Annotated in this window: 195 protein-coding genes, 6 tRNA genes, 3 rRNA genes, 5 pseudogenes and 1 riboswitch (2 of these 210 running past the window's edge); of the genes and pseudogenes, 110 read left to right on the top strand and 99 right to left on the bottom strand. The window is 70.4% G+C overall.

Features of this window, described 5'->3' with window-relative positions:
* The 3 genes and pseudogenes from ACSMXX_RS17845 to ACSMXX_RS17835 form a co-directional block, all read left to right on the top strand.
* Positions 1-297: pseudogene (locus ACSMXX_RS17845) on the top strand (transposase); its annotated part reaches 8 nt to the left of the window's first position; the annotation flags it as partial.
* Between the two features lie 93 nt (positions 298-390).
* Positions 391-1,632 (top strand): ATP-grasp domain-containing protein, encoded by a 1,242-nt coding sequence (locus ACSMXX_RS17840; RefSeq protein ID WP_473179688.1) that lies wholly within the window; start codon positions 391-393, stop codon positions 1,630-1,632.
* 40 nt (positions 1,633-1,672) lie between these two features.
* Positions 1,673-3,703, top strand: a complete 2,031-nt coding sequence (locus ACSMXX_RS17835) for a hypothetical protein (protein ID WP_473179687.1) — start codon at positions 1,673-1,675, stop codon at positions 3,701-3,703.
* A gap of 24 nt (positions 3,704-3,727) precedes the next feature.
* Here ACSMXX_RS17835 and ACSMXX_RS17830 read toward each other — a convergent pair.
* Positions 3,728-3,892 (bottom strand): annotated as a pseudogene (locus tag ACSMXX_RS17830) (IS701 family transposase); the annotation flags it as partial.
* A 20-nt stretch (positions 3,893-3,912) separates the two neighbouring features.
* Between ACSMXX_RS17830 and ACSMXX_RS17825 the strand changes: the two are divergent.
* Positions 3,913-4,231: pseudogene (locus ACSMXX_RS17825) on the top strand (AI-2E family transporter); the annotation flags it as partial.
* A 370-nt stretch (positions 4,232-4,601) separates the two neighbouring features.
* Here the strand turns inward: ACSMXX_RS17825 and ACSMXX_RS17820 are convergent.
* A tRNA-Thr gene (locus ACSMXX_RS17820) sits at positions 4,602-4,678 on the bottom strand.
* 205 nt (positions 4,679-4,883) lie between these two features.
* Between ACSMXX_RS17820 and ACSMXX_RS17815 the strand changes: the two genes are divergently transcribed.
* The 3 genes from ACSMXX_RS17815 to ACSMXX_RS17805 all read left to right on the top strand — a co-directional run bounded on the left by ACSMXX_RS17815 (position 4,884) and on the right by ACSMXX_RS17805 (position 7,563).
* Positions 4,884-6,008: an ABC transporter ATP-binding protein gene (locus tag ACSMXX_RS17815; protein ID WP_473179686.1), complete on the top strand. Its 1,125-nt coding sequence runs from the start codon at positions 4,884-4,886 to the stop codon at positions 6,006-6,008.
* Between the two features lie 213 nt (positions 6,009-6,221).
* Entirely contained in the window at positions 6,222-6,647 is a 426-nt protein-coding gene (locus ACSMXX_RS17810) for a hypothetical protein (protein WP_473179685.1), read from the top strand.
* 127 nt (positions 6,648-6,774) lie between these two features.
* Positions 6,775-7,563 carry a nucleotidyltransferase family protein gene (locus tag ACSMXX_RS17805; RefSeq protein WP_473179684.1) on the top strand — a complete coding sequence of 263 codons (789 nt, stop codon included), beginning with the start codon at positions 6,775-6,777 and terminating at the stop codon, positions 7,561-7,563.
* A 192-nt stretch (positions 7,564-7,755) separates the two neighbouring features.
* Here the strand turns inward: ACSMXX_RS17805 and ACSMXX_RS17800 are convergent, their stop codons facing one another.
* The 7 genes from ACSMXX_RS17800 to ACSMXX_RS17770 all read right to left on the bottom strand — a co-directional run bounded on the left by ACSMXX_RS17800 (position 7,756) and on the right by ACSMXX_RS17770 (position 15,422).
* Positions 7,756-9,573 (bottom strand): DoxX family protein, encoded by a 1,818-nt coding sequence (locus tag ACSMXX_RS17800; RefSeq protein WP_473179683.1) that lies wholly within the window; start codon positions 9,571-9,573, stop codon positions 7,756-7,758.
* 152 nt (positions 9,574-9,725) lie between these two features.
* Positions 9,726-10,676 (bottom strand): 23S rRNA (guanosine(2251)-2'-O)-methyltransferase RlmB, encoded by a 951-nt coding sequence (gene rlmB / locus ACSMXX_RS17795; protein WP_473179682.1) that lies wholly within the window; start codon positions 10,674-10,676, stop codon positions 9,726-9,728.
* 270 nt (positions 10,677-10,946) lie between these two features.
* On the bottom strand, positions 10,947-12,362 hold the full coding sequence (gene cysS / locus ACSMXX_RS17790; protein ID WP_473179681.1) for a cysteine--tRNA ligase: 1,416 nt from the start codon (positions 12,360-12,362) through the stop codon (positions 10,947-10,949).
* 278 nt (positions 12,363-12,640) lie between these two features.
* Positions 12,641-13,048 (bottom strand): PPOX class F420-dependent oxidoreductase, encoded by a 408-nt coding sequence (locus ACSMXX_RS17785; protein WP_473179680.1) that lies wholly within the window; start codon positions 13,046-13,048, stop codon positions 12,641-12,643.
* A 105-nt stretch (positions 13,049-13,153) separates the two neighbouring features.
* The gene (gene ispF, locus ACSMXX_RS17780) at positions 13,154-13,708 is read right to left on the bottom strand and encodes a 2-C-methyl-D-erythritol 2,4-cyclodiphosphate synthase (protein WP_473179679.1); all 555 of its coding nucleotides are present in this window, start codon (positions 13,706-13,708) and stop codon (positions 13,154-13,156) included.
* On the bottom strand, positions 13,698-14,510 hold the full coding sequence (ispD, locus tag ACSMXX_RS17775; protein WP_473179678.1) for a 2-C-methyl-D-erythritol 4-phosphate cytidylyltransferase: 813 nt from the start codon (positions 14,508-14,510) through the stop codon (positions 13,698-13,700). The genes ispF and ispD overlap by 11 nt, the downstream gene beginning before the upstream one ends.
* A gap of 429 nt (positions 14,511-14,939) precedes the next feature.
* A complete protein-coding gene (locus ACSMXX_RS17770; RefSeq protein ID WP_045861969.1) occupies positions 14,940-15,422 on the bottom strand; it encodes a CarD family transcriptional regulator in 483 nt (160 codons plus the stop codon).
* 559 nt (positions 15,423-15,981) lie between these two features.
* Here ACSMXX_RS17770 and ACSMXX_RS17765 point away from each other — a divergent pair.
* Positions 15,982-16,704: a copper chaperone PCu(A)C domain-containing protein gene (locus ACSMXX_RS17765; protein WP_473179677.1), complete on the top strand. Its 723-nt coding sequence runs from the start codon at positions 15,982-15,984 to the stop codon at positions 16,702-16,704.
* A 153-nt stretch (positions 16,705-16,857) separates the two neighbouring features.
* On the opposite strand, the gene phoP is transcribed toward ACSMXX_RS17765, so the two are convergent.
* Both phoP and ACSMXX_RS17755 read right to left on the bottom strand, forming a co-directional pair.
* On the bottom strand, positions 16,858-17,529 hold the full coding sequence (phoP, locus tag ACSMXX_RS17760) for a two-component system response regulator PhoP (protein ID WP_473184835.1): 672 nt from the start codon (positions 17,527-17,529) through the stop codon (positions 16,858-16,860).
* Between the two features lie 5 nt (positions 17,530-17,534).
* The gene (locus ACSMXX_RS17755) at positions 17,535-19,247 is read right to left on the bottom strand and encodes a sensor histidine kinase (RefSeq protein ID WP_473179676.1); all 1,713 of its coding nucleotides are present in this window, start codon (positions 19,245-19,247) and stop codon (positions 17,535-17,537) included.
* A gap of 209 nt (positions 19,248-19,456) precedes the next feature.
* Here ACSMXX_RS17755 and phoU point away from each other — a divergent pair, with 209 nt between their 5' ends.
* Positions 19,457-20,158, top strand: a complete 702-nt coding sequence (gene phoU, locus ACSMXX_RS17750) for a phosphate signaling complex protein PhoU (protein ID WP_473179675.1) — start codon at positions 19,457-19,459, stop codon at positions 20,156-20,158.
* A gap of 412 nt (positions 20,159-20,570) precedes the next feature.
* Here phoU and ACSMXX_RS17745 read toward each other — a convergent pair whose 3' ends face one another.
* Entirely contained in the window at positions 20,571-20,861 is a 291-nt protein-coding gene (locus tag ACSMXX_RS17745; RefSeq protein WP_473179674.1) for a hypothetical protein, read from the bottom strand.
* Positions 20,862-21,068: 207 nt separating this feature from the next.
* The gene (locus ACSMXX_RS17740; RefSeq protein ID WP_473179673.1) at positions 21,069-21,827 is read right to left on the bottom strand and encodes a phosphoglyceromutase; all 759 of its coding nucleotides are present in this window, start codon (positions 21,825-21,827) and stop codon (positions 21,069-21,071) included.
* Between the two features lie 122 nt (positions 21,828-21,949).
* Here ACSMXX_RS17740 and ACSMXX_RS17735 point away from each other — a divergent pair, with 122 nt between their 5' ends.
* Positions 21,950-23,437 (top strand): MFS transporter, encoded by a 1,488-nt coding sequence (locus ACSMXX_RS17735; protein WP_473179672.1) that lies wholly within the window; start codon positions 21,950-21,952, stop codon positions 23,435-23,437.
* On the opposite strand, the gene ACSMXX_RS17730 is transcribed toward ACSMXX_RS17735, so the two are convergent.
* On the bottom strand, positions 23,399-25,300 hold the full coding sequence (locus ACSMXX_RS17730) for a helix-turn-helix domain-containing protein (protein ID WP_473179671.1): 1,902 nt from the start codon (positions 25,298-25,300) through the stop codon (positions 23,399-23,401). The two genes, ACSMXX_RS17735 and ACSMXX_RS17730, sit on opposite strands and share 39 nt — an antisense overlap.
* A 324-nt stretch (positions 25,301-25,624) precedes the next feature.
* Positions 25,625-26,434 (bottom strand): 3-hydroxybutyrate dehydrogenase, encoded by an 810-nt coding sequence (locus tag ACSMXX_RS17725; RefSeq protein WP_473179670.1) that lies wholly within the window; start codon positions 26,432-26,434, stop codon positions 25,625-25,627.
* 155 nt (positions 26,435-26,589) lie between these two features.
* On the opposite strand from ACSMXX_RS17725, the gene ACSMXX_RS17720 reads away from it, so the two are divergent.
* Together ACSMXX_RS17720 and ACSMXX_RS17715 are read left to right on the top strand one after the other, a co-directional pair.
* On the top strand, positions 26,590-27,675 hold the full coding sequence (locus tag ACSMXX_RS17720) for an extracellular catalytic domain type 1 short-chain-length polyhydroxyalkanoate depolymerase (protein ID WP_473179669.1): 1,086 nt from the start codon (positions 26,590-26,592) through the stop codon (positions 27,673-27,675).
* A gap of 273 nt (positions 27,676-27,948) precedes the next feature.
* Positions 27,949-28,416, top strand: a complete 468-nt coding sequence (locus tag ACSMXX_RS17715; RefSeq protein ID WP_473179668.1) for a hypothetical protein — start codon at positions 27,949-27,951, stop codon at positions 28,414-28,416.
* Between the two features lie 133 nt (positions 28,417-28,549).
* On the opposite strand, the gene ACSMXX_RS17710 is transcribed toward ACSMXX_RS17715, so the two are convergent.
* Positions 28,550-29,191 (bottom strand): type III secretion system chaperone family protein, encoded by a 642-nt coding sequence (locus ACSMXX_RS17710; protein ID WP_473179667.1) that lies wholly within the window; start codon positions 29,189-29,191, stop codon positions 28,550-28,552.
* Entirely contained in the window at positions 29,184-30,590 is a 1,407-nt protein-coding gene (gene mshA / locus ACSMXX_RS17705) for a D-inositol-3-phosphate glycosyltransferase (protein ID WP_473179666.1), read from the bottom strand. Before mshA ends, ACSMXX_RS17710 begins: the two co-directional genes overlap by 8 nt.
* 400 nt (positions 30,591-30,990) lie before the next feature.
* On the opposite strand from mshA, the gene ACSMXX_RS17700 reads away from it, so the two are divergent.
* Positions 30,991-31,857 (top strand): class I SAM-dependent methyltransferase, encoded by an 867-nt coding sequence (locus ACSMXX_RS17700; protein WP_473179665.1) that lies wholly within the window; start codon positions 30,991-30,993, stop codon positions 31,855-31,857.
* A gap of 183 nt (positions 31,858-32,040) precedes the next feature.
* On the opposite strand, the gene ACSMXX_RS17695 is transcribed toward ACSMXX_RS17700, so the two are convergent.
* The 10 genes from ACSMXX_RS17695 to ACSMXX_RS17650 all read right to left on the bottom strand — a co-directional run bounded on the left by ACSMXX_RS17695 (position 32,041) and on the right by ACSMXX_RS17650 (position 43,283).
* On the bottom strand, positions 32,041-32,439 hold the full coding sequence (locus tag ACSMXX_RS17695; protein WP_473179664.1) for a DUF2267 domain-containing protein: 399 nt from the start codon (positions 32,437-32,439) through the stop codon (positions 32,041-32,043).
* A gap of 123 nt (positions 32,440-32,562) precedes the next feature.
* The gene (locus ACSMXX_RS17690; protein WP_473184834.1) at positions 32,563-33,015 is read right to left on the bottom strand and encodes an Hsp20/alpha crystallin family protein; all 453 of its coding nucleotides are present in this window, start codon (positions 33,013-33,015) and stop codon (positions 32,563-32,565) included.
* 115 nt (positions 33,016-33,130) lie between these two features.
* Positions 33,131-34,255, bottom strand: a complete 1,125-nt coding sequence (locus ACSMXX_RS17685; RefSeq protein WP_473179663.1) for a CHAD domain-containing protein — start codon at positions 34,253-34,255, stop codon at positions 33,131-33,133.
* 148 nt (positions 34,256-34,403) lie between these two features.
* Positions 34,404-36,740, bottom strand: a complete 2,337-nt coding sequence (locus ACSMXX_RS17680) for an RNA degradosome polyphosphate kinase (RefSeq protein ID WP_473179662.1) — start codon at positions 36,738-36,740, stop codon at positions 34,404-34,406.
* A 250-nt stretch (positions 36,741-36,990) separates the two neighbouring features.
* On the bottom strand, positions 36,991-37,896 hold the full coding sequence (gene mshD / locus ACSMXX_RS17675) for a mycothiol synthase (protein ID WP_473179661.1): 906 nt from the start codon (positions 37,894-37,896) through the stop codon (positions 36,991-36,993).
* Between the two features lie 104 nt (positions 37,897-38,000).
* Positions 38,001-38,726 (bottom strand): NADPH-dependent FMN reductase, encoded by a 726-nt coding sequence (locus ACSMXX_RS17670; RefSeq protein WP_473179660.1) that lies wholly within the window; start codon positions 38,724-38,726, stop codon positions 38,001-38,003.
* A 158-nt stretch (positions 38,727-38,884) separates the two neighbouring features.
* A complete protein-coding gene (locus tag ACSMXX_RS17665; RefSeq protein ID WP_473184833.1) occupies positions 38,885-40,348 on the bottom strand; it encodes a HAMP domain-containing sensor histidine kinase in 1,464 nt (487 codons plus the stop codon).
* Between the two features lie 59 nt (positions 40,349-40,407).
* Positions 40,408-41,175 (bottom strand): response regulator transcription factor, encoded by a 768-nt coding sequence (locus tag ACSMXX_RS17660; protein WP_473179659.1) that lies wholly within the window; start codon positions 41,173-41,175, stop codon positions 40,408-40,410.
* A 151-nt stretch (positions 41,176-41,326) separates the two neighbouring features.
* The gene (locus tag ACSMXX_RS17655) at positions 41,327-42,364 is read right to left on the bottom strand and encodes a LacI family DNA-binding transcriptional regulator (protein WP_473179658.1); all 1,038 of its coding nucleotides are present in this window, start codon (positions 42,362-42,364) and stop codon (positions 41,327-41,329) included.
* A 133-nt stretch (positions 42,365-42,497) separates the two neighbouring features.
* On the bottom strand, positions 42,498-43,283 hold the full coding sequence (locus ACSMXX_RS17650) for a winged helix-turn-helix transcriptional regulator (protein ID WP_473179657.1): 786 nt from the start codon (positions 43,281-43,283) through the stop codon (positions 42,498-42,500).
* Positions 43,284-43,486: 203 nt separating this feature from the next.
* Between ACSMXX_RS17650 and ACSMXX_RS17645 the strand changes: the two genes are divergently transcribed.
* The 13 genes from ACSMXX_RS17645 to ACSMXX_RS17585 all read left to right on the top strand — a co-directional run bounded on the left by ACSMXX_RS17645 (position 43,487) and on the right by ACSMXX_RS17585 (position 52,927).
* On the top strand, positions 43,487-44,515 hold the full coding sequence (locus ACSMXX_RS17645) for an alpha/beta hydrolase family protein (protein ID WP_473179656.1): 1,029 nt from the start codon (positions 43,487-43,489) through the stop codon (positions 44,513-44,515).
* Positions 44,516-44,584: 69 nt separating this feature from the next.
* Positions 44,585-44,851: a MoaD/ThiS family protein gene (locus ACSMXX_RS17640; protein ID WP_473179655.1), complete on the top strand. Its 267-nt coding sequence runs from the start codon at positions 44,585-44,587 to the stop codon at positions 44,849-44,851.
* Positions 44,848-45,759 carry a hypothetical protein gene (locus ACSMXX_RS17635; protein WP_473179654.1) on the top strand — a complete coding sequence of 304 codons (912 nt, stop codon included), beginning with the start codon at positions 44,848-44,850 and terminating at the stop codon, positions 45,757-45,759. The genes ACSMXX_RS17640 and ACSMXX_RS17635 overlap by 4 nt, the downstream gene beginning before the upstream one ends.
* Before the next feature lie 138 nt (positions 45,760-45,897).
* Positions 45,898-46,608: an LmeA family phospholipid-binding protein gene (locus tag ACSMXX_RS17630; RefSeq protein WP_473179653.1), complete on the top strand. Its 711-nt coding sequence runs from the start codon at positions 45,898-45,900 to the stop codon at positions 46,606-46,608.
* A gap of 253 nt (positions 46,609-46,861) precedes the next feature.
* Entirely contained in the window at positions 46,862-46,945 is an 84-nt protein-coding gene (locus tag ACSMXX_RS17625) for a putative leader peptide (RefSeq protein ID WP_368073287.1), read from the top strand.
* Between the two features lie 265 nt (positions 46,946-47,210).
* Complete coding sequence (locus ACSMXX_RS17620) at positions 47,211-48,050, top strand: sulfurtransferase (protein WP_473179652.1); 840 nt, start codon at positions 47,211-47,213, stop codon at positions 48,048-48,050.
* A 50-nt stretch (positions 48,051-48,100) separates the two neighbouring features.
* Positions 48,101-48,388: a DUF1416 domain-containing protein gene (locus tag ACSMXX_RS17615; protein ID WP_473179651.1), complete on the top strand. Its 288-nt coding sequence runs from the start codon at positions 48,101-48,103 to the stop codon at positions 48,386-48,388.
* Between the two features lie 154 nt (positions 48,389-48,542).
* Positions 48,543-48,926 (top strand): DsrE family protein, encoded by a 384-nt coding sequence (locus ACSMXX_RS17610; RefSeq protein ID WP_473179650.1) that lies wholly within the window; start codon positions 48,543-48,545, stop codon positions 48,924-48,926.
* Between the two features lie 377 nt (positions 48,927-49,303).
* Complete coding sequence (locus ACSMXX_RS17605; protein WP_473179649.1) at positions 49,304-49,897, top strand: heme-binding beta-barrel domain-containing protein; 594 nt, start codon at positions 49,304-49,306, stop codon at positions 49,895-49,897.
* Positions 49,898-49,919: 22 nt separating this feature from the next.
* Positions 49,920-50,438, top strand: a complete 519-nt coding sequence (locus ACSMXX_RS17600) for a Fur family transcriptional regulator (RefSeq protein ID WP_473179648.1) — start codon at positions 49,920-49,922, stop codon at positions 50,436-50,438.
* 62 nt (positions 50,439-50,500) lie between these two features.
* On the top strand, positions 50,501-51,472 hold the full coding sequence (gene ygfZ / locus ACSMXX_RS17595) for a CAF17-like 4Fe-4S cluster assembly/insertion protein YgfZ (protein ID WP_473179647.1): 972 nt from the start codon (positions 50,501-50,503) through the stop codon (positions 51,470-51,472).
* A gap of 43 nt (positions 51,473-51,515) precedes the next feature.
* The gene (locus tag ACSMXX_RS17590; protein WP_473179646.1) at positions 51,516-52,457 is read left to right on the top strand and encodes a helix-turn-helix transcriptional regulator; all 942 of its coding nucleotides are present in this window, start codon (positions 51,516-51,518) and stop codon (positions 52,455-52,457) included.
* The gene (locus ACSMXX_RS17585; protein ID WP_473179645.1) at positions 52,454-52,927 is read left to right on the top strand and encodes a VOC family protein; all 474 of its coding nucleotides are present in this window, start codon (positions 52,454-52,456) and stop codon (positions 52,925-52,927) included. The genes ACSMXX_RS17590 and ACSMXX_RS17585 overlap by 4 nt, the downstream gene beginning before the upstream one ends.
* A 101-nt stretch (positions 52,928-53,028) precedes the next feature.
* On the opposite strand, the gene dtd is transcribed toward ACSMXX_RS17585, so the two are convergent.
* Entirely contained in the window at positions 53,029-53,454 is a 426-nt protein-coding gene (gene dtd / locus ACSMXX_RS17580; RefSeq protein ID WP_473179644.1) for a D-aminoacyl-tRNA deacylase, read from the bottom strand.
* A gap of 220 nt (positions 53,455-53,674) precedes the next feature.
* Between dtd and ACSMXX_RS17575 the strand changes: the two genes are divergently transcribed.
* From ACSMXX_RS17575 to ACSMXX_RS17565, 3 genes are all read left to right on the top strand, one after another.
* On the top strand, positions 53,675-54,295 hold the full coding sequence (locus tag ACSMXX_RS17575; RefSeq protein ID WP_473179643.1) for an RsiG family protein: 621 nt from the start codon (positions 53,675-53,677) through the stop codon (positions 54,293-54,295).
* A 77-nt stretch (positions 54,296-54,372) separates the two neighbouring features.
* A complete protein-coding gene (locus tag ACSMXX_RS17570; RefSeq protein WP_473179642.1) occupies positions 54,373-55,335 on the top strand; it encodes an asparaginase in 963 nt (320 codons plus the stop codon).
* 199 nt (positions 55,336-55,534) lie between these two features.
* A complete protein-coding gene (locus ACSMXX_RS17565; protein ID WP_473179641.1) occupies positions 55,535-56,785 on the top strand; it encodes a GNAT family N-acetyltransferase in 1,251 nt (416 codons plus the stop codon).
* A 77-nt stretch (positions 56,786-56,862) separates the two neighbouring features.
* Here the strand turns inward: ACSMXX_RS17565 and ACSMXX_RS17560 are convergent, their stop codons facing one another.
* Positions 56,863-57,039: a hypothetical protein gene (locus tag ACSMXX_RS17560; RefSeq protein WP_473179640.1), complete on the bottom strand. Its 177-nt coding sequence runs from the start codon at positions 57,037-57,039 to the stop codon at positions 56,863-56,865.
* Between the two features lie 227 nt (positions 57,040-57,266).
* Here ACSMXX_RS17560 and ACSMXX_RS17555 point away from each other — a divergent pair, with 227 nt between their 5' ends.
* From ACSMXX_RS17555 to ACSMXX_RS17545, 3 genes are all read left to right on the top strand, one after another.
* Complete coding sequence (locus ACSMXX_RS17555; RefSeq protein ID WP_473179639.1) at positions 57,267-58,142, top strand: GntR family transcriptional regulator; 876 nt, start codon at positions 57,267-57,269, stop codon at positions 58,140-58,142.
* A gap of 81 nt (positions 58,143-58,223) precedes the next feature.
* The gene (locus ACSMXX_RS17550) at positions 58,224-59,465 is read left to right on the top strand and encodes a phosphotransferase (RefSeq protein WP_473179638.1); all 1,242 of its coding nucleotides are present in this window, start codon (positions 58,224-58,226) and stop codon (positions 59,463-59,465) included.
* A gap of 46 nt (positions 59,466-59,511) precedes the next feature.
* Positions 59,512-60,231, top strand: coding sequence for an HAD family hydrolase (locus ACSMXX_RS17545; RefSeq protein WP_473179637.1), 720 nt, complete (start codon positions 59,512-59,514; stop codon positions 60,229-60,231).
* 69 nt (positions 60,232-60,300) lie between these two features.
* Here ACSMXX_RS17545 and ACSMXX_RS17540 read toward each other — a convergent pair whose 3' ends face one another.
* The 3 genes from ACSMXX_RS17540 to ACSMXX_RS17530 form a co-directional block, all read right to left on the bottom strand.
* Entirely contained in the window at positions 60,301-62,556 is a 2,256-nt protein-coding gene (locus tag ACSMXX_RS17540) for an MMPL family transporter (RefSeq protein ID WP_473179636.1), read from the bottom strand.
* Positions 62,557-62,781: 225 nt separating this feature from the next.
* Positions 62,782-63,447, bottom strand: coding sequence for a response regulator (locus tag ACSMXX_RS17535; protein WP_473179635.1), 666 nt, complete (start codon positions 63,445-63,447; stop codon positions 62,782-62,784).
* Positions 63,444-64,796, bottom strand: a complete 1,353-nt coding sequence (locus ACSMXX_RS17530; protein ID WP_473179634.1) for a histidine kinase — start codon at positions 64,794-64,796, stop codon at positions 63,444-63,446. The genes ACSMXX_RS17535 and ACSMXX_RS17530 overlap by 4 nt, the downstream gene beginning before the upstream one ends.
* A gap of 120 nt (positions 64,797-64,916) precedes the next feature.
* Between ACSMXX_RS17530 and ACSMXX_RS17525 the strand changes: the two genes are divergently transcribed.
* Positions 64,917-65,339 (top strand): ankyrin repeat domain-containing protein, encoded by a 423-nt coding sequence (locus ACSMXX_RS17525; protein ID WP_473179633.1) that lies wholly within the window; start codon positions 64,917-64,919, stop codon positions 65,337-65,339.
* Between the two features lie 133 nt (positions 65,340-65,472).
* Here ACSMXX_RS17525 and ACSMXX_RS17520 read toward each other — a convergent pair whose 3' ends face one another.
* Together ACSMXX_RS17520 and ACSMXX_RS17515 are read right to left on the bottom strand one after the other, a co-directional pair.
* Positions 65,473-66,582, bottom strand: a complete 1,110-nt coding sequence (locus ACSMXX_RS17520) for a MerR family transcriptional regulator (protein WP_473179632.1) — start codon at positions 66,580-66,582, stop codon at positions 65,473-65,475.
* Positions 66,583-66,673: 91 nt separating this feature from the next.
* A complete protein-coding gene (locus tag ACSMXX_RS17515) occupies positions 66,674-67,480 on the bottom strand; it encodes a class I SAM-dependent methyltransferase (protein ID WP_473179631.1) in 807 nt (268 codons plus the stop codon).
* A 262-nt stretch (positions 67,481-67,742) separates the two neighbouring features.
* On the opposite strand from ACSMXX_RS17515, the gene ACSMXX_RS17510 reads away from it, so the two are divergent.
* Positions 67,743-68,477 (top strand): DUF4097 family beta strand repeat-containing protein, encoded by a 735-nt coding sequence (locus tag ACSMXX_RS17510; protein ID WP_473179630.1) that lies wholly within the window; start codon positions 67,743-67,745, stop codon positions 68,475-68,477.
* A gap of 41 nt (positions 68,478-68,518) precedes the next feature.
* On the opposite strand, the gene ACSMXX_RS17505 is transcribed toward ACSMXX_RS17510, so the two are convergent.
* Positions 68,519-69,619 (bottom strand): aminotransferase class V-fold PLP-dependent enzyme, encoded by a 1,101-nt coding sequence (locus tag ACSMXX_RS17505; RefSeq protein ID WP_473179629.1) that lies wholly within the window; start codon positions 69,617-69,619, stop codon positions 68,519-68,521.
* 4 nt (positions 69,620-69,623) lie between these two features.
* Complete coding sequence (locus ACSMXX_RS17500; protein ID WP_473179628.1) at positions 69,624-71,603, bottom strand: TIM barrel protein; 1,980 nt, start codon at positions 71,601-71,603, stop codon at positions 69,624-69,626.
* Positions 71,604-72,075: 472 nt separating this feature from the next.
* Between ACSMXX_RS17500 and ACSMXX_RS17495 the strand changes: the two genes are divergently transcribed.
* Positions 72,076-72,876: an IclR family transcriptional regulator domain-containing protein gene (locus ACSMXX_RS17495; RefSeq protein ID WP_473179627.1), complete on the top strand. Its 801-nt coding sequence runs from the start codon at positions 72,076-72,078 to the stop codon at positions 72,874-72,876.
* A 170-nt stretch (positions 72,877-73,046) separates the two neighbouring features.
* On the opposite strand, the gene ACSMXX_RS17490 is transcribed toward ACSMXX_RS17495, so the two are convergent.
* Complete coding sequence (locus ACSMXX_RS17490) at positions 73,047-74,054, bottom strand: zinc-dependent alcohol dehydrogenase (protein ID WP_473179626.1); 1,008 nt, start codon at positions 74,052-74,054, stop codon at positions 73,047-73,049.
* 245 nt (positions 74,055-74,299) lie between these two features.
* Here ACSMXX_RS17490 and shiA point away from each other — a divergent pair, with 245 nt between their 5' ends.
* Positions 74,300-75,682: a shikimate transporter gene (gene shiA / locus ACSMXX_RS17485; protein WP_473179625.1), complete on the top strand. Its 1,383-nt coding sequence runs from the start codon at positions 74,300-74,302 to the stop codon at positions 75,680-75,682.
* 246 nt (positions 75,683-75,928) lie between these two features.
* The gene (locus tag ACSMXX_RS17480) at positions 75,929-77,215 is read left to right on the top strand and encodes a saccharopine dehydrogenase family protein (RefSeq protein ID WP_473179624.1); all 1,287 of its coding nucleotides are present in this window, start codon (positions 75,929-75,931) and stop codon (positions 77,213-77,215) included.
* A 66-nt stretch (positions 77,216-77,281) separates the two neighbouring features.
* On the opposite strand, the gene ACSMXX_RS17475 is transcribed toward ACSMXX_RS17480, so the two are convergent.
* Both ACSMXX_RS17475 and ACSMXX_RS17470 read right to left on the bottom strand, forming a co-directional pair.
* Entirely contained in the window at positions 77,282-77,872 is a 591-nt protein-coding gene (locus ACSMXX_RS17475; RefSeq protein ID WP_473184832.1) for a GNAT family N-acetyltransferase, read from the bottom strand.
* Positions 77,872-79,095 (bottom strand): MFS transporter, encoded by a 1,224-nt coding sequence (locus tag ACSMXX_RS17470; RefSeq protein WP_473179623.1) that lies wholly within the window; start codon positions 79,093-79,095, stop codon positions 77,872-77,874. Before ACSMXX_RS17470 ends, ACSMXX_RS17475 begins: the two co-directional genes overlap by 1 nt.
* Positions 79,096-79,347: 252 nt before the next feature.
* On the opposite strand from ACSMXX_RS17470, the gene ACSMXX_RS17465 reads away from it, so the two are divergent.
* Entirely contained in the window at positions 79,348-80,472 is a 1,125-nt protein-coding gene (locus ACSMXX_RS17465) for a hypothetical protein (protein ID WP_473179622.1), read from the top strand.
* A gap of 119 nt (positions 80,473-80,591) precedes the next feature.
* Here the strand turns inward: ACSMXX_RS17465 and ACSMXX_RS17460 are convergent, their stop codons facing one another.
* On the bottom strand, positions 80,592-80,948 hold the full coding sequence (locus ACSMXX_RS17460; RefSeq protein WP_473179621.1) for an ArsR/SmtB family transcription factor: 357 nt from the start codon (positions 80,946-80,948) through the stop codon (positions 80,592-80,594).
* Positions 80,949-81,133: 185 nt separating this feature from the next.
* Between ACSMXX_RS17460 and ACSMXX_RS17455 the strand changes: the two genes are divergently transcribed.
* From ACSMXX_RS17455 to ACSMXX_RS17410, 10 genes are all read left to right on the top strand, one after another.
* Positions 81,134-82,510: an NAD(P)-binding domain-containing protein gene (locus ACSMXX_RS17455; protein ID WP_473179620.1), complete on the top strand. Its 1,377-nt coding sequence runs from the start codon at positions 81,134-81,136 to the stop codon at positions 82,508-82,510.
* Positions 82,511-82,541: 31 nt separating this feature from the next.
* Positions 82,542-83,042, top strand: coding sequence for an ArsI/CadI family heavy metal resistance metalloenzyme (locus ACSMXX_RS17450; RefSeq protein WP_473179619.1), 501 nt, complete (start codon positions 82,542-82,544; stop codon positions 83,040-83,042).
* A 73-nt stretch (positions 83,043-83,115) separates the two neighbouring features.
* A complete protein-coding gene (locus ACSMXX_RS17445; RefSeq protein ID WP_473184831.1) occupies positions 83,116-84,327 on the top strand; it encodes an MFS transporter in 1,212 nt (403 codons plus the stop codon).
* A 73-nt stretch (positions 84,328-84,400) separates the two neighbouring features.
* Positions 84,401-85,603 carry an ROK family protein gene (locus ACSMXX_RS17440; RefSeq protein WP_473184830.1) on the top strand — a complete coding sequence of 401 codons (1,203 nt, stop codon included), beginning with the start codon at positions 84,401-84,403 and terminating at the stop codon, positions 85,601-85,603.
* Between the two features lie 16 nt (positions 85,604-85,619).
* Positions 85,620-86,426 carry an ABC transporter permease gene (locus ACSMXX_RS17435; protein WP_473179618.1) on the top strand — a complete coding sequence of 269 codons (807 nt, stop codon included), beginning with the start codon at positions 85,620-85,622 and terminating at the stop codon, positions 86,424-86,426.
* A complete protein-coding gene (locus tag ACSMXX_RS17430) occupies positions 86,423-87,217 on the top strand; it encodes an ABC transporter ATP-binding protein (RefSeq protein WP_473179617.1) in 795 nt (264 codons plus the stop codon). Before ACSMXX_RS17435 ends, ACSMXX_RS17430 begins: the two co-directional genes overlap by 4 nt.
* Before the next feature lie 58 nt (positions 87,218-87,275).
* Positions 87,276-88,256 carry an aliphatic sulfonate ABC transporter substrate-binding protein gene (locus tag ACSMXX_RS17425; protein WP_473179616.1) on the top strand — a complete coding sequence of 327 codons (981 nt, stop codon included), beginning with the start codon at positions 87,276-87,278 and terminating at the stop codon, positions 88,254-88,256.
* Positions 88,253-89,719, top strand: coding sequence for a sulfatase family protein (locus ACSMXX_RS17420; RefSeq protein ID WP_473179615.1), 1,467 nt, complete (start codon positions 88,253-88,255; stop codon positions 89,717-89,719). The genes ACSMXX_RS17425 and ACSMXX_RS17420 overlap by 4 nt, the downstream gene beginning before the upstream one ends.
* Before the next feature lie 100 nt (positions 89,720-89,819).
* On the top strand, positions 89,820-92,219 hold the full coding sequence (locus tag ACSMXX_RS17415; protein ID WP_473184829.1) for a family 43 glycosylhydrolase: 2,400 nt from the start codon (positions 89,820-89,822) through the stop codon (positions 92,217-92,219).
* A gap of 49 nt (positions 92,220-92,268) precedes the next feature.
* Positions 92,269-92,997 (top strand): GPP34 family phosphoprotein, encoded by a 729-nt coding sequence (locus tag ACSMXX_RS17410; protein WP_473179614.1) that lies wholly within the window; start codon positions 92,269-92,271, stop codon positions 92,995-92,997.
* Between the two features lie 114 nt (positions 92,998-93,111).
* Here ACSMXX_RS17410 and ACSMXX_RS17405 read toward each other — a convergent pair whose 3' ends face one another.
* Complete coding sequence (locus ACSMXX_RS17405) at positions 93,112-94,194, bottom strand: hypothetical protein (RefSeq protein WP_473179613.1); 1,083 nt, start codon at positions 94,192-94,194, stop codon at positions 93,112-93,114.
* Positions 94,195-94,784: 590 nt separating this feature from the next.
* Between ACSMXX_RS17405 and ACSMXX_RS17400 the strand changes: the two genes are divergently transcribed.
* From ACSMXX_RS17400 to ACSMXX_RS17390, 3 genes are all read left to right on the top strand, one after another.
* Positions 94,785-95,402, top strand: coding sequence for a helix-turn-helix domain-containing protein (locus tag ACSMXX_RS17400; RefSeq protein ID WP_473179612.1), 618 nt, complete (start codon positions 94,785-94,787; stop codon positions 95,400-95,402).
* A gap of 28 nt (positions 95,403-95,430) precedes the next feature.
* A complete protein-coding gene (locus ACSMXX_RS17395) occupies positions 95,431-96,090 on the top strand; it encodes a hypothetical protein (protein WP_473179611.1) in 660 nt (219 codons plus the stop codon).
* Positions 96,091-96,283: 193 nt separating this feature from the next.
* Positions 96,284-96,613: a DUF2516 family protein gene (locus ACSMXX_RS17390; RefSeq protein ID WP_473179610.1), complete on the top strand. Its 330-nt coding sequence runs from the start codon at positions 96,284-96,286 to the stop codon at positions 96,611-96,613.
* A gap of 96 nt (positions 96,614-96,709) precedes the next feature.
* Here the strand turns inward: ACSMXX_RS17390 and ACSMXX_RS17385 are convergent, their stop codons facing one another.
* Both ACSMXX_RS17385 and ACSMXX_RS17380 read right to left on the bottom strand, forming a co-directional pair.
* Positions 96,710-98,188 (bottom strand): PP2C family protein-serine/threonine phosphatase, encoded by a 1,479-nt coding sequence (locus tag ACSMXX_RS17385; RefSeq protein ID WP_473179609.1) that lies wholly within the window; start codon positions 98,186-98,188, stop codon positions 96,710-96,712.
* A gap of 197 nt (positions 98,189-98,385) precedes the next feature.
* Entirely contained in the window at positions 98,386-99,435 is a 1,050-nt protein-coding gene (locus tag ACSMXX_RS17380) for a C40 family peptidase (protein ID WP_473179608.1), read from the bottom strand.
* 568 nt (positions 99,436-100,003) lie between these two features.
* Here ACSMXX_RS17380 and pstS point away from each other — a divergent pair.
* The 4 genes from pstS (at position 100,004) to pstB (ending at position 104,382) form a co-directional block, all read left to right on the top strand.
* Complete coding sequence (pstS, locus tag ACSMXX_RS17375) at positions 100,004-101,119, top strand: phosphate ABC transporter substrate-binding protein PstS (protein ID WP_473179607.1); 1,116 nt, start codon at positions 100,004-100,006, stop codon at positions 101,117-101,119.
* A gap of 237 nt (positions 101,120-101,356) precedes the next feature.
* A complete protein-coding gene (pstC, locus tag ACSMXX_RS17370) occupies positions 101,357-102,388 on the top strand; it encodes a phosphate ABC transporter permease subunit PstC (protein WP_473179606.1) in 1,032 nt (343 codons plus the stop codon).
* The gene (gene pstA / locus ACSMXX_RS17365) at positions 102,385-103,476 is read left to right on the top strand and encodes a phosphate ABC transporter permease PstA (RefSeq protein WP_473179605.1); all 1,092 of its coding nucleotides are present in this window, start codon (positions 102,385-102,387) and stop codon (positions 103,474-103,476) included. The genes pstC and pstA overlap by 4 nt, the downstream gene beginning before the upstream one ends.
* Positions 103,477-103,605: 129 nt before the next feature.
* Complete coding sequence (pstB, locus tag ACSMXX_RS17360; protein ID WP_473179604.1) at positions 103,606-104,382, top strand: phosphate ABC transporter ATP-binding protein PstB; 777 nt, start codon at positions 103,606-103,608, stop codon at positions 104,380-104,382.
* Between the two features lie 153 nt (positions 104,383-104,535).
* Here pstB and ACSMXX_RS17355 read toward each other — a convergent pair whose 3' ends face one another.
* On the bottom strand, positions 104,536-105,531 hold the full coding sequence (locus ACSMXX_RS17355) for an anion permease (RefSeq protein ID WP_473179603.1): 996 nt from the start codon (positions 105,529-105,531) through the stop codon (positions 104,536-104,538).
* Positions 105,532-105,537: 6 nt separating this feature from the next.
* The gene (locus tag ACSMXX_RS17350; RefSeq protein ID WP_070012922.1) at positions 105,538-106,158 is read right to left on the bottom strand and encodes a DUF47 domain-containing protein; all 621 of its coding nucleotides are present in this window, start codon (positions 106,156-106,158) and stop codon (positions 105,538-105,540) included.
* A 276-nt stretch (positions 106,159-106,434) separates the two neighbouring features.
* Here ACSMXX_RS17350 and ACSMXX_RS17345 point away from each other — a divergent pair, with 276 nt between their 5' ends.
* Entirely contained in the window at positions 106,435-106,821 is a 387-nt protein-coding gene (locus ACSMXX_RS17345; RefSeq protein WP_473179602.1) for a metal-sensitive transcriptional regulator, read from the top strand.
* 249 nt (positions 106,822-107,070) lie between these two features.
* Here the strand turns inward: ACSMXX_RS17345 and ACSMXX_RS17340 are convergent, their stop codons facing one another.
* Both ACSMXX_RS17340 and ACSMXX_RS17335 read right to left on the bottom strand, forming a co-directional pair.
* Positions 107,071-107,349 (bottom strand): hypothetical protein, encoded by a 279-nt coding sequence (locus ACSMXX_RS17340; protein ID WP_473184828.1) that lies wholly within the window; start codon positions 107,347-107,349, stop codon positions 107,071-107,073.
* A 145-nt stretch (positions 107,350-107,494) separates the two neighbouring features.
* On the bottom strand, positions 107,495-108,544 hold the full coding sequence (locus ACSMXX_RS17335) for an SCO4651 family lipoprotein (protein ID WP_473179601.1): 1,050 nt from the start codon (positions 108,542-108,544) through the stop codon (positions 107,495-107,497).
* 158 nt (positions 108,545-108,702) lie between these two features.
* Here ACSMXX_RS17335 and ACSMXX_RS17330 point away from each other — a divergent pair, with 158 nt between their 5' ends.
* Positions 108,703-108,990: a hypothetical protein gene (locus ACSMXX_RS17330; protein ID WP_473179600.1), complete on the top strand. Its 288-nt coding sequence runs from the start codon at positions 108,703-108,705 to the stop codon at positions 108,988-108,990.
* A gap of 141 nt (positions 108,991-109,131) precedes the next feature.
* Here the strand turns inward: ACSMXX_RS17330 and ACSMXX_RS17325 are convergent, their stop codons facing one another.
* Positions 109,132-109,893: a phosphatase PAP2 family protein gene (locus ACSMXX_RS17325; RefSeq protein ID WP_473179599.1), complete on the bottom strand. Its 762-nt coding sequence runs from the start codon at positions 109,891-109,893 to the stop codon at positions 109,132-109,134.
* Between the two features lie 379 nt (positions 109,894-110,272).
* Entirely contained in the window at positions 110,273-111,262 is a 990-nt protein-coding gene (locus ACSMXX_RS17320) for a C40 family peptidase (RefSeq protein WP_473184827.1), read from the bottom strand.
* 163 nt (positions 111,263-111,425) lie between these two features.
* On the opposite strand from ACSMXX_RS17320, the gene ACSMXX_RS17315 reads away from it, so the two are divergent.
* The 10 genes from ACSMXX_RS17315 to ACSMXX_RS17270 all read left to right on the top strand — a co-directional run bounded on the left by ACSMXX_RS17315 (position 111,426) and on the right by ACSMXX_RS17270 (position 122,097).
* A complete protein-coding gene (locus ACSMXX_RS17315) occupies positions 111,426-111,734 on the top strand; it encodes a hypothetical protein (protein ID WP_473184826.1) in 309 nt (102 codons plus the stop codon).
* A 185-nt stretch (positions 111,735-111,919) separates the two neighbouring features.
* Entirely contained in the window at positions 111,920-112,564 is a 645-nt protein-coding gene (locus tag ACSMXX_RS17310; protein ID WP_473179598.1) for an O-methyltransferase, read from the top strand.
* Between the two features lie 125 nt (positions 112,565-112,689).
* Positions 112,690-113,511, top strand: coding sequence for a maleylpyruvate isomerase family mycothiol-dependent enzyme (locus ACSMXX_RS17305; protein ID WP_473179597.1), 822 nt, complete (start codon positions 112,690-112,692; stop codon positions 113,509-113,511).
* Positions 113,512-113,634: 123 nt separating this feature from the next.
* On the top strand, positions 113,635-114,096 hold the full coding sequence (locus tag ACSMXX_RS17300) for a pyridoxamine 5'-phosphate oxidase family protein (protein ID WP_473179596.1): 462 nt from the start codon (positions 113,635-113,637) through the stop codon (positions 114,094-114,096).
* Positions 114,097-114,392: 296 nt separating this feature from the next.
* Positions 114,393-114,833, top strand: coding sequence for a VOC family protein (locus ACSMXX_RS17295; RefSeq protein ID WP_473179595.1), 441 nt, complete (start codon positions 114,393-114,395; stop codon positions 114,831-114,833).
* Between the two features lie 404 nt (positions 114,834-115,237).
* Entirely contained in the window at positions 115,238-116,092 is an 855-nt protein-coding gene (locus tag ACSMXX_RS17290) for a DUF8175 domain-containg protein (RefSeq protein ID WP_473179594.1), read from the top strand.
* Positions 116,082-117,425 carry a hypothetical protein gene (locus ACSMXX_RS17285; RefSeq protein WP_473179593.1) on the top strand — a complete coding sequence of 448 codons (1,344 nt, stop codon included), beginning with the start codon at positions 116,082-116,084 and terminating at the stop codon, positions 117,423-117,425. Before ACSMXX_RS17290 ends, ACSMXX_RS17285 begins: the two co-directional genes overlap by 11 nt.
* Positions 117,422-118,987: an SCO6880 family protein gene (locus ACSMXX_RS17280; RefSeq protein WP_473179592.1), complete on the top strand. Its 1,566-nt coding sequence runs from the start codon at positions 117,422-117,424 to the stop codon at positions 118,985-118,987. The genes ACSMXX_RS17285 and ACSMXX_RS17280 overlap by 4 nt, the downstream gene beginning before the upstream one ends.
* Positions 118,988-119,224: 237 nt before the next feature.
* Entirely contained in the window at positions 119,225-120,643 is a 1,419-nt protein-coding gene (locus ACSMXX_RS17275; protein WP_473179591.1) for an ATP-binding protein, read from the top strand.
* 2 nt (positions 120,644-120,645) lie between these two features.
* Complete coding sequence (locus ACSMXX_RS17270; RefSeq protein WP_473179590.1) at positions 120,646-122,097, top strand: site-specific integrase; 1,452 nt, start codon at positions 120,646-120,648, stop codon at positions 122,095-122,097.
* A 10-nt stretch (positions 122,098-122,107) separates the two neighbouring features.
* On the opposite strand, the gene ACSMXX_RS17265 is transcribed toward ACSMXX_RS17270, so the two are convergent.
* The 5 genes from ACSMXX_RS17265 to ACSMXX_RS17245 all read right to left on the bottom strand — a co-directional run bounded on the left by ACSMXX_RS17265 (position 122,108) and on the right by ACSMXX_RS17245 (position 129,222).
* Positions 122,108-122,638, bottom strand: coding sequence for a GNAT family N-acetyltransferase (locus tag ACSMXX_RS17265; protein ID WP_473179589.1), 531 nt, complete (start codon positions 122,636-122,638; stop codon positions 122,108-122,110).
* A gap of 232 nt (positions 122,639-122,870) precedes the next feature.
* A 5S ribosomal RNA gene (rrf, locus tag ACSMXX_RS17260) occupies positions 122,871-122,987 on the bottom strand.
* Positions 122,988-123,118: 131 nt separating this feature from the next.
* Positions 123,119-126,244 (bottom strand): 23S ribosomal RNA (locus ACSMXX_RS17255).
* A 341-nt stretch (positions 126,245-126,585) separates the two neighbouring features.
* Positions 126,586-128,113 (bottom strand): 16S ribosomal RNA (locus tag ACSMXX_RS17250).
* The 16S, 23S and 5S rRNA genes sit together here, the layout of an rRNA operon.
* Before the next feature lie 563 nt (positions 128,114-128,676).
* Positions 128,677-129,222: a MarR family winged helix-turn-helix transcriptional regulator gene (locus ACSMXX_RS17245; RefSeq protein WP_473179588.1), complete on the bottom strand. Its 546-nt coding sequence runs from the start codon at positions 129,220-129,222 to the stop codon at positions 128,677-128,679.
* A gap of 136 nt (positions 129,223-129,358) precedes the next feature.
* Here ACSMXX_RS17245 and ACSMXX_RS17240 point away from each other — a divergent pair, with 136 nt between their 5' ends.
* Positions 129,359-130,705, top strand: a complete 1,347-nt coding sequence (locus tag ACSMXX_RS17240; protein WP_473184825.1) for an MFS transporter — start codon at positions 129,359-129,361, stop codon at positions 130,703-130,705.
* A 99-nt stretch (positions 130,706-130,804) separates the two neighbouring features.
* Here ACSMXX_RS17240 and ACSMXX_RS17235 read toward each other — a convergent pair whose 3' ends face one another.
* Together ACSMXX_RS17235 and ACSMXX_RS17230 are read right to left on the bottom strand one after the other, a co-directional pair.
* Positions 130,805-132,697 (bottom strand): ATP-binding SpoIIE family protein phosphatase, encoded by a 1,893-nt coding sequence (locus ACSMXX_RS17235; protein WP_473179587.1) that lies wholly within the window; start codon positions 132,695-132,697, stop codon positions 130,805-130,807.
* A gap of 212 nt (positions 132,698-132,909) precedes the next feature.
* A complete protein-coding gene (locus ACSMXX_RS17230) occupies positions 132,910-134,298 on the bottom strand; it encodes an NAD(P)/FAD-dependent oxidoreductase (RefSeq protein ID WP_473184824.1) in 1,389 nt (462 codons plus the stop codon).
* A gap of 358 nt (positions 134,299-134,656) precedes the next feature.
* Between ACSMXX_RS17230 and ACSMXX_RS17225 the strand changes: the two genes are divergently transcribed.
* Positions 134,657-135,562, top strand: coding sequence for a TetR/AcrR family transcriptional regulator (locus ACSMXX_RS17225; protein WP_473179586.1), 906 nt, complete (start codon positions 134,657-134,659; stop codon positions 135,560-135,562).
* A gap of 170 nt (positions 135,563-135,732) precedes the next feature.
* Here ACSMXX_RS17225 and ACSMXX_RS17220 read toward each other — a convergent pair whose 3' ends face one another.
* Entirely contained in the window at positions 135,733-136,167 is a 435-nt protein-coding gene (locus tag ACSMXX_RS17220; RefSeq protein ID WP_473179585.1) for an Lrp/AsnC family transcriptional regulator, read from the bottom strand.
* Positions 136,168-136,281: 114 nt separating this feature from the next.
* Here ACSMXX_RS17220 and ACSMXX_RS17215 point away from each other — a divergent pair, with 114 nt between their 5' ends.
* The gene (locus ACSMXX_RS17215; protein WP_473179584.1) at positions 136,282-137,316 is read left to right on the top strand and encodes an EamA family transporter; all 1,035 of its coding nucleotides are present in this window, start codon (positions 136,282-136,284) and stop codon (positions 137,314-137,316) included.
* A gap of 45 nt (positions 137,317-137,361) precedes the next feature.
* Here ACSMXX_RS17215 and ACSMXX_RS17210 read toward each other — a convergent pair whose 3' ends face one another.
* Positions 137,362-140,001, bottom strand: a complete 2,640-nt coding sequence (locus ACSMXX_RS17210) for an asparagine synthase-related protein (RefSeq protein WP_473179583.1) — start codon at positions 139,999-140,001, stop codon at positions 137,362-137,364.
* Between the two features lie 1,820 nt (positions 140,002-141,821).
* Between ACSMXX_RS17210 and ACSMXX_RS17205 the strand changes: the two genes are divergently transcribed.
* From ACSMXX_RS17205 to trmB, 3 genes are all read left to right on the top strand, one after another.
* Complete coding sequence (locus ACSMXX_RS17205; protein WP_473179582.1) at positions 141,822-143,333, top strand: MFS transporter; 1,512 nt, start codon at positions 141,822-141,824, stop codon at positions 143,331-143,333.
* Between the two features lie 318 nt (positions 143,334-143,651).
* Positions 143,652-145,007, top strand: coding sequence for an L-2-hydroxyglutarate oxidase (gene lhgO / locus ACSMXX_RS17200; protein ID WP_473179581.1), 1,356 nt, complete (start codon positions 143,652-143,654; stop codon positions 145,005-145,007).
* Between the two features lie 179 nt (positions 145,008-145,186).
* Positions 145,187-145,975 (top strand): tRNA (guanosine(46)-N7)-methyltransferase TrmB, encoded by a 789-nt coding sequence (gene trmB / locus ACSMXX_RS17195; protein ID WP_473184823.1) that lies wholly within the window; start codon positions 145,187-145,189, stop codon positions 145,973-145,975.
* Positions 145,976-146,150: 175 nt separating this feature from the next.
* Here trmB and ACSMXX_RS17190 read toward each other — a convergent pair whose 3' ends face one another.
* A complete protein-coding gene (locus ACSMXX_RS17190) occupies positions 146,151-147,065 on the bottom strand; it encodes a PRC and DUF2382 domain-containing protein (RefSeq protein WP_473179580.1) in 915 nt (304 codons plus the stop codon).
* A 472-nt stretch (positions 147,066-147,537) separates the two neighbouring features.
* Here ACSMXX_RS17190 and ACSMXX_RS17185 point away from each other — a divergent pair, with 472 nt between their 5' ends.
* A complete protein-coding gene (locus ACSMXX_RS17185) occupies positions 147,538-149,028 on the top strand; it encodes a PrsW family intramembrane metalloprotease (RefSeq protein WP_473179579.1) in 1,491 nt (496 codons plus the stop codon).
* A gap of 228 nt (positions 149,029-149,256) precedes the next feature.
* Positions 149,257-149,721 (top strand): SseB family protein, encoded by a 465-nt coding sequence (locus tag ACSMXX_RS17180; RefSeq protein WP_473179578.1) that lies wholly within the window; start codon positions 149,257-149,259, stop codon positions 149,719-149,721.
* 34 nt (positions 149,722-149,755) lie between these two features.
* Here the strand turns inward: ACSMXX_RS17180 and ACSMXX_RS17175 are convergent, their stop codons facing one another.
* Together ACSMXX_RS17175 and ACSMXX_RS17170 are read right to left on the bottom strand one after the other, a co-directional pair.
* Positions 149,756-150,550, bottom strand: coding sequence for a PIG-L deacetylase family protein (locus ACSMXX_RS17175; protein WP_473179577.1), 795 nt, complete (start codon positions 150,548-150,550; stop codon positions 149,756-149,758).
* Between the two features lie 74 nt (positions 150,551-150,624).
* A complete protein-coding gene (locus ACSMXX_RS17170; protein WP_473179576.1) occupies positions 150,625-151,494 on the bottom strand; it encodes a YDG/SRA domain-containing protein in 870 nt (289 codons plus the stop codon).
* A 190-nt stretch (positions 151,495-151,684) separates the two neighbouring features.
* Here ACSMXX_RS17170 and ACSMXX_RS17165 point away from each other — a divergent pair, with 190 nt between their 5' ends.
* The gene (locus tag ACSMXX_RS17165) at positions 151,685-153,181 is read left to right on the top strand and encodes a PIN-like domain-containing protein (RefSeq protein ID WP_473179575.1); all 1,497 of its coding nucleotides are present in this window, start codon (positions 151,685-151,687) and stop codon (positions 153,179-153,181) included.
* A 75-nt stretch (positions 153,182-153,256) separates the two neighbouring features.
* Here the strand turns inward: ACSMXX_RS17165 and ACSMXX_RS17160 are convergent, their stop codons facing one another.
* Genes ACSMXX_RS17160 through ACSMXX_RS17150 form a run of 3 tightly spaced genes read right to left on the bottom strand, consistent with a single transcriptional unit; the run spans position 153,257 to position 154,398 of the window.
* Entirely contained in the window at positions 153,257-153,670 is a 414-nt protein-coding gene (locus ACSMXX_RS17160) for a (deoxy)nucleoside triphosphate pyrophosphohydrolase (protein WP_473179574.1), read from the bottom strand.
* A gap of 37 nt (positions 153,671-153,707) precedes the next feature.
* Positions 153,708-154,151: an ATP-binding protein gene (locus tag ACSMXX_RS17155; protein WP_473179573.1), complete on the bottom strand. Its 444-nt coding sequence runs from the start codon at positions 154,149-154,151 to the stop codon at positions 153,708-153,710.
* Positions 154,138-154,398 carry a hypothetical protein gene (locus ACSMXX_RS17150; RefSeq protein WP_473179572.1) on the bottom strand — a complete coding sequence of 87 codons (261 nt, stop codon included), beginning with the start codon at positions 154,396-154,398 and terminating at the stop codon, positions 154,138-154,140. Before ACSMXX_RS17150 ends, ACSMXX_RS17155 begins: the two co-directional genes overlap by 14 nt.
* 115 nt (positions 154,399-154,513) lie before the next feature.
* Here ACSMXX_RS17150 and ACSMXX_RS17145 point away from each other — a divergent pair, with 115 nt between their 5' ends.
* The 5 genes from ACSMXX_RS17145 (at position 154,514) to ACSMXX_RS17125 (ending at position 157,020) form a co-directional block, all read left to right on the top strand.
* Complete coding sequence (locus ACSMXX_RS17145) at positions 154,514-155,362, top strand: helix-turn-helix domain-containing protein (RefSeq protein ID WP_473179571.1); 849 nt, start codon at positions 154,514-154,516, stop codon at positions 155,360-155,362.
* Positions 155,346-155,558 carry a DUF397 domain-containing protein gene (locus ACSMXX_RS17140; protein WP_473179570.1) on the top strand — a complete coding sequence of 71 codons (213 nt, stop codon included), beginning with the start codon at positions 155,346-155,348 and terminating at the stop codon, positions 155,556-155,558. Before ACSMXX_RS17145 ends, ACSMXX_RS17140 begins: the two co-directional genes overlap by 17 nt.
* A 23-nt stretch (positions 155,559-155,581) precedes the next feature.
* Positions 155,582-155,794 (top strand): DUF397 domain-containing protein, encoded by a 213-nt coding sequence (locus tag ACSMXX_RS17135; RefSeq protein WP_473179569.1) that lies wholly within the window; start codon positions 155,582-155,584, stop codon positions 155,792-155,794.
* A 33-nt stretch (positions 155,795-155,827) separates the two neighbouring features.
* The gene (locus ACSMXX_RS17130) at positions 155,828-156,250 is read left to right on the top strand and encodes a PPOX class F420-dependent oxidoreductase (protein ID WP_473179568.1); all 423 of its coding nucleotides are present in this window, start codon (positions 155,828-155,830) and stop codon (positions 156,248-156,250) included.
* Between the two features lie 68 nt (positions 156,251-156,318).
* On the top strand, positions 156,319-157,020 hold the full coding sequence (locus ACSMXX_RS17125) for a bleomycin resistance protein (RefSeq protein WP_473179567.1): 702 nt from the start codon (positions 156,319-156,321) through the stop codon (positions 157,018-157,020).
* Between the two features lie 115 nt (positions 157,021-157,135).
* Here the strand turns inward: ACSMXX_RS17125 and ACSMXX_RS17120 are convergent, their stop codons facing one another.
* The 4 genes from ACSMXX_RS17120 to ACSMXX_RS17105 all read right to left on the bottom strand — a co-directional run bounded on the left by ACSMXX_RS17120 (position 157,136) and on the right by ACSMXX_RS17105 (position 162,606).
* Positions 157,136-157,699: a dihydrofolate reductase family protein gene (locus ACSMXX_RS17120; protein WP_473179566.1), complete on the bottom strand. Its 564-nt coding sequence runs from the start codon at positions 157,697-157,699 to the stop codon at positions 157,136-157,138.
* Positions 157,700-158,067: 368 nt separating this feature from the next.
* Positions 158,068-159,099, bottom strand: coding sequence for an aldo/keto reductase (locus ACSMXX_RS17115; RefSeq protein WP_473179565.1), 1,032 nt, complete (start codon positions 159,097-159,099; stop codon positions 158,068-158,070).
* Between the two features lie 506 nt (positions 159,100-159,605).
* Positions 159,606-160,574 carry a M23 family metallopeptidase gene (locus ACSMXX_RS17110; RefSeq protein ID WP_473184822.1) on the bottom strand — a complete coding sequence of 323 codons (969 nt, stop codon included), beginning with the start codon at positions 160,572-160,574 and terminating at the stop codon, positions 159,606-159,608.
* A gap of 419 nt (positions 160,575-160,993) precedes the next feature.
* Positions 160,994-161,158, bottom strand: a riboswitch (cyclic di-AMP (ydaO/yuaA leader).
* Between the two features lie 260 nt (positions 161,159-161,418).
* Positions 161,419-162,606, bottom strand: coding sequence for a PP2C family protein-serine/threonine phosphatase (locus tag ACSMXX_RS17105; RefSeq protein ID WP_473179564.1), 1,188 nt, complete (start codon positions 162,604-162,606; stop codon positions 161,419-161,421).
* Between the two features lie 258 nt (positions 162,607-162,864).
* Here ACSMXX_RS17105 and ACSMXX_RS17100 point away from each other — a divergent pair, with 258 nt between their 5' ends.
* Positions 162,865-163,791 (top strand): Rieske (2Fe-2S) protein, encoded by a 927-nt coding sequence (locus ACSMXX_RS17100; RefSeq protein ID WP_473179563.1) that lies wholly within the window; start codon positions 162,865-162,867, stop codon positions 163,789-163,791.
* A gap of 209 nt (positions 163,792-164,000) precedes the next feature.
* Positions 164,001-165,326 carry a PP2C family protein-serine/threonine phosphatase gene (locus tag ACSMXX_RS17095; protein WP_473179562.1) on the top strand — a complete coding sequence of 442 codons (1,326 nt, stop codon included), beginning with the start codon at positions 164,001-164,003 and terminating at the stop codon, positions 165,324-165,326.
* Positions 165,327-165,920: 594 nt separating this feature from the next.
* Here ACSMXX_RS17095 and ACSMXX_RS17090 read toward each other — a convergent pair.
* On the bottom strand, positions 165,921-166,832 hold the full coding sequence (locus ACSMXX_RS17090) for a D-alanyl-D-alanine carboxypeptidase family protein (RefSeq protein ID WP_473179561.1): 912 nt from the start codon (positions 166,830-166,832) through the stop codon (positions 165,921-165,923).
* A 185-nt stretch (positions 166,833-167,017) separates the two neighbouring features.
* On the opposite strand from ACSMXX_RS17090, the gene ACSMXX_RS17085 reads away from it, so the two are divergent.
* Positions 167,018-167,869, top strand: coding sequence for an SDR family NAD(P)-dependent oxidoreductase (locus ACSMXX_RS17085; RefSeq protein WP_473179560.1), 852 nt, complete (start codon positions 167,018-167,020; stop codon positions 167,867-167,869).
* Between the two features lie 86 nt (positions 167,870-167,955).
* Here ACSMXX_RS17085 and ACSMXX_RS17080 read toward each other — a convergent pair whose 3' ends face one another.
* The 5 genes from ACSMXX_RS17080 to ACSMXX_RS17060 all read right to left on the bottom strand — a co-directional run bounded on the left by ACSMXX_RS17080 (position 167,956) and on the right by ACSMXX_RS17060 (position 175,226).
* Positions 167,956-169,353 carry an APC family permease gene (locus ACSMXX_RS17080; RefSeq protein ID WP_473184821.1) on the bottom strand — a complete coding sequence of 466 codons (1,398 nt, stop codon included), beginning with the start codon at positions 169,351-169,353 and terminating at the stop codon, positions 167,956-167,958.
* A 155-nt stretch (positions 169,354-169,508) separates the two neighbouring features.
* Positions 169,509-171,101 (bottom strand): GMC family oxidoreductase, encoded by a 1,593-nt coding sequence (locus ACSMXX_RS17075; protein ID WP_473184820.1) that lies wholly within the window; start codon positions 171,099-171,101, stop codon positions 169,509-169,511.
* A gap of 75 nt (positions 171,102-171,176) precedes the next feature.
* Positions 171,177-172,643, bottom strand: coding sequence for an aldehyde dehydrogenase family protein (locus ACSMXX_RS17070; RefSeq protein WP_473179559.1), 1,467 nt, complete (start codon positions 172,641-172,643; stop codon positions 171,177-171,179).
* A gap of 453 nt (positions 172,644-173,096) precedes the next feature.
* Complete coding sequence (locus tag ACSMXX_RS17065) at positions 173,097-173,855, bottom strand: MerR family transcriptional regulator (RefSeq protein ID WP_473179558.1); 759 nt, start codon at positions 173,853-173,855, stop codon at positions 173,097-173,099.
* 102 nt (positions 173,856-173,957) lie between these two features.
* A complete protein-coding gene (locus ACSMXX_RS17060) occupies positions 173,958-175,226 on the bottom strand; it encodes a citrate/2-methylcitrate synthase (RefSeq protein ID WP_473179557.1) in 1,269 nt (422 codons plus the stop codon).
* Between the two features lie 142 nt (positions 175,227-175,368).
* Here ACSMXX_RS17060 and ACSMXX_RS17055 point away from each other — a divergent pair, with 142 nt between their 5' ends.
* Complete coding sequence (locus ACSMXX_RS17055) at positions 175,369-176,526, top strand: citrate synthase/methylcitrate synthase (RefSeq protein ID WP_473179556.1); 1,158 nt, start codon at positions 175,369-175,371, stop codon at positions 176,524-176,526.
* A 666-nt stretch (positions 176,527-177,192) separates the two neighbouring features.
* Here ACSMXX_RS17055 and ACSMXX_RS17050 read toward each other — a convergent pair.
* The gene (locus tag ACSMXX_RS17050) at positions 177,193-178,227 is read right to left on the bottom strand and encodes a GHMP family kinase ATP-binding protein (RefSeq protein WP_473179555.1); all 1,035 of its coding nucleotides are present in this window, start codon (positions 178,225-178,227) and stop codon (positions 177,193-177,195) included.
* A 192-nt stretch (positions 178,228-178,419) separates the two neighbouring features.
* Between ACSMXX_RS17050 and ACSMXX_RS17045 the strand changes: the two genes are divergently transcribed.
* From ACSMXX_RS17045 to ACSMXX_RS17010, 8 genes are all read left to right on the top strand, one after another.
* Positions 178,420-179,409, top strand: coding sequence for a pyridoxal-phosphate dependent enzyme (locus tag ACSMXX_RS17045; RefSeq protein WP_473184819.1), 990 nt, complete (start codon positions 178,420-178,422; stop codon positions 179,407-179,409).
* A gap of 103 nt (positions 179,410-179,512) precedes the next feature.
* Positions 179,513-180,472: a Rossmann-like domain-containing protein gene (locus ACSMXX_RS17040; protein ID WP_473179554.1), complete on the top strand. Its 960-nt coding sequence runs from the start codon at positions 179,513-179,515 to the stop codon at positions 180,470-180,472.
* On the top strand, positions 180,469-181,836 hold the full coding sequence (locus ACSMXX_RS17035; protein WP_473179553.1) for an MFS transporter: 1,368 nt from the start codon (positions 180,469-180,471) through the stop codon (positions 181,834-181,836). Before ACSMXX_RS17040 ends, ACSMXX_RS17035 begins: the two co-directional genes overlap by 4 nt.
* Positions 181,833-182,924, top strand: a complete 1,092-nt coding sequence (locus ACSMXX_RS17030) for a FecCD family ABC transporter permease (protein WP_473179552.1) — start codon at positions 181,833-181,835, stop codon at positions 182,922-182,924. The genes ACSMXX_RS17035 and ACSMXX_RS17030 overlap by 4 nt, the downstream gene beginning before the upstream one ends.
* Position 182,925: 1 nt before the next feature.
* Positions 182,926-183,720 (top strand): ABC transporter ATP-binding protein, encoded by a 795-nt coding sequence (locus ACSMXX_RS17025; RefSeq protein ID WP_473179551.1) that lies wholly within the window; start codon positions 182,926-182,928, stop codon positions 183,718-183,720.
* 38 nt (positions 183,721-183,758) lie between these two features.
* Positions 183,759-184,820, top strand: coding sequence for an ABC transporter substrate-binding protein (locus tag ACSMXX_RS17020; RefSeq protein ID WP_473179550.1), 1,062 nt, complete (start codon positions 183,759-183,761; stop codon positions 184,818-184,820).
* A 116-nt stretch (positions 184,821-184,936) separates the two neighbouring features.
* A complete protein-coding gene (locus ACSMXX_RS17015) occupies positions 184,937-185,830 on the top strand; it encodes an FkbM family methyltransferase (RefSeq protein WP_473179549.1) in 894 nt (297 codons plus the stop codon).
* A 176-nt stretch (positions 185,831-186,006) separates the two neighbouring features.
* Positions 186,007-187,686, top strand: a complete 1,680-nt coding sequence (locus tag ACSMXX_RS17010) for a glycosyltransferase family 2 protein (protein WP_473179548.1) — start codon at positions 186,007-186,009, stop codon at positions 187,684-187,686.
* Between the two features lie 44 nt (positions 187,687-187,730).
* Here ACSMXX_RS17010 and ACSMXX_RS17005 read toward each other — a convergent pair whose 3' ends face one another.
* From ACSMXX_RS17005 to ACSMXX_RS16985, 5 genes are all read right to left on the bottom strand, one after another.
* Complete coding sequence (locus ACSMXX_RS17005; protein ID WP_473179547.1) at positions 187,731-188,255, bottom strand: hypothetical protein; 525 nt, start codon at positions 188,253-188,255, stop codon at positions 187,731-187,733.
* Between the two features lie 97 nt (positions 188,256-188,352).
* Complete coding sequence (locus ACSMXX_RS17000) at positions 188,353-189,555, bottom strand: putative T7SS-secreted protein (RefSeq protein ID WP_473179546.1); 1,203 nt, start codon at positions 189,553-189,555, stop codon at positions 188,353-188,355.
* 20 nt (positions 189,556-189,575) lie between these two features.
* Positions 189,576-189,932 carry a WXG100 family type VII secretion target gene (locus ACSMXX_RS16995; protein WP_473179545.1) on the bottom strand — a complete coding sequence of 119 codons (357 nt, stop codon included), beginning with the start codon at positions 189,930-189,932 and terminating at the stop codon, positions 189,576-189,578.
* Between the two features lie 240 nt (positions 189,933-190,172).
* Complete coding sequence (locus ACSMXX_RS16990) at positions 190,173-190,886, bottom strand: hypothetical protein (RefSeq protein ID WP_473179544.1); 714 nt, start codon at positions 190,884-190,886, stop codon at positions 190,173-190,175.
* Between the two features lie 300 nt (positions 190,887-191,186).
* Positions 191,187-191,873 carry a hypothetical protein gene (locus ACSMXX_RS16985; RefSeq protein ID WP_473179543.1) on the bottom strand — a complete coding sequence of 229 codons (687 nt, stop codon included), beginning with the start codon at positions 191,871-191,873 and terminating at the stop codon, positions 191,187-191,189.
* Between the two features lie 128 nt (positions 191,874-192,001).
* Here ACSMXX_RS16985 and ACSMXX_RS16980 point away from each other — a divergent pair, with 128 nt between their 5' ends.
* The gene (locus ACSMXX_RS16980) at positions 192,002-192,316 is read left to right on the top strand and encodes a hypothetical protein (protein WP_473179542.1); all 315 of its coding nucleotides are present in this window, start codon (positions 192,002-192,004) and stop codon (positions 192,314-192,316) included.
* Here ACSMXX_RS16980 and ACSMXX_RS16975 read toward each other — a convergent pair.
* The 7 genes from ACSMXX_RS16975 to ACSMXX_RS16945 all read right to left on the bottom strand — a co-directional run bounded on the left by ACSMXX_RS16975 (position 192,292) and on the right by ACSMXX_RS16945 (position 197,607).
* Positions 192,292-192,603: a DUF4333 domain-containing protein gene (locus ACSMXX_RS16975; RefSeq protein ID WP_473179541.1), complete on the bottom strand. Its 312-nt coding sequence runs from the start codon at positions 192,601-192,603 to the stop codon at positions 192,292-192,294. The two genes, ACSMXX_RS16980 and ACSMXX_RS16975, sit on opposite strands and share 25 nt — an antisense overlap.
* 598 nt (positions 192,604-193,201) lie before the next feature.
* A tRNA-Lys gene (locus ACSMXX_RS16970) sits at positions 193,202-193,274 on the bottom strand.
* 78 nt (positions 193,275-193,352) lie between these two features.
* Positions 193,353-195,209, bottom strand: coding sequence for a DEAD/DEAH box helicase (locus ACSMXX_RS16965; protein WP_473179540.1), 1,857 nt, complete (start codon positions 195,207-195,209; stop codon positions 193,353-193,355).
* Positions 195,210-195,429: 220 nt separating this feature from the next.
* The gene (locus ACSMXX_RS16960; protein WP_473179539.1) at positions 195,430-195,960 is read right to left on the bottom strand and encodes a hypothetical protein; all 531 of its coding nucleotides are present in this window, start codon (positions 195,958-195,960) and stop codon (positions 195,430-195,432) included.
* Positions 195,961-196,203: 243 nt separating this feature from the next.
* On the bottom strand, positions 196,204-196,578 hold the full coding sequence (gene crcB, locus ACSMXX_RS16955) for a fluoride efflux transporter CrcB (RefSeq protein WP_473184818.1): 375 nt from the start codon (positions 196,576-196,578) through the stop codon (positions 196,204-196,206).
* Between the two features lie 16 nt (positions 196,579-196,594).
* Entirely contained in the window at positions 196,595-197,047 is a 453-nt protein-coding gene (locus ACSMXX_RS16950; RefSeq protein WP_473184817.1) for a fluoride efflux transporter FluC, read from the bottom strand.
* A gap of 197 nt (positions 197,048-197,244) precedes the next feature.
* Positions 197,245-197,607, bottom strand: coding sequence for a metallopeptidase family protein (locus ACSMXX_RS16945; RefSeq protein ID WP_473184816.1), 363 nt, complete (start codon positions 197,605-197,607; stop codon positions 197,245-197,247).
* 91 nt (positions 197,608-197,698) lie between these two features.
* Here ACSMXX_RS16945 and ACSMXX_RS16940 point away from each other — a divergent pair, with 91 nt between their 5' ends.
* The 4 genes from ACSMXX_RS16940 (at position 197,699) to ACSMXX_RS16925 (ending at position 199,805) form a co-directional block, all read left to right on the top strand.
* Complete coding sequence (locus tag ACSMXX_RS16940; RefSeq protein WP_473179538.1) at positions 197,699-199,396, top strand: metallophosphoesterase family protein; 1,698 nt, start codon at positions 197,699-197,701, stop codon at positions 199,394-199,396.
* A gap of 85 nt (positions 199,397-199,481) precedes the next feature.
* Positions 199,482-199,554: transfer RNA gene (locus ACSMXX_RS16935), tRNA-Glu, on the top strand.
* 39 nt (positions 199,555-199,593) lie between these two features.
* Positions 199,594-199,668, top strand: a tRNA-Asp gene (locus tag ACSMXX_RS16930).
* 63 nt (positions 199,669-199,731) lie between these two features.
* A tRNA-Phe gene (locus ACSMXX_RS16925) sits at positions 199,732-199,805 on the top strand.
* 240 nt (positions 199,806-200,045) lie between these two features.
* On the opposite strand, the gene ACSMXX_RS16920 is transcribed toward ACSMXX_RS16925, so the two are convergent.
* Positions 200,046-201,245, bottom strand: coding sequence for a M20/M25/M40 family metallo-hydrolase (locus tag ACSMXX_RS16920; RefSeq protein WP_473179537.1), 1,200 nt, complete (start codon positions 201,243-201,245; stop codon positions 200,046-200,048).
* Between the two features lie 118 nt (positions 201,246-201,363).
* Here ACSMXX_RS16920 and ACSMXX_RS16915 point away from each other — a divergent pair, with 118 nt between their 5' ends.
* The 5 genes from ACSMXX_RS16915 (at position 201,364) to ACSMXX_RS16895 (ending at position 207,793) form a co-directional block, all read left to right on the top strand.
* Positions 201,364-203,079: a PucR family transcriptional regulator gene (locus tag ACSMXX_RS16915; RefSeq protein ID WP_473179536.1), complete on the top strand. Its 1,716-nt coding sequence runs from the start codon at positions 201,364-201,366 to the stop codon at positions 203,077-203,079.
* Between the two features lie 205 nt (positions 203,080-203,284).
* Positions 203,285-204,646, top strand: a complete 1,362-nt coding sequence (locus tag ACSMXX_RS16910) for an MFS transporter (RefSeq protein ID WP_473179535.1) — start codon at positions 203,285-203,287, stop codon at positions 204,644-204,646.
* The gene (locus ACSMXX_RS16905; RefSeq protein WP_473179534.1) at positions 204,643-206,004 is read left to right on the top strand and encodes an amidohydrolase; all 1,362 of its coding nucleotides are present in this window, start codon (positions 204,643-204,645) and stop codon (positions 206,002-206,004) included. The genes ACSMXX_RS16910 and ACSMXX_RS16905 overlap by 4 nt, the downstream gene beginning before the upstream one ends.
* Positions 206,001-206,867, top strand: a complete 867-nt coding sequence (locus ACSMXX_RS16900) for an SDR family NAD(P)-dependent oxidoreductase (protein ID WP_473179533.1) — start codon at positions 206,001-206,003, stop codon at positions 206,865-206,867. The genes ACSMXX_RS16905 and ACSMXX_RS16900 overlap by 4 nt, the downstream gene beginning before the upstream one ends.
* 77 nt (positions 206,868-206,944) lie before the next feature.
* Complete coding sequence (locus tag ACSMXX_RS16895) at positions 206,945-207,793, top strand: polysaccharide deacetylase family protein (protein ID WP_473179532.1); 849 nt, start codon at positions 206,945-206,947, stop codon at positions 207,791-207,793.
* A gap of 210 nt (positions 207,794-208,003) precedes the next feature.
* On the opposite strand, the gene ACSMXX_RS16890 is transcribed toward ACSMXX_RS16895, so the two are convergent.
* The 4 genes and pseudogenes from ACSMXX_RS16890 to ACSMXX_RS16875 form a co-directional block, all read right to left on the bottom strand.
* Positions 208,004-208,297 carry a hypothetical protein gene (locus tag ACSMXX_RS16890; protein ID WP_473185051.1) on the bottom strand — a complete coding sequence of 98 codons (294 nt, stop codon included), beginning with the start codon at positions 208,295-208,297 and terminating at the stop codon, positions 208,004-208,006.
* Positions 208,298-208,318: 21 nt separating this feature from the next.
* Positions 208,319-208,369: pseudogene (locus ACSMXX_RS16885) on the bottom strand (hypothetical protein); the annotation flags it as partial.
* 221 nt (positions 208,370-208,590) lie between these two features.
* A pseudogene (locus ACSMXX_RS16880) lies at positions 208,591-208,842 on the bottom strand (patatin-like phospholipase family protein); the annotation flags it as partial.
* 152 nt (positions 208,843-208,994) lie between these two features.
* A complete protein-coding gene (locus tag ACSMXX_RS16875) occupies positions 208,995-210,518 on the bottom strand; it encodes a hypothetical protein (RefSeq protein WP_473179531.1) in 1,524 nt (507 codons plus the stop codon).
* Positions 210,519-210,795: 277 nt separating this feature from the next.
* Here ACSMXX_RS16875 and sph point away from each other — a divergent pair, with 277 nt between their 5' ends.
* Positions 210,796-211,833 (top strand): sphingomyelin phosphodiesterase, encoded by a 1,038-nt coding sequence (sph, locus tag ACSMXX_RS16870; RefSeq protein WP_473179530.1) that lies wholly within the window; start codon positions 210,796-210,798, stop codon positions 211,831-211,833.
* A gap of 75 nt (positions 211,834-211,908) precedes the next feature.
* Here the strand turns inward: sph and ACSMXX_RS16865 are convergent, their stop codons facing one another.
* Positions 211,909-213,051: an ABC-2 transporter permease gene (locus tag ACSMXX_RS16865; protein WP_473179529.1), complete on the bottom strand. Its 1,143-nt coding sequence runs from the start codon at positions 213,049-213,051 to the stop codon at positions 211,909-211,911.
* Between the two features lie 101 nt (positions 213,052-213,152).
* Here ACSMXX_RS16865 and hrpA point away from each other — a divergent pair, with 101 nt between their 5' ends.
* The 4 genes from hrpA (at position 213,153) to ACSMXX_RS16845 (ending at position 218,542) form a co-directional block, all read left to right on the top strand.
* Positions 213,153-217,310 (top strand): ATP-dependent RNA helicase HrpA, encoded by a 4,158-nt coding sequence (gene hrpA / locus ACSMXX_RS16860; RefSeq protein WP_473179528.1) that lies wholly within the window; start codon positions 213,153-213,155, stop codon positions 217,308-217,310.
* A 93-nt stretch (positions 217,311-217,403) separates the two neighbouring features.
* Positions 217,404-217,478 (top strand) — tRNA-Asp (locus ACSMXX_RS16855).
* 110 nt (positions 217,479-217,588) lie between these two features.
* Positions 217,589-218,239: a mycothiol-dependent nitroreductase Rv2466c family protein gene (locus ACSMXX_RS16850; protein WP_473179527.1), complete on the top strand. Its 651-nt coding sequence runs from the start codon at positions 217,589-217,591 to the stop codon at positions 218,237-218,239.
* A gap of 48 nt (positions 218,240-218,287) precedes the next feature.
* Positions 218,288-218,542, top strand: coding sequence for a DUF6274 family protein (locus ACSMXX_RS16845; protein ID WP_473179526.1), 255 nt, complete (start codon positions 218,288-218,290; stop codon positions 218,540-218,542).
* Between the two features lie 562 nt (positions 218,543-219,104).
* Here the strand turns inward: ACSMXX_RS16845 and bldC are convergent.
* Both bldC and ACSMXX_RS16835 read right to left on the bottom strand, forming a co-directional pair.
* Complete coding sequence (gene bldC, locus ACSMXX_RS16840; RefSeq protein WP_027749187.1) at positions 219,105-219,311, bottom strand: developmental transcriptional regulator BldC; 207 nt, start codon at positions 219,309-219,311, stop codon at positions 219,105-219,107.
* Between the two features lie 540 nt (positions 219,312-219,851).
* Positions 219,852-220,727: a DUF8083 family protein gene (locus tag ACSMXX_RS16835; RefSeq protein WP_070012865.1), complete on the bottom strand. Its 876-nt coding sequence runs from the start codon at positions 220,725-220,727 to the stop codon at positions 219,852-219,854.
* Between the two features lie 270 nt (positions 220,728-220,997).
* Here ACSMXX_RS16835 and ACSMXX_RS16830 point away from each other — a divergent pair, with 270 nt between their 5' ends.
* Together ACSMXX_RS16830 and ACSMXX_RS16825 are read left to right on the top strand one after the other, a co-directional pair.
* Positions 220,998-222,128 (top strand): Leu/Phe/Val dehydrogenase, encoded by a 1,131-nt coding sequence (locus ACSMXX_RS16830; protein WP_473184815.1) that lies wholly within the window; start codon positions 220,998-221,000, stop codon positions 222,126-222,128.
* 259 nt (positions 222,129-222,387) lie between these two features.
* A complete protein-coding gene (locus tag ACSMXX_RS16825) occupies positions 222,388-222,639 on the top strand; it encodes a DUF3073 domain-containing protein (RefSeq protein ID WP_473179525.1) in 252 nt (83 codons plus the stop codon).
* 120 nt (positions 222,640-222,759) lie between these two features.
* On the opposite strand, the gene purM is transcribed toward ACSMXX_RS16825, so the two are convergent.
* From purM to ACSMXX_RS16805, 4 genes are all read right to left on the bottom strand, one after another.
* A complete protein-coding gene (purM, locus tag ACSMXX_RS16820) occupies positions 222,760-223,839 on the bottom strand; it encodes a phosphoribosylformylglycinamidine cyclo-ligase (RefSeq protein WP_473179524.1) in 1,080 nt (359 codons plus the stop codon).
* A gap of 75 nt (positions 223,840-223,914) precedes the next feature.
* The gene (gene purF / locus ACSMXX_RS16815) at positions 223,915-225,516 is read right to left on the bottom strand and encodes an amidophosphoribosyltransferase (protein WP_473179523.1); all 1,602 of its coding nucleotides are present in this window, start codon (positions 225,514-225,516) and stop codon (positions 223,915-223,917) included.
* Positions 225,517-225,646: 130 nt separating this feature from the next.
* Complete coding sequence (locus ACSMXX_RS16810) at positions 225,647-226,465, bottom strand: maleylpyruvate isomerase family mycothiol-dependent enzyme (RefSeq protein ID WP_473179522.1); 819 nt, start codon at positions 226,463-226,465, stop codon at positions 225,647-225,649.
* An 87-nt stretch (positions 226,466-226,552) separates the two neighbouring features.
* Positions 226,553-227,297, bottom strand: partial view of a LacI family DNA-binding transcriptional regulator gene (locus tag ACSMXX_RS16805; RefSeq protein ID WP_473179521.1) — the 3' portion only. Its footprint extends 269 nt past the window's final position; the window shows 745 of its 1,014 coding nt (coding positions 270-1,014); its start codon lies beyond the right edge, outside the window — the gene reads right to left on this strand; the stop codon is at positions 226,553-226,555.

Raw genomic sequence — 227,297 nt, 5'->3', positions numbered from 1 at the left:
CGGGGACGCCACCCCGGACGGTCTGCAGCATTGCTGTCTCGGTCCAGTTTGGGGATGCCGCTGCGGTCCGTGACGACATCCGCAGCTTGGTCGTCGGGCAAACAGCAGGACGACGATGCGGTGTTGGTGGTCGACGAGACCCGCGATCTGAAGAAGGGCATGCACACGGTCGGCGTTCAGCGTCAGTGCACCGGCACCGCCGGTCGCATCGAGAACAGCCAGGTCGCCGTTTGCCTTGCCTACTCCACTTCGCGCGGACACGCGGCGACCGATGGGGAGTTGTACGTTCCACGAACCTTGCGCGGGGGGGTGCGGTGCTTGCGCGGCAGATCGCCGGGTAGGCGCCAGCCACGCAGTCGATGAGCGCACGCGCCGAAGGAGAAACTGTCTATGCCACGGGTCGAACCGGCCACCAGGAACCCTGACAAAGGCTATGTAGCGCTTCTTGGCTGGAGTCTCAATGCGGTTGAAGCCCTCGACCGGTTCGACCGGCGATACGTCGTCGTGGCACCGGAGTGGGCCGAGCAGTACTGCGTCGAGCACGACATCCCCTACGTGCCGTGGAATTTCGAACGGCTCAACGACCGCTCCATGGAGATCGCCGAGACTCTTCAGAACGAGGGTGTCGACGTCGCGATCCCGATATTCGAGGAAACGGTTGAATGGGCAGGGGCGATCAACTCCGTTCTGCTGGACAACCCGCGTTTGTACGGTCAGGCCCTGCTGCTGCGGGACAAGGCGCTGATGAAGCGCCGCGCTCAACTCGGCGGCATCCGGGTCGGAATATTCGAGGAAGCCCACGACCGGGACGACGTGATCCGCTTCCTCAAGCGCGTCAATCAGACCCTGCTCAAGCTGGACGGTGACCCGAACGACCCGATCCATCTCAAGGCGTTCGACAAGGCAGGATGCCTCGGACACCGCGTCATCCGCACCCCGGACGAGGTCGACACGATTCCGGACGAGGAGTTCCCGGTTCTCATGGAATCCCACCTCGACGGCTGGGAGTTCGCGGTCGAGGCGTGGGTGCACAACGGGAAGATCAAGTTCCTCAATATCTCCGAATACGTCACGCTGGGATATTCGGTGTTCGCGCCGGCAACCCCGGAACTGGAGCGGTACCGCCCGCAGATCACGGCGCAGATCGAGAAGCTCATCAAGACGTTCGACATCGAGTTCGGCTTCGTGCACCCAGAGTATTTCGTCACCAGCGACGGCGAGATGTACTTCGGCGAGGTCGCCTACCGTCCGCCGGGCTTCAAGGTGTTCGAACTGCTGGAGCGGGCGTACGGGTTCAACGCCTACCATGGGCTGGTGCTGGCCTTCGACCCGAAGACGACCGAGGAGGAGATCGACGCCTTCTTCCCGCGCGAGGTCGTCGACGCGTCCGGGGTCGCCGGCTGCTTCGGTGTGTACCCGCGCCGCCGCGTCGTCAGCGACCTGCAGATCCCGGAGGAGACCGAGGACGACGACTACTACGAGTCGCACGACCTCTCGACACCGCTCGAGGAGACTGTCACCAAGAGGACCGCGTTCGGCACCCACTGGGGCCTGGTGTACTTCTTCGGTGATGACCCCTACCGGATGCGCGACCTGTTGAAGAAGCAGGAAGAGCTCGACTTCTACGTCTGAGGACCCCGTGGACGCAGGAGACCAACCCGAGGGAAACCCTTTGAAACCGACCGCGGACGTCAGCGGTGAGGCCACGACGCTGGACAAGCGCGTGACCTCACTCGACGACGCCATCCAGGCCATGGCCGAAACCCGCGACTTCGGCAAGCACACGAAGCTGCGGCGGGTCCTGGAAGCGTTGCGACGGGTGCTCATGCAGCCGGGCGGCGCCGCGGCGGTCCAGGCCAGGGCACAGGCCCTCGAGGAAGCCGGGCTTTTCCGGGAGACGGACTGGGCGTCACCGGAGATCCTCATCCCGTCGCTGGTCAGCCCGGGACTGCACAGCAAAGACGCGGACACCGTCGTCATGGAGGCGACCAGCGAGCTCCGGATACTCGCCGTCGCGTGCGGCGACTTCGCGCACCCGACGCTGCCCGCCGAGGACGCCCGCCAGTTCCTCTCCCAGGTACTGGCAACGAACCTCGAGCTGCTGTTCACCCCGCCCAGCGAGGCGGAGCGAACCCAGCAAGGCCGGACCGCACAGCTCATCCGGGACCTGTTCCGCCACCTCGCCGACGAGATCGGCTACGACAACGTCCTGGACAACCTGGTCGACGAGATCTGGCGGATCCTGCGCCAGCGTCCGATCCAGGTCGAGGCGGTGCAGTCCCTGATCACCCGGATCGCGACGTACCGCGACGACCCGGACGTCGATCTTGGCGGGTCGTCAGGGCAGGGCTTCGACCGGCTCATCACGAGCCTGTTCGGGACCACCGAGGCGTGCCGGGAGGACCCCGGCATCGACGTCTTCCGCTCCAGGCTTGAGGCGATGGACGCCGGTGGCCTGCAGTACGAGGCGACAGGGTTCGCTCGGGCGATGCACGACACCGGCCTGGTGTCGCCATACCACGCGGAACTGCTCCGGTTCCTCCTGCGCGAGAGCGACTACCTCATCGGTGAGGCGCTCGGCCTGTCCGACACCGGCCGGAACTGTCTGCTTCGCTACAGCCAACTGGTGCACCGGTTGATCGAGGTGGCCGTGCACCCGCAGACCGCGCAAAGCATCTACGGGCTGGCGCTGCTACTCGACCGCGGCATCCTCTACGAGCCCCCGGTGGTGCCCGCGCTGTGGCGCCAGCTGGCGCTCGATCTCTCTCCGGTCGCGCGGGAGCGATTGACGACGGTTTTCGGCGAGGTGCCGGGGCCGGAGGCGCGGCTGGTCGCGGGGGTGCTCTCGATGCTGGGCCAGCCGCTCGGCGTCGGCCAGGGCGACAACCCCACCTGTCAGTCGGCCCGCGCGCTGTCGATGTGGTCCTACAACGACCCGGACTACCTACTGCAAATGGTGGTCTGGGCTGCCCGCGACGACGAGATCCTCATGCATTTCGAGGGTCAGCCGATCTCGTCGAAGGACAGCGCGACCGGAGTCGCGAGCACCCTGCCGATAGACCTGGACCCCGTATCGCTGCTCGTGGTCCCCCACTTGGACCGGATCTACGCCGAGATGGGGCGGCGCTGCGCCGCACGGCCAGGGGACCCGCACCGGTGGGTCAACCCCGAATTCCACGGCTGGTGGGCGGCCCGTGGATTCCACATCAACGTCGACGTCGCGACCGGAAACCTGGTCGACCTCGAGGAGTTCCTGCGGCAGTTCCACGCCGGCTACCACCCGTCCTACAACGGCGAGCAGCCGCTGATCCATCCGCAGCCGGCCGGCGTCGCCGTCACCGACAGCGCGGCCCGCTACGTCGGCTGGCACGCGATCACGATCCTGCGGGCCGCGCCGGACCCACAGGACGTCATGCGGGTGTACTTCTTCAACCCGAACAACGACAGCGGCCAGGACTGGGGCGACGGTGTCGTCGTCTCCACCGCGGGCAACGGCGAGCGGTTCGGCGAGGCCTCACTGCCGTTCGACCAGTTCGCCTCGCGGCTCTACATCTTCCACGCCGACCCGCTCGAGCACGGCGAACCGGAGCGGGTGCCGGCCGAAGACGTCGCGCGGATCATCGGCTACATCGAGCGCAGCTGGGGCAACGACCGGCTACCCGCGGGGACGCTGCAAGCCGTCGAAAGGCCCACGAGCCTGTGAGCCTGCTGCGAAACCATGGGCGTGACGGTTGCGGCGGACGAAAAGATGGCGGTGGCAGGGACGGCCGTCGGCGATGTGGGCCAGAGCCCAGTCGTAGCAGCGGTGGCCTTTGGCTCCGACGCCTGCGGAGAGCTTCTGCCAGGCTGGTTTCGGCAACTTCTTGAGCAGAGCGTCCGCGCGGATCCTGCCTGTGTGTGGCGCTGACGACGTTCATCAGCCTCTTCCTGCTCTACGACGGCGCCCGGATCTGGAACTGGGTGCTCAAGCTGGTGCCGGGTGCGGCCGGCGAGGCCGTCGCCGGCGCCGGCCCGCTCGCGTGGGCCACCCTGACCGGATACGTACGCGGCACGGTGCTCATCGCCCTGCTCGACGCCGTCTTCATCGGCCTGGGACTGCTGCTCCTCGGCGTACCGCTCGCGGTGCCGCTGGCAGTCATCATCTTCGTCCCCGCCTTCGTACCGATCACCGGAGCCGCCGTCTCGGGCGCTCTCCGTGCTCGCCGCCCTCGTGACCAACGGCATGCTCTCGCCGGAAGTGATTCCACACGATCTGTTCAGCGGTAGGCCTGACAGACGATCGAGACTCCCCCGAGACCGCAATGCGCTCGGCAACGGTCGCCTTCTCGTCCGTACCGAAACCGTCGTGACCCACAGCTGTAGTCTCGGCCTTCGCCTCCCCGACTCTCGGGCATTGGGGTAGTGCCCGAGTAGCTCGACCGAGAGCAGCAGAGCGACCGGTGGCCACCCGGCGACGATCACAGGCTGCCAACCCAGGTTGGGGGCCGCTGCACCGCCAGCACCGACCACGAGGCATCGCCAGCCCGGCAATGCCTCCGAGGAGCACTGACGGTCGCAGAAACGACCAGCTCACGATGGGTACGGCTATTCGTGGATGCTGTTGGAGCCGCCTGTCGGATTCGAACCGACGACCTTCTGTTTACAAGACAGATGCTCTAACCAGCTGAGCTAAGGCGGCGGGCCGGCCCGCCCGTGCGGAGCCAGCGTGCCCGTGCAGTCTACCCACCCAGGCCGGAGGGTCCGCGATGCGGTTTCGTTGCTGTCCGAGTGCTGACAAGACGCGCACCGGCGGGTTAGCGTCACCGCACGTTCACAGCAGTGAAACGTACTCCCCTTTACGACGGATCGTCCGGCACGTACCTGCCGGTGAAGGAGACAACAGCATGGCTACGGTCACGTACGACAAGGCCACCCGGATCTACCCGGGCGGCGAGAAGCCCGCCGTCGACAAGCTCGACATCGGTATCGAGGACGGCGAATTCCTGGTACTCGTCGGCCCCTCCGGTTGCGGCAAGTCCACCTCCCTGCGGATGCTCGCGGGCCTCGAGGACGTCAACGAAGGCGTCATACGCATCGGCGACCGCGACGTCACTCACCTGCCGCCCAAGGACCGGGACATCGCCATGGTGTTCCAGAACTACGCGCTCTACCCGCACATGAGCGTCGCCGACAACATGGGCTTCGCGCTCAAGATCGCGGGTGTGAACAAGTCCGAGATCCGCAAGAAGGTCGAGGACGCGGCGAAGATCCTGGACCTCACCGACTACCTCCAGCGCAAGCCCAAGGCGCTGTCCGGTGGTCAGCGTCAGCGCGTGGCGATGGGCCGTGCGATCGTCCGTGAGCCGCAGGTCTTCCTGATGGACGAGCCGCTCTCCAACCTCGACGCGAAGCTCCGCGTCCAGACCCGTACGCAGATCGCCGGTCTGCAGCGGCGCCTCGGCATCACCACCGTGTACGTGACCCACGACCAGGTCGAGGCCATGACGATGGGTGACCGGGTCGCCGTACTCAAGGACGGGCTGCTCCAGCAGGTCGACACCCCGCGTCACATGTACGACCGCCCCGCGAACCTCTTCGTCGCCGGCTTCATCGGCTCCCCCGCCATGAACCTCGTCGAGGTGCCGATCACCGACGGCGGCGTGAAGTTCGGCAACAGCGTCGTCCCGGTCGAGCGCGAAGCGCTGTCGGCAGCCGTCGAGAAGGGCGACAAGACCGTCACGGTCGGCGTCCGCCCCGAACACTTCGACGTGGTCAACGGCGAAAGTTCCGACACCGCCCTCTCCAAGGACGAGCCGGCCGGCGTGGCCGTCACGGTCAACGTCGTCGAGGAGCTCGGCGCGGACGGCTACATCTACGGCACGTCCAAGGTCGGCGGCGAAGACTGCGACCTCGTCGTCCGCGTCTCCGGCCGGAAGGTGCCCGAGAAGGGCGCCGTCGTGAACGTGGTGCCGCGCGGTGGCGAGACGCACGTCTTCTCCACCTCCACCGGTGAGCGCCTCAGCGACTGATTCGCTGACCGGCTGATCCGCTGACCGACCGCGCCGCTCAGCGCGCGCAGGGGCCGTATGCCTGCACAACAGCCAGGCGTACGGCCCCTTTTCGCGCATTTCCAGACATTTTCGCGCCGCGCGTCAACCTCCGTCACGGACACTCCCGTGCGCCGTCGCTCGCCGGAGTGACCGAATGTCGCCAAATCGCCACTCTTCGCTACGATCGCGGGCGTGAACCACGTTGCCCGCCGAATCGGCCGAACTCTCGCTCTCGTTCTCCCAGTCGTACTCGTCCTGTCGGGGACGCTCGCAATCGTCCGCGTGCCATGGAGCTCGTCGTCCTCCTCCAGTACGCAGATGCTCACGGCGTCCGAGCACAGGGCGTCCACGAAAGCGACGTACCGCGCGCCCCAGGACGCGCTGCGCGACCGGCTTGTCGCCGAGCTGCAGGAGAAGGACCCTGGTGTGGCGCTGACCAGCCTCCAGCAGGAGATGTCGGAACGCCCGTCGCTGGCCAGGCACTGCGCATCGCTCGCGCGGGCGCTCGGCCGTGCCGCCGTGCAGAAGTACGGCAGCGTGCAGCGCGCCAACCGCTGGTCGCGCCCCGTCTGCGACACGTCGTTCGCCACCGGCGCGTCCCGGATGCACCACCACTGAGCCGGACGACGGCTCAGTCGTACGACCACCCTTGAGCCGTACGACCCCTGAGCCGTACGCCCCGATGTGCTGACCGCCCGCCTGCCGACGACGGCTCCGCGGGCGTCCGCCGCATAGGGTGCGCTGCATGATGCAGCTCCCCACCCAAGCCGTGATCCTGGCCGGCGGCCAGGGGACGCGGCTGCGTCCGTACACCGACGACCGTCCGAAGCCCATGGTCGAGATCCCCGGCACCGGAATCCCCATCATCGGGCACCAGCTGGCGTGGCTGGCAGCCGAGGGCGTCACCGATGTCGTCGTCTCCTGCGGCCACTTGGCCGACGTGCTGGGCAACTGGCTGACGACGGCCGAGCTTCCGGGCGTCGCGGGACGAAGTACCTTGCGGACCCGGGTCGTTGTGGAGGAGGAGCCGCTGGGCCGCGGCGGCGGCCTCAAGTACGCGGCGGCCTCGCTGCCCCGGCCCGACGAGCCCTGGTACGCCACCAACGGCGACATCTGGACGCGGTTCGCGCTGCGCGAGATGGCCGCGTTCCACGGGGAGCGGGACGCCGTCGCCACGCTCGCGCTCGCCCGCCCGCGCATTCCGTGGGGGGCGGTGGAGACCGATCCGTTCGGTCACATCCTCGACTTCATCGAGGCCCCGCCGTCGCCGTATCTCGTCAACGCCGGTGTGTACGTGTTCTCTTCGTCCTTCACCGCGATGCTGCCGGACCGCGGCGACCACGAGCGCACGACGTTCCCGAGGCTGGCCCGCGAGCGCCTGCTCGCGGGCTTTCAGCTGCCTCAGGGTGCGTACTGGCGGGCCATCGACACCGCCAAGGATCTGGAGGAAGCCGCAAAGGAGTTGAAGGACGCGCAGGCCTCGGGACAGGAGGCCGGTCAGGTAACAGTGCAAGGGGCCGCACGGGAGCGGTGAGGTCCGGGAGGTCCCGGCCCCGGTTCTGTTTCCGCCTCTGTTTCCCTGCTCTGTCTCTGTCTCTCTCTGTCTCCGTCTCCGTCTGCCACCGGAGACACCACAGCCACCGGGGGCCGAGGGGGGCACGGATACGAGGGGCCCCCTCGCCCCCGAGGCCCCTCTGCCGTCCCTCCGATGCCCGGTCAGCCCCGGTCAGCCCAGGAGGCCGCCCAGGCCTCCTCCGCCGCCAGAGGACGAACCGCCGGCACCGCCCGAGGACGAACCCCCGCTCCCGCCACCGGAGTTGGAGCCACCGCCCGCGCCGCCACCGCCACCTGTGCCGCCGCCCGTGGCCGAGCCGCCGCCCTGCGTGGCGCGCGTGCCGGGCGCCGAGTGCCGCGGCGGCTGCGCACCTGGGAGGGTCTGCGGCGGCGCCTGTACGGTCTCGCGCTGGCTCGGCCGGGACGGGTCGCCCCGCCGCCCCTCGCCCGGCGACGCCGACGTAGAAGGCCCGCCCGAGCGGCGGCTGCCGGCGCCGGCGTCCGCGCCCTGCGTGTGCCCGTCGGCGGGGCGTCCGCTGTCCGTACGGGCGCCCGGCTCCTCGGGGAGGGGCGAGCCGGGCAGCCGGTTCGTCGGCGGTTCCCCGGGCTCGGGCATCTTGGCGGTGTGCGAGGCACGAACCGCGCCACCCAGCATGGAACCGGTCAGCATCGCGATCCCGGCGACCACTGACACGATCACGGTGCCCCGCTGCAGCACCCGTCGCCGCAGGTCCCGCAGTTCGGCCCGCGGCCCCAGCTTGCGCCAGGCGTCGGCGGCGAGCCTGCCGTCGACGGAGTAGACGGGCGCGCCCGCGATGACCAGCGGGCTCCACGCGGCGAGATAGATGATGTCCGGCGCCTCGTACGCGGGTCCTGAGCTCCAGCTCACCGTCATCAGCAGTGCCGCCGAGAGCAGCGCCCCCACGGAGGCGGCGAGCCGCTGCCAGAGGCCGCACACCGTCAGCACGCCGATGACGATCTGGAGAAACGCCACTGTCAGCCCGGAGCCGACGGGATGGGCCAGCGCGAAGTCCCGCAGCGGGGAGGCGAGGGCCCAGGGTTCGAGGGAGCGCAGCCAGGTCACCATCGAACCTCGCGCGTCACCGTCGAAGTAGACCGGGTCGCACAGCTTGCCCATCCCTGCGTAGACCGAGATGAAGCCGAGGAAGATCCGCATGGGCAGCAGCACGACGCCGAGGTTCATGCGGCGGCCCGGGTAGTACGCCTGGCGGCCCGTGCCGGTGGCCGCCGCGACCCGGGAGCCGGTCCGGACGTCGGCGTCGGCGGCGTCCTCGAACTCCCCTTGTGCGAGCGGCCGTTCGCCGCGAAGGGAGTAGTCGCCGGGCTCACCGCGTGCACCCCGGTCACCGAAGCCGCCGGACTCGCTGTCCCCGTATTCGCCGTATTCACGGCCGAACTCGCCGCGCCGTCCGTACGGGTCGTACTCGCCGGGCTCCGGGCCGTCGAAGGCCCCGCGCGCCGGGCGTACCCCGTGGAGCAGGGACTGCGGCTGCGGTTGTGTCGACTCGGGCGAACGCGGCCCGCGCGGGCCGACGACGGTCGGCGGGGCGAGGGTGTCCTCGTCGATCCGCGGCAGCACCTGGGTGGTGGAACCCGCGGGCTCCGCCGCATCCAGGGCGCCGGGATACGCCACATGCGACAGCCGGGTGGCCCCGGTGTCCTCGGGGCCGGTCTGCACGCCCCACACGACGGGCGTACCGGCCGGGCCGGAGGGCCCGTCGGCGAACGATCCTGCGGCGGGCATGCCGGACACAGCGGGAATGTGTCCGGCGGTGACGGGCTCGGCGGCGGGCGGCGCGAGCTGCACCCGGAAGCTCGCGTGTGTGACGACGACCTCAGCCGGATCAGAGGGGACCTTGACCGTGCTCAGCCCGGGTTCGTCGTCGAAGAAACCGCTCGGGCCGCCCTGTTGGGTGTCCCCAGGACGCCGGCCCGAGGGGTCGGGCGTGCGGGGTGTTCTGGTGTCCACACTCCTCTAACCGAGTGACGGACGCTTAAGACACTGCCTTGACCGCCCCGATCTGTCCGAGGCCCGTCAAGGCCGGGCGGCGGCCCCGGCGACCTGCGCCGGGCCGGGTGGCCGCCGGGCCCGGTGCCTGAGTGCTCAGGGCGCCGCGGTACTCAGCCTCGGCGCCGCGCCGCTTCGTAGAGCACGACGCCCGCGGCCACACCCGCGTTCAGCGACTCGGCACCGCCCGGCATCGGAATCCGTGCCCGTACGTCGCAGGTCTCGCCCACCAGACGCGACAGGCCCTTGCCCTCGCTGCCGACGACGACCACCACCGGCCCGTCCAGCACGTCCAGATCCGGGAGTTCCACGTCGCCGTCCGCCGCGAGGCCGACCACCATCATCCCGGCCTTCTGGTAACTCTCCAGCGCACGCGTGAGGTTGGCCGCACGCGCCACTGGCGTATGCGCCGCCGTGCCCGCCGAGGTCTTCCACGCCCCTGCCGTCATCCCCGCGGCCCGCCGCTCGGGCACGACGACGCCGTGCCCGCCGAAGGCCGACACCGAGCGGACGACCGCGCCGAGATTGCGCGGATCGGTGATCCCGTCGAGCGCGACGATCAGCGCGTCCTCGCCCTCTTCGAGCGCGGCAGCCGCCAGATCGTCCGGATGCGCGTACTCGTACTCCGGGACCTGCAGCACGAGCCCCTGGTGGTGCAGGCCCTTGGTCATGCGGTCCAGCTCGGGCCTGGGCGCCTCCATCAGATGGATGCAGCCGTCCTCGCCCGCGAGGCGCACTGCCTCGCGCACCCTGTCGTCGTTGTCGATGAACTGCTGCACGTACAGCTTCGTCGCCGGTACGTGCGCGCGCAGCGCCTCGACGACCGAGTTGCGGCCGACGACCAGCTCCGCGGGGCTCCTGCCGCCGCCCTTGCGCTGCGGACGCCCCTGCGCGCGCCGGGCCTTGGCCTGCGCGGCGCGCTGCTTGGCGTGGCCCTTGCGCATCTCGGCGGGCGGCGTGGGGCCCTTGCCCTCCAGCCCGCGGCGCCGCTTGCCGCCGCTGCCGACCTGCGCGCCCTTCTTGTTGGACGTACGCCGGTTGGGGCGCTGGCTGTTCCCGGCCATCGGGCACCTGTTTCTTCTCTGCTGGGACTGCTGGGCTGCTGATGCGTGCGGTCCGCTGCGGCACGCGCGGTTGCCGGCGCGGGGACCGGCTGCCGCCATTATTCCGGAGGGCGGGCCGTACCGAAGAAGTGGATCATCGGCGGAAGGCACGGCCGCCCCGGGGCCCACCGTCGGGAAGGGATCGGGAAGGGAAGGGGCGCCCGCGGACCGCGGTTCAGCGGTCGCGGTTCAGCGGTCGCGGTTCAGCGGTCGCGGTTCAGCGGTCGCGGTTCAGTGGCCGCCGCTGCTGCCGAGCTCCCAGCGCGGACCGGACGGGGTGTCCTCGATGACGAGACCCGCCTGCTTGAGCTCGTCGCGGATGGCGTCCGCCGTGGCGTAGTCCTTGCGCTCGCGCGCAGCCTGCCGCTGGGCGAGTACGAGGCGGACCAGCGAGTCCACGGCGTCACGCAGCTCACCGCCGTGGCCGGCGTCGGTCTCGGTGGACTGCCAGCGCGCATCGAGCGGGTCGAGGCCGAGGATGCCGAGCATCGCACGTACGTCCGCGAAGGCCTTCGCGGTGGCCTCCTTGTCGTCCTCGCTCATCGCGGCGTTCCCGTGCCGGACCGTCGTGTGTACGACCGCCAGCGCCTGCGGGACGGCGAAGTCGTCATCCATCGCCTCGGCGAAGGCGGCCGGCACCTCGTCCGCCGGACGCGTGTCGCCGACCGTCTCCCCCGCCCGCTGCAGGAAACCCTCGATGCGGCCGAAGGCGGCATCGGCCTCGCGCAGCGACTCCTCGCTGTACTCGATTGTCGAGCGGTAGTGCGGCGAACCCAGGTAGTAGCGAAGGACGATGGGCCGCCAGTGCTTGACCATCTCGCTCACGAGCACGGAGTTGCCGAGCGACTTGCTCATCTTCTCACCGCTCATGGTGACCCAGGCGTTGTGCGCCCAGTAGCGGGCGAAGGCGTCGCCGTAGGCCTTCGACTGCGCGATCTCGTTCTCGTGGTGCGGGAAGACCAGGTCGACGCCGCCGCCGTGCAGGTCGAAGGACGGGCCGAGGTACTTGTGGGCCATGGCCGAGCACTCCAGGTGCCAGCCGGGACGCCCGCGGCCCCACGGCGTCTCCCAGCTCGGCTCGCCGGGCTTGGCGGCCTTCCACATGGCGAAGTCGCGGGGGTCGCGCTTGCCGGTCTCGCCCTCGCTCTCGGGCTGCAGAAGGTTGTCCAAGTCCTGGTTGGAGAGCTGGAGATAGTCCTCGTACGAGCGGACGTCGAAGTACACGTTCCCTTCGGCCGCGTAGGCGTGGCCCGTGTCGATGAGCTTCCGCATCATCTCGATCATCTCGGGGACGTGGCCCGTGGCGCGCGGCTCGTACGTGGGCGGCAGGCAGCCGAGGGCGTCGTACGCGGCGGTGAAGGCACGCTCGTTGTCATAACCGATCGCCCACCAGGGGCGGTTCTGCTCGACGGCCTTCACGATGATCTTGTCGTCGATGTCCGTCACGTTCCGCACGAACGTGACGTCGTAGCCGCGGTGGGTGAACCAGCGGCGCATGATGTCGAAGTTGAGACCCGACCTGATGTGCCCGATGTGCGGGGCGGCCTGCACGGTGGCGCCACACAGGTAGATCGAGACATGGCCCGGCGTCTGCGGGACGAAGTCGCGGATCTGCCGGCTGCTGGTGTCGTACAGGCGAATGCTCACGCGACCAGGGTAGTAGGCCCGTGAGGCCGGGTGCCCCGCACACCGGGCAAGGTGGCGCCGGATCGGCAGAGACGGCAGAAGACGGCAGAGAACTGCCGGGGACAGCCGGGTCTGCCATGCCGCCTGGGCCGCCGGGTGTCAGGCGTTCCGGGCGGGGGCCGGGGTCGGGGTCGGGGTCGGGGTCACAGCGGACAGATGACGGATATCAGCTGACAGTTGACGGCTGACGGATAACGGCTGACGAGTAACAGGTAACAGATGACAGATTTCAAAATCTGTCAGAGCCGCCCGGCGACCCTCCGCGGACTCACCCGCACCACGACCCGCTCGGCGTCCTGCTCCCAACGCGGGTTGAACTCGGCGTAGTTCTTCCCGACGTACTTCTGGGCCAGCTCGTCGATCAGTTCGCGCCCGCCCTCGGTGGTCAGGGTGACGGTGCCGCGGATCTCGGCGTACGTGTACGGGGCGTCCGCGGGCTGCACCATCACCGTCACGCGGGGGTCGCGCTTGAGGTTGAGGGCCTTGCGGCGGTCTAGCGTGGTGGAGATCAGCAACTCGTCGCCGTCACGCTTCACCCATACCGGTGACACCTGAGGGCTTCCGTCGGGCTGGATCGTCGCGATGCTGACGAAAACGGGAGTGTCCAGAACCTGCTTGAGGTCGTCGGAGAGCTGTGCTGCTGCCAAGACGGTCGCCTTCTCTCGGAGGATCGTCGGTTTCCGCGGCCGCTCGCCGGCCGCCTCACCTCCAACACCCGTACGGCGCCCGGTGTTCCGGGCTGCGGCCCGTTCTCACACGTGCGGCGGCAGCACCAGCGCCGTCGCGGTCGCCGCCAGACCCTCGCCGCGGCCGGTCAGGCCGAGCCCGTCCGTCGTCGTGCCGGACACGGAGACCGGGGCGCCGACCGCCTCGGAAAGCGTCCGCTGGGCCTCGTCCCGCCGCTTGCCGACCTTGGGCCGTACGCCGATGATCTGGACCGCGACATTGCCGACGGTGAAGCCCTCCGCCCGCAGGATCCGGGCCGCCTCGGTCAGCAGGGCCACGCCGGAGGCGCCGGACCACTCGGGCCGGCCCGTGCCGAAGTGAGCGCCCAGGTCGCCCAGTCCGGCCGCGGAGAAGAGGGCGTCGCATGCGGCGTGCGCGGCGACGTCGCCGTCGGAGTGCCCGGCGAGGCCATAGCGCTCGCCCTCCCAGAGCAGACCGGCGCACCACAGTTCGCGCCCCTCTTCGAAGGCGTGCACGTCAGTGCCGACGCCGACCAGCGGGACGAGTGGCGGTCCGCCCTGAGTTGCCTGCGCCTGGGCTTGGGCCTGCGCCCGCGCCCCCTCTCGCGACTCAGAAGCCATCGGTCGCACGCCTCCTCGCCAGGACTGCCTCGGCCAGCACCAGGTCCAGGGGCCGGGTCACCTTGAACGCCTCGTCGTGCCCCGGCACGACGACCACCTCGACGCCGAGCCGCTCCACCATTCCCGCGTCGTCAGTCGCTCCGTCGCCCTCCCGCACCACCTGGGCGTGCGCGGCGGCGAGCACCTTCAGCTCGAAGCCCTGCGGAGTCTGCACGGCCCGCAGCCGCGAACGCTCGGGGGTGCCGGTGACCGGCTCGGGTTCGCCGTGGCCGCGCACCTGCACCTCCTTGACGGTGTCGGGCACGGGAAGCGCCGGTACGACGGCGGGCGCTCCTCCCCGTACGGCCGCAGCCACCGCGTCCACGGTCTCGACGGGCACCAGGGGGCGGGCGGCGTCGTGCACGAGCACGGAGTCGACGTTGTCCGGGAGCGCCGCGAGGCCCAGACGCACCGAGTCCTGACGCGTCTCGCCGCCGGGGACGACCACGACGTCGGTCGAGGTCTCGGCGGGGCCGGTGTGCTCGTCCAGCAGGCGCCGCACCTCGTCGGCGCCGTCCGGCGGCGCGACCACGACGACGAGGGAGACGGCACGTGAGCGGGCCATCGCCCGCACGGCGTGCACCAGCATCGGCGTACCGCTCAGCGAACGCAGTGCCTTCGGGGCGCCCGGACCGAGGCGGATGCCGCGGCCGGCGGCGGGGATGACGGCGGCGGTGCGGTGGCCGGAATCGCCGGCGGGAGTGCCCTCGCCTGCTCTTTCCGGGTGGCTCTGATGCGACTCGCCCGCGGATTGCATTGACATCGCTTCCACGTTCAGGTTTGTGTCCTCAGCCGGTGTGGGTATGGCCTGGGATACCCCCGGCCGTAGGTTGGGGGCGTGCCGGGCGCGAAGCCTTGACCGGCCCTTCCGTGATTTCCGGTCGAGGCGGTTGCCCGGGCCCGGCACGCACACGGCAGTAGTCAGCGAATGTGACTGGGCGCGGCACACCGAGCAGGGTTGAGGTTACTGAACGCTGCCGGGGGCCGCTCGCACAGTGTGAAAACACGGCAGTGCGCGAGCGCTGCGGTGCGGGCACACGTGCGGACATGCCGCAGCGCCCGGCGACGTGACGACGTCACTCGGGCACTGCGGCACAGCCTTGCTCTACTGCTGCTCAGACTTGCGTACTGCGGGGTGAACGGCCTGCCCTGCCGGCCCTGCTCTCTCGTCGCTCTCCCGGCTCCCGCGCGGTCAGGACGCGAGGACCTCGTCGAGCAGCGCCTCGGCCTTGTCCTCGTTCGTGTTCTCCGCGAGAGCGAGCTCGCTCACCAGGATCTGGCGGGCCTTGGCGAGCATCCTCTTCTCGCCGGCGGAGAGCCCGCGCTCACGCTCGCGGCGCCAGAGGTCACGTACGACCTCCGCCACCTTGATCACGTCACCGGACGCGAGCTTCTCGAGATTCGCCTTGTAGCGCCGGGACCAGTTGGTCGGCTCCTCGGCATACGGTGCGCGGAGCACCTCGAAGACCTTGTCCAGCCCGTCCGAACCGACCACATCTCGTACGCCCACGAACTCCGCATTGTCCGCTGGCACACGAACCGTCAAGTCGCCCTGCGCAACCTTCAGAACCAAGTAGGTCTTGTCCACGCCTTTGATCTGGCGAGTTTCGATAGCCTCGATCAGCGCGGCCCCGTGATGGGGATAGACCACGGTGTCGCCAACCTTGAACGTCATGTGTCAGGTACCCCTTCCGTGACTATCCAGAGTAACACGGAATCGGGCTCTTCTGAATGGCGTTTTCGCAGGTCAGACCGCATCTCGGGGCTTGACAAGCGGCCCTGTTACGTGCTGCGGGCACCGCCTTGGGGCGGGTATTCGCAGGTCGGGGCACTTCTGTACGTGCATCGAAACACAACGGACACGTGCGAAGAAGGTGCTTCAGAAAGCATCTGCTGTCCGTTTTGTCCGACTGTAAGTCGTCGCCCGTTCGGCCCTCTTCAGCTCTTCCCTGACTTTCCCAAGAATTGATCAGCAGTTCCGCTGATCAATTCACAAGCCGTTCGCATTCTTTACCCGGAAACGGCCTCGTCCGATGTGTCGGGCCCGCGCTCCCGCGTACGCGCGGGCCCGCGCGGCGCGCGGCGGGAGGGCCGCGTGCGGAGCGCCACCGGGCGCTCGGTAACCTGAGCGGCGCCACAGATCAGGTCACAGATGACAGATGACAGATCGCCGTATCCGTCCGCGACCGGCACGTAGTTCGGCCGCCAGAGCTCGCCCAGGAGTTGCCGCCGCCGTGAGCAGCAGCATTCGACGCGGCACCCTTGCCGCCACCGCCCTCACGCTCGCCGTCGTCACACTGTCCGCCTGCGCAGCCGGACATGACGCGGAGACGCTCGAAATCAAGCCGGACAACGCCGCGACCTCCGTCGGCTCCGTCAAGGTCCAGAACGTCAACATCGTCACACCCGACTCCGGGCAGGGCCCCTCCGCCGTCACGGCACGGATCTTCAACGAGGGCTCCAAGGACGAGACCCTCACGGCGATCGGCGTCAAGGGCGCCGGTGCACGCGTGAAGCTCCGCCCCGCGAAGGGCGAGCAGGAGCTGACGGTGCCGGCGGGCGGTTCGCTCGCCCTGGGAGGCAAGGGCAACGCCTCTGCCGTACTGCCCGAGGCCGGTGCGGGTGCCGTGCAGGACGGAAACGCACAGCCGGTCTCGTTCGACTTGAGCCGTACGGGCAAGGTCACGCTGCGGGCGACGGTGGTGCCCGCGCACGGCGACTACAAGCACTTCGGCCCGACGGTCGCTCCGTCGCCGAGCACGTCCTCCAGCACGCCCTCGGGCTCCCCGTCGTCCTCGCCGTCGGAGTCGTCGCCGGGCAGCCCGTCGGAGGAGGCCACGGGTGCCGAGTCGCCGGGCGCCGGTGACGACGAGGCGGAGGAAGCCGGCGAGGCCGGGACCGAACACGAAGGCGAACAGGCGGAGGCGGAGGCGGAAGGCCACGCCTCGGGGCACTGAAGCGCCGGAGCCGCCGGCCCCTGAATCGGCCACCCGGACACCCGGACAATGCGTGAGGCCCCGTCCGTACGGTCCGTACGGACGGGGCCTCACGCGTCTTCCGCTGCGAGTGCGTTCAGGTGCGGGCCCGGGGCCCGCACTGGCGATCGCGGCCTACGGCTCGAACTTGTAGCCCAGGCCCCGCACCGTCACCAGGAAGCGGGGTGCTCCCGGGTCGGGCTCGATCTTGGCGCGCAGGCGCTTGACGTGGACGTCGAGGGTCTTGGTGTCGCCCACGTAGTCGGCGCCCCAGACCCGGTCGATCAGCTGCATACGCGTCAGCACTCTGCCTGCGTTCCTGAGCAGCATCTCCAGGAGGTCGAACTCCTTCAGCGGCAGGTCGATCTTGCTGCCGGAGACGGTGACGACGTGCCTGTCGACGTCCATGCGGACCGGGCCGGCCTCCAGGGCCGCGGGGGTGACCTCTTCCGGCTCGCCCTGGCGGCGGAGCACGGCCCGTACCCGCGCGACCAGTTCGCGCGAGGAGAAGGGCTTGGTCACGTAGTCGTCTGCCCCTATTTCCAGGCCGACGACCTTGTCGATCTCGCTGTCCTTGGCGGTGACCATGATGACGGGGACGTTGGAGCGGCCGCGCAGCTGGCGGCAGACCTCCGTACCGGGCAGGCCCGGCAGCATCAGGTCGAGCAGTACCAGGTCGGCGCCGTTGCGTTCGAATTCGTCGAGCCCGTCCGGGCCGGTGGACGCGACGGCGACCTCGAAGCCTTCCTTGCGCAGCATGTACGACAGTGCGTCGCTGAACGATTCCTCGTCCTCGACGACGAGCACTCGGGTCACGGGAGGACCTCCGGGGCGGTTTCAGGGGCGCGCGGCAGCCCGCGCGGCGGTGAGAACGGGGAACTGGAGGAATGGGGAGAGGAACGGGGAGTGGAAGCGGAGGAGAGAGGGGGAGAGGAGACGGAAGCGGAAGCGGAAGCAACGCTGGGAGGGGACCCCGGGCGCGTGCCGCCGCGGGCCGGGCCACCCGATGCGGAAGCCGCGTATCCGGCGGTGCCCCGGGACGAGTTGCGGAACTGCCGGGGCTCCTCGGGCCGGTCGGAGTCCGGACTGCCCGCGGGAGCCGGGGAGTCGGCCGAGGCCGGGGACTCCTCCGCCGGGACCGGGGAGTCAGCCGGGGCCGGGGACTCCTCCGCCGAGGCCGGGGAGTCAGCCGGGGCCGGGGACTCCTCCGCCGAGGCCGGGGAGTCAGCCGGGGCCGGGAGCTCGTCCGCGGACTCCGCGTCGTCCCCGTACTCGAAGTCCGCCGGTTCCTCGAGGAGCCCGGACGGACGGCCGCTGCCGCGCCCCTCCTCGGTCTGGCTCCGCGCGCTGCCGGCCTCCGGCAGCCGGAGCGTGAAGGTGGAGCCCTGTCCTTCGGCGCTCCACACGGTGACCTCACCGCCGTGCGACGCGGCCACATGCTTGACGATGGCCAGCCCCAGGCCGGTGCCGCCGGTGGCACGTGAGCGGGCCGGGTCCACCCGGTAGAAACGTTCGAAGACGCGGTCCTTGTCCCGCTCGGAGATGCCGATGCCCTGGTCGCTGACCGATATCTCGATGAGGTCCCCGCCGGGGGCGGCGACCCTTCGGCCCGCGATGCCGACGCGGGTGCGGGCGGGCGAGTAGTTCACGGCGTTCTCGACGAGGTTGCCGAGGGCCGCCGCGAGCTGACTGCGGTTGCCCCACACATGGAGCCCGGCGCCGCCGGAGCCGGCGGCCGCGCCCGTGCTCGTACGGCCCGCGACGAGGGTGATGTGCTTGCTGCCCGCCGACTGGCGGCAGCGGTCTATGGCCTCGGCCATCAGCTCGTCCACGCCCACCCGCTCGGAGTCCCCCATGGGGTCGTCGTTCTGCACGCGGGAGAGGTCGATCAGCTCCTGGACGAGGCTGGTCAGCCGCGTCGACTCGTACTGCATGCGCCCCGCGAAGCGCTCGACCGCCTCCGGGTCGTCCGCGGCGTCCAGAACCGCCTCGGAGAGCAGGGAGAGCGCGCCGACGGGGGTCTTGAGCTCGTGGCTCACGTTGGCGACGAAGTCGCGCCGTACGGCTTCGATGCGGCGGGCCTCCGTCATGTCCTCGACCAGCAGCAGCACGAGCCGCGAGCCGAGCGGCGCGACGCGCGCGGAGACCGCGAGGGCGTCTCCCCGGCCCGTGCCGCGCCGTGGGAGGTCCAGGTCGACCTGCCGTATCTCACCGTCCCGCCTGGTGTCGCGGGCCATCTTCAGCATCGGATCCACCGCGAGGGTGCCGCCGCGCACGAGCCCCAGCGCGTACGCGGCGGAGCTGGCCTTGACCACTTCGTCCGACTCGTCCAGGACGACGGCGGAGGAGCGCAGCACGGACAGCACGGTGTCGACGCCGGGCGGCAGTACGGCCTCGGTGTGCAGCGACGAGCGCGTGGGACGGGCCTGGTCGCGCTCGCTCCAGCGGAACGCCAGCATCGCGATGACACCGGTCAGCACTCCGGCGATCGCTGCCGCTGCGGCGACCGCCGCGTTCACGTTCATGTCTCCAGGCTATGCGCGCTCGCCGACAGCGCCCCAGGGGAAGCAGGAGACCTCGAACACTCGTCTCCCAGAGTTCACCTTCAGGCCGTGGCTGGTTCACCCGAGAGGTCGGCGACGGACGCATTCCGGACGGAGCGTGGGAGCGTGGAGGGCCCCAGGCCCGGCCTCAGGGCCCTCTGTCGAGAGAAACATGCGAGGGAAGGACAGCCATGCGTGACGCGTACCACGAGGAGCTGGACTCGATCAGCGACAGCCTGGTCGACATGGCCCGGTTCGTCGGCTCTGCGATCGGCCGCGCCACGACGGCGATGCTTGACGCGGACCTGAAGCTGGCAGAGAGCGTCATCGCCGCGGACGAGAAGGTCGACGACATCCAGCGCGATCTGGAGGCCCGTGCGATCCAGCTTCTGGCGCGGCAGCAGCCCGTCGCCACCGACCTGCGGATCGTCGTCACCTCGCTGCGGATGAGCGCCGATCTGGAACGCTCCGGCGACCTGGCGCAGCACGTCGCGAAGGTGGCGCGGCTTCGGTTCCCGGACTCGGCCGTGCCGAACGATCTGCAGGCCACGCTGCTGGAGATGGGGCAGCTCGCGCAGCGGCTGATGGCGAAGGCCGCCGAGGTGATCATCACCAAGGACGTCGATCTGGCGCTGCAGCTGGAGCAGGACGACGACGCGATGGACGACCTGCACCGCACGCTCTTCCAGCACCTCATGGACGACCGCTGGCACCACGGCATCGAGACGGCCGTGGACGTGACGCTGCTCGGCCGTTACTACGAGCGCTTCGCGGACCACGCCGTATCGGTGGCGCGCCGGGTGGTCTACCTGGTCACCGGCGACTACGCCGACGAGATCGACGCGGCGACGGCGGCGGCCGGCGACGGCACGGCCCCGGTCGAGGGCGCCTAGGGCGGGTTCGCACGGGCAGGTCCCGCGGGACTGCGGACGTGATGCGCCATGTGCAACGACGCGCCCTTGATGCGCCCATGGAGCCGGTCCGAATGTGGGCAGGAGACCGGGGAGGGAAAAGGAGGGAAGTCATGGCTGATCACAGCGATCGTGCCCTGTCCCCCGCGCAGTCGGAGGACCGGCCGTCCCTGCACGTACTGGGGGCGTGCGGGTGCGGGCCGGGTTGCGGCTGCGGATGCCAGTCCGGCGGGCCCTGCCAGTGCGGCGGCTGCTGCGGCTGACGGGCTGAGCGCGCGAGCGCCCCTGCTGCGGCTGCCGCCGGCCGATGGCCGCTGAGGGCCCTGCCCGGTTCGACGGGGCAGGGCCCTCAGCTTCCCCGCGTTGTGCGGCCGTACGGTCACGCCAGGTACGGTCACGCCAGCGCTGCCAGACCTCTCTGGAGGTCGTCCCGGTTCATCACCGGCTGGATCTCCACCTCCGCGCCCATGGTCCGGAACAGCCGCTCGACGATGGAGGGGAGCTGCGAGCTGTCCTGCATGTCGAAGACCATGACGCACGAGCGCCTGCCGGAGTGAGGGCTGAAGTACGCCGCCTCCGGGTCGAGTTCGTCGATGAGGGAGTCGATCAGCTTCTGCATCTCGCCGTTCTCGAGCGTCTTGTTCGAGATCTGGGTGTCCAAGAGGGCTCTCAGCATCATCCTCATTGCGGCAGCTCCTCAGGTGACGTTCCGGCGTTCCGGCGTTCCGGTGTGCTGCTCACCCTCTGCCGCCGGGACCGGCGCGGCAACATTTCCTCGGCCGTACGAAGCGGCGCCACGGACCCACGGCATGACCGAGCCCCCTGCCCGCGGGCGCGCGCCCGCGGGCAGGGGGCTCGGTCGTCCTGTCGTGCGTTCCGTCGAGTCGTACCGCTACTTCTTGCCCTGGTTCTTCACGGCCTCGATCGCGGCCTTCGCCGCCTCCGGGTCGAGATACGTGCCACCCCGCTTCACCGGGCGGAAGTCCGCGTCCAGCTCGTAGCTGAGCGGGATGCCGGTGGGGATGTTCAGGCCCGCGATCTCGTCGTCGGAGACGCCGTCGAGGTGCTTGACGAGGGCGCGCAGGGAGTTGCCGTGCGCGGCGACGAGGACGGTGCGGCCGGCGAGGAGGTCGGGGATGATGCCGTCGAACCAGTACGGCAGCATGCGCCCCACGACGTCCTTGAGGCACTCGGTGCGCGGCCGCAGCTCACTGGGGACGGCGGCGTAGCGCGGGTCGTCGCTCTGCGAGTACTCGGATCCGTCGGGCAGTTCGGGCGGCGGGGTGTCGTACGAGCGGCGCCAGAGCATGAACTGCTCCTGACCGAACTCGTCACGGATCTGTGCCTTGTCCTTGCCCTGCAGGGCGCCGTAGTGCCGTTCGTTGAGCCGCCAGGAGCGGCGGACCGGGATCCACAGCCGGTCGGCGGACTCAAGTGCGAGCTGTGCGGTGCGGATGGCCCGCTTCTGCACGGAGGTGTGCAGCACGTCGGGGAGCAGCCCGGCGTCCCTGATCAACTCGCCGCCGCGGACCGCCTCCTTCTCGCCCTTCTCGGTGAGGTTCACGTCCACCCAGCCGGTGAACAGGTTCTTCGCGTTCCACTCGCTCTCTCCGTGCCGGAGGAGGATCAGCTTGTACGGTGCGTCGGCCATGCGGAGCACCCTACTGGGCGTGTCCGCGGGTCCGGCCGGTGTGTTCGGAGGCCCTATGCGGTCATCGCGGTGTGGCTCCCGCGCACATGTGTCGGCGGGCGGTTCGTCCCTACGGTCACGCCATGACCCCCGAGAACTCCGCAGCTGACAACAGCCGGACGCCTTCGTCCGCGTCCTCGTCCCCGGCATCGCCGGCACCGTCGTCCCCGTCGTCCTCGTCGCTGAAGCGCGTCGTCGCCGCAAGCCTCGTCGGCACGACCATCGAGTGGTACGACTTCTTCCTCTACGGTTCGGCCGCAGCCCTCGTCTTCGACAAGGTCTTCTTCCCGAGCTCCGACCCGCTGGTCGGCACGCTGCTGGCGTTCCTCACCCTCGCCGTCGGCTTCGCCGCACGCCCCATCGGGGCGCTCGTCTTCGGGCACTACGGCGACCGGATAGGCCGCAAGAAGCTGCTCGTGCTCAGCCTGCTGATGATGGGCGGTGCGACCTTCGCGATCGGGCTGCTGCCCAGCCATGCCGCGGTCGGTTCGCTCGCGCCCGTACTGCTGACGGTGCTGCGCCTGGTGCAGGGTTTCGCGCTCGGCGGCGAATGGGGCGGCGCGGTGCTGCTGGTCTCCGAGCACGGGGACGCGAAGCGCCGCGGCTACTGGGCCTCGTGGCCGCAGACGGGCGCGCCCGCCGGGCAGTTGCTGGGCGTGGCCGTGCTGGCGGTGATGACGGCGGTGCTGTCGGAGGCGGCGTTCGTGAGCTGGGGCTGGCGCGTGCCGTTCCTGCTCTCGGGTGTGCTGGTCGGCGTCGGGCTGTGGATCCGGCTGGCGGTCGACGAGTCGCCGGTCTTCAAGGAGGCCCGCGCCCGCGCCGAGGCCCGCAAGGCGGAGGCCGCGATGTCCGGCGGGGACAAGCAGGTGGAGAAGATGCCGCTGGTCGCGGTGATGCGCTTCCACTGGAAGGACGTGCTCATCGCCATGGGCGCGCGGATGGCGGAGAACATCACCTTCTACGTCATCACCGCCTTCATCCTCGTCTATGCCACCAAGGAGCTGGGGCTGTCCCAGCAGACAGCGCTCAACGCGGTACTGATCTCCTCGGCGGTGCACTTCGCCGTGATCCCCATGTGGGGTGCGCTCTCCGACCGGCTCGGACGGCGGCCGGTCTACTTGCTGGGCGCAGTCGGCACCGGCCTGTGGGTCTTCCCGTTCTTCCAGCTGCTGGACACCAAGAGCTTCGGTGCGATCGTGCTCGCGGTGATGGTCGGACTGATCCTGCACGGTGCGATGTACGGGCCGCAGGCGGCCTTCTTCTCGGAGTTGTTCGCGACGAGGCTGCGCTACTCCGGCGCGTCGATCGGTGCGCAGTTCTCGTCGGTGGCCGCCGGTGCCCCCGCGCCGCTGATCGCCACCGCGCTGCTCGCCGACTACGGCAACTCGACGCCGATCGCCCTGTACGTGATCGCGGCGGTGCTGCTCACGGTGATCGCGATCGTCTGTGCGAAGGAGACCAGCAAGCGGGACCTGACGAAGATCGGCGAGGACGACGCGATCGACGGCCCGGCAGCCGGCAAGGCGTCCGCCTCAGCCGCCGACCGCTCCCGCGAGCCGGTTCAGCCGTAGCGCGAGCTGCGTCTCGAGGGCGCGCTCCGGGGACTGCCAGTCGTCGCCCAGCAGCCTGGCCACACGCTCCAGGCGCTGGGCGACGGTGTTGACGTGCACGTGCAGCTCGTCCTTGGCGCGTGCGGGGCTCATCCCGCACGCGAAGTAGGCGTCCATGGTGGCCACGAGGTCGGTGCCGCGGCGGGCGTCGTAGTCGAGTACGGGGCCGAGCGTGCGGCGTACGAAGCTGCCGACGTCACGGCTGTCGGTGAGCAGCATGCCGATGAAGCCGAAGTCCTCGGCGGCGGCGCCCTGTCCGGAGCGTCCCAGGAGCCGCAGCGCGTCCACACAGCGCCGCGCCTCCGGGTACGCCGCGGCCACGGCCCCGGACTCCGCTGCGGGTGCGTTCACCGGCGCCGAGGCGCCGACCGTGACGGGCGCGCCCGCGGAGTGCCCCAGCTGGGGGGCGATCTCCTGGGCGGTGCCCGAGGGGGTGCCGCCGCCGGGCAGCGGCAGCAGAAGCACGATGCCGCCGTCCCTGGCGGCGGCCAGCCCGTGGCGGGTCGCGGCCAGGTGGGAGGCGGCGGCCCACAGGCGCTGCCTCCCCAGGCTCTCCTCCTTCTCCCCGCCGGCGTTCTTCTCCCATTCGGGGTGCCCTTCGAGGCGGGCGCTGAGCAGTACGTGGGGCGCGTCGAGGTCCGCCTGGAGCCGTGCCGCGCGGTCGCGCAGCAGGCGCGGGTCGTGGCTCGTGGAGTCCAGGAGGTCGTCGAGCAGTTCGCCGCGTACGCGCTGTTCCGCCTCGCCCGCGGAGCGGCGTGCGAGCAGCAGCAGGGACGTGACCATTGCGGCACGCTCGAAGGTGCGCTGGTCCACGGGGTCGAGGGCGGGATGCCCGTGCAGCACCAGGGCGCCCAGCAGTTCGCCGCCCGCGGAGACGGCGGTGACCCAGGTGCCGTCGTCACGCATGGCGTATCCGGCGCTGCGTGAGCGCTCCACGGCGGGGCGGGCGGACGCGGCCGCCGGTTCGACGAACTCGACGCGGCCGGCGAGCACTTCGGAGACCGCGGCGGCGACGTCCGTCACGTCGCCGCCGCGCAGCACCAGTTCGGTGAGCCGGTCGTGGACGTCGCTCGCGCGTTCCATCGTCTCGTTGGCGCTCTCCAGCTCCGCCATGGCGTCGCGGGTCTCGGAGAGCAGCCGCGCGGTGTCGATGGCGACGGCCGCGTGTGCCGCGAACGAGCCGAGCAGCGCGATCTGTTCGCGCTCGAAGACGCGTGCGCGACGGTCGGCCGCATACAGGACGCCGATGACGTCGCGCCCGCCGAGCAGCAGCGGCACACCGAGGATGGCGATCAGGCCCTCCTCGCCGACGGCCGCGTCGATCGGGCCGGTGTGCTGGAAGCGCTCGTCCGCCGGGTAGTTGTCGGTGACGTACGGGCGTGCGGTCTGCGCCACGAGTCCGCCGAGCCCCTCGCCCATGCCGAGGCGCACCTGCTGGAAGCGGGCCGAGACCGAGCCCTCGGTGACGCGCATGTAGGTGTCGCCGCGCTCGTGGTCGGTGAGGGTCATGTACGCGACCTCGGTGCCCAGGAGCGACCTGGCCCGCTGCACGATGGCGCGGAGCACGTCGTCCAGGTCGCGCAGCCCCGCGAGGTCGTGCACGGTCTCGATGAGCGCGGTCAGCTCGGCCTCGCGCCGCCGCCGTCCCTCCAGCTCGGCCCGGATGCGCAGCGCCTGCAGCTTGCCGCTCTCCAGGGCGGCGAGCTCACCGGGCGGTGCGCCGGCCTCGCGGGCGCGGGCGAGGGGTTCGTCGTACTCCTCGGCGGGCGCACTGCGGGCGAGGAGGTCCAGGTAGGCGGCGTAGGACGGCCGGGCTTCGGGCATGGTCACAGGCTTACCCGTGGTGGGGTGCGTGACGCCAGGGGCGGATGGTCCGCCGGGGGATATCCGGCGGGCGGCCGGCACCCGTCCGTACGGGGCGGGCGGCGGGCGGGCCGGTGCCAGGGGGTGTCGTCAAAGTAGCGTCGTCCGCCCGCAGGGCGGGGGGCCGCGGGGTCTGGTGCGTGCGATCGCAAGGCGGAGGGAGGAGAGCGCAGCGGGCTGCGCCGACGACCGACAACGCTGGAGGCACCTCCCACGAAGTGGGGGAGAGTGTGCGTGCCAGACCCCGCGGCCCAGACGGGACTTTGACGACACCCCCAGGGCCGGTCAGTGGGCGGTCCACGCGCCGTCGAGGGGAAGCGAGGCACCGGTGATGAACGACGCCTCCGGTGTGCACAGATAGGCGACGGACTCGGCGACCTCCTCGGGCTCCAGCAGCCGCTTGAGCGCGGAGTCGGCCAGCAGGATCTCCGAGACGACCCGGTCGGCGGAGATGCCGTGAGCCGCGGCCTGGTCGGCGATCTGCCGCTCCACCAGGGGCGTACGGACGTAGGCGGGGCTGACGCAGTTGGAGGTGACGCCGTGCTCGGCGCCCTCCAGGGCGGTGACCTTCGACAGGCCCTCCAGGCCGTGCTTGGCCGAGACGTAGGCCGACTTGTACGGCGAGGCGCGCAGCCCGTGCACGGAGGAGATGTTCACGATCCGGCCCCAGCCCTGCTCGTACATGTGCGGGAGCGCGCCGCGTACCAGCCGGAAGGGCGCCTCCAGCATCAGCGTGAGCAGCCTGTGGAAGTCCGCGGGCGGGAACTCCTCGATGGGACGGACCAGTTGGGCACCGGCGCCGTTGACGAGGATGTCGGAGCCCGCCGCCGCCTCCTCGGCGGCGTCCAGCCCGTCCGGGTCGGTGAGGTCGAGGGGGTGTGGCTGCGTCGAGCCGCCGGACTCGGCGTCCTGCAGGGCACGGAGCCCCTCGGCGTCGCGGTCGACCGCCCGGACCTTCGCCCCTGCCGCCGCCAGTCTCAGAGCACACGCGCGGCCGATGCCGCTCGCGGCACCGGTGACCAGCGCGGTGCGTCCGGTCAGGTCGAGGGCGACGGAGTGCGGCCCGGCGGGGCCCGGTGTCAGCTGCTCGGTCATGCGGCAACGCTAGGGCGGTGCGTGTGGGCGCCCAATGTGGTGGCGCCACACTCGCGCCCGGCGACCGCTGGACGTACGACACGTTCGGACGCCGCCTTCGGCACCCCTACCGTTCGATGCGTCCCCGACGGGACACCCCCCACGGAAGGAGCGCCATGAAGGCACCGTGCTCGAAAGCCGCTCTGATATTGACCGCGACAGTCGCGATGACCGCGCTCACCACCGCAGGACTCACCGCCGTAACCGGGGAGACGTCCCTGGCGGCGGCCCCGGCCGCCGAGGCGGTGGACGCGGGCGAAGTGCGATCCGGAGAAGCCGCGGACGACGCGGCCGGTCCTGAGAAGGCCGGTCTTGAGAAGGCGGCCGGTCTTGAGAAAGTCGGCGACTTCGGCTCCAATCCCGGAGCGCTCAGCATGTACCGCTACACCCCCGACGGGCTCCCCGCGAAGAGCCCCGTGGTCCTCGCGCTGCACGGCTGCAACCAGGACGCGGCGATGTACTTCGAGGGCGCCGGCTGGCAGAAGGCCGCGGACGCCGGCAAGTTCTCCCTCGTCGCGCCGCAGCAGGAACAGGGCAACAACGGCATCAAGTGCTTCAACTGGTTCGAGCCCGGCGACACCGCCCGGGACAAGGGCGAGGCGCAGTCGATCAAGCAGATGGTGGACAAGACGGTCGCCGACCTCGACGCCGACCCCTCGCGCGTCTTCATCACCGGCCTCTCGGCGGGCGGCGCCATGACGGCCTCGATGCTGGCGTCCTACCCGGACGTCTTCAAGGGCGGCGCAGTCATCGCCGGCCTTCCGCACGGCTGCGCGAACAGCTCCGCCGAGGCGTGGACGTGCATGAGCCCCGGTGTCTCCAAGTCGGCCTCCGAGTGGGGCGATCTGGCCAGGAAGGCTGCCCCCGACCACTCGGGCGCACGGCCGGAAGTGTCGGTCTGGCACGGCACGGGTGACACGAAGGTGGTGCCGAAGAACGCCGAGGAGTCCGTCAAGCAGTGGACGGACGTGCTCGGAGCCGACCAGGAGGCCGACGCCACCGAGGAGTTGCAGGGCGGCACCACCCGCTCCGACTACCAGAACGGCGACGGCGACGTCGTCGTACGCACCTACCTGGTGGACGGGATGGCGCACGGCACCCCTGTGAAGCCGGACGAGGACTGCGGCAAGGCCGGGCAGAACTTCCTCGACACGATCTGCTCCACCAAGCACATCACCGCGGACTGGGGGCTGGGAGGCTGACGGAAGGTCCCTCCCCGTCCCCCGAGCGCTCCCCCAGAGGTGCCAGCCCTGCACGTACACCCCGTGCACGTGGGCCGCTCACACCTCTGGGGGAGCGCGCATCTACGGGTCCTGTGGCCCTTGTTCACGCCTCTGCGGGCGCACACACCGGGTGTACGTGACGGGGCCACGGATCTTCCTGCGGAGGCGCCGCGACCGCGCTTCTCCCACGATGAGACCGGCGCCCGCGTCCGTGCGGCCGCCGTACACGCAGGAAGAGGAGAAGGGAAGCTGATGAGGAACCTCGCACGCGCGACGGCCACGGCCGGCATCGCGGTCGTCATCGGAATCGTCGCCATGCCCTCGGCCTCGGCTGCAACGCAGGAAGCCGGGAAGGCCGCCAAGACCGCGGAGGCCGGCGAGGCCGCCAACTCCGCCTCGTCCCAGGCGTCTTCGAAGTCCGCGCAGTCCTCCAAGGCGTCGGCGGAGTCCACGGCCGTCAAGACGGCTCTGGCCTCCGGGCGCCCCGTCACCGTCAACGTCTACTACGTGATGCACGACGGCCGCGTCGTCAGCGAGCAGGGTCCGGGCGACAACGCCGCCCACGAGGTCGAGAACCACTCCGGCGCGATCGACATGCAGACCCAGAACGAGTCGGTCAAGACCGGCGACCTGGAGGCGGAGGTGGACGGGAAGCAGACCAACAGCCCCGTCACCTTCGAGGTCGAGGGCTCGGAGCAGGACACGGGAGAGGTCTCCTGATCCGCTGATCTCTCCTGGTGCGCCTCGGTCTCCCTGATGCGCTGATCTCCCCTGATCCTGTGCCCCCCGGTGATCCCGGTGTCCCGGTGATCCTCGCGTTCTCCCGGGGGCACTCCGGACGGCCGGCCGGCTGTCAGCCCCGCTTCCCGCCGTCCGGGGTGCCTCCCGTCAGATGCGTGAACGCGTCGAGGTTGCGGGTCGATTCGCCACGCGACGTGCGCCACTCGTACTCGCGGCGGATCGCCGACGCGAAGCCCATCTCCAGCAGGGTGTTGAAGGAACCGTCGGCGTTCTCCAGCACCGCTCCCAGCAGCCGGTCCACCTCCTCGGTGGTGACGCCGCTCAGCGGGAGACGGCCGGCCAGATAGACGTCGCCGAGCTTGTCCAGGGCGTAACTCACCCCGTACAGGCGGGTGTTGCGCTCCAGGAGCCAGCGGTGCACGGCCGCGTGGTTCTCGTCGGGACAGCGAACGACGAAGGCGTTGACGGAGAGCGAGTGCCGCCCGACGGCGAGCGAGCAGGTCGTGGAGAGCTTGCGGGTGCCGGGAAGCGTGACGACGTACGTGCCCTCCGCGGGGCTCTCCCACTCCAACTCGGCCTCGCGCAGAGCCTGTTCGACGGTGCTGCGGGCCCGGCGCACGGGGTCGGCGCGCGGGGTGCCTTCGGCGGAGCCCTCGGCGGCTCCGACGGCTCCGGCGGCGCCTTCGGAGTTGCCTGCGCCTCCGGCGCTCGCGCCGCTTCCGGCGCCCTTCGCGTGAGCCTCAGCGTCAGCCATGGGCCGATCGTAGGCGACGGCGCTGGTCGTGCATCGCGTCGGCATAGACGTCGAGGGTGCCTGCCGCGGCGGCGTCCCAGCCGAATCCGGCGGCGTGCCGTGCCGCGGCCTCGCCCATCCGGTCCGCCGGGCCGTGCGAGCCGTCCGCCGGTCCGTCCGTGACGAAGCGCCGCAGCGCACGCGCGTACGCCCGCGGCTCGTGGCCGTCCACCAGGAATCCGCTGACCTCGTCCCGCACCGCGACCGGCAGCCCGCCCACGGCGGCCGCGATCACCGGCGTCCCGCACGCCTGGGCCTCGACGGCGACCAGCCCGAAGGACTCGCTGTAGGAGGGCATGACGAGCACGCTCGCTGCCCGGTACCAGTCCGCCAACTCCTCCTGCCCCACCGGCGGATGGAAGCGCACCATGTCCGAGATACCCAGCTTCGCCACGAGTTTGTGCAGCCGCTCCGGCTTGGCGAGTCCGCTCCCGCTCGGCCCGCCAACGACCGGGATCAGCAGACGGCCGCGCAGCGACGGCTCCTCACCGACGAGCAGCGCCGCGGCGCGCAGCAGGATGTCGGGCGCCTTCAGCGGCTGTATCCGTCCGGCGAAGAGCGGGATCAGGGCGTCCTGCGGCAGCCCGAGCCGGGCACGGGCCGCCGCACGTCCGTCGGCGGGCCGGAAGCGCTCCAGATTGACGCCCGGGTGGACCACGGCGGTGCGCGCCGGATCCGCCTCGTAGTGCCGCACCAGCTCGTCCGCCTCCTCGGCCGTGTTGGCGATGAGCCTGTCCGCGGCGCGCACGATCTGCGTCTCGCCGATGACCCGGGCGGGCGGCTCCGGGGAGTCACCGTCGGCGAGGGCGGCGTTCTTCACCTTGGCCATGGTGTGCATGGCGTTGACGAGCGGTACGCCCCAGCGCTGGGCGGCGAGCCAGCCGACGTGTCCGGAGAGCCAGTAGTGGGAGTGCACCAGGTCGTAGTGGCCCGGCCGGTGCCCGGCCCAGGCCTGCATCACGCCGTGTGTGAACGCGCAGAGCTGCGCGGGCAGTTCCTCCTTCGCCAGGCCCTCGTAGGGGCCCGCGTCGATGTGCCGTACGAGCACACCGGGGGCCAGCTCGACGCTGGGCGGCAGCGCCGCGGCGGTAGCGCGCGTGAAGATCTCCACCTGGGTGCCGTGGGCGGCGAGCTGCTTGGCGAGCTCGACGATGTAGACGTTCATCCCGCCCGCGTCCCCGGTCCCCGGCTGGTGCAGCGGGGAGGTGTGCACGCTCAGCATGGCCACCCTGCGGGGCCGGCGCGCGGGGCCGAGCCTCAGCCGCGGCCGCTGCTGCTGCTGGGGCAGGGGGCTCCGCCCGGGCCGCAGGCCCCGGGGGATGGTGCGGAGCTGGCCGAGCCGCGCCATGTACTGGCTCACGGGCTGTTGCCTCCTCGTGTGGAGTGCCTGCCGTGGTGCAGGTGGGGTGCGGTGCCATGGCTGTCGTGGTTGTCACAGCTGTCTGTCGTGGCTGCCATGACTGCCATGGACGCCGCTTGCTGTTGTCGATGCGGGTACGTCTGCGCTGCGGGCATGCCGGGCTTCGGGCATGCGGACGCAGAGCCTGAGCCCTGCAACCGTGAACACCGGAGGAGCTGGTTCCCATTTCGGCTTTGCCGAATCGTGACAAGGGCCCGCGGCCCTGTTGCCTCCTCGGGCGGGCTCCCGGGCTCCGTGGTCCGTTTCCGGAAGCTCCTTCGGCGCGCTTCCCCGACCCCCTTCGGCCCGTGGCCCGTCGGGAGGCGGGTGGGATGCGCGAAGCACGCCCTACGCTCGTGACATGACCGCCGGTTCCCCTTCCCGCCCCGCTGTGAACGGACCGCGTTCCCGCCCGGTGGGGAACGTGACGCGCGGGACCACCGGCCCCAACCGGCTGCGCCGCATGGACCGTTGGATAGCCGCCGTACACGCGCCGGCGTTGCGCCGCTCGCTCCCCCTGAGCCCGCAGCCCGGGCGGGACCCCCGGCCCCCGCTCGCCGTCGACCTCGGCTTCGGGGCCGCGCCCTGGACGGCCGTCGAGCTGCTGCAGCGGCTGCGGAAGGTCCGTACGGACGTGCGGGTGGCCGGTGTCGAGATCGATCCCGAGCGGGTCGCGGCCGCGCTCCCGTACGAACGTGACGGTCTGACCTTCCTGCACGGCGGCTTCGAGGTACCGCTGCCGGGCGGTGTGCGACCCGTACTGATCCGCGCCGCCAACGTGCTGCGTCAGTACGACGAGGCGGAGGTCGCCCCGGTGTGGGCCCGCCTGTGCGGGCGGCTCGCCGCACCGGACGGGCTGCTGGTCGACGGCACCTGCGACGAGATCGGACGCCGCCATGTGTGGGTGGCGCTGGGCCCCGAGGGGCCCCGTACGGTCACCTTCGCCGCCCGGCTGGGTTCGCTCACGGCGCCGTCCGACCTGGCCGAGCGGCTGCCCAAGGCGCTCATCCACCGCAACGTCCCGGGCGAGCCCGTGCACGCGTTTCTCCACGACTTCGACCGCGCCTGGGCGACGGCGGCGCCGTACGGTGCGCTGAGTGCGCGGCAGCGCTGGATACGGGCGGTGCGGGCACTGTCCGTGGACTGGCCGGTGACGGGAGGGCCGCACCGCTGGCGGCAGGGCGAGGTCACTGTGAACTGGCATGCCCTCGCCCCGCGCGGCGGCTGACGGCAGGCAGATGGGCGATCGGCGGCTGACGGCTGACGGCTGACGGCTGACGGCTGACGAGTAACCGATAGCGGAAAACGGATCACGGATAACGGCTGACAGATAACAGATGACGAAATCTGTCAGCCGTGCGCTGCGCCCCCGGCTGCCCCTCAGCCGACATCCCCCTCAGCCCGCGCCCCCTCAGGCCGCGCGCAGCAGCTGACCACGCCCGAAGAGCAGGGCGTACCCCTCGGGGAGATCGGCGAGAACCTGGTCGGTCAGGTCGTCGCCGCACACCTCTGCCAGCACCGCCAGCACCGAGCTGACGTCCCAGCGGGCCGTGGCGGACGTCGCACCGTCGAGACGGCGGGCGGCGGCCTCCACGAACTCGGCGGCCGTCAGCGCCTTCGTCACGGGCAGCTGGTACCTCAGCGTCTCGGCGGCCGTCGCGGGCAGCCGCCCGGCGACGCGCTCGCGGACGCCGTTCGTCAGGTGGCCACCGAGGGCCGAGAGAACAACCCGGATGACCTGCTTCGTCTCCGCGTCCGTCGCATAGCGGCCGTACTCACGGACCCGGGTCACGAGTTCGTTCCACTGCATACCTGTCCGTCCCTTTCCGTTTCTGCGGCTGACCTGAGTGGCCGCTCTCCGTGGTTCCCGGAGAGCGGCCAGAAAATGTGCGGGAATGTGCGGGAGAGGGGAATGTCACAGGAGCGCCGGCTGTCAGCCGGTGAGCTGCCTGTCGGGCCGGTCCCCTGCCTCCCGGCGGGAAGACCCCACTCCTCCGCTGATCTCGATCTTGCGGGGCTTCGCCTGCTCTGCCACCGGGATGCGGAGGGTCAGTACGCCGGCGTCGTAGGCGGCGTCGATCCGGTCGGCATCCAGGGTTTCGCCGAGGATGAGCTGACGGCTGAACGTGCCCGCGGGACGCTCCGCTGCGATCAGCTCCGCATCCTCGGGGGCGGGCGAACGCCGCTCTGCGTGGACGGTGAGTACGTTCCGCTCGACGTCCAGGTCGATGCTCTCGGGGGCGACCCCCGGCAGATCGAAGTGGATCACGAATTCGTCGCCGGAGCGGTACGCCTCCATCGGCATGGCCGCGGGCCGTGCCTGCGTCCCGAAGGCCTGCTGGCTGAGGCGGTCGAACTCCCGGAACGGGTCGGTGCGCATGAGCATCACGGTTCATCTCCTTCCATGGACGGCACTTCCGTCCGATGCCCTGTGCTTTCTTATATACACCAGGGCGAGGAAAGTTGACAAACTCACACTCAACTACAGTTGTCTTCCCAGTTCAAAGGGCCTGTCCTGCTGCCTCGCGCTTGTCGCTCACCACCTGCTGCCACAGCTTGCGGAACTCCTGCCGCGCCGCCTCCGCCTCCTGGCGCTGCCCGGCGTGCAGCACACCGAGCGCGTACGCGGTGGCGGGGGCGATACGGGGCGTGCGGGCGGCAGTGGCCGCCGCCTCGGCCGCCTCCACCGCGTCGCGGTGCCGGTCGAGCGCGGTGCTCGCCGCCGTGAGCTGCTGCGCCGGACCGTCCGCTTCCCGCGTGCCCGCGCCCCTTTCACCGCCCGGGCCCGCTCCGGGGCCCGCTCCCGGCTCCGCGCCCGGACCGGCGGCCGGGCCGCCACCCGCAGGCGGCGCCGCCCCGGCCGCGTACAGCACCTCCTGCGCGTACCGGTGGTGCCGCAGCAGTATCCGCACCTCGAACCAGGCCGCGTCCTGCCTGCTCTGCACGTCGTGGCCGCCCCGCCCGTCCGGCGCCGCCGGGATCCGCCCCGTCCGGGGCAGCGCCTCGACGGCGCCCACGAGACGTTCATGCGCCCGCTCCGCCAGCGGTACGAGCACCGCACCCGCCCGTCCCCGTGGCGCGTCCGGGGCGAGAGGCACCTCGTAGGCCAGTACGGCCACCGCGTCCGCGACGGCGTGGAAGCGGGAGGAGACCAGCGTCTCCAGCGCGGCGGAATGCGCCCTGCTGCGCGCCAGCGTGTGCTGCCGCTCCAGCAGCGCCGCCGCACGGTCGCCGCCGACGCCCTCCACCGCGAGCCGGTGCAGCGCGGCGAGCAGCCGGGCCTGACGCGCGCCGCAGCGGTACTCGCGGGCCAGCGTGCCGGAGAGTCGGCGCAGCTCGCCGCTCAGCTCGTCCGCCCAGGCGGCGTCCACGAGCGGGCGGTAGGTGAGGAGGGCGGAGCCGATCCGCCGGGACGCGGCGCGAAGCTGACGTACCGCCTCGGCCGCCGCCGGCGCGGTCTGTGCGCTGCCCGCGCTCTCCTCGTGCATGCGCAGGCTGCGCAGGAAGTCGGCAGCCCAGGTGTGCAGACACCCGCTGAGCACCTCGGCGGCGTCCGCCGTCTCCAGTGCGGCCGCCGACCCGGCGGGACCGGTGGGCCCGGCGAGCCCGCCCGCTCGTCCCCTCACGGCTCCGTCACCCCCATCACCCCGTCGCTCCGTAACTCCGAAACTCCGTAACCTGCACGTCCTGCCGCCCTGCACACCCGCCCGGCCCGCCCGGCCTGTCGGCCCCGGCCCCGCAGGCCCCGCAGGCCCCGCAGGCCCTGCAGGCCCCTCAGCCGGGCGCAGGCCCGCGCCGCCGCCTGCGGCCCTCGATCAGCGATTCCTGGATGTTGCGCAGCGGCTGTCCCTCCGCGTCGTGTGCGTGCCGCGTCCACTCCCCGTCCGGGCCCAGGTGCCAGGAGGCCGTGTCGTCTGCCATTCCGGTCTCCAGCAGCCTCGCCAGGGTGGCCCGGTGTGCGGGGTCGGGCACCCGCACGAGCGCCTCGATGCGGCGGTCCAGGTTGCGGTGCATCATGTCCGCGCTGCCGAGCCACACCTCCGGGTCGCCGCCGTTCCCGAACGCGAAGATCCGCGAGTGCTCCAGAAACCGTCCGAGGATGCTGCGCACCCGCACCGTCTCGCTCAGGCCCTCGACTCCCGGTCGCAGCGCGCAGATTCCGCGGACCCACAGGTCCACGGGCACTCCTGCGCGCGAGGCCCGGTAGAGCGCGTCGATGACGGTCTCGTCGACTATGGAGTTGACCTTGAAGCGCACGTACGCCGGATCTCCCGCCCGGTGGCGGCGTATCTCCCGGTGGATGCGCGAGACCAGTCCGTCCCGCAGCGAGGTGGGGGCGACGAGCAGCCGCCGGTAGGACTCGCGCCGTGAGTAGCCGGAGAGCCGGTTGAAGAGGTCGGAGAGGTCCGCGCCGACCTGCTGGTCCGCGGTGAGCAGCCCCAGGTCCTCGTACAGACGTGCCGTCTTCGGGTGGTAGTTGCCGGTGCCGACGTGCGCGTAGCGGACCAGCGTCTCGCCCTCCTGCCGCACCACCAGCGAGAACTTGCCGTGCGTCTTGAGCCCTACGAGGCCGTGCACGACGTGGCACCCGGACTCCTCCAGCTTCCGCGCCCACTTGATGTTGGCCTGCTCGTCGAAGCGTGCCTTGATCTCGACGAGCACCAGCACCTGCTTTCCCGACTCGGCGGCGTCTATCAGGGCGTCGACGATCGGCGAGTCACCGGAGGTGCGGTAGAGCGTCTGTTTGATCGCCAGTACGTCGGGGTCCGCCGCCGCCTGCTCCAGGAACGCCTGCACGGAGGTGGAGAAGGAGTCGTAGGGGTGGTGCAGCAGTACGTCGCGCTCGCGCAGCGCGGCGAAGATGTCCGGCGGCTGGGCGGACTCCACTTGCGCCAGCCCGCGCTGCGTGCCCGCCACGAACTTCGGGTACTTCAGGTCCGGCCTGTCCAGGGCGGGGACGATCCCGGACAGCCCCGTCAGGTCCAGCGGCCCCGGCAGCGGATAGACCTCGGCCTCCGAGACGTTCAGCTCGCGCACCAGCAGGTCCAGCACGTACGGGTCGATCGACTCCTCGACCTCAAGGCGCACCGGAGGGCCGAAGCGGCGGCGCAGCAGCTCCTTCTCCAGGGCCTGGAGGAGGTTCTCGACGTCGTCCTCCTCGACCTCCAGGTCCTCGTTGCGCGTCACCCGGAACATGTGGTGTCCCAGCACCTCCATGCCCGGGAACAGCTCCTCCAGGTGCGCGGCGATGACGTCCTCGACGGGGACGTACCGCTGCGGCGACGCCTCCAGGAAGCGCGCCAGCAGCGGCGGGACCTTCACACGCGCGAAGTGCTGGTGCCCGGTGACCGGATTGCGCACGACGACGGCGAGGTTGAGCGAGAGCCCCGAGATGTACGGGAAGGGGTGGGCCGGGTCGACCGCCAGCGGCGTCAGCACCGGATAGATCCGCTGCCGGAAGAGGGTGAAGAGCCGGGCCTGCTCCTTCTCGGTCAGCCCGTCCCAGCGGATCAGGTGCAGGCCCTCCGCGGCGAGCGCCGGGGAGATGTCCCGCTGGTAGCAGTCCGCGTGCCGCGCCATCAGCTCGCGCGAGCGCGACCAGATCTGCTCCAGCGCCTCGCGCGGCTGCAGCCCGGAAGCGGAGCGGGTGGCGACGCCGGTCGCGATGCGGCGCTTGAGGCCGGCGACGCGGACCATGAAGAACTCGTCCAGGTTGCTGGCGAAGATCGCGAGGAAGTTGGCGCGCTCCAGCAGCGGCGCGTCCTCGTCCTCGGCGAGCTCCAGCACGCGCTCGTTGAAGGCGAGCCAGCTGCGCTCGCGGTCGAGGAAGCGGTCCAGGGGAAGATCGTCAGGTGCGCCCTCGGCGGAGAGCGCGTCCGCCGCGATGTCGGGGTCGGAGTCGAGATCCCGGTCCAGGTCGGGCACCGTGCCGCCGCCGGAGCGGTCGGTGGGCACCGCGGGCGGTACGGCGTACGCGACGTCGTGACGGGCCGCGTCGTGACCGGCCACGTCGTGACGGGCATCGTCGTGACGGGCGTCGTCGTCGGGGTCGTGATGGGGATCGAACGGGGTGGGGGATGCGGATGCGGCACGCGAGGTGGGCTCGCTCATGGCCCCATTGTTCCCCGCGCGGGTGACAGCGCCAGGGGCACGGAAGCGACGAGCGGGGAGTTGCATTCCGTGATGCTCACAAGCTCGTCTTAATCAGCGGTTACGCACACATGGCCACCGGGCGAGCGGCGGACCACCGGCACGTCTTCCGTAGTACGGGCCTCAGTACAGGCCCCCGCCGGCGGCCGGACCGCGGCCGGGCGGCAGCCTGCGGACGCCACCGGCGGACAGTGGGTCCGGGCGGCGGGCGTCAGCTCTCCGTGCGGTACATCAGGTCCGTCTCGTACGTCGTGAATCCCAGCCGCTCATAGACGCTCACCGCCGCGAAGTTGTCCGCGTCGACGTAGAGCATCGCCGTGGGCAGCCCCCGGTCACGCTCCAGGTGGCGCAGGCCGATCGCCGTGAGGGCCTTGCCCAGACCGCTGCCCTGCGCCTCGGGGGCGACGCCCAGCACATACACCTCACCGAGCTGCTCCGCGCTGTGCACCTTCGTCCAGTGGAAGCCGGTCAGAACGCCGTCCCGCTCCGCGAGGAAGAAGCCGTACGGGTCGAACCAGGGCTCCGCCTTCCTGTCGTCCAGGTCGCGCTGGGTGAGGCTGCCCTGCTCGGGGTGGTGTGCGAAGGAGGAGGCGTTCAGCGCCAGCCAGGCGGCGTCGTCCTCACCGGGGCGGAACGTACGCACGGTCACGCCCTCCGGAAGCACCGGTTCGGGCAGCGCAGGAGGCTGTCCCTCCGTCAACGGCCGCCGCATCTGGCGCAGTTCGCGGAAGAGGCTGAGCCCGAGCACCTGCGCGAGGTGCCGCGCCGCGGGGTGGCCGCCGTGCGCCCACACGCGCAGCCGCTTGCCGGACTCCTTCAGCAGCGCCTGCCCGAGCTGCCGCCCGTAGCCGCGTCCGCGGTGCGAAGGGTGCACGGACAGCTCACCGGTGGGCGGCTCGACGGGGTCGGTGTCCTCGAGCTGTGCGTAGCCGACGAGATCGCCGTCCTGCCGCAGCAGAAGATGCCGTACACCGGGCCGCCGGCCGCCGCGCAGCTGGAGCCGGCCCTGCTCGGAGAGAGGGGACTGCCCGTCCGTACGGGCCGACTCGTCGATCAGCAACTGCACGTCCCGTACGACCTCGGCCGACGCCTCATCCACTACCACCACGTCGCTCATGGGACACGACCTTACGAGACGTGGGCGGCGCTCCACCTCCCCGCCCGTCGCGAACCCGGCGGCGAGCGCCCGTGGTTCGCGACAGGGGCGGCCGCGGGCGGTTCTCAAGCGGCGGAGCCGTACGGGGACTTCGCGCGTGCGTCACGCAGCGCGCTGCCCCACCACTCCAGTTGGCGCAGCATCCCCTTGGCGGCGGCCGCGCTGCTCTTCTCGTCCCGGGGGCGGCCGCTCTCGTCGAAGCGCTCCCAGGCCATGTGGAAGCTGAGCGTCTCCCGGACCGTGACCGCGTGCAGTTCGGCGAAGACCTGCCGCAGATGCTCGACGGCCCGCTGCCCGCCGGCCATGCCGCCGTACGAGACGAAGCCGGCGGGCTTGGCCTGCCACTCGTCGCGGAACCAGTCGATGGTGTTCTTCAGAGGTGCCGGGAAGCTGTGGTTGTACTCGGGGGTGACGATCACGAAGGCGTCGGCGGCCTCCAGCCGCCGGGAGAGGCCGCCGTGCGCGTCCTTCACCGCGGGCGGCAGGGGCCTGCCGAACTCCGGGAAGGCGACCGGGAGTTCATGTCCGGCCTCGGCCAGATCGATGACGTCGACGTCGTAGGCGCCGTGCTTCCGTGCCTCTTGGGCGAACCAGGCCGAGACCACCGGCCCGAACCGGCCCTCCCGGACGCTGCCGACGATGACGGCGAGGCGCAGGAGGCCCGGCGAGTTCTGCGTGCTCTGCGTGTCCGGCGCGTTCTGCGTGTCCGGCGCGTGCTGCGTGTCCGGCGCGCTCTGGCTGTTCTGGCTGTTCCGCGTGTTCGCGGTGCTGGTCGTTCCGGCTGTGCTCATGGGGTGCTCTCCTCGGTCGCGGCGGCGTTACGCACGCTGTGCGGCGTGCGGCTGCCTCGGTGGCTGACCCCAGGCTCGGACATGAAGTTAAGTTGAAGTCAAGCTTCTCTCCCCCGACCGGGTTCCGTGCCGTCGCCCGGCCCGGCCTTCTGCTCCCCCTACGGCTCATCCTCGGACCCGGCCTCCGGTTCCGATTCCGGCTCCGTCTCCGGCTCGCGCTCGGGTTCCGGCTCCCGCGAACCCGGCAGGCTCAGCACCGCCACCGTGCCCCCGCCGTCCGCAGGCTCCAGGGCCACCTCGCCGCCCGACTGCCGCACCGTACGGGCCACGATGGACAGCCCCAGCCCCGACCCCGGCAGCCTCCGCGCGGACGGCGAGCGCCAGAACCGGTCGAAGACGTACGGCAGTTCGTGCTCGTCGATCCCCGGCCCGTGATCGCGCACCCGCAGGACCCCGCCGCTCAGCGCCGCCTCGACCACGCCCCCCTCCGGGCTGAACTTCATCGCGTTGTCCAGCAGGTTGACCACGGCACGCTCCAGTGCTGCCGGCTCACCCCGCACGTACCAGGGCTCCGTCCGCACCGTGACCGTGATGCCGCCGCTGCGCAGCCGCACCCGCTCCACCGCCCGCTCGGTGATGTCGTGCAGCGAGATGCCCGCAAGCGGCCCGCCGGTCGGCGGCATCTCGCGCGACAGCTCCTGCAAGTCCCCGACGAGCGCCGAGAGTTCGCTCATCTGCGCCCTGACCGACTCCAGCAGCGCCCGCCGGTCCTCCCCCGGCAGCGAACGCCCCGTCTCCTCGCTCCGTACGAGCAGTTCGATGTTCGTACGGAGCGAGGTCAGCGGAGTGCGCAGCTCGTGCCCCGCGTCGGCGATCAGCTGCTTCTGGAGCTCGCGGGAAGAGGCCAGCGCCTCGGTCATCGAGTTGAACGAACGGGAGAGACGGGCGATCTCGTCGTCCCCCTCGGCGGGGATGCTCACGCCGAGGTCCTCCGTACGGGCGATGTGCTCGACGGCGCCGGTGAGCCGGTCCACCGGCCGCAGCCCCGCCCGTGCGAGCACCACGCCCGCACCCGCCGCCGCGAGGACGCCCGTACCGCCGACCAGCACCAGGATCAGGGCGAGGTTCCGCAGCGACCTGTCGGTCTCGGTAAGCGGCCGGGCCACCGAGACGGCGACGTCCGTGCCCTCGACGGGTGTGGTCAGCACCCGGTAGTCGGTGCCGGAGCCGTCCTCGCTGCGGGAGGTGTGCACCGCCTCGGCCTGGCGTTGTTCGGCCACACGTTCGTCGCTCGGCGAGACCCCCAGCCTGCTGCCGACGATGACGCAGCTCTTGCCGTGCCGGTCGACGACCTGGACCGTCGCGTCGAAGGGGTTCGGGGCGCGCTCGTCCGCCGGCGAGCACTGGCCCGAGCTGAGCTGCCCGACGACGAAGCTGGGGTCGACGCGGCTGTTGTTGCGCAGCGACTCGTCCAGCGAACCGATCAGCTGTGCCCGTACGAGGAACCAGCAGGCCGTCGCGCACGCCGCCACCGCGAGCGCCACCGTCACGGCCGCCAGCAGGGCCAGCCGCGAGCGCAGCGCGGGTGCCCGCAGGCGCCGCCGGCGAAGCAGCGGCTCCACGCGCCCCGCGCTCTCCTCCCGCGGGACGCGGTGCCGGAAGCCGGGCACGCGCGGCAGCTTCACGCCGCGTCGTCCTTGAGCACGTAGCCGACGCCGCGCACCGTGTGCACGAGGCGCGCCTCACCGCCCGCCTCGGTCTTGCGGCGCAGATACATCACGTACACGTCCAGGGAGTTGGACGAAGGCTCGAAGTCGAAGCCCCAGACGGCCTTGAGGATCTGCTCACGCGTGAGCACCTGGCGCGGGTGCGAGAGGAACATCTCCAGCAGCATGTACTCGGTGCGGCTCAGCTCCACCGTGCGCGCGCCCCTGGTCACCTCCATCGTGCCGAGGTCCATGCGCAGATCGCCGAAGGCGAGGGAGTCCGTGCCGGGGCCTCCCGACGCGGCGGCGCCCGCGCCACGGGCCGCGGCGTCGCCGTCGCCGGTGCCCGCGCCCGACGCCTGCTCCTGTGCGTACGAGGTGCGCCGCAGCAGAGCCCGTATGCGCGCCAGCAGCTCGTCCAGCTCGAACGGCTTCACGAGGTAGTCGTCGGCACCCGCGTCCAGGCCCGTGACGCGGTCACCGACCGTGTCACGGGCGGTCAGCATCAGGATCGGCAGACGCCTGCCCGCCTCGCGCAGGCGGCGGGCGACGGTCAGCCCGTCCATGCCCGGCATCAGCACGTCGAGGAGGATCAGATCCGGCTCGTACGACGCGGTCTTCTCCAGGGCGTCGAGGCCGTCCTCGGCGAGTTCGGTCCCGTACCCCTCGAAGGTGAGGCTGCGGCGCAGCGCGTCCCGGACGGCGGGCTCGTCGTCGACGATCAGCACCTTCATGGCCACCATGAGCCCAAGCCTCGCATCGTGTCCGGGCGGCCGAGGTGTCAGGCGTGTCACACAGGCAGCGGGCAGGGTGCGCATTCAGCGCTCGGGGGCGTGCGCGGACGTGAGGCACCGGGCTCCGGGCACGAGGCACCGGTCACGGGCCCCGGGCACCTCAGCGCTTCGGCGGACTCCCGCACCCGCACGAGCGCCGCACGACCAGCCCCGCCGGGAACTGCCGTACGCGCTGCCGCCGGGAGCCGGCGACCCGCAGCCCGTCGTCCAGCACCAGGTCGACCGCGGCCTTCGCCATTCCCTCGCGGTCGGAGCCGACGGTCGTGAGCGGCGGGTCGGTCAGGCCCGCCTCCTTCACGTCGTCGAAGCCCGCGACGGCCAGATCCTGCGGTACGTCCAGACCCAGTTCGCGCGCGGCACGCAGCACACCGAACGCCTGGTCGTCGGTGGCGCAGAAGACGGCGGTGGGACGGTCCGGGCCGCCAAGGAGTTCGAGCGCCAGCCGGTAGGTGTCGTACCGGTTGTACGGGGCCTGGAAGAGGCGGCCCTCCACGGAGCGCCCGGCCTCCTCCATCGCGCGGGACCAGCCCTCGACGTGGTCGGTCACCGGGTCGCCGGACTCGGGTGTCGAGTCGATGCCGCCGAGGCAGGCGACGTACTCGTGGCCGTGCTCCAGCAGATGACGGGTGGCCAGCTGCGCGCCGCCGACGTCGTCCAGCACGACCGCCACGTCGTCGATGGCCTCGGGGCGGCGGTGGAGCAGCACGACGCGGGAGTCCCAGGCGTCGATCTCCACGGCGGCGTGCTCGCTGGGGCCCTGGCTGATGAGGATCAGACCGGAGACGCGCATCCCGAGGAAGGCCCGCAGATAGTGCACCTCGCGCTCGTCGAGGTAGTCGGAGTTGCCGACGAGGACCATCTTTCCGCGCTCCGCGGCCGCCTGCTCGACCGCGTGTGCGAGCTCCGCGAAGAAGGGCTGCCGGGCGTCGGGGACGATCAGACCTATGAGGTCCGTACGGCGCGAGGCCATGGCCTGGGCGACCCGGTCGGGCCGGTAGCCCAGCTCCTTGATGGCCGCGAGCACGCGCTCGCGTGTGGCCGGTGCGACGGGCCTCGGCCCGTTGTTGATCACATAGCTGACGACCGCGGTCGACGTACCCGCAAGCCTTGCCACATCGTCCCGCGTCACCCTGGCCACCCGGGCAGTCTACGCGGGATGCGTACTGCATTTGAGGGGCCCAGGGGTTACGGGCGCAGCCGCCCCGCGGGGCCTTCGCCTGCCGCCCCGTGCGGACTTCGCCCGCCGCCCCGCCGGGCGTTCGTGCGCGGCCTCAGCCCGCCGTCCCGCCGGCTCCCTCGCCGGCGGCCTCCCGTACGAGACGGGTGGCGGCGTCCGTGACGGCGCGTGCGTCCGCGTTCGCCCGCTTCGCCTCGGCCGACTTCTCCTTCTCCGGCGAGACGAAGCGGTAGCCGACGTTGCGTACGGTGCCGATCAGCGACTCGTGCTCGGGGCCGAGCTTCGCGCGCAGCCGCCGTACGTGCACGTCGACGGTGCGGGTGCCGCCGAAGTAGTCGTAGCCCCACACCTCCTGGAGCAGCTGGGCGCGCGTGAAGACGCGGCCGGGGTGCTGGGCCAGGTACTTCAGCAGCTCGAACTCCTTGAAGGTCAGGTCCAGGACCCGGCCCTTCAGCTTCGCGCTGTAGGTGGCCTCGTCGACGGAGAGGTCGCCGTTGCGGATCTCGCTCGGTTCGTCGTCCGCACCGCCCTGCATCCGGCCCGTGGCCAGACGCAGCCGCGCCTCGACCTCCGCGGGACCGGCGCTCTCCAGCAGCACGTCGTCGATGCCCCAGTCGGCGGTGACGGCGGCGAGGCCGCCCTCGGTGACGACGAGGATCAGCGGACAGCCGGGGCCGGTCTGGTTCAGCAGCTGGCACAGCGAGCGCACCTGCGGCAGGTCGCGGCGGCCGTCGATGAGGATGGCGTCGGCACCGGGGGTGTTCACAAGCGTGGGCCCCTCGGCGGGTGCCACGCGCACGTTGTGCAGGAGCAGACCGAGCGCGGGCAGCACTTCGGTGGAGGGCTGGAGGGCGTTCGTCAGCAGGAGTAGCGAACTCACGTCAGATCCTTCCTCGGTCCCTTCGGGGACTTCGGTACGGGACGGCACTGCTTCGTACGGATGCCTCCTAAAGCACACTGCGCCCGGGAAAACCCCGGTGCTCCGAAAGCTCGGTGCTCCCGGAAGCACAGTGCTCCTGAAAGCACAAAAGGACCCGGGGGGCCACGCTGCCCGGATCCTTCACTCAGAGCAGAATAGCCGACATGGGTGACGATGCGGAGTGTGAGTTCGCTCGCTCCGGTGCCGACGCCCGCACCGTGAGCGGGGGCGGCGGCGTGCGGCCCGTGCGTCCCGTGCGGCTGCGAGCGGTGCTGCGGGCCTCGGACGGGGTGCCGATCGAGGCCGCGTACGACCCGTACGAGGGCGGCGGGAGCAGGAAGGCCCCGGGAGCGATCGTGCTCGCGCACGGCTTCAGCGGCTCGGCGGACAGGCCCGCTCTGCGCCGGGCCGTGCGGGTGTTCGTGCAGTACGGAGCCGTGATCACCTTCTCCTTCCGCGGGCACGGCGGCTCCGGCGGGCACTCGACGGTCGGCGATCTGGAAGTCCTCGATCTCGCGGCGGCGGTGGGCTGGGCCCGCTCCCTCGGGCATGCGCGGGTGGCGACCGTCGGCTTCTCCATGGGCGGCTCCGTCGTCGTCCGGCACGGCGCGCTCCACCGTCCCGAGGCGCACGAGGGGCGCATGGGCGCACACCCCGGCACGGAGCGCCTCGGCGGGGCCGGCGGCATGGGCGGCTACGGGGGCGTCGGCGGCACCCCGGACATCAGGGAATCCGCCGGGCCGGGCCGTCCCCGCGCGGACCACTCCGACCACTCCGGCCACTCCGACGCCGTGGTGGCCGTCAGCGCACCCGCACGCTGGTACTACCGCGGCACCGCGCCCATGCGGCGGCTGCACTGGGTGATCCAGCGTCCGGTGGGACGGCTCGTCTGCCGGTACGGCCTGCGCACCCGCATCCACCCGCGCGACTGGGACCCGGTACCGCTCTCGCCCGTCGCCGCCGCGCCTCTGCTGGCACCTACTCCGCTGCTCGTCGTGCACGGGGACCAGGACCCGTACTTCCCCGTCGATCATCCGCACTCGCTGGCCGCAGCGGGCGATCCGGACTGTACGGAACTGTGGCTCGTCGAGGACTTCGGTCATGCCGAGAACGCAGCCGGGTCCGCGCTGCTGCACCGGATCGGCGCCTGGGTGGGCGATCGGTGGCCGGGCCCGCCCTCCGGCCCGGCATGATGGGTCGCGCAACACCGCGCGGGCCGGGGTGCGGCGCGGCACGTACAGGCTGAGAGGGCAGGACCCACGATGGCGAGTGGCACGATCCGTTACTGGGCGGCGGCCAAGGCCGCGGCCGGGACGGCCGAGGAGCAGTACGAGGCGGGGACCCTCGCCGACGCGCTGGAGGGCGCACGCGAACGGCACACCCAGCACCCGGACTTCGCGCGCGTGCTGCTGCGCTGCTCCTTCCTCGTCGACGGCGAACCCGTCGGCAAGCGCGCACACGACGCGGTGCGGCTGCGCGAGGGCGGCACCGTCGAGGTGCTCCCGCCGTTCGCGGGAGGCTGCGCATGAGCGAGCACTCCCCCACACGGCCGGGCGCACAGCAGCCCCAGCCGGCGCAGCACCCCCGGTCCCGGCCGCTGCCGTCCCCCGCCGCCGCACCGGCGGCAGCCACAGGCGGCACCGCCCGCCCGGACGCCCCCGCTCCCCGCGCCAAGGGCTCGCCGCTCATCGCGCCGGGCCTTCTCCCGGCAGCCGTCACTGGCGCGCTCGCGCTGCTGGTTGCCGGTACGGCACAGATCGGCGGTGCGGCGCTGGCCGTGGCCGTCGCGCTGCTCCAGGCGGTGACGGCGGCGGGCTGGTTCCGGCTGAACGGGATGTGGCCGGCGCGGCAGGGCATCGCACTCGCCTTCCTCGCTGGGGTGGCCACGGACGTCTCCCTGCTGCTCGCCGACGAGGGCCACGCGCCCGCCGTGATCATCGGCACCCTCGGCGCGTGGTGCGTGCTGACCCTGACGCTCCATCTGCGTAACCGCTCCGGTCCGGACGAGCGCCTCTACGCCCTGACCGCCGCGTTCACCGCGACCGCCCTCACCGTCGTCGCCGCGGGCTTCCTCGCCTCCCTCGACGCGGCGACCGCCGACGCGGTGACAGTGGGCGCAACCGCCGTCGCCGTCGCCGCGCTCGCCCGGGCGCTGCCGCTGCCGCCGTTCGTCTCACCCGCCGTCGCGCTTCTCGCCGCGGCGGGAGCGGGCGTGGCGGCCGGGCAGCTCACCGTCCTCGGAGGTGACGGCGCCGCCACCGCGCCCGCGGCCGCCGGCAGTGTGCTGGGCCTGGTCACTGGCGGATGCGCGCTGCTCGGTCTGCGGGTGGCGAGCTACGACTATCCGTCGCGCTTCGTGCACATGACGGCGGGCGTGGCGCTGCCGCTGACCCTGGCGGCACCTGCCGTGTATCTGTTCGGCAGAGCCTTCGTTTGAGTACGGCGGGTTAGGCTCGCTGAAGTCCCGGGGACCCGCCTGCCCTCCGGGTCCGACAGCTCTCCCCCTCGGCCCTCCGGGCCTGGGCGGGACCTCCAAGTCAGGCCCTGTCCGGCCGGAGCATGGGAGTAATCGCAGATGCGCGCACTACGCAGAGGGCTCATCGTCCTCTTCGTCCTCGCGGTGCTGTTCGTGGCCGCCGACCGGCTGGCGGTCAAGCTGGCCGAGGACAAGGCCGCCGAGGAGATCAAGAGCGCGCAGGGCATCGCCTCCGCCGGTAAGACCTCCATCGACATCAAGGGCTTCCCCTTCCTCACCCAGGTCGCCGGGAAGGAACTGAGCCAGATCGACGCCGACATGAGCGGCATGAAGGCGGAGGCGCCGGGCGGCCAGCTGAAGGTCAGCCGCATCAGCGCACGGCTGCAGGACGTGCGCCTGAACGACGACTACTCCTCGGGCGTCGCGAACAGCGCCCGCGGCACGGCACTCGTCTCGTACGAGGACCTGACGAAGGCCGCCCTGGAGGGCGTGGACGTCGGCTGGGGCGGCCAGGACAGCAGCGGCAAGGGCAGGCTCAAGGTCAGCGGCAGCGTCACGGTGCTCGGCCAGACCTTCGAGCGCAGCGTCCTCAGCTCGGTCAGCGTCTCCGGCGGCGACACGGTGAAGGTGCGCGCCGGCAAGGTGCCGGGCGGGAACATCCCCGGCCTCGAGGACGCGATCCGGGGCAGGATCGACTTCGCCCGGAAGATAGCGGGACTCCCCGACGGCATCGAGCTGGAGAAGGTCGAGCCCACCCCGGAGGGCATCGAACTGTCCGTGCGCGGCAAGGACGTCAAGCTGAGCAAGTAGCTCGTGTGGAGTGAGCAAGCGACTCGTACGGAGAAGGTCCCGGTGGAGCCGCGGCGCCGCCGGGACCGTTCCATACCGTCCCACTCCACGAGACGGCTGCGTCCGCGGGACAGGCCGGTGTTCCTCCGCGCGCAGCCGGCGACGGCCTCGCGGCCACGGCGGAACGGCCCGGCGTCCCAAATCACGGTCGGGTACGTCTCACGATGTGGATTCGCGGTGACACAGGGCCTCCGCCGTCCTTACGATCGTCCTCATGAAGCGACAGGCGGACCTCACGAAACGGCGTGCAGTCGACCTCTGCCGCGTCGCCGCGATGCTCTGTCGCATCCCCTCCTGACGGCTGCCGGCCCGCCAGGCCCCGCCTGAGCCGGGCCGTGCGGGCAGGCCGGGCGAACGCCCCGCCCGCACGGCTCCGCCGTCGCTCCCGCCGCCGCTCGTACCGGCTGCTCGTCCGGCCTCCTGCCGTACGGCTGCCGCACAGCCCTCGGCGCGCGCCCGACGGTCCCCCGAGGTACGTGCGCATCCGCCCTCCCACTCCGCCACACCGCACCCGTACGCCCCGCTTCATCCGCCTCATCCGCTATCTGCCCGGAGGAGAAACCATGAGCCGCAGTGACGTCCTCGTAGACGCCGACTGGGTCCAGGACCACATCGACGACCCGAAGACGGTCATCGTCGAGGTCGACGAGGACACCTCGGCCTATGACAAGAACCACATCAAGAACGCCGTGCGCATCGACTGGAAGCAGGACCTGCAGGACCCGGTCCGGCGCGACTTCGTCGACCAGGAGGGCTTCGAGAAGCTGCTCTCCGAGCGGGGCATCGCCAACGACGACACCGTCGTGCTCTACGGCGGCAACAACAACTGGTTCGCCGCGTACGCCTACTGGTACTTCAAGCTCTACGGCCACCAGGACGTGAAGCTGCTCGACGGCGGCCGCAAGAAGTGGGAGCTCGACTCCCGCGACCTGGTCGCCGAGGTGCCCAGCCGCCCGAAGACCGACTACAAGGCCAAGCCGCAGGACCTCTCGATCCGCGCCTTCCGCGACGAGGTCGTCGACGCGATCGGCACCAAGAACCTGGTGGACGTCCGCTCGCCCGACGAGTTCAGCGGCAAGCTGCTCGCGCCGGCCCACCTGCCGCAGGAGCAGTCGCAGCGCCCGGGCCATGTGCCCAGCGCCCGCAACATCCCGTGGTCGAAGTCGGCCAACGACGACGGCACCTTCAAGTCCGACGAGGAGCTGACGGAGCTGTACGAAGGCGAAGGCGTCGACCTGGGCAAGGACACCATCGCCTACTGCCGCATCGGTGAGCGCAGCGCGCACAGCTGGTTCGTCCTGCACGAGCTGCTGGGCCAGGAGAACGTCAAGAACTACGACGGCTCCTGGACCGAGTACGGCTCGCTGGTCGGCGTCCCCGTCGCCGTCGGCACCGAAGACTGACCGTCCCCCTGGGCCGGACCCCGACCTGAACAGAACCGAAGGGAAGTTCCATGTGCGGAGCACAGGCAGGCGGCCCCGACGCCTCCACCATCAAGCCCGGTGAGACCACCATCCAGGGCAGCGTGACCCGCGACGGCGAGCCCGTCACCGGATACGTGCGGCTCCTGGACGCCGGCGGCGAGTTCACGGCGGAGGTCCCCACGTCCGCCACCGGCCAGTTCCGCTTCTACGCGGCCGAGGGCACCTGGACCGTACGGGCACTGGTGCCGGGCGCCAGCGCGGACCGTACGGTCGTCGCGCAGGACGGCGGTCTGGCGGAGGTCGCCATCGCCGTGTGACGTACGCGGCTTCGTCGCGGCCGCGCCGCGGAAATCTGCGAGGGCCGTGCCCCGGGTGAACGCCCGGAGCACGGCCCCGCCGCTTGTACGGCCCCGCCGCTTGCACCGCCGGCACAAACGGCCCGGCACAGGCGGCCCGGCATAGGGTTGCCGCATGGCACCCGGAACAGCGACAGCAGGCAAGAAGCTCGTGATCAAGGTGACGGCGGGCGCGGACGCGCCGGAGCGCTGCTCACAGGCGTTCACCGTCGCCGCGGTGGCCGCCGCCAGCGGCGTCGAGGTCTCGCTCTGGCTCACCGGGGAGTCGGCGTGGTTCGCGCTGCCGGGCCGGGCCGCCGAGTTCGAACTGCCGCACGCCGCACCGCTGCCGGAGCTGATCTCCGGCGTTCAGACCGGAGGGCTGATCACCCTGTGCACGCAGTGCGCGGCACGCCGCGGCATCGAGGAGAAGGACGTGCTGGAGGGGGTCCGCATCGCGGGCGCGCAGGTCTTCGTCAGCGAGATCATGGGCGAGGACGTACAGGCGCTCGTCTACTGACCCCGGCGGTCGCCGCCAGTCGCCGCCACCGTTCCGTACACCCGCCGTCCGTACACCGCCGTCCCGGGCCCTGTACGGGGTGCTCCGTGCGGCGACTAGACTCGGCCCCGTACGTCATACGCAAGTCAACGGCACTCGCCGCGACATCCGAGGAGCACCTCTCCCGTGCTTGAGGCATTCTTCACCGCTCTGATGGTCCTGGTCTGCGTCGGCACCGCGGCCTTCGCCGGCCTCGCCTTCAAGAAGCTCTACCAGGGCCAGCGCTGAGCAGGCGCGGGCACTCCCCCTGGGCCTGCGGCCCGGGAGGTACCCCCAGCCAGCCGAGCCGCAGCCGCCGCCCACCCCGGCCACCGTCCCTATAGACCGTCTGAGTTCCCATGATCGAGATCCCGTCCGACCTGCACCCGGACCTCGTCCCCCTCGCCTTCCTGCTCGGCAGCTGGCAGGGCGCGGGCGTCGCCGCCCTCGACGGCGAGGACGGACCGGGCAGCGACAAGTGCAACTTCGGGCAGGAGGTCACCTTCAGCCACGACGGCCGTGACTTCCTGGAGTACGTCTCACACAGCTGGCAGCTCGACGACGAGGGCGGGAAGGTGCGCCCGCTGGAGACCGAGACCGGCTACTGGCGCATCGACTCCGAGCGCAAGGTCGAGGTCGTCATGATCCGCGACCAGGGGGTCGCCGAGGTGTGGTACGGCGAGCTGGCCGACCAGAAGCCGCAGATCGACCTGGCCACCGACGCCGTCGCCCGCACCCCGTCCGCCGCCGAGTACAGCGGAGGCAAGCGGCTGTACGGCTACGTGAACGGCGATCTGATGTGGGTCGGCGAGCGCTCCGCCCCCGGGGTGCCGCTGCACCCGTACATGTCGGCGCAGCTGAAGAAGGCCGTCGACCTGCGCGAGGTCGCGAAGGGCCTGAGCGAGAAGGACCTGGGCGATCTGCCGGACGACGGCATCGCGTTCTTCAAGTGAGCCGCGGTTCTACACTGTCGATGTGGTGACGACCGACTGGCAGAGCGACCTGAGAGCGCGCGGATACCGCCTGACTCCGCAGCGCCAGCTCGTGCTGGAAGCGGTCGACAAGCTCGAACACTCCACGCCGGACGACATCCTCGCCGAGGTGCGCCGCACGGCGGGCGGCGTGAACATCTCCACCGTCTACCGGACCCTGGAGCTGCTGGAGGAGCTGGGCCTGGTCTCGCACGCACATCTGGGCCACGGCGCCCCGACGTACCACCTCGCCGACCGGCACCACCACATGCATCTCGTCTGCCGGGACTGCACGGAGGTGATCGAGGCGGACCTGTCTGTGGCCGAACCGTTCACCGAGAGCCTCCTCGCGGCCTTCGGCTTCGACACCGACATGAAGCACTTCGCCATCTTCGGCCGCTGCGCCGACTGCGCGGCACAGGAAGGGCAGGCACGGCAGGCACCGCCGGAGGAACCGGAGCCGGAGTCCGGGGCGCCTGCGGCCGGGGAGCGCTCTTCGAACGGCCGCCGGAGCCCGTCGTAGTCTGGTCGTATGTCCTTCAACAGCCCGATCCGCCCACTTCTCGTGCAGCCCGGTGATGCCGCATGAACTCCCCCCTCCTCTCGCTGCCCGGCGCCGTCGCCGCCGAGGGCCAGGACGAAGGCGTCGCCGCGCACTACGGCGATCTCTTCCGGGAACAGCGGTCGCTGTCCGAGGGCGGCGGCTTCGTCGACCTCTCCCACCGCGGGGTCGTCACCGTTTCCGGCGCGGACCGGCTCTCCTGGCTGCATCTGCTGCTGACGCAGCACGTCAGCGAACTCCCGCCGGGGCACGCCACGGAGGCCCTGATCCTCTCCGCGCACGGGCACATCGAGCACGCGCTCTACCTCGTCGACGACGGGGAGACGGTGTGGATGCACACCGAGCCCGGTACGCAGGGCGCCGTGATCGCCTATCTGGAGAGCATGCGGTTCTTCTACCGCGTCGAGATCGCCGACCGTACGGACGAGTTCGCGGTCGTGCACCTCCCGGCCGGTTCCATCGCCGAGGCTCCGGAGGGGACCGTCGTACGGGAGACGGCGCACGGGCGTGACCTCTTCCTGCCCCGCCCCGCGCTGAAGTCCTTCGCGGAGTCGGGCCCTTCCGCGATCGGCCTGCTCGCGTACGAGGCGCTGCGCGTCGAGGACCACCGGCCGCGGCTCGGCATGGAGACCGATCACCGCACGATCCCGCACGAGCTGGGGTGGCTGGGCACTGCCGTTCACCTCGACAAGGGCTGCTACCGCGGCCAGGAGACGGTCGCCCGCGTGAACAACCTCGGCAAGCCGCCGCGCCGCCTCGTCTTCCTCCATCTCGACGGCAGCGAGGTGCGCCTGCCCGTGCACGGCGACGCCGTACGGCTCGCCGGCGACGGACCGGACGGGCGCAAGCTCGGCTTCGTCACCACCTCCGCCCGCCACCACGAGCTCGGCCCGATCGCCATGGCTCTGGTGAAGCGGAACGTCCCCGTGGACGCCGCGCTGACCGTCGGGGACGACGCGACGGCGGCTGCCCAGGAGGTCGTCGTCGCCCCCTGACGGGCACGGTGTGTACGCGGCCCGGCCTGCGTACGCTGGACGCATGGCCTTCGCAAGGGGCATCGAGCGGGCGGCCGCGCCTCCCACCCCGGCCTCGTACGAGTTCGTACGGGCGCCGCGGACCCTGGGCGCGATGGTGGCGTCGACCGTCGGATACAGCTCGGCGGACGAGGACGCCAGTCCACAGCTGCACCGGGGGCTGCCCGCTCCCTGGCTGACGTTGATCTTCTCCCTCGAAGGCCCGGTCGTGGGCGGCGATACCCCGGAGCAGGCGCGTGGGGGGCACGCCTACCGCGAGGAGATCATCGTCGGCGGTCTGCATCAGCGGCCGGTGTACATCGTCCAGCCCTCCCGCCAGACCGGAGTGCAACTGGCCGTGCACCCGCTGGCGGCACGGGCGCTGCTCGGCATGCCGGCGGCCGAGTTGACGCAGTCGGCCGGGGAGGGCGCGTCCATCCTGGGCCGGTCCGCGGTGGACGTCCACGAGCGGCTGCGCGAGCGCGAGAGCTGGGAGGAGCGTTTCGCCATCCTGACCGAGTACCTGCGGCGGCGGGCGCGGGACGACGGGCGCCGCGCGGAGGTGCGGCCCGAGGTGGCCGAGGCGTGGAAGTGGATGGCCGGCCGCCGGGGGGCCGGGTCGCTGGACGCGATGGCGCGGCATGTGGCGCTCAGTCGACGGCAGTTGACCACTCTCTTCCGGCGTGAGGTGGGCGCGGGGCCGAAACAGATCAGCCGGCTGATGCGGTTCGAGCGGGCCCGGCAGGAGGTGGCCCGCGCGGTCGCGGGGGAGCCTCCGTCACGGCGAGGAACAGGAACGGCGCCGGACCTCTCGGAGATCGCCGCACGGTGCGGGTTCTACGACCACTCGCACCTGGTCCGTGACTTCCAGCAGTACACGGACCTGAGCCCGAGCGCGTGGGTCGCCGAAGAGCGCCGGAATATCCAAGCGGGAGGCCACCGCAACGGCGAAGAGTGGGAGACATGACCGACTCTGCGACGAACGCGACGAACACGACGAACACCGGAACCAGCACCGGCACCGGTACGGACTCGGGCACCGCCTCGGCCCCCGCGCCGACCGTCTGGCCGGTCCTGCAGGCGCACGACGCGCACGCGCTGATCGACTTCCTGGTGGAGAAGATCGGCTTCCTGCGGACAGCCGTGCACGAGGACGGCGACCAGGTCGCCCACTGCCAGCTCGACTGGCCCGAGGGCGGCGGGATCATGCTCGGCTCGCACAAACCGGACACCGAGTGGAGCAGGCCGCCGGGCACCTTCGGCGCCTACGTCGTCACTAATGACGTCGACGGCCTGTACGGGCGGGTGAAGGCCGCGGGTGTGACGATCACGCGCGAACTGGCCGATCAGGACTACGGAAACCGCGAGTTCACGATCAGCGACCCGGAGGGCAATCTGTGGTCCTTCGGCTACTACCCCGGCGAACCGAGGCCCTGAGACAGGTCTGTTCGTCCGGCACCCCGCGGGCCGGGCGGGCCGGCCGGGCCGGGCGGGCCGACGGTGCCCTCGCAGGCCCGGCCGGGCCCCTGCCGGGCCCGTCAGACCTCCAGCAGCACCGTGAACGGGCCGTCGTTCGTCAGCGACACCTTCATCTGCTCGCCGAACCGGCCCGTCGCGACCTCGGCGCCCAACTCGCGGAGCTGCGCGACGACTTCGTCCACCAGCGGCTCCGCCACCGGTCCGGGTGCGGCGGCGTTCCACGTGGGGCGGCGGCCCTTGCGCGCATCGCCGTAGAGCGTGAACTGGCTGATGACAAGCAGCGGAGCACCCACGTCCGAGCAGGACTTCTCGCCCTCCAGGATCCGCACCGACCAGAGTTTGCGGGCGAGTTGGGCGGCCTTGGCAGCCGAGTCGTCGTGTGTGACTCCCACCAGTACGCACAGCCCCTCGCCGGTGATCTCCCCGACCGTCTCTCCGGCTACGGCGACGCTCGCGCCGTTCACTCTCTGCACCACAGCTCGCATGCCGGCCATCATGCCGTGCGGCTCGGCTGGGGGTACCTCCCCCTGGGCCTGCGGCCCGGGCTGTACCCCCAGGGCCGAAAGGCCCAGGGGGAGTTCGTATGGCCCGGATGGGGGCGACATCGCTGCGCAGGAGCGCTCCGCAGTGGCACGATGCGTACACGCGGTACGTACCGCTGCTCTCACCGCTATTGCGGCAATAAGGATGAAGGGGACACCTTCCATGAGCGCTACCGGCGCCGCCCGTACTCCCCCTGGGCCTTTCGGCCCGGGTGGTACCCCCGGGGATCTGCCGGCCGCCCGTACCGGCCCGGCCACGACCGCGACGACCCGCGCCGGCGCCACCGCCGGTGACGGCGAGGGCGAAGTCCCCGACCTGCACGCCCGGCGGCTGCCCGAACTGCGCACGCTCCTGCGCGACGCCAAGCAGGAGGAGGGCGAACTGAGCTACGTACGGCGGCTTCTCCAGGGGCGCATCGACATCCTCCGTGCCGAACTCGCCCGGCGCAGCGCACCCGGCTCGCCCCTGCTGGACCTGCTCCCGCAGATCCTGGCCGACGGTCCCTCCACCCACCGCAGCTCCGCGCGCCACGTCACGCTGGGCACGCCGCAGAGCGACGAATACCGCTCCCTGGCCGAGGAGATGCTGGCGCAGGTCGAGCTGAGCGACCTCACCGCACGTACGGACGAGGAGCTGCAGGAGGCGATGGCCCGCCTCATCGGCTACGAGCAGCACGTCTCGCAGCGGCGGCAGGTGATGCAGCGCACGGCGGACGCGTGCAGCAGGGAAATCGCACGCAGGTACCGTGAGGGCGAAGCGCAAGTCGACGACCTGCTCCCCTGACTGTGTGCGGCCGGGCCCTCCGAAGGCCCGCGAGCCGTGCGAAGGGCCGGGGGTGGTGAACTGAAAGGCCCCCGCTCATGCCGTACGGGATACCCCCGGTGCTGGCCGAAGTCGTACGCTCCGGTTTCGTCGAGGGACACCATCGCGGCTCGCTGATCGTGCTCGCCGCGGACGGCAGCACCGAGCTGTCGATGGGCGATCCCGACGCCGCCTTCTTCCCCCGCTCGTCCAACAAGCCCGTGCAGGCCGCTGCCATGCTCCGGGCCGGACTGGAACTCTCAGGGCCCCGGCTGGCCCTGGCCACCGCGAGCCACTCGGGAGAACCGTTCCATCTGGACCTCGTACGGAAGATGCTCGCCGAGCACGGGCTGACCGAGGACCTGCTGCAGTGCCCGCCCGAACTCCCCCTCGACCAGGCCGAGGCGGCGCACGCCCTCGCCTCCGCCGGCTCCGAGGAGGCGGCCCGCAGCCGCGTCGCCATGAACTGCTCCGGTAAGCACGCCGCGATGCTCGCCACCTGCGCGACGAACGGCTGGCCGCAGGAGACCTACCTGGAACCGTCGCACCCGCTGCAGCAGCTGGTCGCGGAGACCCTCGAATCCCTCTCCGGCGATCCCGTGACCCACGTCGGTACGGACGGCTGCGGCGCTCCCCTGATGGCGATCACACCCGCTGGGCTGGCCCGCGTCTTCCGCGCCCTCGCGCTCGCGCCCTCGGACAGCGCCGAGGGCAGGGTCGCCGCAGCCATGCGCGCGCACCCCGAGTACGTCGCCGGCACGCGGCGCATCGACACCTGGTTGATGAGCGAGGTGCCGGGAGCGATCGCGAAGGTGGGGGCGGAGTCCGTGCAGGCGGCGGCCCTGCCCGACGGCCGCGCCCTCGCCTTCAAGATCCACGACGGCGGCAACCGCGCGGTGGGCCCGGTACTGGCCCGCACGCTCGGACTTCTCGGGGTCGACTCCCCGGTGCTGGGCCGTATCGCCGACTCCCCGCTGATGGGCGGCGGGCGACGGGTCGGCGAGGTGCGCGCGGCGTTCTGAGGCCTCGGGGCGGGAGCACCGGCGGGGCCCGGGGGCCCGGAGGCACGCTCCGGGGGCGGGCACCCGGCTGGGCCCGGCGGCCCGCGGAACCATGCGCGCCCCCGGTTCCCGCGCCGGGGAACCCCACCCCGGCCCGCCCGCTGCCGCCGGGCCGTAATCCAGGTGCGGTGCTCCGCCGGCCCCGCATACCGTGACCGGCATGGCCCTGGAGATCCGCACCCTCACCTCCCGCGACGAGCTGCCCGGCTGGTTCCGCGCGGTGGCCGTCGGCTTCCTGCGCGGCGGGACCGTGTCCGAGGAGGAGATGGCCGTCCGCACCCCCGACATCGATCCGTCCCGTACGCAGGGCGCGTTCGACGGGGGCAGGTGCGTGGGCACCTTCCGTACGTTCTCCCAGGAGATGACCGTTCCCGGCGGCGCGGCCCTTCCGTCCTGCGCGGTCACGAACGTCACCGTCTCCCCGACCCACCGGCGCCGCGGCCTGCTCACGCGCATGATGGGCAGCGCCCTCACGGCCGCGAAGGAGCGCGGCGACGCCTTCGCCTCGCTGATCTCCGCGGAGTACCCGATCTACGGGCGCTACGGCTTCGGCCCCGCCGCCTGGACCGCGGAGTGGGAGGTCGACGTCGCCCGCGCGGGGCTCGACAAGCGCCACTCCGGCCCCGGTGACGGCGGCCGGGTGGACCTCGCGGACGACGAGGAGATCCGCAGCGTCGGGCGGACGCTGCACGAGCGCCACCGCGCCCTGCCGCACTCCCAGGGCGTCATCGACCGTCCCGACCGCTGGTGGCGCATACACACGGGGCAACGCCGTTACCCGGGCGACGAGTTCACCCCGCCCTTCCACGCCGTCCACCGTGACGGGCAGGGCGAGCCGCAAGGCTTCGTCTCATGGACGGTGCGCGAGCGCTGGGACGCCAAACTCCCGCAGAACACCGCCGAGGTGCAGTGCCTCACCGCCCTCACGCCTGCCGCGGAGCGCGCCCTGTGGCACTTCGTACTCTCCATCGACTGGATCGCCCGCGTACGTTCCGGATACCGGGCCCCCGACGACGTGCTGCCGCTGCTGCTGCCGGACCCGCGCGCGGCCAGGCTGGACACCCACGCGGACTTCCTGTGGCTGCGCCCCCTCGACGTCCCGCGCATGCTGGAGGGCCGCCGCTACGCCGTCGGCGGTGCGCTCGTGCTCGATCTGCACGATTCGGCCGGGCTCGCGGGCGGCCGCTACCGGCTGGAGGCCGGCCCGGACGGCGCCACCTGCAAGACCACACAGGACAGCCCCGATCTCGCCCTGGACATCGCCGAGTTGGGCACGCTCTTCCTCGGCGACGAGTCGGCCGTGCGGCTCGCGTCGCTGGGGCGCGTCGAGGAACGCCGGGAGGGTGCCGCCGAGTCGGCCGACACCCTCTTCCGCACGCCGCGCCGGGCGTGGTGCCCGGACATCTTCTGACGCGCGGCGGCGTCCCGCAGAACCGGAAAGGGCACGCGGCGCGCGGATGGCGTGGGTCGGAACCGCGCGCCGCGTGGTCAGACGATCAGCATCGTCAGTACGACGGCGCCGATACAGCTGCACGTGATGTTCTTCGCCTTCACACCGACGCTGAGCAGTACGCAGCCGATGACCCCGAGGGCACCGAACTGCCACTCCACCAGTCGCTCGAGTCCGATCACGGCGGCCGCGATAGCGAGAGCGAACACAGGCATGGCATTCCCCCTTCGTCGAGCACGGGCCCGTACGTCGTCGGACAGGCGGGAACGGGAGCGCTCTGTGTTGGCGGGCAGCCACGCCCACTTGGCGATACCTGCCGAACTTGGCCACCATCTGTGCGAAGTTGTCCGCCAACTTATTCGAAGTCTGCCCACTTGGCCGGAGATTGAAAACAGTTGACCAACAACTCCCGGTGCTTGGGCCGAAGTTGTACCGTCTTGGTGTGAACAGGACGAGCCCCGCGAAAGGCGCACGGCCCCCGCACGAAGTGGTCGCCGCAGCGCTACGTGAGCGAATCGACTCCGGTGAGCTGCCCCCGGGCAGCCGCATCCCCACGCAGAAGGACCTGGCCGGCGAGTTCGGCGTGAACCGCACGGCGGTCCGCCAGGCCCTCCACGACCTCAAGCGGCAGGGACTCCTCACGGACACCGGCCGCGGCGCACCGCCGACCGTCGCACGGGCCGGCCCTTCCCACGAGGCACCGAAGCCGGCCGGCACCGAGCTGGCCGAGCGTCTCTACGAGGCCTTCCGCGCCGAGGACGTCACGATCGACACGTACTCCCTCACGACGGAGACGCTCAACAACGCCCTTGCCCGGCCGCACCGCTCGATCGTCGACGGGACCCTCTCCCCGCGCTCCATCACGGTGCGGGTGATCATTCCGAGCTCTGAGGCGTACCTCGCCCTGCCCCGTCTGGTTGTGGACGCCGACGACCGGCGCCCGCTGGACCGCCTCCACGAACTGCAGAGGACATGGGCGACGGCGCTGCGCATGAGCCTCGAGGTGTTCAGGGACAGATACGACGTGCCCGAAGTCTCCTTCGAGATACGGACGGTGGCCGCGACACCCCTGCAGAAGCTCTACATCCTCAACGGCACCGAAGCACTCATGGGCTACTACCACGTGGTGCGTGACGAGGTGACGTACCAGGGAGAGATGCTGGACATCTTCGACGTCCTCGGCTTCGACACCGCCCTCTTCCGCTTCACGGGCTCCTCGGGCAGCCACGGCAAGGCGGACACTGCATTCGTACGCGACGCCCAGGCTTGGTTCGAGTCCCTCTGGACGACGATCGCCACGCCGCTCTCGTACGGCTGATGCCGATCGGCATCGGCGCCACTCTGGAGGCTGTAGTCTCAGCGCACTCACGTTCCTCTGAGTCATCATCCGGTGGCGCGCATGACTGTTCCCTCCGCCCCTGAGGCCGAGGCCCCTCCGTCCGGCCCCCGGGCCGGGACGCCCTCGCTCCAGGCCGCGCCGCCGAGCCCGGAGGACGGCGGCACTTCCCATCCCGTCTGGGAACGCTGCCGTCTGTGGTGGCACTTCGAGCTGCACCGGCGCCGCCCCGGCGGCTTCCTCCTCCAGGGGCACCACCACCACAACTACGTCGTGGCACTGAGCGAGCCCTTCGCTTCGATAGTGCGGGAGTCCCCCGGCCGGCTGGCCAAGTTCCGCACCAGGCGGAGCACCTTCCAGGTGCTGCCTCGGGTGTGGCACGAGGGAGCGGTGCTCCGCGCCGTTCGACCGCACATTGCGCATGTGCCTCACGCGCTTCTCACCATCGGCAACCGTGCCCTGCACACATACGTCGAGGGCGTTCCGCTGGCTGAAGTGGCGCCACCCGGCAGGCCCGTCGGGGACGGGACCCTGCACCGGATCGCCGCTCTCTTCGGAGAACTCGGGGACGTCCCCGCACGAGACCTGCCGAAGCTCCCGTCGGCCTGGCGGACCGACGGCGACAGCACGCGCTTCCTCCAGAACCTCGCCGCCTTCGCCCACCATGAGGTCTTCGAGCGCAACCGGCCGCGCTTCGGCGCCCTTTTCCGGGAACTGAGAATCCCCGACGACGCAGTCGAGCGGTTCACCCGCGAGGCGAAGCTGCTGCGGCCACGGCCCTACTCGTTGCTGCACACCGACATCCACCGGGGCAATCTGCTCACCCGGAGAAACGGCGATCTCGCCCTCGTGGACTGGGAGTTGGCTCTGTACGGCGACCCGCTGCATGAGCTTGCGACCCATGTGGTGCGGATGAACTACACCGAGGGAGAGCGTCGGCGTCTGATCGGGCTCTGGCGACGTGAGATGCGCCGACGCGGGCGGCAGGACCGGCTCGTGGGGATGGAGCAGGACTTCCGCATCTACCTCGACTTCGAGTGCGCGCAGTCCGTCTTCCCCGACACCATTCGCGCGGCGCGTGCACTGCCGCCCGCCGCGACCGAGAGCGACTTCGACGTCGCCGCTGCCTCGGTGCACTGGGCGCTGTCGCGCGCCCGCAAAGCACTGAACCCGGTCAGCGTCCCCGACCTTCAAGCCGTGAAGCGGGCGCTGCGCACCTGGCACCGGGACGAGCAGGCACTGCCTCATCGCCTGCGCGCTGTACCCCGTGGCCCGCGCAGGGGATATTGGGGTACCCCGCCGTAGGCCGCGGAAGGGGCGCCACCACCGCGGAGCCGGTACGAGGAGTGAAATGCGCGAACTCATCGAAGCCGCGAAGGCTGTGCTCTTCGACTTCGACGGACCCGTCTGCCACCTCTTCCAGGCACGCCCCTCGTCCGACATCGCCGAGCGGCTGCGGCATGCGGCTCTCGCGGGGAGCGGCGGCGGCAGCGGCGACGCTGACAGGGCCGGCGACTGGCTGCCGCAGACCGGTGACCCCCTGGAGATACTGCGGGCCGCCTTCGACCAGCCGGATCTCGTCGAGCGCGGTGTCGCGCGGGACATCGAGCGTGCGCTGACCGAAGAGGAGGTGGAGGCGGCTCCCCACGCCTTCCCGACCGCATACGCCGACGCCCTCGTGCGTACGCTCGCCGCCACCGGACGGCAGCTCGCCGTAACGACGAACAACTCGCAGCAGGCGGTGGAGCGTTACCTGGAGACGCGCCAGACGGAGGAGCTGTTCGCAGGACGGATCCACGGGCGCGACGCCGAGGGCGGCTCACTGCGTCTCAAGCCCGACCCCGACTGTCTGCTGCGCGCCCTGAAGTCCACGGGCACGCCAGCGCAGGAGGCCCTGATGATCGGGGACGCGCCGCGCGATCTGGAGGCGGCACGCGCCGCCGGGGTGGCCTTCCTCGGCTACGCGCGCAACGAGGCCAAGGCGGAGCAGCTTCGTGCCGCGGGCGCGCAGCACGTCACCGACTCCCTGCGGGGCGTCCTCGTGATCGTGGACCCGCGCGCGCACGTGTGAGCCGGTACGCGTACGGCCAGGCCCGGCGCCGCCCGTGGCTGCGCCGGGTCTGCCGCACGGACTCCCGGGTCAGGCTTCGCGCTCGTGGTGCTCCAGCTCGACTTTCGGGAGCACCTTGCGCAGCGGTGCCGGGAGCCACCAGGCGCCGCGCCCGAGCAGTTGCATCACCGCGGGCACGACCAGGCACCGGATCACCACGGCGTCCAGCAGGATCGCCACCGCCAGGCCCAGCCCGAACTGCTGCAGCATGCGGTCCGGGCTCAGTACGAACGCCGCGAAGACGACGATCATGATGGCGCCCGCCGCCGTGATCACCTTGCCCGTGTGGGCGAGACCCTCGCGGACCGCGAGAGCGGGGTCCTTCGTACGTACCCACTCCTCGTGGATGCGGGAGAGCAGGAAGACCTCGTAGTCCATCGAGAGCCCGAAGACGATCGCGAAGATCATCACGGGGATGAACGCCTCCACCGGCCCGGGTTGCGCGCCGAGCCAGCCGTGCTGGAAGACGAGCGTGATCACCCCGAGCGACGCCCCGATGCTCAGCAAGTTCAGCACGGCGGCCTTCAGCGGGATCAGCAGGGACCGGAACACGGCCATCAGCAGCAGCATCGAGAGGCCCACGACCACGGCGACGAAGAGCGGCATGCGGTCCGCGACGGTCGACGCGAAGTCCTCGGACGCCGCTGTCGGGCCGCCGATGTGAAAGCGGGAGCCGGTCCGCTCCTCCAGCGGCGGCAGTACGTCCTGACGAAGTGAGGTCACCAGTTCCGAGGTGGCCTCGTCCTGCGGCGCCGAGTCCGGGAAGGCCAGAACGGTGGCGGCCGCGGAGTCCCGCGCGGGGATCGGCGGTGTCGTCCCCGCGACGCCGGGAGTACGCGAGACCTCGGCGCGCAGCGCCGCCGCGGAGTCGGCGACCGGGCCGCCCGCGTCGCCTCCGCGGCTCTCGGCCACGATGACGAGAGGGCCGTTGAAGCCCGGCCCGAAGCCGTCGGCGAGCAGGTCGTACGCGGCGCGGCTCGACTTGGTCTCCGGGTCGGTGCCCGAGTCCGCGAAGCCCAGCCGGATGTCGAGCGCGGGCGCGGCGAGTGCGCCCAGCGCCACCACCGAGACCAGCAGGGACGCCCAGGGCCGGCGCTGCACGGCCGCCGCCCAGCGGCGCCAGCGTGCGCCCTCCGAGAGGCCGGCCGCCGGGGAGCCGGCCCCGGGCCCTCCGGCGTCGCGGACCTGCCGCCGGGCCGCGCGCCGGGCGACGTTGCGTTCGATGCGGCGGCCTGCGACCGCGAGCAGCGCGGGCAGCAGCGTCAGCGACGCGAGCATCGTCACCAGTACGGTCAGCGCCACCGCCAGGGCCACCCCCTGCAACGACCCCAGCCCCAGCACCACGAGCCCGAGCAGCGCGATGATCACCGTGCAGCCGGCGAAGAAGACGGTGCGGCCCGCGGCGTCCATCGCGATGCGGTTCGCGCGCTCACGGTCGGCGCCGCGCAGCAGTTCGAACCTGTACCGGGAGAAGATCAGCAGCGCGTAGTCGATGCCCACCCCGAGCCCGACGAGCATCATCACGTACGGCGTGAAGTCGGCGATCGTGAAGGCGTGCGAGGCGAGGACGATCAGCCCGAGCGCGGTGCCCACCGCGAAGACCGCCGTCAGCACGGGAACGCTCGCCGCGACGAGCGACCCGAAGAGGAAGACCAGGATCACCAACGCGCCCAGCATTCCCGCACCTTCGGCCGCGCCGCCCTCGGACTCCTCCGCGGCGCGCGCCGCCTCACCGCCCAACTCCGCCTGCAGACCGTCTCCTTCGACGCTCTTCGCCACGTCGAGGATGCGCTTGGTGTGCTCGGTCGGGATGTGCTCCGCCTTGCTGTGGAGGACGACCGTCGCATAGCCGGTCGCGCCGTCCCGCGAGACCGCCGACGGGTCCTGATAGAGGCTCCTCACCTGGGAGACGCCCTCCAGCGTGGCGACCTTCTTCAGCATCGGTTCGACGCGCTCCCGGACGGCGGCGGCCCGTACGCCTTTTCCGCCCTCCCCGTGCAGCACGATCTGCACGCTGTCGCCCGCCTGTGCGGAACCGTGTTGCTGCATCACCTTCAGGGCACGGTCGGCGTCGGTGCCGGGGAGGGAGAAGTCGTTGCGGTAGGAGTCGCCGACGGCTCCGGCCAGCATCTGCGTGCCGAGGAGCACCGCGACCCAGAGCAGCAGCGCCCACCAGCGCCGGCGTGCGGAGAGCCCCGCGACGCGTGCGAAGACGCCCCTTCCGTCGCGGGACGGGTCTTCGTGGTCGGTGGGGCCGTGCCGTGGCCCTGTGTCCGTACGGTGCATCACACTGCACGCTCCCTGGGAGAAGATCCGGCGTTGTTCACGTCGGAAAGCGTGCGCGCGAGGCGACCGCCGTGGCGTCGGCCCACGGCTGTGACCTGGAGTACCGCGCTGGTTGCTGCGGCACCGGCGGGCCTACCCCGCCGGTTGCTAGCAGCCCCGAGAGGTCCCCGAGAGCGACCCTGACGGGCACCCTGAAACGGCAGTGACCGACCGGGGTCGCCGGGGTCAGTCCAGCCAGCCGGGCGTGATCATGCCCGACTCGTAGGCGAGGATGACCAGTTGGGCCCTGTCCCGTACGTCGAGCTTCGTCATCAGCCTGCTGACGTGGGTCTTGGCCGTGGCAGGGCTGAGCACGAGGCGCCGAGCGATCTCGTCGTTGGTCAGGCCCGCCCCGACCAGCGCCATGACCTCGCGCTCCCGGTCCGTGAGCGCGTTCAGCCGCGGCCCCGGCTCCGGCCGCTGCACACGGCCCGCGAACTCCGAGATCAGACGGCGCGTGACCGAGGGCGCGATGAGCGCGTCGCCGCGGGCGACGACCCGCACGGCGTGCAGCAGCTCCTCCGGCTCGGTGTCCTTGACGAGGAAGCCGGAGGCCCCGGCGCGCAGCGCCCCGTAGACGTAATCGTCGACGTCGAAGGTCGTGAGGATCACGACGCGCACGGCCGCCAGGCTTTCATCGCCGGCGATGTCCCTGGTGGCCTCCAGGCCGTCCCGGTCCGGCATACGGATGTCCATCAGGACGACATCGGGCCTCAACTCCCTTGCGAGGCGCACCGCTTCGGCTCCGTCGGCGGCCTCGCCGACGACGTCGATGTCGTCCTCGTCGACGAGGATCGAGCGGAAGCCGGCGCGCACGAGCGTCTGGTCGTCCGCGAGGAGTACGCGGATCACATGCCCTCCCCGAAGTCGCGCAGCGGCAGCGTCGCCTCGACGACGAAGCCGGCGGGGGCGCCGGGGGAGGCACCGGCGGAGGCGGCGCCAGGCTGCGCGTACGCGTTCCGCGCCGTCAGCGTCCCGCCGAGCGCACGAGCCCGTTCCGCCATGCCACTGATCCCGCTGCCTCCGCCGCCGTCGCCGCCGCCTGGTGCGCCGTCCGGCGCTCCCGTCGCTCCTGGTGCGCCCGGCGTGCCCGGCATGCCTGCCGCTCCGGGCGCCGCGCCTGTCCCCTGACCGTCGTCCTCGATCCGTACCCGCAGCACGACCGGCTCCCCCTCACCCTCGCGCCCGTCTTCACGTGCGTCCTCGTCCCACACCCGTACCCGTGCGGTGCCGGCCCGCGCATGCCGCACGACGTTCGTCAGCGACTCCTGGACGATGCGGTACGCGCCCGCCCCCAGCTGCGGCGGCAGCTCAGCCCGTACGTCCACCTCCACGCGTACGTCGACACCCGCCTTCCTCGCATGCCCGGCCAGCTCTTCGATGTCCGCGGGCGACAGCCCGGCCCGGCCCGCGGGCATCGCGGGCGACATCGGAGCGGCCTCGTCGACCTGCCTCAACACCCCCAGTGTGGCCCGCAGTTCGCGCAGTGCGTCCCGCCCGGCGTCCCGCACCGACTCCATGGCCTCCACCAACTCCCCCGTACGGGAAGGGTCCTTGGCCTGCCGGTGCAGTGCCGCGTTCGCCTGCACGTTGATCAGCGAGATGCTGTGGCCCAGCGCATCGTGCAACTCCCTTGCGATACGCAGCCGTTCCTCGGCCGCCGACTGCCGCGCCCGTACGTCCTTCTCCCGCTCGGCGGCCAGGGCCCGCTGCTCCGCCTCGTGCAGATACGCCTGCCGCGTGCGGTGCGCGTACCCGGCGGCGACCAGTCCCACGAACCAGCCGACGAGCAGGAACAGGGCCGAGTCGTCGACGTGCCGCGCCTGACCGGACAGGCCCAGCTCGCCGTACGCCACAGCGAGCAGGGTCACCAGCGCGATCGTCACGGCGGCGACGAGACGACCCTCGGCTGCGACGGTGTACAGCGCCACACCGAAGGCCAGCACGAGCAGCGGCACGTCCTCACCGCTGAGGGGGAAGTAGACGCCGGCACAGGCCAGGACGAGGACCGCGACGGGCACCGGCCACCTGTGCCGCCAGTGCAGTGCCACGCAGCCCACCAGGGTCAGCGCCCAGCCGGCCGCCTGGCGTCCGGGCGAGGTCTCCACGTCGCCGCGCACGAGGAAGGTCCACACCGCCCAGACCGCGGCCGCGACGAGCGCCGCCACGACGGGAAGGGTGCGGTGCGCGGAGACGGGCATGCGGTGAAGCGTACGTAAGGTGGGAAGCAGAGGCACCGTGCCGGGCGCACGGCCGCCGGCTCCCCGGCCACCCGGCGCACACCGGCGCACAACCCGGCACAGCAGCCCGAGGAGGACGCGATGACCGACGCCCCGATGCCCGCGAGCAACGAGCCCGCGCACGACCCCGAGATCATGGAGCTCGCCCAGAGGATCTTCGGGCTGGCACGGCACGGCGACACCGACACGATCGCGGCCTACGTCGACGCGGGAGTCCCCGTGAACCTCACCAACGACAGCGGCGACTCGCTCATCATGCTCGCCGCCTATCACGGCCACGCCGCTGCCGTTCAGGCCCTGCTCGACCGGGGTGCCGACGCCGGCAAGCCCAACGACCGGGGCCAAGTGCCGATCGCGGGCGCCGTATTCAAGGGGGAGGACGAGGTCGTACGTCTGCTCCTGGCGGCCGGCGCGGACCCGCGGGCGGGCGAGCCGTCGGCAGTGGAGGCCGCGCGGATGTTCGAGAAGCAGGAGCTGCTGGAGCTGTTCGGCGAGAGCGCGTAGCCGCCGGTCACCGGGTCCGGTTCCGGGATCCGGCTCCGGGTCCGGGATCCGGCTCCGGGTCCAGGGTCCGGCTCCGGGTCCAGGGTCCGGTGCGGGCCCGCGTTCGAGGCCGGGCCCGCACCGGTTCGTACGCCTACCGCGCGCCCTCCACGACATCCGCGACGACGCAGCTGACGTTGTCGGGCCCGCCCGACCGGTGCGCCAGGCCGACCAGTTCACGGACGGTCTCCTCCGGGCCCGCGGTCCCGGCGACCACGCCCCGCACCTGCTCGTCCGGCACGACGGACGTCAGCCCGTCCGAGCACAGCAGATAGCGGTCGCCTGCCCGTACGTTCTGCAGCCGCACGTCCGGCCTGTCGTCCCGCCGCCCCATGAGCGCCCTTATCAGCAGGGCACGCTGCGGGTGCGAGGCGGCCTCCTCCTCGCTGATCCGGCCCTCGTCCACCATCGAACGCACGAGGGTGTGGTCGTGGGTGATCTGGAAGAAGTCGCCGTCGCGCAGCAGATACGCACGCGTGTCGCCGATGTGCACGAGTGCGAGCTGCGACCCCGTCCACAGCATCGCGGTGAGCGTGGTGCCCACCTCGCTGCCGTCCGCCGACGAGGCGACGACGTCGCCGACCGCCTTGTCGGCGCGCGCGATGGTGTCGTCGAGGACGTTGAGCAGCTCCGCCGCCGGGAGGTCGCCCTCCTCCAGCTGCTTGAGCGTGTCGACTGCGGCGGCGCCGGCGGGACCGCCGCTGCCGCCGAAGCCGTCGGCGACGGCGAGCAGACGCGAACCGGCGTACGCCGTGTCCTTGTTGCTCTCCCGTACAAGCCCGGCGTCGGTCAGTGCGGCGTAGCGGATGGCGAGTGGTCTGTCGGTGTGCGGCATCGTGGCGTCCTTCCGTGACAGGTGGTCGATGAGGAAGGCGGCCATGTCGCGCCGGGCGGCCACGTCGTTCTCGACGTGCGCCCACCAGGCCCGGATCTCGCGAGCTGCCGCGGGCCCGTCCAGCCCGTCCAGTTCACGGATACGGGCCAGCGGCATGCCGAGGCGGCGCAGCCACGCCACGAGCCGGGCGTGCTCCAGCTGCCCGGGCGCGTAGAGGCGGTAGCCGGTCACCGGATCGACGCGGGCGGGGGGCAGCAGCCCGAGCTCGTCGTAGAGACGCAGCGCCTTCGGCGACAGCCGGGACGCCCTCGCGAACGCCCCGATCGTCAGCAGCCCCGCGCCCGTACCCGCCCCGGCGCTCTCTCCCATGTCCGCTCCTCCCTCACACCGGGTCTTCTCGCCCGGCCCGCCCGATGCTGTGGCTTCCCCCAAGGACAAGGTCAAGCAACGCCCGCCGGTTTCATGACGGGCGGGACCGGGCGGTCCTCGCTGTCAGCACCGAGACGCGCACCTGCTCGGTGAAACCGCCGCCCGCCGGCAGCGCCCTCCGGATGCGCTCGGCGAAGGCGGGCCGTTCCGCCGGGGCGGGGAGCATGTCCTCGGGAACGGCGGAGCAGACTCCGCCGAAGACCTCCTCGAACGTCAGCTCCTCCGCGTAGGAGACCTCGCTGTGGCGCACCTCGCCGAATCCCGCGGCTTCGAGAGCCCGCGCGTACCGCTCGCGGTCCTCGTCCGCCGTGCCGCACGAGGCCTTCAGCTCCGTACCGAAGTGCTCCTCCAGGCAGCCGCGCAGGGCACGCGACCAGTCGCTGTCGTGCAGCCAGGCCGGGGTCCCGTTCGCCAGCACGGCGACTCCGCCGCCCGGACGGAGCAGACCGGCCAGCTCCGCGAAGAGGACGTCGTGGCGCATCCAGTGCAGAGCCTGTCCGATCACCGCCATCGCCAGGGGACGGCCGTCCAGCAGGGCACCGAGCGCGGGGACGTCGGTGTCCGAGCCGAGGACCCAGGACGCGTTGGCCACGCCGTGCCGCGCGGCCGTCTCCGCGGCGAGGCGCAGCATGTCCGGTTCGGGGTCCATGCCGACGACGTGGCGGGCCATGGAGGCGAGGGGTACGGCCAGCTGCCCTGTGCCGCACCCCAGGTCGAGGACGGTGTCGTCCCGCGTCAACTGGAAGGTCTCCCGCAGGCCTTCGAGCACCTCGGCCGGATAGCCGCGGCGGTACTGCGCGTAGTACGTGGCGACGTCGCCGCCGAATCCGAGTCCCATGCACCGAGCTTGCCCCGCCGCGGGCGTGCGACGGGCCCTATCGCTGTCGGCTGAAGCCTCCGCAGGCGCCCCGGCGAGGCCGCCGCCGCTCGGGGCACCCCCAGGCGGACCCGGGGGTTCGCCTCATGGCCGCGCAGTCGCGGGTGCCATAGCCTCGTCGGGCATCGACCAGAGAATGCCGATAGCGGCGCTGACGAGCGCTATGCAGGGCAAGTGCGGTACAGACCGGTATCGGCGGTTCCAGCGGAACGGGGAGAACACCATGCGCAGGCATTTCCGCCTCCTCGCGGCGTTCGCGGCGGCCGGGATCGGCGTTGGCACGCTCGGGGCGTGCGGACTGGTCCCAGGGGAGACGTTCGAGGACCGTGCGGAGCTGTCGGAGAAGGTCGACTCCGTACGCCTGGACAGCAGTTCGGGCGCCGTCAGGCTCCGCAGCAGGCAGACGGTCACGAAGGTGGCCGTTCACCGGAGCATCGAGTACGACGGGGACAAGCCGGCGAAGCGCACGTACGAAGTCGGGAACGGCGAGCTCGTGCTCCGTGGCTGCGGTGACGACTGCTCGGTGAGCTACACCGTCGACCTGCCGCCGAGGGTCTCCGTGAGCGGCGGCACCTCGTCGGGCGGGATCAGCGTCTCCGGTGCCGCCAAGGTGGACGTGACCACGAACTCCGGAGCGGTCGACCTCGACGACGTGGACGGCGCCGTCGATGTGCGTACGACCAACGGCCGCATCAACGGACGTGGCCTGAAGGGCGAGAGCATCCGCGCGGAGACGTCCAACGGCGCGATCGACCTCGACCTGAGCACGCCGCAGGACGTACGGGCGAAGACCTCGAACGGCGCCGTCTCCGTCACGGCGCCGGACGGCCCCTACAAGGTGTCGGCGAGGACGAGCAACGGCGAGAAGCACATCGGCCTGCGCGACGACCCGTCCGCGGACGACGAACTCGACCTGACGACCACCAACGGCTCCATCACCGTCAAGAAGGCCGGCTGACCGCGAGCGCCGGCAGGCGTGTCCGCCTCACTCAGCCCCGGTCAGCCTTCCCCGGTCAGCCTTCCGTCGACGGCCTCGGCGGCGCGGTCCGCGTCGGCCTCCGTGTTGTAGAGGTGGAACGCGAGCCGCAGCCGCCCCGCCCGCGTGCTGCCGACGACCCCCGCGCGCTCCAGCTCCCGCGGAGTGTCCGCTGCGACGGCCGCGCTGACGATCGCGGAGTCGCCCTCCGGCAGCCCGACGGCGGACCGGAAGCGGTTCGCGAGGCCGAGGGCGTGCTCGTGCAGTACGTCCGTGCCGATGCCGGTGAGCAGATCCAGGGCCGGCGCCTGGCCGACCCACGCGTGCCAAACCGGTGAGGTGTCGAAGCGGCGGGCGTCCTTCGCGAGCCGCAGTGGTGCGCCGTAGAGGCTCTCCCAGCGCTCCTCGCCGGCGAACCAGCCGGCGGAGTGCGGCACGAGTCCGTCCGCGTACTCGGGCCGTACGGTGAAGAAGCACGTGCCCCTCGGGGCCAGCAGCCACTTGTAGCCGCCGCCGACCGTGTAGGCGTAGCGGCTCGCGTCGACGGGCAGCCAGCCGGCGGCCTGGGTCGTGTCGAGCAGCACGCGCGCACCGTTCGCCTCGCAGGCGGCGGTGAGCGCGTCGAGGTCGGCGAGACGCCCGTCCGCGGACTGCACAGCCGCCACGGCCACGAGCGACGTACGGGGCGTCACCGCCTCGGCGAGGGAGTCGAGCGGCACCTCCCGCACTCGTACGCCCCTGGGGGCCTGCGCATGGAAGGGAAAGACCACGCTGGTGAACTCCCCGGCGGCGGTGAGCACTTCGCAGTCGTCGGGCAGCGACGCCGCGACCAGGCCCACGAAGGCGCTGACCTGACTGCCGACCGCGACGGACGCCGGGTCGGCTCCGACGAGCCCGGCGTAGCTCGCACGTGCCGCGGCGAGCGGGGCGTCGTAGGCCGCCGGGTTCGCGTTGCCCTCGCGCCATTCCGCCAGCGCCGACTGCAGCGCGTCCAGGGACCGCCGCGGCGGGAGACCCAGCGAGGCGGTGTTGAGGTAGACGACATCGGGCTCGAACTCGGCCTGCGCGAGGGCGAGGCGGGCCCGCCCCTCGGCTCCGGTGGTGGCCGTCGTGGTCTTCTGCATGGCTTCAGCCTGCGCCCGGACCGGCCCGCTGGGGAAGGGCGCCCTCGCGCGGCGGGACCGCCGGGTCGCCGGGCGGGACCGCCGGGTCGCCGGGCGGTTCGGGTACGTGCCGCGCCTGCCGGTGCGCGGCCATCCGTACGGGCGCGTTGACCGCACCGTCACCGCGGTAGCCGCCCACCCGCTGCACCACCTCGAAGAAGACGCGCGAGCCGAGGAGGCCCGTGCAGAAGTGGAAGAACTCCCCGTGCTCGTCACGGTCGTAGAGGATGTTCAGCTCGCGCATCGCGCTCAGGAGCCGCTGCTCCGGCGCGTAGCGGGCGTCGAGGTCGTCGTAGTAGTTGTCCGTGATGGGGAGGATCTCCAGGCCGCGCTCCTGTGCGTCCCGCGCCGCGGCGAAGATGTCATCGGTGGCGAACGCGATGTGCTCCGGGTCCGGCACCGAGGGCGCCCAGCCTCCCCGGCGCAGCAGCGCCCCGTGCATCGCGATCCGCAGCTCGCCGGACGCGTTGCCGACCGTACGGCTGCGGACCAGGCCGAAGGGCGCCCCGTACTCGGCGAAGTCCCTTTCGCGCAGGTCGAGTACGGACTGGTAGAAGGTCATCGAACCGGCGAACTGGTCGTTCGGCTGCGCCAGCGCGACGTGGTCGATCCGCCCGAGGCGGCCGGGGACGGCGTCGGCGCCCCGACCGGCACCGGGGACGGGGACGGGGCGGGGGCCGGGGCCGGGGCCGACCGGGGCGAAGTCGGCCCGCCAGTCCGGACCGCGTGCGTCACCGCCCGGGCAGAAGAACAGCTGGGTGCCGTCGGGGGCCGCGACCGCGGTGAGTTCGGCCTCCTCCGGGCCCCGCCTGCGGGGCAGGGGCGTGGCCAGGAGCGCTTCGGCACGCCGCGCGGACTGTTCCGGGTCGCGGCTCTCGACGGCGAGGGCCACGACTTCGGCCGTGCCGGTGCCGTCCGTCCCCGTGGTGTTCCCGTCCCGGTTCAGTACGACGTCGCTCTCGCCCTGCTGCCAGAGTTCGACGGGCTTGGAGCGGTGGCGTCCCGTACGGGCGAAGCCGAGCGCGGACAGGGCCGCGGTGATCTGCGGTGCGGACTCGTCGTCCACGGTCAGTTCTACGAACGCGTGGCCGAGGAGTCCCGGGGCGGGTGGCGGCGCGGCCAGCTCGAGGCGCGGGCGGGCCCGGCCGGCTGCCTCATACCCGAACTCGCGCTCGGAGACGGTCTCTTCGAGCGCGACCAGCGAACGCATGGCGTCGACCGCCGCGGGTCCCGGATCGGTCTGGCGGAAGACGTCGTTGAACACCTCCAGCGACAGCGGCCCCTCGTAACCGGCGGCCAGCACCTGGGCGAGGAAGTCCGGCAGGTCGAAGGAGCCCTGGCCGGGGAAGAGCCGGTGGTGCCTGCTCCACTGCAGTACGTCCATGTCGAGCCGCGGCGCGTCGGCCAGCTGGAGGAAGAAGAGCTTGCCGGCGTCGACGGTGTCGATGCCCGTCGGAGCCGGGTCGCGGGAGAGCACGTGGAAGCTGTCCAGACAGAGCCCGAGCGCGGGATGGTCGGCCCTGCGGACGATCTGCCAGGAGTGTTCCCAGCTGTTGACGAAGCGCCCCCAGGCGAGGGCCTCGTAGGCGACGCGTATGCCGCGCGCGGCCGCACGGTCCGCGAGTGCGCGCAACTGCTGGGCCGCCAGGCCGTCGTCGTCGACGGCGTGGGGCGAGAGCGTGGAGCACACGAGCACGGTGTCGGCGCCCAGACGCTCCATCAGGTCGAACTTCCGCTCTGCGCGGCGGAGGTTGGCGGCGTGCAGACCCTCGGGGACGGCCTCGAAGTCGCGGAAGGGCTGGTAGAGATCGACGGTCAGGCCGAGGTCCGCGCAGAGTGCGCGGACGCTCTCGGGGGTCATGGCCGAGACGACGAGGTCGTTCTCGAAGATCTCCACCCCGTCGAAGCCGGCCGCGGCCACCGCACGCAGCTTGTCCTCCAGCATCCCGGAGAGGCAGACCGTCGCCACGCCCTTGCGCGCGCGGGGGCGGAGGTGCGGATGGGGGTGGGGGTGCGGACTGCCGGGGCGGGGTCCCCGGGCCGGAGCGGGGACGGGCGAGGGCCGCGGTGACGCTGACGCCGACGGCTGCGGTGACGGTGACGGCTGCGGTGACGGCTGCGGTGACGGTGACGGGCTCACTTGTGCTCCTTCTTACCGGCGGCGGTCTCCGGACCAAGGGGTGGTTCACGCTTCACGATGTTCGTATGCCGCACTCGAATGCACATCGCGCACGTTACGAGCGGGCTCCCGGACGCGTCAATCGGTGCGCAGCCGGCTCCGCGGACTGCCGGCCCTGACGGCCGCCCGCGAGTACCGGGCCCACGTGGTGCCGCCTCGCCTTGCGCTGTACTGTGTGCGTAATGCGCACAGGCGCGCGGAATCGGCGGGCCAGGCCCGTACGGGAGGTAGTGAGGCTTTGTCGGAACCGGTGATGAAGGGCCGCGAGGAGTACGGACCGCATTTCGTGCAGTCCGTGGCACGGGCGCTGTCGGTGATGCGCTCGTTCACCGCGCAACGCCGCTCGCAGACTCTCACCGAGGTCGCGCGCGAGACGGGCCTCGACCGCGCGACGGCCCGGCGGCTGCTTCTCACCCTCGCCGACCTCGGTTACGTCTCCAGCGACGGCCGCGCCTTCGAACTCACACCACGCACCCTGGAGTTGGGCTACGCGTACCTCTCCAGCATGTCGCTGCCCGAGATCGCTCAGCCGCATCTTCAGTCACTGGCCCGCGAGCTCAACGAGACGGCGGCGCTGGCCGTGCTCGACGGGGAGGAGATCGTCTACGTCGCGCTCGTCCAGAGCACCCGACTGATGGCGGTGAAGATCAGCGTCGGCACGCGGTTCGACGCCTACACGACGTCGATGGGCCGCGTGCTGCTGGCGGGGCTGCCGGACGCCGAACTGGACGAGCGCTTCGGGCGGCTGAAGCTGGAGGCGAAGACCGACCACACCATCCGCAGCGCGCGGACCCTGCGCGACGAGATCGACAGGGTGCGCAAGCAGGGCTGGTCGCTGGTCGACTCGGAGCTGGAGGAAGGGCTGCGGGGAGCGGCGGCGCCGGTGCGCGACCGAAGGGGGCAGGTGGTGGCGGCCGCGAACGTCTCGGTCCATGCGGGGCGTACGACGCCGGAGCTCGTCGAACGCGACTACATCCCGATGATCCTGCGCACCGTACGGCTCATCGAAGCGGACCTGGTCAGCGCGGTGGCGCGCTGACGGGGCGCGGAGGCCCAGTGCCGGGTGACCGCTGACGGATGACCGCTGACGATCGACGGATCACAGATGACGGATGACGGATGACGGATGACGGATGACGCCGGACAGATAGCAGCTGACAAATGACAGATAACGGAAACTGTCAGCTGCACCCAGCCACCCAACCCCCGTCACCGCCCCGCCCCTCCCCCGCCGCCGAAGCTGATCCAGCACTTCCCCGGCGTCGTCGCGACTGCGTCGAATGCCGCGGCCGCGTCCTCGAAGGCGAACTCCGCACCCAGCACCCGGTGCGGCGCCATCGCACCCTCCTCCATCACCGCGACCGTGCCGGCGAAGTCGTGCGGATGGTCGTAGATCAGCGAACCGGTCAGAGTGAGCTGCCTGCTGACCAGTTCGTGCGACGTCAGCTCCAGCGGCGCACCGCTCATCCCGATGACCGTGACGTTCCCGCCCGGCGCGGTATGCCGGAGCGCTGAGGTCAAGGCCGCCGGCACCCCCGCGGTCTCGAAGACGTGGGCGGCCTGCACCGCCTTCGCCTCGCTCTCCGCAGGCTCCAGTGGCACGGCGCCCAGCGAGACCGCCAGCGCCCGGCGCCCCTCGTGCGGCTCCTGCACATACGGGGTGATCCCAGCAGCGGTGAGACTCGCGCACACGAACAGGCCCTGCGAGCCGGCGCCCACGACCAGGCAGGTGTCGCCCGGGCCGGCCCCGGAGCGCCGCACGGCAGTACGCGCGACGGCCAGCGGCTCGGCGCACACCAGATCGCGAGTCGTGACGTGTGCGGCCGCCGGGTGGACGAACTCGGCGGGCACGCGGACGTACTCCGCGAGCACCCCGGGCACGGCGAGGCCGACGGCCACGCGGGCGGCACAGCCCGAGGTGAATCCGGCGCCGCACGCCGCGCAGCTGCCACAGCAGTAGTTCGGCTCTATGGCGACGCGTTCTCCGGCCCTGCGGTCCTGGACCGCGTCGCCCGCCGCCACGATCTCGCCGACGCCCTCGTGCCCCAGCACCCACGGCAGCCGCGGCACCGGGCGGGCGCCGCGGACCACGGCGACATCGGTGCCGCACAGCCCCACGGCCGTCATGCGGACGACGACGTCGTGCGGTCCGCAGTCCGGCTCGGGTACACCGACTATCCCTACCCGACCGGGCGCGGTCAGGGCCGCTGCTCTCATGGGTTCCGTCCTCTCCGTTGCGGTGCGCTATACGCACACCCGTACGCATAGCGCCACCGTAGCGGAGGGCGACGTCCCGGGAAACCACGGAAGCGGGACCGCGAGAATCCCGACCAGCACCCGGGACCGACGCGAAGCTCATCCGGAACGAAGTATTGACCTCGGCGACTCGGCGAGTAGACCATGCCGTGCAAGTCACGCACATTCGTGCACCTAGCGCACAGAGAGGGCGAGGGCCGAGACTCATGTCACCCACATCAGAGCAGTCAACGCCGCGAAAGCAGACGCGGGCCGCGATCGGCAGCTCCATCGGGGCCGTCGTCGAGTGGTACGACTTCCTGCTCTACGGGATCGTCGCCGCGATCGTCTTCAACGAGGCCTTCTTCCCCGGTGTCAGCGATCTCGCGGGCACGCTGGCGGCCTTCGCGACCTTCGGCATCGGATTCGTGTGCCGCCCGCTGGGCGGTCTCGTCTTCGGGCACTTCGGGGACAAGCTGGGCCGCAAGCGGATGCTCGTGTGGACGGTCCTGCTGATGGGCGTCTCCACGGCCCTCATCGGTGCGCTGCCGACGTACGACAGCATCGGCTGGTGGGCGCCGCTGTTCCTGGTGATCCTCCGCGCCCTCCAGGGGTTCGCCGTCGGAGGGGAGTGGGGCGGCGCCGCGCTCATGGCGGTCGAGTCAGCGCCGTCGAAGCTCAAGGCCTTCTACAGCTCGGGTGTGCAGGTCGGCTACTCGGTCGGCCTGATACTCGCGACCGGCGCCGTGGCGCTGATGGAGTCCGCCGTCGGCGAGAACGGCTTCCAGGACTGGGGCTGGCGTGTCCCGTTCCTGATCAGCGCACTGCTTGTCGTACTCGCGCTGTGGATACGGGCCGGCGTCCCCGAGAGCGAGGTGTTCAAGGAGGAGGTCGAGGCGCAGCAGCCCCAGCAGCGTACGAAGCTCCCCGTGGTGACGGCCCTGCGCAAGCAGCCGGCCGCCTTCTTCCAGATCATCGGCATGCGCCTCGGGGAGCTGGTGTCGATGTACATCGTCACGACGTTCGCCCTCTCGTACGCCACCGACAAGCACGGCTTCGACTCCGGCTTCATGCTCAACATCGGGCTGCTCGTCGGCGGGATCGGCATCGTCACCATCCCGGCCTTCGCGTGGCTCTCGGACCGGTACGGGCGCAAGCCGGTCTTCATGACGGGCGCGGTGATCGGCGTGCTCGGCGCCGTCCCGTACTTCATGTCGATGGAGTCCGGCTCCACCATCCTGCTGGCGGTCACCTCCGTCCTGCTCGTCAACATCGCCCACGACCTGATCGTCAGCGTCCAGCAGCCGCTGTTCACGGAGCTGTTCGGCGCCGAGTACCGCTACAGCGGTGCCGGTCTCGGTTACCAGGTGGCCAGCGCTGTGGGCGGCGGCTTCACGCCGTTCATCGCGACGGCCCTCGTCGCCTTCGGCGGCGGCGAGTGGTACTGGGTCGCGGCCTATCTCGCCGGCGGATTCGGGGCGTCCGCGCTGGTCGCGCTCACGCTCCGCGCCACCCCCGCCCGCTCTTCCGGCGCCGCGGAGCGGGACGAAGGAGAGGGAGGGAAGGAAGGAAAGGCAGGGGCCGGCCGGGCACCCGCCGCCAAGTCCTGACCACCCTGTCCGGCCGCGATCGGACCGGTCCGGCAGGCCGCCGGGCGCGCGGGGCTCCCGCCCGGATACGTTTACCCGTGAGTACGTCCGTACCCGCGGAGCCGGAGCACCGGAGGAGAGAGAGTGCGGCCCCACCGGCGGCCCACGGGAGCGGGTACTCGCCCACGCCGACCGCTCCCGACCTCTCCGACCGCTCCGACCTCTTCGCCGGCGCTGCGACCACCGCCCGGCCGGAAGGACCCGCCCATGACGGACGCCAGGGAAACCACCGACAGCACTCCCCGTCGCGGTGCACGCGACATCGACGTCACCGTCTACGGTGCGACCGGTTTCGTCGGCACCCTCGTCTCGCGCCATCTCGCCCAGGCCGCCCCCGAGGGAACGCGGATCGCGCTGGCCGGACGCAGCGAGAAGAAGCTCACCGCCGTACGGGAGAGCCTGGGTGAACGCGCCCGCGACTGGCCCCTGTTCGTCGCCGAGGCGCACGACCGCCCCGCGCTGGAGAAGATGGCCGGGGCGGCCCATGTGGTGATCACCACCGTCGGCCCGTACGCGAGGTACGGCCGCGACCTGGTCGGCATCTGCGCAAAGGCCGGCACCGACTACGTCGACCTGTGCGGTGAGGCGTTGTTCGTCCGCGAGACCATCGACGCCCACCACGAGGCCGCCGCCTCCGCGGGCGCGCGCATCGTCCATGCCTGCGGATTCGACTCGGTCCCCTCCGACCTCAACGTCCACCTCCTGCACGAGAAGGTCCGTGCGGACGGCAACGGCGAGCTCACCGACACCACCGCGGTCCTCACCGCGGTCAGCGGCGGCGTCAGCGGCGGCACGATCGACTCGGTGCGGCAGCAGATCGACGTCATGAAGAAGGACCGGGACGCCCGCCGCCGCACCATGGACCCCTACACGCTCAGTCCCGACCGTACGGCCGAGCCCGAACTGGGCCGCCAGGACGACCTGTTCATGGCCCGCGGCTCCAAGGCCGGTACGCCGCTGCGGGGAGTCCTCGCCCCCTTCCCGATGGCCCCGTTCAACACCCGGATCGTCCGCCGCAGCGCCGCGCTGCGTGGTCACGCCTACGGCGCCCGCTTCCGCTACCGCGAGGCCATGCGCGTCGGGCCCCCGCTGCTGTCACCGCTGGTCGCGGTCGGCGCGGCCGGGTTCATGGGGGCCCTCGTGACCGGGCTTGCGCTGCGTCCCACCCGTCCGCTGATGGACAGGATCCTGCCGGAGCCGGGCGACGGTCCCGGCCGCCGTACGCGCGAGAAGGGCCACTTCACCTTCGACACCTTCGCCGTCACCACGAACGGCACCCGCTACACCGCCCGCTTCAAGGCACAGGGCGACCCCGGCTACAACGCCACCGCCGTCATGCTCGGCGAATCCGCCCTCGCCCTCGTGCACGACCGGGCCGGACTGCCCGACGTCGAGGACGGCGGCGGGGTGCTCACACCGGCCACCGGCATCGGGGACGCTCTCGTCGGCCGCCTGCGCAATGCGGGCATGACGATCGCGGCACGCGCCTACTGACACGGATGCCGGCACGGAGCCGACACCGGCCCGGCCTACGGCAGCTGGCGCGGAGCCGTCCGGCGATCAGCCGACCACGGGGCTGCGCCGCTCCAGGAGCTGTACGTCGCGCCAGGTGCCGTGATGCCGGCCCACGCGCTCGCTGACGCCGACGGCCCGGAAGCCCGCGCGCAGATGGACGGCGATGCTGGCCGTGTTCTCGGGGAAGACGCCGGCCTGGATCGTCCAGATCCCCGCGGCCTCGGTGGAGGCGATCAGCGCATCCAGCAGGGCACGGGCGACTCCCCGGCCGCGCGCACCGGGATGCACGTACACCGAGTGCTCGACCACACCCGCGTAGACGGCACGGGGCGAGACGGGGGCGACGGCGATCCAGCCGAGCACCCGCCCGCTCCCGCCGGCTCTCCCGCTGCCGCCGGCGATCTCACCGGCACCCCCGCTCCCGGCGCCGCCGCCCTCCGGGTCCAGGGCGACGAACCGGTGCTCCGCGAGCTTCGCGGCGTCGAAGGCCTCCCAGGTGGGAGCGGCCGTCTCGAAGGTCGCGTTCCCCTCGTCGATGCCGGCCTGGTAGATCGCGAGGATCTCGTCGGCGTGGGAGGCCCTCAGTGCCTCGATCAAGACCGGCCCGTGTGCCTGCTCAGTGGTCACGTCATCCATCATGACGTGGCTCCCGGCCAGCGCCGCCGGCACAGTACGGCAGTGAGGGTCAGCGGCACCGACACCGCGCATGCGATGCCGAACAGCAGCGCGAACCGGTCGTGCTGGGCCAACGGCCCGGCCGCGGTCACCGCGACCGAGCTGCCGATGAACAGCGCGGCGGCGAAGAAGGCGACCGCCGTGCCGCGTGCCTGCGGCGCCACCGAAGTCGCCCACGTCTGCAGCGACGAGTGCATGAACGACCAGCCGCCCCCGAGAAGCAGTGCCGTGACCACGACCGTGGCCAGACCGATCCGCCCCGCGACGATCCCGTAGCCGATGCAGATCTGCGCGCCGCCCAGGGCGATCAGCGACCACACCGGCATCCGTCCGGCCAGTCTCTTCACCAGCAGCGAGAAGCCCAGCACTCCGACCCCGAAGGCGGCCGTGGCCAGACCGGCGACGGCTGCGCTGACCCCGTGCGCCTGCAGCGCGGCCGCGAGCAGAGTCATCGTCCCGAGCAGTACGGCGCCCTCCACGAACGCCAGCCCGAACACCAGCAGGGCCCAGCGGTCGCGCAGCACCGTACGGAGATGCTCGCCCACTCCGGCGACGGGCGCCCGCGGCGGTTCCGGCAGCGCGCGCATGGCGAACGCGCACAGCGCCGCGCACGCCGCGGACGTGGCGAACACCGCACGCCAGTCGAGCAGATGAGCCAGCACACCGCCGAAGGCCGTGGCCAGGGCGGTGCCCGTCGCCATCGCCGCCATCAGGTCGGACAGCGCCCGCTGGCGGCGCCCTGCGGTCACCGTGTCACCCACGTACGTCAGAGATGTCGGCACCACGGCGCCGAAGAAGGCGCCCGCGACGATCCGCGCCGCCGCCAGCGACGGCAGGCCGGGCGCGACCGCGGATATCGCACCGGCCAGTGCGGCGGCCAGCAGCGTCGCGCGTATGACGCGGACGCGCCCGAAGCGGTCGGAGAGCACTCCCCACAGCGGCTGCGACAGCCCGTACGCCAGGAAGTAACCGCTCGCCGTGACGACGACCGTCGAGAGCGGCACGCCCAGCCCGGAGGCGATCAGCACCAGCATCGGGCTGATCACGAAGCGGTCGAAGCTGCTCACGAACGTCGCGGCCGACAGGGCGCGCGGCGGCCCCGTGACGGGCGGCGCGGAGGGCGGATCCTTGCAGGTGGTCATCAGTGGTTCGGGCAGACGGTGATCATGGCTGCCGCCCATCATGGCGCAGCTCCCCGGACAGGGACAGGGGCACGTCAGGCATCCCTTGCCGGGTACGTGCGGGGATCGCGAAGGCGTATCGGGTCCTGCGGGCCAGACAGCCGAGCAGCAAATGCGCTGAATGCCAGCTTCGTATACATCTCTGAATGTCGATCAGTGGCGCTCAGGGGCGAAGGCCGCTCGGTGACCGGGCGTCACGTTCTTCACGTTTCAGTCCTCCCTGCCCGTCCGTCCCCAACAGCCAAGGGAAGCCGCATGACTGACAAGCTCAGACGCGTAACCCTCACCGCCGTCACCGGCCTCGGCCTGTGCCTGACCCTTCTGCCCGCCGGACAAGCCCAGGCGCAGGCGCCGACCCGCGTCCCCTGCGGCGACATCGCCGCGCTCAAGACAGCCATCGACAACGCGAACACCGGCGGCGGCAGCATCGTCCTCGCCCCGCGGTGCACCTACTCCCTCACGGCGGCCGACAACGCGGACGACGGCCTGCCGGAGATCACCGGCAAGGTGCGGATCTCGGGAGGTGACCGCACCGTCGTCCAGCGCGCGTCCAGCGCCACCGGAGCCTTCCGCGTCTTCCACGTCAGGCAGGGCGGCAGCCTCAGCCTCGACTCGCTCACCGTCCGCGGCGGTGACGCATCCGGCAACGGCTTCGCGGCCGGCGGCGGGGGCGTCTTCAACGACCACGGCAAGCTCACGCTCACCGATGTGACGGTCAGAGGCAACCGTGCCGGCTTCCTCGCCGGCGGGGTCTGGAACAACGTGGGAACGCTCGTACTGAAACGCACCACGTTCCACGACAACGCGACCCGGGTCGGCGGTGCGGTCGCCACCAGCGGAACGATGACGATGGAGGGCGGCGCCATCCGCGGCAACACCTCCGACGACTGGGCCGGAGGGCTCGCGAACGGCGGCGACACCAAGCTGAACAACGTGTCGGTCGACGACAACGACTCCGCTGTCGGGGGCGGCATCATGACCATGAGCATCAGCAGCGGCTCGGGGTCCCAGACCGGGCCACTGCGCCTCAACTCCACCCGGGTCAGAGGCAATGTCGCCTCGCTGTCCGGCGGGGGCATCTTCGTGGGGGCGCACGAGCCGACGACCCTCTACAGGAGCACCGTCACGCGCAACACCGCGAACCGTCCTGCCGAGGGCGGCGGCATCAACAACGACGGGCGTCGCTTCGGCGTGATCATCCGTCCGACCGGCAGTCCCGAGCGTAAGCAGAGCAAGACCGGTGACTCCGCCAAGCAGACGCCCGAGGTGAACCTCATCAAGAGCACCGTCTTCAATAACCATCCGACGAACTGTGCACCTCCCAACAGCGTCCCCAACTGCGACGCCGTCGGCTCCGCTCCCGCTACGAAGAAGCCGTAGCGGCACGGGAGTCGAGATCGCGGGGAGCGCCGGCCCGGGCCGCCGATGGCCCGGGCCGGCGGCGCTCCCCGCGACAGCCTCCCCGCCCCGTGAGCGCCCTCGCAGAGCGCGGACCGCCGTCAGCCGGAGACGGAGAAGCTGCGCGCCATGGCGGCCATCACGCTGGGGGCAACTCGGTAGTACACCCATGTGCCGCGCCGCTCGGACGTCAGCAGTCCCGCCTCGCGCAGCTTCTTCAGGTGGTGGCTGACGGTGGGCTGCGAGACGCCGACGTCGGAGATGTCGCACACGCAGGCCTCGCCGCCGGCGTGGGAGGCGATCTGGGAGAAGAGCCGCAGCCGGACGGGGTCGCCGAGCGCCTTGAACATCGCAGCGGCCCGCTCCGCCTCCTCGGACGTCAGCGGCCGCTCGTCCAGCGGCGGACAGCACGCCGCCACGTCCGCCTCCAGGAGCGGCAAGGTCTTCTCATTCGACATACGTCTATTTTGACACACATCGAATAGAAGGCTCTCAGCCGCATGCACGGCTGCCCCGCTGCGGCTCGAATGATGATTCGATGTATGTCTATGTTGACGTTCGTCGAAACAGGTGTGATGCTGACAGTGCAAGCCATCGACAAGCGTCGAATCAACGACAGCACCGAATCAACCCGGGAGCCACCGTGAACGAGCCCACCGCCGCGCTGCCCACCGTGGTCATCGGAGCGGGTCCGGTCGGCCTGGCCGCCGCAGTCCACCTCGTCGCGCGGGAGCAGAACCCGCTGGTCCTGGAGGCGGGGCCCCGTGCCGGCAGCGCCGTGCGGGAGTGGGGCCACGTAAGGCTGTTCTCGCCGTGGGCCGAGGTCGTCGACCCGGCCGCCGAGAAGCTCCTGGCCCCCACCGGCTGGGTCCGCCCGGACGGCGCCGCCTACCCCTCCGGCGACGACTGGGCCGAGCTCTACCTCCAGCCGCTCGCCGACGCGCTGGGAGACCGCGTCCGGTACGGCACCCGCGTCACCGGAATCTCGCGCAGCGGACGGGACCGCGTGGTCGACGCAGGCCGCGACGAACAGCCCTTCACCGTCCACCTGTTGAGAGCGGACGGCACCCGGGAGCGCTTGACGGCCCGCGCCGTCATCGACGCCTCCGGCACCTGGGCGGTCCCGGGTCCCCTCGGCGGCGACGGCCTTCCCGCCCCCGGTGAGCGGGATGCCGCAGACCGCGTCACCTACCGCGTCCCGGACCTGAACAAGCCTGCTGTGAAAGCCCGTTACGCGGGTAGGCGCACCGCCGTGATCGGCTCCGGTGCCTCCGCGTTCACCGCTCTCGCCCAGCTCGCCGAGCTGGCCGAGGAGCACCCGGGCACCCACGCGTCCTGGATCCTGCGGCGGGGCATCGGCGAGAGCACCTTCGGCGGCGGCGAGGCCGACCAGCTGCCCGCCCGCGGCGCACTCGGCCTGCGCGCCAAGGCCGCCGTCGAGGGCGGATACGCCGAAGCGGTCACGGGATTCCGTACGGCCGCGGTCGAGGAGGCGGACGGGCGCGTCGTGCTGGTGTCCGAGGACGGCCGCCGTCTCGAACCCGTCGACGAGGTCGTCGTCCTCACCGGCCTGCGGCCCGACCTCTCCTTCCTCGACGAACTGCGCCTGGGCCTGGACGAGCGTCTTCAAGCCCCGGTGCAGCTGGCCCCGTTGATCGATCCCAACGTCCACTCCTGCGGCACCGTCTACCCCCACGGCGAGAAGGAGCTGGCTCACCCGGAGACGAACGTCTACCTGGCCGGGATGAAGAGCTACGGGCGCGCGCCGACCTTCCTCGCGATGACCGGCTTCGAGCAGGTCCGTTCCATCGCCGCCCACCTCGCCGGCGACCACGAAGCCGCAGCGCGTGTGGAGTTGACCCTCCCGGAGACCGGAGTGTGCGGCGGCGCCGGCCTGGATGTGCCGGAGGCCGAAGCGGCACAGAACGCAGGACAGGACGAAGGCGGCGGCTGCTGCTCCGCGCCGGCCGCCGTTCACCCCGAGGGAGCCCAGGCCCCGGCTTCACCCGGCGGCTGCTGACCCGGACTCACCCCGTACAAGGAGGTGCACCATGTCACGACTGCAGCTCGCACTTCGCGTGCCCGACCTCGAAGCGTCCGTGGCGTTCTACAGCAGGCTCTTCGGCACCGGGCCTGCCAAACTCCGCGACGGATACGCCAACTTCGCCGTCGCGGAGCCCCCGCTCAAGCTCGTCCTCATCGAAGGCGACGCCGGAGAGGAGACCCGCATGGACCACCTCGGAGTGGAGGTCGGCTCCTCCGAAGCCGTGAGCGCCGCCACCGCCCGCCTCAGCGAGGCAGGTCTGACGACTCACGAAGAGAACGACACCTCCTGCTGTTACGCCCTCCAGGACAAGGTCTGGGTCCACGGCCCCGGCAGGGAGCCCTGGGAGGTCTACGTCGCCAAGGGCGACGCCGGCTCGCTCAGCAGGCAGGAGGGCAGCACGTGCTGCGCCGGCCCCGGCGGCGGCCCCGGCGTGGACGGGCAGGGCGTGGACGGGCAGGGCGTGGACGGGCCCCGCCGGGAAACCGTCCCCTCCGGCTGCTGCTGAGGTGCGGCAAGGCGACCTCCAAGCCGGCGGGGCCGCGACCGGGACGGGGGACCGGCCGCGGCCCCGCTTCGTCCTGCCCGCCTTGTGTCTCACCCAGATCACCAGCTGGGGCGTCCTCTACTACGCATTCCCCGTCCTGCTGCCCCAACTGACCGAGGAGACCGGCTGGTCGGGCACCGCGGCGACCGGCGCCTTCTCCGCCGCCCTCCTCGTCTCAGCCCTCCTCGGCATACCCCTCGGCCGCGTACTGGACCGGCGGGGCCCGCGCGCGGTGATGACCGCCGGGTCCGTACTGGGCACGGCGTCAGTGCTGGCCATCGCCGCGGCGCCCAATCTCCTTGTGTTCACGGGGGCTTGGCTGTGCGCGGGGGCGGCGATGGCCGGGACGCTCTACCCTCCCGCCTTCGCCGCCCTCACCCGCTGGTGGGGCCCGGACCGTGTCCGCGCCCTGACGATCCTCACCCTGGCCGGCGGACTGGCCAGCACCGCTTTCGCACCCCTGACCGCCGCGCTCATCGAGCACATGAGCTGGCGGTCCGCCTATGCGGTCCTGGCGGCGGTCCTCGCCCTCGTCACCGTCCCCGCCCACACCCTCGCCCTGCGCGCACCGTGGCCGCCCGCGCCCGGCGCCCCGCACGCGTCACCGCGGTCCGAACCGGGCGGCAAACCCGGGAGGCCGGTCGCCCGCAGCCGCCCCTTCATCCTGCTGACGATCGCGCTGACGCTCTCCGCCTGCACATCCTTCGCCGTCGTGATCGGACTCGTCCCCTTGCTGAACGAGCGCGGCGCGACCTCCACCCAGGCGGCCTGGGCACTGGGACTCGGCGGCCTCGGACAGACCCTCGGCCGCATCTTCTACGCGCCCCTCGCCCGCCGCACCGGCGTGACCACCCGCACCACCGTCCTCATCGCCGCCGGCGGCGCCACCACCGCGGCCCTCGCCCTCGTCCCAGGGCCGGTACCGCTCCTGACCGCGCTCGCCATCGCCGCCGGCACGGTCCGCGGCAATCTCACCCTCCTGCAGGCCACCGCCGTCACCGACCGCTGGGGCACCCGTCACTACGGACGCCTCTCGGGCATCCTCACCGCCCCCGTCACCGTCGCCACCGGCCTCGCCCCCTTCGCCGGCGCCGCGCTCGCCGGACCCCTCGGCGGCCACGCCGCCCTCTTCCTGACCCTCGCGGGCGTCTCGGCACTCGCCGCGGCGCTCGCGCTCGGCGGTACACCGCCGCGGACGGCACATGCCGTACGGCCGGGCTGCGAGGAGGCCCACGCGTCGAGGTGACGTGACGGCGCGCGGGGACGTCCGGCAGCCGGAATATTTTTCCGAGTTATTGACGAAAAACGTCGAGGGTCAGATGCTGTGCTGCATGGAGTCTCACGACGGTCCCCTGACCCGGCTGCGGCGGGGGCACGAGAAGTTGGTGCTCGACCTGTTGCGCAAGCACGGTCGGCTGAGCCGGGGGGAATTGGGAAAGCTCAGCGGGCTGTCCCGCACGACTCTCTACGACATCGTCGGCGGGCTGCTGACCAGTGGCGCCGTGGTCGCCTCCGCTCCCGAGGCGGGGCCGCGCAAGCGTGGCCGGCCGGTGGAGACGCTGACTCTCAACCCCGAGGCCGGCCAGGCGATCGGGATCGACTTCGCCCGGCGCGCGGTGCACGTGGCCGCCGCCAACGTCGCGCACGAGATCGTCGGGTCCGCGAGCGAGTCGCACGCGGGGGATCTGTCCTGGGTGGAACGGACCGATCTCGCGCAGCGGCTGGCGCGCTCGCTGACCGGCGGAACGCTGGAGTTCGGTGCACTCAGCGCCATCGGCGTGGGCGTCGTCGGGCCGGTCGCCGACCCGGGCGGCGAGAGCGCGTACGCCCGCGGCGTCGACGGACTGCCGGAACTGCTGCACGAGCGCTTCGGGGTGCCGGTACTGGTGGACAACAACACGAGGCTCGCGGCGCTCGCCGAGTCGGTGTGGGGTGCGGCGGCGGGCGATGAGGACGTGCTCTATCTCCGGCTGTCGCACGGTGTCGGCGGCGGCCTCGTAGTGGGTGGTGCGCTGCACCGCGGGGCGTACGGGCTGTCGGGCGAGTTCGGGCACATCACGGTCGAGGGGGCCGGGATGCGCTGTGAATGCGGTGGGGTCGGCTGCCTGGAGACCGTGGCCTCGGTGGGCGCCGTGCTCGACTCCTACCGTGCCGCGGGCGGGTCGGCCGAGGACGTCTCCGCGTTGATGGCTGCGCTCGGCTCCGGCGACGAAGCGGTGCGGAACGTGCTGCGTGCCGCGGGCTCCCAGGTCGGCAAAGTGCTCGCGGCGGTGTGCAATGCGGTCGGGCCCGGCGTGATCGTGATCGGCGGTGAACTGGCCGCGGCCGGTGCCGCGTTGACCGGGCCGGTCGAGGAGGCGCTGAGCACGCACGTCCTGCCGCTCTCGCGGCACCGGCTCGAACTGCGCCAGGCGACGCTCGGCGAGGTCGGGGGCGCCCTCGGCGGCATCGGGCTGGTCCTGCGCGAATCTTCCCTGCTCTCCCGTTACCCGGCGCAACCGGATCCCGAGGAGGACCGATGAAGCAGATGAGGCACCCATGGCCGTGATCACCACACCTGGGAGGAAGCCCGCGCCGGCAGCCGAGCGGCGCGCCCCGAGGCGAGCCGGACGGCCGCTCGTTCTCAACCTGGTCGCGCTCGCGCTCGGGTTGAGCGTGTGGGCGCTGGCGTCCCTCGGGGTGGAGAACCTTCCCGGGCCGGTCAGCGTGGCGGAGCGCGGCGCCGACATGATCGCCGACGGTTCGCTCCTCGATGACACGCTGGCCAGTCTGCGCCGGGTCTTCACGGGCTTCGCGCTGGGCACCGTGGTGGCCGTTCCGATCGGCTTCCTCATGGGCTGGTATCCGCTGGCCCGTGGACTGATCGAACCCTTCGTCCAGTTCTTCCGTACGATCCCGCCGCTGGCTCTCATTCCGCTGGCGATCGTGCTGATGGGCATCGGGGAGACACCGAAGGTCTTCGTGATCTTTCTGGCGGCGTTCATGTCCTGCGTGGTGGCGGCCTTCCAGGGCGTCGTCGACGTGGACAAGACGCTGATCAACGCAGCGCGGGTGCTCGGCGCGTCCGACCGGACCATCTTCGTCAAGATCGTCGTCCCGGCGTCCACTCCGTTCATCCTGGTCGGGATGCGGATCGGGCTCGGCGCGTCCTGGGCGACGCTGGTGGCGGCCGAACTGGTCGGCGCGCAGGAGGGGTTGGGCTTCCGCATGCAGAAGGCCTCGACCTGGTACGAGATTCCCACGATCTTCGTGGCGCTGATCACCATCGGCGTGCTCGGCCTGGCCATGGACCGGCTGCTGCTGCTCGCCGAACGACGGCTCACCGGTTGGCAGGAGCGCCGATGACTATCAAGATCTCCTTTCAGGACGTGGTCAAGACCTTCCCGATGAAGACCTCCCCGATGAAGGACACCGGCTTCGTCGCGCTCGACCATGTGTCGCTGGACATCGCCGACCGGGAGTTCGTCACGGTCGTCGGCCCGTCCGGCTGCGGCAAGAGCACGCTGATGAGCATGGCGGCCGGACTGGTCGCGCCCACGGAGGGCCAGGTCCTCGTGGACGGTGCCCCGGTCACCGGACCGGGGCCGGACCGCGGCGTGATCTTCCAGCAGTACGCCCTGTTCCCCTGGCTGACGGTGCGTCACAACGTGGAGTTCGGCCTGAAGCTGGCCGCGCTGCCGGCCGCGGAGCGCAAGCGGCGCGCCGACCACGCCATCGACCTGGTCGGGCTCGCGGACTTCGCCGACGCGCTGCCCAAGACGCTGTCCGGCGGCATGAAGCAGCGGTGCGCGATCGCCCGCGCGTACGCGGTGAATCCGCAGGTGCTGCTGATGGACGAGCCGTTCGGAGCGCTCGACGCGCTGTCCCGCGTGCAGTTGCAGGACCAGCTCCTGGGCACCTGGCGGCAGGAGCAGCGCACGGTCCTGTTCATCACGCACGACGTCGACGAGGCGGTCTATCTGGCCAGCCGGGTGGTCGTGATGGCCGCCAGGCCCGGCCGCGTCCACCGAGTCCTGGAAGTCGGCCTCCCGTATCCGCGTACCGAGGAGATCCGGCTCTCGGCTGAGTTCCGGGAGATACGGAACGAGGTCTGGCACGCCGTCTATCACCAGCCCCAGGCCGCACCCGCCGCCTGACGAACCCCTATCCGCTGACTCCCTGCTTTTCGGTCACTCCCGAGAGGACTGCCCCGCCATGCGCAACAGCAGTATTCGGCGTGCCCTCGCGGCCGCCTCCACCGTGTCCGTACTGGCACTCTCCGTGAGTGCGTGCGCCGAGGACACCGCCAACGACTCGACGGTCGACTTCGGTTACATCGGCGACTACAACGGCGTGAGCCTGCTGGCCATAGCCAAGAAGCGCGGCCTGTGGAAGGAGGCGGGCCTCACCGCGAGGGTCAAGGCGTTCAACGACGGGCCGGTCCAGGTCCAGGCACTCGGCGCCGGCGACCTCGACTTCGGCTACATCGGCCCCGGTGCCATGTGGCTGCCCGCCTCCGGCAAGGCCAAGGTCGTCTCGGTCAACACGCTCGCGTACGCGGACCGGGTCATCGCCCAGCCCGGCATCGGCTCGATGAAGGAACTAAAGGGGAAGAAGGTCGGCGTCCCCGAGGGCACATCCGGCGACATGGCGCTCAACCTCGCGCTGGAGAAGGCGGGGATGACCACCAAGGACGTGCAGAAGGTGCCGATGGCTCCGGGCTCGATCGTCTCCGCGTTCTCCTCCGGGCAGATCGACGGAGCGGGCATCTGGTACCCGCTGATCGACAACATCAAGAACAAGGTGCCCGACCTCGAAGAGGTCGCCAGCACCCGGGAGATGGACAGCACCTTCCCCACCGCCTTCGTCGCGGGCAACAAGGTGAAGCCCGAACTCACCAGCAAGGTGATCAAGGTGCTCCAGAAGGCCAACGACTGGCGGGCGGAGCATCCCCAGGAGGCCATCAGCGAGTCCGCCAAAATGCTCAAGCTCGACGAGAGCAAGGTGAAGGCCGACGCCGCGAACGTGGAGACCCTGACGACCGCCGACCTCGTCGCCAAGACCAAGAACGGCACCGTCGACGCGTGGCTGAACAACCTGGGCCGCTTCTTCGTACGCGCCGGTCAGCTCAAGAACGCGCCGAAGCCCTCCAGTTACTACACCGGCGACCTCTACACGAAGGCTTACGCGAAGTGAACCTGCTGTTCCTGATGACCGATCAGCACCGCGTCGACACCCTGGGCTGTTACGGCAACCCGCACGTCGACACCCCCCACCTCGACGGGCTTGCCGCGACCGGCACGCGCTTCGACCGGTCCTACACGCCCACCGCCATCTGCACGCCAGCCCGGGCCAGCCTGCTCACCGGGCAGGCGCCGTTCCGCCACCGGCTGCTGGCCAACTACGAACGCAACGTGGGCTATCTGGAGGACCTGCGCGAGGACGCGTTCACCTTCGCGGGCGCGCTGCGGGAGCGGGGTTACCAGCTCGGCCTGATCGGCAAGTGGCACGGGGGCACGCACCGTAACGCCGCCTCGTACGGATTCGACGGGCCGGACCTGCCCGGCTGGCACAACCCCGTCGACCATCCCGACTACCTGGCCTACCTGGCGGAACGGGGCCTGCCGCCGTACCGGATATCCGACCACGTGCGCGGCACCACACCCAACGGCAACCCGGGCAACCTGCTCGCCGCACGGCTGCACCAGCCGGTCGAGGCGACCTTCGAGTACTACCTCGCCACCCGCACCATCGAACAGCTCGACCAATATGCCGCCGACGGCCGCCCGTTCTTCCTGGCCACCCACTTCTTCGGGCCCCACCTGCCCTACCTGCTCCCCGACGCGTACTTCGACCGCTACGACCCGGACCTCGTGGAGCTGCCGGAGTCGATCGCCGAGACCTTCGAGGGCAAGCCGCCGGTGCAGCGCAACTACAGCGAGCACTGGACGTTCGACACCATGCCGATCGAGGTCACCCGCAAACTGATCGCCGTCTACTGGGGCTACGTCACGCTGATCGACGAGCAGATCGGCCGCGTCCTGACCCGGCTCGGTGAACTCGGCCTGAGCGAGGACACCTCGGTCTTCTTCACCGCCGACCACGGCGAGTTCACCGGCGCCCACCGGCTGCACGACAAGGGCCCGGCCATGTACGAGGACATCTACCGCATCCCCGGCATCGTCCGCATTCCCGGGGCCGCACCGCAGGTCAGGAACGAACTCGTCACGCTCACCGACTGCACGGCGACCATCCTGGACCTGGCCGGCTGCGATCCGGAGCCGGCCGTGGACAGCCGCAGCCTCGTACCACTGGTGCGCGGTGAACACCCGGACTGGGCCGCCGACTTGGTCGCCGAGTTCCACGGCCACCACTTCCCCTACCCGCAGCGGATGCTCCGCGACGAGCGCTACAAGCTCGTCGTCAACCCGGAGTCGGTCAACGAGCTCTACGACCTCGTCCAGGACCCCAGCGAGCTCCACAACCGGTATCCGCACCCCGAGTTCGCGCCCGTACGCCGCCGCATGCTGCGCCGGCTCTACGACCTCCTCCGCGAACGCGGCGACAACTTCTACCACTGGATGACACCGATGTACGACATCGGCGCCTCCGACCACGACCCCAGCCTCAGCTCCTTCGAGCTGGAGGGCACCGACTGACTCACCCCGCACGGTCCTGATGGAGCGAGACCGAGGAGTCGCCATGCGTCAGCCGTCCCCAGTGAGAGCCGGGTATCCCCTGTCCCTCTCCCTTCTCCGTATGGCGGCCCCGGTGCTGCTGCTCGTCGCCGCGTTGCTGCTGCCCCACGGTGCGGCAGCCGAAGTGCTGCCCGCCGCCGGTGAGCCGGCGCGGGGCGAGCGGAGCAGGACGTACGAGCACAGCGGGACAAGGTACGAGCACAGCGGGACGTACACGAACCCGGTGACCGAAGGCGTGGTCGACACCTTCCCCGACCCGGTGACCATCCGCGGGAAGGACGGGCTCTGGTACGCGTACGGCACCCAGAACCCGGTGTTCCAGAGCAAGGGCGAGAAGGGCGAACGGATCCTGCCGGTCCTGCGGTCGGCCGACATGGTGCACTGGGAGTACGCGGGGGACGTCTTCACGCCGGCGAACCAGCCGGACTGGCACGGCGGTTCGCGCCTCTGGGCCCCCGACGTCCGCTATCTCGACGGCCGTTACCACCTCTACTACTCGGTGCCGGGCCGTAACACCGTCGGGGTCGCGACCGCGCCCACTCCCACGGGCCCGTGGACCGACAAGGGCCCGGTCATGAAGTCGTCGAGCGGCTGCCCGACGGGCAACATCGACCAGGCGCAGTTCACCGACAAGGGCGGCCAGTCGTACATGTACTGGGGGAGTTACGACGTCCTGTGTGCGGCGAGGATGAACGCGGACAGCACGCGCATCGAAGGCGAGGTCACCCAGGTCGCCCAGGGACGCCGGATGGAAGGCGCGTACGTCGTCCGGCGCGGCGAGCACTACTACCTCTTCTACTCCGACGCCGGCTGCTGCCAGGGGGCCTACAGCGGCTACCAGGTCAAGGTGGGCCGTGCGACCAGCCCCACCGGCCCGTTCAAGGACGACGAGGGCGTCGGCCTGATGGCCGCCACCAGCAAGGGCGGCCGCGTGGTCGGCGCGAACGGCAACCGCTGGATCGGCCCGGGACACAACGCGCTCCAGACCGACCTGGCGGGACAGGACTGGCTCGTCTACCACGGAATCCCCGCTGACGACCCGGACCTCGATCCCACTCCCGACATCAACCGGAAGCAGCTGTCCAAACGCCCGATGATGATCGACCGGCTGGACTGGATCGACGGCTGGCCCGTCGTACGGGCAGGAGCCGGGGCCTCCGAGGGGCGGCAGCCCGCACCGGTGACGTCCTGGGACGCGGGCAGCACGTTCAACGACGGCTCCCTGTCGGGCTGGCACGCCGAAGGCGCCGGCAGGGACGGCTGGTCGCTCGCCGACGACGAGGATGCAGGCCGGCACGTGATCCACACCGGCGCCGGCACGGACCCGGACCCGGACCCGGACCCGGACCCGGCGTATCTCCTCGCGGGCAAGAAGGCACCCGCCGGTCTGCGCGCGGAGGCGGACCTCAAGGTGGCCTCTTCCGACGCCGCTGCCGGGCTGGTCTTCGGCTACCGGAACCGGGACAACCACGTCACCGCATGGCTGGACCGGAGCCGCAACGCCCTGGTCACCGAAGTCATGGTGGGCGGTGCGAGCCGCGGCGAGCAGGTGACCGCACTGCCGTCCGGATTCCGGTGGGACACCTGGCACAACATCACGGCCGAGGTGCGCGGCACCCGTATGACCGTCGAGGTCAGCGAGGACCGCCTGCGCGACGCCGTGGCCACTCAGCACCGGCGCCTGCCCAAGGGGGCGGCACGGCCCGGCGAGCTCGGCACCGCCGCACGCGGCGCGGGCACCGCCGCGGACAACGTGGGCGGCGTCAAGCTCCACACACCGGAGACCGCCCGGGTCCCCGTAGCGGAGCCGGGCGCACAACTGACGGACTACAGCGACGAGTTCGACGGCGACACCGTGCCCGGTACGGCCCCGGGCTCGCCCTGGAAGTGGGTGCGCGGCCAGGCCTCCGGAACCGCCATGACCGGTGGTGCCCTGTCCTGGCCGACGCAGAACACCGGGCTGAACCTCGACACCAATACGGCATCGGTACTGACACGTGACGCGCCCGAGGGGGACTACACGGTGGAGACGAAGCTCGACTTCGCCCCGGGACGGGCCGACCAGAAGGCGGGCCTCGTGCTGTACGAGAACGACGACCGGTACTTCACCCTGACCCGGTCGGCACTGCCGTTGGAGCGGGGCGGCGGCGCTCTCGTGCGCAACAGCGAGTTCGCCAAGGAGGGCGAGCGTCCGACCACCACACCGCCGACCCCGGTCTTCTACGGCGAGACATTCGGCGGACCGACCGCGGACACCATGTGGCTGCGGCTCTCCCACCACGCCGACCGCGCCCGCCACGCGAACGAAGTACGCGCCTCGACCAGCCGGGACGGCGAGCACTGGGTCGACTCCGGTGTCTGGACCCTGCCGGCGAAGCAGGATCTCAAGATCGGCCTGGTCTCCCTCAACTCGGCTGGAGCAGTCGCCCAGTTCGACTACCTGCGTACGTACCGCAGGTGACGGCTGCCCGCCCGCCTGCCCGCACGCTGCAGAAAGGAAGACCAGTCGCATGTCTGCGCCCTCGCCGCGGCACCTGTCCCTGCCCGAGGAGTTCGTCCTGCTCTCACATCTCGCCAACGGCAAGGTGCACGGTTCCGTCCGGGCGGTGATCGGATGCGCGGCGGCCGAGCTCGGCGAACTCGCCCTGCGCCGCAAGCTGCTGGTTCATTCCCGGAAATCGAGGGTGCTCGGCTTCGACGCCTATCGCATGCACGGCGTCCAGATCGAGCTGCTCGACGCCGGACCCACCGGTCTCGTGTGGGCCGACCAGTTGCTCGCCGAGCTGCAGCAGCACTGTTCCGCTTCCAAGAGCGGGCGCGCCCGCCTCCACCGGTGGTTCCGGCACCGTCAGCAGGCGTTCCCGCTCCACCGGGACGCGCTCGCCGAGCGCGGCATCCTGCTCCCCCAGCCCGGCGGGCCCACCGGTGTCTTCCGCGCGAGGCAACGCCACTACCCCCACCATGTGGTGCGCGACGCGCTCATCGCGGAGGTCCGTGCCGCCGGCAACGAGCAGATCCGCATCGACGAACACATGCTGTTCCTGAGCGACCTTGTGGAGACCGTCGGGCTGGGCAGGGAACTGGGTGCCCGAATGAGCGTGCGCCGGAAGCTGGACCGCAGTCGTGGTGCCGGTGCGGTGGAGTTCCTCCCCGAAGACCTGCGCGACACCAGCTCGGCGCTCGTCGCTGTGGTGCCGACGCATGACAACGACCGGCGGTACGGCCGCCTCCGGGTCTGACGGACCGCTTCGGCGTGAAGGGCGTCCTTCGGCATGAAGGGCGTCCGGCCGGCCGGACGTTCGCCGTACTCCCTACTCCCTACCCCCTACTCCCTACCCCCTACTCCCGTTCCGTCAGTTCTTCTGCAGCGCACGGAACTGGCTGATCCACACGTGGTTCCGGCCGGGCAGACCGTCCTTGCCGTCCTCCACGGTGTACGGGCAGAACAGGCTGTTGAGCAGCCACGGCTGTTTCTCCGCGGTGAACTCCGTAGTCATGTCCTCGTCCTGGACCACCCCGTAGGTGGCCACCGCGAGCTTTCCGGTGCTGCGGAACTTCTCGACCTGGTCCTGGAGATAGGTGTTCTCGCTCTTGAACCAGGGGGTCATGGAGAGGAAATCGTTCCACTTCTGCTGCGTGAAACGCTCATCGATGGCTCCCTTGAGCACCTCCCACACCTGTTTCCCCTTCTCCTCCTCGTACGCGGCTGCGAAGTCGTCGGAGACCGGGTCGGTCTGGTGGTCCAGCCAGAGGTTGACCAGGGAGAACTCGGTGGCCAGGAACTTCTGACCGGGGCGCATACGACGGAGTACGAAGGCGAGGTAGTCCTGGCCGTCCCCCGGGTCCGCCAAGTGCGGATGGATGTCCACTCCCTCGATCTCCGAGGTGTCCTTCACGAAGCGCATCCAGCGCTTCTTGGCACGCGTGTGCTTCCTCTCGTCACCGAGGTGGTTGAGCGCCCCCATGTAGAGCTCGGTCCTGTCCGCGGAGTTCTTGTCCCGATAGGCGATGACGTGTTGAGCGAGCTTCTCGTAGAAGACGTTGAGGCGGCGATTGCGGTCCTCGCGCCGGCTTTCGATGAACGGTTCGTTGCCGATCACCAAGATGTCGACCTTGTCCATGACGACCGGCAGCACCTTTTCCAGGCGCTCGAACGCGGTCGTCCAGGCATCGCTTCCCGGGGTCGGGACGGGATTCTTCTTGTACTCGAACTTCAGCGACAGGACCGTGCCGTAGCCAAGTGCACCGGCCGTCAGAAGCGTTCCGATCTGCGAGCTTCGGGCGATCTCTTGCTCAGAGGCGCCATCGGCATCGCGCATGGGGTAGAACCCCCGCAGCCAAGTGGCCCCGATGTCCTCCAGTTGCCCGAAACTCAACTTGCCCGGATCGCCGTTGAAGTTGGCCCCCAGGACGTCGACGGGGGGCGGTGCGTTCACGCGAGCCGCATCCTCGCCCGGCACGGGATCCTGACCCGGCCCTGCCTTCTGACTCGTTCCCGCACCCCGGCTCCGGCCGGCATCCTCACTCGCCCCGGGCACGTCGTCCTGGCACCCCGCGGCGCCCAAGGCGGCCAGCCCGGCCGCCCCGGTCACGCCGAGCATCCCCCGACGGGACAACCCGTCGTGGCGTGCGGCTCCCGTCGAGTTCCCGCCCAAGCTCTCCCCCATCACAACTCTCCTCTTCCTTCGCGCCAGAGCTCGTGGCGCTGTGAACTGCATCGTGCTCTTCATGGTCTGTGGCCGGACTGCCACTGGCAGCCGTCTTGCACGGCACCCCGCGGGCGCTCAACTCCCCCCGACCGGACACCAACTCTTCCTGTCTCGGCCTCAGTTGGGTCAGTGGACCGTTGTGAGACCGCGTGCCGCACAGCATGACTGCCGCCAATTTTTCCGTCAACGACCCGGAAAAATAACCACGGACGGCAGCCACCACCCCGGAGCAGGCGCAGACGCAGACGTAACCTCGGGGAAACACACTTGCAAGCAGGGCGCTTGCAATAGTTAGCAAGACGAGGCATGGTTGACCCATGGCTTCCCTGAACGTCGGCAATGTCGGCGAGTTCCTGCGCGAGCAGCGGCGTAACGCCAAGCTCTCGCTGCGGCAGCTCGCGGACGCCGCCGGGGTGTCCAACCCGTACCTGAGTCAGATCGAGCGCGGTCTGCGCAAGCCGAGCGCCGACATCCTGCAGCAGCTGGCCAAGGCTCTGCGGATCTCGGCCGAGACGCTGTACGTGCAGGCCGGGATCCTCGACGAGCGGGAGCGGGACGACCTGTTGCAGGTCCCGGCAGCGATCCTCGCCGATCCGTCGATCAACGAGGGTCAGAAGCAGGCACTGCTGCAGATCTACGAGTCCTTCCGCAAGGAGAACGCGGCGGCGCAGCAGGACGAGTCCGGCAACGCCGCCGGGCACGCCGGGCCGACCGTCGGCAGCAGCGGCGGGAGCGGCGGGAGCGGCAAGAAGAACACCGTGGCCTCCGAGACGGCCGAGCACGCCGGAAGCGCCGAGGACGCCAAGGGCCCCAGGCCCGCCAAGGGCACCAAGCGCGTCAAGGCCGCCAAGGCGGCCCCGGACGCCAAGGACGCCAAGGACGCCAAGGACGCCGAACAAGACGAAGCCGAGGCCACAGAGGCCGACGCCCGATAGCAGTCAGTCCACCAGGGAGAGACCTCTCATGCCCAGCACGAACGACATCCGCAACACCCTCACCGATCCCAAGCCGCTCTACTTCGCCGCCGGTGTGATCGACAAGATCCGCGAGGAGGCCCCGGAGCGCATCGCGGCCGTACGCGCGACCGACCCGAAGGAAGTCCAGGCGCGCTTCACCAAGCAGGCCAAGGAGACGCAGGCGAAGGTCAGCGAGACTCTGGGCAGCATCGACACCGACATCAAGAAGCTGCGCGAGCAGGCGCAGCACCTGGCCCTGCAGAGCGTGGGCGTCGCCGCCGAGTACGCGGTGAAGGCCCGTGAGGCGTACGACGAGCTGGCCGACCGCGGCCGTGGCGCCGTGAAGAACTGGCGCGGTGAGGACGCCGGCACCCCCGAGGTGACCGTCGAGCGTGAGCCGGTCAAGGTCGCCGAACCGCCGGCCGAGCCGCGGGGCGGCACCCAGACCGGCAAGGCCGGCACGAGCGGTGCCAGCGGTGCCAGCAGTGCGGCGGGCACGGCAGCCGGCGCGACGCAGACGGGCCAGGGGTCGGCCGGCTCGGCGTCGGAGTCCGCAGCCAAGAAGAGCACGGCCCGCAAGACCACCACGGCCAGGACGAGCACCGCGAAGTCGAACTCCGCGAAGTCCAACGGGGGCAAGAAGACGCCCCCGAAGTCCGGCTCCTGACCCACGACCGGCACTCGCCCCACCCGGCCGAGCCCCGGCCGGGTCCCTGCCCAGCCCCTGCCGAACCGTTCGCCGGGCCCGGATTCCCGGTCCGGCGAACGGGTACGGTTGGCTGACGAGCGGCACCACAGCAGGCCGCCGACGGGGCTGTGAGGCCCCGCAGCGATCACGGACTCACAGGGATGTGTACGACATGACGCAGGGACCCCTAGGGCTGGTGTTCTTCATCATCACCTTGGTCCTGCTTGCGATGGCGGTGTTCGCGTTCATCGACGGTGCGATGCGCCGGACGGACGCCTACCCCGCCGCCGGCAAGCAGACCAAGCCGTTCTGGCTGATCATTCTCGGCCTCACCGTCGCCGTGAACATCTACCCGATCGTCTTTCTGCAGATCGCGGGCGCGATCGCCACGATCGTCTACATCGTCGACGTACGTCCCGCCCTCAAGCAGATCATGGGCGGCGGTCCGCGATGGGGCGGCAGCAGCAGCGACGGCCCGTACGGACCGTTCAACGGCCGCTGAGCGCAAGCACACTCGAGCCAGGCCCGCCGAACCCGCAGCGCCCGCAGCCCCGAAGGCGGCAAGCGGGAAGGTGCGGGGCGGCTCCCGCCTCCCCCGTCACTTCCGGTCGAGCAGCAACACGGCCACGTCGTCGGTGAGTTCGCCGCCGTTCAACCGCCGCACGTCCTCCATCGTCGCGTCCAGCAGCCGCTCGCCGTCGATGCCCTGCGCCATCCGCCCGGTCACGATGTCGAGCATCCCGTCCTGGCCGAGGCGCTGCCGGCCCTCGCCGACATGCCCCTCGATCAGGCCGTCCGTGTACATCAACAGGCTCCAGGCGCGGCCCAGTTCGACCTGACGGCGCGGCCACCGTGCGTTCGGCACCACGCCGAGTGCCGGGCCGCTCGAGTCGTACGGGAGGAGCCGCGGCGCCGAGCCGCCCGCTCCGGCGACGAGCGGCGACGGGTGTCCGGCCAGGCAGACTCCGGCGCTGCGGCCGTCCGGAGCGATCTCGACCGTACAGAGTGTGGCGAAGATCTCATCGCTGGCCCGCTCGTTGTCGAGCACCCTCTGCAGCGTCCCGAGGAGTTCGTCGCCGCAGAGGCCGGCGAAGGTCAGCGCACGCCACGCGATGCGCAGTTCGACGCCGAGAGCGGCCTCGTCAGGGCCGTGCCCCGACACGTCGCCGATCATCGCGTGAACGGTGCCGTCGGCGGTACGGACGGTGTCGTAGAAGTCCCCGCCGAGCAGGGCGCGGGAGCGGCCGGGGCGGTAGCGGGCGGCGAAGTGGAGCTCGCTGCCCCCCAGCAGCGGCGTGGGGAGCAGCCCGCGCTCCAGCCGGGCGTTCTCCTGGGCACGCAGCCGGGACTCGGTGAGCTGCCGCTGGGCGAGGTCCGCGCGCTTGCGTTCCACGGCGTAACGGATGGCGCGGCTGAGCAGCCGCCCGTCGAGCTCGTCGCGGAAGAGATAGTCCTGGGCGCCGACTCGTACGGCCTCGGCTGCGCGCTCGGCGTCGGCTCCGTCCGTCAGCGCGATCACGGCGTGCCGGGGCGCCAGCCGCAGCACGTGGCGGAGGATCTCCAGCTCGCCGGTGGTGGCCGCGTCGCCTCCGGCGTCGGTCCCGGAGGCTGCGGCCTCCCCGGCGGCACCGGCGGACGCGCCGGGGCCAGCGGGCGCGCCAGAGCCGGCGGACGCACCGGACGCCACCCCCGTCTGTGCCGCGCCGGCGCCGGAAACGGCACCGGTCGCCGCACCGGACACGGCACCGGACACGGCACCGGTCAGTGCCAGGTCGAGCAGGATGCACTGCACGTCATCGGTCAGGAGCCGCTCGGCCTCGGTCAGATTCCGGGCCGTACGGACCTTGATGCGCTCGCCGGACGCACCGGAATGTGCGTCACCGGGCAGATATCCGCCCGCCGCGTCGAGCATCTCGGGCACGCTCCGGCCCCCGGCGAGGTTGTCCTCGATGACGAGCAGCGTCAGGCCGCTCTTCACGCTCCCCCCGGACCGCTCGTGCGATCCGTCGCTCTGCTGAGGCACCGACGCGCGGCGCCGCGCGGACACTGCGTCCTCGCGTGGCACGCCTACGGGCATATGTGCTTTCCTTCCCTCCCCCCGAGGGCGCGGTCGTGAGCCAGCCGGCACACCACCAGGCCCGGTGCGGCGGCGATGGTCCTGCGCGCCTGCACGACCGGGCTGTCCAGGGGACCCTAGCGCCCCCGTACGCACGTACGGAATGGCTGAAGGCAATCCGCCCCTGTCATATGCCAGCGGACTTCGGCCGCTTCGCCCTATTCGTCCGGGCGGACGACGCCCTTGATCAGCAGGGAGCCCGCTCCCGCGACCGTGATCTGGCGGCCCGTACGCGGTGCGTGGACCATCTCGCCGCCGCCCACGTACATCCCGACGTGGCTTGCGTCACGCTTGTAGATGATCAAGTCGCCGGGGCGCATCTTCCTGATCGGCACGTGCTTCAGCTGCTTCCACTGCTCCTGCGAGGTCCGCGGTATCTCCTCGCCCGCCGCCTGCCAGGCCCGCAGCGTCAGCCCGGAGCAGTCGAACGTGCGCGGGCCCTCGGCGCCCCATTCGTAGTCCTTGCCGATCTGGTTCGTGGCGTAGCCGATGGCCTTCTTGCCGCCCTTCGAGGCCTTGCCGGAGATCTCGTCCAGCACCCCGGACTTCAGCCACTTCGCCTGGCGCGCGCTCGCCGCCTCGTCCTCCAGCTCGCGGAGCTTCTCCAACTCCTTCTCCGCGAGCTGCGATTCGAGGTCCTCGGCCCGCTTGAGATCCTTCTCGATCTTCTTCTTCGCGGCCGCCTTGCGCTTCTTGTTCGCCTCCAGCTTCCGCAGCTTCTTCGAGGCCTCCGCGGCGTACTCGTCCAGGCGGGACTCGGTCTCGGCGAGCGTGGTGATGACGCCCTTGGCGGCCTGCTGGCCCTTGCGCATGATCACCGCGTCGTGCATGAACGCCTCGGGGGTCTTGCGCAGGATCAGATGGGCCTCGTCGGGCATTCCGCCGCTGCGGTACTGGGCACGCGCGAGGGCTCCGGCCGTCTTCGTGTACTTGCCCCGCTTCTCGCGCAGGGAGCCGATCTTCGCCGTGAGTTCGTCGACGGCCTTCTGCTGCTTCTCGGCCTGCTCCTGGGCGCCGTTGTAGGCGTCCGTCGCCGACTCGGCCGCCTCGTGCAGTCGGTCGATCTCCTTGCCGACCTGCTCCAGGCTGCGCATTCCGTCGTCGCCCGGGTCCACCGGACCCGCGTACGCGCTGCCCGCAGCCGGCCCCGCCAGCAACCCCAGCGTGCAGGCCGCCACCAGCATCCGGCGCTTCCCCGTCCCGCCCACGTGGCCCCCTCGCCGTAGTCCGTCTCTCCGGGTTCTCGGTCGTGCCTCGTGCCTCGTGCCCGTCGTGCCTCGCGCCCGTCCGTGCCGGCCGTACGCGTCGTATCCGGTGCCCCTCGGCGTCGCCGCTCCGGCTCCCCGGATACGGCCCTTCGAGTACGGCCCCTCCGAATAGGTCTGCCACCGCCGGCTCCGGTCAACCACCGCCGACCCAGCGGATGTTGCCACGCGTCAGTGGAATCCGACAGGGCGGCGAGCGGGCCGCGGCCCCGCATCCGGACCCGGGATCGATGGTTCAAGCCACCCCCGCCGCACGTCACGGCCCGGCCGCCGCCTCCCCGTGCGGCGCGGAAACGGAACGTACCGGCCACGTCACGGCCGCGCACAGTGCCACTGGCCCGACCGCCGAGGTTCACCGTGCGTTCACTCGCCTTCGTGGGCCGCTTCACCTGATCTGTCTAATTTCAGCCTTACGGAGCGCGAACCTGCGCCCTTCCGAAAACCAACAAGCACCAAAAACAAGCCTCGCGCGCCGCCCCCAACGGCGGGCTCCAGGAAGGAACCGAACGAAGTGATGCTTCAGCGCACGAACCGACTGCGCGCCCTCGCTCTCGGCGCCGTCGCGGTCTCCGGCGCCCTGGTACTCACCGCCTGCGGCTCGGACACCAACACCAGCAAGGACGCCCAGAAGGCCGCCAAGAACATCAAGTGCGACGGCAAGGGCAAGCTGCTCGCGTCCGGCTCCTCGGCCCAGAAGAACGCCGTGGACGCCTGGGTGAAGAACTACCAGACGGCCTGCAAGGAAACGCAGATCAACTACAAGGACGTCGGCTCCGGCGGCGGTATCGAGGAGTGGCTCCAGGGCACCACCGCCTTCGCCGGCTCCGACTCCGCGTTGAAGCCGGAAGAGGTCGCCAAGTCCAAGAAGATCTGCAAGGGCGGCCAGGGCGTCAACCTGCCCATGCTCGGCGGCCCCATCGCGATCTCGTACAACCTCCCGGGTGTGAAGGACCTCGCCCTGGACGCGTCCACGGTCGCCAAGATCTTCGACGGGAAGATCAAGAAGTGGAACGACCCGCAGATCAAGAAGCTCAACCCTGACGCGAAGCTGCCGAGCACCGACGTCCAGCCCTTCCACCGCTCCGACGAGTCGGGCACGACACAGAACCTGGGCAAGTACCTGGGCACCGCGGCCAAGGACGACTGGAAGTACCCGGACGAGAAGTCCTGGCCCGCCAAGGGCGGCCAGGGTGCGTCCGGCTCCGCCGGCATCGCGCAGCAGGTGAAGCAGACCGAAGGCGCCATCGGCTACTTCGAGCTCTCCTACGCCACCGCGAACCAGCTCGACAGCGTCAAGATCGACACCGGCGCCGGCGAGCCCGTCGAGCCCACCTCGGAGAACGCCTCCAAGGCCATCGCGGACGCCAAGGTCGCCGGCAAGGGCAAGGACCTGGCCCTCGACCTGAACTACAACACGAAGGCCGAGGGGGCCTACCCCGTCATCCTCGTCACCTACGAGATCGCCTGCGACAAGGGCAACAAGAGCAAGACGCTCGACGCCACCAAGTCCTTCCTGACCTACACCGCCAGCGAGGACGGCCAGAAGGAGCTCTCGGAGCTCGGCTACGCCCCGCTGCCCGACGAGGTCGCGAAGAAGGTCCGCAGCACCATCCCGGAGCTGTCCTGACCACCGCAGCCAAGGCCACAGCGGCGGCCGCGGCGCACGACGCGTGAAAGGCCGGCCCGGCCCGCCGGGCCGGCCCCACGCCACGTCCGTCCACCTCCCACCCGTCCGGCAGGCCGGACCGGCCCAGAGGGCCACCGGCCCACCGGCCGGCTGAGAGACACCCACCCCATCCGACACCAGCAACCCATCCGGTGCACCGCCGCCAGGGGAACCGTCCCCGACCAGACCGGAGAAATCATGGACACCACCAGCACATCCGAGAAGGCACCGCCGCCCCCCGGCCCCCCGGCCGGCGGCACGGGCGCGGGCGCCCCGGCCCCCGCCCCGATCAAGGGCAAGGCAGTACGTCCCGGCGACAAGATCTTCCTCGGCCTCTCCCGCGGCTCCGGCATCACACTGCTCGTGATCATGGCCGCGATAGCCGGGTTCCTCGCCTACCGCGCGTCGATCGCCGTGTCCCAGGACTCGGTCAACTTCCTGACCGCCTTCGAATGGAACCCGCAGGGCGACCCGCCCGCGTTCGGCATAGGCATCCTCGCCTTCGGCACCGTCGTCAGCTCGGTCATCGCGATGATCATCGCGGTGCCCGTCGCGGTCGGCATCGCCCTGTTCATCTCGCACTACGCGCCGCGCAAGATCGCTTCCCCGCTCGGCTACGTGATCGACCTGCTGGCCGCCGTGCCCTCGATCATCTACGGCCTCTGGGGCGCGCTCTTCCTCGTCCCGTACCTGGACGGGCTCACCCGCTGGCTCGACCAGTTCCTCGGCTGGACGACGGTGTTCGAGATGTCGAACCCCGGCAGCCCGGCCCGCTCGATCTTCACGGTCGGCATCCTGCTCGCGATCATGATCCTGCCGATCATCACCAACGTCTCCCGCGAAGTCTTCCTGCAGTCACCGAAGATGTACGAGGAAGCGGCCCTCGCCCTCGGCGCGACCCGCTGGGAGACCATCCGCACCTCGGTCCTCCCCTTCGGCCGCTCGGGCATCATCTCCGCCTCGATGCTCGGCCTCGGGCGTGCGCTCGGCGAGACGATGGCCGTGGCCACGGTGCTCTCCCCCGGATTCCTCTTCACCTTGCACATCCTCGACCCCGGGAGCGGAACCTTCGCGCAGAACATCGCCGCGAAGTTCAACGAGGCGGACGACTTCGGCCGTGACGCGCTGATCGCCTCCGGCCTCGTCCTCTTCGTCATCACCCTGCTCGTCAACGGCGCGGCACGCTGGATCATCGGGCGCCGCAAGGAGTACTCGGGGGCCAACGCATGAGCAACCACGGCAACGCAGTTCTGGACAAGCCGCAGGTCAGCGACCCGCCGCCGTCCTCCGCGGCGCTCGCACGCCGCCGGCTGCCCCGCTGGTCCCCCGTCGCGGTGGCCCTGGTCTCCGCCGGGCTCGGCATCGGCATCGGCAACGCCGCCGGCTGGCAGAGCCGCACCCAATGGGGCCTGATCGCCGCCCTGTTGTTCGTCGTCATCACGTACGCGGTGACCAGCCTCGTCGAGGACCGCCGGCAGGCACGCGACCGGGTGGCCACCAGCGTCGTCTGGGTCTGTTTCGCCCTCGCCATCGTCCCGCTGGTCTCCCTCGCGTGGACGACGATCAGCCGCGGCGCGAAGCTCCTGGACGGATACTTCCTCACCCACTCCATGGGCGGGATGACCAACCTCGAGGAGGGCGGCGGCGTCTACCACGCCCTGCTCGGCACCCTCGAACAGGTCGGCATCGCCACCCTCATCGCGGCACCCGTCGGCCTGCTCACCGCGGTCTACCTCGTCGAGTACGGGAGTGGCCGTCTCGCCCGCGCCGTCACGTTCTTCGTGGACGTCATGACGGGCATTCCGTCCATCGTCGCGGGCCTGTTCGTCCTCGCCTTCTGGAACCTGGGGCTCGGCTTCGGCCCGTCCGGATTCGCCGGCGCGATGGCACTGGCGATCCTGATGATGCCGGTCGTCGTGCGCTCCACCGAGGAGATGCTCAAGCTCGTACCGAACGAGCTGCGCGAGGCGTCACTGGCGCTCGGCGTGCCGAAGTGGCTCACGATCCTCAAGGTCGTGATTCCCACGTCCATCGGCGGCATCACGACCGGCGTGATGCTCGCGGTCGCGCGCATCACCGGCGAGACGGCACCCGTCATGCTGCTCGTCTTCGGCAACACGCTGATCAACCCGAACCCGTTCTCGGGCGCGCAGGAGTCCCTGCCGCTGTACGTCTGGAACCAGTACAAGCTCGGCAACCCGGCGGCCATCGACCGCGCCTGGGCCGGAGCGCTCGCACTGATCGCCTTCGTGATGCTGCTCAACCTGCTGGCACGCGGCATCGCCCGCTGGAAGGCGCCCAAGGCGGGGGGCCGTTGATGCTCCCCACCGCGTCTGCTCCCACGCCTGCGATCGCGTCCGCGTCCGCACCCGTACGCGCATCCGTGCCCGTACGCGCGAACGCCCCGAACTTCTCGTACTCCCCGCACTCAGAAAGCGACTGACACCATGGCCAAGCGCATCGACGTCAGCGGCCTGACAGCCTTCTACGGCTCGCACCGGGCCATCGACGACATCTCCATGAGCGTCGAACCCCGCTCCGTCACGGCCTTCATCGGCCCCTCCGGCTGCGGCAAGTCCACCTTCCTGCGCACCCTCAACCGCATGCACGAGGTCACCCCCGGCGGCCGCGTCGACGGCAAGGTGATGCTGGACTCCGAGGATCTGTACGGTCCGCAGGTCGACCCCGTCTCCGTACGCCGCACCATCGGCATGGTCTTCCAGCGCCCCAACCCCTTCCCGACGATGTCCATCTACGACAACGTCGCCGCCGGCCTGCGCCTGAACGGCCAGAAGAAGAAGCGGGACCTGGACGAGACCGTCGAGCGTTCCCTCAAGGGCGCCAACCTCTGGAACGAGGTCAAGGACCGCCTGAACAAGCCCGGTTCGGGCCTCTCCGGCGGTCAGCAGCAGCGCCTGTGCATCGCCCGCGCCATCGCGGTGGAGCCGCAGGTGCTGCTGATGGACGAGCCCTGCTCGGCGCTCGACCCCATCTCGACGCTGGCGATCGAGGACCTCATCGCGGACCTGAAGTCGAAGTTCACGATCGTCATCGTCACGCACAACATGCAGCAGGCGGCGCGGGTTTCGGACCGTACGGCCTTCTTCAACCTCGCGGCGGTCGGTGAGCCGGGGAGGCTCATCGAGATCGACGACACCGAGCGGATCTTCTCCAACCCCTCGGTCCAGGCGACGGAGGACTACATCTCCGGCCGCTTCGGCTGAGCCGTCTCCGGCAGACCGGCTGCCGTTCATACAGCCTCGCGGTGCTGCATGGCGGTGCCACCGCAAGGCGGCGGGCTCGCCCCCGACACCACCGGGGGCGAGCCCGCACACGTTTCACCGCACCCGTTCACGGAACAGAGGTGCGGCGGCCCGTCAGCCGAAGAACAGCAGGATGATCCCGTAACACAGCCCCGCCACGAGAGCCGCCGCGGGCATCGTGATGAACCACCCCATGACGATGTTCTTCGCGACGCCCCAACGCACCGCGGAGACACGTTTCGTCGCCCCGACACCCATGATCGCCGAGGTGATGACGTGCGTCGTCGAGATCGGCGCGTCGAAGATGAACGACGCCGTGTACATCACGGACGCCGCGGTCGTCTCACCGGCGAAGCCCTGCGGCGGGTCGAGTTCGATGATCCGGCGCCCCAGCGTGCGCATGATGCGCCACCCGCCGGCGTACGTACCGAGCGAAAGCATCCCGGCGCAGGCGAACTTGACCCACAGGGGGATGCCCTTGGTCTCCTGCACGTCCGCGATGGTCAGAGCCATCACGACGACGCCCATCGTCTTCTGTGCGTCCTGCAGGCCGTGCCCGAGCGCCATGCCCGCCGCGGAGACCGTCTGCGCTATACGGAATCCCCGCTTCGCGCGGTGCGGATTGGAGCGGCGGAAGAGCCAGAGGATCGCCACCATCACCAGGTAGCCGAGCCCCATCCCCACGATGGGCGAGATGAACATCGGCAGGACGACCTTCTCGACCACGCCCGACCAGATGACGACGGTGCCGCCCGCGAGCGCGGCACCGACCATGCCGCCGAAGAGCGCGTGCGAGGACGAGGACGGAAGACCGAAGTACCAGGTGATCAGGTTCCACACGATCGCGCCCGCGAGCGCGGCGAAGAGGATGGCCATCCCGTTCCGCCCGGTGGGCGTCTCGATCAGCCCTTTGCTCACGGTCTCCGCGACCGAGCTGCCGAGGAAGGCGCCCGCGAGGTTCATCACGGCGGCCATGGCCAGCGCGGCGCGCGGCGTCAGAGCACGCGTGGAGACGGATGTGGCGATGGCGTTCGCCGAGTCGTGGAAGCCGTTGGTGTACGTGAAGAAGAGCGCGACCCCGATGGTCACGACCAGAGCGAACGTTTCCACAGGGGGTCAGGACTCCTTGACCGCGATGGTCTCGACCGTGTTCGCCACGTGCTCGAAAGCGTCCGCGGCCTCCTCCAGCACGTCCACGACCTGCTTGAGCTTCATCACGTCCATCGCGTCGTACTTGCCGTTGAAGAGGTAGGCGAGCAGCTTGCGGTGGATCTGGTCCGCCTGGTTCTCCAGCCGGTTGACCTCGATCCAGTACTCGGTGAGGTTGTCCATCGTGCGCAGGTGCGGCATTGCCTCGGCGGTCAGCTCCGCGGCCCGCGCGAGAACCTCGATCTGCTGCTCGATGCCCCTGGGCAGATCCTCGATCTCGTAGAGGACGACAAGATCGACGGCCTCTTCCATGTAGTCCATGATGTCGTCGAGCGAGGAGGCCAGCTTGTAGATGTCCTCCCGGTCGAAGGGCGTGATGAATGAGGAGTTGAGCTGGTGGAAGATCGCGTGCGTGGCGTCGTCGCCCGCGTGTTCCGCAGCCCGCATTCGCTCGGCGATTTCGGCGCGAGCGGAGGACTCCGCCCCGAGCAGTTCCATGAGGAGCTTCGAGCCCGTGACGATGTTGTCCGCGGAGGCCGCGAACATGTCGTAGAAGCTCGTCTCCCTTGGGGTCAGACGAAAGCGCACTGGAGTTCCTCGGGGTGCATCGGAAACGGTCTCGCTGATGCTAAGTGCATCATCCGGCCACTGCGAGCGGCCTCAGACAGTGTCGCCCATAGCTGACTGTGCCCTGAACCGCCCTCCCCGAATCCGGTATCATATACCCACGAGGGGTATATTTTTCGCAGGTGGGACGGCCCAGTCAGGACACGAGCCAGGGCCCCGGCACCGTACATTTCAGGCCATCGGCGACCTTTCCCGGACGCCCCTTCCGGGACCGCCGGACGACCCCACGGAGGACCCATGACGACGACCGGCGCCTCCGGCATCCCGAGCGCCGACGGCGGCAGCGGCGGCGCGGACGGCAACAGCGTGGACGAGCACTGCGCCGCGCACGCGGCCACCGGCGAACACGGCTACAGCAAGGACAAGGACGCGCACCTCAAGCGCCTCCGCCGCATCGAGGGCCAGGTGCGGGGCCTGCAGCGCATGGTCGAGGAGGACGTCTACTGCATCGACGTGCTGACCCAGGTCTCAGCCTCGACGAAGGCGCTGCAGTCCTTCGCCCTGCAGCTGCTCGAAGAGCATCTGCGGCACTGCGTCGCCCACGCAGCCAAGGAGGGCGGCGCGGAGATGGACGAAAAGGTGGAAGAGGCCACGGCCGCCATAGCCCGTCTGCTGCGCACGTAAGAGCAGGAGGTGAACGGTGCCCGGTGCCCGGTGACCCGGCCCGCCGGGGCGGGACCGCAGGGACCGGGCGGCACGGGTCAGGCAAGTACGGGCGACGCGGGGCGAAACGGGACGGAACACGGAAGGCGGCGGCACGCTGCGGGCGTTACGGGCGGCACGGGCGGTGAAAGGGCGGTCCGGCGCTCCCCGGCACACCGCTCCCAGTGACTGAACACACAGTGAAACGTGGGCCGCAGAGACGGCTGCCGCTCAACTCCGCTGCCCGGACGCCTGCGTGGGCCGGGCGGCCTGCGCGGGTCTGGAGGACGCGGAGCACCGCGGCACCGGCCGCGGCACCGACTGCCAGGCGGTCTCGTCCACCTCGCCGGGAACCGTGCCGAGCACCTCGTCGATACGCGCGATACTCAGCCGTTCCTCACCGGCCTCCGCCGCGGCGGAAGCCGCGATCATCAGCTCGCCGCACAGCTCGATCTCGGCGAGGGCCACGTGATCCTGGACCACAGAACCCCGCGAACCACGACCGGGCACACCGGGAACGCTGCCAGGCACACGCACCACCTCCTCGTGTATCCCCACAGTAGGGACAGGCGCACCCTCCGCACATGGCAATTCCGAACCATTTCGCACTCGTCATCCCAGCCGGAACGTGCTGTGCGAACCCGGTCCAAGACGCCTAGAACGGCGCGATCTCTCCCGTGTAGATGTCATCCGGTTCGGGCATCACGACCTCCACGGGTGCGCCGTAGCCGTAGAACCACGTGGTGGACGCGACAGCGACTCCGCCCTGGTCGTCACCGCCGTCACCTCCTTGCCCGCCGCCGCCCTCGGCGTCGGCCCCGGCGCCACCGCCGGTGCCGGACTTCGTCCCGTCCGGACCGCTCGGCGCACCGCCCGCGAAGGTGAACTGGTGCCGAACCTTCCGGAGGCGCCCCTGCCCATCGATATGCGCGTCAAACGGGACGGCCGCCTCGGAGAAACCGCGGGCCGCCGACTCCAGCTGCCCGCGCCGGTGCGGCGACGCGGCCCGCGCCGCCGCCGCCAGGTCGAGAGTGCCGCGGTAGCGACGTACGGCCGTGCCGCCCGCGGTCCTCGCGGTGCCTTCGTACGTCACCTTCCGTGCGCCGCGCAGCAGTTCCGCCGCGCTCACCGGGTCGGTCGCGCCGGCGGTGATCAGGTTCCCGTCAGCGAGCGTGTCCGTGTTCACGCGCACCCACTTCCCGGCCGGCACGCCCGCGCCCCGGTTCTTCATGTAGAGCGCGCCGGGTACGACGAGTTCCGTGACCGTACGGCGCTCTCCCGGCTGCGCGCCCGAAGTGCCCTCGGGCAGCCGCACGGTGAGAACGCCCCTCCCCTTGCGGTAGTCGAAGCCGCCCTCGCCGTCGATGGCGATACGGGTGCCGCCGCTCGCCATCGACATGGACGTACGGGTCCGTGAGGTGCCGGACTTCCCGAGCTGTGCTGCGGCCTCCCGTACGGCCTTCCGCGGATCGGACGGCGCGGAGAGCCCACGCGAACCGCTCCGTCCGAAGGCCCCGGACGAGCCGGAAGCACCGCCCGTTCCGTGCGCTCCCCGCGGCCCGGTCTGCGGCACGGACGATCCCGGACCTGCGGACGAACCGTCCTGGTTCCTGTCGTTCGCCGCCGCCGTGCCGTCCTCCGAGCACCCCGTGGCCAGCAGCAGCGTCGCGACGGCGGCCAGAACGGCGGCGACGGTAACCCGCACGTGCCTGCGCCCTGCCTCTGGGCCTCGCAGCCCAGGCGATACCCACAGCCAGTGCGCCACCATGGTCTGCCGGCCCCCAACAAGCGTTCTGTTTCCGGGATTCGATCCCTTAACGACAGGCCGGGGCCGCCCGTCACGGGGACGGATACGGTTGGCGGGTGCGACAGCGAACCGGACACGACGAGAGCGATGACCAGGGCGGACACCGCTCGTCGACGGTGGAGCGCGGCGCGTTCAGCCACGCTCGCTGCACGTGCGGCTGGGTGGGTCCGGCCCGGCGGGCGAGAGAGATGTCACGCGCGGACGCGACGGCCCACTCCGCGAGGTACGACCGGGAGGACGGCGACTACCACGCCGACGCGGAGGGGGCCGACGCGGACGGCGTCGGCGCAGACGGCACAGAGGTCGGCGGCACGGACCCCGAGGGCGCCCGCGGCTCCCTCTGAACGGGCTGCCGGCTTCCTCGGATCAGGCCGAACCCGCCGAGCCCATGGTGCTTCGCGCCGATCAGGCCGAGCCCGAACAGTCACAGGCCGGAGCCCGCCGAGCCCGCCGAGCCCAGGGCGCTCAGTCCCGTACTCGCCCGCTCACGCCGCCAGATCGCGGTCGTCGCGGCCGTCCTGCTCACCCGTCGGCGCCTGCGCACCGGAGCCGTCGGACACCTGGGCCCCGGCCTCCTCGCGCGGTTGCGATGCGGCGTCCCCGCGTTCCTCACGCCCCGCGCGTCTGGCGGGGCCCGCCCACACCACAGCTCCCGTACGCGGCGAGTTCGCGAGCGAACGCATCAACGGCGTCAGGGCCCACATGGCCACAGGAGCAAGCAGCAGGGCCACCGCCGCACCGAGGGCGAGTCCTCCGATCACGTCCGTCGGATAGTGAACGCCCATGTAGACGCGGCTGACACCGGCGAGCACGGCGAGCACGATGCCCACCAGCCCGTACCGCCGGTGGACCATGAAGATGCACACGGCCAGTGCCATGGCGAGGGTCGAATGGTCGCTGACGAAGGAGTAGTCGCCCTTGCTCCGGGCGAGCACTTCGAGACCCTTGTGTTCGGTGAAGGGACGCGGCCGCTCGACGATCCCTCTGATGGGGATGTTCACCAGCAGCGCGATCGCGGCGGCCGCCGGCGCCCACAGCAGACCCGCGGAAGCCGTGACCGCTTCCTCACGGGTGTCCTTGCGGCGGACCACTCGCCACCACCCGAGGAGCCCGAGCAGTACGAGTCCGGCGACGATGCCGTACTCACCGACGTATTCCATGGTCCGGTCGGCCCAGGTCGGGGCGGACTCGGCGAGGCCGTTGATCTCGTAGAGCAGATCGACGTCCGGGTCGTCCCAAACTGCCATCGTGATCCTGACCTCGCTCTGCTCTGCTCGTGATCGCTTGCCGCTGCCGACCCCCGTGACCCCTTGCTCCCCGTGGCCCGGGTGACCCGCGTGACCCCATGACCCCGTGGCCGTGAATGCTGCGGAAGCGGGAAGTGTCCTTCCGCCGTACAGGAAACGCCAGTTGACGTCCCGCCCGTTCCGGGACTTACCGAACGATCACCCGGACGTTATCGAAGGGTGACCGATCCTCCCAGCTCAGGGCGCGTCCCTTACTCACTGTCCCGCAATGATTACACGTTTCTGCACATCCCCTTCGCGGCTCAGCCGGGTTCCACCCGCAGCACACCTGTCCGATGGTGTGACGTACCGTCATCCGCGTTGGTTCACGTGTTTCGCGTCACCCGTCGGCCGTCGGCCTCGTCGCCCCGAAGTAGTTCGGTGTGTCGACCGGGTCGAAGCGGATCTTTGCCCCGGTGTAGGGGGCGTTGATCATGTGACCGCCGCCGACGTAGATCCCCACGTGGTCGATGGAGCGTGAGTTGTTCATGTCGGTGCCGAAGAACACCAGGTCGCCGGGGAGCAGTTCGTCGCGCTTCGGGTGCGGACCGCTGTTCCACTGGTCGTTGGCGACACGCGGCAGCTGAACGCCGACGCTTCGGTACGCGGCCAGCGTCAGGCCCGAGCAGTCGAACCGGCCGCCCTGCTCCGGGGTGCCGTTCCCGCCCCACAGATACGGCGTTCCGAGCTTCTTCTGCGCGTAGTAGATGGCGCCCGCGGCCCGCTTGGACGGATCGACGCGGCCCTTGGTGGAGGCGAAGCTCTGCTCCATCTTCCTGATGGTCGACACGTAGTTCTTCGTCTCGCGGTAGGGCGGCACGCCGCCGTACTTGATCACTGCGTACGCGCCGGCGTTGTACGCCGCCAGCATGTTCTCGGTGGGGTCGCCCGGCGCGTCCTTCACATAGGAGGCCAGCTTGCAGTCGTAGCTGGCCGCGGAGGGGATCGCGTCCTTCGGGTCCCACACGTCGCGGTCGCCGTCGCCGTCGCCGTCGATGCCGTGTGTCGCCCAAGTCCCGGGAATGAACTGGGCGATGCCCTGTGCCTGGGCCCCGCTCTTCGCGTCCGGCCGCCAGCCGCTCTCCTGGTAGAGCTGAGCCGCGAGAAGCGCCGGATTCAGCGCCGGGCACAGCGCGCCCCACTTCTGCACCAGACTCTGATACGCCGTCGGCACCGCGCCCTTGGCCAGCCCCACGGCTCGTCCGCCGGCACCCAGGTGCGCGGCCGCCACATATGTGCCGACGACGAGGAGCACCATGAAGCCGGCGAGCAGCCCCAACCCGCCGCCGACGCCCAGCAGCCAGGCTTTCCTACGTCCCGCACCACGCATCCGCACCACTCAACCATCCCTCATGCGGGCGTGGTTCACTGCCCATCCCGTCCGACTCATGACAGAATCCGATTGGGCGTGCCGTACACGCGCGCCGTATCCTCACTCAACCTTCATTCCCTGAGTGCACGTTCAATCTCCGACATGGGGCGGTGAGTTCACCATGTTTCTGGCGGCCGACAAGGGCGACATCACCACCATCATCGGCGGAATCGCGCCCGACTGGGGTCCGTTCGGGTCGCTGGGCAGCGAGGCCCGCGTCATGATCGAGGTCGTGATGGCCATAGCCATCCTCCTCTGCCTGGGCATCGCCATCTGGGGCGCGGCGAAGCAGCGCATCGGCGCCACGGCCCTCCGCGACACCTTCAGCGCCGAGCAGGGGAAGGGGCTCATCGTCGCCGGCCTGACCGGCGTCTTCATCATCGGATCGCTCGGCACGCTCTTCACCATCGTCTACGGGATGGCCGTATAGCCGTACGCCTGGGGGGACGGGACTTCGGGTGACTTCAGTCACCCGAAGTCCCGTCCCCCCAGCACCGCCGCAAAGGCGATCCGGTGCCGGACCCGGCGCCGGGCCGGTGCCGATCCCCGCTGTTTCAGAGCCACTTGGGCCCTCGGGGGCCACCTCACTCCACGAAGGACGGACCTCTCAGACGCATGGACATCATCAACCCCGCCCTCGACGACTATCTGCTCGCCCACGCCTCGCCCGCCGACGACATCCTCCGCGACCTCGTCGAGGAGACGCATCAGCTGCAGCCGGGCACGACGATGCAGATCTCGCACGACGAGGGCGAGTTGCTCACGATGCTCGTGCGGCTCACCCAGGCTTCCTTCGCCGTGGAGATCGGCGTCTTCACCGGCTACTCGTCCATCTGCATCGCCCGCGGGCTGCGCGAGGACGGCCGCCTGCTCGCGTGCGACGTCTCCGAGGAGTGGACGTCCGTCGCCCGCCGCTACTGGGACCGCGCCGGGCTGACGGACCGCATCGACCTGCGCCTCGCTCCCGCGGAGGAGACGCTGCGGGCTCTTCCCACGGAGCAGGCCGTCGACTTCGCCTTCATCGACGCCGACAAGACCGGCTACCCGACGTACTACGAGGAGCTGGTCCCGCGGATGCGCCAGGGCGGTCTGATCGTCCTGGACAACGTCCTGCGCGGCGGCCGCGTCGTCGACCCTTCCGCGCAGGACGCCGCAGACCGCGCCATCCGGCAGATCAACGACACGATCACGGCAGACAGCCGCGTCCAGTCGGTCATGCTGCCGCTGCGCGACGGCGTCACCCTGGCACGTAAGCGGTGACGGCGGTCGCAGCGCTGACGCGGGTGATGCGGGAGGCGTTCGTGACGGGCATGCGGGACGACGGGTCCGGCCGCTTCGCCGTGGGCGCAGGCGCTCCCCTTCGTGACTGCTCATAGGCTTCGGGCATGACCAATGCCCTCGCCTTCGACCGCTACTGCGCCGAGATCATCGAGCAGACCCGCCTCTTCCGGGACACCCTCAAGGGCGTCAAGCTCGACACCCGCGTCCCCACGTGTCCGGACTGGACGCTGCGGGATCTGGCAGTGCACCTGGGCAACGGCCACCGCCGTGCCGCAGAGGTCGTACGGAAGAGGGCCACCTCCTTCATCCGCGCGGAGAACGTCCCCGGCTACGGCGGGCCGGCCGACCGCCCGGAGGCGGCCGTCGCCCCCGAGGCCTTCACGGAGGCGCTCAGCACCTGGCTCTCCGAGAGCGCTCAGCTCGTCTCGGACGAACTGCGGGTCGCCGGCGAGGACTCGCGCGCGTGGACGCTCACCGGCGAGCACCGTGCCTCCTTCTGGGCGCGGCGCAGGACGCACGAGACGCTCGTGCACCGCGCGGACGCCGCCCTGGCCGCGGGCTACGGATTCGAGGCGCCGCACGGCCTGGCGGCCGACTGCCTGGACGAGTTCCTCGAACTCACCGGCAGCCCCGAGGCGATGGCGCAGTGGCCCGAGCTGCGCACGCTCGCGGAACGCTCCGGTGACACGCTCCACTTCCACGCGACCGACGCCTCGCAGCCGGACGCGGCAGAGTGGCTGATCCGTCTCGAGGACGAGGGATTCAGCTGGCTGAGGGCCCACGAGAAGGCCACGACCGCCGTGCGCGGCCCGCTCTCGGAGCTGCTTCTCGTCCTCTTCCGCCGTCGGCAGCCCGGCAGCGGTGAGGTCGAAGTGCTGGGCGACGCCGGGCTGTTGGACTTCTGGCTGGAGCGGGTCGGCTTCTAGCGGCCGGCCGCCACCTGGCGCGCCTGCCGTCGTGCACCCTGCCGGCGTGCGAACTCGCGGAGGAACGAAGGGAGATGACTCGTCATCGATGCTCTGCCCGTCCCTGAGGCGTCACCGCCGGTCATGTTCGGTGTGCCCGCTCCCCCTGGGGATCTCCTGCCGTGGCAGTGGGCCCTCCGGCGCCTGACCGCGGCTCACAACTACTGGATCGCCACCACTCGTCCGGGTGGCCGCCCGCACTGCCGGCCGGTGTGGGGTGTATGGCTCGACGACGGTTTCTGGTTCAGCACCGGCTCGCTCGCGGCACGCAATCTTCCGCTCAACGACGAGATCACCGTGCACCTGGAAGATGGCCAGGAGGTGGTGATCGTGGAAGGAACGGCACGGCCCGAGACGGGCCACGGAGCCCTGCAGGCAATGTGTGACGCGTACGGCCCGAAATACGACTACCCGATCTCACCGGTCGGAGGTGAGGTGCGGGACAGCGGCGGAACCGGCGGTCCGGCCCTGCACGTCACGCCGAGGGTGGTGTTCGGCTGGGACCGGGACATGACCTCGCCGACCAGGTGGACCTTCCCCCGCTGAGCGCGCCGCGACTGCGACTGCGACTGCGACTGCGACTGCGACTGCGACTGCGACTGCGACTGCGACTGCGACTGCGACGATATCCACAGCCTGTGGACGGAGCAACGAGCCGCCGGGGCCGGGGAATTCACCGGCCGCCCGGTCAGGTCCGATGCCGGCTCCCGTGTCGCGTACGGGCGTTGTGCGCGCCGTCGTCGACCGGCCCGTGAGCCCTGCGCGCCGTACTGTGCCACCTCAACGGTGAGGGCACGGGCGACATCAGCTGATCACGCCCACAACCGTGCCAAACTCACCGCATGGACCAGCGCACTCACTTCATCACGCTCGCGACGCCGGACCTCGACGCCTCCCGCACCTTCTACCGGGACGGACTCGGCTGGCAGCCACTGGCGGACGTGCCGGGGGAGATCGTCTTCTTCCAGACGGGGCCCGGGCTCGTGCTGGCCTTCTTCGTCGCGGAGAAGTTCCGCGACGACGTGGCGGGCGCCGTGTCGGAGCCCAGCACTTCGGGCGTGACGCTGTCCCACAACGTAGGGAGCCGCGAGGCAGTCGACGAGGTCGTGAACGCCGCCGTCACCGCCGGGGCACGTCTGGTCAAGTCACCGCAGCCCGTCCCCGTGTTCAACGGCTACCACGGCCACTTCGCGGACCCCAACGGCGTCGTCTGGGAGGTCTGCCACAACCCCGGCTGGTCCGTCGACGAGTCCGGCCGCGTCCATCTGGGCCCTGCGGACTGAGAACCGCGGGCCTTCCCGCAGTACGGCGCCGGGGCGGGCGCCGGCACGCTCGGAAGCCGTGTCGGACGCACCCCTGCTCGAACGGGTCCTGCTCAGTGAGCAGTTCGTCGACGCGCACCTGGTCGACCTCGCTCGTCGTCTCCCCCACCTTCTGCCTGTCGCATAGGCACTTGGCGAGCCTGAAGGCGGACGAGACGACGGGACGAGATCGGCATCCGTGACGAGGGTGAGGCGGACGCGCCCGGTGAGACGCGTGAGGCGTCAGGCGTACCGCATGGCAAGACGGTCCGTCACCCGTTGTCCACAGGCCCCCCGTACAGCCAGTGACACAGCTACCTTCGTTTGAGGAGACAATGCAATGACGACAGTTGACTGAGTATGAGGTTCGAGGGGGCACGTCCGGGATGAGCATCGGCGGCGAGGGGTACGGCGAGCGCGACCGTACTGGCGACGAGGGCGCGGCCGGAGGCTACAGCCGCGGCCCGGCCGGCCTCACCACGACCCGCACACGGCTTCCGGGCGGCGAGGGCGGCGGAAGACCGCCGTCGCGCCCCGGGCGCAGCGTCGTCACCGTCGTCGGTGTGGTGGTGCTGCTGATCGCGGCGATCGCCTTCGCCAACCAGAGCGGTGACGGCGACGACGGCGCAGGCGGCAAGCAGGGCGGCGAGGCGCAGCCGACGGCGCCGACGGGGCAGAAGCCGGTCGAGAGCGGCAAGGGCGGCATCGCCTCCGGCTTCCCGCAGTCCGAGCAGGGCGCGGAGAGTGCAGCGGCGAACTACGCGGTGGCCCTCGGCGGTGACGGGATGTTCAGCAAGGGCGAGCGTCACGAGATCGTGGAGGCCGTCAGCGCCCCCTCCTCGCTGAACAATCTGCAAAAGGGCTTCGACGCGGATTACAGCGAGGAGTTGAACAAGAAGATCGGCATCGACGATGAGGGTAAGGCACCGTCAGGGTCGACCTTCGTGAACCGGACGATGCCCGTAGGCACCACGGTGAGGAGCTTCGAAGGCGATGCGGCCACCGTTGCCGTCTGGTGCTCAGGGCTCTTCGGCGTCGCCGGGGAGGAATCGACCAAGCCGGTGAAGAACAGCTGGTTCACGGTCACGTTCAAGTTGAAGTGGACGGACGGCGACTGGAAGGTCGCCGACTCCCGGCAGAAGAACGGCCCGACTCCCGTGAACGGCGACAGTCCGATCTCAGGGGCCGAAGAGATCAGCAAGGCGGTAGACGAGTTCGGAGGCTTCACCTATGCGCGCTAGTCGTAGCCACCGGATGCTTCAACTGGCAAGCCTCGCAGCGAGCTTGCCGGCGGCTCTCCTGCTTTTCGCCGGGCGCGCCGTCGCGGCGCCGTCGGCACCCCAGGACGACCCGTGCGAACTGGTCTCGGGCCCCGCCAAGGAGTACTGCGAAAACGGCGAAGGCGGAGGCGGCAGCAGCGGAGGCGGGGGCGGCGGCGCCCCGGACGCCGCGAGCACCCTCGACCCGCTCTCGTCCCTCGCCAAGGGCTGCGCCAAAGCAGCCGCCTGGACCGTCGACGAGCTCTCCGATCTCGTCAACAAGACGACGAACATCGACTTCACGAACCCCGAGTTCCTGCGCCAGTACGCAGTCGTCTTCGCCGCGTCGACGATCCTCACGCTCACGATCTGGCTGCTCGCCGTCGCCAAACGCGCCATCCGCGGCGTGCCGTTCGTCGAGGCCGTCACCGAGGCGATCGGCTTCCTCTGGCTGACCGTCATCGCGTCGGCGTTCACACCGCTGATCCTGCACACCGTCGTCTCGGCGACCGACGCCGTGACCGACGTCATCGCGGCAGGCACGTCCGATCAGACGGACAAGTTCTTCGGCACGTTCTCCGAAGCGCTCAAGAACGGCGACGACATCGGCGGCGGCCCGATCATGCTGATCGTCGTCTCGCTCATCTCCGTGCTCGCCGCAGGCGTGCTCTATCTCGAACTCGTCGTCAGGGCCGCGCTGTTGTACGTCGGTGCGCTGCTCGGAACGGCCGTGTACGCGGGCCTGGTGGACAAGAACATGTGGGGCCACGTCCGCCGCTGGGCGGGCATCATGATCGCGGTCATCCTCGTCAAACCGGTGATCGTGATCGTGCTCGGGCTGGCCGGGGCGCTCTCCTCGTCCGAAGGGCCGGACGCCTTCTCCGCGATCGTCTCCGGCCTCTCCATCATCATCCTGGCCATCTTCGCGAGCGCCATGATCTACCGCTTCGTCCCCGGCTTCGGCGACGAGATCGTGGGCCACCGCAACGCCTCCCGCGATCCCGCCTCCCGCTCGGCCGCCGCGGTCGTCTCCTCGCCGGCCGCGCTCGTACGCCAGGGCATCAACACGCACAGCGCCCGCGGAGGCGGCGGCCAGTCCGGGTCCGGCGGCGAGGGCGGCGGCGCCAAGCAGCAGCCCGCGGGCCAGGTCTCCGGCGGTGTCGCCGCGCACAGCACCCGCGGCGGCGGGGGAGGCGGCAGCGGCGACGCTCCGCGCCCCAAGGCCCCGCCCCCGCCCCGTACGTACGACCGTTCCGCACCGTCCCGCCCGGCCAGCAACGGCGGCGGCAACCGCACCGGAGGTGACCGCAGGTGACGACGGCGTCCCACACTGCCGCCGCTCCACGCCGCACGTACATGATCGGCCGGGCGCGGCCCAACGCGGCGATCGGCAAGAACCGGGAGACCGGTGAGATCGGTCTGATCATCGCGGGCGCGTTCCTCGGCATGATGAGCGGCCTGCTCATCCCCGTGCTCGCATTCCGCATCCCCGCGCTGGTCGGCTTCCCGATGCTGTCGCTGGCCGCGATCTACGTGCCGTACAAGGGACGTACGTTCTACAAGTGGTTCGAGATCAACCGCTCGTACCGCAGGATGCTCCGCCGAGGCGGTGCCACCTACCGTTCGGAGGCCGCCGAGGCCGGCATCAGGCTGGACGGGCGCGAGGTGGAGGTCGGCCCGCCGCCCGGCGTCGGGCGCATCAACTGGCTGACGGCGCCGTTCGGTCCGGACGAGCTGGCGGTGCTGCTGCATGCCGACCGCCGTACCGTCACGGCGTGCATCGAGATCGAGGGCCCGGGCGTGGGGCTCCGCGACAGCGAGGACCAGGAGGCCCTCGTCGACCGCTTCGGCACGCTCCTCAAGCACGTGGCGAACGGCGACGGCTTCGTCACCCGCCTGCAGATCCTGGCCCGTACGCTGCCCGCCGACCCGGACGCCCACGCCAAGGACGTCGAGCAGCGGGGCGACGAGCGTTCCTCGGTCTGGCTGCGGGAGTCCTACGACCAGCTCCAGTCGATGGTCTCGACCTCCAGCGAGCAGCACCGCGCGTATCTCGTCGCCTGCATGCACTACGGGCGAGAACTGGCCGCCGAGGGCGCGACGATCGCGAAGGCCGCGCAGCGCTCCGCCGGCCGTTCGGGGCGAAAGCTGTCCAAGGACGAGGGCCTCGCGATCATCATGGCACGCGAACTGACCGACATCTGCGCCCGGTTGACGGAGGCGGACATCCGCGTACGTCAGCCGCTCGGCCAGGCACGTCTTGCGTCGCTGATCCACTCGATGTACGACCCGGACCACCCCATCGACCACCTCCAGGCGATGTCGAAGCGCAACGCCTGGCCGGCCGAGCTGGACGCGATGGAGCCGACGTATCTTCAGGCCAAGACGCGGGAGTCCTCGACCCGTGCGCCGTGGTGCCACTCCACGGCGTGGGTGAAGGAGTGGCCGATGACGCCCGTCGGCGTCAACTTCCTTGCGCCGCTGCTCGTTCACACCCCGGACGTGATCCGCACGGTCTCGGTGGCGATGGATCTGGAGCCGACGGAACTGGCCATCGAGCGGATGCTGACCGAGAAGACCAACGACGACGCCGAAGCGAGCCGGCAGGCGAAGATGAACCGCACCATCGACCCGCGCGACGTCGCCGCACACGGCCGTGTCGACCAGCGTGGCGAGGATCTGGCGTCCGGTGCGGCGGGCGTCAACCTCGTCGGCTACATCACGGTCTCCTCGCGCTCCGCGGACTCGCTCGCCCGCGACAAGCGCACGATCCGCGCATCGGCCGGAAAGAGCTACTTGAAGCTGGAGTGGTGCGACAGGGAACATCACCGGGCGTTCGTCAACACGCTGCCGTTCGCGACCGGCATCCGCCGCTGAGGAGGACGCGCGACATGATCAACGGCCGCTGCCCGCACGGCAGTTGTCCGAACCGCCGAACGACCCGCCCGGGCCACCGGGGCGGAAGACACAGCGGGGACCACAGCCGGAGTCACGGCCCGACGGGCGCCCGTCCGGTCGCCGCCGCCGACGGCGCGGACGCCGGGCCGGCCGCACGTACGGTCCCCTCGGCGTCCGCAACCGGCATCCGCCGCGGAAGGGGCTGAAGGTTCTCCCATGGCCTCGCAGGATCCACTGACAGCGATCACCGACGCGTTCACCAGCTTCCTCTTCGGCAAGACGGAGACGACGCGGCTGCCCGTGCGCACCTCCACGGGCCAGGCGCAGGCCGTCTATCTGCCCACCGCCGCCCCCGGCCTGGGCGACTCCGGCGTCATCATCGGCCGCGAGGTCTACAGCGGGAAGGGCTACATATACGACCCCTTCCAGCTCTACGGTCAGCAACTGCCCGCCCCGCACTGGCTCGTCCTCGGAGAATCGGGCAACGGCAAGTCGGCGCTGGAGAAGACGTACGTGCTGCGTCAGCTCCGTTTCCGGGACCGCCAGGTCGTCGTACTCGACGCACAGGGCGAGGACGGCGTCGGCGAATGGAATCTCATCGCCGAGGAGATGGGCATCACCCCCATCCGCCTCGACCCGGCCGCCGCACTGGACCAGGGCATCCGCCTCAACCCGCTCGACCCGTCCATCACCACCACCGGGCAGCTCGCCCTGCTCCGTACGATCATCGAAGTCGCCCTGGGCCACGGCCTGGACGAGCGCTCGGGCTTCGCCCTGAAGGTGGCGCACAGCTATGTCAACGCCACGACGGCCGACCGCCAGCCCGTCCTGACCGACATCGTCGAGCGGCTCCGCCATCCCAAGCCGGAGTCGGCGGAAGCGATGAACGTGGCGCTGGACGACGTACGGGCCTGGGGACTCGACGTCGCCCTCGTCCTGGACCGCCTGGTCGACGGCGACCTGCGCGGGATGTTCGACGGCCCGACGACCGTCGGCATCGACCTCGACGCCCCGCTGATCGTCTTCGACCTCTCCCACATCGACCGCAACTCCATCGCCATGCCGATCCTGATGGCCATCGTCGGCGTCTGGCTGGAACACACCTGGATCCGTCCGGACCGCAAGAAGCGCATCTTCCTGGTCGAAGAGGCGTGGCACATCATCAACAGCCCGTTCGTCGCGCAGCTGTTCCAGCGGCTGCTCAAGTTCGGCCGCCGGCTCGGCCTGTCGTTCGTGGCAGTGGTCCACCACCTCTCCGATGTAGTCGACGGGGCCGCCGCCCGCGAGGCCGCCGCGATCCTCAAGATGGCCTCTACACGGACCATTTACGCGCAGAAGGCCGACGAGGCGCGCGCCACCGGCAAGGTCCTCGGCCTGCCGCGATGGGCCGTCGAGATCATCCCGACACTCTCACCCGGCATCGCCGTGTGGGACGTCAACGGCAATGTGCAGGTCGTCAAGCACCTGGTGACAGAAGCGGAACGGCCACTGGTCTTCACCGACCGCGCGATGACGGAGGCTTCGTCCCAGCCCGAGGACTTCGACGCCTCCCTGGAGGCCGACCTGGAGGCCGAGGCGGAGGCCCGCGCCCTCGCCGTCGAACAGTCACCGTCCTCCAACTCCACCGTCGCCTAGCCATGTCCTACGGATACGACCACCACGGCTCGGGCCACAACCACGAAGGCGGACGCGGCTACGCCTATAGCACGGCCCGCGGCGGCGGCCGGCATGAGCACGGTCCTCGGTACCCGTACGGCGGTCCGTCCCGGCCCCCTCGCCGCGGCCCGGTCCGCGGCGGTACGGGCGGAGGCGGCATTCCGGACGGCCTGCTCCTGGGCGTCCTCGCACTGCTCCTCGGCACCACCGTCCTCACCTGGACGGCCACCGGCCTCGCCGGACTCCTCGCTCACGGCTCCTGGCCCGAAGGCGTCTCCTTCACCCGCACGCCCATGGCCATGCGGGACCTTGCGGCCGACCCCCGGGACCTCGCCGCCGCCTGGCCCGGTGTGAACCCCTCCCACCTGTCCGGACACGGGCTCTTCTGGGGCCTGTTCATCGGACAGCTGCTCATCCTCGCCGTCCTCTCCGTCTTCGCGGTCGGCACCGTCACCCGCGCCCGCGCGGTGCGCACGGCCCGCCGCTCACGCCCGGCTCCGGAAACCGAGCCTGCCGGCACGGACGTACGGCCACAGCCGGCTCAAGCTCCCCCCGTGGAGAAGGAGTCGGCAGACCCCGCCCCGCCAAATCCCGTTCGCGCACCGGCCGTCGAACGGGTAGCTGAAGCGGCGCCCGCCGACCCCAGCGACCCCGCCGACACCCTCGCCACGAGCACCGACCGCGACGGGGGAACGGCGGCCCCTCATACCCTCGTTCAGGACGCTCCAGGCGCCGTCCTCGTCGCCACGTCCGACACCTCACTGTGGGCAGCGACCAAGGACGCCAGGGCCAAGCTCGGCCCCGTCCACCTCTTCGACCCGAGCCAGCTCTGCGACACCCCGGACCGCCTGCGCTGGTCCCCGCACCACGGCTGCTCCGACCGTTCAACGGCCGCGTCGCGCGCCGCGGCCCTCCTCGCACCGCTGCGCTCATCCCGTCCCATCGACGCCGAGATGCACTCCGCCGCAGAGACCCTGCTGCGCTGCTGGCTCCACGCGGCCGCCCTCGACGACCGCCCGTTCCGCGAAGTGCACCGCTGGGCCATCGCCAAGACCACACCGACCGACCCCGTACAGACGCTCCGCACCCACCCCAAGGCGTCGCCCGGAGCCGCCGGCGAACTGGAGGCCACGCTCACGGGCCACCCCGAACGCCGCAAGCACGCCACCGAACTCGTGCGCCGCGCCCTCTCCCCGTTGTCCCAGCTCCACGTCCGCAACGCGTGCACGGCGGCCCGCGCCGACCGCGTCGCCCTGGAATCCTTCATCGACGAAACGGGCACGCTCTATGTAGTGGGCGAAGACCCCGAGTTGATGCCGATCCTCAACGCGCTCGCCCAGAGCGTGGTCGAGCACGGCCGCCGCGTGGCCGCACGGTCATCCCCCGGCCGGCTCGGCCCACCACTCACCACGGTCCTGCAACTCCCCGTCTAGCGTCGTCCTTTCAGCGCGGCCGGGACCGCTCCGGCAGCTGCCGCACCATCTCGTACTCCTTCAGCACAGGCGCCTTCGGATCACTGACGAACCCGCCCGTGCGCACATACCCAATCCGCCGGTAGAAGGCCTCAGCCCGCGGGTTGTGCTCGTGGACATGCAGCAACATCCGCATCACGTAAGGACGTTCACGGGCCCACTCCTCCACAGCCCTGAGCAGCCCCTCCGCCAGCCCGGTACCCCTGTGCTCCGGCCGCACATACACGCCCACGACGTGCGCGCTCTCCCCTTCGTCCAGCACGGTCGCACTGCCCACCCAGCGTCCGCCGCCCTCTTCGTCCTCCCCGATGAACGTCTCCGCCAGAGTCCCTTGCGTCCCCTGCGCCGCACGACGACGCCAGAACTCCTCGCTCTGCCCGGCAGCGTTCTCGTACGTCTCGTTGAAGGCGACGGATGCCGCCGGATCCGCGAGCCCTGCCAACCGCAGCCCACGCAGCTGCTGCCAGTCCTCGGCCAGAACAGCCCGGATCTTGTACGTCATAGCCTGATACTGCCGCAGCGCCCCACCCGGCAGTAGCGATTTGCGCTGCACTTGAGGTAGGAAGCAGCGGGGCCGGCACCCCTCGCCGACCCCGCCTTGTGCACTCCCAGGCCCTCCGCTTGCCCCTCCCGCTGCCACCCATGCACGGCGGCATGCCGGGGTTGTGCGGGCATGAAGAAGCCCCGTTGGTGTGGGTTGTGTTCCCATTCCAACGGGGCTTCTTCTACTGGTAGTTCGGCGGTGTCCTACTCTCCCACACGCTCCCGCATGCAGTACCATCGGCGCAGTAAGGCTTAGCTTCCGGGTTCGGAATGTGACCGGGCGTTTCCCTCACGCTATGACCACCGAAACACACCCCCGGAAAACCCGTATCCGGCACCGGGGAAATCTTTACGTGTGTCAGCAACAACACTGTTCAATTGTATCTGTCAACGGTTGTTGTTTCAGATACCGCACAGTGGACGCGAGCAAAAAGAATCTGTGGTCAAGCCCTCGGCTTATTAGTACCGGTCAACTCCAACCCTCACGGGTCTTCCATATCCGGCCTATCAACCCGGTCATCTCCCGGGAGCCTTAACCCCACACAGGGGGTGGGAGTCCTCATCTCGAAGCAGGCTTCCCGCTTAGATGCTTTCAGCGGTTATCCCTCCCGAACGTAGCCAACCAGCCATGCTCTTGGCAGAACAACTGGCACACCAGAGGTCCGTCCGTCCCGGTCCTCTCGTACTAGGGACAGCCCTTCTCAAGACTCCTACGCGCGCAGCGGATAGGGACCGAACTGTCTCACGACGTTCTAAACCCAGCTCGCGTACCGCTTTAATGGGCGAACAGCCCAACCCTTGGGACCGACTCCAGCCCCAGGATGCGACGAGCCGACATCGAGGTGCCAAACCATCCCGTCGATATGGACTCTTGGGGAAGATCAGCCTGTTATCCCCGGGGTACCTTTTATCCGTTGAGCGACGGCGCTTCCACAAGCCACCGCCGGATCACTAGTCCCGACTTTCGTCCCTGCTCGACCCGTCAGTCTCACAGTCAAGCTCCCTTGTGCACTTACACTCACCACCTGATGACCAACCAGGCTGAGGGAACCTTTGGGCGCCTCCGTTACATTTTAGGAGGCAACCGCCCCAGTTAAACTACCCACCAGACACTGTCCCTGATCCGGATCACGGACCCAGGTTAGACATCCAGCACGATCAGAGTGGTATTTCAACAACGACTCCACACCCGCTGGCGCGAATGCTTCACAGTCTCCCACCTATCCTACACAAACCGAACCGAACACCAATATCAAGCTATAGTAAAGGTCCCGGGGTCTTTCCGTCCTGCTGCGCGAAACGAGCATCTTTACTCGTAGTGCAATTTCACCGGGCCTATGGTTGAGACAGTCAAGAAGTCGTTACGCCATTCGTGCAGGTCGGAACTTACCCGACAAGGAATTTCGCTACCTTAGGATGGTTATAGTTACCACCGCCGTTTACTGGCGCTTAAGTTCTCAGCTTCGCCACACCGAAATGTGACTAACCGGTCCCCTTAACGTTCCAGCACCGGGCAGGCGTCAGTCCGTATACATCGCCTTACGGCTTCGCACGGACCTGTGTTTTTAGTAAACAGTCGCTTCTCGCTGGTCTCTGCGGCCACCACCAGCTCCCCCAGCACGTGGGATCACCAGCCGTGGCCCCCCTTCTCCCGAAGTTACGGGGGCATTTTGCCGAGTTCCTTAACCATAGTTCACCCGAACGCCTCGGTATTCTCTACCAGACCACCTGAGTCGGTTTAGGGTACGGGCCGCAACAGCACTCGCTAGAGGCTTTTCTCGACAGCATAGGATCATCCACTTCACCACAATCGGCTCGGCATCAGGTCTCAGGCCCATGTCATGCGGATTTACCTGCATGACGCCCTACACCCTTACCCCGGGACAACCACCGCCCGGGCTGGACTACCTTCCTGCGTCACCCCATCACTCACCTACTACAGACTCGGACCGCCGGCTCCACCACACCCACAGCATCCCGAAGGACACCGCAGGGGGCTTCACGGGCTTAGCATCACCTGATTCAGCGCTGGCGCACTGCCACGGGTACCGGAATATCAACCGGTTATCCATCGACTACGCCTGTCGGCCTCGCCTTAGGACCCGACTTACCCTGGGCAGATCAGCTTGACCCAGGAACCCTTAGTCAATCGGCGCACACGTTTCTCACGTATGTATCGCTACTCATGCCTGCATTCTCACTCGCATACCGTCCACAACTCGCTTACACGGCTGCTTCACCCGGCACACGACGCTCCCCTACCCACCCACACACCCGTTAGGGCTCACATATGAGTGACACGACGTCGGCGGTGTGCTTGAGCCCCGCTACATTGTCGGCGCGGAATCACTTGACCAGTGAGCTATTACGCACTCTTTCAAGGATGGCTGCTTCTAAGCCAACCTCCTGGTTGTCTCTGCGACTCCACATCCTTTCCCACTTAGCACACGCTTAGGGGCCTTAGTCGATGCTCTGGGCTGTTTCCCTCTCGACCATGGAGCTTATCCCCCACAGTCTCACTGCCGCGCTCTCACTTACCGGCATTCGGAGTTTGGCTAAGGTCAGTAACCCGGTAGGGCCCATCGCCTATCCAGTGCTCTACCTCCGGCAAGAAACACACGACGCTGCACCTAAATGCATTTCGGGGAGAACCAGCTATCACGGAGTTTGATTGGCCTTTCACCCCTAACCACAGGTCATCCCCCAGGTTTTCAACCCTGGTGGGTTCGGGCCTCCACGAAGTCTTACCTCCGCTTCACCCTGCCCATGGCTAGATCACTCCGCTTCGGGTCTTGAACACGCTACTAAACGCCCTCTTCGGACTCGCTTTCGCTACGGCTCCCCCACACGGGTTAACCTCGCAACATGCCGCAAACTCGCAGGCTCATTCTTCAAAAGGCACGCAGTCACGACGCACCAAGCAAGCTTGGCACGCGACGCTCCCACGGCTTGTAGGCACACGGTTTCAGGTACTCTTTCACTCCGCTCCCGCGGTACTTTTCACCATTCCCTCACGGTACTATCCGCTATCGGTCACCAGGGAATATTTAGGCTTGACGGGTGGTCCCGCCAGATTCACACAGGATTTCTCGGGCCCCATGCTACTCGGGTGTCTCTCCAACAAGCCGCTCATGTTTCAGCTACGGGGGTCTTACCCTCTACGCCGGGCCTTTCGCATACCCTTCGCCTACACAAACGGTTTCTCACTCGCCTCACAGCCGGCAGACCATGAAAAGAGAGATCCCACAACCCCGTACATGCAACCCCTGCCGGGTCTCACACACATACGGTTTAGCCTCATCCAGTTTCGCTCGCCACTACTCCCGGAATCACGGTTGTTTTCTCTTCCTGCGGGTACTGAGATGTTTCACTTCCCCGCGTTCCCTCCACACACCCTATACATTCAGATGCAGGTGACAGCCCATGACGACTGCCGGGTTTCCCCATTCGGACACCCCCGGATCACAGCTCGGTTGACAACTCCCCGGGGCCTATCGCGGCCTCCCACGTCCTTCATCGGTTCCTGGTGCCAAGGCATCCACCGTGCGCCCTTAAAAACTTGGCCACAGATGCTCGCGTCCACTGTCCAGTTCTCAAACAACAACCAGCCACCCACCACCCACGCCCACAGACGCAGTACACCGGGACCGGCACCAAGAGACCCACGACCACACGGCCGTACTCTCAGACACCCAACAGCGCGCCCGGCCCCCGCCACCGGCCCGTCCTCCGTTCCACACCCCGTCCGAAGACGAGGCAGTACTTGGATGACAGGCCCGCGACAGCAGACCGAATAGTCAACGTTCCACCCATGAGCAGACCACCGTCGGACATTCGCCGACGAAATGGCTCTGGACGGCAGGACCTCCGAACGGGAGGTGAACCCTGTCGCCACATGCTCCTTAGAAAGGAGGTGATCCAGCCGCACCTTCCGGTACGGCTACCTTGTTACGACTTCGTCCCAATCGCCAGTCCCACCTTCGACGGCTCCCTCCCACAAGGGGTTGGGCCACCGGCTTCGGGTGTTACCGACTTTCGTGACGTGACGGGCGGTGTGTACAAGGCCCGGGAACGTATTCACCGCAGCAATGCTGATCTGCGATTACTAGCGACTCCGACTTCATGGGGTCGAGTTGCAGACCCCAATCCGAACTGAGACCGGCTTTTTGAGATTCGCTCCACCTCACGGCATCGCCACTCATTGTACCGGCCATTGTAGCACGTGTGCAGCCCAAGACATAAGGGGCATGATGACTTGACGTCGTCCCCACCTTCCTCCGAGTTGACCCCGGCAGTCTCCCGTGAGTCCCCAGCACCACAAGGGCCTGCTGGCAACACGAGACAAGGGTTGCGCTCGTTGCGGGACTTAACCCAACATCTCACGACACGAGCTGACGACAGCCATGCACCACCTGTACACCGACCACAAGGGGGACCCTGTCTCCAGGGTTTTCCGGTGTATGTCAAGCCTTGGTAAGGTTCTTCGCGTTGCGTCGAATTAAGCCACATGCTCCGCCGCTTGTGCGGGCCCCCGTCAATTCCTTTGAGTTTTAGCCTTGCGGCCGTACTCCCCAGGCGGGGCACTTAATGCGTTAGCTGCGGCACGGACAACGTGGAATGTCGCCCACACCTAGTGCCCAACGTTTACGGCATGGACTACCAGGGTATCTAATCCTGTTCGCTCCCCATGCTTTCGCTCCTCAGCGTCAGTATCGGCCCAGAGATCCGCCTTCGCCACCGGTGTTCCTCCTGATATCTGCGCATTTCACCGCTACACCAGGAATTCCGATCTCCCCTACCGAACTCCAGCCTGCCCGTATCGAATGCAGACCCAGGGTTAAGCCCCGGGCTTTCACATCCGACGCGACAAGCCGCCTACGAGCTCTTTACGCCCAATAATTCCGGACAACGCTTGCACCCTACGTATTACCGCGGCTGCTGGCACGTAGTTAGCCGGTGCTTCTTCTGCAGGTACCGTCACTCACGCTTCTTCCCTGCTGAAAGAGGTTTACAACCCGAAGGCCGTCATCCCTCACGCGGCGTCGCTGCATCAGGCTTCCGCCCATTGTGCAATATTCCCCACTGCTGCCTCCCGTAGGAGTCTGGGCCGTGTCTCAGTCCCAGTGTGGCCGGTCGCCCTCTCAGGCCGGCTACCCGTCGTCGCCTTGGTAGGCCATCACCCCACCAACAAGCTGATAGGCCGCGGGCTCATCCTGCACCGCCGAAGCTTTCCACCACCAGAGCATGCGCCCGGCAGTCCCATACGGTATTAGACCCCGTTTCCAGGGCTTGTCCCGAAGTGCAGGGCAGATTGCCCACGTGTTACTCACCCGTTCGCCACTAATCCCCGGCCGAAACCGGTTCATCGTTCGACTTGCATGTGTTAAGCACGCCGCCAGCGTTCGTCCTGAGCCAGGATCAAACTCTCCGTGAATGCCTCAAAAAGACAGACCACAAAGAGCGGCACAACCAGGAGGAATAATCCCGGCATGCCAGCACCCTCGCTGTCATCAAAGAAATCCACACCCCTCAAAAACCCGGGATGCGGGGTATCAACATATCTGGCGTTGACTTTTAGCACGCTGTTGAGTTCTCAAAGAACGGACGCTTCCATCACAACCCTGCCACAGGCCACTCCGGGCGCTTCCCTCTCGGTAAACCCGACACTATCAGATCCGAATTCCCGGTCCTCACGGACCGGATTTCCATCCTCAAACCCCTGCCGGGAGGGGGCGCCTTCCGACGCGGCCGCCACATTAGAGGAACTCCCCCGACACCTCAAAATCGAGACGCCACACAACCCACACCGAACTGATTTCCGCACACACAAGCACACGAAAAACAGCCCCGCAGGACGGGGAAGAACACTTCAGTAGAGACTGCCGCCGAACGGCAAGAGCGTCGCACCGGAAGCCGTAGGGCTCCGTGGCAACCCGGAGGACACTACGGATCGGCGTGCACGGTGTCAACTTGCTGCCGGAGGCCGGCCGACCGGCGTCAGTCCAGGTCGGTCAGGCGGCCGCTCGCATCCGGCTGAGCGTCCTCGACGCGGCGCAGGAGGCGCGTGAGGAGTTCACCGAGGAGCGACCGCTCAACCTTGGTGAGGTCCTGGAGCAGTTCTTCCTCGAAGACCGAGGCCTTGCGCATGACTTGGAGCCACTTCTCCCGGCCCTCGTCGGTGATGCCGATGATGACCCGCACCCGGTTCTCCGAGTCGCGCTCCCTCGTCACGAGCCCCTGAGCAAGCATGCGGTCGATGCGGTGGGTCATGGCGGCGGGGGTCAGGCCCAGGCGCTTGGCGATCGTGCCTGGCCACAACTGGTACGGCGCTCCCGCCATCACGAGCTCTCTCAGGACCTCCCACTCCGCATGCCCCAGGCCGAGGGTGCCGAGCTGGCGTCCGTAGGCGACGTTCATCCGCCGGTCGAGGCGGCTGAGCGCGTTGACGACCTTCTCCACCTGAGGGTCCAGGTCGCGGTATTCGCGCTGGTAGATGGCGATCTGCTCGTCGAGCGTGGGCTGTCGGTCCGGCACGGGAGGCATGGGAACGGAGTATCCCACGTGAAGTCGTTCGACATGAACGCTTGCCTTGTGTAGTCTTTATCTTCGAAGTTTAGCTTTGAAGTCTCCTCGCGGGCCGAGGACTCGAGACCAGAGGTAGGTGAGTGTGACCACGGCGATGAGCGCTGCGCTGCGCAGGATCCAGTTCGGGAACGCCCTGGCGGCGTTCGGCAACGGCTTCACGGCACCGTTCCTGTTCATCTATGCCTCGCACGTGCGGGACTTGGGTGACGGCACGGCCGGCGCTGTGCTGGCGGTCTTCGCTGTCGTCGCGCTCGTGGTGCTGCCGTTCACGGGGCGGGTGATCGACCGCCGGGGGCCGATGCCTGTGGCCTTCGCAGGTTCCGCTCTCGGCATGGCCGGGGCGCTGGGGTTCGGCATATCGGAGAGCGCTCCGTCCGTGCTGGCATCGTCGGCACTGATGGGAGCAGGTGTGGCGATTCTGCAGCCTGCCCTCGCGACCATGGTCGTCTCGTGCTCGACGACGGTGACCCGTTCGCACGCCTTCGCGACGCAGTTCTTCCTGAACAACCTCGGTCTGGGTGTCGGCGGTCTGCTCGGGGGGCTCATGGTCGACGAGCACCGGCCCGGGACGTTCACGCTGCTGTTCGTCATAGAGGCCGCGATGTTCGTGGTTCTTGCTGCGGTGCTCGCGACCGTCCGGCTGCCGCAACTCCGGGAGGCCGGCGCCGGCTTGGCCCACGCGGCGGCGGATGAGCGCGAGGCGTCGGCCGAAGGCTGGTCGGTGCTGTTGCGGGACCGGTCGATGGTGCTGCTCTGCGTGCTCGGCTTCGTCCTGTTCTTCGCCTGTTACGGGCAGTTCGAGTCTGGGCTGTCGGCGTACGCGGTCGAGGTCACGCGAATATCGACGTCCACGCTGGGCATCGCGCTCGCGGTCAACACGGGGGTGATCGTCCTGGCGCAGTACGTGGTGCTGCGGCTCGTCGAGCGGCGCCGGCGCAGCAGGGTCGTCGCCCTGGTCGGGGTCATATGGGCGGTCGCCTGGGTGGCCGCCGGCGCCTCCGGCCTGGTGCACGGGGCGCAAGCGGTGGCGACGGCGCTGCTGATCACGACGTACGCGCTCTTCGGCGTCGGCGAGACGATGCTGTCGCCGACCGTGGCACCCCTGGTGGCGGACTTGGCGCCGGGGCGGCTGGTCGGCCAGTACAACTCGGCGTTCGCGCTGGTCAAGCAGCTGGCGCTGGCCGCGGGTCCCGCCGTCGGCGGGCTGCTGGCAGCGGTGGGCGCGTACGGCGTCTACATCGTCATGCTGGTGGGCTGCTCATTCGGTGTGAGCTTGCTGGCGCTGTGCCTGGGGCGGCACCTGACGCCCGCGCAGGACCGGCCGTACCGGTCCCTCGTGGTGGCCGGCGGCAGCGGTGCACAGCGGCGGCCCGCCGAGGCCGACGGGGGTAGCACGGTGGAGGCGGCCCCGATGGAGCGTGCGACTGGGGCGGCGGTCTGAGCGAGTCCGTCTGCGGACCGGCTTCGGTATCGCACGAGGGCATCAACGGAGGGGGCGGAGCGGGGAGTCGGCCCGTTCGGTGGTCGGCCGCGAGGCCGGTCACGCTGTGGGCAGGGCGAACTCGCACCACACCGACTTGCCCCCTCCGGGGGTCCGTCTCGAGCCCCAGGCCGAGGCGATCGTGGCGACGATGGAGATGCCGCGTCCCGCCTCGTCCGCGGCCTCGGCGGCGCAGCGCCTGGGCAGGTGTTCGTCGCCGTCGGTGACCTCGACGATCAGCCGCCGGTCCGTCCGGCGCAGTCGCAGCCGCATCGGCGGGGTGCCGTGCTGGAGGGAGTTGGCGACGAGTTCGCTGGCCGCCAGTACGCCTAGATCCTGGAGTTCCCGGGAGAAGCGCCAGGAGGAGAGCACGCCGGAGGCGAACGCGCGGGCGCGCGGGGCTGCTTCGGTGCCGCCGAGCAGGTCCAAGGCGGCGTTGTGGAACAGCTCGGCGTCAGGACCCGTACGGGCGGGGTGCTGAAGGACGAGGACGGCGACGTCGTCGTCGTGTTCCGCGGTGATGCCGAGGGATCGCAGCAGACGGTCGCAGACGATGTCCGGGGAGCCTGTGGCGCCGGCGAATGCCTGTTCCAGCGTGTGGACTCCGGTGTCGATGTCGGCGTCGCGCCGTTCGACGAGGCCGTCGGTGTACAGAACGGCGGAACCCCCGGGCGGGAGCGGCAGCGAGCTTGAGGCGTGCACCCATCCACCGGTGCCGAGCGGAGGTCCGGTCGGCTCGGGCGCGCGCTGGACCGCTCCGTCCGCGTCGCACACGATGATCGGCGGGTGGCCGGCGGAGGCGTAGTGCAGAAGACCTTCATTGGGGTCGTGAACGGCGTACACGCAGGTCGCGATCTGGCTGGGGTCGATCTCGGCGGCCAGCCCGTCGAGCAGCTGCAGCACCTCGTGCGGGGGGAGATCGAGCCGGGCGTATGCGCGTACGGCAGTGCGGAGTTGACCCATCACGGCCGCGGCACGCACGCCGCGGCCCATCACGTCGCCGATGACGAGGGCAGTGCGGCCGGCGCCGAGGGTGATGACGTCGTACCAGTCACCGCCGACGGCCGCTTCCGTACCGCCCGGCTGGTATGTGGCGGCGACCCGCAAGTCGTCGGGCTGTTCCAGCTCCTGGGGCAGGAGGCTGCGCTGGAGGGTGACCGCTGCCTCGCGCTGGCGGCGTTCGCTGGCGCGCAGGCGCTCAGCCGCCTCGACCTGGTCGGTCACCTCGGCGGCGAAGATCAGCACACCGTTCTCGCCGTCGGCGGTGATGGGTGTGCAGGTGAAGGTGTAGAAGGCGTCGCGGCTGTCACGCGAGTCGGCGGTCCGGGGGACCCGGCGCGACTTGACCGTGCGCGGCTTGCCGCTGCGCAGCACCTGGTCCATGAGGGGGAGCAGGCCGAGTTCGACGAGTTCGGGCAGGGCGTCGCGGGCCGCGTCGCCCTGGGTGCGCGGGCCGAAGACGGCGGTGTACGCGTCGTTGACGTACGCGATGCGGTGGTCGGCGCCGTGCACGACGGCGGCCAGAGCAGGGACCTGGCCGAGCAGATCGTGCACTGACAGCGCATCGATGCTGCGGGTGACGTGGGCGCTGGAGCTCTCAGCCGCCCCGGCGGTCCCCGGGGCCCAGGCCGCTACGGCGGCTTCCGCGCTCTTGCGTTCCGCGTCGGTGAGCACGGACGGAGCGGCGTTGCCCGTTCGCGCTGACCGCCCTCCGGATTCCGCTTCCGGCGCTGCCGTGCCGGTGCGGTGCTCGGCCCGCGCGGCCGGGACGGTGCCGGAGCTCTCCGAGTTCGCGCTGTCGGCCGCGCCGGGGGACTCGTCGTCGCCCCCGGCGCCGTCGGCAGGGCCGTCGGACGTCTGCTGCGCCTGCGCTGCTGCTGCCCTGGCGGCCTGTGCGGCTGAGTTGCGCCGCTGTGTGCCGGGCAGTCGGGCGCTCCAGCGCGTGAAATTCACGGTCGTCCGATTCCTCGTGTAGTCCGGAAGACGGCCCCCCGCTGAGCCGTCGCTGGTCACTGTGTGCGGATGCGAGTCCACTCATGGTCACACGTTCCGCATGGTGCACGGCGCAGACATTGGATCACGCACCGGCCACCCGTCGGATCACCCGGCGTCCCTTCCGGGAGTCGGTCCGGCCGCTCCGGGGAGGCGGACCCCGGAGCGGTTCCTCAGCCGTCCTCGGGACGGCGTACGCCACCTGCCGCGAGTTCGAACTCGGCACGGGGATGTTCGAGCGAACCGAGTGAGACGATCTCGCGCTTGAAGAGCCCCGCCAAGGTCCATTCGGCGAGGACTCTTGCCTTTCTGTTGATCGTGGGGACGCGGCTGAGGTGGTAGGCGCGGTGCATGAACCACGCCGGGTAGCCCTTCAGCTTGCGCCCGTAGACGTGCGCGACGCCCTTGTGCAGTCCGAGCGATGCGACGGAGCCCGCGTAGGCGTGACGGTAGTCGGTGGCGGGCTCGCCCCGCAGGGTGGCCGCGATGTTGTCCGCGAGGCGGCGCGCCTGGCGCACGGCGTGCTGGGCGTTGGGGGCGCACAGGGCGCCCTTCTCGCCCTTCTCCTCGGAGAGGAGGTCGGGCACGGCGGCTGCGTCGCCCGCGGACCACGCGTTCTCGACGCCGTCGACGCGCAGTTGAGCCGTGCACTTGAGTCTGCCGCGGCCGTTGAGGGGGAGGCCTGCCGCGGCGAGCACGGGGTGCGGTTTGACGCCGGCTGTCCAGACGAGGGTGCGCGTGGGGTGGCGGGAGCCGTCGCTGAGCACGGCGACCCGCTCCTCGCAGGAGTCCAGGCGGGTCTCCAGCCGTACGTCGATGTTGCGGGCGCGCAGCTCGCGCAGCGCGTAGACGCCCATCTCCTCGCCGACCTCGGGGAGGATCTTCGCGGAGGCCTCGACGAGCAGGAATTTCATCTCCTCGGCGCGCACGTTGTGGTAGTAGCGGCACGCGTAGCGGGCCATGTCCTCCAGCTCCGCCAGGGCCTCGACCCCCGCGTAACCGCCGCCGACGAAGACGAACGTGAGAGCGGCGTCGCGAATCTCAGGGTTGCGGGTGGACGAGGCGATGTCGAGCTGTTCGAGCACGTGGTTGCGGAGCCCGATGGCCTCCTCGACCGTCTTGAAGCCGATGCCGTGCTCCGCGAGACCGGGGACGGGGAGGGTGCGGGAGACGGAGCCGGGCGCCAGTACGAGTTCGGTGTAGGGGATCTCGACGGCGGCGGTTCCTTCCTCCTCCGTGGCGAGCGTCTTGACGTGGGCGACGCGCCGTTCGTGGTCGATGGAGACCGCTTCGCCGACGACGAGCCGGCAGTCCCGCAGGACTCTGCGCAGGGGTACGACGACATGGCGCGGCGAGATGGACCCGGCGGCCGCTTCGGGGAGGAAGGGCTGGTAGGTCATGTAGGGCTCGGGGTCGACCACGACGACCTCGACCCCGCCGGAGCTGCCGGGGCCGTTCGCTGTCTGCCTGAGCTGGTGCTTCAGCTTTTGCTGAAGACGCAGGGCCGTGTACATGCCCACATATCCGCCGCCGATCACGAGGATGCGGGCGGTTCCGTTCATCGCCTTCGTCACGAGTCCATGACGCACCCGCGACCGGGTGTTTGTCCACAGGCTCAAAGAATTGTGTGACCGACGGAAACCCTGCATCCGCTTCCCGTTCCGGCACCGCAACGTGCGGATCACAGCAGGTCAGAAGGGGAATGCTGAGGTGCGGAAAGTGGTGCGCGGCGCTTCCGTGGGGTGTCGTTCCGGCCACTGTGGGACGTCCGCCAGACCGCCCTCTTCTCTCATGACCAGAGTCTCAACTATCTTCGATGGTCGTCGGAGGTGCGGTGCTTGAGGACCACGGTGCCGGCGCCGCCGACCGCGACAGCGTGAGGGTCTCCGGGGGGAGACTTTGATGACCGGGGGAAATTTGATGCGCATTCAGGGTATTCACGGCTCTTCTTCCATTGCCGCTGCCATGTCGGCGGTTCCGGACACGGGGAGCCAGGGGGCGGGCGACGGCGGCAGCGGAATCGGCGCCGTCGAAGACACCACCAGCGCGAACAGGGCCGGCAGGGCCGCAGAGGCCGTGGCCGCCCCGCGTCCAACTCCGTTGCGAGTGGACGCGCAGAGGAATCTCGAACATGTACTGAGGGCCGCCCGCGAGGTCTTCGGCGAGCTGGGCTACGGCGCGCCGATGGAGGACGTCGCCCGGCGGGCCCGGGTCGGTGTGGGCACCGTCTACCGCCGGTTCCCGAGCAAGGACGTACTGGTCCGGCGGATAGCGGCGGAGGAGACTGCCCGCCTCACCGAACAGGCACGCACCGCGCTGGGGCAGGAGCAGGAGCCGTGGTCGGCTCTCTCACGCTTCCTTCGCACATCGGTGGCCTCGGGTGCGGGCCGTCTGCTGCCGCCCCGGATACTGCGCGCAGACGGCTGGGGCGGCGATGTGCCGGTCGCCGGAGGCTCTCCGGCGCGGGTGCCGCAGCAGCGGCAGGCCGCGTACGAGCAGGAGGGCCAGGCCGGGCTGCGGCTGGTCGAGGACGGTACCTCTGCCACGGCGGCACCTGCTCAAGGGCAGACCGGGCGTGGCGACGGTGACGGTCTGGAGGGGTTCGAAGACGACTCCGGCTGTGCGGAGTTGCTGGGCGTCGTCGGTCAGATGGTGCAACGAACCCGTGAGGCGGGGGAGTTGCGCGACGATGTGACGGTCGGCGACGTGCTGCTGGTGATAGCCACCGCGGCACCCTCGCTCCCGGACGCCGCACAACAGGCGGCGGCGTCGAGGCGGCTGCTCGAGATACTTCTGGAAGGGCTGCGCCCGCGCCCTCAGGCGTGAGGGCGCGGGCGATCTCGGGGGCAGCGACGGGCACGTGACTCCGGTCCGGGTTCGGATCTGGGTCCGGGTTCGGATCCGGGTCCGGGTTCCGGTCCCGGTCCGGGTTCGAGTCGGGGCCGGCGGGTCCGTGGGGCTCTGCGTTCCGGCCGTGTCCTGACTCGCTCACACGCTCACTCCAGCCCGGGAGTCCGGGGTGGTACGGGCGTGGACTGGACGATCGAAGTTGTCGTCTGCCCGTAGAGCAGAAACCGGTCGAGGACCTCCTCGAACGAACTGACGCCCGCCGCATGGACCTTGATCAGAAAGCAGTCCTCGCCGGTGACGCGATGGCACTCGCTGACCTGGGGGAGGCTCTGAGCGAGTTCGGCGATCTTCGGCAGCTGCCCTGGCCCGGGCCGTACGCGCACGAAGGCGGCCACCGGGTAGCCGAGCGCTGCCGGGTCGACGTCCAGGCGGTAGCCGCGGATGACTCCGCTCTCCTGGAGCCTGCGCAGACGGTCCCGCGCGGTGGGCACCGAGACCTCGATACGTCGGGCCAGTTCGGCGGTGGGCAGACGGGGGTCGGCGTCCAGCTCCACCAGAAGCGCCCTGTCCACAGCATCCATCTTCATCATCGCCAAGTTGAGAGGTGATCTGTAGAGACAACAAGAAACCATTTCACTGAAGAGCTTGCCTTTTCGTCATGGTTCCGCCAGAGAATTGTTGCGATCGTGCCATGCATGGTCAACCTCCCGCGTTTCCTCACAGGCTCAGGCACAGGTACGGGCAGGAGTCCCGGGACGGACGCCGGTGCCGTCGGCGGTGCCGGCGCCGGGCGGTCCGGCGGAGAAGCGGAGTCCCGGGCCCGCAGCAAGGCCGTCGCGGCGGGCGGCAGGCTTCCTCCGTCCACGTACTTCGTGACCAGTGCGGTCTTCCACTACCTCGGGCCGGCGTTCGCGGTTCTGCTGTTCGCCCGGATCGATGTGCTGGGGGTCGCCTGGCTCCGGTGTGCCTCCGCCGCGGTCGTCTTCGCCATATGGCGTCGGCCGTGGCGGGTGTGGGCGAGGTCCTCCGGGCGTCGGCGGCGGCTGCTTCTGGCGCTGGGGGCGGTGCTGGGGCTGATGAACAGTTCGTTCTATCTCGCCTTGGAGCGGCTGCCGTTGGGGACGGTGGGCGCGATCGAGTTCCTGGGGCCGGTGCTGCTTGCCGCGCTGGGGCTGCGTACCGCGCGCAACGCGTGTGCGCTGTTCATCGCAGTCGGCGGGGTCTGGCTGCTCACGGACGTGCATCTCGCCGCCGAACCGCTGGGCCTGGCCTTCGCGTTCGGCAACTGTGCCCTGTTCGTGCTCTACGTGGTGCTGGGTCACCGGCTGGCGGCTGACGGCGGAGCGTCGGGCATCGACCGACTGGGTGCGGCGATGCTCGTGGCGATGGCCGTGGTGGCTCCCGTCGGCATCGGTGACGCGGCGGAGGCGCTCACGTCACCGGTGCTGCTGGCGAGCGCGTTCGGGGTGGGGATCTGTTCCTCCGTCATCCCCTACGTATGCGATCAGCTCGCCATGTCACGGCTGCCTCGTGCCACGTTCGCGCTCATGCTCTCGCTGCTGCCGGCCACGGCGGTCGCCGTCGGCTTCGTGGTGCTCGGTCAGACACCCACATGGCTCGAACTGGCCGGCGTCGCCCTGGTCGTGGCCGGCGTCGCGATCCATCAGGAGCGCTCCGCCGTCCCGCCGCCGTCACAGTCACAGGGGTCGTCGCAGCCGTCACGGCCGTAGCGGAGATCGCCGGCGTAGTGGAGGGCGCCGGTGTCGCCCTCGGGGTCAGAGTGCCGGACGTTGCTGGGCGGCGGGGAGCACGCCCGAGGCCACCGCCCGCTGCCGTGGTGCGGCGGAGCCCGTCCAGCATGTGCCGCGCCGCGAGACGAGGCGGCGCAGCCACAGCTCCGTCGAGACGAGGTCGGCGAGGCCGTCGAGGGGCAGCGGTTCGCCCTGGGAGGCGGCGCGGATGGCCTTGCGTACGACTCGGGCCTCGACCAGTCCGGCGTCCGCGAGGAGGGGGGAGTCGAAGAGTTCGATGAGTTCGCCGGCGGCGGTGCGCAGACCCGCCCGTACGGAGGCCGCCTGGTACGCGTGGGACGGGGCGCCCCAGCCCGCCGGCAGTTCGTGCACACCGGCGCCCGCCAGCACCGCGCGCAGCACGGACGCCCGAGCGCCCGGCTTGACGCGCAGCGCTTCGGGGAGGTCGCGGCAGGCCCGTACGACCTGGTTGTCGTAGAAGGGGGCGTGCAGACGCTGGTTGCGGACCTCGGCGGCCTGTTCGAGTACCCGGTGGTCCGCGGCCTGACGGGCGAGGGCGGCGCGGGCACGCCGTTCGCCGGGACGTTCCACGGTGGGGCGGAGCCTGGCCGCCGCTTCGAGCCGTACGGACACCTCGGCCAGGGCCTCTCCCGTCAGCCACCGGGCCGCAGGGCCCGGACGGCACCAGGTGAGGGCGGCCACCGAGGCGCCGACGGCGCCCTCACTGCCGTAGCCGCCCGCACCGCCGAAGGGTCCGAGGTCGGCAAAACCTTTCCCCATGTCCGCGCCCTGGCCGGAACCGGAGCCGTCCACCGAGCCGTCATCCGAACTCCGCCCCTGACCGGCCGAGTTCCGCCCGGAGCCGTTCCGTCCCGAGCCGCTGCGCCCGAAGCCGCCGGAGCGCAGCCGCTCGGCGGTGGCGGTGACGCCGTCCCGGTACTGCGTACGGGCGAGCTTGCGCGCGGCCCTGTAGACCGTCCACGGCACCAGCACCGACCGGCCCGGCGGTACGTCCTCCGCGCGCGCCAACGCCGCGACGGGACGCAGCAGATGACGTCGGCGGCGGTCCATCAGCAGATCCGCGAGACGCGCCGGGTGAGCGTCGATCACCTGACGTGCGCCGTACCCGACGAAGTGGTCCGAGCTGCCGACCGCCAGCCGCTGCCGGTGTCTGTCCGCGACGACGAGCGACGGACCGGGCTCATCCGTGAGAGGCCCCTCCAACTCGGCGAAGGGCAGGGCCTCTTCACCGGCCGCGACGACGACGTGATGCAGCCGCGGATCGTCCGCGATGCTGCGCGCCCGTTCCAGCTCCGCGGCGGCGGAGCCGTCCGAACCGCCGCTGGTGGCAAGGTCGTTGAAGGTCACGGCCAGCAGCCGCGCGCCCCCTTCCGTGCCGTCCAGTGCGCCGTGCACGGTCCCTGGCACCCCCGGCAGCCCGGCGGCGAGCAGGGCGAGCGTGCCGGAGGCGGGACCGCCCGAGAGATCGGCGCCCACACCGGGCGCGGGGCCGCCGCGTGCGGCGCGCCGGTCGGCGGGGCCCATGCCGGGGACCGGGCCGGGGTCGCGGCCGTCCATGCCATGGGTGGCACGGCCGTTGCGGGCGCCTGACGCACCGCCGGCGGCCGTTCGCCCGGGCCCGCCCGGGTCGGGCCCGCTGCCGCTGTACGGCTCGCGTCCGTAGGAGTCGTGGATGTACGAGTCGTGGATGTACGAGTCGCGTCCGTACGAGTCGCGTCCGTACGAGTCGTCGACGTACGGCTGGTGGCCGTGCCCGTACCCGTACCCGTCATGGGCGTACGCATCGTGCCCGTACGCACTCGCGGGATGCCCCTCGTCGCTGAACGCCCGTTCGCCGTAGGTCCGTTCGCCGTACGCGCCGTCCCCATATGCACCGTCCGCATACGCGCCGTCCCCGTAAGCGGCACCGGGGTACTCGCCGCCGGAGCCGTATCCCAGGTCGCTCTCCGACGCATGCCGCGGTGCCGCCAGCCGCGCCCGTACGGCCTCCACCAGCGCGTCCCGCACCCGAGCGACCGCCGTCTCGGGGTCCACGGGCGGCGGGGCGGAGACGACGAGCGACGACGCGGGCTCGTAACTGGTGATCTCACGGCTGCCTTCGCGCAGGATCAGCGCGTGGCCGGGCGGTACGCGACGCACCCCCTCGTACGGAGTGCCGTCTCCGAGCGCCTCGGGCGCATCGGGACAGGCGAGCAGCGCGCCGAGGTGACCGATGTCGAGTTGCGCCTCGGTGAGGTCGGCGAGCGGCAGGGCGGCGGTGGCGTAGGCGGTGCCGCCGTCCCACGGCGTGTGGAAGACGGGACGGGCGCCCGCGAGGTCGGCAGCGACGGTGAGGCGACGGCCGACGCAGGCGACCGCCGTGTAACTGCCGGGCCAGGCGGTCAGATGCCGGTACGCGCCGCCGCGTGCGGCGGAGAGACCCACACGCAGTTCTTCGTCGCTGGCGCCGCAACACCCGAAGACGGCAAGGCGGTTGGCGGCGTCGGCCTCGACGATCCGAACCTCGTCCGGACGCCAGTCCCCCACCGCCCAGAGCGGGTCGGGGTCACTCCACAGAAGCTGTGCGCCCACCGGCTCCAGAGAACCCGGCGTGTACTGTCCGCGTCCCGGAGCGGCGCTGCTCCATCCCACCAACCATCGCATCGCCGCCCGCCTCCGCTGCCTGAGTGACGCCGTCGTGGGGCCTGCCTCCCCCTGCTTCCGGGGAATGCCTGTCCCCTGCCTTCGGCGGGGAGGCCCCATGCTGCCCTGCGGCCATGTTGCCACGAGTAGGGTGCACGAGAGGCGTGAAAGGGGCGCATATCTGGCCCCAACGCGCCGCTCATGAAGGCGGGTTGCACGGCACGTGCGCCGGGTCGGCCGCGCAGACGGGGGCCGCCGCGCTTTCGGCGACAGTCGGACGGGAGCTGGACGGCAGCGGGACGGCAGCCCGTGGGGCTCTCCTCGGGCCTCCGCCCCGGCAGCCCCCGGACGTAAGGCATATACCGCTGGCTTCGGCTCGCGGCACCGCACGGCTGACCGATGTTATTCGGCCAAGTATGGGAGCGCGGCCGCGCGTTGAGCTGACCCCCGGAGTCCGTTTCTGCGGACCCCGGATTCCTACGCCCCGTGTTCACCGCGTTCGTACGTCCGCCCGCGGCCGATGCCCGTACGGAGCCGTACGGAGGTACGTCCGCGACCCCGTGCCGGAGCCCCGACGCCCGGGCAGGTGATCGGAACCGATCGGAGCCGAAGGCGCGCGAGAACGTGCCGGAACTGTGAGGGCTCCGGAGGCGAAGCGCCGGAGCAAACCGCCGATAGGCGCGTCGCGACAGATCCGCACGGCCCCGACAGCGCTCCCGCCCAGGCCGGTTTGGCGCTCGCGAAGCAGCAACTCGACGGCGGAGAAGGCGGCGGAGAAGCGGAGAAGACGGCGGAGACGGCGGAGCAGCCGACGCCCGGGAATCACACCGAAGAAGGTGCGTCGGTGGGTTCGCCGCACGTCGGCGGGGTTCGCCGGCCCGGGAAGGCTTCTCCAACTTCCCGGGCCGGACCGTCGCCCGCGGGGAATGGGGCGGCGGTTTCCCCCAGCCCGCTGGTCCAGTTCAGCGGGCCGACCCACGCACTTCTCATGGAAGCTCCCGCCCGACGCCCCGCACAGGCGCATGAGCAGGCGCACGACCACACACCCGGAGCACGGGAGGCACCGGCCGCGGCGCCGTTATCCGACGATTTCTTCACACGGATTTCGGCCTACTCCTGTGCGTCCTACGGCAGTTGGCACGTGACGGACGCACGTACGCACCCGCCGGGACACACACGCAGCCACAACCGAACAAGCACTGGCACACCCAGGCACAAAGGGGCAGACACAGACACGGCGGACATCAGCAGACACACACAGATGCCGGCAGACACAGACAGACACCGGCAGACACAAGGACGCGGGCACAGACACACACATGAAAACTCCCCCCGGAAACACTGTCCGGTTTCCACGACGTCCGCCCGCCTCCCGACCGGGCAATCCGCCTGTCCCCCGCCGTGCCCCCGCCGGTGCCCACCCCCGGGATCTCACCGACGCGCCACCCTCGCGCCACCCCCCACCTGCCGAGGCGCCGAAGACGTTCCGCCGACGGCCCCCATGGGTTTCCGCCGTCCGCCCGCAACCGACCGCCGCCACACACGCGGACGGTCACGCGAACCGGCATCCGGCGACAGACCGTACACAGCTCCGAGCCCCTCCACACCGCTCGACACCGCCCTGCGCACGGACACGAATCCCGCCATCCCATCCAGCGCCCCTTAACGGTAGGGATGCGGCGAACTACGCTAAGTCCTCAGTGCGTCCCGCGCCGTACCTGCCGCACAGGTCCGGTCTCCAGGGAGGCATCCCGCGAGTCTTACGCGGGTAGCAGGTGCCTTGCCGCCGGTTCGCACCGGCCGGCGGGGTGGCCGTCGCTGTGTGTCAGGGGTGTGCGCGCATGTCCAGGGAGCCACGCGGGCCGAATGAGAAACTCGGCACCGTTCTCGCCCTCGCAGGGATCAGCAACGCCGGACTCGCCCGCAGGGTCAACGACTTGGGTGCGCAGCGCGGTCTGACGCTCCGCTACGACAAGACGTCGGTCGCCCGCTGGGTCTCCAAGGGAATGGTCCCGCAGGGCGCCGCGCCCCATCTCATCGCGGCGGCGATCGGCAGCAAGCTGGGCCGCCCCGTACCGCTGCACGAGATCGGACTCGCGGACGCCGACCCCGCGCCCGAAGTCGGCCTCGCCTTCCCGCGCGACGTACGCGCCGCGGTGAAGGCCGCCACCGATCTGTACCGTCTGGACCTGCACGGCGGCCGCCGCGGCGGTGGCGGCATCTGGCAGTCGCTGGCCGGGTCGTTCGCCGTCAGCGCGTACGCGACGCCCGCGTCCCGCTGGCTGATAACCCCGGCCGACAGTTCCGTCGCCCGCGACCCGGAGACCGCCGCCGCATCCGGCACGGGCGCGGGCACCGGGGCGGACGGCTCCGCCGGGGACGGCGGATCCGCCAACAGCCCTGACAGCGGGGCCGATTCGGAGCCCGCGGCGGCGCTGCGCGTCGGCCACACCGACGTCGCAAAGCTGCGCGAGGCCGCGGACGAGGCGCGCCGCTGGGACTCCAAGTACGGTGGCGGCGACTGGCGTTCGTCGATGGTCCCGGAGTGTCTGCGAGTGGACGCGGCGCCGTTACTTCTCGGCGCGTACACCGACGAGGTCGGCCGCTCTCTCTTCGGCGCCACCTCCGAACTCACGCGCCTCGCGGGCTGGATGGCCTTCGACACCGGGCAGCAGGAGGCGGCTCAGCGCTACTACATCCAGGCACTGCGGCTGGCCCGCGCCGCGGCCGACGTCCCGCTCGGCGGCTACGTTCTGGCCTCCATGTCGCTCCAGGCCACCTACCGCGGCTTCGCCGACGAGGGCGTCGACCTCGCGCAGGCCGCCGTGGAACGCAACCGCGGCCTCGCCACCGCGCGCACCATGAGCTTCTTCCGTCTCGTCGAGGCCCGTGCACACGCCAAGGCCAACGATTCGCACGCGTGCGGCGCCGCCCTCTCCGGCGCGGAGAGCTGGCTGGAGCGGGCGCGCGAAGGCGACGCCGACCCCTCCTGGCTGGACTTCTACTCCTACGACCGGCTCGCCGCCGACGCCGCCGAGTGCTACCGCGACCTGAAGGCCCCGCGCCAGGTGCGCCGCTTCACCGAGAAGGCGCTGTCGAAGCCGACGGAGGAGTTCGTACGGTCGCACGGGCTGCGCCTCGTCGTATCGGCGGTCGCCGAGCTGGAGTCGGGCAACCTCGACGCCGCGTGCGCTGCGGGAGCGCGTGCCGTCGAGGTGGCCGGCCGCATCTCCTCGGCCCGCACCACCGAGTACGTACGGGACCTGCTGCACCGTCTGGAGCCGTACGGGGACGAGCCGCGGGTTGCGGAGCTGCGGGAGCAGGCACGGCCGCTGCTGGCGGCACCGGCGTGAGGCCGGCTGCCCGCCCAGGCGGAATCCGCCGGAGCGGACGCGGCGCGAGGACGAGCACGAGGACCGGTGCCGGCGCGCGTGCCGGTGCCCGTACGAGCGCGAGGACCGGTGCCCGTACGAGCACGCGTGCCGGCGGAAGTGGAACGGGGTTGCCCGCATCGTGACCTGCGTCGCAGCCTGTTGTCAGTGGTGCGGTTCATGATGGAGAACGTGCCCGCCGACACGACCGACACGTCCCCGACGAGCAGAGCGCCCGCGTCCCGCCCGTCTCACCCACCCCAAACGTCCAGCGCCTCCAGCACCACCCCGGGGAGAGCCATGCAAGAGCCGGCGCCCGCCACGCCCGGCAGCTCCCGCCGCGCCCGCCCCCGCCCCGGGTACGACTGCGATGTCGTGATCGTCGGCGGCGGCATCGTCGGCCTCTCCACCGCGTACGCGATCACGCGCGCCGCACCGGGCACGCGCGTCGTCGTCCTGGAGAAGGAGCCCGGCCCGGCGCGGCACCAGACGGGCCGGAACAGCGGCGTGATCCACAGCGGGATCTACTACCGGCCCGGTTCGCTCAAGGCCCGCTTCGCGGTGCGGGGCGCGGCCGAGATGACGGCCTTCTGCGCGGAGTACGGAATTCCGCACGAGGTGACGGGAAAGCTGATCGTCGCCACCGACCGCGAGGAGCTCCCCCGGCTGCACGCCCTGATCCAGCGCGGCAGACAGCACGGCATTCCCGTACGGGAGTTGGGGCCCGCGCAGATCGCCGCACGCGAGCCGCACGTGCGCGGCCTGGCCGCCATCGATGTGGGCACGACCGGGGTGTGCGACTTCGGCGCGGTCGCCGGGCAGCTGGCGCGGCTCGCCCAGGAGGGCGGAGCAGAGATCCGTTACGGCTCGCAGGTCACGGCCGTGCGGCGGCGTACGGGCAAGGGCGTGGCCGTACGGGTGGCCGAGGAGGACGCCCCGTGCTCACCGGCCGGCTCGACGGCGACCGGCTCCCCGGCGCGGGGTTCCTCGCCGCAGGGTTCCTCCGTCGTACGGGCCCGCGCGATGGTCAACTGCGCGGGCCTGCACTGCGCGCGAGTGGCACAGCTGACCGGGGACGAACCGGCCGCGCGCATCGTCCCGTTCCGCGGCGAGTATTTCGAACTGGCGCGTGCCCGCGAGGATCTCGTGCGCGGGCTCGTCTATCCCGTGCCCGACCCGGCCTTTCCCTTCCTCGGCGTGCACCTCACGCGCGGCGTCGACGGCGGCGTCCACATCGGTCCGAACGCCGTTCCCGCGCTCGCGCTCGAGGGGTACGACTGGCGCACGGTCCGCCCCGCCGAACTGGCCGCGGTCCTCGCCCACCCGGGCACCTGGCGCATGGCCCGCCGCCACTGGCGTTACGGGGCGGGCGAGTTGCGCCGTTCCCTCTCCAAGCGCGCGTTCACCGAGGCGGTGCGGCGGCTGCTCCCGGAGGTCTCCGAGGGCGACTTGGTCCCCGCTCCCGCGGGAGTGCGCGCACAGGCGGTACTGCACGACGGGACGCTCGTCGACGACTTCCTGATCACTGAAGGCCCGCACGCCGTCCATGTCCTCAACGCGCCGTCCCCCGCAGCCACGGCTTCGCTGCCCATCGGCCGCGAAGTGGCGTCACGTGCCCTGAGCGCGCTCAACGCGCTGGAGCCAGCGGCCCGCTGAGCGCACACCGGCGCCCGCCCCGGCCCCGCGCACCCGCACACCCCGCCCGTCTGCCTGCCCGTCCACGCACCCTCCCACCCGAGGTCACAGGGATTTCCCAGGGCCGCGGGCAGCGCCCGTACAGTGGAAGTACTGTGCCTGAGAAGCGTGAGAAGCCCGAGAGACTCGAGAGACCTGTCATGTTCCCGGACGGCACCGGCCCGTCGCCCGACCCGGCCGGCTCGCACCACGAGCGCCGCATCCGCAGCTTCCAGCCCCGCCGCAGCCGCGTCACCTCGGGGCAGCGAGCCGCGCTGCGCCGGCTCTGGCCACGATGGGGCTTCGACATCGACGGGCAGCGCCGCATCGAACTGTCCGAGCTGTTCGCGGACGACTCCGGGCAGCAGCCCCATGAACGTACGAGTGGGCGCACGGGATCGCCCGCGCCTGCTCGCGAAGAGCGCCCCGTCGTCCTGGAGATCGGCTTCGGCATGGGAGAGGCCACCGCCGAAATGGCCGCCGCCGACCCGGACACCGGCATCCTCGCCGTAGACGTGCACACCCCCGGCCAGGGCAACCTGCTGCGCCTCGCCGAGGAGCGCGGGCTGACCAACATCCGTGTGGGCAACGGCGATGCGATCATCCTGCTCCGCGAGATGCTCGCCCCCGAATCCCTCTCCGGCCTCCGCGTCTACTTCCCCGACCCCTGGCCGAAGAAGCGGCACCACAAACGGCGCCTGATCCAGCCCGAGTTCCTCGACCTCGCGGCAGGCGCACTGCGTTCGGGCGCGCTCGTGCACTGCGCGACGGACTGGGAGCCCTACGCCGAGCAGATGCTCGACGTCCTCTCCGGGCATCCCGCGTACGAGAACACCCAGCTCGACGGCGGCTTCGCCCCGCGCCCAGCCGTGCGGCCCCGCACCCGCTTCGAGGAACAGGGCCTGGAGCAGGGCCACAAGGTGCGCGACCTGCTCTTCCGCCGCCGCTGAAGGCGACTCGAAGGCGACTCGAAGCAGCGGTACGACAGCCAACGGAACGACCGCGGCCGACCGAGCCCGGCGAGGCGAGCGCCGGACCGAACGCGACGAGAGCGCAGGCCGAACGAGGCGTGGGGCCGGGCCGAAGCCCGACCCCACGTCCCTTCCGCCCGTCCTTCCTCGTCCGTCAGGCGCTTTCCTGGGAGCGGTAGGACGTCGAGTCGTCGATGCCCTCGACCTCGATGCGCTCCTTACGGACCGTGCCGCGGACGGTCTCCTGGTCGACGTGCTCCTCGGTGACCAGACGGATCCGCTCGACCGGCACCGCCTCGGTCTCCACGACCGGACGCTCGTCGTGCAGGACGACCTCGTAGGCGTCCTCGGAGATCTCGGGTCCGCTCAGAGCGGCGCCCCTGTTGGCGTCGGTGATCGGCTCCCGCTCGATGCGCACCTCCTCGTGGCGCACCGGAACGGTCTGTTCGACCTCCTCCGTGACCACGTACTTCAGCAGGCGCGCACGACCGGTCTCGTACCGCTCCGTGCCGACGCGCAGGTGCTCCTCGGAACGGGTCATGGCATCCTGCCCGGTCGCGTAACCGGCAGCCGGGCCGGCGTCGGCACCGGCGCCTTCACGCTCGTACGGCATCGCGCCCGTGGTCGCGGCTCCCGCCGCTCCCGCAGCCCCGGCCGTACCTGCGGCGCCGACGCCCGCAGCCGTACCCGTGTCCATATCCGTGTCCGTCCCCTGAACTCCGGCCTCTCCTTCGGCCGGCGCCTGTGTGCCGTCCCAGTCGAAGCCGTAGAAGCTGTAGAGCTCGCGCTCCTGCTGCTCGGTGAGGCGGCCCTTCGAGACGTCCATGTGGGGTGCGTCCTTCACCTTCGTCCTGGCGAAGGGCACCTCGATGTTGTCACCGACGACGCGGCCCTCGTGGATGGGTACGAACGTCTCCTGAGTGCCGAAGAGCCCGGTGCGGACCGTGGCCCACTCCGGCTCGCCCGTGCGCTCGTCGAGGAAGACGTGGCGGGCCTCGCCGATCTTCTTGCCGTCGGGGTCGTAGATCATGTGGTCGACCACCGCGGGGATCTGCTCCTGGGAGATCATGAAGAGCCTCCTACTCCCAATGGCGTATCACTCCGACTCCAGACAAACGCGGTCTGACCTCGCTCGCACGCCCGTACCAGAACATTCATTGCCAAATCAGTCCAAACGGGTGAATGAATCCGTTTCTGATCATGCCGCGCGGCCCTGTCGGAAGCCTCCGTCCGTCAATCCGGGGCACTCCGCTCCAGGCCGCCGCCCGCCTCGTTACTGTCGAGTGGTGGACGACGAACCTTCCGGCGCGCGCGACGCGCCCCCGCACGCGGACCGTCCCTCTCCGAAGGGGCAGGACGCCGCGGGTACGGACACGCCCACGTCGGACCGGGACCGCCGGGAGGGGACGGCCCCGGACGCGACGGACACGCCGCCGGCCCCGCAGCCGCGGGCCACATCGCCCCAACCGGCACACCAACCACCACAGGCGCAGACACAGGCACAAGCGCAAGCGCAAGCGCATCCGGTGCAACAACAGCAGATGCGGCAGCAGCCGGTGCAGCAGCAGTCACCGCAGCCGCAACCCCAGCCGTACGGCGGCCCTCCCCCGCAACCAGGCCCACAGCCCGGCCCGCAACCCGGCGGGCAACCGGGCCCGCAGCCCCAGCCGCACTCCTACGCGCACCCCGTCCCGGCCTGGGACCAGCAGCCCCAGTTCCCCGCGATGCCGGCCTCCCCGGCGGACTGGCGCTACCGCGCCCCCGCAGCGCCCTCCTGGTGGCACCGTCACCGCCGCACGCTCCGCCTCCTGACCCTCGTCACGGTGCTCGCGCTCTGCGGCCTGATCATCCTCGGCCTCGTACGGCAGCAGACCGGCACTCTCGGCCTCCTCGTCGGTCTCGGTCTCGCCGTACTGCCGGTCCCGCTGCTGATCGCCGCGTTCCGCTGGATCGACGGAGTCGAGCCGACCCCCTGGCGCAACCACTTCTTCGCCTTCGCGTGGGGCGCGTTCGCGGCGACGCTCGTCGCCCTCCTCACCAACAGCCTGGCCACGAGCTGGCTCGTCACGTCCCTCGCCGACGCCGACGCCGAGCCCCGTGCCGACGTACTGGGCTCGACCGTCATCGCACCGATCGTCGAGGAGACCGCCAAGGGCGCCGCCATCCTGCTGCTGTTCCTCTTCCGCCGGCGCGACTTCAACGGCGTGATATCCGGCATCGCGCTCGCGGGCATCACCGCCACGGGCTTCGCCTTCACCGAGAACGTGCTCTACCTCGGCACCGCCTTCGGCGAGGACCAACTCCTCGGCCCGGACGCGCTGCACGAGTCCGTGACCGCGATGACCTTCTTCATCCGCATCATCGTGGCCCCCTTCGCGCACCCCCTCTTCACCGCCCTGACCGGCATCGCCGTCGGCATCGTCGCCGCGCTGCCCAGCATGGGACGCGCACTGCGCATCCTCATCCCGGTCCTCGGACTGCTGACGGCGTCGCTGCTGCACGCGATCTGGAACGGCTCCGCTTCCCTGCAGGACTTCACGTTCCTCTTCGTCTACGCCCTCTTCATGATCCCGGTCTTCGCCGTGCTGACCTGGCTGGCGGTCTGGTCGCGGCGCCTGGAGCTTCGTACCGTCCGCGACACGCTTCCCGCGTACGCCGCGGCCGGCTGGTTCGATGCGGCCGAGCCGTGGGGGCTGGCATCCATGCGGGCGCGGGCGATGGCCCGTACGTTCGCACGCCGCGCGCACGGGCCGTCCGGTGCCCGTACGGTCGCCGAATACCAGCACTTCGCCACCTCGCTGGCACTGCTGCGCGCCCGCGCGCTCCACGGGTCGCCGGCGCCCGACTTCCAGGCCCGCGAGCAGGAACTCCTGCACCACGTCTGGCAGCGGCACGGCGTCGCAGGCCCGCCGACGGCCTCGGCGGCGGTCAACCTCAACCGCTACCGGCCACCGGGGCCGCCGCGGCCGCCGGGCTGGGGCGGGCCACCGACGTACGCACCATACGGAGCCCAGCACTTCCCGGTCCGGTAGCGGCGTGACGGACGAAGGGGGCGGGGGAGTGGGAGTGAAACGGTGCGCGGTGGACGGTGAACTGGGCGCCGAACACGTGCAGTTCGGGGTAGGCGGCGCACAAAGCGACCCAAGCTCCCTCACTCCATGTATCGGCTGCACGACTAGCACATACTTGCGGTGACTTCGTATCGCTGCCAGCATGCCCACAGTTGGGACGGGTGAGGCAGCAGAGGGTTGGGGGCAGTCGTGCAACTGACCGACATGGTGGCTGCCGAGCAGCAGGTCCGTGACGACGCGGCCGCGGCGCGGCCGGAGTTCACGGCATTCCTGGACGGCTTCCGTCACCGCGCCGTACTCGTACCGCTCGACGACCAGGGCGGCATCTGGTCCGCCGAACTCGGCGGCATCCGCTGGATCCTGGCCTTCTCCGACGAGAAGAAGCTGGCGCGCTTCGCGAAGCACGGCAGCAACGCCGAGATCGGCATCCGCCAGCCTGGCACTTCCGTGGACGAGGGCAAGCAGGTCTGGAACTACCGCAAGGTGCTGGGCTGGCGGCTCCTCGACTCCGTCATACCCGCCGCCGGGCGGCCCTGCGGCGTCGCGCTGGACGCCGGCAGCGACGGCGGTCAGGTGCTTCCGCCGGTCGCGGGCATCGTCCCCGACAAGGCCACTCTGGACGCGTACGCGACGGGCGCCAACCGACGTACGTGACCGGCTGGTCCGGCCCCGGACCAGACCCGGCCCGCTAGATCCCCGTACGGGTGCAGGTGCGGGTACGCGTGCGCCCCGGCCCGGCCTCCACGAACCACTCGCGCCCGAGCAGCAGCCCGAACAGCGGCACCGGCAGCCGCACGAGCGCCCTCATGGCGGGCGCGATCCGGCCCGTCCCCTGCGCGACCTCGCTGCGGTGTGCGGCGAGCGCGGCCTGCTTCTGCCGCGCGTACCGCCGTACGCCGATGACGTGCGTGATGTCCGCACGTGAGCTGTAGATCCCGCTCAGCGCCTCGGGGTCGTACCGGACGGGGATCCGCAGCAGCCGCACCAGCCTCATCAGCCGGCCGAACGCCTCCCTCGGCATGGTGGCCTCCAACACCCTTGGCGTCCCGGCCAGTTCGGCAGCCCGCTTCCCGACGTAGTGCACCTTCACGTGGTCGCGGTGCCCGTAACCGCCGTTGGCGTCATAGCTGAGCAGCACATCGGCATCCTCCTCGCGCAGCACCTCCGCCAGCCGCCGGGCGGCCTCTTCCGTATCCGCCCGTACGAAACGGCTCCGGTCCGGCGGATCGGGGTACAGCTCCTTGCCGTGCCCGCTGTCCGCATACCCCAGATGCACGACCCGCCCGACTCCGAGCACCGCGGCGCTGTCCCTCAACTCCCGCATGCGGGGCGGCTCCTCGCCCGGGGGTGCCTCGCCCATCAGCCCGTCGGTGGCCACGACGACCACGACCCGGTGCCCTTCGGCCGCCGCCCGGGCGAGGGTCCCGCCGGTGAGCAGCACTTCGTCATCGGGGTGGGCGTGGAGGGCGATGAGGGTGGGCATGAGGGCATCTTCGCCCATCGATTCCAATCCGCTGGATCTCGGCCCAGCGACTATCGGCTCGCCCTCCTCCGAAGTCACCCACGCCAACGACTCCGGTGGCTTCGGACGAATTCGAGTCCGATGCGATGACGCTCATGTTGGCGCAACGGACCGACTTCGGTACTCCCAGCCATAACGACCAAATCGTCACGAATTACCAGAGCACCCGAATCGAATAGCACATGACAGTTAGGACACAGGCACAAGATGTTGCCAACGACATCTTCGCCGTTATGAGGCGCACCTAGCGCTTGGATGTGGGTCCCCTCGCTGTACGAACCACCAGGGACTACCAGCCGAGTCTCACAAATTTGACAACAGTCAAGATGCCATTCTTTTACCTGCCTCGCTGCACCAGTGTTTCGCACTACCCTCTGTGTGGTGACAATCTTGCGAGAATCATCCATTCCCGTTGTTGTCCCCACTGCTTTATCGTGCACCCTCTCACTAGAGGAAGTGGGATTAATTGCTTCGAGACGAAACTGCCAAATTTGGAACCCCTCGTTCCCTCTCACACTTCCAAACCGTGTGACGGAAAACAGTCCGTCATACCGGTAGCCTTCACTCGGTGCATGGGGCGATCCTGACGTTGCACCCCGCAGGACTCGCACAGGGAGTCCCTCAAGATAGCTTGTAATCAGTGCAGCGTTTCCGCTATCAGTGATGTCCTGATCTGCAATTTGCTTCTTCGACTCGGCGTCACGTCCACCATGCCCTGTATAGATGATGACGTCGCCGTAGTCCTCGTCATCCGTGTAGCCACCCGAGACGACGATGGACTCCGCGCCGGTCTGCCTAGTGCCACAGATGCCAGCCTGCAGTGGCCGGTGTACACCGGCGTCATGAGCTGCACGTCGGTTCGGAAAGAACGTACCTACCGGAACATGGGGCAGTTCACCAATCATCGAAGCATTCTGACAGGTGAATGGCCTCTAGATCCAAGCGAAAGTAAGTTTCGCCGCATACGCACTAGTTGCCCTAAAGGCAGCTCTTGTCCCAGAAGAGGCATTCTGACACTTGGCCACCCTTGACGCGCACGGAGTCACAGCGAGAGCATTTCCCCTTGTCGCCGGCAACTATAGCTAGGGAAAGCCTATGGTCTCAACATTCTTGACGGCCTTTAACGGTCTATGGCGTCGACCCACAAGTGACTACAAGGCGGCCGTAAAAAACTACCTCGTGGCAGTAGATACAAATGTACTTCTCAATCTCTACCGCTTTACCCCCGACGCGAGAAACGAACTACTAGATGTTCTTTTTCGACTTGAGGACCGACTGTGGGTTGCCCACCAAGTAGCTCAGGAGTATTTTGCAGAGAGAATAAATGTCGTGAACACCCACCTTAACCTCTATTCGACTCTCCCAGAAGATCTTGAGAAGCAAAAGAACAAGACCCTGCAACAGTTGCACGAATTCGCCAAGAACTGCTCAATGACGTCAGAAGAGAGGAAAGAGCTCATTGACCCCATCGAATCTGCCTATACGCAGGTATCCTCAGAGATCACCAAACGCGGGCAATCATTCGACCTAAGCCTTGAGGGGGTAATTTCTGATGACCCAGTACTTGCTTCCCTTGCGCAACTCCTTGACGGAAAAATAGGGGATTCATTCACCGCAGAGGAGTATGAGTCGCTCATATCGGATTACCAGAGGCGAGCCTCGGCCAAAATACCCCCGGGATACCGCGACGCCGGAAAGAAGGAGAACGCGCACGGTGATTTTTTCGTCTGGGAGCAGATCTTGCGGGAGGCCGAAGGGAAGAAATCTGCAGTTCTATTTGTAACGAATGATGCCAAAGAAGATTGGATCCGCAAAGAAGCAGGATTGTTCGTTGGGGCTCGCCCTGAACTTGTGGCAGAGATGCAGGAGCGCTGCGGAGTTGACTTTCTGATTGCACAGTTGGGGTTTTTCCTGAATATCGCTAGGGAGGAACTGGGTGTCTCCGTCAGCGCCTCTACTGTCGCGCAAGCAGAGAACATCAAACAAGACTTCGGCTCTTCTGATGATGTCGAGGTTCGCATGTCTAGAACGGCGTACGACGAGATACTGAGTTCCCTTGACGCCAATTTGCAACAGCGGCGATCCACGCTGGCTGATTTGGGGCGATACTCGGGCGACCCGTCAGATCGTCGGACAGAGAAAGAGATGTCCGACGCGGAGAGGCAGGAGAGACTCGCTTCCTATTTGCTGGATTCGTTTACGTCAAGCCCTGCGGTGACCAAGGGAAATACGACTGTCGTGACGATGAGGCAGAATGACTGGACCAGAGTTCGCGAAGTTGCATCCACGCAAGGCAGGTTGGATGAGTTGCGTGACGTCGACCTGGTCGACGAGTCATCAGGCAATGACCGGTATAGTCTCTCAACTCTGGAGTCGGAACTTGAGGCACTCACAAGAGAGCATGAAGAAGCAAAACAATCTGAAGAATACTTGCTCTCTGTGCTCAGCACCGGAGAGGACGACGAACAGCAACCCAATCCAGCATTCGATCGACTTCAGGACACTCGCCAACAAATCATGGTGATTGAACTCAAGACCAAGCGGCTAAGAAATTTGATTCACCGACAACTTCCCGAATCCAAGCATAGGTGAAGGTCGAGCGATCAGCAGGCAAGTAGGCGGGGCGTGCGACACTAGAGCATCTTGGCTCGCGGATTGAAGCGTCACCTAACTTGCTCGCTTCATTGAATTGGCCATGATGACGACCGCAGGGCGGTCCTGATCCAGCCAGTCAACGTCGTCGATCTCGCCCGGAGCCAGCCAGCGCACTTCGTCGTGGTCCTGGAGTGGTTGAGGCTCCCCCTTCAGTAGCCGGGCTCGCCAGACGTGCAAGACGAGGCCGGGCTGCAGGGGCCATTCACCCGGCACGCGGTCAAGTGGCTCGACCTCGATGCCCAGTTCCTCTCGGAGCTCGCGTACGAGGGCTTGCTCCGCAGACTCGCCAGGTTCAACCTTGCCGCCTGGCAGTTCCCAGCGCCCAGCGAGAGTTGGCGGAGCTGTACGCCTTGCGGCGAGGAGCTTGCCCTGGTCGCACACGGCGCCGCCGACCACCACGCGCGGTGTCTTCGTCACGTCCGACATGAGCGGAACCTATGCCACAAGGCTGTGGGTTGCTGGCCTACGGCGATAGCTCGCACCAGATCGTCTTGCTGTGCGTCCCCCGGTCCACCCCCCAGCGGAGCGTCAAGGCATCCAGGAGGGCGAGCCCGCGGCCTGACTCCGTGGCGGCGTCCGGGTGTTGGAGGGTCGGGAGTGAGTGCGGGGCCGGGTCCGTGAGGGAGAGGCGGGGGTTGGGGCCCGACATGGTGGCGTGGAGGGTGAGCGGGGTGCCGGGGCCGAGGTGAGTGATGGCGTTTGTGAGGAGTTCGCTGACGCAGAGCTGGGCCGTGTCGGTGAGTTCGGGGAGGTCCCAGAGCTCGAAGTAGGCGCCGATTCGGCGGCGTACGGGCGAGAGGGCCTCGGGTTCCGCGAGGAGTGGGATCGTGAGGGTGACGCAGCAGCGCCGGGTCAGGTGCGTTCGCTCCAACTCACCGGTGGCGGGCCTGGGTTCACTGCCGGGCATCGGTGGGTCCCGTCAGCCGGGCTTCCTGGAGTACGGCGACGAGCCTGCGTGCCGTGTCGAGGCGGCAGTTGCCCAGCGAGACGAGCGGGTACGGGGCTTCGCTCGCGTACGTGGTCAAGTCGACGCCCAGGGAGGGGAGTTTGATGCCGTGTTGGGCGAGGACCGCTCGTAGCTCGTCGGCGCACTCATGGATGGCCTCGCGGATCTGTGGAGGGCTGGCGTCGGGGGCCTGCTCCGGTGTCTGCATGTCACGCCTTCCGTGCTCTGTGTGACGTATCGCTCACAGCGTGGAGCCAAGACGCGTAGCGTGACAGGGGTTCAGGTTCTGCGGTGAACCGTGCTGAATCCGGAGGTCATGAACCATGCCACCACGTAAGGACGTTGACGCGGCGGCGAGTGTGCCCGCGTTCTACGGGGCCGAGTTGCGCTGGAAGCGGGAGAACGCCGGGCTCACGTTGCAGGAGTTGGCGGAGGGCTGCTTCTACAGCGTCGCGTTTCTGAGCCAGATCGAGATGGGTGAGCGTCGGATGCCCCTCGATTTCGCCCGTCACGCCGATCAACTGCTCGATACCGACGGCTTCTTCGAGCGCCGTTGTGACGATGCGCGAAAAGCACGGCAGAACGGTCACGCCGCGTACTTCGCCGACGTGGTCGAGCAGGAGAAGCGGGCCCGTGCGATCGAGGAATGGGCGCCGACTCTGATTCCCGGGCTGCTGCAGACCGATGCGTACGCGCGTGCCGTCGTACGGGCGCAGTACCCGCTCGACCTGGGCGAGGACGTCGACAAGAAGGTGAGCGCGCGGCTGGAGCGCGCCGCCGTCTTCGACGACCCGAGGACGCCCGAATACTGGGTGATTCTGCACGAGTTGCTACTACGGCAGCCGATCATGGGATCGGACGCCATGGCCGAGCAGTTGGAGCACATCGCCGCGATGGCCCGTCGCGGGCGGATCATTACGCAGGTGCTGCCGCTGAATGCCGGTGCGCACCCGTTCATGGTCGGATCGGTCATGTTGACGACCTTCGATGATGCTCCGCCGATGGCCTATACGGAGTCGCTGCACAGCGGGCAACCGATCGATGACTTGGCGCTCGTGAAGAAGTACACCAAGTCGTACGATCTGCTGAGGGCCGCCGCATCACCGCCCAGGGCGTCCCTCACGATGATCGAGTCTGCTGCAGAGGACTACAGAAATGACGACTCGCGTTGATCTGAGCGGTGCCGAGTGGCACAAGAGCACTTACAGCAACGGGGATGGCGGCAATTGCGTCGAGGTCGCCTCCGGGCTGCCCGGCCTCGCGCCCGTGCGGGACAGCAAGCGGGCCGAAGCCGATGGCCCGGTGCTCGTTTTCCCAGCTGAAAGCTGGGACGCCTTCCTGACCGGGACGAAGAACCGCCACGTCTGAGACTGCGACATAGGGGAAACGGAATGACCACCCGCGTTGACTCGAGCGGTGCGACTTGGCACAAGAGCAGCTACAGCAACGGGAGCGGCGGCGACTGCGTCGAGGTCGCCGCCGGTCTGCCCGGCCTCGCACCAGTGCGGGACAGCAAGCGGGCCGGCGGTGACCAGGCCGTAGTGGTCTTCCCCGCCGGCGGGTGGGATGCCTTCGTCCGTGCAGTGAAGAGCGGGCGTATCTGAGACGTACGTACGGAAGGGACAGGCCGAGGACTCGTGGACGAAGAACTGCTCGCGCTGCTCGCGGAGCACAAGTTGGGCGTGCTGGTGACGCTGAAGCGGGACGGGCGGCCGCAGTTGTCGAACGTCAACTACACCTACGACTCGGCCCGTCGGCTCATCCGGATCTCCGTCACCGCCGACCGCGCCAAGACGCGCAATCTGCTGCACGATCCGCGCGCCAGCTTCCACGTACGGAGCGAGGACGGCTGGGCCTGGACCGTCGCCGAGGGCGACGCTGAGCTGACGCCGGTCGCCGCCGACCCGCAGGACGAGACGGTCGAGGAGCTGATCGACGTCTTCCGTGCGATCCAGGGCGAGCATCCCGACTGGGACGAGTACAGGGCGGCGATGGTCGCCGACCGGCGCCTGGTCGTACGGCTCGGCGTCCAGCACGCGTACGGGCAGCCGCAGCGCTGAGTACCGATTCGGAGTGACTCCGGGAAACGGCCTGGGCCTGCTATTCAACTTTGACTAGAGTGCTGGGTATGAGCGCGAAAGTGATCCCGATCCTGCCCTGCCAGACCATTCAGCCCGTCCTGGACTTCTACACCGCCCTCGGGTTCGAGGTGACCTTCCAGCAGAAGAGCCCGAATCCCTTCGCGGTCGTGGAGCGAGACGGCATCGAGCTCCAGTTCTTCGGCATGAAGAAGTACGAGCCCACCGAGTCGTTCAGCACCTGCTACGTACTCACCGACGAAGTGGACACGCTGCACGAGGAGTTCCGCGCCGGGCTCAAGGCCGCGTACGGGCGGATCCCGACCCGCGGGCTGCCGCGCATAGGGCCGTTGCGGGACATGTCGTACGGCGTGCGGCAGTTCCTCATGTCGGACCCGGGCGGCAACTGCATCCGCATCGGGAAGAAGACGAGCGAGGACCAGCACCACCGGCCGGCACCCAAGGAGACCTTCGCGCGCGCTCTGCACAACGCGGCGCTCTTCGCGGACTCGCGAGAGGATCCGCTGGGCGCGGCGAAGATAATCGACAGGGTGCTGCGGCTGGAGGACGAACGGCCCACGCCCGTCCAGCTTCTGCGGCTGCTGGTGCTGCGAGCGGACGTCGCGGGGCGGCTCGGCGACGACGCCACGTCGGTGCGTCTGCTGGAAGAAGCCGCCGCGGTCCAACTCCCGTACGACGAACAGGAGTCGGTCCGCGACGACCTGGCGCGGCTCGCGGAGCTTCGGGGCTAGTCTCTGTCCCGGCCGGGTCATGTGACGGTTCAGGCCTGCTGTCCGCCGCACTGCGCGATCGCGTGCCGTCGTCACCGGAATCGACGCCGGCCCGGCAACCATCCCGGTCAGAGCACTAGCGTCCTCTCGGGCGGTAGATCCGTCCGAAGCTGCGCGGGCTGTCCTCATAGATCTCGACCAGCTCCCAGTCGATCCGGCGCCCACCGGGAACGTCGAAGATGCGGACACCGTCGCCGAGAAACACCGGGGCGACGAAGACCTGCAACTCGTCAACGAGGTCGTGCTCGAGTGCCTGCCGGGCGATGTCGGCACTGATGATCTGCACGTCCCTGTCGCCGGCGATCTCCTGAGCGCGACGAATCGCCTCCACCACGTCACAATTCAACGGGACGACAGCAGAATCATCGGCGAGCTCCGCTGGGCGGTGAGTCAAAATGAACTCGGTCCCCGACCACGCGCCGCCGTAGGCCTGTGAGGTCGTCTCGTCCCGCTCGTCCTGCTGGGCCTTCGCCGCGTCGTAGCCGGCCCGGCCGGAGATGATTACCGCGACATCGCCCGCCATCCTCTCCGTGGTGCCCTCGGCCAGCGGTTCCGCTGTGGACATCCAGCTCATGTCGTGCCCCGGCCCGGCGATGAAGCCGTCGATCGAGCACGTGAACCCCCAAGCCACCTTGCCCATGTCTCCTCCTTGCCGGTCGATGCGTCGCGACCCTGGCTCCGATTGTCCACGTGATCATCCCGACTGGTCGGCCCGGTGTGCGCCGGCGTCGCGGCGGAAAGCCCGGAGCTCAACGACTTCGGCATGACGGCCGAGCCCACACGGCAGTACGTCTGGCCGTGGGACGCGACCACCGGCCCGCGTTGGGACACCAGCCCCTGAACGCCGGCCGGCGGGCCGCCCCTCGTGTGCGGGCAGACCCGCCGCGCTCACTCCTCCCAGACCGGCACGAGGGGCAGGCCGCGGGTGGCACGCTCGTGGTCGACGGCGCGTTGGAGCAGCTCCGTCTTCAGGTCGATCACCGGCTTGGCGGCCACGCCAGGGCGTCCTCACGCCGACGCGTCCGTCAGAAGTTTCGCCTCCTCCGCCGTCAACTGGACGTCGGCGAGGGCCAGTAGCGGCGTGAGCTGATCCAGCGAGCGGGCGCTCGCGATCGGCGAGGTGACCGTGGGGCGGGTCAGCAGCCAGGCGAGGGCGATGGTCGCCGGGGCGGCGCCTCGGGTGCCGGAGATCTGGTCGAGGGCGGCGAGCACGCGGCGGCCGCGTTCCGTCTCCAGGTACTTGGACGCCCGCTCGGCGCGGGGGCTCTCCGCGGTACGGTCCTGACGGTACTTGCCGGTGAGGAAGCCCATGGCCAGCGCGAAGTACGGCATGACCGCGAGCCCGTGCCGATCGGCGACCTGAGCGAGGGGACCTTCGTAGGTGTCGCGCGAGACGAGGTTGTAGTGCGGCTGGAGCGCGGCGTACGAAGCGGTGCCGGCGCCGGCGCCCGCGCTGAAGGCGAGGGAGGCTTCGAGCCGTTCCGGTGAGATGTTGGACGCGCCGATCTCGCGGACCTTTCCGGCCCGTACGAGCTCGTCGAGCGCGGTGATGATCTCGGAGACCTCCACGGACTCGTCGTCGAAGTGCGTGTAGTAGAGGTCGATGCGGTCGGTGCGCAGGCGGCGCAGCGAATCGTCGGCGGCGGCCCTGATGTTGGCGGCGGAGAGACCCTTGCGGTCGGGGTGTGCGCCGGCCTTCGTCGCGATGACGAGGTCGTCCCGATTGCCGCGCGCCGCCATCCAGTTGCCGATGACCACCTCGGAGTCCATGCCGCCTTCGACGCCGTGGCGGGCGCCCGAGTAGGCGTCGGCGGTGTCGATGAAGTTGCCGCCCGCCGCGGTGTAGGCGTCGAGGACTTCGAAGGAGACGGATTCGCCGGCCGTCCAGCCGAAGACGTTGCCGCCGAGGCAGAGTGGCGACACGGAGAGCCGGCCGAGGGGGCGGCGCGAGGCGGGCCCGCCGGTCGCCGGGGCTGTCGAAGGCGTCGAGGACTTCGCGGCCGTCGAGGCAGTCGCGTCAGGGGAATTGGGATCGGACATGGCACCGACCGTAGCGTCCCGTGCCGGGCACCGGCTCGGAACAAAGACCGACGGCCCTGGTGTCGGGGGGTGGTCCACCAGGGCCGCCGGAGCATGGGAGGGCAGGGCCGTACTCGTGAAGGAGAGGGGCCCCCGTCCGCCGCCGCCTCGTCCCCTCCTTGTATGCGCCGAGGGGCGTGGGCGAGTTGTGCGTGGTCCAACGCACCTCGACGGTGCGAGGCGGCGGCGGCGCGATAGGTCATCGCGTCGGGCAGTCGTGCGCCTGTGCAGATGTTGGGAGAACAGCGGTGCGCCCGGGGAGAGGCGGATGTGCCGCTGTGGGTACGAGCACAGCCCTGTACGGAACTGCGGCTACAGGCACATGTACTTGTACTCGTACTTGTGGAGGTGCTCTGGCGGAGGCTTCAACTCCGCGCCGCCGAAGCGGTGTTGTCGGGGAGGGTGAAGGGGTGGCGTGGTGCGCGAGGGGCGGCCGGCGGACGGCCGCCCTTCCTGCAGCGGCGTCGTCAGGGAGTGAGGCCCTTGCCGCGCAGCCATGCCAGCGGGTCGATCGCGGGGCCGCCGCCGCCCGGGTGGACCTCCAGGTGCAGGTGGGCACCTGTGACGTTCCCGGTGGAGCCGACGCGGCCGATGGTCTCGCCCGTACGGACCTTCTGGCCCGCCGAGACGTTCATGGACGACTGGTGAGCGAACCAGAGTTCGGTACCGTCGTTCAGCTGCAGGATCGTGCGGTATCCGTACGATCCCGCCCAGCCGGCCTCCTTGACCGTGCCGGAGCCGATCGCCTTGATGGGCGTGCCGGAGGAGGCGGCGAAGTCCGTGCCCGTGTGGCCGTTGGACCACAGGCCGCCGGACTCCCCGAAGCCGGAGGTGAGTTGGTAGCCCGAGACCGGAAGCTTGAAGCTCTTGGCGAGCTTGGCCAGGCGCGCTTCCTCGGCCTTCTGGCGCTCCGCGGCCTCGGCCTTGTTCTGCGCCTTGGCGGCCTTCGCCTTCGCCGCTCCCGCTGCCTTGTCGATGGCGGCGTTGCGTGCGGAGGCCTCGGCCTGCGACTGCTGCTGCTGTGCCTGTTCGAGGATGCGGGAACGGAGCGCCTCGCCCGCGTCCGTACGGCCGGCCTGGGTGTCGCTCTCGGTCAGGGCCGCCTGCGTGAGGGGCTGACCGGCGACGGTGTCCTCGGAGCCGCCGGAGAGAAGCTTGACGCCGGGCAGGTCCTTGGCCTTGTCGGCCGCGGCGGCCACGTCCGGCATGGAGATGGAGGCCGACGGCTTCTCCTGCGCGGTGGCCATGCCGCCCGCGCCGACGGCCGCGATCATGCCGACGCCGAGGACGGCGCCGCTGCGGGCCATGCTGCCGCCGCGCTGCTTGGCGAGCTTGTGACGCCCGCGTACGGGGCGCACGGACTCCTCGGTCGGGTTCCACTCCTCGAAGGGAGGGTCGCCGGGGAGGGGGACGAAGGAGCCGGGGACGGGCGGCACTTCGCCGTCGCCGAACTCGTAGGTGCCGAACTCCGGGGACTCGTAGCCGGATGGCTCGTAGCCGGCCGAGTCGTAGGGGGACGCTTCGTAGCGGGATGCTTCGTAGGCGGGCGTCTCGTAGCCAGGTGCCTCGAAGCCAGGTGCCTCGAACTCCTGCGTCGCATAAGCCCCGTCGGTTCCGAAGCCGTACGTGCCGTCCGTGCCGTACGACCCGGTCAGCTGCGAGCCGTACCCGTCGAAACCGCCGTACTGGCCGGCCTGCTCGTACGACCCGTACGAGCCGAAGTGGCCGAACTGCTGTTGCGCGCCGTCGTTGCCGTAGGAGCCGTAGTCGCCGTATCTGCCGGACTCTTCGTCGTCGAGGTACGGGTCGTACGTGCCCTCGGGGGCATGCCTGTTGGACGCCACGGGGGCGTTCTCCTTTCCTTCCTTCTCGCCTACCGGGTTAGCTGACGGGTTCGGAGCAGGAAGGTCTCCTACGAACTGCCCGCCCGTGGGCGGAACTTGTCCGATTCACCCCATCCCCACCGGACTGGCCGGCAGGGGGTGGTTCCCCGGTTCCCTTGGTGCAGCGATATCGAGTTGTGGCTCGGGGTGGTGCACTTTCAGGATTCGGCGACGGCGCACGGAGCCGTCTCTCGTGACGGCAGTGACGACCGCGCTGCGTTATGGAACGTTAATAGAGCGGCGGTCGGGATTCCAAGCGGTTCCGGCGAGATTTGTAGCTGCGTGAGCTCCATCTTCCGGGACAGTCAGGGTCAATTGGGACACCCGGTCACTCTGCATGGTGCGGGGGATCGCTGTGGGTGACCGGTGAATCCCATGGATCCGACGTGAAGGGCCGTCAGTCCGCCGGGGTTCTCCGTTGCAGGGCCAGCAACGCCATGTCGTCCGCCGTCCCGCCGCCCGTATGCGTGTGTACGTCCACCAGGACGGCGTCGAGCAGCGCCTCGGGGTCCTCGAAGGAGCGGCCCGCCAGCGCCTTGTCCGGCTCGAAGAATGCGCCGTCGCTGTCCCGGGCCTCGGACAGACCGTCCGTGTAGAGGAGGAGCTGGCTCCCGTACGGGAAGGGGACCTCCTCGGCGCGGTCCGGCCACCGGCCCAGCTCCGGCTGCCCGAGGGGCAGGGCCGCCACGGCGGGGTCGAGGAAGCGGCACCGGCCTTCGGAGACCAGCAGCGGCGGCGGGTGACCGCGGTTGACGATGCGCAGCCGCTCCGGATTCGCCGCCGGGATCTCGGCGATGGCGGCCGTCGTGAAGCCCTCGTAGAACTCGGTGCCGAGACGACGCGGGCCCTCCCGGCGCAGGGCCCGCTCCAGGCGTTCGGTGACCGCTTCGAGCGTGGACTCCTGCTCGGCGGCCTCCCGGAAGGCCCCGATCAGCAGGACCACCGCCTCGACCGCGCCCATGCCCTTGCCGCGTACGTCCCCGACGAGGAGCCGTACGCCGTACCGCGTCTCCTGCACGGCATACAGGTCTCCGCCGATGTGCGCGTCGAGCTGCGCAGCCCGGTAGCGCGCCGCGACTTGGAAGCCGTCGAGCCGGGAGGGGGGCACCGGCAGCACCGCGAACTGGGCGGCCTCGGCGATCGTCCGGGCGGAGGAGAGAGCGGCACCGCTGCGGCGCAGGAAGCGGTTGATGAGGACGGCGAGAAGACTCACGACGGCCGTGGAAGCGGCCTCGGAGATGTCCATCAGGCCGTTGGTCATCTCATCGAGTACGCGCATGAATGCGATGCCCGCGACCGCGAGCATGCCGACCAGGGCGGTGCCGCCGGTCGAGAAGAAGGGAGCAGCGACGAGAGGGGCCGCACAGAAGAGGGCGGAGCCGGTGAGCGTGGGGGCGGTGGCCAGGTCCAGCCCGACGGCGACCAGAATCAGCACGAAGGGGAGCGGGACCACGACGCGGCGCACGCCCGCCGGGGCGGCGAAACCGCCCTCGCGCGTGATCCGGCTGCCCCACCTGTCCGCGTACGGCTCTCTCCTGGGCGCCGGCTTCCGGTCCGCCGGCGGTTCCTTCGCCCTCTCCTTCACCCTCTCAATGTGACCGGTGCGCTCCGAGGCAGCCAGCCGGGACGGCCGGACCGGCAAAGCCCCGGACCGGCAAAGCCCCGGACCGGCAAAGCCCCGGACCGGCAAAGCCCCGGACCGGCAAAGCCCCGGACCGGCAAAGCCCCGGACCGGCAAAGCCCGGGAGCGGCAAAGCCCGGGAGCGGCAAAGCCCGGCCCGCGGGCCGGGGGCACCTCCCGACTGGCGTCGTTTGCTCCGACGGCACAGGGGAACCGGGCGGTATGTCCTATTCACAGAAGCTTCTTGCCTGCGCCGGCGCCCTGCGCGCGGTGCTGCCCGACCCCGAGCGCCAGGGGCGGCTGCTGACGGCCATCGAGAGGACCGAGCAGGACACGCGCCTCGATCCCCCGCTCCAGGGGATCCAGCGGGCCGTCCACGCACTGCCGCTCAGCGACGAGGACCGCGACGTGCTGCACGGGCACTGGCTCGGCCACCCCGTGCATCCGGCCCTGGTCCAGATCCCGATCGGCACGTGGCTGTCCGCGGCCGTGCTGGATCTCATCCCGGGCAAGCGGCGGCACTACGCGCCCGCGCTGCTGATCGCCACGGGCCTCGGAGCCGCCGTGCCCGCCGCCGTTACGGGGTGGATCGACTGGGCGGAGCTGCGCAAACCGCAGATGCGCGTCGGGCTCGTGCACGCGCTCGCGAACTCCACCGCCATCGCCTTCTACACGGCCTCGCTGGGGGCGCGGCTGCGCGGCCGGTCCGTGCGCGGGCGCGCGCTCGGGTTCGCCGGGCTCGCGGCGGTCGGCGTCGGCGGCGCGCTCGGCGGCCACCTCGCGTACCGGCAGGCCGCGGCCGTCAACCATGCGGAGGACATCCCCGTACGTACGGAGCCGGGGTGGCACGCCCTGGGCGCGGCCGCGGACCTGCCCGTCGGCAAGGCGGTGCGGCGGACCGTGGGTGAGACGCCGGTGCTCGTCGTACGGGAGAGCGGCGGCGCCGTGCACGTACTGGCGGACCGGTGCAGCCACATGGCGGGGCCGCTGTCGCAGGGCGAGATCAGCGACGGGTGCGTCCGCTGCCCCTGGCACGGCAGCGTCTTCCGGCTCTCGGACGGCTGGAACGTGGGCGGACCGGCGACTTCCCCACAGCCCGTGTTCGAGACGCGGCAGACGGAGGGACAGGTGGAGGCCCGCCTCGCCTGATCCGGCGGGTGGCAGGCCGCGGGAGCCGGGCCCCCGGGCCAGGGCGCCGGAGCCGGGCCCCCGAGCCAGGGCGCCGGGGCCGGGGCGCAGAGCGCGAGCCCGCCCGCATGAACCTTGGACGCCGAGCCGGATCGGCGTCCGTGGCGGAGACTGAGGAGAAGCCGGAGCAGGAGCCGTCCGGCGCGCCCCGTGGAAGGGAACGGACGCACGTGAGCACGCGGTACACGGGAGGCACGGGCGGCCGCAGCAAGGGCGCTCCGGCGGACATTCGCGCCCCCGGAGGAGCGCGCCGCGCGAACAATGTGCTCAGCACCCCCGTGAACCGGGTACAGCGCACAGCCTGGCTGCCGAACTGGGTGAAGGTCCTGCCGCCGGGGCTCATCGTGCTGGCGCTCGTACTGGAGCTCACGACCCCCACCCGCTACTCGTTCGCCTCCTTCCTGACCGCTGCCGTCGTGCTCGCCGCGCTGCTGACGCGGCCGCTCGTGACCGTCGTGATCGGCACACTCTCGATCGCCCTGGTGGTGGGCCTCCACGTGGCCCTGGAGGACGTGTATCCCGACAACGTCACCGGTCCGATCGTCACCCTTGTGCTGGTCACAGGCTTTTCGGCGCTGCTGGCCATGATCCTCGAACGAACGACGCTCCAGCTGGTCCAGGTGAACGCGGTCGCGGAGGCGACGCAGCGGGCGCTGCTGCGGCCGCTGCCGGACCGGGTGGGCCCGGTGCGTCTGGCGGGCCTCTACCGCGCCGCCGACGAGGCGGCCCTGATCGGCGGCGATCTCTACAGCGTCAGGCGCACTCCGTACGGCGTGCGGGCGGTGATCGGTGACGTACGGGGAAAGGGGATCGGCGCGACCGAGGGCGTCGCGACGATCACCTCGGCCTTCCGTGAGGCGGCCGGGCAGTGCGCGACGCTGTCGGAGGTGGCCGCCCGCATCGAGGCGGCGATGGCCATGGACCGGGAGGACATGGAGGCGGGGGTCTCGCAGGCCGCGCCCGCGCTGGGGATGCCGAAGAGCTGGTCGCAGGAGCTGTTCGCGACGGCGGTGCTGCTCGAGTTCCCGCTGGGGGGCGGGCTGGTACGGGTGCTGAACCGGGGGCATCCGCCGATGTTCCGTATCTGCGGGCCGCAGGGCGTCTGCGCGCTGGATCCGGAGCCCGCGCTGCCGCTCGGCTTCGGGGACCTCGCGCCGGTGACGGCGCCGGGGGATCCGACGGGGGAATCCACGGGGGAGAAGAGCTACGAGCTGGCCGAGGGCGAGGCGCTGGTCGCCTACTCCGACGGGGTCACCGAGGCGCGCAACCGTGACGGCGCCTTCTACCCGCTGGGGCAGCGGCTCGCGGACCGGTTCGGCGACGTGGCCGGTGAGCCCACGGGCCACGAGGCCGAAGCCGCCCGTGTCGTCGAACCGGCGGACGTCGTCTCCTTCATCAACACCGACGTCACGCGGTGGGCGGGGACGATCAACGACGACCTGGTGATCGTCGTCCTGCAGCAGGACTTGGCGCCGTATGCGACCGCGGCACGCTGAACCACCGGGCACCGCCGGGGAGTCGGCGCGCAGCCGGCCGTCACGGCCGGGGGGCCGCGCCGCGCCGCGGCGCTCCGTCACGCGGGCGCGCACGGGCCACCCGGACTCCGCGGCCCGGCACGCGGACGCCGGGCACGCGGACGGCAGGTGCCCAAACGCCCGACGCGCGAACCCCGGGCGCGCGAACGCCAGGTGCCCGGAGGCCCGGTGCCCGAACGTCCGGCGCGCGAACGCCCGGTGCCCCGACGCCGCCGGCCCGCACGCCTGGTGCGCGAACACCGGCTGCCCGAACGCCAGGTGCCCGGAGGCCAGGAGCGCGAACGCCAGGTGCCGGTCTGCCTTCGGGCACGTGAAGGCGGCCCGGCCGCGTCGAGTCCGGCCGGAAATCCGCGTCGCCGCTCCCTCGCGGCTGGCCTCGCGGGACGACCGCTCGCACGCTGGGCGCCGAGCCGGGTGCCCGGCTGCGGGACGGAACCCGCGCCCGCGGAGGCACGCATGACTCCGGCCAGGCACGCCGCCGCCCGGGTGCGGCCGTCGCCGGACGGCCGCACCCGGGCGGCGGTACGTGCGCCGCGCGCGGCAGGCGCTTCCGCGTCAGTCGCGCTCCGCGCCCTCCGGCAGCGAGCGGAGGTCGAGCTTCGGCGTCTTCTGCTGCAGCGACCAGTCCAGCATCTTCTTGGCGTCCGGGTAACGCTTGCTGCTGTTGAGGATCACGCCGACGACCGAACGGCCGTTGCGCTCCGCGGCGAAGACGAGGCACGGTCCGGCCTTGGTGCCTGTGCCGGTCTTGATGCCGATGACGCCCTTGTACGAGCCGAGCAGCTGGTTGGTGTTGTACCAGGTGTACGTACGGCCGTTGGTCGCCTTCTGCTTCGTCGACGTCGACTTCGCGACCGTGCGGATGTTCTTGCTGCCCAGCGCGTACTTGCCGAGCTTGGCCATGTCCCGCGCGGTGGAGTGGTTGCGGCCCTTCTTCGAGATGCCGTCGAAGGAGTCGAACTCGGTCTTGGTCATGCCGAGTTGGCGGGCCTTGGCGTTCATCTTCCCGATGAAGGAGTTGGCGCGGGCGGTCGTGGAGCTGCCCTTCCCGATGGCGTCGGCCAGCGCGTACGCCGCGTCGCAGCCGGAGGGGAGCAGCATCCCGTAGAGGAGCTGCCGCAGGGTCAGCTTGTCGCCCGTCCTCAAGTCGGCCGTGCTGCCGCCCCACTTGGCGACATAGTCGCGGTACGCCTTCTTGACGGTGACCCTGCGGTCGAGGTCGACGCCGGAGCTCACCACGACCGCCGCCGCCATCACCTTCGTGGTGCTGGCCATCTGCCGCTTGGTGTCGGAGCTCTTGCCCCACATCTCCTCACCGGACGAGGCGTCCAGCAGGAAGGCGCCCTTGGCCTTGACGCCGGACGGGCCGGCCGCCTGCGCCGGGTAGACGAAGGGTCCCGCGGCCAGAACGGCTCCGGCCGCCACCGCCGCGACACCGATCCGGCGGGCCCTCTTGGATACACGCATCAACTCGCAGCTCCATCGTCCGTGACGGGGCCGGCCGGAGCCCGTGTGCGTACGGGCGGCCGCCCCGTGAAAAAAGTCCGTTGCCCGAAGGACAGCGCAACGCCCCGTTTGGTTGCACGGAATCGTCCCGTACGTCAGTTCACCCGCGTCCGCGGATCAGCCGGCCGGTGCGAAGGAGGAAGCAGATGAGTCCGCAGACGAATCCGCCGACGGATCAGCGACCCCTGCGGGGCAGAACGATCCTGGTCACCGGCAGCACCCGGGGAATGGGCAACCGCCTCGCCCGTGAACTTGCGGCGGACGGCGCCACGTTGCTGCTGCACGGACGGGACCGTACACGAGTGGAGCAGGCAGTCGAAGCCCTGCGCACGGCCGTACCGGGAGCGGACGTACGGGGCCACGCGGCGGACCTCGCCGATCTGGAGCAGGTGCGCGGTCTGGCCCGCACGCTCACGGAGGGCGGTGGCCGGCTGGACGTGCTCGTCAACAACGCTGCGGTGGGCGGCGGCCCGGACCGCTCACGGCGCCAAGTCAGCGCACAGGGGCTGGAGTTGCGCTTCGCCGTGAACTACCTGGCGCCTCTCGTGCTGACCCGCGGGCTGCTGCCGCTGCTGGAGAATTCGGCGCCGGCGCGCGTCGTCGACGTCGCCTCCGCGGGGCAGGAGCCGCTGGACTTCGACGACCTCATGATGGAGCGGCACTACGAGGGGCTTCTCGCGTACTGCCGGAGCAAGCTCGCGCTGATCATGGGGACGTTCGATCTCGCCGCCGAAGTGAAACCCGACCTGGTCACCGTCAACGCCCTGCATCCTGCCGCGCTGATGGACACCGGCATGGTCCGCGAGCTCTCGATCCCGCCGCTGTCAGAGGTGGAGAACGGCGTGCGGACGGTGCGCCGGCTCATCGACGACCCGGAGCTGAAGGACGTCACCGGACGGTACTTCAACCGCTTCGCCGAGGCCGAGGCGCAGGCGCAGGCCTACGACCCGCGGGCGCGTGCGCGGCTGGCGGAGATGACGGCACGGCTGGCGCCCTGAGCGGGAGCACCCCGAGTGGGAGCGCCCTGAACCGGAGCATCCTGGGCGGGAGCCGAGCGCAGGCCGTGCCGTCATCTCCGCCGGGTTCACACCTTGGAGCGCTTCGGAATCGCATCCCCGGCGGGGGCGTCGCCGCGCCCGTAGTGGTGCGTGGTGAACATGTAGAGCAGCCCCGTGCCGACGACCACGCCGCCGCACAGCAGCACGATCCAGTTTTCGTACCAGCTCTGGTCCGGGTTGCGCGCCCACGAGATGTTGATGATCGCGAAGATGCCGTAGGCGAGGGCGGCGGCGTTGATGAGCAGACCCCAGCGGCCCAGCTGGAAGTCACCCGTGGCCCGCCAGCCCTTCAGCCGCGCGCGCAGGGCGGCGAGGACGACCATCTGGAACGAGCCGTAGATGCCGAGGATCGCGAACGAGACGATCTTGGTGAGGGCGTCCTCCGAGATCAGCGACCCGAAGGCGATCACGGTGGGAATGACGGCGGCCACCAGCAGCGCGTTGTGCGGCACGGCACGCGCGTACGAGAACGAACGCAGCAGCTGGTGCCCGACGACCATCTTGTCCCGGGCGTAGGAGTAGATGAGGCGCCCAGCGGCGGCCTGGAGACTCACCGTGCAGGACAGGAACGAGATCAGCACGACCCCCATCACCATGCGCGCCCCGAACTCGCCCAGCGCGTCGAAGAGCACCCGCACCACAGGGTCGGTGTCCTTGCCGTCGATCACGGCCTGGTAGTCGGAGACGGCCAGCAGCAGCGACAGGCAGGTGAACGTCGCCGCCGCGCCGCCCACGTACACGGTGCGGCGCATCGCCTTGGGGATGACGATGCCCGGACGGGCGACCTCCTCGGCGAGGTCGCCGCACGCCTCGAAGCCGTAGTACTGGTAGAAGCCGATGATGGCCGCGGCGAGGAAGACCGGGACGTACGAACCGCCGCCCCCCGTATCGAAGTTGTCGAAGATGACGCCGAGCCCGTGGAAGCGGTGGGTGGTCAGCAGCCAGACGCCGACGACGAGTGCGCCGACGAGCTCCGCGGTGAATCCGATGACCGCCGCCTTCGAAAGCGCCTTCGTACCCGCGTAGTTGATGAGCGCGGCGATGAGGATGAGGCCCACGGTGCACAACACGGTCGTGTGCACGGACGGTTCGAACCCGAAGAGGATCGCGATGTACGGGCCGGCGCCGTACGCGACTGCGGTGATCGTCACCAGCAGCGCCCACATGTAGACCCAGCCGGTCATCCACGCCCAGCGGATGCCCCACAGCCGCCGCGCCCACGGGTAGACGCCGCCGGCGATGGGGTACTGCGCGACGATCTCGCCGAAGACGAGCGCCACGAGGAACTGCCCCGCTCCGGCGAGCAAGAACGCCCAGATCATCGGAGGGCCGCCGGTGGCCAGCGCCGTCGCGAAGAGGGTGTAGGTGCTCACCACGGGGGAGAGGTAGGTGAAGCCGAGCGCGAAGTTCGCCCACGGGCCCATCTCCTTGCGGAACTCCGAGCCGTGCCCGGCGGATTCGCCGCCCGGCCGCCCGGCGGAGTCGCCGCCGTGCCCCGACGGGCCGCCGCCGTGCCCCGTCGGGCCGCCGCCGCGGTCTCCCCCGGATCCGCCCGCCGCGGCGGGGCCTTCGGCGTCCGTCATCGCTGCTCCTCTCCCAGCACGTCGCGTGCAGATGTCGCTGCCGGCCCAGGTCCCGCACGGCCGGTGATCAGATCCGCGGCACGTTCGGCGACGAGCAGCACGGTGACCATGGGGTTGACGGTCGGCAGGCTCGGAAACACCGACGCGTCGACCACCCGCACGCCCTCCTCGCCGCGCAGCCGCAGCAACGGGTCGACGACGGCACCGTCGTCGGAGGCGCGGCCCATCCGGCAGGTGCCCGCCGGGTGGTAGACGGTGTGCGCGGCGCGCCGCCCGTACTCGGACAGAGCCTCGTCGGAGCTCACGTCGAGGCCCGGGGCGCACTCCCGAAGCAGCCAGTCGCGCAGCGGCCCCGTGGCGGCCACCTCGCGGGCGATGCGCAGGCCGTCGACGACGGTGCGCTCGTCGTAGCCGTCGGGGTCGGTGAAGTAGCGGAAGTCCAGGGCGGGTTTCTCGTCCGGGTCGGCGCTGCGCAGCCAGATCCGGCCGCGTGAACGGGACTTGGGCACATTGGGCGTCATGCACACCCCGTACGGCGGCGAAGGGAGGCCCAGGCGTTCGGTGTTGACGGTGAACGGCACCTGGTAGAAGTGGAACATCAGGTCGGGGCCGGGCTCGCGGCTGTCGCGCCGTACGAAGAGACCGGCGTCGGAGTCCATCGCCGAGTTCGGCGGCAGGGGTCCGGCGGTCTCCCAGACGATCACCGACTCCGGGTGGTCCAGCAGGTTCTCCCCCACTCCGCGAAGATCCGCGAGCACCTCGATGCCCAGCTCGCGCAGGTCCGCCGCGGGCCCGATGCCGGAGAGCATCAGCAGCCGCGGAGTGTCCACCGCCCCCGCGCACAGCAGCAGTTCGCGCTCGGCCCGTACGGTGCCGGCGGCGCCGTCGGCGTACTTCAGCCGCACGCGCGTGAGGCGGCCCGCACCGTCCCGCAGCAGCCGGTACGCACGGGTCTCCAGCTTCAGCGTCAGGTTGGGCCGGTCCATGACGGGGTGCAGATAGGCGACGGACGCCGAGGACCGGTGTCCGGTGGCGGGGTCGTAGGCGAGGGAGAAGAAGCCCGCGCCGTCGGCGAAGGGCTGCGCGTTGAAGTCGTCGACGACGGGGACGTCGAGGGCGTCGACCGCGGCGCCGACGAAGTCGTGCGCGATGGGGTTGCGGTCCTTCTCGGCGACGGGCCGGATCGTGTTCCGCAGCCGGTGCCGGTACGGAAGGAGCGTCCCGGCGTCCCAGCCCTCCGCGCCGGAGCGCACCCACTCCTCCAGGTCCTGCGGGAACGGCAGGAAGCTGATGAGGGTGTTGTGGGACGAGCAGCCGCCGAGCACACGTGCCCGCGAATGCATGATGTGGGAGTTGCCGCGGGGCTGTTCGACGGTGGGATAGCGGTAGTCGTAGCCGGTGTCGAGGAGATTGATCCAGTTCCGCAGCTTCAGCACGCTGTCGTCGCCGACATCGCTGGGGCCGCCCTCGATCACACACACCCGGCACTCCGGGTCCTCGCTCAGCCGCGCGGCGAGCACGCAGCCGGCGGTGCCTCCGCCGACGATGACGTAGTCGAAGGCGCCCTCGTCCTTGCCGTATCCGCTCATGTCCACCCTGTCCGCCCTCCGTCCTGTCGCAGCCTGTCGTCAGCCGGTACGTCAGCCGGCACGTCAGCCGGCACGTCAGCCCTTGAACCAACCGGACGGTGCGGGCGAGAGGTTGTGGTAGATGTGCTTGGCCTCCTGGTATTCGCGCAGCCCCGTCGGCCCGAGTTCGCGTCCGATGCCGGATCTGCCGAAGCCGCCCCACTCGGCCTGCGGCACGTACGGATGGAAGTCGTTGATCCAGACCGTGCCGTGGCGCAGCCGGTTCGCCACCCGCTGGGCGCGGCCCGCGTCGTTGGTCCACACGCCGCCCGCCAGCCCATACCGGGTGTCGTTGGCAAGATCCAGCGCCTCGTCCTCGGTGTAGAAGCGCTCCACGGTCACTACAGGCCCGAAGACCTCTTCCTGCACGATGCGCATCGTCGCCTTGCAGTCCGCGTAGACGGTGGGCAACAGGAAGAATCCGCGGGCGAGTTCGGGATCGTCCGGCCGCCGGCCGCCCGTGACGAGGCGCGCCCCGTCCATGCGCGCGATCTCCAGGTAGTCCTCCACCTTCGCGCGGTGCTCCGCGGAGCTGAGGGGGCCGGATTCGGTGAGCGGTTCGAGTCCGTCGCCGAGGCGGATCGCCTGGGCCCTGGAGGCGAGTTCGGTCACGAAGCGGTCGTGGACTCCGTACTGGACGATGAGGCGGGAGCCTGCCGAGCAGACCTGCCCGGAGTGGAGGAAGGCCGCGTCCAGGGCGTAGTCGAGCGCGGCGTCGAAGTCGGCGTCGTCGAACACGATGTTGGGGTTCTTGCCGCCCAGTTCGAGGGCGATGTTCTTCACGCCGGACGCGGCGCCCTCCATGATCTTCCGCCCGGTCGCCAGGCCACCGGTGAAGGAGACCATGTCGACCTCCGGGTGCGTGGTCATCGCCGCGCCCACCGATCCGCCCGCGCCCAGCACGAGATTGGCGACGCCCGACGGGGTACCGGCCTCCTCCAGCAGTCCCATCAGGGCGATCGTCGTCAGCGGGGTGGTCTCGCTCGGCTTGAGTACGAAGGTGTTTCCCGCGGCGAGGGCGGGCGCGACCTTCCACGAGGCCTGGAGCAGCGGGTAGTTCCACGGCGCGATCAGCGCGCACACGCCGACGGGCTGGTGCACGACCCTGCTCAGCACGTCCGGACCGACGTCGACGACCCGCCCGGCCTCCTTCCCCACGATCTCGGAGAAGTAGCGGAAGGCACCCGAGATGTCCTCGATGTCGAGGCGTGATTCGGCGAGCGTCTTTCCGGTGTCCAGGGTTTCCATGCGGGCCAGTTGCTCCTTGTCGCGCAGGAGCAGTTCGTGTACGCGGTAGAGGACGTCGCCGCGGCGGCGGGCGGGCGCCCATGCCCAGTCGGCGCGTTCGAAGGCCCGCTTGGCGGCCCGTACCGCGATGTCGACGTCCGTCTCGTCCGCCTCGTCGACGGTGGTGATGACCGAGGCGTCGAACGGGTTGATCACGTCGCGCGATCCACCGGAGACGCTTGCGGTCCACTCACCGTCGATATACAGCTCGGCCATCGCGAAGCCCCTCACTCGCCCGTGGTGTTCGCCGCCCCCGTTCTCGGCATGACGGCTCCAACATCGTGCGGGGCGGGGCGCGCTCCTACGGGGCGCACCGAGCGTGGGGCGTCGGGGAGGGGATGTTGACCCACGTGGTCTAAGAACGGGCGAGCGGCCCACCGGAGTTGGGGCGCCCTTGCCGGGCCCGGCAAGGGCGGGGTTCCACGACCCGCCTGCGAGTACGCCGGCCCCGGCGGGTGCCCTTGTGCGGGAGCCCCGCCGGGGCCGCCGATGTGGCGGTCCCGGCGGGGCTCCCGGTCCGCCGGGCCGGGCCCGGCGGACGCCGGCCGGCGCCGTCCCCCGTACGGCGCCGGCCGGCGGCTCCCCGGTGCTGGACCCGTGCCCGGACGGGCCCCGTCCGGCCCCGGCTCCGTCCGTACGCGGAACGCCGGAGACGATGGGGAGAGCGCGTCAAGCGCGGCGGACCGCGTTCGCGAGGATCGCGTCCCGCAGGTACTCGGCCATCCCCGGCTTGATCGCTTCGTAGTATGCGGTGAAGCGCTCGTCGGCGACGTACATCTCGCCGAGGCAGGTGTGGAGCTCGTACGAGCACTCGTAGAAGTTGCGGCAGATCTGCTGCCGGTGATCGTCGGCCAGGTCCATCGCCGCCTCGGACTCCGGGCCTTCGCCGCTCTCCATCTGCGCGACGAAGCGCCTCCCCCACTCCTCGCCCTCCTCCTTGATCCGCAGCCAGTCCTCCTTGGTGTAGGAGGCCGTTCTGCGCTGCGACTCGCGGTAGGCGTCGGTGTCACCCCAGCGCTGCTGGGTTTCCTCCGCGTACTGGTCGGGGTCGTTGTCGCCGAAGACCTCGAACTTCTCCTCCGGCGTGAGATTGATGCCCATCTTCCTTGCCTCCATCGCGTGTTCGACGGCGGCGGCCATCTTCTGCAGCTTCTCGATGCGCGAACGCAGCAGCTCGTGCTGCTGCCGCAGATGTTCCCGCGGATCCACGTCCGGATCGTCGAGAAGGGCCGCCACCTCTTCGAGCGAGAAGCCGAGCTCCCGGTAGAACAGGATCTGCTGGAGCCGGTCCAGGTCGGCGTCGCCGTACAGGCGGTGGCCCGCGTGGCTGCGCTCGCTGGGAACCAGCAGTCCGATGCCGTCGTAGTGGTGCAAGGTGCGCACGGTGATCCCGGCGAACCCGGCGACCTGTCCCACCGAGTAGCTCATCTCCCGCTCCTCTCTCTTACGCACAGCACGATGAGCCCTCACGTGACGTGAGGTGCAAGCGGAAATTCTCCCGGCCTCTCTTCGGGCGCCGGCGACGGCTGCCTAGGGAACGGCGACGGGCGGCCTCGGCCCGGTGTAGTGGCCGCTGGGCTGCAGCCGCAGCGGCCGCTCCCCGTACTCCTCCAGAGCGTGGGCGATCCAGCCCGCCGTACGGGCCACGGCGAAGACGGCCTCGCTCGCCTCGGGGCCCATGCCGGCGCCGAGCGTGAGCACCGCAAGGGCCAGGTCGATGTTGGCGGGCCGTCCGGCCGTGGCCGCGATCCCGCGGGCGGCCTCCAGCGCGCGGGCGCACTCCGGCACCTCCTCCAGCCATCCGAAGAGGGCACTGGCCCGCGGGTCCTCGCCGGGATAGACGCGGTGTCCGAGGCCCGGAACGCGGCGCCCCGCCCGGAGGGTGTCTGCGACGACGGCGGCGGCGCCGCCCCGTTCGACCGCCTCGGCCAGCATACGGTGCGCACCCGCCCCGGCGGCGCCGTGCAGCGGGGCGTCGAGAGCGCCGAGCGCCGCGGAGACGACCGCGTACGGGTGCGCACGCGCGGAGGCGGCGACCCGGGCGGCGAGTGTCGAGGCCGCGAGGTCGTGATCGAGAAGCAGGATCATCGCCCGCTCGAGGGTGCGGACGAACGCCTCCGACGGGCGGCGATCCGTCAGCCGCGGCCACAGCCCGCGGACGAGTCCGGCCTCCGGCCCCGGGTCGTCACTGCGCAGCGGCAGCGCGCCCACCAGCACGGGCAGCAGTCCGCGTGCCCGCGCGATCACCGCGTCCTCGGCGAGGTCGAAGCGGAGCGGGTCCGCGACGGCCGCCGCCACGACCACGGCACGAAGCCGGTCCGTGGGCGCGCAGTGCCCGGGCAGCGCGTCTGCGGCCGCGCGGGCCGCGCCGAGCAGCGGGGGAGAGGCGGTGAAACGCAGCCCGGGGGCGAGGCGGCCCGTCCACAGCCAGTCGGCCGCCTCCTCGAAGCCGCGGGCGGCGGCCAGTTCACGGGCGTCGACTCCGCGGAACCAGCAGCCGTCGGGCTCGATGAGCGTGATCCCGGTCCGTACGGACATGGCGTCGGGGGCGGCCTCGCGCGCCGCGGCTGCGGGCCTGCGAGCAGCGGCGGCGAGCGAGTCGACCTCGGCGGCGTCGAACGTGCTGCCGCGCCCGGCGGCCGAGCGGCGGCTGCTCAGCAGACCGCGGCTGACGTACGCGTAGACCGTCTCGGGCTTCACGCCCAGGCGCTCGGCGGCCTGCCGGGTGCTCAGCCGGGGCCGCTCGGCCGACGGGCCGCCGTCGCCCGCGCCGTCGTCGCGTTCGCTGTTCTCCCTCACACCGGCACCCGCGCTCCCCTGCATTGAGGCACTGAAGGTCTGAACGTTCTGAAGTCTGAATGTTGATTTGATCAATATTGACAGCGATTAGTAAAGCATGGACAGTCGAATCAAGTAAGGGGTGACGGCACGGGGAACGGAGATGCGAACCATGGAGCAGCAGGGCATCGAGGTACCGCGCGGGCTGTCCGGCGTCGTCGTCACGGACACCGCCCTCGGCGACGTGCGCGGGCGCGAGGGCTTCTACCACTACCGGCAGTACTCGGCGGTGGAGCTGGCCGGACACCGCACCTTCGAGGACGTCTGGCATCTGATGTTTCACGGGGAACTCCCCGGCCCCGCCGCCCAGAAGGAGTTCGCCGAGCGCACCGCCGCACTGCGCCGGCTCCCCCGCCCGGTGCGCGAGGCACTCCCCGCCGTCTCACGGGCCACGGCGGCTTCCGGCCCGCTGGCGGGGCTGCGCACCGCGCTCTCCCTCGCGGGCGCGGCCGCCGGGCTGCGTCCGGTCTACGACCTCACACCGGCCGAGCGCCGCGAGGACGCGCTCGCCGCCTGCGCGCTCGTACCGACGCTGCTGACCGCGCTGCACCGGCTCGGCCGGGGGCTGGAGCCCGTCGAACCGCGCGAGGACCTGCCGTACGCGGCCAACTACCTCTACATGCTCACCGGCGAGGAGCCCGCTCCGCGCGAGGCCCGTGCCGTAGAGCGCTACCTGATCTCGACCGTCGACCACGGCTTCAACGCCTCGACCTTCACCGGCCGCGTGATCGCCTCGACCGGAGCCGACGTCGCCGCGTGCCTCGCGGGCGCGATCGGCGCGCTCTCCGGCCCGCTGCACGGCGGTTCCCCCAGCCGCGCGCTGGACGCGCTGGACGCCATCGGCACACCGGACCGCATCGACGCGTGGATCCGCGAGCGCGTACGTGCGGGCGAGCGGATCATGGGCTTCGGGCACCCCGTCTACCGCACCGAGGACCCGCGTTCGCGCATGCTGAAGGGCATCGCGGAGGAACTCGGGGGACCGCTGGTCGAATTCGCCTCGCAGGTCGAGGAGCGGGTCGAGGCGGTGCTGGCCGAACTCAAGCCGGGCCGCGAGCTGCACATCAACGTCGAGTTCTACGCGGGCGTGGTCATGGAGCTGTGCGGTCTGCCGCGCACGATGTTCACGCCGACGTTCTGCGCGGCGCGCGTGGTGGGCTGGAGCGCCAACATCCTTGAGCAGGCGGAGGATTCGAAGATCATCCGCCCCTCGGCCCGCTACACGGGACCCGTGCCGCCCGTACCGGTGCCGGCGGCGTGAACCCCCGCCCGTCCGTCCCGGACTCCGCCCGCAGGGCCGTCAACCGGTGAAGGGGTCGCGCCAACAGCGTCCCCTTCACCCGCAGTTGACTCCAGCTCGACCAGGGACGTGCCCTAGGGCGTGTCCGCAACGTCCCTCCCCCAGACTCCGTCTGGGAGGTGCCCCCAGGACCGCGCGGCCTGGCACGCACGCTTGCTGCGTTGTCGGTCGTCGGCGCAGCCCGCTGCGCTCTCCTACCTCCGCCTTGCCATCGCACGCACCAGACCCCGCAGCCCCCGCCCTAACGGGCGGACGACGCTACTTTGCGGACACGCCCTAGGCGATGAGCCCGCTGATCAGTTCCAGCAGCGTGCCGACAAGGTCCGCCAGCATGGCCTTCACCTCGATTCCAGTAGGCAGACCCCCAGGCGAACCAGGGGTCAGGGACTCGAAAGAGGTACCCGCCCGGATTTCCCGGTACCTGCGGGCATGGATCTTCAACCGAACGATCGATTTCGCCGCACCACCGCCGAAAGTGCCTGTTCCGGCGCCCTTCCGCCGCCGCGAGCAGCGGTGCAACTCCGAGACCGTGCCATTCGGTGGAGGCGCCGGGTGGCGCCCGCACGATAAGGCGGGACCGCGCCGCGGCCTCGCCGCCGGCCCGGACCCGGCGGGCGGAGCGGAGACTCACGCAGTGAGGCCGGACAGAGCGCACCGGACGCCGCCCCGACTCTCCGGGTACGGGTCAGGGTCACGGGGCGTGTGCGGGCGCGGAACGGGCTGAGCATGCGGAGCGTTCGGGAAACCGAGGGTCCTGTAGACCGTCACGTTGCCCGCCAGTTCGGTACAGGCCTGCGCCGCCGCGGAGACGCGGCCGGCGTGGTCAGAACCGGAGTTCTCCAGCAGCACGCCCGCCGTCGTACCGCTGTGCCCCACGACCACGCCCAGCCCGCCGACTTCGCGGCAGATCTCACGCAGGGGCTCCAGGGACCACTTGTGCCGCAGCGACTGGTTCATCAGCGCGCTCCTCGTCGCGATCCTGCCCGCTTCCCTGACGTCCCGTGTGCGTACGGCATCGGAGAGCCCGTCCAACAGACGTACGTACTCGCGCCGTTCGGAGGCCGTGAACGGCTTGGGCGTGCGGTTGAAGTCGAGGGTGTCGACGGCGCCGCCTTCGTCGATCCCCACCACCGACATGGCCGGCAGCGAGCCCAGCACCGAACGCAGCCGCACGACGCGGTGGTGGAAGGCGACGATCCCCGGGTAGAGAACGCCGTCGGTGGGTTCGATGCGCGCCAGGAACCGCTCGATACGGGACGCCGGCATCGCGATGCCCAGCGCACGGCCCACCGCACGGGCGGTGGCGACCAGGTCCGCCGATGAGCTCGCGAGCCCCTTCCCCTCGGGGATCACGCTGCTGATGGTGAGGACGCCACTCACAGGGCGTCCCGTCTCCTCGGCGATGACGCGCACCAGCCGCAGAGCCTTCGTCTTGTGACTGGGGCTGACCACGAGCTCCGTGGAGTGAGGGTCCGTACGGAAGACGGCGCCGGCCCAGCGGGCGACGGGCAGGGTCACGAGGAAGTCGCCGTCCTTTTCCGGCAGTTGGCCCTGGAGCAACTCGCCGAAGGTTCCGAAGGCGGTGCCCGCTCCGGCCTTGCCCTGAAATACGGGACGAGGCCGCGGGGGGCGGCCTCCCCCGGCCTCCTGATACAGCGTCACGGCACGCCGCCTCTCCTTGTCATCCGACACCTGTCCGTCTGCCTGGCCGTCCATCTGCCCATCCGTCTGCCTGCGTGCCTGCCCGCCGGTCTGCGTGTGCCCGGCCCCGCGGCAACAGGTGAAGCCTATCCGTGTTGACAATCATTTTCATATAGTGTCTGCTCGGCGCACCGGAGGCGGAAGGAACGGATGATGCACGAGCACATCGCAGAAGCAGTCAAGGAACCCGATCTGATATCCCTGCGCCCGGACTTGGTGTGTCTCCGCTTCGAGTCGATGAAGGTCTACTCGGCTCTGGGAGCGGTCCGGCACCTTCTGGAGTCGGGCGTCGTCGCACCGGGGGACACCCTCGTCGACAGCTCCAGCGGGATCTACGCGCACGCTCTCGCGCTGGCGTGCCACCGCTACGGGATGAAGTGCCACATCGTGGGTTCCACCACCGTGGACCGAACGGTCCTGGTGCAGCTGGAGATTCTCGGCGCCACGCTCGAACAGGTCGAGCCGTCCAGGAATCTCCGCCTCGACCAGGAACTGCGCGTGCGGCGGATCGCCGAGATCCTGGAGGCCAACCCCTCGTACCACTGGATGCGCCAGTACCACGACGACATCCACTACCACGGCTACCGCAACGTGGCCCGAACGATCGCGGACGCGGTGCCCGACGGCCCGCTCTGCCTGGTCGGAGGGGTGGGTTCGGGTGCGTCCACCGGCGCCCTCGCCACGTATCTGCGCGGGGCCGGCAGGGACGTGTCCCTGGTCGGCGTCCAGCCCTTCGGCAGCGTCACGTTCGGCTCGGAACACGTCCCGGACCCGGACATGATCATCGCCGGGATCGGCAGCGCCATCGAGTTCGAGAACGTACGGCACCACCTGTACGACCGTCTGCACTGGGTGAACTTCGGCCACGCCGTCTCCGGGGCCGTGGCTCTGCTGCGCGACAGCGGGATCTTCGCCGGGCTCTCGGCCGGCGCGGCGTATCTGACCGCCCGCTGGGAACGCCGCCGCGACGAGTCACGCACGTACGTCTTCATCGCCGCCGACACCGGTCACCGGTACGTCGAGAGCGCCTTCGCCGGACACCGCGAGGCCCGCGACATCGACGACCTGGAGCCGCACCGCATCACCGGCCTGCACCAGCTGGGACAGCCCTGGTCGACCGCGGACTGGCGCGAATGCACGTGAGCAGCACGTGAGCAGCACGGCACTTGAACTGATCGGCGCTTGAACTGACCGGCCCGTCAGCAGTGCTCCGACGGAACCCGAACTCACCACGAGAGAACCCCAGATGACGCACAGCGAGACTCACAACGAGATCCACAACGAGACGCGCCACCAGCGGCACCACCAGCCGCATCAACGGCCAAACCAACGGCCGTGCTCCACGGCGGACTTGACCGAGGCCGTACTGTCCGGCGCGTACGGACGCGATCCGGCCGGAACCACCGTCACAAGTGCCTTCTGGCTGCACCACACGACGCGGCTGGCCGGCGGCGACACCACTTACCACAACCACTATCTGCTGCTCCGTGCCGGACTCGCCTTCGGAGCCTGCTCCTTCGAGGCGGGTGAACTCGCCCCCGGCTTCTGCGAATCGGCGTCCGGCCGTTCGCTGGAGGCGCTCCTCAGGCACGAGAGCGCGCCGGTCCGTACCGCCGCACTGGACGCGTTCCTCGCCGGTACGAATCCGCACGGGGAGGCGGCGGGCGCCGAGCGGGTCGTGCTGCCCGCCGGTACGCCGGAGACGCGCGCGCGGGCGCGTGACGCGGCCATCGCCGCACTCCTCGACATCGGACCCGGCGCGAAGGTGGCGCTGATCGGTGTGGTCGGGCCTCTCGCCGTGGCGATACGCGAGCGGGGCGGCGTACTGCTGCCCTGCGACCTGAATCTGCGGACGACCGACGACGGCGAACCGGTCACCGACGACATGACCGAGGTCCTGCCGGCAGCACAGGCCGTGGTGGCCACCGGCATGACGATCGGCAACGGCACCTTCGACCTCATCCTCGATCACTGCCGCGAGCTGGGCGTACCGCTGATCGTCTACGCGCAGACGGGCAGCGCCGTGGCCCGTGAGTTCCTCGGCGCCGGTGTCACCGCGCTGTGCGCCGAGCCGTTCCCGTTCTCGCAGTTCAGCGCGGAGCCGACGCCGCTGTACCGCTACCGCGACGACCACAGTCACGGCCACGGCAGCGGCCACGGCCGCCGCACCGGAGAGCCGGTGCCTTCGCGAGGGGCGGATCTGTGAGCTTCGACGCGAAGGCAGCTGCCACTGGTCCTGCCGGCCGCGAGAACGCCGGTTGCGGATCCACGTCCACACCGCCGAACTCCCCCACGACGGACGGGAGTCCGCCGGGCGATCTGCGAATGGCCCGCGCGCTGTGGCCCGTTCTGCTCGCCTCCGTGGTCGGTCTGCTGCCGTTCACGGTCTTCAGTACGTATCTGGTGCCCATCGCGCAGGACGCGGGCAGCGGCATGGCCGCCATGGGCGGACTGCGCGGACTGGGCGGGCTCGCCGCGCTGCTGACGGGAACGGCGCTCGCCCCGCTGATCGACCGCGTACCTAAGGAGTGGGCAGCGGCCGGAGGGCTTGCGGTGCTCGGGATCGCCACCGCGCTGGGGGCGAGCGGCGACTACGTACTCCTGGCGGCGTTCTGCCTCCTCACCGGGGCGGGAACGTCCGTACTGAACCCCGCGCTGACCGCCGCGGCGGCCGACCGCTTCGGCTCCGGGAGGGCGGCGGGCCGTGCGGCCACTCTCGTCACGGCGACGCAGTCGATGACCGCGATGCTCGCCGCTCCGCTCATCGCACTGCCCGCGCTGCTGTGGGGCTGGCAGGGCGACCTGCTCGCCGTCACGGCGGTCGCGGCTGCGCTCGGCGCCTTCCTTCTCATGCGGGGCATGGCGCGACGGCGGAACGAGAAGGCCGGGCAGGACGGGCACGCAGGGCAGGCGGCACGTCAGGCCGAGGAAGCACGGCAGGACGAGGAGACCGAGGAGGCCGGGAGCGGGCAACTCCCGGGATATCTCGAGTCGTTCAGGGCTCTGGCCGCAGTACGCGGCGTCATACCGCTGCTGAGCATCTCGCTCCTGCGTACCGCCGTCTTCATGGGCTATCTCGCCTATCTGGCGGCCTTCTACGACGAGCGGTTCCAACTCGCCCCCGGGCCCTTCTCGTTCGTGTGGACACTGAGCGGTGCGGCGTTCTTCGTGAGCAACCTCCTCACCGGGCGGATCACCAACGCCGCCGAACCGCGCATCTCCACCGAGCGCCTGCTGGTCGCCGGGCTGCTCGCGGCCCTGCTGTCGGTCGTGGGCTTCTACTTCACGCACTGGCTGCCGGCCGCCCTCGTGCTGACGGCACTTCACGCCGCCAGCCACGCCGTCGTGGCGGCCTGCGTCGTCAGCCTCCTCGTACGCCGCTGCGGGAATCTGCGCGGTTCCGCCCTGAGCATCAACGCCGCGGGCATGAGTTTCGGCGTCTTCGCGGGGGCGGGACTCGGCGGCGCGGGGCTGGGACTGGCCGGCTACCCGGGCACGGCCTCGGTCTTCGGCGTGCTCACGGCGGTCGCCCTTGCGGCCGCCCTCACGGTGAGCCGTCGGCCGCTGTGACGCGCCGCCGCCTCAGCTCGCGCTGCCACCTCACCTCGCGCCGCCGCCTCACCTCGCGCGGGGGCCTCGCCGCGGCGTGCGCCGGCCTCGTCGTCGTACTCGTCGCCTCCGTCGTCGTGGCGGTCGGCCTCGGGCCCGCGCCGATCTTCCCGGGAGAGACCGCGCGCCTGCTGTGGGCGGGCGTCAGCGGCGGTCGCATCGAGGCGTACGAGGTCAGCACGTACCAGATCCTCTGGCAGATCCGCACGCCGCGGGTGCTGCTGGCGGCTCTGGTGGGGGCGGGGCTCAGCGCGGTCGGCGTCGCCGTGCAGGCGATGGTGCGCAACGCGCTGGCCGACCCCTTCGTGCTGGGCGTCTCCTCGGGCGCATCGGTCGGAGCCGTGGGCGTGACCGTCACCGGAGGGCTGGCCGCACTGGGCGTTCACGCGGTGTCCGCGGGCGCGTTCGCCGGCGCGCTCGCGGCGTCGCTGCTGGTGTACGCCGCCTCCTGGCACAGGGGCGCGCTGTCACCGCTGCGGCTCGTACTGACGGGCGTGGCGCTGTCGTTCGGCTTCCAGGCACTGATGAGCGTGATCGTCTACGCCGTACCGGGCAGCGAGGCGACCGGCATGATCCTGCACTGGACGATGGGCGGCTTCGGCGCGGCGAGCTGGGGCGCGCTCCCGGTCCTCGCCGCCGTGGTGCTGCTGGGGCTCGCCGCGCTCTGGCGGTACGGCCGCGTCCTGGACGTCCTGGCACTCGGCGACGAGACCGCCGCGAGCCTCGGGATCAGCGCCGACCGGCACCGCGCCCGGCTGCTGTTGATCGTCTCGCTGATGACGGGGGTGATGGTCGCCGTCAGCGGTGCCATCAGCTTCGTGGGACTCGTCGTTCCGCACCTGGTTCGGATGGTCGCCGGAGCGGCGCACGCCCGTGTGATCGCGCTGACGGCGCTGGTGGGAGCCGTATTCATGGTCTGGGTCGATCTGGCGGCCCGGACGCTGGTGGCACCGCGCGAACTGCCCCTGGGCGTCATCACGGCGCTCATCGGGGTTCCGGTGTTCATCGTCCTGATGCGCCGCAAGGCCTACATGTTCGGAGGCCGTTGAGATGGACCTGACCCTGGACGGGCTCTCGGTGGTGACCGACGGCGCGAGCCTGCTGAGCGACCTGTCGCTGAAGGCGGAGAGCGGCAAGGTCGTCGGCCTCGTCGGGCCCAACGGCAGTGGCAAATCGACCGCGTTGAGGTGTGTGTACCGCGCACTGCGGCCGACGTCCGGCACCGTACGGATCGGCGAGGACGAGCTGCGGGCACTGACGAGGCGGCGCGGCGCACAGGCCGTCGCCGCGGTGTGCCAGGACACCGCGGTGGACCTGGACTTCACGGTCGAGGAGATCGTCGCGCTCGGTCGCACACCCCGTCTGCGCGGCAACCAGCGGCTCGGTCCGCATGAACTGGCCCTGTGCGAGCGGGTGATGGACCAGCTCGGCATCGGCCACCTCGCGACGCGCGGAGTGCTCACGCTCTCGGGCGGTGAACGTCAGCGCGTACTGCTGGCCCGCGCGCTCGTGCAGGAGGCGGAGATCCTCGTGCTCGACGAGCCGACCAACCACCTCGACGTACGGCACCAGGTCGAGCTGCTGTCGCTGCTGCGCGGGCGGGGGCTGACCGTCCTGGTCGTGCTGCACGACCTCAACCTCGCCTCGGCCGTCTGCGACCGGATCGGCGTGCTCAGCCGGGGACGCCTGGTGGCCACGGGCACGCCCTGGGACGTACTCACCGCGGAACTGGCCCGCGAGGTGTTCGGAGTCGAGGCAACCGTCGTCTCACACCCGCTGACGGGCGATCCGCAACTGCTCTATTCGCTGACTCCTGCTTCCTCGAAATCCCCTGAACTCCCCTGAGATTCCGCTGTAGTTCCCACTGAAAGGCGCATGACGACATGAAGACGATCGAGACGATGAAGACGGCCCTCGCCTCCCCCACCCGGCGGGGCGCCGGCCTCGTATCCGCGCTGCTGGCGGTGTCGCTGCTCGGCGGATGCGGCGCCCAAGTGGACGACGGCGCCGGGCAGTCGGGGAGCCCGGGGGAGTCCGGGAAAGCGGGACAGTCCGGCGAGGTCACGGTCGACAGATGCGGCGAGCGCGTCCGGTACCCGGTGCCGCGCCGGGCGGTCGCCTACGAAGGCGGCAGCGCCGACAAGCTGTTCAGTCTGGGCCTCACCGAGCATGTGCACGGCTATGTGATGCCGCCCGCCAACCCCCCGGTGAGCGGCTCGCCTTGGGCGTCCGAGTACGCGAAGGTGAAGAAACTCAGCGACGACCTGCTCAACAAGGAGATCGTCGTCGACGCCAAGGCCGATCTGGTCGTTGCGGGCTGGGAGTCGGGCTTCAGCGAGGAGCGCGGCATCACACCGGAGATCCTCGACAAGCTCGGGGTGCACAGCTTCATGCACACCGAGAGCTGCTTCAACTATCCCGGGCACCCGGAGAAGACCGCCCCGTTCGACGGGTTGTACACGGATCTCGAACGGCTCGGCAGGATCTTCAGGGTCGAGAAGCGGGCCGACCGCGTCGTCAGCGGCCTGAAGAAGCGCGTGAAGTCCGTCGAGGCGAAGGCACCCCGCGGAGAGCGCCCGCCCGTCTTCCTCTACGACTCGGGCACGGACCGGCCCGCCACCGCCGGAAACCAGGTACCTCCCGACGAGATCATCGAGAAGGCCGGCGGGCGCAACATCTTCCACGGCCTCGACCAGCGGTGGACGCAGGCCGGTTGGGAAGCCGTCGCCAAGGCGGGCCCGGAAGTCGTCGTCATCCTCGACTACGGCGACAAGCCCGCCAAGGAGAAGATCGACTTCCTCAAGACCTCACCCCACACCCGCGACCTGCCCGCCGTCGAGAAGAACAACTTCTTCGTACTCGACTACAACGAGGGCATCAGCGGGCCGCGCAACGTCGACGGCCTGGAGAGGTTCGGGAAGTATCTGCGCTCGCTGGAACGCTGAGCGGCTCGGACGACGGGACGGCGGGACGGCCGGCGCGGAAGGCCGGACCGCCGGACCGACGGCGGCCGGACCTTCCGTTTGACAGGAAGGCAAGGCGCACGCCTAGCCTCGACTATATGACAACAATGTTCAGGAAGGTGCTCGGCGCAGCGTCCCGGCTGGGAGTTCAGGTACTCGATCTCGGCCCGGGCGCCGCCGTGATCTCACGGCGAGGCGGCTACACCGCGACGAAGCTGAGTTCGGACGCGTGGCTGGTTGCCGGCAAGCTCTCCAGGAGCAGCCGCGCCCCCCGGGACGGATGGGGCCTGCACAAGGCCGCCGCAAGCAGCCTCTGCACTCGGCACGTGGCCGACTTCCTGGTCAACTACGAAGTGAACTGCGTATTCGACGTCGGCGCCAACAAGGGTCAGTACGGCAAGCAGCTGCGCGAGTCCGGCTACCGCGGCAGGATCGTCTCCTTCGAACCCGTCCCGGACGCCCTGGCCAAGCTGCGCAAGGCCGCCGAACGCGACCGGGACTGGCTGGTCTACCCCTGCGCACTGGGACGCAGCGAATCGGTCGAGACCATGCACCTTGGCTGGAAGACCATGAACTCGCTGCTCGAACCGAGCGCGTACGGACAGCAGCGCTACAAGCGGTTCGCGGACACCAGCACCACCACGCAGGTGCAGGTCAGGCGGCTGGACGAGGTCATGGACGAGGCCCTGGAAGGGATCGCGGACCCGCGCCCGTACCTGAAGATGGACACACAGGGCTTCGACATGGAGGTCTTCGCCGGCGCCGGCAAGCGGATGGACGAGTACGTCGGGATGCAGTCGGAGGTCGCCGCACTGCGGCTGTACGAGGGCAGCCCGCACATGACCGAGGCCATCACCGCCTACCAGGACGCTGGCTTCGAGATCACCGGCATGTACCCGGTCACGCGCGAGGCGGCCACAGGGCGGGTCGTCGAGTTCGACTGCGTAATGGCGCGGGCGGCTTCCGTGCCCGCCGACGGCCCGCACAAGTAACGGCCCGCACAGGTAACGGCTGCCGCCGTCTTCCGTGGGGGGCGTGGAACGCGGGCGGTGCGCGGCGTGAAAGGCGCTTCACACTGCCCGTTCCGGACTGTCGGACGTCGTTTACTTTCACTTCAGAACGTACGGGTAGGCATGCAAATGAGCCGTAATCCACCCGAAAGGTAGCTGTGCCTGTCACGCCGCCCACGGTCAGCCAGACGCCGGTCAAGGTGAGCGTCGTCGTTCCCACCCACAACACCGGCGAGACGATCCTGACCGGATTGCACTCCTTCCTCGCGCAGACCATGCCGCGTACCGACTTCGAGATCATCTACGTCGACGACGGCTCCACGGACGACACGGTCGCGCTGCTGGAGTCCGAAGTCGCGCGCCAGGGAGCCGAATCGGCGGTCCGCGTGATCCGCACCGCGAACTCCGGCTGGCCCGGCAGGCCGCGCAACATCGGCATGGACGCCGCCCGTGGCGAGTTCGTCCACTTCGTCGACGACGACGACTGGCTCGCTCCCGAGGCCCTGGAACGCACGTACGCGCGGGCGCAGGAAACCGGAGCCGACATCGTCATCGGCCGGATGGCCGGCCACGGACGGCGTGCGCCGCGGGCCCTGTTCGAGAAGCCGATCGCGGCAGCCGACCTGCGCTCGGACACCGCGCTGCTGGCCTCGATGACCGTGCACAAGCTCTTCCGGCGCAGCTTCCTGCAGGAGAACGAACTGCGCTTCGAAGAGGGCCGGGTGCGGCTCGAAGACCACATGTTCACCTTGCGTGCCTACCTGCTGACCGGCCGGGTGGCCACGGTGCACGACTACACCTGCTACCACTGGGTGCGGCACCGGGGCGAGGACCACAACATCAGCTACGGGTCGATCGAGCCGGGCCCGTACATCGACAGCGTCCGCAAGGTGCTCGCGATCCTGGACGCGCCGGACACGTACGTCGCGCCCGGCCGGCACCGCCGCCGTCTGACCGCGAACTGGTACGGCAAGAAGGCCCTCGCCCGGATCAGCGGAGAGCTCCTGCTCGGGCAGTCCCCCCGGCGCAGGGCCGAATGGTTCGAGGCCGTCAGTGCCCTGGCCCGTGACCTGCCGCCGGAAACCGACGCGTCGCTGCCGACCCGGCTGCGGATCGTCGGGGCCCTCGCCCGGCGGGGCGAGAGTGAACTGCTCGAGGAACACGCGGAGTTCGAGGCGGGCGTCGACCACCGGCCCGTCGTCCGCTCGACCGGATGGAAGGACGGACGGCTCACCGTCAGGTGCGGCACCCGGCTGGTCCGCACGGAGGAGAACGGCGCCCGCGTGCTTCCGCTCCCGTTCTCCCGCGCCCTTGACCGCTACCGGCTGCTGCTGTCGAGGGGCGTGGCCGCCGTGCGCGAGGCCGCGGAGGCAGCCGACTTCACCAGGGCGGTGCGGCGCAGCAACGTCCGAGGCCTGCTCCGCCACCGCGAAGGCGGGACGACGCTGAGCGTGCCGCTGACCCACAGCGTCGTCGAGGTGCCGCTGCGGGAGGACGGTACTGCGGCGGAGATCGTGGCGAAGGCGGCTCGCCGGATGCGGCTGCCGGACCGGCTGACGTCCCGTCTGCCGGGCGGCGGCCACGGCGAACCGGACCTGTGCGCCCTGGAGTTCGAGACCGAGTTCACGGTCGACCCCTCCTCGGCCGACAACGGCCGGCCGCTGGCCCCGGGCACCTGGGACCTCCAGCTCCAATTGGGCTGCGGCGGCTGGCGCATCGCCCGGCGACTGCGCGGCTGCTCCATCGACGTACCGGCGGAGGCGGGGGCGGACGCGCAGCCGCAGTCTTCGCGGCGCCGGCCGGCGGCACCGGTCCTGCGCCCGGCCGTCAGCCGCTGACGCGTCGGCGTCGGCGTCGGCGTACGCCGACGCGTCAGGCTCGTCTACAGCCCTCCGGAGGTGGGAGTGGCCGGGCGCAGAGCGGAGAGGAAGTCCTGAAAGTCCTCCAGGACGTCCTGGAGCTGGCTCGTCTTCGCCGTCAACGCGACCTCCATCTGGACGAGTTCACTGCGCTGCTTCTCGTTCTCCAGCACGAGGATGAACTGGCTCTGCGCGAGCTCCATCGGCTGCTCGTTGACTGTTGCCTGGATGCGCAGGTTCTGCACGATCCCCGGGGCGTCGACGAGGCCCGGCGCCGTCGAGGTGCCCACCTCCGTGCGCTTGACGATGTCGACGGCGCCGACGTTCTGACGCAGCCGCTGCACCGACTCCTCCGCGAGGCGGTGCAGGCCTGGCGAGCCCTCGACGGTGTGGCCGGTGACCGTGATGTTCGGCGTGAAGCCCTGGCCCTGGGAGGCCATGTGCAGTGCGACGAAGGCGGCGTGCGGGGCGCCGACCTCGTCCGGGGGCGCCGACTGCCAGCCCTCCGGAAGCTGGATTTCGAGCGGCACCGGAAGTGTGCCCGGCATGGTGGATCAACTCCTTGCGGTACGGATTCCGACGGTACGGGAAGCGACGCGGAGCGGCCGACGGCGGGAAGCCGCGGCAGGGCCGCCCCGCGGCTGATCAGTCGAACCAGCCGCCGACCGCGTCCGCTGCGTCGCCGGCGGCATCGGTGACCTTGCCCGGGTCGACCTCGATCTCGGCGCCGAGCTTCGCGCCGACGCCGAGGCCTACGCCCAGGTCGCCGCCGATGACGATCTTGCCGTCCTCCGTGCGGCCGGCATCGAAGTGGGCCTCGGCGCCCGCGCCGGCCCACGCCTCCGCCTCGCCGCCGACGCCGACACCCGCCACTGAGGCGTGCCCCTCCGCGGTGGCCTTGGCACCGGCGAAGGCCTCGGCGCCGACATGAGCGCCGTCCGTGCCGATGGAACCCTTGGCTTTGGCCTCGGCGCCGGCGAATGCCTGGGCCTTGCCGGAGGCCTCCATCGGGCCGGCCACGTACTTCCCTTCGGCCGTGGCCTGGGCGAGATAGGCCTTGCCGGACGCCTGTGCAGTGACGTTCCCGTCCCTGGCGCCCACCCCGGCGGTGCCCTGCGCGCCGAGGAGGTTCACACCGGCCTTGCCGGAGACGTCGCCGCCGGCGAAGTTCCCGCGGCCCCTGGCCTCGGCGCCCCACACCTTGGCCTCGCCGGTGACGGAAGGACCGGCAATGGTGATGCCCGGCCCCTTGCCCTCGCGCAGGGCCTCCCTCTGCGCTTGCGACATGTTCTTGTGGTCGCCCCAAGCCCTGCCGTGCCGCGGGTCGGGCGCCCGCATCATCTCGGCAATCTGCATGGACGTCTTGCCCGTGTTGTCCTGCGTCGCCTCGGAGGCCCAGAAGAGCCACTCCGGCGCGTTCTCGCCCTCTCCGCCCTGCGCCTTGAACTTCTTGGCCGCCGCGTCACCCTCGGACCGCACCTGGGTGCGCGCCGCTTCCAGCAGCTGCACGCCGCCGCTCTCGTCGCCTCCCTCGTACAGCCGGACGGCTTCCTTCGCCTGCCCCTGGGCCCACTTGAGGGTTCCGGCGTAGTCCCGCAGTGCCCCTGCGGCTGCTGTCAACGCGTCAGAGCCGCGGTACCACCTCTTCTTCTGGCCCGAGAAGTCGTCCCAGAAGGCGTCGCTGGCCTGTCCCCGCCAGCTGGGGATGCGGACTGAACCGAGCTTGTCGCCGATGCCGTCGAGGGTCTTCGCGTGACTGTCGAGCTTTTCGGCGTCGTCTGTGAGCTTCGACGGGTTTCCCGGTATCAGTTCGCGTGGGTTCTGGGTGTCGCCAAGTTGTGCCGTCATCGGTCCCCGTTAGTGGATCGTCAGTAGATCGGGCCGGGTCCGGCCACCGCGGGCCCGCTGAAGTGGTTCTGGGACTGCTGCTCGGAGCGTTCGTAGGAGTCGGCGTTCTCGTTGAGCTTGTCCGCCGAGTTCTCCCCGTCCTCCTTCATCGGGCTCTTGATGGCTTCCGTCCAGGTGGCCATCAGCTGGCCGAACTCCTTGGCGGCGTCACCGTGCCCGAAGTCGTCGCTCGCATCTCCGAGTTCGTTGAGCTTCACCTTGTCGCTGCTGCCCACGGAGTCCCTGATCTTCTTGGAAGCCGCCCGCAATTCGGACGGCTCGACATCGAACTGGCCCATCCGCTCCCCCTCTACGTCCGAGCCCGGGTGTGAACTCACGCTCACACCTTGATTGTTGAGACCTTGACAGGGTCTCGCGTGGCTGGAAAGCCCCGACACCGCCCCCCGACATCACCATGCCCCCTGCCGTGAAGCTTCACATGGCGACCACCGCGTGGGTGTCAGGAAGGCAACAGGTGTCGCACCGTTGGCGCGTCCCCACCTCGGCGACCGCAGCGGACCGCGCGGGGCCGCCGCCGAGGCGGCCCCGCGCGGGAGGACCTGTTGGGAAAGACTGAGCTAAAGGCGCGGAGGCTGGGCGGGCGTGGTGATACCCAAGTGACCGGCGGCATCGGCAAGATAGTCGAGGGGCCCGTCGAACGTCGCGCTGCTCAGGGCGGTCCGCGTTCGCCAGGTGATCAGCTGACCGTTGTGGAGGCGCAGCTCGAACTCGGAGGCGCGACGGTCGGATGTGAGGAACTCCGCCAGGCCGCCGAGCAACACCGCCCGGGCACGTTCCTCGTCGTTGGAGACGATGTGGAAGTCCTTGTCGAGCTGCGGGATTCCGACCTCCATTGCCCTTCCCCGGGACATGGTGTCGAACCAGCCGTCGCGGTAGATGCGCAGATCCGGCACCTCCACACCCAGGTTCAGGGCCCAGAAGGAGTGAATGGTGACGCTCCTCGAGTCCGCGCCGTCGACGTCGAGGTCGGTGGAGTAGTGGCGGTATTCGAAGGCGCGGAAGCCGAATCCGCGGTGGGAGCCGGTGACGACATGGTCCCCCGCAAGACCGCTGGCCGTGATCGGCAGCGGCGCGGCTCCCTGGTACGCGTCGACGAGCCCGGGCACCCCGTTCTCGTAGCTCCACCCACGGCTCGCAGCGAACGACTGCAGCTCTGCGTAGGTCTCGCGGGCCTCGCGCTTCTTCCGGGCCTTGCGCCGGAACACCCAGACGACGAGCGCTCCGACGGCAACCCACCACAGCAGGATCAGGACAGCTTGGATTCCACTCATGGCGTCAGCATCCCCCACGCCTCTCCGCGGGCCAACCGCCCCCGCACTCCGGCACAATCTGTGCCTCGGGATCCACATCTCCCACATGTCCGGTCCGGGAGTGGGGACGTCCCCGTGACGCGCCGATGTCTGCAAGAGACATTCGCACGACGGCGGCTCCGTCCGAACCGGCCGAGTGGAGCCTCCTGTTCGGCGCCGGTGCGCCCGGGCATGCCCGAAGCGGGCCGTCCACAGCGCGGCCCGGCGGCGCGACGCCGAGGGGGTCCGCACCACCGGCTGACGGTGGCCGCGACGACTCCGCTACGACGTCTGGGCCGGAAGCCTCCCGACGGCATCCGTGAGGAAGTCCAGCATCACGTCGAGGTTCTCGATCGAGAGCTTCTCCTCCCGACGCCAGGTGAGCAGATGTCCGTAGCGCACCTCGAGCGGCCACTCGCCGGCGCGCGGGTCGGAGATCAGGAACTGGGCCAGCCCGCCGTGTAGCAACGCGCGGGCGCGCTCCTCGTCCTCGGCGACGATGTGGAACTGCTCGTCGACCTGAGGGATCCCCGTGGCGAGGGGAGTGCCCGAGGTGAGCTTGCTGTGCCAACGCCGGTGCTGAATGCGGATGTCGGGAACAGGTGCGGTCAACTTCAGCGCCCACACGGGAAAGTAGTGGATCTGCTGCTTCATGTGATCGTCCACCCCGGACCCGATGGAGAGGGTGCTCTGGTACTCGAAGGCCCGGAATGCGAATCCGCGGTGCGTTCCGGTGACGACGTTGCCGCCCGCCACTCCCTTCGCGACGGGCAGTGGCCCGGCACCGGAGAACTCGTCGATGAGCCCGGCGACGCCGGTCGCGTAAGTCCATCCACGGCCCTCCGCCAGGGCTCTCAACTCGGCACGGCCCGCCGCCGTCGCCTGCGCACGCCGAGCAGAGCGCTTCTTGGACCAGCTGAGCCAGGCCCCAAGCGCGACGAAAAACAGCACGTAAAACAAGGCTTCCATGGCGTCGGCATGCCTCCCTGTGGCCCGGTAGGCCCAGCCCCCGCGCACTCCGATACAACCTGCACCCCAGCCTCACATGTCATCACACGCGCATTCCCTCCAGGGATCTGTCCCCCCCCATCTCGCCGGTGCTTCGGGTTCCCTACGCTGGGCCGAGCCCAACTCCCGGCCTGCCGGGGCTGTGCCACCTCGCACGCGAGTCCGCGCTGAAGGACCGGCCGCTGCGGTTCGAGAACGGCGAGGTCCTCACCTGGCGCGAGGAACGACTGCGCCCGCAGGACGTGCTGCGCGAACTCGACTACCTGTCCCGGGTGGTTGAGCACACACCGAAGCACGCCCTGGCGGTAGCCGCGGGCCCCCGCCCCCGGCGCAAGGTCCGGCGAGCGGGGGCCCTGGTCTGCGGCCTGCCTCAGGAGGCCTACTGGTCGGCCTTGATGTCGTAGTTGATCTTGTCGCCGTCGACGGAAGTGACCTTGACGGTCACGCCGAGGCTGCTGCCGTCGCTCGCAGTGAGCTTGCACCGCATCGAGGTGCCGACCTTGCCGACGAGGTCCTCGGGGCAGGTGACGTCCGGCTTCGGCTGGCCCGTCTGCGCGGCGAGCTTCTCGGCCACCGTGTTCGCGACCTTGTCCTTGGGCATCTTCGCCTCCGACGAGCAGCCCACCAGCAGCGCACCGGCGGCTGCGGCGGCCAGGCCCCAAGTAGCGAAGGAAGAAAAGGACTTGGGCATGGGGTGGGCTCCGTTCGGGGCAAGAGGACCACGAGGGTCGGAAAAATGAAGGTCGTCGGGATGATTATCTATCAGCCCGGGCTGCCCGTCCGGCCGGGGCTTCACAGCCCCCCGCCCCCGCCCACGAACGATCTTCACCGGCCTCCCGCCTCAGGCAGCCCTCGCCGGGGCAGCGGACCACCGCCACCGCCGCAGGCGCTGACGACCAGTCCCATCTCAAGTCCAGTGCGAGGAAGGGCAGTCGCGAGGCGGCGATCGGCGAACCGGACAGGCGCTGCGGGCGCAACTGACGCCTCGGGACGGACAGTTGTGGAAGCACCGCACAGTTGTGGAACCGCCACCCTGACCGGGGTTGCCGAGCGCATCGCATGCATCACCGACTCCGGCACCCCCCCCCACCGACCAGACCCGTACGGCCCAGATCGGGACCATGGTCCATCGTTGCCGAAATCAAGACCACGGGCCCAGGGCCCGTCGTCCCGGTCTTCCACAACCCCAGAAGCGGGTAAATAGGGCAACAGCACACAAACGTGGCCCCGGCCGGCGGAGAACCGCCGGCCGGGGCCACAAGGGAAGGTCCGGGCGATGACCAAGTCGGTAGGCCGTGAGGGACTCGAACCCTCAACCAATGGATTAAAAGTCCACTGCTCTGCCAATTGAGCTAACGGCCCGCCCCCGCAGCATAGCCCGGCGGACCGCCGGGCTTCGAAGGCATCGGCCTTCGTGCTGGGGAGTCGTACGGGCGTGCGTCAGCCGTTGCGCTTCCAACGCGGCTTGTCCGCGCGGCGGTCGAACGAGCGGCCGCCCGTGCGGTGATCGTCACGGCGGCCGTACGGGCGCCGGTCGTCGTGCGAGCGGGCGTCCCGCCCGTACGACGAGGCGGGGCGGCGGTCGTCGCGCCGGAACCCGCCACGGTCGCCGTCGCGGCGCTCGCGGCTGTACGACGGGCGGCCCTCGCCGCGGTCACGCGGACGGTCACGGTCCCGGTCGCGGTCCCTGTCACGCTCGCGTCCACGGTTGTACGCCGGGCGGCCGCCCTCGCGCCGGTCGCGGTCGCCGCCGCGGTCGTTGCGCTCGTCGCGCTTCCCGTCCCGGCGCTGGTCCCGCTGGTCGCGCTGGTCCCGGTCGCGCTGCTCGCGCTCCTCGCGGCGCTGCTCCCGGCGCAGCTCACGCTGCACCGCCTCCTCCACCTCGGCGGTCAGCGTCGCGGAGGCCTCCGCGACGGCCGCCTCCGGGTCGTCACCGCGCTCGCGCGCCGCACGTGCCGTCAACCGCTCGGATTCCTCGCGGAGTTCGGCCGCACGCTGCTGTGCGCGCTCCAGCTGCCGGCTGAGCTTGGCCGCCTCACGCTCGGCCTGCTTGGCAGCGTTCGCGGTCGAGTCGGCCTGCACCTCGGTCAGTGACCGCGCACCCGTGATCCGCGTCACTTCCTCGTCGAAGACGTCGCCCCGGCCGATGATGTGCCGCGAGGCGTCGACGCCCGCGTCTTCCATCAGCCGGAAGATCTGCCGCCGCTGGTGCGGCAGCGCCAGCGAGACGACCGTGCCGGACAGCCCCGCCCGTGCCGTACGGCCGGACCGGTGCAGGTAGTCCTTGTGATCGCCGGCCGGGTCGACGTTCAGCACCAGGTCGATGTTGTCGACGTGGATGCCGCGCGCCGCGACGTCCGTCGCGACCAGCACGTTGACCTTGCCGTCCTTGAAGTCCGCCATCGTGCGCGTACGGGCGCCCTGCGTCATGCCGCCGTGCAGCGCCTCCGCGCCGACGCCGCCCTCACGCAGCTGCTCGGCGACCCGGTCGGCACCGAGCTGCGTACGTACGAAGATGATCGTGCGGCCCTTGCGCGAGGCGATCGCGCTGGTCACGGGCGCCTTGTCGCGCGGCTTCACCACCAGCACGTGGTGGCTCATGGTCGTGACGGCGCCCTGTGCGGCGTCGACCTCGTGCACCACGGGCGTGACGAGGTAGCGGCGTACGAGGGTGTCGATCTCCTTCTCCATCGTCGCGGAGAAGAGCATCCGCTGGCCGCCCTCGGGGAGCTGGTCCATCAGCTCGGTGACCTCGGGCATGAAGCCCAGGTCGGACATCTGGTCGGCCTCGTCGAGGATCGCCACCTCGACGTCCTCCAGGGAGCAGGAGCCCCGCCCGATCAGGTCGCGCAGGCGGCCGGGGGTGGCGACCAGGATGTCGACGCCGCGCTCCAGGGCGGTGATCTGGTTCGCCATGGACGTGCCGCCGCAGACGACCTTGAGCTTCAGGCCGAGCACGTCACCGTACGGCTGGAGCGCGTCGGAGACCTGCATGGCCAGCTCGCGGGTGGGCGTGAGGATGACGCCGCGGGGGCGCTTGCGCTCGGTGCGCGCGCCGGCGAGGCCGGTCAGCAGCGGCAGCCCGAAGGAGAGGGTCTTGCCGGAGCCGGTGCGGCCGCGGCCGAGGATGTCCTTGCCCTGCAGCGCGTCCGGGATGGTCGCGGCCTGGATGGGGAAGGGGATGGTGACGCCGTTCTGCGCGAGCTTGCGCACCACGGGCTCGGGGAGCCCGAGATCGGCGAAGGTGACGGTGTCCTCGTCCTCAGGCAGGACAGCGTCGATCGAGGCAACAGACATGCGAAATGCGAACCTTCCGGAGTTCAGCAGCACGCGCCCAGACTCCGTGAATTCGCAAAAGACCGCCTCTATGCGGTCAGCCACGGCTGAGAGAAACGCGCCACGCGGCGCGCTCTGCAGGGCGCCGGGCAAATGGGATCAAACGATCAACCAGCATACGCACCCCGCGGGCCGCCGCGCAAATGAGATCCAGAACGGTACGCGGCCGCCCTCACGGGGACTAACCGCTGGTGGGCGCCGTCGGCGTATGGGTCGACGGGCGTGGGTCGCTGGGAGTGGGCTTCGGCACACTCGGCTTCGGCGGGGCGGGCGGACGATCAGGACGCGGGGGACGTGGGGGCCGCGGCCGCGCGGGCCTGTCCGGAGATTCCGAGCCGCGGCCCGAACTGTGCTGCCCCGCACCGGACTTGGCGTCATCCTTGCTGCGCCCGTCCGTGCCGCCCCGCTTCCCTCGCCCGCCGTCCTTGTCGCCCGCCGGGCCGCCGCGCTTGCGCGCACGGGCGCGGTCGCCGCCCTCTGAGCCCTCGCCGGCGTGCGCGCGTTCGCCGTGCCGCTTCACGCTGCCGCCGACTCCGCCCTCCGGCACCTGTGCGCCCGCGCCCGCGCTCACTCCTGAGGAGGACGAACCGCCGCGCGGTGCCCGCCCGTCGCCGTCGCCCTGCACGGTCATGCATCCCTGCAGCGCCGCGAGCATCAGCGCGCAGGCGGCCGTACGGGCGACGCCGCGGACGGCCCGGGCGGAGCCGTCCACGACGCGAACACCCTTACGTACGCCCGCAGTCGGGCGGGAAGACGGGGCAGGGAGACGGACTGTGGAACCCGCCCCGGTACGGGATCGGGGCCGGGCTCGGGATCGGGATCGTGAACGGAGCCGGGGCCGGAGCCGGGGCCGGGAACGGGCAGGGGAACGGGACGAGCGCACGGCGGGACCTCCAGGCGCGGGAAACGGCAAGCCGGGCAAGCGTCCTGCTCAACTGCCGCGCCACTCGACAGGTCACGCCAACACGCCGCGCGCGAGGGCGAGTCCGGCGAAGACCGCGCCGAGACCGACCAGCACCGAGCCGCCCGCGTTCGCCAACGCCAAGGCCACGCGGCCGCGTTCGGCGAGCCGCAGCGTCTCGTACGAGAACGTCGAATACGTGGTCAGCGCCCCGCACAGCCCCGTACCCAGCAGCGCCACCAGCCGCGAACCGGCCGCCCCCGAGGCCGCGGCCCCCGTCAGCAGGCCAAGCAGCAGACAGCCCACGGCGTTGACCGTGAAAGTGCCCCATGGGAAGAGCGATTCGTGCCGCGCCTGCACCGCGCGGTCCGTCAGATACCGCAGGGGTGCGCCCACCGCGCCGCCCGCCGCCACCAGCAGCCAGGTCACCGGGGTCGTCACCCCGTCACCGTTCCCGCACCGCCAAGAGCGCTCGCGTGGCCGCCGCACCGGCCCACACCGCGGCGAGCGCGCCCAGCAGCGTCCCGCCGGCATACGCGACGGCGACCGGCACGGCACGCGGCCCCGACTGCAGCAGATGCGCCGCGTCGAGCGCGTACGCCGAGAAGGTGGTGAAGCCGCCCAGCACACCGACGCCCAGGAACGGCCGCAGCAGCGCGGGGGCGCGGGCGTCGCGGCCGCCCTCGCCGATCAGCGCCATCAGCACGCCGATCAGGGCGCAGCCGGAGACGTTGACGGCGAAGATCCCCCACGGGAAACCGGCCGCGCCGCGAGCGGGCAGCCCCAGCGAGATCGCGTGGCGGGCGACGGCGCCCAGCGCGCCCCCGGCGGCGATGGCGGCGAGCACCGCCGCCCCGTGCCGTCCGGCGGTCTCGGCCCGCTGCCCGGGTACGTGCAGGTCGACGTCGGGATCGACGGCGTCCCGCCACGGCGGCGTACCGGCCGCGCGGCGGCGGCCGGGATCTCCGCCGGAACCGGGTCCGCCGGCACCGGGCCCGCCGGCACCGGGCCCGCCGGGGCCGGATCCAGGGTCACCGGAACCGGACCCCGGGTCATGGCCGTCACCGCCGGGCCTCCGACCGGGACGGGCGGGACTCACCCGTACCCCAGTTCGTGCAGCCGCTCGTCGTCGATGCCGAAGTGGTGCGCGATCTCGTGCACGACGGTCACCTCGACCTCCGAGACGACCACGTCCCGGCCGCCGTCCTCGCCGTCCACCATCCGCAGCGTCGGACCCCGGTAGACGGTGATCCTGTCCGGCAGCACGCCCGCGTACCACTCGCCCCGCTCGGTCAGCGGCGTGCCCTCGTAGAGGCCGAGCAGCTCCGGGTCCTCGGCCGGCGGCTCGTCCTCGACGAAGACCGCGACGTTGTCCATCAGCCTCGTCAGCTCCGGCGGAATGCGGTCGAGCGCCTCGGCCACCAGCTCCTCGAAATCCTCGCGCGTCATCTCCAGCACCCGGCCATTGTCGGCCAATCGGCTTCCGCCGCGCACGGCCGGTCTCGCGGACGCGGCATAGGTGCCTGTCCGCGCGGGCATAGGGGGCCTCATGGCCCGCGATGCCAGGAAGCCCCGCAAACCGCTCGCCCTGCCGCAATGGGTACGTAAACTGCCCGTCCCGCACCGTCCCCGAGGAGCCCGTGCCACCCGTGCCGACCGGGCGACGCCGCCCCCGCCGCCTCCGGACGTCCCGGAGTTCCGGGACACGCTGATCCCCGGCCCCCGCCCGTACGTACGTGCGCTCGGCCTCATCGCGACCACCCTCGCCGGGGCCTGGCTCGGCCTGCTGATCGTGGGCAGCATCGACGCACCCGTGGGCCCGATGGACACCAAGATGGCGCTGCGGCCCGCCCTCACCGGCGGCACGAAGATCAACGTCTCGCCGCTGGGCGCCCTCGAACTGCGCAGCCACACCGCTCCCCTCCGCCTCGACGTGGACGTCGACCAACTCGACCAGGAGCGCGCCTCGGCGCTCGTCGACCATCCGGAGCGCCTGGAGGGACTCGAGAGCGAGATCACCTCCGACGTGATGGCGGGCACCGGCGACCTCGCGCTGCGCTCCGCGGTCGCCGTGGTCGTCGGAGCCGGCGCACTCGGCCTCGCCGTGTACCGGCGCCCGCGCCGCGCCGTGGTCGCCGGTGGCCTCGCGCTCGCGCTGCTGGCGGCCTCCGGGGCGATGGCGTACGCGACGTGGAACCCGAAGTCCGTTCTCGAACCGAAGTTCTCAGGGCTGCTGGCGGGCGCGCCCTCGGTCGTCGGCAACGCGCGCAGCATCGTCACCGACTTCGACATCTACCAGCGTGAACTGGCGCGTCTCGTCACCAACGTGACCAAGCTCTACGAGGCGACGTCCACCCTCCCCGCGTATCAGCCGGACCCCTCCACGACCCGCGTCCTGCACGTCTCGGACATCCACCTCAACCCGGCCGCCTGGGAGATCATCAAGTCGCTCGTGGAGCAGTACGAGATCGACGCGATCATCGACACGGGCGACACGATGGACCACGGCACCTCGGCCGAGAACGGCTTCCTGGAACCGGTGACCGACCTGGGTGCCCCGTACGTCTGGGTGCGCGGGAACCACGACTCGGACAAGACGCAGGAGGCGTTCGAGGAGCTGGGGGACAAGAAGGGCAGCAACGTCCATGTCCTCGACGACGGCGTGCCCCTCAACGTCGCCGGCCTGCGCCTCGCCGGCTGGGGCGACCCGCAGTTCACGCCCGACCGCTCCGTCAAACCCGAGGGCGACCCCCGGGAACGGCGGGACGGGCGGCGGCTGGCTCTCGCGCTCCGCGCCCAGAAGGCCGCAGGAACACCGGTCGACATCGCCGTCGCCCACAACCCCGTGCTGGCGAAGGAGGCCGACGGCCTCGCGCCGCTCGCCCTCGCCGGCCACACCCATCAGCGCAGCAACGAACTGCTGCCGCGGGACACCCGGCTGATGATCGAGGGCTCGACGGGCGGCGGCGGCCTGCGCGCGGTGGAGAAGGAGGAGCCGCAGAAGGTCTCGGCGTCCGTCCTCTACCTCGACCGCGACGACGGCGGGCTGCAGGCCTGGGACGAGATCACCCTGGGCGGGCTCGGTCTGACCACGGCGGAGGTCACCCGTCACCTCGCCGACGAGCCCGGTTCCTCCCCCTCGCCCTCCCCGAGCACGACGGGTCCGGGGTCTCCCTCTCCCGGCCCGGCGTCCGGCTCCCCGGGGCCGACGCCCGCCGCGTCGCCGGGGCCGGCGAACTCCCCGTAACCGTTTTGGCGAACGCTCCGCTATCCCATATGCTTCTCACGTCCCCGACGCGCTGCCTGATCGGAAGCGCCCAGGCGGGTCATCAGCCCTCATCGTCTAGTGGCCCAGGACGCCGCCCTTTCAAGGCGGTAGCACGGGTTCGAATCCCGTTGGGGGCACGCACCACCCTGTGCGAGACTTGTGCTCGCGCGATGCTTGGTCCTGTGGAGCAGTTTGGAGTGCTCGCCACCCTGTCAAGGTGGAGGCCGCGGGTTCAAATCCCGTCAGGACCGCTCCCCCCGGGATGCTTCGCTTCCTGAGGGGTACACCCTCTGAGGGCTTCGCCCCCAGGCCCGGGCTGGGTAGCTCAGTTGGTACGAGCGTCCGCCTGAAAAGCGGAAGGTCGCCGGTTCGACCCCGGCCCCAGCCACAGCAGATGAGCAGTGCAAAACGCCCCCTCCGGGGTCACCGGAGGGGGCGTCTTGCTGCCTGTGACATCACCTGCTGACATCTGGACGGCTCCCAGCGGGCGGAGGCGCCGGCAAGGTGCCGCGCTTGGCCGTCGACCACGACTCGAGTTCGGCTGATTGGGAGCAACTCCCGCACGGGCAGCCGAAGATCCACGTCACGCGCGCCGACGCCGGGCAGCCTGCGGCGTCCGCGCATGGGCTCATTCCTCCTGCAGCGCGGCGGTCAGCATGGCCACCAGTGCGGCGCGTTCCGGCATGCGGGCGATGTCCACCCACTCGTGCTCCGCGTGCGCCCCACCGCCGACCGCCCCGAGCCCGTCCAGGGTCGGCGTGCCGGCGGCGGCGCACAGGTTGCCGTCCGAGATGCCGCCCACCCGTGCCGAGCCGGGCCAGGGCAGTCCCAGCCGGTCCAGGCAGGAGCGGGCGAGCCGGAGTGGTTCCCGCGCCTGTTCCGCTTCGAGCGGCGGCCGGTTGATGCCGCCGGCTATCCGGTACGGCAGCCGGGCGGTGTCGGCGACCAGGCGGCGCAGCGCCGCGTCCACGTCGTGTTGCGCCGCCGTGTCCGGTGCCCGTACGTCCACCGTCACCTGCGCCTGATCCGGGACCGTGTTCTGGGTGGTCCCCGCTGTGCACATGGTGGGGGTCACCGTGATCTCGCCGTCCGCGGAGGCGAGTTGCTCCAGGCGCACCACGACTCCTGCGAGATCGACCAGCGCGTTGCGGCCCCGATGCGGGTCAAGACCGGCGTGCGCGGCGCGCCCCGTCACGGTGATGTCGTAGAAGGACCAGCCCTTGCGCGCGTCTTTGAACGCACCGCCCTCCGCCGCGCCCTCCAGCACGAGCGCGGCACGCGAGGCCCGGGCCCAGTCGGTGACGACCGGGCCGCCGAGTGGCGAGCCGACCTCTTCGTCGGCGGTGACGAGGAAGGCCACGGCAGGGTATGTACGGTCCGGGCTCGTCGCGCGCAGTTCCGCGAGCGCGTGCAGGCCCTGGACCAGGCCGGCCTTCATGTCGAAGACGCCCGGGCCCAGCGCCCGTGATCCGCCGGCCTCGAAGGGGCGGCGGCGCAGCGTGCCGATCGGCCAGACGGTGTCCAGGTGGCCGACGAGCAGCACCGGCGCACGGTCGGCCGGACCGAGCCGCCACACCAGGCCGACAGGCCCGCCCGAGCCGGCAGGCCCGGCGGAGCCGCCCGAGTCGCCAGGCCCGGCGGAGCCGTTGAGCAAATCCGGCCGTTCGCCGAGCAGTTCCGTGCCGAGGCGGGCCAGCACCGACCGGCAGCCGCCCAGCGCCTCGGGGTCGGCGGACGGGGATTCCGCTGTGACCAGCTGCTCCAGGTCGTCGAGCATCGCGGGCTGCCGGGCCGCGAGCCGGTCGAGCAGCGCGCGTGCGTCTGGCATGGGGGGTGGGGCTGCTGGCACCGCGGGTCTCCTTCGCCGTTGGGACGCGACCACAGCATCGCCGCCCGCGGGCATGCGAAAGTCTGTGCCAGGCGCCAAGCTTTGGAGCTGATCCCTGATGGCAGAGCACAAGCCGGTGACGGCAGAGCACAAGCCGGCAACCCCGGGCGGCCACCCCCACCCGGTCACGATCGCGACCGTCGTGGAATCCCTAGGACCGGAAGCCGTCGACGTACGGGCCGCGCCCCGCGGACTGGACGTGCCCGTCTCCGGACTTGCCGTACGGGAGGCGGACGAGGACCCGTCCCCCGGCGCCGACCTGCTGCTGTACATCGGTACGGGCAGCGCCGCCGGCGCTCCCGACGGCCTCGGCGCCATGCTCGCCGCCGCCTCCGCCGCAGGAGCGGCAGCCGTCCTGGTCAAGCGCCGCGGCGGGGGCGGCTCCGCGCAGGGCGGCGTGGCCGCTCTCGCCGAGCGGCACGGCGTGGCGCTGCTGATGCTCGCCGCCGAGCAGGACTGGGCCGAGGTGATCGGCCGGCTGCGGGCACTGCTCGCCGTCGCGGGCACGCCGGGCGGCCGCCACGGATACCCGTACGCGCTCCGGCACGGACAAGCGGGCGTGCTCGCGCGCCAGTACGACCTGTCGAACCTGGCGAACACCCTCGCCGGGCTGGTGCACGGCTCGGTCATGATCTTCACCCCTGGCCAGGAGCTGCTTGCCGCCTCACGGCTGACGGAGGGGGACGACGAGATGCGCCGCGCCGCCGTACTGGAGCAGCACGGACCGCCCGGATACCGGAGCAGGCTGACGCAGCTGGGCGTCTACCGCAGGCTGTGGTCGGACGAGGGCGTCGTGGAGGTGGCGGCCGTGCCCGAACTGGGCGCGGGGCGCAGGCTAGCCGTCGCGGTGCGCGCAGGCACCGAGAACCTCGGTTCGATCTGGGTGGCGGAGAGCGGCGGCCCGCTCGCCGGCAGCGCCGCCGCACTCCTCGCCGAGGCGGCCCCCGTGGCCGCTGTCCGGCTCCTCGGCCTCGATCAGGAGGAACTGGCCAGACACCGGCTGGACGAGGAACTGGTCGGGAAGCTGCTGCTGGGCGAGGCAGACCCGCGGCTGGCCGCCGCGCACCTGGGGATAGCGCCCGATGTTCCGGCAGCGGTGCTGGTCGCCGACTTCGCCGACTTCGCCGAGGACGATCCTGGTCCGGCTGTGGCCCATCGCGTACGGGAGGAGTCGCTGCGCCAGCTTGCCGGGTACCGCCGCCGCGCGGTGGCCACGACGGGGCCGGGCCGGGCCCTCATTCTGCTGCTGGACGCGACGGACCCGGACGGAGTCCGGCGGGCCGCCGCGGGGATGGCGGCCGCGGTGACCGAGTCGACCGGCGTGCGGCTGCGGGTGGGGACCGGTCCGTGCGTCGCGCACCTCGGCGAGCTGCCCGAGTCGCGGCTGGAGGCGGAGCTGGTGGTACGGGCGCTGAAGCGGCGCGGCGAACACCGCTGCGCCGCGTACGCCGACGTCAGAGGCACCGCGAACCTGCTCGTGCTGAGCGAGAGCGTCGCGGCCGACGAGCGGCTGCAGGCGGGTCCGGTGGCGCGGCTGCGGGCGCACGACCAGAGAAGGGGCACCGACTACGCCGGCACGCTCGGCGCGTACCTCGACGCCTTCGGCGACACCCGCACCGCGTCCCAGGCGCTGAACGTGCATGCCAACACCCTGCGTTACCGGCTGCGCCGGGTGCGGGAGCTGACCGGGCTGGACCTGGCCGATCCGGATGAGCGGCTCAACGCCGGCATCCAGCTCTTCGCGCTGCAGTGCAGAGACCGAGGCCGGGACTGAGGCTGAGGCCGGGGCCAGGACCGGAGCCGGAGCCGAGACCGGGGCCGAGGCCGAGGCCGAGGGGCCGGAGCCCAGACCGAGACCCGGACCGCTTGGAGCCTGGCATGAGTGAACGCCGATAACCTCGTCGGCCGCCACAAAGCCGCGCAGGCCCGCCGCTTGCAGACTGCTGTGCGACATCCGGTGCACTGCGTGGAGGTGGAGGATGGAAGCGGAGAAGCGGAGCCGGTGGACCGCGCCGAGCCTGCGGGCCCGGCGCCCGACGGCCGCCCGGGTGGCCAGGGTGACCGTCGTCGTGCTGTTCCTCACCTGGCTCGTCGACTACATCGACCGCCTGGTCATCACCCTCGCGCTGCCGGAGATCGGCGACGAGTTCGGCCTCGGCGAGACGGGCCAGGGCCTGATCCTCACCTCGTTCTTCATCACCTACGCGGCCTTCCAGATACCCGGCGGCATCATGGCCGACACCTGGGGCGCCAAGCGCACGATGCTGCTGGCCGCCGCCGGGTGGAGCGTGTTCACGGCGGCCTGCGGGCTTGCGCGCGGGCTGGCTTCGATGGTGGTCATCCGCGCGATCTTCGGCGCGATGCAGGGCATCTTCCCGGCGGCATCGATCAAGGCGATCAGCGAACGTACCACCGCGCAGCAGCGGTTGACGGCCAACGGCGCCATGTCCGCCTCCAACCCCTTCGGCGCCGCGATAGCCCCGATGGTCGCCGCGCCGCTGATCGCCGCCTTCGGCTGGCGCGGGGCGTTCTTCGCGGTGGCGCTGCTGGGTGTGGCGATGGTCTTCGTGCTGTGGAAGGGGCTGCCGCGTGCACTCACCACCAGCACGGCCGACGGCGACGCGAAGCACGGCGACGCGAAGCACGGCGACGCGACGCCCGCCCCGGCGGAGGCCACGAAGCAGGTCCCGATGCGGGACGCGCTGCGGCTGCTGCGCTCGTCGGTGATGTGGCGCTTCACGCTGATGTTCTGCGGGTTCAACATCATCGGCTGGGGCCTGGTCTCCTGGGTGCCGACGTTCCTGCGGGAGAGCAAGGACGTGTCGCTGGCCGGGGCGGGCGTGCTCGCGGGGATTCCGTGGCTGGGCGCGGCGGTCAGCATGGTGCTCGGCGGGTACGTCTTCGACCGCTACCTGCGCGGTAATCACCGGCGCGTGGTGATCCCCGTCATGCTGGTGACGGCGGTGCTGCTCGGGTTCATGGTGCGGGCGGAGACCGCCACGGAGTTCATCCTCTGGGAGACGGGCGGCACGCTGGTGATGTACCTCGCGTACATGCAGATCTTCGGGCTTCCGCTGCGCATGCTGCCCGCCGAATACGCGGGCGTCGGCGGCGGCATGGTCAACTTCGGCGGCCAACTGGCCGGTGCCATCTCGCCGTTCGTGATGGGCTTCCTCGCCGAGCGGTTCTCCTTCGAAGTCGCCTTCTCCTTCCTGGTGTTCGGGGCTCTGCTCGCCGTGATCGGCGCGCTGATCACTCCGCAGACGACGCAGAGCTTCCGGGACGGGCTCGGCCGCCACCTGCGTACGTCCCCTGACGCGCTTGTCACGGAGCAGCGTTGACCGTACGGGCGGGGTACGGGCCCGCTGTCACAGAGCTCAAGCGGGCGGCTCGGGACGCGGTCGAGCGCTCCCGGGACCGGGTGCTGGAGGTCAGCGCGGACCTCCAGCGCCACCCCGAGACCGGGTTCCGGGAATACCGCAGCGCGGGCGTCGTGGCCGACTGGTTCACGGAGTTGGGGCTCCCCTTCGAGTCCGGGCTGTCCCGTACGGGCGTCAAGGCGCGCATGACGGGCCGTACTCCGGGTCCTACGGCTGCGGTGCTCGGCGAGCTGGACGCGCTGCCGCTGCCCGGCCATCCCCTCGCCGATCCCGGCAGCGGCGCGGCACACGCCTGCGGACACCACGCGCAGGTGGGGTCGATGCTGGGCGCGGCCCTCGCGCTCTCCGCCGTACGCGAGCAACTGGACGGCGACGTGGTCTTCTTCGCCGTACCGGCCGAGGAGAGCGCCGAGCTGGCGTGGCGCAGTGAGCTGGTACGGGGCGGTGAACTGCGCCATCTCGTCGGCAAGGCGGACCTCATCGCCCGCGGCGCCTTCGACGACATCGACCTGGCGATGCTCTGCCACACCGCGGGCGAGGAGGCACCGCGGCTGTCCGTGGGCGACAGCCACAACGGGTCGGTGGTCAAACAGGTGCGCTTCGAGGGGCGGGCCAGCCACGCCGGGGCCGCGCCATGGCGCGGCGTGAACGCGCTGAAGTCCGCGACGCTCACCGTCGCCGCCATCGACGCACAGCGCGACACGTTCCGCGACGAGGACGCGGTGCGCGTCAACGCGGTGCTGCCGCACGGCGGCACGGCACCCACCGCGGTTCCGGACCGGGCCGAGCTGGAGGTCGTCATCCGGGCCCGTACGGTCGAGGCGCTGCGCGGCGCATGCGCGGCGGTGGACCGGGCGGTGCGCTCCGGCGCCGTCGCCCTGGGGACCACCGCCACCACCGAGACCACCCTCAACTACCTTCCGCACCACCAGGATCCGGCGCTGGTGGAGCTGTGCCGCGCGAACGCGGGGCTGCTCTTCGGGCCGGAGTCCGTCGTCGGCGGGTGGCACCGCGGCGCCTCCACCGACATGGGCGACCTGGGCGAAGTGCTGCCCGTACTGCATCCGTTCACATCCGGGGCGGCCGGCGACGCGCACAGCGTCGACTATCAGGTGACCGACCATGTCGCCGCCGCGCTGGAACCTGCGGTCCTGCTGGCCTGGTGCGTGATCGACCTGCTGAGCGAGGGCGCGGGCGCGGCACGGGAGATCGTGGCGGCGCGCGGGCCACGGCGCACGGTCGCCGAGTACGAGGCACTGCGGGCCGGTTTCGACGCCGTCAGCACCTACGACGGCGCGGCGGAAGGAGAGAGCCGATGACGGAGACGGAGGCGGAAGCGGAAGCGAACGCGGAGGCGAACGCGGTACGGGCGCGGCATGCGGCGCGGCCCCGCGCCCTGGTCACCGGAGCGGCGGGCGGCATCGGCGCGGCCATTGCGCGCAGGCTGCACCGGGACGGCGCGCGCGTGCTGATCGCGGACCAGCGCGAGGATCAACTGGAGGAAGTGGCTGCCCAGTTGGGTGCCGGTGATTTGGTGGGCGGCGACGGCGGCGACGGCGGCGAGGCCGTCGAGGACGTGCTGCCGCTCGTCCTCGACCTGCGCGACCGGGCAGCACTGCCCGGCCGCCTCGGCACCGCCTGCGAGGTGTGGGGCGGACTGGACATCCTCGTCAACGCGGCCGGGCTGTATCCGAGTTCGCCGCTGCTCGAGATGACGGACGCGACGTGGGACCGCGTCCTGGACGTCAACCTCTCCGGCGTCTTCTCGCTGTCCCGGTCGTTCGCCGGGCGACTGGTCGCGGAGGGGCGCCCCGGGCACATCGTCAACATCAGCTCCGGGGCGTCGGCGAGGGCCCGGCGCGGTGCCGCGCACTACTGCGTCTCCAAGGCCGGACTCGACATGCTCACCAAGGCGTTCGCGCTGGAACTCGCCGAGCACGAGATCAGCGTCAACGCCGTCTCGCCGGGATTCATCGAGGTCGGCAGCGAGGTCAATCCGCTGCGGCCCGAGTACGTACGGTCGATCCGCGGCGGACAGCCCTGGCCGCGTCCCGGCACCCCCGACGACGTGGCCGGGGCCGTGGCCTACCTGTGCGGTCCCGATGCCGGGTGGGTCACCGGTGCGTCATTGACCGTCGACGGCGGCGCGGGCGCGGGCAACGCCGCGCTGCCACTCAGCTGAGCCGAGCCGAACCGAACCGCCGCTCAACCGAACCGCCGCTCAACCGAGCTGAGCCGAGCGACCCTGGAGGGGAAGCGATGACCGCCGGGTACGTCTGTGTCACCTTCGACTTCGACGCGCTGTCCGGCTGGATGGCGCGCGGCCTGCTCACGGCTACGCCGCGCTCCCGCGGCGAGTTCGCGGCGGTCGGGGCCGAGCGCCTGCTGCACACCCTGGCGCGCAGAGACCTAGTCAGTACGTGGTTCGTGCCGGGGCACACCGCCCTGACCTATCCCGGACTCACCCGCGAAATCGCCGCGGCCGGCCACGAAGTGGCTGTACACGGCCACGCACATGAGAACGTCGCGGCACTGCCCGTCGACGAGGAACGCGCGGTGCTGCAGCGCTCGTTGGCGGCCGTCGAGTCGGTCACCGGCCGCCGGCCGCGCGGCTTCCGCGCACCCGCCTGGGACCTCTCGGACGACTCCGTCGTCCTGCTCATCGAGCACGGACTCGCCTACGACAGCAGCCTGATGGGGCACGACTACGCCCCGTACCACTGCCGCACCTCCGACGAAGTGCACCAGGACGGTGTGCGCTGGGGTGAACGCACGGGTCTGGTGGAACTCCCGGTCAGCTGGAGCCTGGACGACTTCCCGTACCTGGAATTCCTGCACACACCCTCCGGCGCGCTGCCCGGACTGCGGGCCCCCGCCGAGATGTTCGGCAACTGGTCGGACGATCTGGACTACATGCTCCGCGACGTCCACCGAGGCGTCCTCACCGTGACCATGCACCCGGAAGTGATCGGCCGCGGCCACCGGCTGCTCGCTCTGGAGCACTGGCTGGACCGGCTGGCGGAACTCGACGTCGAGGTCACCACCTGCGAGCGGATCGCCGAACTGATCGGTGCGGGCGAGGAGTTGGGCAGCTACCGGCCTGCCTGAACGCCGTACCGTGGGCCGGCCTACTGGCGGCCGTCCCACGCCACAGCACCAGCTCCGGCGCGAGCTCGGAGCTTGAACGCCCGCCGGGTCTTTCGAAGCCGGAGACGGCATCTGCGCAGCCCAGACCGCTCGGCAGACAGCGAGAACTCACCGGACGACGGCATCTCGTCCCTCGCGCACGGCCCCGGCGGAGCCCGACGGACGGGAGGCTCAGCCGTGCCAGACGGCGCGGATCTGTTCGGCATGCCCGGCTGCCTGCCGTAGGCCTGACCGAGCCGCGCCGGGGACGCGGGAGGGGTCCATGGCATTGCGGCCGAAGGCACGACGCGCCGCCCGGTCGGGAACGACCAGGGTGGCCCGGGTGCCGCCAGCCACCAGGGAGTCCACCTGGCCGGAGGCGCCGGGAGCAGCTCCGGGAGCCTTGGGGACGGGGGCCAGCACCACCACCTGGGAGCAGTCGTGCACCAAGTCGGCGTTGGTCGTCGAGCGGACGCCTCCGTCCACCCAGCGCCCCTCCCCGATGGTGACGGGCGGGAACAGAGGGGGCAGTGCACAGCTCGCCGCCGTCGCTCGCAGCAGGTCGGCCCCGCTCCCGTCGCTGAAGCCGGCTGTCGCACCGGTGAGCGCATCGACCGCGAACAGCCGCAGGGGCCGCTCCGGCCATTCCGGACCGGAAGTTGGCGTCCGATCGCATCGAGGAGCTCGCTCTCCGGCACGTCGCGCACCGTCAGCGCAAGCCTGCTCAGCCGCTTGAGCACGGTCCCCTGATCACGTGAACCGAGGGCGGCCCACAGGTACTTGACGGTGATGGCAAGGGTGACGTCACGCTCAAGGATGGTGCGCTCCTGGCTGATCTGCTCCGCGTACAGGTCGGCCGGCGCCGCCCCCGCGGCCAGCTCCACAGCGAGGAGCGAACCGGCTGACGTGCCGGCGATCAGATGGGCGTCGGTGAGATCCACACCGGCATCTGCCAGTCCTGCCAGCAGACCGGCCTGCCACGCGTACGCGGTCAGCCCTCCCCCGCCCAACACCAGTGCCGTATCCGCCATGCCCTCACCTTCCGCCGCCAACCGGTGCCCGGCGCCCCCTGATTTCGCCGCTGACGCCAGCCTCCCCCACGGCGCCGTCCGCCGACGTGACACATGCCGGGGGCAGGCACCGCCACCAGCGGCACCTGCCCCCGACCGAACCGGGAATAGGATCAGTTCGGCGCGTACAGGAACGTCCCGTTCTCGTTGGCGAAGGAGCCGCCGAAGCCGGCGCCTGCCGCCGGGATGCCGAGGTCGACGGGGTTGAAGGCGAGCGAGCCGGCCGACGTGAGGCCGGACGAGGTGCCGCGCAGCGACCAGACCGCGCCCGTCCCGTTCTCCTCCGGTGCGGAGACGGCGAGTTCGGCCTTGGCGTCCTTGGTGACGTCGAGCAGGCGCACCGCTCCGCCGAAGCGGTCGCCTGCCTCGGCCACTCCCGGGATCCCCGCGGTGTCCTGGTGGAAGGCCTGGGCGCCGGTGCCGCTGAGTCCACCGGAGCGGCCCTTGAGCAGGACCACACCGCCCGCCGCCGGCTTCTTGCCTATGGCCTCGAAGGGCACGCCGGCGGCGAGGTCCGCGTAGCCGTCGCCGTTGACGTCGCCCGCGTCGAGCCGCGCGCCGAACTGGTCGCCCTTCTCGCTCGTGCCCGGGACGCCGGCGCTGTTCTGCGTGATCGTGCTGGTGCGGGTGGCGCTGGGCCCGTCGGCGGTGCCGTAGTAGATCCTGACGGTGCCGTGGTCGTACGGCAGGTCCTCGGTGATGCCGCCCGGGACGGTACGGGTGGCCAGGTCGCCCTTGCCGTCCTTGTCGAAGTCGCCGACGGCGGCGGTGGCCGCGGAGCTGAGCTGCTTCGGCTCCGTCGAGAGCCCGGAAGCGGTGCCCTGCCAGAACCGGCCGCCCTCCGCGTGGTTCTGGTACGCGTAGAAGGTGGCCAGGTCGTCGACGCCGTCGCCCGTCATGTCGCCCGCGGCGACGGCGTAGATGTCGTTGTCGGTGCTGAACATGTCGATCTGCTGCTCGTCAGCCGCCTCGCCGCCGCGGGTGAACGGGCCGGAGAGCACCGAGCGCGTCTCCCAGTCGTCGCCGTGCTGCATGAAGAGATCGGCGCTGCCGTCTCCGTCGAAGTCGCCGCCGGTCAGGTTCACGCCGACCTGCCAGCCGCTGGAACCGGCCGGTGCCTCGACGGTGGCGGAACCCTGCCCGCCGACCGCGCCCGTACGGCCCCACAGGACGGTCACCGTGCCGTAGCTGCTTGTGGCGGCGACCTGTTCGCCGGAGGAGCGCACGGCGAGGTCGGTGAACCCGTCGCCGTCGAGGTCGCGGGCGACCAGCTTGGCTCCGAAGCGGTCGTCGGTCTCGGCCACGCCCGGGACGCCCGCGGAGTTCTGGTCGATGTACGTGCTGGATGCCGTCCGCAGCCCGGACGCCGAGCCGTAAGTGACCACGACGTACCCGGCCCTGGCCTGGCCGGCGACGGTGGCGCCGGGCGCGGCGGTCGCGACGTCCTGGAACCCGTCCCCGTTGAAGTCCTCCCGCACGGGAGCCGATTTCGCCGTCTGCCCCTTTGCGGACCCCGCCGGTTCCGCCTGGGCGGGCTCCGCCTGAACCGGTTCCGCCTGAGCGGCCGCGGACGCCGTGCTCCCTGTGAGAACGACGGCCAGGCCGGCCACGGCGGCGCACAGTGTGCGAACGCGCATTTCCCCTCCAAGTCCCCCCGGATGCGCCCGATGGCGCCGGTACGCAGATGAGACCCGCGGCAGGGACGAAAAGTTGTGCGGGACCCCTGATCCGCCTGAACCAGGACCGACCAGCACCGACCCGAACCGATCGGGGCCGACCCGCACCGAACCGCACCGACCGCCCCCGACTCCCGCCGCCCGGGCGGATTTTGGCGAACGAGGACGGTTACAGAAATCAAGCTCGCTTGCTTGGATGAGCGTCGTACGTATCCCTCACCCCCCACGGGAGACGAACATGCCACCCTCAGCATCCGCCTCCACACCGGCGCCTCCGCCCCGCGGATCGCGAAGACTGCGCCGCCTCAAGGGACTTGCCGCCGCCGCGGTGCTCGCCGGATCGGCCCTCTTCGCGACGGGCTCCTCCGCGACCGCGTCGCCCGGGGAGGCCACCGAGGCTGCCGAAGCGCCGGCCCTGAAGGTGCTCAGCTACAACACCTTCCTGTTCAACAAGCTCATCTATCCCAACTGGGGCCAGGACCACCGCGGGGACGCGATCCCCGACGCGGACTTCTTCCAGGGCCATGACGTGGTCGTGCTCCAGGAGGCGTTCGAGAACTCCGTCTCCGACAAGCTCCAGGAGAAGGCCGCGGCTCAATACCCGCACCAGACACCGGTGCTGGGCAGGAGCAAGGACGGCTGGGACGCGACCGGCGGCTCGTGGTCGGACATCGCGCCCGAGGACGGCGGCGTCACGATCCTCAGCAAGTGGCCGATCGTCCACAAGGAACAGTTCGTCTACGACCACGGCTGCGGCGCCGACTACCTCTCCAACAAGGGCTTCGTGTACGCCGTACTCGACGTGAACGGCGCCAAGGTGCACGTCGTCGGCACGCACGTGCAGGCGGGCGACTCGGCCTGCGGCGAGGGCGAACCGCAGAAGATACGTGCCGAGCAGTTCGGCGCGATCGACTCGTTCCTCGACGAGAAGAAGATCCCGGCGGGAGAACAGGTCATGGTCGCGGGCGACTTCAACACCGACTCCCGTGGCGAGGAGTACGCGTCCATGCTCGCCAACGCGGACCTCGCCCCCGCGGACGCCCGCACGGGACACCCCTACTCCTCGGACCACGTGGAGAACACCATCGCCAAGGGCCGGAACGACAACGGCAGCCGTTCCGACCTGGACTACGTGCTGCACCGCAACGGCCATGCCCGCCCTGCCGGCTGGGAGAACGAGGTCGTCAAGGAGGAGACCGCACCCTGGGAGTCCTCCGAGGGCACGTTCACGAATCTCTCCGACCACTACCCGGTGATCGGCGGCCCCGTCTCGTAGCGCACGGGCGCATGCGGAGGGCCCCGCCGTGCTGCGGGGCCCTCTGCCGCGGGGCCCTCCGTCTGTTTCACACGCTCAAGCGCGCCCGCGCCGCTCGGCGTCGACGCCGAGGAAGACCGCGGCACCCCCCACCGCCCACGCCGCGAGCACCAGGTACGGCATCGCATGCTGGCTGCCCACGAAATAGACCGCCGTGTGCTGGGCGTTCACGGACGCGCCCGGAGGCAGCCACCGCCCGACCTGACCCAGTACGGACGGGAGCAGCGGCCAGGACACCGCACCGCCCGACGAGGGGTTGCCGAGCAGCACCATCACGAACCAGGTGGGGATCATCGCCCAGCGCCCGATGAGGGCGTTGAACATGAGGAAGACCATGCCCGAGGTGAACATCGTCAGCGTGAGGATCATCCAGGAGTGCACGAACGGCAGGTGCACGGCCCTGAGGAACCAGCCCACCATCGCCGCGATGATGAAGCCGCCGAGCAGCGCGTAGGCGGCGATGAAGGAGAGCCGGGCGACGGGGGAGAGCTCCGGCACGTTGACGCTGAGCTGGATCGCGCCGATGAAGCCGATGATGTCGGCGGCGAGGGTCATGTAGAAGATCGTCAGCCCGCGCGGGTCTCCTCTGCCGAGCGGCTTCAGATCGTCGACGGTCACGCGTACGCCCGTCTTCTGCCCCACCTTCGGCGCCGTCTCCTGCAGCACCTCGGCCACCGAGGCGCCGGCGGCGCTGGAGAGGTCCAACCTGACGCGTTCACGGGCGTCCAGCCGCAGTACCGCGAAGACCTCCTGGTCCTCGACTGCCTCCTTGGCCTGCGCGAACGTACCGTAGCGGCGCACCTTGAGCGATGAGCCGAGCGCCTCCTCCAGGCCGCCGACGAACGCCCGGGCCCGTTCCTCGTCCTCGACCTGGCCCACGACGGCCGCAGGGATGTCGCGGGGTGTGGGGTCGGCCATGGCGTAGGTGTAGGAGCCGGCGAAGAGACCGGCCGCCGCGGCGACGATGAGCGCGAGCACGGTCGCGGGAAAGAACGGCGTGTGCGTGAAGATCCGCCATCCGGCACGCAGCCCGTGGGGCGGGTGCTGCACACTCCGCGCACCGTGCGGCTGTGACTGCGACCGTGAATGCTGCTGCGACTGTGGCCCAGACTGCCGCTGTGACTGCGGTCGCGACGGGGGCTGCTCCGCGCCGGGCTCCGGATCCTGCTGCTCGCTCATGCGCGCCACCCTAGGTGGCACTTGTCCCTGTACGTACGTATTCGTCCCGTTCATGAATTGGTTGGCCGCCGGATTCGGTGAGGTGCGATCCTGGAGCCGGTATGCCGACATCCACGTCCCCCTCCCCGTCCTTCGACGCTCTCCGCGAGCGTCTGCCCGAGCTGATGCTGCGCGACCGGCAGCGGCTGGGGCGCCGCCTTGACGGCGCGCGCAAGGTCCGCAAGCCCGAGGCACGCGATGCCGTCCTCGCGGAGATCTCCGCAGCCATGGACGACTCGGAGCTGAAGGTGACCGCCCGCCGCGAGTCGCTGCCGTCGATCACGTATCCGCAGCAGCTCCCGGTCAGCCGGAAGAAAGACGAGATCCTCGCGGCGATACGGGACCACCAGGTCGTGATCGTCGCGGGCGAGACCGGGTCGGGCAAGACGACGCAGATCCCCAAGATCTGCATGGAGCTGGGCCGCGGCATCCACGGAACCATCGGGCACACGCAGCCCCGCCGGCTCGCGGCCCGTACGGTCGCCGAGCGCGTCGCCCACGAACTGAAGTCGCCCCTGGGCGAATCCGTCGGCTGGAAGGTCCGCTTCACCGACCAGGTGGGGGAGAACACCCTGGTCAAGCTGATGACGGACGGCATCCTGCTCGCCGAGATCCAGCAGGACCGCGAGCTGCGCCAGTACGACACGATCATCATCGACGAGGCGCACGAGCGAAGCCTCAACATCGACTTCCTGCTCGGCTATCTGGCACAACTGCTGCCCAGACGCCCGGAGTTGAAGGTCGTGATCACCTCGGCGACGATCGATCCGGAGCGGTTCTCCCGGCACTTCGGCGATGCGCCGATCGTCGAGGTCAGCGGCCGTACGTATCCGGTCGAGGTGCGCTACAGGCCGCTGCTCGAAGAGGATTCCGAGGAGAAGGACCGCGATCAGACGACCGCGATCTGCGACGCCGTCGACGAACTCCAGGCCGAAGGCCCCGGCGACATCCTCGTCTTCCTCTCCGGCGAGCGCGAGATCCGGGACACGGCGGACGCGCTGGAGAAACGCCTCGTAAGGGCCGGAGCCGCCGCCGCGGCGGGCACCGAGATCCTCCCCCTCTACGCCCGCCTCTCGCACGCCGAACAGCACCGCGTCTTCCAGGCACACACCGGCCGCCGCGTCGTCCTGGCCACGAACGTCGCGGAGACCTCCCTCACCGTCCCCGGCATCAAGTACGTCGTGGATCCGGGCACGGCCCGCATCTCGCGCTACAGCCACCGCACCAAGGTCCAGCGGCTGCCCATCGAGCCGGTCAGCCAGGCCAGCGCCAACCAGCGCAAGGGCCGCTGCGGCCGTACGTCCGACGGCATCTGCGTCAGGCTCTACTCCGAGGACGACTTCCTCTCCCGGCCGGAGTTCACGGACGCCGAGATCCTCCGTACGAACCTGGCCTCCGTCATCCTGCAGATGACCGCCGCGGGCCTCGGCGACATCGAGAAGTTCCCGTTCATCGACCCTCCGGACCACCGCAGCATCAAGGCCGGCGTCCAACTCCTGGAAGAACTGCACGCGTTCAGCACCTCGGCCGAAGCCAAGGCGAAGGACGCCAAGGCCGGCAAGGCCGCCCAGGCCGGCAGGGGCAGCAAGGACGGCAGGACCCGCCTCACCGGCACCGGACGCAAGCTCGCACAGCTCCCCGTCGACCCGCGGCTGGCCCGCATGGTGCTGGAGGCCGAGCGGAACGGATGCGTGCGCGAGGTGATGGTGATCGTCGCGGCCCTGTCCATCCAGGACCCCCGCGAACGCCCCTCGGACAAGCAGCAGCAGGCCGACCAGCAGCACGCCCGCTTCCGCGAGGAGGGCAGCGACTTCCTCGCCTTCCTCAACCTGTGGCGTTACGTGCGGGAGCAGCAGAAGGAGCTGTCCACCTCGGCCTTCCGCCGCATGTGCAAGGCGGAGTTCCTCAACTACCTGCGTATACGCGAGTGGCAGGACATCTACGCGCAGCTGCGCCAGGTCGCCAGGCAGATGGACATCCTGCCGGCCTCGTCCTCCCGGGAGGCCCCGGCCGACGCGGTGCACCAGTCGCTGCTGGCCGGCCTCCTCTCCCACGTCGGACTCAAGGACACGGACAAGAACGAGTATCTGGGCGCGCGGAGCGCCAAGTTCGCGGTCTTCCCCGGCTCTTCGCTCTTCAAGAAGCAGCCGCGCTGGCTGATGTCCGCCGAACTGGTGGAGACCTCGCGGCTGTGGGCCCGCGTCAACGCCAAGGTCGAACCGGAGTGGATCGAGCCGCTCGCCGAGCACCTGGTCAAGCGCACCTACAGCGAACCGCACTGGGAGCAGAAGCAGGCGGCCGTCATGGCGTACGAGCGCGTGACGCTCTACGGGGTGCCGCTCGTCGCCCAGCGCAAGGTCAGCTACGGGAGCATCGACCCGGAGACGTCCCGCGACCTGTTCATCCGGCACGCCCTCGTCGAGGGCGACTGGCGCACACACCACCGTTTCTTCCATGACAATCGCAAACTCCTCGACGAGGTCGAGGAGTTGGAGCACAGGGCACGCCGGCGGGACATCCTCGTCGACGACGAGACGCTGTACGACTTCTACGACGAGCGCGTGCCCGGACACGTCGTCTCCGGCGCTCACTTCGACTCCTGGTGGAAGAAGCAGCAGCGTGCGGACCCCGACCTGCTCAGCTTCGAGAAGTCGATGCTCATCAACGAGCGGGCGGAGGAGATCAGCCGCAGCGACTACCCGGACGTGTGGCAGCAGGGAGAGCTGACGCTGCGCGTCACCTACCAGTTCGAGCCCGGCACCGACGCGGACGGCGTGACCGTCCACGTACCCCTGCAGGTCCTCAACCAGATCGAGCCCGCGGAAGGTTTCGACTGGCAGATCCCCGGCCTGCGCGAGAGCCTCGTCACCGAGCTCATCCGCTCACTGCCCAAGGCCGTCAGGCGGCACTACGTCCCGGCGCCGGACTTCGCCGCGCGCTTCCTGCGCACCGCGGCGCCGGGCCCGGAGCCGCTGACGACCGTCCTCGCCCGCGAACTGCGGCGCATGGTCGGAGTGCCCTTCGAGGCGGGCGACTTCGACCTGGCGAAGGTCCCCGACCATCTCAAGATCACCTTCCGGGTGACGGACGAACGGCGCCGCACCCTCGCCGAGTCCAAGGACCTGGAGGAGCTGCAGCACAGCCTCCGGGACAAGACGCAGGCCGCGATCGCCCGCGCCTTCGAGGCGTCCGTTCAGGACGGGCAGGGCGGGCAGGGCGGGCAGGGGGCACAGCACGGCCCGGCGGGGCAGGCCCGACGCAAGAAGACGGGGGAGAGGCAGCCGGAGCCGCCGCCCCCCGGGGCTCCGGCCGGCGGGAGCGGCTCCGGCGACGCGGCACCCGCCCTCTCCTCCCGTACGGGCCTGACCGACTGGACGCTCGGCACCCTTCCCCGCGTCTTCGAGACGAGGCGTGGCGGCCAGCCCGTGAAGGCATACCCGGCCCTGGTGGACGACGGCGACTCGGTCTCCGTTCACCTCTTCGACACGGAGGCCGAGCAGCAGCAGGCCATGTGGCGCGGCACCCGCCGGCTGATCGTGCTCAACATCCCTTCCGACCCGGCCAAGTTCGCCGCCTCGAAGCTGTCCAACCCGCAGAAGCTGGCCCTCTCCCGCTCCCCGCACGGCAGCGTGCAGGCGCTGTTCGAGGACTGCGTGACGGCCGCCGCGGACAAGCTCGTCGCGGCGCTGGGCGGGCCGGCGTGGGACGAGGAGGGCTTCCGCAAGCTCTTCGACGCCGTGCGCACGGACCTGGTCGACGTCACGCTGAAGACGGTCAAGCAGGTCCAGGAGGTGCTCGCCGCCTGGCACTCGTGCGAGCAGCGCCTGCGCGGCGTGACGAGCCCGGCCCTCGCCGAGTCGGCCGAGGACGTACGGCAGCAGCTCGCCGCCCTCGTCTGCCCCGGCTTCGTCACGCTCCACGGCGCGGCACGTCTCCCGGACCTGCTGCGCTACCTCGTCGCCGCCGACCGCCGCCTGACGCAGATGCCGAACAACGCCGAGCGGGACCGTTCGCGGATGGCCAAGGTCAAGGAGATGCACGACGAATACCTGTGGCTGCTGGAGCAGTTCCCCAGGGGAAGGCCCGTTCCGCGGGCGGCGCTGGAGATCCGCTGGATGATCGAGGAGCTGCGCGTCAGCTACTTCGCCCACGCGCTCGGCACCGCCCACCCGGTCTCGGACAAACGGATCATGAAAGCGGTGGACGCGGCGGTGCCGTGAGGGGTGACGAGTGCGTCGCGGAAAGTGAGTTCGCGCCGCTTACCGGGCTGCTGTAGAGTCTCGTTCGCGCCCCACGCCGGGTGCTCACCGCAAGGTCCTGTGGAGCAGTTTGGAGTGCTCGCCACCCTGTCAAGGTGGAGGCCGCGGGTTCAAATCCCGTCAGGACCGCAGTTCCGGACACAGCCCGTCCCCGCTCGCCGGGGGCGGGCTGTTCCGCGTACGGGCCGGGGCGTGCCACCTTGAAGTGCCCTCGTGGCCCGGACGACTTGGAGCACCCCGTGACAGTCCCGTCGGAGATACGGACGGCCCACTTCTGGTTCGATCCGTCCTGCCCGTACACATGGCTGACCTCCCGCTGGCTGCTGGAGGTCGCCAAGGTCCGCCCGGTGCGAGTGCGTTGGCACCTGATGAGCCTCTCGGTGCTCAACGAAGGCCGCGACGACGATCCGGAAGGCGACCCCGAGGGCTGGCTGTGGGTCCCTGTGCGCGTCTGCGCCGCCGTGCTGGAGGAGTACGGGCAGGAGGCGCTCGCGAGGCTCTACACAGCCCTGTGGACGGTCGACGGCGGCGGCGAGCAGGAGTGGCTGGGCGACCTGCACGACTCCCTGGAGAACGCCGGGCTCCCCCGGACGCTCGCCGACGCCGGCATGACGACGGCCCACGACGAGGCCGTACGGACTTCGACAGCCGAGGCCGTGGGGCTGGTCGGCACCCATGTCGGCACCCCGGTGATCGCCGTGGACGGGGACGGGGACGGGAACGGGAACGGGAACGACCCGGGGCGGACCGCGTTCTTCGGCCCGGTCGTCTCCGAGGTCCCCACCGGTGAAGGGGCCGCACGGCTGTGGGACGGCGTCCTGCTCGTGGCCTCGACTCCGGGATTCCACGAACTCCAGGCCTCACGCCCGCCGGCTCACGGGCCTTCTTGACGGCAAACCGTCCCGCCGGTACTTCTCGTACAGGGAGGTGGGGCATCAATGGGGACAACTCCGCGCGGTCCGCGGCGGCGTGAGACCAAGGCGCTGCTGCGGGCGCACCTGGCGGCCGCCACCCGGTACCGGCACGTGACGCGTCACTGCCCCGTCTGTCACCGGCTGCTGCGCCTGGCGATGGAGCACACGGCAGAGGCAGAGGAGCCGGGGGACGAACACGCGGACGGGCACACGACCGGACACACGGACCGGCACATGGAGCGCCCCAGGGAGTCACGGCGGGTCTCCGCGTCCAACTAGTCAACGCCGGTTCCGGATAAGGGCGTTCAGTGACGAGCTGTGAAGCTGCGGGCATCCGGCTGACGAGAGCTGTCTCACTACCTCAGGGTGGTCGTCCCCGACAAGTCACAGCAGATGTGACGGGAGTCACTGGTTCCGTTCCGGATGCGGAGGAACTTACGCCCTTCTCACCACGCGCCAATTTAATATGTGCAATTGCACTACGTCTCATTGCCCTCGGCCCTGACCCGCAGCAGACGTAGCGACGGCCTCCAACTCCCCCTGCCACAACGCCAGTCGGGCCCGCCGGCCACCAGCTCAGCGCAGCCGCCCGGGCTGCCCGGCCTGACCGAATGCGGCCCGAATGCGGCCCGAGTGCGACTAGTCCGGACACGACCAGTCCGGACACGGCACGTCCGGACACGGCACGTCCGAGCACAAAAAGATCGCGCCGGACCCGGCGGAGTCCAGCGCGATCAACGATCAAGCGCCGTTGGGGACAGCGGCCTGATGTCTGTTGCCTCGGGCGCCGATCCGGGGTGAGGGCCCCGAATACGCCCGGTTATGCAGTTATTTCGCCTGATCAAACTTCACTGCGCTGCTGCGGGATGCCCGCGAGCAGTGCGCGCACCTCCGCCTCGCGGTAGCGGCGATGACCACCGAGCGTGCGAATCGACGTGAGCTTGCCTGCCTTTGCCCAGCGTGTGACCGTCTTCGGGTCCACGCGGAACATCGTGGCAACCTCAGCCGGGGTCAACAGCGGCTCGGCATCAGGGGTGCGAGCGGTCATGAGCGGCCTCCTCGGAGGAACCGAACCATACGGTTCTTTCCTTAAATTCTGCACCTTGGCCCGTGTTGCCCGATATGGACGTACGCGAGCCGAGTCGGTTATAGGACGAACGGCTTGTCCTCGGCACTACAACTACACCATCTGTCCAGCCACGTCGGCCAAACCGATGGAATTGCCCTCTGAGGTGTTGAACCTCGACGGAAGCCGATGGACCGCCTCATAGCGGACAGTCACACCGCCGTGACGAACAGTCACAGGGTGATCAAGCAGCATCAGCCCCACCAAGGTGGGCAATACCGATCTTTCCGACCATAGTTGGATGGATGGAGCCCCCGTCGAACTCCTTGTCCTATTTTGACACGAGGGACTGCTCTGAGAGCAAGGCCCCGGAAAGTGCTGTCCGTCACGCTTGAGGCTTTGGCCCCTTTCGGGACCTAGGTCCTGGAGGTCCGTGACGTACGCAACCCCCGTGGGCCCCAGCCCGTGTTCAGTTCACGAACACAACCCGATCGTGAACCGCCACGCACCGAACCCGCGTAGTCAGTTGGCGAACTGCAGTTCTCTCACACTCCGCCAGCGGTCCGTGAGCCGCTCGTAGGCGACGCCGGCCCGCTCCCCGTCCCCTTCTCGCAGTGCCGCGATGCCCTCCGCCACATCCGCGGCGGAATCGTCGTCGGCAAGCTGCTCCTCGGGGATCGCATGTGCCAGACCGCCGTAGTCCAGTTCGACGAGGGACCGCGGATGGAACTCCTCCAGCCATCTGCCCACGTCGACCAGGCCGTCGACGAGCGGCCCCTCCTCCAACTCCTCGCGGAGCACCTTCAGACCACGGGCGAGGCGGCGCCGCGCCTGGACCATCGGCGTGCGATAGCGGAGGACGAACTGCTGAACGCTCTCCTCACCCGTTCCGGGCTTCGCAAACTCTTTCTCTTCCGAAGAAAAAAGAACGAACCAGCGCACGGGGACATGCCACAGGGCGGTGCGGATCCACGGACGGGCATCGGGGTTGCGCGTCAGCCAGCGCTCATAGTCCGCGGCGGCCTGACGGCGTACGACCGGAGGCACCGCGGCGTCCAGCACCGTCTGCGGCATCGCCACCTCCTGCTCGCCCGCCGCCTGCGACAGCGCAGCAAGCGCCTGCCAGCCCCGCAGGCGCGTACGCCAGGGGCACACGCAGACCACACCGTCGACCTCGGCCACGAAGGCGTCGGCGCTCTCGCGCACGGGCACGGCGACCGGCGGTACGGGCAGAAGATCGGCCAGCGAGCGTCGCAACTCGTCCTGGGCGGTGGGCACCCGGTCCCGCTTGGCGTACCGCACCCAGTGCGCGCGCTCCGGTTCCGGAAACGCGGCCAGTGGCTCGTACACCCGCAGATACGCCGCGTACGGGACGATGACCGACGCCTGCTGAGCCACGCGTTTCCTCCAGAATCTCGCCACAAGAGCTCCCGCGGGAGCCCGGGTCCGCGTCCTGCCGGGCGGATCCCGAAGGACAGTTGACTACCACCGATCGTGGCACCGCAACGATGCGGCCGCGCGCAGGTCGTACCCTGCTGTCGACCGGCCCTCCCCGCCGTTCCGCGCCACAAGTACGGAAGGCGACAAAGAGGGCGTACAACCGCGACATCAGGAGTCACCACCGTGGCTGACGTACGTCCCTCCCCACAGCACACCGCGGCGCCCACCATCAGCGCCGACGGAGCGAGTGGCACAGGGATTCTGCGGACCCTCTTCCGGTCCGAGCAGGGCGGACACGAGCAAGTCGTGCTGTGCCAGGACCGCGCCAGCGGCCTCAAGGCAGTCATCGCCCTCCATTCCACCGCCCTCGGCCCCGGCCTGGGCGGCACACGGTTCCACCCCTACGCGGGGGAGGAGCACCCCGAGGAGGCCGCGCTGCTGGACGCGCTGAACCTCGCTCGCGGCATGTCGTACAAGAACGCGATGGCCGGTCTCCCCCACGGCGGCGGCAAGGCCGTGATCATCGGCGATCCCGGGAAGATCAAGACCGAGGAGCTGCTCCTCGCCTACGGGCGCTTCGTGGCGTCCCTGGGCGGCCGCTACGTCACCGCCTGCGACGTGGGCACGTACGTGCAGGACATGGACGTCATCGCGCGCGCGTGCCCCTGGACGACCGGCCGCTCCCCCGAGCAGGGCGGCGCCGGCGACTCCTCGGTGCTCACCGCATTCGGCGTCTTCCAGGGCATGCGCGCCAGCGCGCAGCACCTGTGGGGGGCGCCCACGCTGCGCGGCCGTACGGTCGGCATCGCCGGCGTCGGCAAGGTCGGGCATCACCTGGTGGAGCACCTCCTCGAGGACGGGGCGCGCGTGGTGGTCACGGACGTGCGGCCCGAGGCCGTGGAGCGGGTGCGCTCGTCGCATCCGGAGGTCGAGGCCGTCGCGGACACCGCGGCGCTGGTCCGCTTCGAAGGGCTGGACGTCTACGCACCCTGCGCCCTCGGCGGCGCCCTGGACGACGGGAGCGTCCCGGCCCTGACCGCCAAGGCCGTGTGCGGGGCCGCCAACAACCAGCTGGCGCACCCGGGCGTGGAGAAGGACCTCGCCGGGCGCGGCATCCTCTACGCGCCGGACTACGTGGTGAACGCGGGCGGTGTGATCCAGGTCGCGGACGAGCTTCTGGGCTTCGACTTCGCCCGTGCCAAAGCAAAGGCTGCAAAGATCTTCGACACCACGCTCTCGATCTTCGACCGGGCGGCGACGGACGGTGTACCGCCCGCGGCGGCCGCGGACCGCATCGCCGAGATGCGGATGGCCGGCGGCAGCCCGGGCGGCGACGGCGGGGAGGAATCGGACGGCTGATCCTGTCGGGACTCTTCACGTGGACCCCTCGGCGGGTCGACACTCGGACGCACGGTAAAATGAGAGCTGACCAGCGAAGAGAGAGCCACCGGCGGCGTCTGTCGGCGGCCGTGTCGTGCGGGCGGCGTACCGTACGGCGGCGGAAGCAGGTACCGTTGAAGCCCTACGGGCCGGTCTCTCCTTCGAGGGTCCGCTCTGAATTGTGAACGCGTGTCAAGACTCTGGGGCCGTCGAGCCCCGTCGTTGAGGGGGTCGAGCCATGGGGCGCGGCCGGGCCAAGGCCAAGCAGACGAAGGTCGCCCGCCAGCTGAAGTACAACAGCGGTGGGACGGACCTGTCGCGCCTGGCTGAGGAGCTGGGCGCATCGACGTCGAGCGAGCCGCCGAACGGCGACCGCTTCGAGGAAGATGAGCGTGACGACGACCCGTACGCACAGTACGCGGACGTGTACAACGACGAGGAGGACGAGGGCCAGTCCTCCGACTCTTCGGCGCACCGGCGCCGGAGCTGACGTCCACAGATCCCTGCCCGGTCCGGCGCAAGCCGGACCGGGTTCTGTGCTGTTCCGGGCGCTGTTGCGGCAAGTGATGTTCCGGGGCGCGCGGACGGCGCCGCGTGTATGCGCGGCGGATCAGCGCGCATAGTCACCAGTGAGGGTCACGGCCTCGGCGCCTGCGGGGCGCCCGGTGATCTCCCCCGCCACCCAGGCGTCCACCCCGCGGTCGGCGAGGGTGGCGAGCGCCGCTCCGGCCGACTCCTGCGGCACCACGGCGACCATGCCGACGCCCATGTTCAGCGCGCTCTCCAGCTCACCCCGTGCCACGTCACCGGCCTGCCCGACCAGGTCGAACACCGGGCCCGGTGTCCAGGTCCCGCGGTCGACACGGGCCTGCAGCTCCTCCGGCACCACGCGGGCGAGGTTGCCGGCGAGACCGCCGCCGGTGATGTGCGAGAAGGCGTGCACCTCGGTCGTACGAGTCAGGGCGAGGCAGTCCAGCGAGTAGATCCTGGTGGGCTCCAGCAGCTCCTCGCCGAGGGTGCGGCCGAACTCCGGCACGTGCCTCTCCAGGGCCCAGCCCGCGCGCTCGAAAAGTACGTGCCTGACCAGCGAGTACCCGTTCGAGTGAAGACCGGAGGCGGCCATCGCGATCACGGCGTCCCCCGTACGGATTCGATCCGCGCCCAGCAGCGCATCGGCCTCGACCACGCCCGTACCGGCGCCCGCCACGTCGTACTCGTCGGGGCCGAGCAGCCCCGGATGCTCGGCGGTCTCGCCGCCGACGAGGGCACAGCCCGCCAGCACGCAGCCCTCGGCGATGCCCTTGACGATCTGGGCGACGCGCTCGGGGACGACCCTGCCGACACAGATGTAGTCGGTCATGAAGAGCGGTTCGGCACCGCAGACGACCAGGTCGTCCACGACCATCGCCACCAGGTCGTGGCCGATGCTGTCGTGCTGGTCCATGCGTTGCGCGACGGCGACCTTGGTGCCGACGCCGTCGGTGGCCGAGGCCAGCAGGGGGCGCTCGTACCGCTTGAGCACGGAGGCGTCGAAGAGCCCGGCGAAGCCGCCGAGCGTGCCCACCGACTCAGGGCGCTGAGCCTTCTTGACCCACTCCTTCATCAGCTGTACGGCGCGGTCGCCCGCCTCGATGTCCACGCCGGCGGCCGCGTAGGTGGCGCCGGAAGATTCAGCAGGCTCGGCAGGCATGGGGTCGGCTCTCTCGGGTCGTGGGGGCATCCGGGCGGGAGTCCGCGGGACTGCGGTCTGCCATGGGCGGGCCGGCTACGGGCGTCGCAGGGCGTCGGTGCCGCCGACGCCCGCGGTGAGCGTCCCGACGCCGTCGACGTCCGGTACGGAGGGCTGCTCGGTGCTGTGCCCGTTGCCGGCTTCCGCGCCGGGCGCCGCCTCCGGTTCGCGCAGGTGCTTGCCCAGCAGCTCGGGGTCGGGCAGCGGCATCGGGTACTCGCCGTCGAAACAGGCGCGGCACAGCTGCGACTTGGGGATCGTCGTCGCTTCGGTCATGCCGTCGATGGAGATGTACGACAGTGAATCCGCCCCCAGGGACTTGCCGATCTCCTCGACCGTGAGGCCGTTCGCGATCAGCTCTGCGCGGTTGGCGAAGTCGATGCCGAAGAAGCAGGGCCACTTGATGGGCGGCGAGGAGATCCGTACGTGGACCTCGGCCGCGCCCGCCTCGCGGAGCATCCGCACAAGGGCGCGCTGGGTGTTGCCGCGGACGATCGAGTCGTCGACGACGACGAGGCGCTTGCCGCTGATGACTTCCTTCAGCGGATTGAGCTTCAGACGGATGCCGAGCTGGCGGATGGTCTGGCTCGGCTGGATGAACGTACGGCCCACGTAGCTGTTCTTGACCAGGCCGCTGCCGTACGGAATGCCACTGGCCTCGGCATAGCCGATCGCTGCGGGGGTGCCGGACTCGGGCGTCGCTATGACCAGGTCTGCGTCGGGGGCGGGTGCCTCGGCGGCGAGCTTGCGGCCCATCTCGACGCGCGAGAGGTAGACGTTGCGGCCGGCGATGTCGGTGTCCGGGCGGGCCAGGTAGACGTACTCGAAGACACAGCCCTTGGGCTTCGCTTCCGCGAAGCGGGTGGAGCGGAGGCCGTCCTCGTCGATGGCGATCATCTCGCCCGGCTCGACCTCGCGGATGAAGCTCGCGCCGACGATGTCCAGCGCCGAGGTCTCGCTCGCGACGACCCAGCCGCGCTCCAGGCGTCCGAGGACGAGGGGGCGCACGCCCTGGGCGTCGCGGGCGGCGTACAGCGTGTGCTCGTCCATGAAGACGAAGGAGAAGGCGCCCCGCACGAGCGGCAGGACCACTGGCGCTGCCTGCTCGACCGTGAGCGGGGTGCCGTCCTTGTCGGTCTGGCCGGCCAGCAGGGCCGTGACCAGATCGGTGTCGTTGGTGGCCGCGACCCTGGTGGCGCGGCCGCCGCTCTCCGACGACTGCTCGGCGACCAGCCCGGCGAGCTCGACGGTGTTGACGAGGTTGCCGTTGTGGCCCAGCGCGATCGAGCCGTGCCCGGTGGCACGGAAGGTCGGCTGGGCGTTCTCCCACACGGACGCGCCCGTCGTCGAGTAGCGGGCGTGGCCGACGGCGATGTGGCCGCGGAGGGAACCGAGGGAGGTCTCGTCGAAGACCTGCGAGACCAGGCCCATGTCCTTGAAGACCAGGATCTGCGAGCCGTTGCTCACCGCGATGCCGGCGGACTCCTGTCCGCGGTGCTGCAGCGCGTAGAGACCGAAATACGTGAGCTTCGCGACCTCTTCCCCGGGGGCCCAGACACCGAAGACGCCGCAGGCGTCCTGTGGGCCCTTCTCTGCGGGAAGCAGGTCGTGACTGAGTCGTCCGTCACCACGTGGCACGACACCGAGTCTAGGACAGGAGGCGCGTTGCTCCGAATCGGGGACAGGACCACCAGAATCGGGTGACATCTCCACTACCTGCGGTCACGGGGCCGCTCAGCAGGTGGGACGGCGCCGTCCCGCTCCGCCCTCAGCCCAGCAGGGGCAACAGGCCGCTGAGGTCGGCCCGTTCACCGCTGGCGGAGACCGCGGCGGCCTTACGGGCCTGCTCCCAGCCGACCCGGCCGGTCGCGAGCCTGATCCAGGTGAGCGGGTCGGTCTCCACGACGTTGGGCGGCGTGCCCCTCGTGTGCCGGGGCCCCTCGACGCACTGGACGACCGCGAAGGGCGGCACCCGCACCTCGACCGAGGCGCCCGGCGCCCGCACGGCGAGCGTGTCCGTGAGCACCCGTACGGTGGCGGCGAGCGCCTGCCGGTCGAAGGTGACGGCTCTGCCGGTGGCCCGGGCCAGATCGTCGCTGTGGACGACGAGTTCGACCAGCCGCGTCACTGTGAAGTCGAGCATCCGCATCGCTCCCGCGACGTGCGGGATGAGCAGGTCGCCCCGTACGGCCGACTCCAGTACGGGCTCCAGCTGTGCGGCGGCCTCGTCGATACGGGCCGCGCCGCCGGCGCCCGCGCGGCCGGCCTCCTCGCGGGTCTCCCGGTCCAGTCCCTCGGCGCCGGACGCGGTGGACAGCGCCCACGTCGGCAGATCCACCTCGGGGGCAGTGGCCTTCGACTCCGGGCCGGCCAGGAAGCGGGGCACCGCGTCGATCTGCAGCGCGATGTGGACGAGGAGCCGGTGCACGTCCCAGCCCGGGAGCCCCGATGGCCGTGCGCACTGCTCGGCGGTGAGTGCGTGCGCGGCGGCGGTGACGGCCTCGACCTGGCCGATGAGGGCCTGCCGGACCCTGGCGGGGTCGTAGCTGCGTTTGGAGGGAGCTTTGCTGCGTTTGGCGGGCGGCATGGTCAAGAGATTAGAGGCTGGGCGGTCGGCGGGCTGCACGGTTGCCGGGGCCCGGATCCCGCCCCCCTCCAGGCCCGGCCCGCCTGCTCACGCGCTCGCGGTGCTCTCCCGGGCGACCAGCCGGTGTTCCGCGTGCAGCGTCGTGTGCGGCGCCTCCGGGTCCCCCGCCGTACGGGCCAGCAGCGCCTCCACCGCGAGCCGGGCGAGCTGCCGCTTGTCCGGGGCGACGGTGCTCAGGGAGGGGACGCTGAAGCGCGTCTCCTCGATGTCGTCGAAGCCGATCACCGCGACGTCGCGGGGCACGGTGCGGCCCGCGTCGTACACGGCACGTACGGCGCCGGAGGCGAGCAGGTCGGAGAAGCAGAAGACGGCGTCCGGGGGTTCGGGAAGCGCGAGCAGGCCGCGCATGGCGGCCTGGCCGGCGGTGCGGCTGAAGGCGGGCACGAGGGGCGTGAGCTCCGGCTCGTGCGGGAGGCCTGCCGCCTGCAGGGCGTCCAGGTAGCCGCGGGCGCGCTGCTGCGAGGTGCTGGAGAGCGGGTCGGACTGGAAACCGACGGCCGCGACGCGGCGGCGGCCGCCCGCGATCAGGTGGGCCGTGGCGTCCCGTGCGGCGAGCACGTTGTCGATCAGGACGTGGTCGGCGGGCACTTCGTAGTCCCGCTCGCCGAGCAGGACGAGCGGGATCCGGCGCTCACGCCGGGCCAGCGTGGCCTGGTCGAGGCGCTGCGGGGAGAGGAGAACGCCGTCGATGAGCGGGTCCGACAGGCCGCAGGCGACGCGCAGTTCCGCGGCCGGGTCGCCGCCGGTGTCCTCGATGAGGACGGAGACTCCG

It is taken from the genome of Streptomyces sp. DSM 116795 (assembly GCF_055792905.1).
This window is presented reverse-complemented; position numbering and strand designations above follow the sequence as displayed.

What these genes read in the sequence shown, in the direction of transcription:
- ACSMXX_RS17840 (WP_473179688.1), top strand. Translation starts at nt 391, where the DNA reads ATGCCACGGGTCGAACCGGCCACCAGGAACCCTGACAAAGGCTATGTA.
- ACSMXX_RS17815 (WP_473179686.1), top strand. Translation starts at nt 4,884, where the DNA reads ATGGCTACGGTCACGTACGACAAGGCCACCCGGATCTACCCGGGCGGC.
- ACSMXX_RS17805 (WP_473179684.1), top strand. Translation starts at nt 6,775, where the DNA reads ATGATGCAGCTCCCCACCCAAGCCGTGATCCTGGCCGGCGGCCAGGGG.
- rlmB (WP_473179682.1), bottom strand. Translation starts at nt 10,676, where the DNA reads ATGGCCGGGAACAGCCAGCGCCCCAACCGGCGTACGTCCAACAAGAAG.
- ispF (WP_473179679.1), bottom strand. Translation starts at nt 13,708, where the DNA reads ATGGCTTCTGAGTCGCGAGAGGGGGCGCGGGCGCAGGCCCAAGCCCAG.
- ispD (WP_473179678.1), bottom strand. Translation starts at nt 14,510, where the DNA reads ATGTCAATGCAATCCGCGGGCGAGTCGCATCAGAGCCACCCGGAAAGA.
- ACSMXX_RS17770 (WP_045861969.1), bottom strand. Translation starts at nt 15,422, where the DNA reads ATGACGTTCAAGGTTGGCGACACCGTGGTCTATCCCCATCACGGGGCC.
- ACSMXX_RS17755 (WP_473179676.1), bottom strand. Translation starts at nt 19,247, where the DNA reads ATGAACGTGAACGCGGCGGTCGCCGCAGCGGCAGCGATCGCCGGAGTG.
- phoU (WP_473179675.1), top strand. Translation starts at nt 19,457, where the DNA reads ATGCGTGACGCGTACCACGAGGAGCTGGACTCGATCAGCGACAGCCTG.
- ACSMXX_RS17745 (WP_473179674.1), bottom strand. Translation starts at nt 20,861, where the DNA reads ATGAGGATGATGCTGAGAGCCCTCTTGGACACCCAGATCTCGAACAAG.
- ACSMXX_RS17740 (WP_473179673.1), bottom strand. Translation starts at nt 21,827, where the DNA reads ATGGCCGACGCACCGTACAAGCTGATCCTCCTCCGGCACGGAGAGAGC.
- ACSMXX_RS17735 (WP_473179672.1), top strand. Translation starts at nt 21,950, where the DNA reads ATGACCCCCGAGAACTCCGCAGCTGACAACAGCCGGACGCCTTCGTCC.
- ACSMXX_RS17730 (WP_473179671.1), bottom strand. Translation starts at nt 25,300, where the DNA reads ATGCCCGAAGCCCGGCCGTCCTACGCCGCCTACCTGGACCTCCTCGCC.
- ACSMXX_RS17725 (WP_473179670.1), bottom strand. Translation starts at nt 26,434, where the DNA reads ATGACCGAGCAGCTGACACCGGGCCCCGCCGGGCCGCACTCCGTCGCC.
- ACSMXX_RS17720 (WP_473179669.1), top strand. Translation starts at nt 26,590, where the DNA reads ATGAAGGCACCGTGCTCGAAAGCCGCTCTGATATTGACCGCGACAGTC.
- ACSMXX_RS17715 (WP_473179668.1), top strand. Translation starts at nt 27,949, where the DNA reads ATGAGGAACCTCGCACGCGCGACGGCCACGGCCGGCATCGCGGTCGTC.
- ACSMXX_RS17710 (WP_473179667.1), bottom strand. Translation starts at nt 29,191, where the DNA reads ATGGCTGACGCTGAGGCTCACGCGAAGGGCGCCGGAAGCGGCGCGAGC.
- ACSMXX_RS17700 (WP_473179665.1), top strand. Translation starts at nt 30,991, where the DNA reads ATGACCGCCGGTTCCCCTTCCCGCCCCGCTGTGAACGGACCGCGTTCC.
- ACSMXX_RS17695 (WP_473179664.1), bottom strand. Translation starts at nt 32,439, where the DNA reads ATGCAGTGGAACGAACTCGTGACCCGGGTCCGTGAGTACGGCCGCTAT.
- ACSMXX_RS17690 (WP_473184834.1), bottom strand. Translation starts at nt 33,015, where the DNA reads ATGCTCATGCGCACCGACCCGTTCCGGGAGTTCGACCGCCTCAGCCAG.
- ACSMXX_RS17680 (WP_473179662.1), bottom strand. Translation starts at nt 36,740, where the DNA reads ATGAGCGAGCCCACCTCGCGTGCCGCATCCGCATCCCCCACCCCGTTC.
- mshD (WP_473179661.1), bottom strand. Translation starts at nt 37,896, where the DNA reads ATGAGCGACGTGGTGGTAGTGGATGAGGCGTCGGCCGAGGTCGTACGG.
- ACSMXX_RS17670 (WP_473179660.1), bottom strand. Translation starts at nt 38,726, where the DNA reads ATGAGCACAGCCGGAACGACCAGCACCGCGAACACGCGGAACAGCCAG.
- ACSMXX_RS17660 (WP_473179659.1), bottom strand. Translation starts at nt 41,175, where the DNA reads ATGGTGGCCATGAAGGTGCTGATCGTCGACGACGAGCCCGCCGTCCGG.
- ACSMXX_RS17645 (WP_473179656.1), top strand. Translation starts at nt 43,487, where the DNA reads ATGGGTGACGATGCGGAGTGTGAGTTCGCTCGCTCCGGTGCCGACGCC.
- ACSMXX_RS17640 (WP_473179655.1), top strand. Translation starts at nt 44,585, where the DNA reads ATGGCGAGTGGCACGATCCGTTACTGGGCGGCGGCCAAGGCCGCGGCC.
- ACSMXX_RS17635 (WP_473179654.1), top strand. Translation starts at nt 44,848, where the DNA reads ATGAGCGAGCACTCCCCCACACGGCCGGGCGCACAGCAGCCCCAGCCG.
- ACSMXX_RS17630 (WP_473179653.1), top strand. Translation starts at nt 45,898, where the DNA reads ATGCGCGCACTACGCAGAGGGCTCATCGTCCTCTTCGTCCTCGCGGTG.
- ACSMXX_RS17625 (WP_368073287.1), top strand. Translation starts at nt 46,862, where the DNA reads ATGAAGCGACAGGCGGACCTCACGAAACGGCGTGCAGTCGACCTCTGC.
- ACSMXX_RS17620 (WP_473179652.1), top strand. Translation starts at nt 47,211, where the DNA reads ATGAGCCGCAGTGACGTCCTCGTAGACGCCGACTGGGTCCAGGACCAC.
- ACSMXX_RS17615 (WP_473179651.1), top strand. Translation starts at nt 48,101, where the DNA reads ATGTGCGGAGCACAGGCAGGCGGCCCCGACGCCTCCACCATCAAGCCC.
- ACSMXX_RS17610 (WP_473179650.1), top strand. Translation starts at nt 48,543, where the DNA reads ATGGCACCCGGAACAGCGACAGCAGGCAAGAAGCTCGTGATCAAGGTG.
- ACSMXX_RS17605 (WP_473179649.1), top strand. Translation starts at nt 49,304, where the DNA reads ATGATCGAGATCCCGTCCGACCTGCACCCGGACCTCGTCCCCCTCGCC.
- ygfZ (WP_473179647.1), top strand. Translation starts at nt 50,501, where the DNA reads ATGAACTCCCCCCTCCTCTCGCTGCCCGGCGCCGTCGCCGCCGAGGGC.
- ACSMXX_RS17590 (WP_473179646.1), top strand. Translation starts at nt 51,516, where the DNA reads ATGGCCTTCGCAAGGGGCATCGAGCGGGCGGCCGCGCCTCCCACCCCG.
- ACSMXX_RS17585 (WP_473179645.1), top strand. Translation starts at nt 52,454, where the DNA reads ATGACCGACTCTGCGACGAACGCGACGAACACGACGAACACCGGAACC.
- dtd (WP_473179644.1), bottom strand. Translation starts at nt 53,454, where the DNA reads ATGCGAGCTGTGGTGCAGAGAGTGAACGGCGCGAGCGTCGCCGTAGCC.
- ACSMXX_RS17575 (WP_473179643.1), top strand. Translation starts at nt 53,675, where the DNA reads ATGAGCGCTACCGGCGCCGCCCGTACTCCCCCTGGGCCTTTCGGCCCG.
- ACSMXX_RS17570 (WP_473179642.1), top strand. Translation starts at nt 54,373, where the DNA reads ATGCCGTACGGGATACCCCCGGTGCTGGCCGAAGTCGTACGCTCCGGT.
- ACSMXX_RS17565 (WP_473179641.1), top strand. Translation starts at nt 55,535, where the DNA reads ATGGCCCTGGAGATCCGCACCCTCACCTCCCGCGACGAGCTGCCCGGC.
- ACSMXX_RS17560 (WP_473179640.1), bottom strand. Translation starts at nt 57,039, where the DNA reads ATGCCTGTGTTCGCTCTCGCTATCGCGGCCGCCGTGATCGGACTCGAG.
- ACSMXX_RS17550 (WP_473179638.1), top strand. Translation starts at nt 58,224, where the DNA reads ATGACTGTTCCCTCCGCCCCTGAGGCCGAGGCCCCTCCGTCCGGCCCC.
- ACSMXX_RS17545 (WP_473179637.1), top strand. Translation starts at nt 59,512, where the DNA reads ATGCGCGAACTCATCGAAGCCGCGAAGGCTGTGCTCTTCGACTTCGAC.
- ACSMXX_RS17540 (WP_473179636.1), bottom strand. Translation starts at nt 62,556, where the DNA reads ATGCACCGTACGGACACAGGGCCACGGCACGGCCCCACCGACCACGAA.
- ACSMXX_RS17530 (WP_473179634.1), bottom strand. Translation starts at nt 64,796, where the DNA reads ATGCCCGTCTCCGCGCACCGCACCCTTCCCGTCGTGGCGGCGCTCGTC.
- ACSMXX_RS17525 (WP_473179633.1), top strand. Translation starts at nt 64,917, where the DNA reads ATGACCGACGCCCCGATGCCCGCGAGCAACGAGCCCGCGCACGACCCC.
- ACSMXX_RS17520 (WP_473179632.1), bottom strand. Translation starts at nt 66,582, where the DNA reads ATGGGAGAGAGCGCCGGGGCGGGTACGGGCGCGGGGCTGCTGACGATC.
- ACSMXX_RS17515 (WP_473179631.1), bottom strand. Translation starts at nt 67,480, where the DNA reads ATGGGACTCGGATTCGGCGGCGACGTCGCCACGTACTACGCGCAGTAC.
- ACSMXX_RS17510 (WP_473179630.1), top strand. Translation starts at nt 67,743, where the DNA reads ATGCGCAGGCATTTCCGCCTCCTCGCGGCGTTCGCGGCGGCCGGGATC.
- ACSMXX_RS17505 (WP_473179629.1), bottom strand. Translation starts at nt 69,619, where the DNA reads ATGCAGAAGACCACGACGGCCACCACCGGAGCCGAGGGGCGGGCCCGC.
- ACSMXX_RS17500 (WP_473179628.1), bottom strand. Translation starts at nt 71,603, where the DNA reads ATGCTGGAGGACAAGCTGCGTGCGGTGGCCGCGGCCGGCTTCGACGGG.
- ACSMXX_RS17490 (WP_473179626.1), bottom strand. Translation starts at nt 74,054, where the DNA reads ATGAGAGCAGCGGCCCTGACCGCGCCCGGTCGGGTAGGGATAGTCGGT.
- shiA (WP_473179625.1), top strand. Translation starts at nt 74,300, where the DNA reads ATGTCACCCACATCAGAGCAGTCAACGCCGCGAAAGCAGACGCGGGCC.
- ACSMXX_RS17480 (WP_473179624.1), top strand. Translation starts at nt 75,929, where the DNA reads ATGACGGACGCCAGGGAAACCACCGACAGCACTCCCCGTCGCGGTGCA.
- ACSMXX_RS17475 (WP_473184832.1), bottom strand. Translation starts at nt 77,872, where the DNA reads ATGGATGACGTGACCACTGAGCAGGCACACGGGCCGGTCTTGATCGAG.
- ACSMXX_RS17470 (WP_473179623.1), bottom strand. Translation starts at nt 79,095, where the DNA reads ATGATGGGCGGCAGCCATGATCACCGTCTGCCCGAACCACTGATGACC.
- ACSMXX_RS17465 (WP_473179622.1), top strand. Translation starts at nt 79,348, where the DNA reads ATGACTGACAAGCTCAGACGCGTAACCCTCACCGCCGTCACCGGCCTC.
- ACSMXX_RS17460 (WP_473179621.1), bottom strand. Translation starts at nt 80,948, where the DNA reads ATGTCGAATGAGAAGACCTTGCCGCTCCTGGAGGCGGACGTGGCGGCG.
- ACSMXX_RS17450 (WP_473179619.1), top strand. Translation starts at nt 82,542, where the DNA reads ATGTCACGACTGCAGCTCGCACTTCGCGTGCCCGACCTCGAAGCGTCC.
- ACSMXX_RS17440 (WP_473184830.1), top strand. Translation starts at nt 84,401, where the DNA reads ATGCTGTGCTGCATGGAGTCTCACGACGGTCCCCTGACCCGGCTGCGG.
- ACSMXX_RS17435 (WP_473179618.1), top strand. Translation starts at nt 85,620, where the DNA reads ATGGCCGTGATCACCACACCTGGGAGGAAGCCCGCGCCGGCAGCCGAG.
- ACSMXX_RS17430 (WP_473179617.1), top strand. Translation starts at nt 86,423, where the DNA reads ATGACTATCAAGATCTCCTTTCAGGACGTGGTCAAGACCTTCCCGATG.
- ACSMXX_RS17425 (WP_473179616.1), top strand. Translation starts at nt 87,276, where the DNA reads ATGCGCAACAGCAGTATTCGGCGTGCCCTCGCGGCCGCCTCCACCGTG.
- ACSMXX_RS17415 (WP_473184829.1), top strand. Translation starts at nt 89,820, where the DNA reads ATGGCGGCCCCGGTGCTGCTGCTCGTCGCCGCGTTGCTGCTGCCCCAC.
- ACSMXX_RS17410 (WP_473179614.1), top strand. Translation starts at nt 92,269, where the DNA reads ATGTCTGCGCCCTCGCCGCGGCACCTGTCCCTGCCCGAGGAGTTCGTC.
- ACSMXX_RS17400 (WP_473179612.1), top strand. Translation starts at nt 94,785, where the DNA reads ATGGCTTCCCTGAACGTCGGCAATGTCGGCGAGTTCCTGCGCGAGCAG.
- ACSMXX_RS17395 (WP_473179611.1), top strand. Translation starts at nt 95,431, where the DNA reads ATGCCCAGCACGAACGACATCCGCAACACCCTCACCGATCCCAAGCCG.
- ACSMXX_RS17390 (WP_473179610.1), top strand. Translation starts at nt 96,284, where the DNA reads ATGACGCAGGGACCCCTAGGGCTGGTGTTCTTCATCATCACCTTGGTC.
- ACSMXX_RS17385 (WP_473179609.1), bottom strand. Translation starts at nt 98,188, where the DNA reads ATGCCCGTAGGCGTGCCACGCGAGGACGCAGTGTCCGCGCGGCGCCGC.
- pstC (WP_473179606.1), top strand. Translation starts at nt 101,357, where the DNA reads ATGGACACCACCAGCACATCCGAGAAGGCACCGCCGCCCCCCGGCCCC.
- pstA (WP_473179605.1), top strand. Translation starts at nt 102,385, where the DNA reads ATGAGCAACCACGGCAACGCAGTTCTGGACAAGCCGCAGGTCAGCGAC.
- pstB (WP_473179604.1), top strand. Translation starts at nt 103,606, where the DNA reads ATGGCCAAGCGCATCGACGTCAGCGGCCTGACAGCCTTCTACGGCTCG.
- ACSMXX_RS17345 (WP_473179602.1), top strand. Translation starts at nt 106,435, where the DNA reads ATGACGACGACCGGCGCCTCCGGCATCCCGAGCGCCGACGGCGGCAGC.
- ACSMXX_RS17325 (WP_473179599.1), bottom strand. Translation starts at nt 109,893, where the DNA reads ATGGCAGTTTGGGACGACCCGGACGTCGATCTGCTCTACGAGATCAAC.
- ACSMXX_RS17320 (WP_473184827.1), bottom strand. Translation starts at nt 111,262, where the DNA reads ATGCGTGGTGCGGGACGTAGGAAAGCCTGGCTGCTGGGCGTCGGCGGC.
- ACSMXX_RS17315 (WP_473184826.1), top strand. Translation starts at nt 111,426, where the DNA reads ATGTTTCTGGCGGCCGACAAGGGCGACATCACCACCATCATCGGCGGA.
- ACSMXX_RS17310 (WP_473179598.1), top strand. Translation starts at nt 111,920, where the DNA reads ATGGACATCATCAACCCCGCCCTCGACGACTATCTGCTCGCCCACGCC.
- ACSMXX_RS17305 (WP_473179597.1), top strand. Translation starts at nt 112,690, where the DNA reads ATGACCAATGCCCTCGCCTTCGACCGCTACTGCGCCGAGATCATCGAG.
- ACSMXX_RS17300 (WP_473179596.1), top strand. Translation starts at nt 113,635, where the DNA reads ATGTTCGGTGTGCCCGCTCCCCCTGGGGATCTCCTGCCGTGGCAGTGG.
- ACSMXX_RS17295 (WP_473179595.1), top strand. Translation starts at nt 114,393, where the DNA reads ATGGACCAGCGCACTCACTTCATCACGCTCGCGACGCCGGACCTCGAC.
- ACSMXX_RS17290 (WP_473179594.1), top strand. Translation starts at nt 115,238, where the DNA reads ATGAGCATCGGCGGCGAGGGGTACGGCGAGCGCGACCGTACTGGCGAC.
- ACSMXX_RS17285 (WP_473179593.1), top strand. Translation starts at nt 116,082, where the DNA reads ATGCGCGCTAGTCGTAGCCACCGGATGCTTCAACTGGCAAGCCTCGCA.
- ACSMXX_RS17275 (WP_473179591.1), top strand. Translation starts at nt 119,225, where the DNA reads ATGGCCTCGCAGGATCCACTGACAGCGATCACCGACGCGTTCACCAGC.
- ACSMXX_RS17270 (WP_473179590.1), top strand. Translation starts at nt 120,646, where the DNA reads ATGTCCTACGGATACGACCACCACGGCTCGGGCCACAACCACGAAGGC.
- ACSMXX_RS17265 (WP_473179589.1), bottom strand. Translation starts at nt 122,638, where the DNA reads ATGACGTACAAGATCCGGGCTGTTCTGGCCGAGGACTGGCAGCAGCTG.
- ACSMXX_RS17245 (WP_473179588.1), bottom strand. Translation starts at nt 129,222, where the DNA reads ATGCCTCCCGTGCCGGACCGACAGCCCACGCTCGACGAGCAGATCGCC.
- ACSMXX_RS17240 (WP_473184825.1), top strand. Translation starts at nt 129,359, where the DNA reads ATGAGCGCTGCGCTGCGCAGGATCCAGTTCGGGAACGCCCTGGCGGCG.
- ACSMXX_RS17230 (WP_473184824.1), bottom strand. Translation starts at nt 134,298, where the DNA reads ATGAACGGAACCGCCCGCATCCTCGTGATCGGCGGCGGATATGTGGGC.
- ACSMXX_RS17225 (WP_473179586.1), top strand. Translation starts at nt 134,657, where the DNA reads ATGCGCATTCAGGGTATTCACGGCTCTTCTTCCATTGCCGCTGCCATG.
- ACSMXX_RS17220 (WP_473179585.1), bottom strand. Translation starts at nt 136,167, where the DNA reads ATGGATGCTGTGGACAGGGCGCTTCTGGTGGAGCTGGACGCCGACCCC.
- ACSMXX_RS17215 (WP_473179584.1), top strand. Translation starts at nt 136,282, where the DNA reads ATGGTCAACCTCCCGCGTTTCCTCACAGGCTCAGGCACAGGTACGGGC.
- ACSMXX_RS17210 (WP_473179583.1), bottom strand. Translation starts at nt 140,001, where the DNA reads ATGCGATGGTTGGTGGGATGGAGCAGCGCCGCTCCGGGACGCGGACAG.
- ACSMXX_RS17205 (WP_473179582.1), top strand. Translation starts at nt 141,822, where the DNA reads ATGTCCAGGGAGCCACGCGGGCCGAATGAGAAACTCGGCACCGTTCTC.
- lhgO (WP_473179581.1), top strand. Translation starts at nt 143,652, where the DNA reads ATGCAAGAGCCGGCGCCCGCCACGCCCGGCAGCTCCCGCCGCGCCCGC.
- trmB (WP_473184823.1), top strand. Translation starts at nt 145,187, where the DNA reads ATGTTCCCGGACGGCACCGGCCCGTCGCCCGACCCGGCCGGCTCGCAC.
- ACSMXX_RS17190 (WP_473179580.1), bottom strand. Translation starts at nt 147,065, where the DNA reads ATGATCTCCCAGGAGCAGATCCCCGCGGTGGTCGACCACATGATCTAC.
- ACSMXX_RS17185 (WP_473179579.1), top strand. Translation starts at nt 147,538, where the DNA reads ATGCGGCAGCAGCCGGTGCAGCAGCAGTCACCGCAGCCGCAACCCCAG.
- ACSMXX_RS17175 (WP_473179577.1), bottom strand. Translation starts at nt 150,550, where the DNA reads ATGCCCACCCTCATCGCCCTCCACGCCCACCCCGATGACGAAGTGCTG.
- ACSMXX_RS17170 (WP_473179576.1), bottom strand. Translation starts at nt 151,494, where the DNA reads ATGATTGGTGAACTGCCCCATGTTCCGGTAGGTACGTTCTTTCCGAAC.
- ACSMXX_RS17165 (WP_473179575.1), top strand. Translation starts at nt 151,685, where the DNA reads ATGGTCTCAACATTCTTGACGGCCTTTAACGGTCTATGGCGTCGACCC.
- ACSMXX_RS17160 (WP_473179574.1), bottom strand. Translation starts at nt 153,670, where the DNA reads ATGTCGGACGTGACGAAGACACCGCGCGTGGTGGTCGGCGGCGCCGTG.
- ACSMXX_RS17155 (WP_473179573.1), bottom strand. Translation starts at nt 154,151, where the DNA reads ATGCCCGGCAGTGAACCCAGGCCCGCCACCGGTGAGTTGGAGCGAACG.
- ACSMXX_RS17150 (WP_473179572.1), bottom strand. Translation starts at nt 154,398, where the DNA reads ATGCAGACACCGGAGCAGGCCCCCGACGCCAGCCCTCCACAGATCCGC.
- ACSMXX_RS17145 (WP_473179571.1), top strand. Translation starts at nt 154,514, where the DNA reads ATGCCACCACGTAAGGACGTTGACGCGGCGGCGAGTGTGCCCGCGTTC.
- ACSMXX_RS17140 (WP_473179570.1), top strand. Translation starts at nt 155,346, where the DNA reads ATGACGACTCGCGTTGATCTGAGCGGTGCCGAGTGGCACAAGAGCACT.
- ACSMXX_RS17135 (WP_473179569.1), top strand. Translation starts at nt 155,582, where the DNA reads ATGACCACCCGCGTTGACTCGAGCGGTGCGACTTGGCACAAGAGCAGC.
- ACSMXX_RS17125 (WP_473179567.1), top strand. Translation starts at nt 156,319, where the DNA reads ATGAGCGCGAAAGTGATCCCGATCCTGCCCTGCCAGACCATTCAGCCC.
- ACSMXX_RS17120 (WP_473179566.1), bottom strand. Translation starts at nt 157,699, where the DNA reads ATGGGCAAGGTGGCTTGGGGGTTCACGTGCTCGATCGACGGCTTCATC.
- ACSMXX_RS17115 (WP_473179565.1), bottom strand. Translation starts at nt 159,099, where the DNA reads ATGTCCGATCCCAATTCCCCTGACGCGACTGCCTCGACGGCCGCGAAG.
- ACSMXX_RS17100 (WP_473179563.1), top strand. Translation starts at nt 162,865, where the DNA reads ATGTCCTATTCACAGAAGCTTCTTGCCTGCGCCGGCGCCCTGCGCGCG.
- ACSMXX_RS17090 (WP_473179561.1), bottom strand. Translation starts at nt 166,832, where the DNA reads ATGCGTGTATCCAAGAGGGCCCGCCGGATCGGTGTCGCGGCGGTGGCG.
- ACSMXX_RS17085 (WP_473179560.1), top strand. Translation starts at nt 167,018, where the DNA reads ATGAGTCCGCAGACGAATCCGCCGACGGATCAGCGACCCCTGCGGGGC.
- ACSMXX_RS17080 (WP_473184821.1), bottom strand. Translation starts at nt 169,353, where the DNA reads ATGGGCCCGTGGGCGAACTTCGCGCTCGGCTTCACCTACCTCTCCCCC.
- ACSMXX_RS17075 (WP_473184820.1), bottom strand. Translation starts at nt 171,101, where the DNA reads ATGAGCGGATACGGCAAGGACGAGGGCGCCTTCGACTACGTCATCGTC.
- ACSMXX_RS17070 (WP_473179559.1), bottom strand. Translation starts at nt 172,643, where the DNA reads ATGGCCGAGCTGTATATCGACGGTGAGTGGACCGCAAGCGTCTCCGGT.
- ACSMXX_RS17065 (WP_473179558.1), bottom strand. Translation starts at nt 173,855, where the DNA reads ATGAGCTACTCGGTGGGACAGGTCGCCGGGTTCGCCGGGATCACCGTG.
- ACSMXX_RS17055 (WP_473179556.1), top strand. Translation starts at nt 175,369, where the DNA reads ATGCGAACCATGGAGCAGCAGGGCATCGAGGTACCGCGCGGGCTGTCC.
- ACSMXX_RS17045 (WP_473184819.1), top strand. Translation starts at nt 178,420, where the DNA reads ATGCACGAGCACATCGCAGAAGCAGTCAAGGAACCCGATCTGATATCC.
- ACSMXX_RS17040 (WP_473179554.1), top strand. Translation starts at nt 179,513, where the DNA reads ATGACGCACAGCGAGACTCACAACGAGATCCACAACGAGACGCGCCAC.
- ACSMXX_RS17025 (WP_473179551.1), top strand. Translation starts at nt 182,926, where the DNA reads ATGGACCTGACCCTGGACGGGCTCTCGGTGGTGACCGACGGCGCGAGC.
- ACSMXX_RS17020 (WP_473179550.1), top strand. Translation starts at nt 183,759, where the DNA reads ATGAAGACGATCGAGACGATGAAGACGGCCCTCGCCTCCCCCACCCGG.
- ACSMXX_RS17015 (WP_473179549.1), top strand. Translation starts at nt 184,937, where the DNA reads ATGACAACAATGTTCAGGAAGGTGCTCGGCGCAGCGTCCCGGCTGGGA.
- ACSMXX_RS17005 (WP_473179547.1), bottom strand. Translation starts at nt 188,255, where the DNA reads ATGCCGGGCACACTTCCGGTGCCGCTCGAAATCCAGCTTCCGGAGGGC.
- ACSMXX_RS17000 (WP_473179546.1), bottom strand. Translation starts at nt 189,555, where the DNA reads ATGACGGCACAACTTGGCGACACCCAGAACCCACGCGAACTGATACCG.
- ACSMXX_RS16990 (WP_473179544.1), bottom strand. Translation starts at nt 190,886, where the DNA reads ATGAGTGGAATCCAAGCTGTCCTGATCCTGCTGTGGTGGGTTGCCGTC.
- ACSMXX_RS16985 (WP_473179543.1), bottom strand. Translation starts at nt 191,873, where the DNA reads ATGGAAGCCTTGTTTTACGTGCTGTTTTTCGTCGCGCTTGGGGCCTGG.
- ACSMXX_RS16975 (WP_473179541.1), bottom strand. Translation starts at nt 192,603, where the DNA reads ATGCCCAAGTCCTTTTCTTCCTTCGCTACTTGGGGCCTGGCCGCCGCA.
- ACSMXX_RS16965 (WP_473179540.1), bottom strand. Translation starts at nt 195,209, where the DNA reads ATGTCTGTTGCCTCGATCGACGCTGTCCTGCCTGAGGACGAGGACACC.
- ACSMXX_RS16940 (WP_473179538.1), top strand. Translation starts at nt 197,699, where the DNA reads ATGGCCCGCGATGCCAGGAAGCCCCGCAAACCGCTCGCCCTGCCGCAA.
- ACSMXX_RS16920 (WP_473179537.1), bottom strand. Translation starts at nt 201,245, where the DNA reads ATGCCAGACGCACGCGCGCTGCTCGACCGGCTCGCGGCCCGGCAGCCC.
- ACSMXX_RS16915 (WP_473179536.1), top strand. Translation starts at nt 201,364, where the DNA reads ATGGCAGAGCACAAGCCGGTGACGGCAGAGCACAAGCCGGCAACCCCG.
- ACSMXX_RS16910 (WP_473179535.1), top strand. Translation starts at nt 203,285, where the DNA reads ATGGAAGCGGAGAAGCGGAGCCGGTGGACCGCGCCGAGCCTGCGGGCC.
- ACSMXX_RS16900 (WP_473179533.1), top strand. Translation starts at nt 206,001, where the DNA reads ATGACGGAGACGGAGGCGGAAGCGGAAGCGAACGCGGAGGCGAACGCG.
- ACSMXX_RS16895 (WP_473179532.1), top strand. Translation starts at nt 206,945, where the DNA reads ATGACCGCCGGGTACGTCTGTGTCACCTTCGACTTCGACGCGCTGTCC.
- ACSMXX_RS16875 (WP_473179531.1), bottom strand. Translation starts at nt 210,518, where the DNA reads ATGCGCGTTCGCACACTGTGCGCCGCCGTGGCCGGCCTGGCCGTCGTT.
- sph (WP_473179530.1), top strand. Translation starts at nt 210,796, where the DNA reads ATGCCACCCTCAGCATCCGCCTCCACACCGGCGCCTCCGCCCCGCGGA.
- ACSMXX_RS16865 (WP_473179529.1), bottom strand. Translation starts at nt 213,051, where the DNA reads ATGAGCGAGCAGCAGGATCCGGAGCCCGGCGCGGAGCAGCCCCCGTCG.
- hrpA (WP_473179528.1), top strand. Translation starts at nt 213,153, where the DNA reads ATGCCGACATCCACGTCCCCCTCCCCGTCCTTCGACGCTCTCCGCGAG.
- ACSMXX_RS16845 (WP_473179526.1), top strand. Translation starts at nt 218,288, where the DNA reads ATGGGGACAACTCCGCGCGGTCCGCGGCGGCGTGAGACCAAGGCGCTG.
- bldC (WP_027749187.1), bottom strand. Translation starts at nt 219,311, where the DNA reads ATGACCGCTCGCACCCCTGATGCCGAGCCGCTGTTGACCCCGGCTGAG.
- ACSMXX_RS16825 (WP_473179525.1), top strand. Translation starts at nt 222,388, where the DNA reads ATGGGGCGCGGCCGGGCCAAGGCCAAGCAGACGAAGGTCGCCCGCCAG.
- purM (WP_473179524.1), bottom strand. Translation starts at nt 223,839, where the DNA reads ATGCCTGCCGAGCCTGCTGAATCTTCCGGCGCCACCTACGCGGCCGCC.
- ACSMXX_RS16810 (WP_473179522.1), bottom strand. Translation starts at nt 226,465, where the DNA reads ATGCCGCCCGCCAAACGCAGCAAAGCTCCCTCCAAACGCAGCTACGAC.